The sequence below is a fragment of the Micromonospora sp. RB23 genome (assembly GCF_053585025.1).
Genome location: NZ_CM132111.1, coordinates 5,991,394 through 6,217,581, shown reverse-complemented (window position 1 = coordinate 6,217,581; position 226,188 = coordinate 5,991,394). Strand labels below are relative to the sequence as shown.

The 226,188-nt window shown below is 71.6% G+C and carries 210 protein-coding genes, 2 tRNA genes and 3 pseudogenes (2 of these 215 cut by a window edge); 122 read left to right on the top strand and 93 right to left on the bottom strand.

Annotation, left to right across the window (positions count from 1 at the left end):
* The 8 genes from ACTFTM_RS28325 to glmM form a co-directional block, all read left to right on the top strand.
* A protein-coding gene (locus ACTFTM_RS28325) for a class I SAM-dependent methyltransferase (protein WP_449563419.1) crosses the window boundary here: on the top strand, positions 1-20 show its end. It extends 673 nt beyond the left edge of the window; the window shows 20 of its 693 coding nt (coding positions 674-693); its start codon lies beyond the left edge, outside the window; its stop codon occupies positions 18-20.
* Between the two features lie 68 nt (positions 21-88).
* A complete protein-coding gene (locus tag ACTFTM_RS28320; protein ID WP_449563418.1) occupies positions 89-853 on the top strand; it encodes an SDR family NAD(P)-dependent oxidoreductase in 765 nt (254 codons plus the stop codon).
* A 106-nt stretch (positions 854-959) separates the two neighbouring features.
* Complete coding sequence (locus tag ACTFTM_RS28315; protein ID WP_449563417.1) at positions 960-1,217, top strand: DUF6364 family protein; 258 nt, start codon at positions 960-962, stop codon at positions 1,215-1,217.
* On the top strand, positions 1,207-1,500 hold the full coding sequence (locus ACTFTM_RS28310; protein WP_449563416.1) for a type II toxin-antitoxin system PemK/MazF family toxin: 294 nt from the start codon (positions 1,207-1,209) through the stop codon (positions 1,498-1,500). Before ACTFTM_RS28315 ends, ACTFTM_RS28310 begins: the two co-directional genes overlap by 11 nt.
* A 132-nt stretch (positions 1,501-1,632) precedes the next feature.
* Complete coding sequence (locus ACTFTM_RS28305; RefSeq protein WP_449563415.1) at positions 1,633-3,018, top strand: nitrate/nitrite transporter; 1,386 nt, start codon at positions 1,633-1,635, stop codon at positions 3,016-3,018.
* Positions 3,019-3,227: 209 nt separating this feature from the next.
* Complete coding sequence (gene rplM / locus ACTFTM_RS28300) at positions 3,228-3,671, top strand: 50S ribosomal protein L13 (RefSeq protein WP_007465158.1); 444 nt, start codon at positions 3,228-3,230, stop codon at positions 3,669-3,671.
* A 20-nt stretch (positions 3,672-3,691) separates the two neighbouring features.
* A complete protein-coding gene (rpsI, locus tag ACTFTM_RS28295) occupies positions 3,692-4,159 on the top strand; it encodes a 30S ribosomal protein S9 (protein WP_110563055.1) in 468 nt (155 codons plus the stop codon).
* 116 nt (positions 4,160-4,275) lie between these two features.
* The gene (gene glmM, locus ACTFTM_RS28290; RefSeq protein WP_449563414.1) at positions 4,276-5,634 is read left to right on the top strand and encodes a phosphoglucosamine mutase; all 1,359 of its coding nucleotides are present in this window, start codon (positions 4,276-4,278) and stop codon (positions 5,632-5,634) included.
* Positions 5,635-5,682: 48 nt separating this feature from the next.
* Here glmM and ACTFTM_RS28285 read toward each other — a convergent pair whose 3' ends face one another.
* On the bottom strand, positions 5,683-6,873 hold the full coding sequence (locus tag ACTFTM_RS28285) for a pyridoxal phosphate-dependent aminotransferase (RefSeq protein ID WP_449563413.1): 1,191 nt from the start codon (positions 6,871-6,873) through the stop codon (positions 5,683-5,685).
* Between the two features lie 40 nt (positions 6,874-6,913).
* On the bottom strand, positions 6,914-7,906 hold the full coding sequence (locus ACTFTM_RS28280) for an MmpS family transport accessory protein (RefSeq protein WP_449563412.1): 993 nt from the start codon (positions 7,904-7,906) through the stop codon (positions 6,914-6,916).
* A 240-nt stretch (positions 7,907-8,146) separates the two neighbouring features.
* On the opposite strand from ACTFTM_RS28280, the gene glmS reads away from it, so the two are divergent.
* Complete coding sequence (glmS, locus tag ACTFTM_RS28275) at positions 8,147-10,060, top strand: glutamine--fructose-6-phosphate transaminase (isomerizing) (protein WP_355050715.1); 1,914 nt, start codon at positions 8,147-8,149, stop codon at positions 10,058-10,060.
* A gap of 105 nt (positions 10,061-10,165) precedes the next feature.
* Here the strand turns inward: glmS and ACTFTM_RS28270 are convergent, their stop codons facing one another.
* Together ACTFTM_RS28270 and ACTFTM_RS28265 are read right to left on the bottom strand one after the other, a co-directional pair.
* On the bottom strand, positions 10,166-11,749 hold the full coding sequence (locus ACTFTM_RS28270; protein WP_449563411.1) for an alpha/beta hydrolase: 1,584 nt from the start codon (positions 11,747-11,749) through the stop codon (positions 10,166-10,168).
* Positions 11,746-12,042 (bottom strand): hypothetical protein, encoded by a 297-nt coding sequence (locus ACTFTM_RS28265; RefSeq protein ID WP_449563410.1) that lies wholly within the window; start codon positions 12,040-12,042, stop codon positions 11,746-11,748. The genes ACTFTM_RS28270 and ACTFTM_RS28265 overlap by 4 nt, the downstream gene beginning before the upstream one ends.
* Before the next feature lie 174 nt (positions 12,043-12,216).
* Between ACTFTM_RS28265 and ACTFTM_RS28260 the strand changes: the two genes are divergently transcribed.
* From ACTFTM_RS28260 to ung, 6 genes are all read left to right on the top strand, one after another.
* Positions 12,217-12,585, top strand: a complete 369-nt coding sequence (locus ACTFTM_RS28260; protein WP_449563409.1) for a holo-ACP synthase — start codon at positions 12,217-12,219, stop codon at positions 12,583-12,585.
* Positions 12,586-12,640: 55 nt separating this feature from the next.
* Positions 12,641-14,110 (top strand): NAD(P)H-hydrate dehydratase, encoded by a 1,470-nt coding sequence (locus tag ACTFTM_RS28255; protein ID WP_449563408.1) that lies wholly within the window; start codon positions 12,641-12,643, stop codon positions 14,108-14,110.
* Between the two features lie 80 nt (positions 14,111-14,190).
* Entirely contained in the window at positions 14,191-15,312 is a 1,122-nt protein-coding gene (gene alr / locus ACTFTM_RS28250; protein ID WP_449563407.1) for an alanine racemase, read from the top strand.
* Positions 15,309-16,412, top strand: a complete 1,104-nt coding sequence (locus ACTFTM_RS28245) for an alpha/beta fold hydrolase (protein ID WP_449563406.1) — start codon at positions 15,309-15,311, stop codon at positions 16,410-16,412. The genes alr and ACTFTM_RS28245 overlap by 4 nt, the downstream gene beginning before the upstream one ends.
* Positions 16,409-16,891, top strand: coding sequence for a tRNA (adenosine(37)-N6)-threonylcarbamoyltransferase complex ATPase subunit type 1 TsaE (tsaE, locus tag ACTFTM_RS28240; RefSeq protein ID WP_449563405.1), 483 nt, complete (start codon positions 16,409-16,411; stop codon positions 16,889-16,891). The genes ACTFTM_RS28245 and tsaE overlap by 4 nt, the downstream gene beginning before the upstream one ends.
* 66 nt (positions 16,892-16,957) lie before the next feature.
* Positions 16,958-17,659 carry a uracil-DNA glycosylase gene (gene ung / locus ACTFTM_RS28235; protein WP_449563404.1) on the top strand — a complete coding sequence of 234 codons (702 nt, stop codon included), beginning with the start codon at positions 16,958-16,960 and terminating at the stop codon, positions 17,657-17,659.
* Between the two features lie 14 nt (positions 17,660-17,673).
* Here ung and ACTFTM_RS28230 read toward each other — a convergent pair whose 3' ends face one another.
* Positions 17,674-18,378, bottom strand: coding sequence for a helix-turn-helix domain-containing protein (locus ACTFTM_RS28230; RefSeq protein ID WP_449563403.1), 705 nt, complete (start codon positions 18,376-18,378; stop codon positions 17,674-17,676).
* Between the two features lie 398 nt (positions 18,379-18,776).
* Between ACTFTM_RS28230 and tsaB the strand changes: the two genes are divergently transcribed.
* Genes tsaB through ACTFTM_RS28210 form a run of 4 tightly spaced genes read left to right on the top strand, consistent with a single transcriptional unit; the run spans position 18,777 to position 21,241 of the window.
* Positions 18,777-19,454: a tRNA (adenosine(37)-N6)-threonylcarbamoyltransferase complex dimerization subunit type 1 TsaB gene (gene tsaB, locus ACTFTM_RS28225; protein WP_449563402.1), complete on the top strand. Its 678-nt coding sequence runs from the start codon at positions 18,777-18,779 to the stop codon at positions 19,452-19,454.
* Entirely contained in the window at positions 19,451-19,933 is a 483-nt protein-coding gene (gene rimI, locus ACTFTM_RS28220) for a ribosomal protein S18-alanine N-acetyltransferase (protein ID WP_449563401.1), read from the top strand. Before tsaB ends, rimI begins: the two co-directional genes overlap by 4 nt.
* Positions 19,926-20,972, top strand: coding sequence for a tRNA (adenosine(37)-N6)-threonylcarbamoyltransferase complex transferase subunit TsaD (gene tsaD / locus ACTFTM_RS28215; RefSeq protein ID WP_449563400.1), 1,047 nt, complete (start codon positions 19,926-19,928; stop codon positions 20,970-20,972). Before rimI ends, tsaD begins: the two co-directional genes overlap by 8 nt.
* Before the next feature lie 14 nt (positions 20,973-20,986).
* The gene (locus ACTFTM_RS28210; RefSeq protein ID WP_449566758.1) at positions 20,987-21,241 is read left to right on the top strand and encodes a hypothetical protein; all 255 of its coding nucleotides are present in this window, start codon (positions 20,987-20,989) and stop codon (positions 21,239-21,241) included.
* 23 nt (positions 21,242-21,264) lie between these two features.
* Here ACTFTM_RS28210 and ACTFTM_RS28205 read toward each other — a convergent pair whose 3' ends face one another.
* The 8 genes from ACTFTM_RS28205 to ACTFTM_RS28170 all read right to left on the bottom strand — a co-directional run bounded on the left by ACTFTM_RS28205 (position 21,265) and on the right by ACTFTM_RS28170 (position 28,998).
* Positions 21,265-22,005, bottom strand: coding sequence for a DUF4142 domain-containing protein (locus ACTFTM_RS28205; RefSeq protein ID WP_449563399.1), 741 nt, complete (start codon positions 22,003-22,005; stop codon positions 21,265-21,267).
* A 164-nt stretch (positions 22,006-22,169) separates the two neighbouring features.
* Entirely contained in the window at positions 22,170-22,475 is a 306-nt protein-coding gene (locus ACTFTM_RS28200) for a DUF1707 SHOCT-like domain-containing protein (protein ID WP_449563398.1), read from the bottom strand.
* Positions 22,476-22,494: 19 nt separating this feature from the next.
* Positions 22,495-23,676, bottom strand: coding sequence for an ROK family protein (locus ACTFTM_RS28195; RefSeq protein ID WP_449563397.1), 1,182 nt, complete (start codon positions 23,674-23,676; stop codon positions 22,495-22,497).
* Positions 23,677-23,698: 22 nt separating this feature from the next.
* A complete protein-coding gene (locus ACTFTM_RS28190; protein ID WP_449563396.1) occupies positions 23,699-24,961 on the bottom strand; it encodes a sugar ABC transporter permease in 1,263 nt (420 codons plus the stop codon).
* Positions 24,958-25,776, bottom strand: a complete 819-nt coding sequence (locus ACTFTM_RS28185) for an ATP-binding cassette domain-containing protein (protein ID WP_007465114.1) — start codon at positions 25,774-25,776, stop codon at positions 24,958-24,960. The genes ACTFTM_RS28190 and ACTFTM_RS28185 overlap by 4 nt, the downstream gene beginning before the upstream one ends.
* A 113-nt stretch (positions 25,777-25,889) precedes the next feature.
* On the bottom strand, positions 25,890-26,984 hold the full coding sequence (locus ACTFTM_RS28180; protein WP_449563395.1) for a sugar ABC transporter substrate-binding protein: 1,095 nt from the start codon (positions 26,982-26,984) through the stop codon (positions 25,890-25,892).
* A 177-nt stretch (positions 26,985-27,161) separates the two neighbouring features.
* Positions 27,162-27,641 (bottom strand): Cys-tRNA(Pro) deacylase, encoded by a 480-nt coding sequence (gene ybaK, locus ACTFTM_RS28175; RefSeq protein ID WP_449563394.1) that lies wholly within the window; start codon positions 27,639-27,641, stop codon positions 27,162-27,164.
* A 175-nt stretch (positions 27,642-27,816) separates the two neighbouring features.
* Entirely contained in the window at positions 27,817-28,998 is a 1,182-nt protein-coding gene (locus ACTFTM_RS28170; RefSeq protein ID WP_449563393.1) for a THUMP-like domain-containing protein, read from the bottom strand.
* Positions 28,999-29,256: 258 nt separating this feature from the next.
* Between ACTFTM_RS28170 and groES the strand changes: the two genes are divergently transcribed.
* The 3 genes from groES to ACTFTM_RS28155 all read left to right on the top strand — a co-directional run bounded on the left by groES (position 29,257) and on the right by ACTFTM_RS28155 (position 33,093).
* On the top strand, positions 29,257-29,571 hold the full coding sequence (gene groES, locus ACTFTM_RS28165; protein WP_030330046.1) for a co-chaperone GroES: 315 nt from the start codon (positions 29,257-29,259) through the stop codon (positions 29,569-29,571).
* A 70-nt stretch (positions 29,572-29,641) separates the two neighbouring features.
* Positions 29,642-31,282, top strand: coding sequence for a chaperonin GroEL (groL, locus tag ACTFTM_RS28160; RefSeq protein ID WP_449563392.1), 1,641 nt, complete (start codon positions 29,642-29,644; stop codon positions 31,280-31,282).
* 125 nt (positions 31,283-31,407) lie between these two features.
* Positions 31,408-33,093, top strand: a complete 1,686-nt coding sequence (locus ACTFTM_RS28155) for a molybdopterin-dependent oxidoreductase (RefSeq protein WP_449563391.1) — start codon at positions 31,408-31,410, stop codon at positions 33,091-33,093.
* Between the two features lie 194 nt (positions 33,094-33,287).
* Here ACTFTM_RS28155 and ACTFTM_RS28150 read toward each other — a convergent pair whose 3' ends face one another.
* Positions 33,288-33,671: a WhiB family transcriptional regulator gene (locus ACTFTM_RS28150; protein WP_357126320.1), complete on the bottom strand. Its 384-nt coding sequence runs from the start codon at positions 33,669-33,671 to the stop codon at positions 33,288-33,290.
* A gap of 256 nt (positions 33,672-33,927) precedes the next feature.
* Between ACTFTM_RS28150 and ACTFTM_RS28145 the strand changes: the two genes are divergently transcribed.
* On the top strand, positions 33,928-34,746 hold the full coding sequence (locus ACTFTM_RS28145; RefSeq protein WP_449563390.1) for a response regulator transcription factor: 819 nt from the start codon (positions 33,928-33,930) through the stop codon (positions 34,744-34,746).
* Positions 34,747-34,889: 143 nt separating this feature from the next.
* Here the strand turns inward: ACTFTM_RS28145 and ACTFTM_RS28140 are convergent, their stop codons facing one another.
* Positions 34,890-35,309, bottom strand: coding sequence for a DUF5319 domain-containing protein (locus ACTFTM_RS28140; RefSeq protein ID WP_449563389.1), 420 nt, complete (start codon positions 35,307-35,309; stop codon positions 34,890-34,892).
* A gap of 185 nt (positions 35,310-35,494) precedes the next feature.
* Between ACTFTM_RS28140 and guaB the strand changes: the two genes are divergently transcribed.
* The 4 genes from guaB to ACTFTM_RS28120 all read left to right on the top strand — a co-directional run bounded on the left by guaB (position 35,495) and on the right by ACTFTM_RS28120 (position 41,344).
* The gene (gene guaB / locus ACTFTM_RS28135; RefSeq protein WP_449563388.1) at positions 35,495-37,057 is read left to right on the top strand and encodes an IMP dehydrogenase; all 1,563 of its coding nucleotides are present in this window, start codon (positions 35,495-35,497) and stop codon (positions 37,055-37,057) included.
* Positions 37,058-37,084: 27 nt separating this feature from the next.
* Entirely contained in the window at positions 37,085-38,203 is a 1,119-nt protein-coding gene (locus ACTFTM_RS28130) for a GuaB3 family IMP dehydrogenase-related protein (protein WP_449563387.1), read from the top strand.
* Positions 38,204-38,354: 151 nt separating this feature from the next.
* A complete protein-coding gene (locus tag ACTFTM_RS28125) occupies positions 38,355-39,776 on the top strand; it encodes a M1 family metallopeptidase (protein ID WP_449563386.1) in 1,422 nt (473 codons plus the stop codon).
* 107 nt (positions 39,777-39,883) lie between these two features.
* Positions 39,884-41,344, top strand: a complete 1,461-nt coding sequence (locus ACTFTM_RS28120; protein WP_449563385.1) for a M1 family metallopeptidase — start codon at positions 39,884-39,886, stop codon at positions 41,342-41,344.
* Positions 41,345-41,392: 48 nt separating this feature from the next.
* Here the strand turns inward: ACTFTM_RS28120 and ACTFTM_RS28115 are convergent, their stop codons facing one another.
* Entirely contained in the window at positions 41,393-42,496 is a 1,104-nt protein-coding gene (locus ACTFTM_RS28115; RefSeq protein WP_449563384.1) for an LCP family protein, read from the bottom strand.
* A gap of 163 nt (positions 42,497-42,659) precedes the next feature.
* Between ACTFTM_RS28115 and ACTFTM_RS28110 the strand changes: the two genes are divergently transcribed.
* On the top strand, positions 42,660-44,354 hold the full coding sequence (locus ACTFTM_RS28110; protein WP_449563383.1) for an FAD-dependent oxidoreductase: 1,695 nt from the start codon (positions 42,660-42,662) through the stop codon (positions 44,352-44,354).
* Here the strand turns inward: ACTFTM_RS28110 and ACTFTM_RS28105 are convergent.
* Positions 44,343-44,804: a GNAT family N-acetyltransferase gene (locus tag ACTFTM_RS28105; protein ID WP_449563382.1), complete on the bottom strand. Its 462-nt coding sequence runs from the start codon at positions 44,802-44,804 to the stop codon at positions 44,343-44,345. The genes ACTFTM_RS28110 and ACTFTM_RS28105 overlap by 12 nt on opposite strands.
* Before the next feature lie 171 nt (positions 44,805-44,975).
* Between ACTFTM_RS28105 and guaA the strand changes: the two genes are divergently transcribed.
* The gene (guaA, locus tag ACTFTM_RS28100; protein ID WP_449563381.1) at positions 44,976-46,532 is read left to right on the top strand and encodes a glutamine-hydrolyzing GMP synthase; all 1,557 of its coding nucleotides are present in this window, start codon (positions 44,976-44,978) and stop codon (positions 46,530-46,532) included.
* 7 nt (positions 46,533-46,539) lie between these two features.
* Here guaA and ACTFTM_RS28095 read toward each other — a convergent pair whose 3' ends face one another.
* Positions 46,540-46,878: a PspC domain-containing protein gene (locus tag ACTFTM_RS28095; protein WP_449563380.1), complete on the bottom strand. Its 339-nt coding sequence runs from the start codon at positions 46,876-46,878 to the stop codon at positions 46,540-46,542.
* A gap of 144 nt (positions 46,879-47,022) precedes the next feature.
* Here ACTFTM_RS28095 and ACTFTM_RS28090 point away from each other — a divergent pair, with 144 nt between their 5' ends.
* From ACTFTM_RS28090 to ACTFTM_RS28080, 3 genes are all read left to right on the top strand, one after another.
* Positions 47,023-47,973, top strand: a complete 951-nt coding sequence (locus ACTFTM_RS28090) for an NUDIX hydrolase (protein WP_449563379.1) — start codon at positions 47,023-47,025, stop codon at positions 47,971-47,973.
* A 92-nt stretch (positions 47,974-48,065) separates the two neighbouring features.
* Positions 48,066-49,010 carry an NUDIX hydrolase gene (locus ACTFTM_RS28085; protein WP_449566757.1) on the top strand — a complete coding sequence of 315 codons (945 nt, stop codon included), beginning with the start codon at positions 48,066-48,068 and terminating at the stop codon, positions 49,008-49,010.
* 347 nt (positions 49,011-49,357) lie between these two features.
* Complete coding sequence (locus ACTFTM_RS28080) at positions 49,358-50,293, top strand: CDP-alcohol phosphatidyltransferase family protein (protein WP_449566756.1); 936 nt, start codon at positions 49,358-49,360, stop codon at positions 50,291-50,293.
* A gap of 51 nt (positions 50,294-50,344) precedes the next feature.
* On the opposite strand, the gene ACTFTM_RS28075 is transcribed toward ACTFTM_RS28080, so the two are convergent.
* The 3 genes and pseudogenes from ACTFTM_RS28075 to ACTFTM_RS28065 all read right to left on the bottom strand — a co-directional run bounded on the left by ACTFTM_RS28075 (position 50,345) and on the right by ACTFTM_RS28065 (position 54,247).
* Positions 50,345-51,598, bottom strand: a complete 1,254-nt coding sequence (locus ACTFTM_RS28075) for a phosphatidylserine decarboxylase (protein ID WP_449563378.1) — start codon at positions 51,596-51,598, stop codon at positions 50,345-50,347.
* 634 nt (positions 51,599-52,232) lie between these two features.
* Positions 52,233-52,439: pseudogene (locus ACTFTM_RS28070) on the bottom strand (hypothetical protein); the annotation flags it as partial.
* Positions 52,436-54,247, bottom strand: coding sequence for a PspC domain-containing protein (locus tag ACTFTM_RS28065; protein ID WP_449563377.1), 1,812 nt, complete (start codon positions 54,245-54,247; stop codon positions 52,436-52,438). The gene ACTFTM_RS28065 and the pseudogene ACTFTM_RS28070, both read right to left, overlap by 4 nt.
* 159 nt (positions 54,248-54,406) lie before the next feature.
* On the opposite strand from ACTFTM_RS28065, the gene ACTFTM_RS28060 reads away from it, so the two are divergent.
* From ACTFTM_RS28060 to ACTFTM_RS28025, 8 genes are all read left to right on the top strand, one after another.
* Positions 54,407-55,672, top strand: a complete 1,266-nt coding sequence (locus tag ACTFTM_RS28060; RefSeq protein WP_449563376.1) for a PspC domain-containing protein — start codon at positions 54,407-54,409, stop codon at positions 55,670-55,672.
* 2 nt (positions 55,673-55,674) lie between these two features.
* Positions 55,675-56,355 (top strand): response regulator, encoded by a 681-nt coding sequence (locus tag ACTFTM_RS28055; protein ID WP_449566755.1) that lies wholly within the window; start codon positions 55,675-55,677, stop codon positions 56,353-56,355.
* Between the two features lie 191 nt (positions 56,356-56,546).
* Positions 56,547-57,710 carry a Cys-Gln thioester bond-forming surface protein gene (locus ACTFTM_RS28050; protein WP_449563375.1) on the top strand — a complete coding sequence of 388 codons (1,164 nt, stop codon included), beginning with the start codon at positions 56,547-56,549 and terminating at the stop codon, positions 57,708-57,710.
* A gap of 697 nt (positions 57,711-58,407) precedes the next feature.
* On the top strand, positions 58,408-60,048 hold the full coding sequence (locus ACTFTM_RS28045) for a peptide ABC transporter substrate-binding protein (RefSeq protein ID WP_449563374.1): 1,641 nt from the start codon (positions 58,408-58,410) through the stop codon (positions 60,046-60,048).
* A gap of 149 nt (positions 60,049-60,197) precedes the next feature.
* Positions 60,198-61,124 carry an ABC transporter permease gene (locus ACTFTM_RS28040; RefSeq protein ID WP_449563373.1) on the top strand — a complete coding sequence of 309 codons (927 nt, stop codon included), beginning with the start codon at positions 60,198-60,200 and terminating at the stop codon, positions 61,122-61,124.
* Positions 61,117-62,076: an ABC transporter permease gene (locus ACTFTM_RS28035; protein WP_449563372.1), complete on the top strand. Its 960-nt coding sequence runs from the start codon at positions 61,117-61,119 to the stop codon at positions 62,074-62,076. Before ACTFTM_RS28040 ends, ACTFTM_RS28035 begins: the two co-directional genes overlap by 8 nt.
* Positions 62,077-62,101: 25 nt before the next feature.
* Positions 62,102-63,130, top strand: coding sequence for an ABC transporter ATP-binding protein (locus ACTFTM_RS28030; protein ID WP_449566754.1), 1,029 nt, complete (start codon positions 62,102-62,104; stop codon positions 63,128-63,130).
* The gene (locus tag ACTFTM_RS28025) at positions 63,123-64,136 is read left to right on the top strand and encodes an ABC transporter ATP-binding protein (RefSeq protein WP_449563371.1); all 1,014 of its coding nucleotides are present in this window, start codon (positions 63,123-63,125) and stop codon (positions 64,134-64,136) included. The genes ACTFTM_RS28030 and ACTFTM_RS28025 overlap by 8 nt, the downstream gene beginning before the upstream one ends.
* Positions 64,137-64,210: 74 nt before the next feature.
* Here ACTFTM_RS28025 and ACTFTM_RS28020 read toward each other — a convergent pair whose 3' ends face one another.
* Positions 64,211-64,600: a chorismate mutase gene (locus tag ACTFTM_RS28020; RefSeq protein WP_449563370.1), complete on the bottom strand. Its 390-nt coding sequence runs from the start codon at positions 64,598-64,600 to the stop codon at positions 64,211-64,213.
* A 292-nt stretch (positions 64,601-64,892) separates the two neighbouring features.
* On the opposite strand from ACTFTM_RS28020, the gene pcrA reads away from it, so the two are divergent.
* Positions 64,893-67,298, top strand: coding sequence for a DNA helicase PcrA (gene pcrA, locus ACTFTM_RS28015; RefSeq protein ID WP_449563369.1), 2,406 nt, complete (start codon positions 64,893-64,895; stop codon positions 67,296-67,298).
* 102 nt (positions 67,299-67,400) lie between these two features.
* Here the strand turns inward: pcrA and ACTFTM_RS28010 are convergent, their stop codons facing one another.
* Together ACTFTM_RS28010 and ACTFTM_RS28005 are read right to left on the bottom strand one after the other, a co-directional pair.
* On the bottom strand, positions 67,401-68,168 hold the full coding sequence (locus ACTFTM_RS28010) for a M23 family metallopeptidase (protein WP_449563368.1): 768 nt from the start codon (positions 68,166-68,168) through the stop codon (positions 67,401-67,403).
* A 261-nt stretch (positions 68,169-68,429) separates the two neighbouring features.
* Positions 68,430-69,137 carry a M23 family metallopeptidase gene (locus ACTFTM_RS28005; protein WP_449563367.1) on the bottom strand — a complete coding sequence of 236 codons (708 nt, stop codon included), beginning with the start codon at positions 69,135-69,137 and terminating at the stop codon, positions 68,430-68,432.
* A gap of 56 nt (positions 69,138-69,193) precedes the next feature.
* Here ACTFTM_RS28005 and ACTFTM_RS28000 point away from each other — a divergent pair, with 56 nt between their 5' ends.
* From ACTFTM_RS28000 to sucD, 4 genes are all read left to right on the top strand, one after another.
* A complete protein-coding gene (locus tag ACTFTM_RS28000; protein WP_449563366.1) occupies positions 69,194-69,565 on the top strand; it encodes a hypothetical protein in 372 nt (123 codons plus the stop codon).
* Positions 69,565-69,969 (top strand): cobalamin B12-binding domain-containing protein, encoded by a 405-nt coding sequence (locus ACTFTM_RS27995; protein WP_449563365.1) that lies wholly within the window; start codon positions 69,565-69,567, stop codon positions 69,967-69,969. The genes ACTFTM_RS28000 and ACTFTM_RS27995 overlap by 1 nt, the downstream gene beginning before the upstream one ends.
* Before the next feature lie 417 nt (positions 69,970-70,386).
* Positions 70,387-71,565 (top strand): ADP-forming succinate--CoA ligase subunit beta, encoded by a 1,179-nt coding sequence (gene sucC, locus ACTFTM_RS27990; RefSeq protein ID WP_393213665.1) that lies wholly within the window; start codon positions 70,387-70,389, stop codon positions 71,563-71,565.
* Positions 71,566-71,567: 2 nt separating this feature from the next.
* Entirely contained in the window at positions 71,568-72,455 is an 888-nt protein-coding gene (sucD, locus tag ACTFTM_RS27985) for a succinate--CoA ligase subunit alpha (RefSeq protein WP_355247033.1), read from the top strand.
* A gap of 63 nt (positions 72,456-72,518) precedes the next feature.
* Here the strand turns inward: sucD and ACTFTM_RS27980 are convergent, their stop codons facing one another.
* Positions 72,519-72,785, bottom strand: coding sequence for a hypothetical protein (locus ACTFTM_RS27980; protein WP_039909012.1), 267 nt, complete (start codon positions 72,783-72,785; stop codon positions 72,519-72,521).
* Positions 72,786-72,986: 201 nt separating this feature from the next.
* Here ACTFTM_RS27980 and ACTFTM_RS27975 point away from each other — a divergent pair, with 201 nt between their 5' ends.
* Positions 72,987-74,300, top strand: a complete 1,314-nt coding sequence (locus ACTFTM_RS27975) for a cell division protein PerM (RefSeq protein WP_449563364.1) — start codon at positions 72,987-72,989, stop codon at positions 74,298-74,300.
* 126 nt (positions 74,301-74,426) lie between these two features.
* On the opposite strand, the gene ACTFTM_RS27970 is transcribed toward ACTFTM_RS27975, so the two are convergent.
* Both ACTFTM_RS27970 and ACTFTM_RS27965 read right to left on the bottom strand, forming a co-directional pair.
* Positions 74,427-75,032 carry a DUF4190 domain-containing protein gene (locus ACTFTM_RS27970; protein ID WP_449563363.1) on the bottom strand — a complete coding sequence of 202 codons (606 nt, stop codon included), beginning with the start codon at positions 75,030-75,032 and terminating at the stop codon, positions 74,427-74,429.
* 26 nt (positions 75,033-75,058) lie between these two features.
* On the bottom strand, positions 75,059-75,355 hold the full coding sequence (locus tag ACTFTM_RS27965) for a CD225/dispanin family protein (RefSeq protein WP_421473124.1): 297 nt from the start codon (positions 75,353-75,355) through the stop codon (positions 75,059-75,061).
* A gap of 182 nt (positions 75,356-75,537) precedes the next feature.
* Here ACTFTM_RS27965 and purN point away from each other — a divergent pair, with 182 nt between their 5' ends.
* Positions 75,538-76,158 (top strand): phosphoribosylglycinamide formyltransferase, encoded by a 621-nt coding sequence (gene purN, locus ACTFTM_RS27960; RefSeq protein WP_449563362.1) that lies wholly within the window; start codon positions 75,538-75,540, stop codon positions 76,156-76,158.
* The gene (purH, locus tag ACTFTM_RS27955; RefSeq protein ID WP_449563361.1) at positions 76,155-77,726 is read left to right on the top strand and encodes a bifunctional phosphoribosylaminoimidazolecarboxamide formyltransferase/IMP cyclohydrolase; all 1,572 of its coding nucleotides are present in this window, start codon (positions 76,155-76,157) and stop codon (positions 77,724-77,726) included. Before purN ends, purH begins: the two co-directional genes overlap by 4 nt.
* Positions 77,727-77,912: 186 nt before the next feature.
* On the opposite strand, the gene ACTFTM_RS27950 is transcribed toward purH, so the two are convergent.
* The 5 genes from ACTFTM_RS27950 to ACTFTM_RS27930 form a co-directional block, all read right to left on the bottom strand.
* Positions 77,913-78,947 carry an ABC transporter ATP-binding protein gene (locus ACTFTM_RS27950; protein WP_449563360.1) on the bottom strand — a complete coding sequence of 345 codons (1,035 nt, stop codon included), beginning with the start codon at positions 78,945-78,947 and terminating at the stop codon, positions 77,913-77,915.
* A complete protein-coding gene (locus ACTFTM_RS27945) occupies positions 78,931-79,959 on the bottom strand; it encodes an ABC transporter ATP-binding protein (RefSeq protein WP_449563359.1) in 1,029 nt (342 codons plus the stop codon). The genes ACTFTM_RS27950 and ACTFTM_RS27945 overlap by 17 nt, the downstream gene beginning before the upstream one ends.
* Before the next feature lie 68 nt (positions 79,960-80,027).
* On the bottom strand, positions 80,028-80,984 hold the full coding sequence (locus tag ACTFTM_RS27940; protein WP_449563358.1) for an ABC transporter permease: 957 nt from the start codon (positions 80,982-80,984) through the stop codon (positions 80,028-80,030).
* Complete coding sequence (locus tag ACTFTM_RS27935) at positions 80,977-81,915, bottom strand: ABC transporter permease (RefSeq protein WP_449563357.1); 939 nt, start codon at positions 81,913-81,915, stop codon at positions 80,977-80,979. Before ACTFTM_RS27935 ends, ACTFTM_RS27940 begins: the two co-directional genes overlap by 8 nt.
* Before the next feature lie 203 nt (positions 81,916-82,118).
* Complete coding sequence (locus tag ACTFTM_RS27930; RefSeq protein WP_449563356.1) at positions 82,119-83,720, bottom strand: peptide ABC transporter substrate-binding protein; 1,602 nt, start codon at positions 83,718-83,720, stop codon at positions 82,119-82,121.
* Positions 83,721-84,166: 446 nt separating this feature from the next.
* Between ACTFTM_RS27930 and ACTFTM_RS27925 the strand changes: the two genes are divergently transcribed.
* Both ACTFTM_RS27925 and ACTFTM_RS27920 read left to right on the top strand, forming a co-directional pair.
* Complete coding sequence (locus ACTFTM_RS27925; RefSeq protein ID WP_449563355.1) at positions 84,167-85,027, top strand: bifunctional methylenetetrahydrofolate dehydrogenase/methenyltetrahydrofolate cyclohydrolase; 861 nt, start codon at positions 84,167-84,169, stop codon at positions 85,025-85,027.
* Between the two features lie 135 nt (positions 85,028-85,162).
* Complete coding sequence (locus tag ACTFTM_RS27920) at positions 85,163-86,113, top strand: malate dehydrogenase (protein WP_357126210.1); 951 nt, start codon at positions 85,163-85,165, stop codon at positions 86,111-86,113.
* A gap of 573 nt (positions 86,114-86,686) precedes the next feature.
* On the opposite strand, the gene ACTFTM_RS27915 is transcribed toward ACTFTM_RS27920, so the two are convergent.
* Positions 86,687-87,487, bottom strand: a complete 801-nt coding sequence (locus ACTFTM_RS27915; RefSeq protein ID WP_449563354.1) for an MBL fold metallo-hydrolase — start codon at positions 87,485-87,487, stop codon at positions 86,687-86,689.
* 137 nt (positions 87,488-87,624) lie between these two features.
* On the opposite strand from ACTFTM_RS27915, the gene ACTFTM_RS27910 reads away from it, so the two are divergent.
* Entirely contained in the window at positions 87,625-88,842 is a 1,218-nt protein-coding gene (locus ACTFTM_RS27910) for an NADP-dependent isocitrate dehydrogenase (protein ID WP_393213628.1), read from the top strand.
* 325 nt (positions 88,843-89,167) lie between these two features.
* Here ACTFTM_RS27910 and galT read toward each other — a convergent pair whose 3' ends face one another.
* The 4 genes from galT to ACTFTM_RS27890 form a co-directional block, all read right to left on the bottom strand.
* Entirely contained in the window at positions 89,168-90,244 is a 1,077-nt protein-coding gene (gene galT / locus ACTFTM_RS27905) for a galactose-1-phosphate uridylyltransferase (RefSeq protein ID WP_449563353.1), read from the bottom strand.
* Entirely contained in the window at positions 90,241-91,065 is an 825-nt protein-coding gene (locus ACTFTM_RS27900; RefSeq protein ID WP_449563352.1) for a DeoR/GlpR family DNA-binding transcription regulator, read from the bottom strand. Before ACTFTM_RS27900 ends, galT begins: the two co-directional genes overlap by 4 nt.
* A gap of 112 nt (positions 91,066-91,177) precedes the next feature.
* A complete protein-coding gene (gene cysC, locus ACTFTM_RS27895) occupies positions 91,178-92,707 on the bottom strand; it encodes an adenylyl-sulfate kinase (protein WP_449563351.1) in 1,530 nt (509 codons plus the stop codon).
* A 75-nt stretch (positions 92,708-92,782) separates the two neighbouring features.
* Positions 92,783-94,294: a glycosyltransferase family 2 protein gene (locus ACTFTM_RS27890; RefSeq protein ID WP_449566753.1), complete on the bottom strand. Its 1,512-nt coding sequence runs from the start codon at positions 94,292-94,294 to the stop codon at positions 92,783-92,785.
* A 251-nt stretch (positions 94,295-94,545) separates the two neighbouring features.
* Between ACTFTM_RS27890 and ACTFTM_RS27885 the strand changes: the two genes are divergently transcribed.
* From ACTFTM_RS27885 to ACTFTM_RS27865, 5 genes are all read left to right on the top strand, one after another.
* Positions 94,546-95,460 carry an ABC transporter ATP-binding protein gene (locus tag ACTFTM_RS27885; RefSeq protein WP_449563350.1) on the top strand — a complete coding sequence of 305 codons (915 nt, stop codon included), beginning with the start codon at positions 94,546-94,548 and terminating at the stop codon, positions 95,458-95,460.
* The gene (locus tag ACTFTM_RS27880) at positions 95,453-96,358 is read left to right on the top strand and encodes an ABC transporter permease (RefSeq protein ID WP_449563349.1); all 906 of its coding nucleotides are present in this window, start codon (positions 95,453-95,455) and stop codon (positions 96,356-96,358) included. The genes ACTFTM_RS27885 and ACTFTM_RS27880 overlap by 8 nt, the downstream gene beginning before the upstream one ends.
* A complete protein-coding gene (locus ACTFTM_RS27875) occupies positions 96,358-97,272 on the top strand; it encodes an ABC transporter ATP-binding protein (RefSeq protein ID WP_449563348.1) in 915 nt (304 codons plus the stop codon). Before ACTFTM_RS27880 ends, ACTFTM_RS27875 begins: the two co-directional genes overlap by 1 nt.
* Positions 97,273-97,338: 66 nt before the next feature.
* Positions 97,339-98,049, top strand: coding sequence for an ABC transporter permease subunit (locus ACTFTM_RS27870; protein ID WP_449563347.1), 711 nt, complete (start codon positions 97,339-97,341; stop codon positions 98,047-98,049).
* Positions 98,050-98,133: 84 nt separating this feature from the next.
* The gene (locus ACTFTM_RS27865; protein ID WP_449563346.1) at positions 98,134-98,778 is read left to right on the top strand and encodes a hypothetical protein; all 645 of its coding nucleotides are present in this window, start codon (positions 98,134-98,136) and stop codon (positions 98,776-98,778) included.
* A gap of 47 nt (positions 98,779-98,825) precedes the next feature.
* Here ACTFTM_RS27865 and valS read toward each other — a convergent pair whose 3' ends face one another.
* From valS to ACTFTM_RS27840, 5 genes are all read right to left on the bottom strand, one after another.
* On the bottom strand, positions 98,826-101,390 hold the full coding sequence (gene valS, locus ACTFTM_RS27860; protein WP_449563345.1) for a valine--tRNA ligase: 2,565 nt from the start codon (positions 101,388-101,390) through the stop codon (positions 98,826-98,828).
* A 77-nt stretch (positions 101,391-101,467) separates the two neighbouring features.
* The gene (locus ACTFTM_RS27855; protein WP_449563344.1) at positions 101,468-103,348 is read right to left on the bottom strand and encodes an ABC transporter ATP-binding protein; all 1,881 of its coding nucleotides are present in this window, start codon (positions 103,346-103,348) and stop codon (positions 101,468-101,470) included.
* Positions 103,345-105,327 carry an ABC transporter ATP-binding protein gene (locus ACTFTM_RS27850; protein WP_449563343.1) on the bottom strand — a complete coding sequence of 661 codons (1,983 nt, stop codon included), beginning with the start codon at positions 105,325-105,327 and terminating at the stop codon, positions 103,345-103,347. Before ACTFTM_RS27850 ends, ACTFTM_RS27855 begins: the two co-directional genes overlap by 4 nt.
* A 37-nt stretch (positions 105,328-105,364) precedes the next feature.
* Complete coding sequence (locus tag ACTFTM_RS27845) at positions 105,365-105,874, bottom strand: methylated-DNA--[protein]-cysteine S-methyltransferase (protein ID WP_449563342.1); 510 nt, start codon at positions 105,872-105,874, stop codon at positions 105,365-105,367.
* Positions 105,871-107,343, bottom strand: a complete 1,473-nt coding sequence (locus ACTFTM_RS27840) for a DNA-3-methyladenine glycosylase 2 family protein (RefSeq protein ID WP_449563341.1) — start codon at positions 107,341-107,343, stop codon at positions 105,871-105,873. Before ACTFTM_RS27840 ends, ACTFTM_RS27845 begins: the two co-directional genes overlap by 4 nt.
* A gap of 242 nt (positions 107,344-107,585) precedes the next feature.
* Between ACTFTM_RS27840 and ACTFTM_RS27835 the strand changes: the two are divergent.
* Together ACTFTM_RS27835 and ACTFTM_RS27830 are read left to right on the top strand one after the other, a co-directional pair.
* Positions 107,586-108,065, top strand: a pseudogene (locus tag ACTFTM_RS27835) (hypothetical protein); the annotation flags it as partial.
* Between the two features lie 202 nt (positions 108,066-108,267).
* Positions 108,268-109,002 carry a Type 1 glutamine amidotransferase-like domain-containing protein gene (locus ACTFTM_RS27830; RefSeq protein ID WP_449563340.1) on the top strand — a complete coding sequence of 245 codons (735 nt, stop codon included), beginning with the start codon at positions 108,268-108,270 and terminating at the stop codon, positions 109,000-109,002.
* A gap of 7 nt (positions 109,003-109,009) precedes the next feature.
* Here the strand turns inward: ACTFTM_RS27830 and ACTFTM_RS27825 are convergent, their stop codons facing one another.
* Genes ACTFTM_RS27825 through ACTFTM_RS27800 form a run of 6 tightly spaced genes read right to left on the bottom strand, consistent with a single transcriptional unit; the run spans position 109,010 to position 111,748 of the window.
* Positions 109,010-109,357, bottom strand: coding sequence for a hypothetical protein (locus tag ACTFTM_RS27825; RefSeq protein ID WP_449563339.1), 348 nt, complete (start codon positions 109,355-109,357; stop codon positions 109,010-109,012).
* Between the two features lie 29 nt (positions 109,358-109,386).
* Positions 109,387-109,941, bottom strand: coding sequence for a nucleotidyltransferase domain-containing protein (locus ACTFTM_RS27820; protein WP_449563338.1), 555 nt, complete (start codon positions 109,939-109,941; stop codon positions 109,387-109,389).
* Positions 109,938-110,507: an exonuclease gene (locus ACTFTM_RS27815; protein ID WP_449563337.1), complete on the bottom strand. Its 570-nt coding sequence runs from the start codon at positions 110,505-110,507 to the stop codon at positions 109,938-109,940. Before ACTFTM_RS27815 ends, ACTFTM_RS27820 begins: the two co-directional genes overlap by 4 nt.
* Positions 110,504-110,995 (bottom strand): WXG100-like domain-containing protein, encoded by a 492-nt coding sequence (locus tag ACTFTM_RS27810; protein WP_449563336.1) that lies wholly within the window; start codon positions 110,993-110,995, stop codon positions 110,504-110,506. Before ACTFTM_RS27810 ends, ACTFTM_RS27815 begins: the two co-directional genes overlap by 4 nt.
* 8 nt (positions 110,996-111,003) lie before the next feature.
* Positions 111,004-111,321 carry a WXG100 family type VII secretion target gene (locus ACTFTM_RS27805; protein WP_433535646.1) on the bottom strand — a complete coding sequence of 106 codons (318 nt, stop codon included), beginning with the start codon at positions 111,319-111,321 and terminating at the stop codon, positions 111,004-111,006.
* Between the two features lie 4 nt (positions 111,322-111,325).
* Positions 111,326-111,748 (bottom strand): YbaB/EbfC family nucleoid-associated protein, encoded by a 423-nt coding sequence (locus tag ACTFTM_RS27800; RefSeq protein ID WP_449563335.1) that lies wholly within the window; start codon positions 111,746-111,748, stop codon positions 111,326-111,328.
* Between the two features lie 152 nt (positions 111,749-111,900).
* Between ACTFTM_RS27800 and ychF the strand changes: the two genes are divergently transcribed.
* Entirely contained in the window at positions 111,901-112,986 is a 1,086-nt protein-coding gene (ychF, locus tag ACTFTM_RS27795; protein WP_449563334.1) for a redox-regulated ATPase YchF, read from the top strand.
* Between the two features lie 168 nt (positions 112,987-113,154).
* The gene (locus ACTFTM_RS27790) at positions 113,155-113,547 is read left to right on the top strand and encodes a hypothetical protein (protein WP_449563333.1); all 393 of its coding nucleotides are present in this window, start codon (positions 113,155-113,157) and stop codon (positions 113,545-113,547) included.
* Positions 113,548-113,731: 184 nt separating this feature from the next.
* On the opposite strand, the gene ACTFTM_RS27785 is transcribed toward ACTFTM_RS27790, so the two are convergent.
* Entirely contained in the window at positions 113,732-115,717 is a 1,986-nt protein-coding gene (locus ACTFTM_RS27785) for an ABC transporter ATP-binding protein (protein ID WP_449563332.1), read from the bottom strand.
* Between the two features lie 484 nt (positions 115,718-116,201).
* On the opposite strand from ACTFTM_RS27785, the gene ACTFTM_RS27780 reads away from it, so the two are divergent.
* From ACTFTM_RS27780 to ACTFTM_RS27770, 3 genes are all read left to right on the top strand, one after another.
* Positions 116,202-117,134 carry a helix-turn-helix domain-containing protein gene (locus ACTFTM_RS27780; protein WP_449563331.1) on the top strand — a complete coding sequence of 311 codons (933 nt, stop codon included), beginning with the start codon at positions 116,202-116,204 and terminating at the stop codon, positions 117,132-117,134.
* A gap of 107 nt (positions 117,135-117,241) precedes the next feature.
* Positions 117,242-117,652 carry an ArsI/CadI family heavy metal resistance metalloenzyme gene (locus ACTFTM_RS27775; RefSeq protein ID WP_449566752.1) on the top strand — a complete coding sequence of 137 codons (411 nt, stop codon included), beginning with the start codon at positions 117,242-117,244 and terminating at the stop codon, positions 117,650-117,652.
* 102 nt (positions 117,653-117,754) lie between these two features.
* Positions 117,755-118,516 carry a class I SAM-dependent methyltransferase gene (locus ACTFTM_RS27770; RefSeq protein WP_449563330.1) on the top strand — a complete coding sequence of 254 codons (762 nt, stop codon included), beginning with the start codon at positions 117,755-117,757 and terminating at the stop codon, positions 118,514-118,516.
* A gap of 464 nt (positions 118,517-118,980) precedes the next feature.
* Here the strand turns inward: ACTFTM_RS27770 and ACTFTM_RS27765 are convergent.
* Positions 118,981-120,210: pseudogene (locus ACTFTM_RS27765) on the bottom strand (MFS transporter); the annotation flags it as partial.
* 156 nt (positions 120,211-120,366) lie between these two features.
* The gene (locus ACTFTM_RS27760) at positions 120,367-121,098 is read right to left on the bottom strand and encodes a class I SAM-dependent methyltransferase (RefSeq protein WP_449563329.1); all 732 of its coding nucleotides are present in this window, start codon (positions 121,096-121,098) and stop codon (positions 120,367-120,369) included.
* A gap of 307 nt (positions 121,099-121,405) precedes the next feature.
* Between ACTFTM_RS27760 and ACTFTM_RS27755 the strand changes: the two genes are divergently transcribed.
* Entirely contained in the window at positions 121,406-122,950 is a 1,545-nt protein-coding gene (locus ACTFTM_RS27755) for a hypothetical protein (RefSeq protein WP_449563328.1), read from the top strand.
* Positions 122,947-123,396: an MEKHLA domain-containing protein gene (locus tag ACTFTM_RS27750; RefSeq protein ID WP_449563327.1), complete on the top strand. Its 450-nt coding sequence runs from the start codon at positions 122,947-122,949 to the stop codon at positions 123,394-123,396. The genes ACTFTM_RS27755 and ACTFTM_RS27750 overlap by 4 nt, the downstream gene beginning before the upstream one ends.
* A 97-nt stretch (positions 123,397-123,493) precedes the next feature.
* On the opposite strand, the gene ACTFTM_RS27745 is transcribed toward ACTFTM_RS27750, so the two are convergent.
* Entirely contained in the window at positions 123,494-123,856 is a 363-nt protein-coding gene (locus ACTFTM_RS27745) for a PH domain-containing protein (RefSeq protein ID WP_355050625.1), read from the bottom strand.
* A gap of 45 nt (positions 123,857-123,901) precedes the next feature.
* Entirely contained in the window at positions 123,902-124,210 is a 309-nt protein-coding gene (locus ACTFTM_RS27740; RefSeq protein ID WP_449563326.1) for a 4a-hydroxytetrahydrobiopterin dehydratase, read from the bottom strand.
* A gap of 183 nt (positions 124,211-124,393) precedes the next feature.
* Here ACTFTM_RS27740 and ACTFTM_RS27735 point away from each other — a divergent pair, with 183 nt between their 5' ends.
* On the top strand, positions 124,394-124,843 hold the full coding sequence (locus tag ACTFTM_RS27735; protein ID WP_449563325.1) for a (deoxy)nucleoside triphosphate pyrophosphohydrolase: 450 nt from the start codon (positions 124,394-124,396) through the stop codon (positions 124,841-124,843).
* Between the two features lie 130 nt (positions 124,844-124,973).
* Here the strand turns inward: ACTFTM_RS27735 and ACTFTM_RS27730 are convergent, their stop codons facing one another.
* The 6 genes from ACTFTM_RS27730 to ACTFTM_RS27705 form a co-directional block, all read right to left on the bottom strand.
* Complete coding sequence (locus ACTFTM_RS27730; protein WP_449563324.1) at positions 124,974-126,041, bottom strand: succinate dehydrogenase/fumarate reductase iron-sulfur subunit; 1,068 nt, start codon at positions 126,039-126,041, stop codon at positions 124,974-124,976.
* Entirely contained in the window at positions 126,038-127,966 is a 1,929-nt protein-coding gene (locus ACTFTM_RS27725; protein ID WP_449563323.1) for a fumarate reductase/succinate dehydrogenase flavoprotein subunit, read from the bottom strand. Before ACTFTM_RS27725 ends, ACTFTM_RS27730 begins: the two co-directional genes overlap by 4 nt.
* A gap of 12 nt (positions 127,967-127,978) precedes the next feature.
* A complete protein-coding gene (locus tag ACTFTM_RS27720) occupies positions 127,979-128,785 on the bottom strand; it encodes a hypothetical protein (RefSeq protein ID WP_449563322.1) in 807 nt (268 codons plus the stop codon).
* A gap of 231 nt (positions 128,786-129,016) precedes the next feature.
* Positions 129,017-130,432, bottom strand: a complete 1,416-nt coding sequence (locus ACTFTM_RS27715; RefSeq protein ID WP_449563321.1) for a TldD/PmbA family protein — start codon at positions 130,430-130,432, stop codon at positions 129,017-129,019.
* Positions 130,433-130,738: 306 nt separating this feature from the next.
* On the bottom strand, positions 130,739-132,175 hold the full coding sequence (locus tag ACTFTM_RS27710; protein WP_449563320.1) for a TldD/PmbA family protein: 1,437 nt from the start codon (positions 132,173-132,175) through the stop codon (positions 130,739-130,741).
* 32 nt (positions 132,176-132,207) lie between these two features.
* Complete coding sequence (locus tag ACTFTM_RS27705) at positions 132,208-132,759, bottom strand: Uma2 family endonuclease (protein WP_449563319.1); 552 nt, start codon at positions 132,757-132,759, stop codon at positions 132,208-132,210.
* Positions 132,760-133,194: 435 nt separating this feature from the next.
* Here ACTFTM_RS27705 and ACTFTM_RS27700 point away from each other — a divergent pair, with 435 nt between their 5' ends.
* From ACTFTM_RS27700 to ACTFTM_RS27680, 5 genes are all read left to right on the top strand, one after another.
* Entirely contained in the window at positions 133,195-134,238 is a 1,044-nt protein-coding gene (locus ACTFTM_RS27700) for an ABC transporter ATP-binding protein (RefSeq protein ID WP_449563318.1), read from the top strand.
* On the top strand, positions 134,235-135,257 hold the full coding sequence (locus ACTFTM_RS27695) for an ABC transporter ATP-binding protein (protein WP_449563317.1): 1,023 nt from the start codon (positions 134,235-134,237) through the stop codon (positions 135,255-135,257). Before ACTFTM_RS27700 ends, ACTFTM_RS27695 begins: the two co-directional genes overlap by 4 nt.
* Complete coding sequence (locus ACTFTM_RS27690) at positions 135,254-136,261, top strand: ABC transporter permease (RefSeq protein ID WP_449563316.1); 1,008 nt, start codon at positions 135,254-135,256, stop codon at positions 136,259-136,261. Before ACTFTM_RS27695 ends, ACTFTM_RS27690 begins: the two co-directional genes overlap by 4 nt.
* An 11-nt stretch (positions 136,262-136,272) precedes the next feature.
* Positions 136,273-137,259, top strand: a complete 987-nt coding sequence (locus ACTFTM_RS27685) for an ABC transporter permease (RefSeq protein WP_449563315.1) — start codon at positions 136,273-136,275, stop codon at positions 137,257-137,259.
* A 146-nt stretch (positions 137,260-137,405) separates the two neighbouring features.
* Positions 137,406-139,148, top strand: a complete 1,743-nt coding sequence (locus tag ACTFTM_RS27680; protein ID WP_449563314.1) for an ABC transporter substrate-binding protein — start codon at positions 137,406-137,408, stop codon at positions 139,146-139,148.
* An 84-nt stretch (positions 139,149-139,232) separates the two neighbouring features.
* On the opposite strand, the gene ACTFTM_RS27675 is transcribed toward ACTFTM_RS27680, so the two are convergent.
* Positions 139,233-140,045 carry a DUF427 domain-containing protein gene (locus ACTFTM_RS27675; RefSeq protein ID WP_449563313.1) on the bottom strand — a complete coding sequence of 271 codons (813 nt, stop codon included), beginning with the start codon at positions 140,043-140,045 and terminating at the stop codon, positions 139,233-139,235.
* Positions 140,046-140,286: 241 nt separating this feature from the next.
* Here ACTFTM_RS27675 and ACTFTM_RS27670 point away from each other — a divergent pair, with 241 nt between their 5' ends.
* The 4 genes from ACTFTM_RS27670 to ACTFTM_RS27655 are packed head-to-tail and all read left to right on the top strand — an operon-like array spanning position 140,287 to position 142,410.
* Complete coding sequence (locus tag ACTFTM_RS27670) at positions 140,287-140,580, top strand: hypothetical protein (RefSeq protein ID WP_449563312.1); 294 nt, start codon at positions 140,287-140,289, stop codon at positions 140,578-140,580.
* A gap of 39 nt (positions 140,581-140,619) precedes the next feature.
* Positions 140,620-141,324: a uridylate kinase gene (locus tag ACTFTM_RS27665; RefSeq protein ID WP_449563311.1), complete on the top strand. Its 705-nt coding sequence runs from the start codon at positions 140,620-140,622 to the stop codon at positions 141,322-141,324.
* Positions 141,324-141,869 carry an ATP-binding protein gene (locus ACTFTM_RS27660; RefSeq protein ID WP_449563310.1) on the top strand — a complete coding sequence of 182 codons (546 nt, stop codon included), beginning with the start codon at positions 141,324-141,326 and terminating at the stop codon, positions 141,867-141,869. The genes ACTFTM_RS27665 and ACTFTM_RS27660 overlap by 1 nt, the downstream gene beginning before the upstream one ends.
* 19 nt (positions 141,870-141,888) lie before the next feature.
* Positions 141,889-142,410 (top strand): NUDIX domain-containing protein, encoded by a 522-nt coding sequence (locus ACTFTM_RS27655; RefSeq protein WP_449563309.1) that lies wholly within the window; start codon positions 141,889-141,891, stop codon positions 142,408-142,410.
* 19 nt (positions 142,411-142,429) lie between these two features.
* Here ACTFTM_RS27655 and ACTFTM_RS27650 read toward each other — a convergent pair whose 3' ends face one another.
* Positions 142,430-143,173 (bottom strand): XRE family transcriptional regulator, encoded by a 744-nt coding sequence (locus tag ACTFTM_RS27650; protein ID WP_449563308.1) that lies wholly within the window; start codon positions 143,171-143,173, stop codon positions 142,430-142,432.
* A 284-nt stretch (positions 143,174-143,457) separates the two neighbouring features.
* On the opposite strand from ACTFTM_RS27650, the gene ACTFTM_RS27645 reads away from it, so the two are divergent.
* From ACTFTM_RS27645 to ACTFTM_RS27635, 3 genes are all read left to right on the top strand, one after another.
* Positions 143,458-144,459 carry a helix-turn-helix domain-containing protein gene (locus ACTFTM_RS27645; protein ID WP_449563307.1) on the top strand — a complete coding sequence of 334 codons (1,002 nt, stop codon included), beginning with the start codon at positions 143,458-143,460 and terminating at the stop codon, positions 144,457-144,459.
* Between the two features lie 94 nt (positions 144,460-144,553).
* Positions 144,554-145,195 carry a DUF7003 family protein gene (locus tag ACTFTM_RS27640; protein WP_449563306.1) on the top strand — a complete coding sequence of 214 codons (642 nt, stop codon included), beginning with the start codon at positions 144,554-144,556 and terminating at the stop codon, positions 145,193-145,195.
* 126 nt (positions 145,196-145,321) lie between these two features.
* Complete coding sequence (locus ACTFTM_RS27635; RefSeq protein WP_449563305.1) at positions 145,322-145,696, top strand: DUF805 domain-containing protein; 375 nt, start codon at positions 145,322-145,324, stop codon at positions 145,694-145,696.
* A 149-nt stretch (positions 145,697-145,845) separates the two neighbouring features.
* Here ACTFTM_RS27635 and ACTFTM_RS27630 read toward each other — a convergent pair whose 3' ends face one another.
* On the bottom strand, positions 145,846-146,295 hold the full coding sequence (locus ACTFTM_RS27630) for a MarR family winged helix-turn-helix transcriptional regulator (protein ID WP_449563304.1): 450 nt from the start codon (positions 146,293-146,295) through the stop codon (positions 145,846-145,848).
* Between the two features lie 81 nt (positions 146,296-146,376).
* Here ACTFTM_RS27630 and ACTFTM_RS27625 point away from each other — a divergent pair, with 81 nt between their 5' ends.
* Positions 146,377-147,273 (top strand): alpha/beta hydrolase, encoded by an 897-nt coding sequence (locus ACTFTM_RS27625; protein WP_449563303.1) that lies wholly within the window; start codon positions 146,377-146,379, stop codon positions 147,271-147,273.
* A 30-nt stretch (positions 147,274-147,303) separates the two neighbouring features.
* Here the strand turns inward: ACTFTM_RS27625 and ACTFTM_RS27620 are convergent, their stop codons facing one another.
* A complete protein-coding gene (locus ACTFTM_RS27620; protein WP_449563302.1) occupies positions 147,304-149,445 on the bottom strand; it encodes a prolyl oligopeptidase family serine peptidase in 2,142 nt (713 codons plus the stop codon).
* A gap of 87 nt (positions 149,446-149,532) precedes the next feature.
* On the opposite strand from ACTFTM_RS27620, the gene mshB reads away from it, so the two are divergent.
* From mshB to ACTFTM_RS27605, 3 genes are all read left to right on the top strand, one after another.
* Entirely contained in the window at positions 149,533-150,459 is a 927-nt protein-coding gene (gene mshB, locus ACTFTM_RS27615; RefSeq protein WP_449563301.1) for an N-acetyl-1-D-myo-inositol-2-amino-2-deoxy-alpha-D-glucopyranoside deacetylase, read from the top strand.
* A gap of 17 nt (positions 150,460-150,476) precedes the next feature.
* A complete protein-coding gene (locus ACTFTM_RS27610; RefSeq protein WP_449563300.1) occupies positions 150,477-150,914 on the top strand; it encodes a hypothetical protein in 438 nt (145 codons plus the stop codon).
* Positions 150,915-150,993: 79 nt separating this feature from the next.
* Positions 150,994-151,458: a hypothetical protein gene (locus ACTFTM_RS27605; RefSeq protein WP_449563299.1), complete on the top strand. Its 465-nt coding sequence runs from the start codon at positions 150,994-150,996 to the stop codon at positions 151,456-151,458.
* Between the two features lie 247 nt (positions 151,459-151,705).
* Here the strand turns inward: ACTFTM_RS27605 and ACTFTM_RS27600 are convergent, their stop codons facing one another.
* A complete protein-coding gene (locus ACTFTM_RS27600) occupies positions 151,706-152,668 on the bottom strand; it encodes a GNAT family N-acetyltransferase (protein WP_449563298.1) in 963 nt (320 codons plus the stop codon).
* Between the two features lie 79 nt (positions 152,669-152,747).
* On the opposite strand from ACTFTM_RS27600, the gene fdxA reads away from it, so the two are divergent.
* From fdxA to ACTFTM_RS27575, 5 genes are read left to right on the top strand one after another with little or no spacing between them, the layout of a single operon-like run.
* The gene (fdxA, locus tag ACTFTM_RS27595) at positions 152,748-153,074 is read left to right on the top strand and encodes a ferredoxin (protein WP_007464872.1); all 327 of its coding nucleotides are present in this window, start codon (positions 152,748-152,750) and stop codon (positions 153,072-153,074) included.
* Positions 153,071-154,177 carry a succinyldiaminopimelate transaminase gene (gene dapC / locus ACTFTM_RS27590; RefSeq protein WP_449566751.1) on the top strand — a complete coding sequence of 369 codons (1,107 nt, stop codon included), beginning with the start codon at positions 153,071-153,073 and terminating at the stop codon, positions 154,175-154,177. The genes fdxA and dapC overlap by 4 nt, the downstream gene beginning before the upstream one ends.
* 16 nt (positions 154,178-154,193) lie before the next feature.
* Entirely contained in the window at positions 154,194-155,354 is a 1,161-nt protein-coding gene (locus ACTFTM_RS27585; protein WP_449563297.1) for a prephenate dehydrogenase, read from the top strand.
* Positions 155,355-155,364: 10 nt separating this feature from the next.
* A complete protein-coding gene (locus ACTFTM_RS27580) occupies positions 155,365-156,018 on the top strand; it encodes an SIMPL domain-containing protein (protein ID WP_449563296.1) in 654 nt (217 codons plus the stop codon).
* Positions 156,018-156,665: a nucleoside/nucleotide kinase family protein gene (locus ACTFTM_RS27575; RefSeq protein WP_449563295.1), complete on the top strand. Its 648-nt coding sequence runs from the start codon at positions 156,018-156,020 to the stop codon at positions 156,663-156,665. Before ACTFTM_RS27580 ends, ACTFTM_RS27575 begins: the two co-directional genes overlap by 1 nt.
* Before the next feature lie 12 nt (positions 156,666-156,677).
* Here ACTFTM_RS27575 and ACTFTM_RS27570 read toward each other — a convergent pair whose 3' ends face one another.
* The gene (locus ACTFTM_RS27570) at positions 156,678-157,235 is read right to left on the bottom strand and encodes a sugar O-acetyltransferase (protein ID WP_449563294.1); all 558 of its coding nucleotides are present in this window, start codon (positions 157,233-157,235) and stop codon (positions 156,678-156,680) included.
* A gap of 177 nt (positions 157,236-157,412) precedes the next feature.
* Here ACTFTM_RS27570 and ACTFTM_RS27565 point away from each other — a divergent pair, with 177 nt between their 5' ends.
* Positions 157,413-160,685, top strand: a complete 3,273-nt coding sequence (locus ACTFTM_RS27565) for a S8 family serine peptidase (protein WP_449566750.1) — start codon at positions 157,413-157,415, stop codon at positions 160,683-160,685.
* A 51-nt stretch (positions 160,686-160,736) separates the two neighbouring features.
* Here ACTFTM_RS27565 and dapD read toward each other — a convergent pair whose 3' ends face one another.
* Positions 160,737-161,696: a 2,3,4,5-tetrahydropyridine-2,6-dicarboxylate N-succinyltransferase gene (gene dapD / locus ACTFTM_RS27560; RefSeq protein WP_449563293.1), complete on the bottom strand. Its 960-nt coding sequence runs from the start codon at positions 161,694-161,696 to the stop codon at positions 160,737-160,739.
* Between the two features lie 78 nt (positions 161,697-161,774).
* Between dapD and dapE the strand changes: the two genes are divergently transcribed.
* A complete protein-coding gene (gene dapE, locus ACTFTM_RS27555; RefSeq protein ID WP_449563292.1) occupies positions 161,775-162,848 on the top strand; it encodes a succinyl-diaminopimelate desuccinylase in 1,074 nt (357 codons plus the stop codon).
* Between the two features lie 39 nt (positions 162,849-162,887).
* Here the strand turns inward: dapE and ACTFTM_RS27550 are convergent, their stop codons facing one another.
* Positions 162,888-163,058 carry a hypothetical protein gene (locus ACTFTM_RS27550; RefSeq protein WP_355050588.1) on the bottom strand — a complete coding sequence of 57 codons (171 nt, stop codon included), beginning with the start codon at positions 163,056-163,058 and terminating at the stop codon, positions 162,888-162,890.
* A 154-nt stretch (positions 163,059-163,212) separates the two neighbouring features.
* Between ACTFTM_RS27550 and ACTFTM_RS27545 the strand changes: the two genes are divergently transcribed.
* The 7 genes from ACTFTM_RS27545 to ACTFTM_RS27515 all read left to right on the top strand — a co-directional run bounded on the left by ACTFTM_RS27545 (position 163,213) and on the right by ACTFTM_RS27515 (position 174,249).
* The gene (locus tag ACTFTM_RS27545; RefSeq protein ID WP_449563291.1) at positions 163,213-164,076 is read left to right on the top strand and encodes an LOG family protein; all 864 of its coding nucleotides are present in this window, start codon (positions 163,213-163,215) and stop codon (positions 164,074-164,076) included.
* Entirely contained in the window at positions 164,076-164,621 is a 546-nt protein-coding gene (locus ACTFTM_RS27540; RefSeq protein ID WP_449563290.1) for an LOG family protein, read from the top strand. Before ACTFTM_RS27545 ends, ACTFTM_RS27540 begins: the two co-directional genes overlap by 1 nt.
* A 126-nt stretch (positions 164,622-164,747) precedes the next feature.
* Positions 164,748-168,323 carry an ATP-dependent helicase gene (locus tag ACTFTM_RS27535; RefSeq protein ID WP_449566749.1) on the top strand — a complete coding sequence of 1,192 codons (3,576 nt, stop codon included), beginning with the start codon at positions 164,748-164,750 and terminating at the stop codon, positions 168,321-168,323.
* Positions 168,324-168,437: 114 nt separating this feature from the next.
* Positions 168,438-171,866 (top strand): UvrD-helicase domain-containing protein, encoded by a 3,429-nt coding sequence (locus tag ACTFTM_RS27530; RefSeq protein WP_449563289.1) that lies wholly within the window; start codon positions 168,438-168,440, stop codon positions 171,864-171,866.
* Between the two features lie 226 nt (positions 171,867-172,092).
* Complete coding sequence (gene cspE / locus ACTFTM_RS27525; RefSeq protein WP_101369720.1) at positions 172,093-172,296, top strand: transcription antiterminator/RNA stability regulator CspE; 204 nt, start codon at positions 172,093-172,095, stop codon at positions 172,294-172,296.
* A 223-nt stretch (positions 172,297-172,519) separates the two neighbouring features.
* On the top strand, positions 172,520-173,833 hold the full coding sequence (locus tag ACTFTM_RS27520) for a DEAD/DEAH box helicase (RefSeq protein WP_449563288.1): 1,314 nt from the start codon (positions 172,520-172,522) through the stop codon (positions 173,831-173,833).
* Between the two features lie 215 nt (positions 173,834-174,048).
* A complete protein-coding gene (locus ACTFTM_RS27515) occupies positions 174,049-174,249 on the top strand; it encodes a hypothetical protein (protein ID WP_449563287.1) in 201 nt (66 codons plus the stop codon).
* Positions 174,250-174,473: 224 nt separating this feature from the next.
* Here ACTFTM_RS27515 and ACTFTM_RS27510 read toward each other — a convergent pair whose 3' ends face one another.
* Genes ACTFTM_RS27510 through ACTFTM_RS27495 form a run of 4 tightly spaced genes read right to left on the bottom strand, consistent with a single transcriptional unit; the run spans position 174,474 to position 177,630 of the window.
* Positions 174,474-174,914 carry an RrF2 family transcriptional regulator gene (locus ACTFTM_RS27510; RefSeq protein WP_449563286.1) on the bottom strand — a complete coding sequence of 147 codons (441 nt, stop codon included), beginning with the start codon at positions 174,912-174,914 and terminating at the stop codon, positions 174,474-174,476.
* A gap of 1 nt (position 174,915) precedes the next feature.
* On the bottom strand, positions 174,916-175,800 hold the full coding sequence (locus ACTFTM_RS27505; RefSeq protein ID WP_449563285.1) for an ABC transporter permease: 885 nt from the start codon (positions 175,798-175,800) through the stop codon (positions 174,916-174,918).
* Entirely contained in the window at positions 175,790-176,569 is a 780-nt protein-coding gene (locus ACTFTM_RS27500) for an ABC transporter ATP-binding protein (protein ID WP_449563284.1), read from the bottom strand. Before ACTFTM_RS27500 ends, ACTFTM_RS27505 begins: the two co-directional genes overlap by 11 nt.
* Positions 176,566-177,630, bottom strand: coding sequence for an ABC transporter substrate-binding protein (locus ACTFTM_RS27495; protein WP_449563283.1), 1,065 nt, complete (start codon positions 177,628-177,630; stop codon positions 176,566-176,568). Before ACTFTM_RS27495 ends, ACTFTM_RS27500 begins: the two co-directional genes overlap by 4 nt.
* A 218-nt stretch (positions 177,631-177,848) precedes the next feature.
* On the opposite strand from ACTFTM_RS27495, the gene ACTFTM_RS27490 reads away from it, so the two are divergent.
* The 3 genes from ACTFTM_RS27490 to nudC are packed head-to-tail and all read left to right on the top strand — an operon-like array spanning position 177,849 to position 181,476.
* Positions 177,849-179,159, top strand: a complete 1,311-nt coding sequence (locus tag ACTFTM_RS27490) for a M16 family metallopeptidase (protein WP_449563282.1) — start codon at positions 177,849-177,851, stop codon at positions 179,157-179,159.
* A complete protein-coding gene (locus ACTFTM_RS27485) occupies positions 179,156-180,520 on the top strand; it encodes a M16 family metallopeptidase (protein ID WP_449563281.1) in 1,365 nt (454 codons plus the stop codon). Before ACTFTM_RS27490 ends, ACTFTM_RS27485 begins: the two co-directional genes overlap by 4 nt.
* Complete coding sequence (gene nudC, locus ACTFTM_RS27480) at positions 180,517-181,476, top strand: NAD(+) diphosphatase (RefSeq protein ID WP_449563280.1); 960 nt, start codon at positions 180,517-180,519, stop codon at positions 181,474-181,476. The genes ACTFTM_RS27485 and nudC overlap by 4 nt, the downstream gene beginning before the upstream one ends.
* A gap of 126 nt (positions 181,477-181,602) precedes the next feature.
* Here nudC and ACTFTM_RS27475 read toward each other — a convergent pair whose 3' ends face one another.
* The 3 genes from ACTFTM_RS27475 to ACTFTM_RS27465 all read right to left on the bottom strand — a co-directional run bounded on the left by ACTFTM_RS27475 (position 181,603) and on the right by ACTFTM_RS27465 (position 183,389).
* A complete protein-coding gene (locus ACTFTM_RS27475; RefSeq protein WP_449563279.1) occupies positions 181,603-181,878 on the bottom strand; it encodes a hypothetical protein in 276 nt (91 codons plus the stop codon).
* A 216-nt stretch (positions 181,879-182,094) separates the two neighbouring features.
* Positions 182,095-182,334, bottom strand: a complete 240-nt coding sequence (locus ACTFTM_RS27470) for a DUF397 domain-containing protein (protein WP_396804736.1) — start codon at positions 182,332-182,334, stop codon at positions 182,095-182,097.
* A gap of 74 nt (positions 182,335-182,408) precedes the next feature.
* Positions 182,409-183,389, bottom strand: a complete 981-nt coding sequence (locus ACTFTM_RS27465; RefSeq protein ID WP_449563278.1) for a helix-turn-helix domain-containing protein — start codon at positions 183,387-183,389, stop codon at positions 182,409-182,411.
* Between the two features lie 215 nt (positions 183,390-183,604).
* Between ACTFTM_RS27465 and ACTFTM_RS27460 the strand changes: the two genes are divergently transcribed.
* The gene (locus ACTFTM_RS27460) at positions 183,605-184,894 is read left to right on the top strand and encodes an MFS transporter (RefSeq protein ID WP_449563277.1); all 1,290 of its coding nucleotides are present in this window, start codon (positions 183,605-183,607) and stop codon (positions 184,892-184,894) included.
* A gap of 67 nt (positions 184,895-184,961) precedes the next feature.
* Here ACTFTM_RS27460 and ACTFTM_RS27455 read toward each other — a convergent pair whose 3' ends face one another.
* Positions 184,962-185,204 carry a mycoredoxin gene (locus tag ACTFTM_RS27455; protein WP_449563276.1) on the bottom strand — a complete coding sequence of 81 codons (243 nt, stop codon included), beginning with the start codon at positions 185,202-185,204 and terminating at the stop codon, positions 184,962-184,964.
* 93 nt (positions 185,205-185,297) lie between these two features.
* Between ACTFTM_RS27455 and ACTFTM_RS27450 the strand changes: the two genes are divergently transcribed.
* The 3 genes from ACTFTM_RS27450 to ACTFTM_RS27440 all read left to right on the top strand — a co-directional run bounded on the left by ACTFTM_RS27450 (position 185,298) and on the right by ACTFTM_RS27440 (position 188,332).
* Positions 185,298-187,463: an ATP-dependent DNA helicase UvrD2 gene (locus ACTFTM_RS27450; protein ID WP_449563275.1), complete on the top strand. Its 2,166-nt coding sequence runs from the start codon at positions 185,298-185,300 to the stop codon at positions 187,461-187,463.
* 122 nt (positions 187,464-187,585) lie between these two features.
* A complete protein-coding gene (locus ACTFTM_RS27445; protein WP_449563274.1) occupies positions 187,586-187,837 on the top strand; it encodes a hypothetical protein in 252 nt (83 codons plus the stop codon).
* Positions 187,838-187,966: 129 nt separating this feature from the next.
* The gene (locus ACTFTM_RS27440; protein WP_139582271.1) at positions 187,967-188,332 is read left to right on the top strand and encodes a WhiB family transcriptional regulator; all 366 of its coding nucleotides are present in this window, start codon (positions 187,967-187,969) and stop codon (positions 188,330-188,332) included.
* Positions 188,333-188,625: 293 nt separating this feature from the next.
* On the opposite strand, the gene ACTFTM_RS27435 is transcribed toward ACTFTM_RS27440, so the two are convergent.
* The 3 genes from ACTFTM_RS27435 to ACTFTM_RS27425 form a co-directional block, all read right to left on the bottom strand.
* Positions 188,626-189,972 carry an ABC1 kinase family protein gene (locus ACTFTM_RS27435; RefSeq protein ID WP_449563273.1) on the bottom strand — a complete coding sequence of 449 codons (1,347 nt, stop codon included), beginning with the start codon at positions 189,970-189,972 and terminating at the stop codon, positions 188,626-188,628.
* Positions 189,969-191,081 carry a hypothetical protein gene (locus ACTFTM_RS27430; RefSeq protein WP_449563272.1) on the bottom strand — a complete coding sequence of 371 codons (1,113 nt, stop codon included), beginning with the start codon at positions 191,079-191,081 and terminating at the stop codon, positions 189,969-189,971. The genes ACTFTM_RS27435 and ACTFTM_RS27430 overlap by 4 nt, the downstream gene beginning before the upstream one ends.
* Before the next feature lie 208 nt (positions 191,082-191,289).
* Positions 191,290-191,457 carry a DUF5679 domain-containing protein gene (locus ACTFTM_RS27425; RefSeq protein ID WP_007464795.1) on the bottom strand — a complete coding sequence of 56 codons (168 nt, stop codon included), beginning with the start codon at positions 191,455-191,457 and terminating at the stop codon, positions 191,290-191,292.
* A gap of 525 nt (positions 191,458-191,982) precedes the next feature.
* Between ACTFTM_RS27425 and ACTFTM_RS27420 the strand changes: the two genes are divergently transcribed.
* Positions 191,983-192,513, top strand: a complete 531-nt coding sequence (locus ACTFTM_RS27420) for a M48 metallopeptidase family protein (protein WP_422736777.1) — start codon at positions 191,983-191,985, stop codon at positions 192,511-192,513.
* A gap of 418 nt (positions 192,514-192,931) precedes the next feature.
* The gene (locus ACTFTM_RS27415) at positions 192,932-193,540 is read left to right on the top strand and encodes a hypothetical protein (RefSeq protein ID WP_449563271.1); all 609 of its coding nucleotides are present in this window, start codon (positions 192,932-192,934) and stop codon (positions 193,538-193,540) included.
* A 261-nt stretch (positions 193,541-193,801) separates the two neighbouring features.
* Here ACTFTM_RS27415 and ACTFTM_RS27410 read toward each other — a convergent pair whose 3' ends face one another.
* Entirely contained in the window at positions 193,802-195,061 is a 1,260-nt protein-coding gene (locus tag ACTFTM_RS27410; protein ID WP_449566748.1) for a zinc-dependent metalloprotease, read from the bottom strand.
* Positions 195,062-195,245: 184 nt separating this feature from the next.
* On the opposite strand from ACTFTM_RS27410, the gene ACTFTM_RS27405 reads away from it, so the two are divergent.
* The 6 genes from ACTFTM_RS27405 (at position 195,246) to ACTFTM_RS27380 (ending at position 201,320) form a co-directional block, all read left to right on the top strand.
* Positions 195,246-196,259, top strand: a complete 1,014-nt coding sequence (locus ACTFTM_RS27405; RefSeq protein WP_449563270.1) for a YlbL family protein — start codon at positions 195,246-195,248, stop codon at positions 196,257-196,259.
* A 96-nt stretch (positions 196,260-196,355) separates the two neighbouring features.
* Positions 196,356-199,352, top strand: a complete 2,997-nt coding sequence (locus ACTFTM_RS27400) for a UPF0182 family membrane protein (protein WP_449563269.1) — start codon at positions 196,356-196,358, stop codon at positions 199,350-199,352.
* Between the two features lie 189 nt (positions 199,353-199,541).
* Complete coding sequence (locus tag ACTFTM_RS27395) at positions 199,542-200,051, top strand: SigE family RNA polymerase sigma factor (protein ID WP_449563268.1); 510 nt, start codon at positions 199,542-199,544, stop codon at positions 200,049-200,051.
* Complete coding sequence (locus ACTFTM_RS27390; protein ID WP_449563267.1) at positions 200,041-200,979, top strand: hypothetical protein; 939 nt, start codon at positions 200,041-200,043, stop codon at positions 200,977-200,979. The genes ACTFTM_RS27395 and ACTFTM_RS27390 overlap by 11 nt, the downstream gene beginning before the upstream one ends.
* Before the next feature lie 60 nt (positions 200,980-201,039).
* Positions 201,040-201,113, top strand: a tRNA-Met gene (locus ACTFTM_RS27385).
* 130 nt (positions 201,114-201,243) lie between these two features.
* Positions 201,244-201,320 (top strand) — tRNA-Met (locus ACTFTM_RS27380).
* A gap of 119 nt (positions 201,321-201,439) precedes the next feature.
* Here ACTFTM_RS27380 and ACTFTM_RS27375 read toward each other — a convergent pair.
* Positions 201,440-205,072 carry a S8 family serine peptidase gene (locus ACTFTM_RS27375; RefSeq protein ID WP_449563266.1) on the bottom strand — a complete coding sequence of 1,211 codons (3,633 nt, stop codon included), beginning with the start codon at positions 205,070-205,072 and terminating at the stop codon, positions 201,440-201,442.
* Between the two features lie 324 nt (positions 205,073-205,396).
* Between ACTFTM_RS27375 and ACTFTM_RS27370 the strand changes: the two genes are divergently transcribed.
* Positions 205,397-205,648 carry a hypothetical protein gene (locus ACTFTM_RS27370; RefSeq protein ID WP_449563265.1) on the top strand — a complete coding sequence of 84 codons (252 nt, stop codon included), beginning with the start codon at positions 205,397-205,399 and terminating at the stop codon, positions 205,646-205,648.
* A gap of 39 nt (positions 205,649-205,687) precedes the next feature.
* Here the strand turns inward: ACTFTM_RS27370 and ACTFTM_RS27365 are convergent, their stop codons facing one another.
* Complete coding sequence (locus ACTFTM_RS27365) at positions 205,688-207,019, bottom strand: ABC transporter substrate-binding protein (protein WP_449563264.1); 1,332 nt, start codon at positions 207,017-207,019, stop codon at positions 205,688-205,690.
* 149 nt (positions 207,020-207,168) lie between these two features.
* Here ACTFTM_RS27365 and ACTFTM_RS27360 point away from each other — a divergent pair, with 149 nt between their 5' ends.
* Positions 207,169-208,002, top strand: a complete 834-nt coding sequence (locus tag ACTFTM_RS27360) for a phosphoribosylaminoimidazolesuccinocarboxamide synthase (RefSeq protein ID WP_449563263.1) — start codon at positions 207,169-207,171, stop codon at positions 208,000-208,002.
* Positions 208,003-208,021: 19 nt separating this feature from the next.
* Here ACTFTM_RS27360 and ACTFTM_RS27355 read toward each other — a convergent pair whose 3' ends face one another.
* Together ACTFTM_RS27355 and ACTFTM_RS27350 are read right to left on the bottom strand one after the other, a co-directional pair.
* A complete protein-coding gene (locus tag ACTFTM_RS27355) occupies positions 208,022-208,924 on the bottom strand; it encodes a hypothetical protein (RefSeq protein ID WP_449563262.1) in 903 nt (300 codons plus the stop codon).
* Between the two features lie 17 nt (positions 208,925-208,941).
* A complete protein-coding gene (locus ACTFTM_RS27350) occupies positions 208,942-209,235 on the bottom strand; it encodes a hypothetical protein (RefSeq protein ID WP_396805210.1) in 294 nt (97 codons plus the stop codon).
* A gap of 104 nt (positions 209,236-209,339) precedes the next feature.
* Between ACTFTM_RS27350 and ACTFTM_RS27345 the strand changes: the two genes are divergently transcribed.
* Positions 209,340-209,783 (top strand): hypothetical protein, encoded by a 444-nt coding sequence (locus ACTFTM_RS27345; protein ID WP_449563261.1) that lies wholly within the window; start codon positions 209,340-209,342, stop codon positions 209,781-209,783.
* Positions 209,784-209,806: 23 nt separating this feature from the next.
* On the opposite strand, the gene ACTFTM_RS27340 is transcribed toward ACTFTM_RS27345, so the two are convergent.
* From ACTFTM_RS27340 to glpK, 3 genes are all read right to left on the bottom strand, one after another.
* Complete coding sequence (locus ACTFTM_RS27340; RefSeq protein WP_449563260.1) at positions 209,807-210,256, bottom strand: YbaB/EbfC family nucleoid-associated protein; 450 nt, start codon at positions 210,254-210,256, stop codon at positions 209,807-209,809.
* An 88-nt stretch (positions 210,257-210,344) separates the two neighbouring features.
* Entirely contained in the window at positions 210,345-210,767 is a 423-nt protein-coding gene (locus ACTFTM_RS27335; RefSeq protein ID WP_449563259.1) for a DUF3592 domain-containing protein, read from the bottom strand.
* A gap of 3 nt (positions 210,768-210,770) precedes the next feature.
* Positions 210,771-212,255, bottom strand: a complete 1,485-nt coding sequence (gene glpK / locus ACTFTM_RS27330; RefSeq protein WP_449563258.1) for a glycerol kinase GlpK — start codon at positions 212,253-212,255, stop codon at positions 210,771-210,773.
* A 77-nt stretch (positions 212,256-212,332) separates the two neighbouring features.
* Between glpK and ACTFTM_RS27325 the strand changes: the two genes are divergently transcribed.
* Positions 212,333-213,271: a ribose-phosphate diphosphokinase gene (locus tag ACTFTM_RS27325; protein ID WP_425888920.1), complete on the top strand. Its 939-nt coding sequence runs from the start codon at positions 212,333-212,335 to the stop codon at positions 213,269-213,271.
* A 137-nt stretch (positions 213,272-213,408) separates the two neighbouring features.
* On the opposite strand, the gene ACTFTM_RS27320 is transcribed toward ACTFTM_RS27325, so the two are convergent.
* Positions 213,409-213,849: an ATP-binding protein gene (locus tag ACTFTM_RS27320; RefSeq protein WP_449563257.1), complete on the bottom strand. Its 441-nt coding sequence runs from the start codon at positions 213,847-213,849 to the stop codon at positions 213,409-213,411.
* 119 nt (positions 213,850-213,968) lie between these two features.
* Between ACTFTM_RS27320 and macS the strand changes: the two genes are divergently transcribed.
* Both macS and ACTFTM_RS27310 read left to right on the top strand, forming a co-directional pair.
* Entirely contained in the window at positions 213,969-215,093 is a 1,125-nt protein-coding gene (macS, locus tag ACTFTM_RS27315; protein ID WP_449563256.1) for a MacS family sensor histidine kinase, read from the top strand.
* 14 nt (positions 215,094-215,107) lie between these two features.
* Positions 215,108-215,755 (top strand): response regulator, encoded by a 648-nt coding sequence (locus ACTFTM_RS27310; protein ID WP_449566747.1) that lies wholly within the window; start codon positions 215,108-215,110, stop codon positions 215,753-215,755.
* Positions 215,756-215,760: 5 nt separating this feature from the next.
* On the opposite strand, the gene ACTFTM_RS27305 is transcribed toward ACTFTM_RS27310, so the two are convergent.
* Together ACTFTM_RS27305 and ACTFTM_RS27300 are read right to left on the bottom strand one after the other, a co-directional pair.
* Positions 215,761-216,333, bottom strand: coding sequence for a DUF5709 domain-containing protein (locus tag ACTFTM_RS27305; RefSeq protein ID WP_449563255.1), 573 nt, complete (start codon positions 216,331-216,333; stop codon positions 215,761-215,763).
* Positions 216,334-216,384: 51 nt separating this feature from the next.
* Positions 216,385-217,416: an SDR family oxidoreductase gene (locus ACTFTM_RS27300; RefSeq protein ID WP_449563254.1), complete on the bottom strand. Its 1,032-nt coding sequence runs from the start codon at positions 217,414-217,416 to the stop codon at positions 216,385-216,387.
* A 170-nt stretch (positions 217,417-217,586) separates the two neighbouring features.
* Here ACTFTM_RS27300 and ACTFTM_RS27295 point away from each other — a divergent pair, with 170 nt between their 5' ends.
* Positions 217,587-218,786, top strand: coding sequence for a glycosyltransferase (locus ACTFTM_RS27295; protein ID WP_449563253.1), 1,200 nt, complete (start codon positions 217,587-217,589; stop codon positions 218,784-218,786).
* A 50-nt stretch (positions 218,787-218,836) separates the two neighbouring features.
* Here the strand turns inward: ACTFTM_RS27295 and ACTFTM_RS27290 are convergent, their stop codons facing one another.
* From ACTFTM_RS27290 to aroA, 4 genes are all read right to left on the bottom strand, one after another.
* Positions 218,837-219,691, bottom strand: a complete 855-nt coding sequence (locus ACTFTM_RS27290) for a hypothetical protein (protein WP_449566746.1) — start codon at positions 219,689-219,691, stop codon at positions 218,837-218,839.
* A 59-nt stretch (positions 219,692-219,750) separates the two neighbouring features.
* Positions 219,751-220,569, bottom strand: a complete 819-nt coding sequence (gene hisN / locus ACTFTM_RS27285) for a histidinol-phosphatase (RefSeq protein WP_449563252.1) — start codon at positions 220,567-220,569, stop codon at positions 219,751-219,753.
* 28 nt (positions 220,570-220,597) lie between these two features.
* A complete protein-coding gene (rsgA, locus tag ACTFTM_RS27280) occupies positions 220,598-221,668 on the bottom strand; it encodes a ribosome small subunit-dependent GTPase A (protein ID WP_449563251.1) in 1,071 nt (356 codons plus the stop codon).
* A 95-nt stretch (positions 221,669-221,763) separates the two neighbouring features.
* Positions 221,764-223,062 (bottom strand): 3-phosphoshikimate 1-carboxyvinyltransferase, encoded by a 1,299-nt coding sequence (gene aroA / locus ACTFTM_RS27275; protein WP_449563250.1) that lies wholly within the window; start codon positions 223,060-223,062, stop codon positions 221,764-221,766.
* Positions 223,063-223,164: 102 nt separating this feature from the next.
* Here aroA and ACTFTM_RS27270 point away from each other — a divergent pair, with 102 nt between their 5' ends.
* From ACTFTM_RS27270 to ACTFTM_RS27255, 4 genes are all read left to right on the top strand, one after another.
* Entirely contained in the window at positions 223,165-223,875 is a 711-nt protein-coding gene (locus tag ACTFTM_RS27270; protein ID WP_449563249.1) for an SOS response-associated peptidase, read from the top strand.
* A 195-nt stretch (positions 223,876-224,070) separates the two neighbouring features.
* Positions 224,071-224,463: a WhiB family transcriptional regulator gene (locus ACTFTM_RS27265; RefSeq protein ID WP_449563248.1), complete on the top strand. Its 393-nt coding sequence runs from the start codon at positions 224,071-224,073 to the stop codon at positions 224,461-224,463.
* A gap of 75 nt (positions 224,464-224,538) precedes the next feature.
* Entirely contained in the window at positions 224,539-225,198 is a 660-nt protein-coding gene (locus tag ACTFTM_RS27260) for an alpha/beta hydrolase family protein (RefSeq protein ID WP_449563247.1), read from the top strand.
* A gap of 215 nt (positions 225,199-225,413) precedes the next feature.
* Positions 225,414-226,188: the 5' portion of a sigma-70 family RNA polymerase sigma factor gene (locus tag ACTFTM_RS27255; protein ID WP_449563246.1), read on the top strand. Its footprint extends 53 nt past the window's final position; the window shows 775 of its 828 coding nt (coding positions 1-775); it begins with the start codon at positions 225,414-225,416; its stop codon lies off the right edge, out of view.

Sequence of the window (226,188 nt, the reverse complement as noted above, 5' to 3'; positions counted from 1 at the left end):
TGTTCGGCGGTCGGGCCTGACCCCCGTTGTCCATGCTTGGGGAATCGCCGCCGACAGGCAGTGAATCCCGGGGAACGAGGAGGGCGGCATGGCAGGACGGCTCGACGGCACGGTGGCGCTCGTGACCGGGGCCAGCAGCGGCATCGGCGCGGCCACCGCGCGCGGCCTCGCAGCCGACGGCGCGGCGATCGCGGTGCTGGCCCGCCGTAGGGCCAAGCTCGACGAGCTGGCCCAGAGCGTGCGGGCCGACGGTGGGGCGGCGCTGGTGGTCGAGGCGGACATCACCGACCGGTCGCAGGCGGAGTCGGCTGTCGACCGGGTGGTGGCCGAGTTTGGCCGGCTCGACACGGTGGTTAACAACGCGGGGCTCATGCTCGTCGGCCCGGTCGCCGAGGCCCCGCCGGAGGAGTGGGACCGGATGCTCGCGGTCAACGTGCAGGGCATGCTGCACGTCACCAGGGCTGCGCTCCCGCATCTGCTGGCCGCCGCCGAGGCCGCACCCCGCCGGGTCGCGGACCTGGTCAACATCAGCTCTACGGCGGGCCGGGTGGCCCGGCCCGGGACGGCCGTCTACAACCTCACGAAATTCGGCGTCAACGGTTTCTCCGAAGCGCTGCGGCAGGAGATCGGGTCGAAACGGGTGCGGGTCAGCGTGATCGAGCCGGGGACGGTCGAGACCGAGTTGTCCTCGCACGTGCGCGACGGCATCCGGGAGGCGATCGTGCGGCAGACCGAGGGGTTGGAGCTGCTACAGCCCACGGACATTGCCGACGCGGTCTCGTACATCGTGACCCGGGACCGGCGGGTGGCCGTCAACGAGATCCTGGTGCGGGCCGCCGAACAGACCTGGTGAGGCCGCGGTATGTCGCAAAGGTCACCAGAGTGCCTTTCGCCTCCTACGGCGTGCCCGCGACCGGCGTGGATGACTGGCGGTCATACCGATGGGTAGTCTCACGGACATGACTGCCAAGGTGACGCTGTCGTTCACGGACGAGACGATCGAGGAGGCCCGACGCTTCGCCAAGCGCGAAGGGCTGTCCCTCTCGGCGTGGATGGACCAGGCCGCCCGGGAGAAGGCGCTGCGCGAGGTCTTCACCGCGCACGCCGCCGCCGTGGGACGCGCCGGCCTCGACCTGGAGTCCGCCGCCCTCGCCGACGCCCGCGAGGTCGGCATGGTCAACGACCTCTTCTCCGGCGGACCGCCGCGTGCTGCGTAGGGGTGAGATCTGGCGCATCGAGGGCGCCCGCGAACGCCTCGGCCTGGTGATCAGCTCGGATGTCTACAACTCCACCGACGTGCCCATCGTGATCGTCGTCGAGGTGGTCGAGGAGTCGCTGCTGCGCGACTCGCCCCTGGCCGTGCCGATGGGCGCGTACGTGGTGATGCCCGACCGGATCTCGTCGCCCATGAAGAAGTGGTTCACCGAGTGCGTGGACGTCGCCGACACCGACACCATGCTCCGGATCGGTCGGGCGCTGCGCATCCTCCAACAGCTCTGACATCGAGGGACCTCACCGACGCCCTCGGCGCGTGGTGCGGCAGGCGTTTCCCGGCCGACCCACGACGGGCACTGCCAGGTAACTCCGCCTTCCTAGCGTTCCTTTCCGTCACACCGACGAGGAGGAGCCGCCGTGAGCACGCTCACCAGCACCGCAGTCACCGCCGACCCACCTGCCGTCGTCGGGCGTCGACGCCCGTTGGACGACTGGCGGCCGGAGGATCCCGAGTTCTGGCGTACGACAGGCGCGCCGATCGCCCGCCGCAACCTCTGGGTGTCGATCTTCGCCGAGCACGTCGGCTTCTCCGTGTGGAGTCTCTGGTCGGTGACCGTGCTCTTCCTCGGCCCCGCGTACGGCATCGATCCGGCCGGGAAGTTCCTGCTCACCGCCGTACCGGCCGCGCTGGGCGCGGTGCTGCGGCTGCCGTACACCCTGGCGGTGGCCCGCTTCGGCGGGCGGCGCTGGACGATGATCAGCGCGCTGTTGCTGCTGGTCCCGACCGTGCCGATGACGATTCTGCTGGAACCGGGGGTGTCCTACTCCACGCTCATGGTGCTCGCGTGCCTCACCGGCGTCGGCGGCGGCAACTTCGCCTCCTCGATGGCGAACATCAACCTCTTCTACCCGTCACACCTCAAGGGTCGGGCCCTCGGGCTCAACGCCGGCGGCGGCAACCTGGGCGTGCCGGCGGTGCAGCTCGTCGGGCTGGCGGTGCTCGCCACCGCCGGCGCCGCGTACCCCCGGTTGGTGCCCGCGGTCTACCTGCCGCTGATCGTGCTGGCCGCGCTGGCGGCGGCCCGCTGGCTGGACACCGTGCCCGGGGCGCGCAACGAGCCGGGAGCGCTGCGCGAGGCCGCCCGCGACCCGCACACCTGGATCATGTCGCTGCTCTACATCGGCACCTTCGGCTCGTTCATCGGGTTCGGATTCGCCTTCGGCCAGGTGCTCCAGCTCCAGTTCGCCGAGCGGTTCCCCACCCCCGTCGACGCCGCCTGGCTGACGTTCCTCGGGCCGCTGATCGGTTCGTTGATCCGGCCGCTGGGCGGGCACTTCGCCGACCGGCTCGGCGGGGCAAGGGTGACCTTCTGGAACTTCGTGGCGATGGCCCTCGGCGCCGGCACGGTGCTGTACGCGGCCCGCGAGCGCTCGTTCGGGCTCTACCTGGCCGGGTTCCTGGCCCTCTTCGTCTTCTCCGGGGTGGGCAACGGCTCCACGTACAAGATGATCCCGGCGATCTTCCGCGCCCGCGCGGCGGAGGCGGTCGCCAACGGCACGCGTGAACCGGAGGCCGCCGCTCGGTGGGCGCGACGCATGACCGGCGCGTTGATCGGGATCGCCGGCGCGATCGGCGCGTCCGGCGGGGTGCTGGTGAACATCGCCTTCCGCCAGTCGTTCCTCAGCTCCGGCAACGCGGACGCCGCCTACCTGGCGTTCATCGGCTGGTACGCGCTGTGCTTCGCCCTGACCTGGGTCGCCTACCGTCGTCCGGGGTCGTTCCAGCGGCTCGCCGGAGTGTGAGCCGGGTCACGGCCGCCGCGTCCGAGCGCGGCGGCCCACCCCCGTTTTGACCTGCCGATGGGGCGCCGGGTATCGTTGCCTGCTGTTGTACGACATCCAGAGGCGTGCCCTATCAGGTACGCTTGGTCGTTCGTGCGCGCTGGTCCGGCCCGTTAGCTCTGGTCACCTCGGCGCGCGACCCCAGACCGACGACGAGACAAGGTAGACCTGTGCGTACGTACAGCCCGAAGCCGGGTGAGATCGAGCGTCAGTGGCACGTCATCGACGCCTCTGATGTCGTGCTGGGCCGCCTGGCCACCCACGCCGCCACGTTGCTGCGTGGTAAGCACAAGCCGACTTTCGCGCCGCACGTCGACACGGGCGACTTCGTCGTCATCGTGAACGCGGGCAAGGTCGCGCTGACCGGCAACAAGCGCCAGACCAAGGTCGCTTACCGCCACTCGGGTTACCCGGGTGGTCTGAAGCAGGTTGGCTACGACGAGCTGCTGACCAAGCGCCCCGAGCGGGCCATCGAGCTGGCTGTGAAGGGGATGCTCCCGCACAACAAGCTCGGCCGTCAGCTGATCAAGAAGCTGAAGGTCTACGCCGGTGCCGAGCACCCGCACCTCGCGCAGCAGCCGGTGCCGTTCGAGATCAAGCAGATCGCGCAGTGAGCGCGGGCGAAGGAAGCAGCATGACCGACATCACCACCGAGACCGAGGTTGCCCCCGAGGCCACCGAGGCGCCGGCGCCCGTCGCCCGCGCGCCGCGTGGTGACCGCCCGATCCAGACCGTGGGTCGGCGCAAGGAGGCCATCGTCCGGGTCCGTATCGTCCCGGGCACCGGCAAGATCACCTGCAACGGTCGCGACCTCGAGGCCTACTTCCCGAGCAAGGTGCACCAGCAGCTCATCAAGGACCCGCTGGTCACCGCCGAGAAGCCCGAGGCGTTCGACGTCATCGCCAACCTGCGTGGCGGCGGCACCACCGGCCAGGCCGGTGCGCTGCGGCTCGCCATCGCCCGTGCGCTGATCGTCAACGAGCCGGACGACCGCCCGGCCCTCAAGAAGGCCGGCTTCCTCACCCGGGACGCCCGGGTCAAGGAGAGCAAGAAGTACGGCCTCAAGAAGGCCCGTAAGGCTCCCCAGTACTCGAAGCGCTGATCTTTCCCAGCGCGTTGTACTTCTGACGGACGGCCGGTCCGCCTCCCCACTCGGGGAGGTGGGTCGGCCGTTTCGCTTTCTCCTTACTGGTCGTGTTCATTCGGAGGTTGGCGGGTATGGGTCGGTTGTTCGGCACGGACGGCGTACGCGGGCGGGCGAACGCGGATCTCACCCCCGAATTGGCGCTGGCGCTCGCCGTGGCCGCCGCGCACACACTCGCCGAGACGGACCGCAGCCACCCGCCACTCGCCGTGGTCGGTCGGGACACCCGGGCCAGCGGCGAGATGCTGGAGGCCGCCGTCGTGGCCGGGCTCACCAGCGCCGGCGCCAACGTCGTACGCGTCGGCGTGCTGCCCACCCCGGCGGTGGCGTTCCTCACCGCGGAGGCGAAGGCCGACCTGGGCGTGGTGCTCTCCGCGTCGCACAACCCCATGCCGGACAACGGCATCAAGCTCTTCGCCGCCGGTGGCCACAAGCTGCCCGACGAGATCGAGATGAAGATCGAGGCCGCGGTGGAGGCGAACGCCACCACCGCCTGGGACCGCCCGATCGGCGCCGGCGTCGGCCGTGTGCACGACCTGCTCGACGGCGCGGACCACTACGTGCAGCACCTGGTCGGCGCACTGCCGCACCGGCTGGACGGGATCAAGGTCGTGGTCGACTGCGCCAACGGCGCGGCGAGTGAGGTGGCTCCGGTCGCCTACCGGGAGGCCGGCGCGGAGGTCGTGGCCATCCACGCCGAGCCCGACGGTCTGAACATCAACGACGACTGTGGCTCCAACCACATCGAGGCCCTGCGTGAGGCCGTGGTGCAGCACGGCGCCCACCTGGGCATCGCCCACGACGGCGACGCCGACCGGATCGTGGCGGTGAGCGCCGATGGTGACGAGGTCGACGGCGACCAGGTCATGGCGATCCTCGCGCTGGCCATGCGGGAGGCCGGCACCCTCACCCAGGACACCCTGGTGGCGACCGTGATGAGCAACCTCGGTCTGCGACTCGCGATGTCCGCGCAGGGCATCCGGCTGATCGAGACCAAGGTCGGTGACCGGTACGTGCTGGAGGAGTTGCGCGCCTCCGGCCTCGCGCTCGGCGGCGAGCAGAGCGGCCACATCGTCATGCCGGCCCACGCCACCACCGGTGACGGGGTGCTCACCGGCCTGCACCTGATGGCCCGGATGGCCGCCACCGGCCAGTCGCTCGCCGAGCTGGCCTCGGTGGTCACCAAGCTGCCGCAGGTCCTGATCAACGTCCCGGTCGGCGACCGGACCGTCGGGGCCAACGCGCCGGCCGTCCGCGCCGAGGTCGAGCGGGCCGAGGCGGAGCTGGGGGAGACCGGTCGGGTGCTGCTGCGTCCGTCGGGCACCGAGCCGCTGGTGCGGGTGATGGTCGAGGCCGCCACCGAGGCGATCGCGCGCGAGGTCGCCGAGCGGATCGCCGCCCTCGTGCGTACGGCCAGCCCCGCCGCGTCGTAACCGGCCGCACGTCGGGTCGCCGGGCTTGGACCCGGCGACCTGGCCGCGTCAGCGGGTCAGAGCGCGCAGCCGGGTGACCGCCTCGGCCAGCACCTCCGGGCGCTTGCAGAACGCGAACCGGACCAGCCGCCGCCCGGCCTCGACGTCGTCGTAGAACACCTGGGTGGGCACCGCCACGACGCCGCAGCGCTCCGGCAGCGACCGGCAGAACTCCATCCCGTCGGTGCCGCCGAGCGCGGTGACGTCCGCGGTGACGAAGTACGTGCCCTCCGGCGTCAGCACGTCGAACCCGGCGTCCGTGAGGCCGCCGATGAGCTGGTCACGGCGCTGCTGGAGCCCGTCGCGGAAACCCGTGTAGTAGTCGTCGGGCAGGGCCAGCGCCACCGCGACCGCCGGTTGCAGCGGCGCGGCGTTGACGTAGGTGAGGAACTGCTTCACCCGCACCACCGCCGAGACCAGCGCAGCCGGGCCGCTCGCCCACCCGATCTTCCAGCCCGTGCAGGAGAACGTCTTGCCGGCCGACGAGATGCGCAGCGTCCGCTCCCGCATCCCGGGCAGCGTCGCCAGCGGCACGTGCGCACCGGACGCGTCCGAGAACACCAGGTGCTCGTACACCTCGTCGGTGACCGCGTACGCGTCGAACTCCTGGCACAGCTCGGCCACCAGCGCCAACTCGGCCGGCGTGAACACCTTGCCGGTCGGATTGTGCGGCGAGTTGAGCAGCACCAGCCGGGTGCGCGGGCCGAACGCCGCCCGCAGCGCCGCCGGGTCGAAGGCGTACCGGCCGTCCGCGCCGGGACGCAGCGTGACCGGCCGCCGGACCGCGCCGGCCAGGGCGATCGAAGCGGCGTACGAGTCGTAGTACGGCTCGAAGCACACCACTTCGTCACCCGGTTCGCAGAGAGCGAGGATGCTGGCCGCCACCGCCTCGGTCGCGCCCGCCGTGATCACGATCTCCGTGTCCGGGTCGTACGCAAGGTCGTAGAACCGGCGCTGGTGCGCCGCGACGGCCGCGCGCAGAGCGGGGATTCCCGGACCGGGCGGGTACTGGTTCTGTCCGCCACGCAGCGCCTCGGCGGCGGCGTCCAGCATCTCCGGCGGGCCGTCCGTGTCCGGGAAGCCCTGGCCGAGGTTGACCGCCCCGGTGCGTACCGCGAGGGCGGACATCTCGGCGAAGATCGTCGTACCGAACGGCCGCATGCGGGCCACCAGCGGGTCGACATCGGTGCTCGTCGTCACCTGCGCCAGCCTACGGTCACCCGCTGACCCGACTCCAGCCTCATTCGGGCTCACAGCTGGTCGCCCAGGTCCCCTGGGCCTTGTTCGTCACGGGCTTTCCGACGCCGGTGACCGTGACGGCGCAGTCGAGCGGTCTCTCGCCGTCGTCGGACCACCGGGCCTCCACCATGACCCTGCTCTGGCCGTTGGTACGGATGGTCATGCGCCAGGGCAGTTTCGCGCCGTCGACGTGGATGAGATCGCTTTCGGCGTCGAAGTACGCGATGTCCGCCCTGCCCACGCCGGTGACCTCGTAGACCACCGTCACCGGGGCCGGACCGGACGTCGGGCGCGTGATCGGCTTCTTGGTGGGACCGACCGTGGGGGTGTCGGGCACGGTGGGCGGCTCGGGCGCGAAGCTCGGCGGCCAGGTGCTGTCGCCGAACGGGTCGCTGTCGTACGGGTCTTCGGCGACCGTGTCCGGGACCAGTTGGCCGAGCAGTGACCCGGACACGCAGAAGCATCCGCACCCGAGGACGGCGAGCGCCGCGACGACCGCGACGACGATCCCGACCACCCGACCTGCGCCGCCGGCCGGGCGGCCGGGCGGTGGATAGCCGGGATAGAGGTACGGCGGCGGGTAGCCGGGCGGTGGATAACCCGGCGGCGGGTAACCGGGCACCGGGTAACCCGGCGGATAGCCGGTCGGGGGCTGCCCCGGTGGCGCGGGTGGTGGCCAGGTGCTCGTTCCGGCGGGATCGGGCGTACCCGGGACGCCGGTGGGATCGGGCGCCCACGGGGTGCCGGTGGCGTCGGGTGTCCATGCGGACGCCGGCGGGGGCGTCCAGGGCGCCGGGGGTGCCCAGGGCTGGCCCGGCGCCAGCGGACCCGGCGTGGGGAATGCGTCCGGCGTGGCCCAGCCGGGCGTCGGCTCCACCGGCGTCTGCCCGGGTGGCGGCTCCGGCGGTGCTTGCCCGAGCGTCGAATCCGGCGGCGTCGGGGCGGGGTCCGGAGGTGGCGTCGGAGACGACTCGGGCGGCGGCGCGTCGGACATGGCTGCTCCGGGCGGGAGTGGGTAAGGGGTCAAGGAGCCAGCGGAGCGTGCGCCGAGCCCGCCGGAAGACTGTCGTACGCGCCGGCCGTCCCGCAACCCCGGCCGGTCCTCGCGGACGGCGGCCCGGCCCGTGACGCTCGTCCCATTGCGGCCCATCAACCGCCGATCGCTCAAATTCGGTGCTTGTTTAGCCGTCTTTCGAGCACCCATGATGAGCGAAACTGGGTTAGGCTGCGGGCCATGTGTGGAATCGTGGGATACGCCGGCGCGCGCCCGGCGCTGAGCATCGTGCTCGACGGGCTGCGGCGGCTGGAATACCGGGGCTACGACTCGGCGGGCGTCGCCATCGTCTGCGACGACCAACTCCTGACCGAGAAGAAGGCCGGCAAGCTCGCCAACCTCGAAAAGGTGCTCTCCGAGCGTGCCGCCGACGACCCGACCTCCTGCGCGGCCAGTCCGATCGGCATCGGTGACGGCACCACCGGCATCGGGCACACCCGGTGGGCCACCCACGGCGGCCCGACCGACCGCAACGCCCACCCGCACGTCGCGCCCGACGGCCGCGTCGCGGTGATCCACAACGGCATCATCGAGAACTTCGCCAGGCTCCGCGCCGAGTTGGAGGCCGACGGCGTCCAGTTCACCAGCGACACCGACACCGAGTGCGCCGCGCACCTGCTCTCCGCCGCGCTGGCCGACCTGCGCGCCGCCGGCCAGCCGGACGGCCCGCAGCTGCTCGCCGCCGGCATGCGTGTCGTGTGCCAGCGGCTGGAGGGCGCGTTCACCCTGCTCGCGGTCGACGCCTCCGTGCCCGGTGCCGTCGTCGGCGCCCGGCGCAACTCGCCGCTTGTCGTCGGGCGCGGCGACGGCGAGAACTACCTGGCCAGCGACGTGGCGGCGTTCATCGAGCACACCCGCGAGGCGGTGGAGCTGGGTCAGGACCAGATCGTCCTGATCACCGGCGACAGCATCGAGATCACCGACTTCGACGGTCAGCCCGCCAGCGGCAAGGACTTCCACATCGACTGGGACTCGTCCGCCGCCGAGAAGGGTGGTTACGACTGGTTCATGCTCAAGGAGATCGAGGAGCAGCCGCAGGCCATCGCCGACACCCTGCTCGGCCGGCTCACCGAGAGCGGCGAGATCGCCCTGGACGAGGTCCGCCTCAGCGACCAGGATCTGCGCGACGTCGACAAGATCTTCATCGTGGCCTGCGGCACCGCGTACCACGCCGGCCTGGTCGCCAAGTACGCCATCGAGCACTGGACCCGCATCCCGTGCGAGGTGGAGCTGGCCAGCGAGTTCCGCTACCGCGACCCGGTGCTCGACCGATCCACGCTCATCGTGGTCATCTCGCAGTCCGGCGAGACGATGGACACCCTCATGGCCCTGCGCCACGCCAAGGAGCAGAAGGCGCGCGTGCTGGCCATCTGCAACACCAACGGCTCGACCATCCCGCGTGAGTCGGACGCCGTGCTCTACACCCACGGTGGGCCGGAGATCGCCGTCGCCTCCACCAAGGCGTTCCTCACCCAGGTCGTCGCCTGCTACCTGATCGGCCTGCACCTGGCCCAGGTCCGCGGCATCAAGTTCGCCGACGAGGTCGGCGCGGTCGTCGCCCAGCTCCAGGAGATGCCGGGCAAGCTGCGCGAGCTGCTGGACCGCATCGAGCCGGTCCGCGAGCTGGCCCGCGAGCTGAAGTCCGAGCCGACCGTGCTGTTCATCGGCCGGCACGTCGGCTACCCGGTGGCCCTCGAAGGCGCGCTCAAGCTCAAGGAGCTGGCGTACATGCACGCCGAGGGCTTCGCGGCCGGCGAGCTGAAGCACGGCCCCATCGCCCTGATCGACAAGGGCACCCCGGTGATCTGCGTGGTGCCCTCCCCGGTGGGCCGGGGAATGCTGCACGACAAGGTCGTCTCCAACATCCAGGAGGTCCGGGCGCGCGGCGCGCGGACCATCGTGATCGCGGAGGAGGGCGACGAGGCCGTCGTTCGGTACGCCGACCACCTGATCTACGTGCCGCGTACGCCCACCCTGCTGGCCCCGCTCGTCACCACGGTGCCGCTCCAGGTGTTCGCCGCCGAGATCGCCGCGGCCCGGGGGCACGACGTGGACCAGCCCCGCAACCTGGCCAAGTCGGTCACCGTCGAGTAGTCGCCAGCCACACCCCGGAGCCCCGGCCGCGCCGCACCCGCGGTGGCCGGGGCTCCGTCGTCGCCGCCGCGTCCGGTGGCCCGGACCCCGTGGTCAGCGGTCCGGTCACCGGCCCAGCACGACGCGGGCCATCCCGTCCAGCGCCGGGTTGTCCGGCTCCCAGTAGCCGGCGTGCCCGCCGCGACCGCTGCGGAACACCCGGCCGCCGAACCCGGCGTCCGCCGGGTCGTGACCGAACCACAGCTCGTGGCCGGTCCGATCCGGCCGGGCCAGCACCGCGGCGAGCGGAGCGGCGCCCAACAGCGCCGGCCGGGCCAGCTCGTCCACCGGCCGGGCCAGGCGGATCACGTCGTCGGGCGCCCTGCTGGCCCACACCTGCCCGGCCGGTACGCCCAGTTCGTCGGCGCGCGCCACGCCCACCCCGGGCGAGCCGACGAACATCAGCGCGTCGGCCGCCAGCCCGTGCTCCCGGGCGGCCACGCCCACCACCAGCGACCCGTAGCTGTGCCCGAGCACCGTCTGCCGGGCCGGCGGCCCCTCGTGCGTGGCGCGCAGCCCCTCCTGGAAACGGTGCAGCGCCGGGCCGGCGTCCCGGGCCTGACCGGACGACGCCGCCTCGGTCAGGAAATCCGGAGCGTCGTAGTCCAGCCACAGCACCGCCGCGCTGCGCTCACCCGGCGCGAGCGCCGCGCAGCGCTCCAGCACCCGGGCGGCCCGACCCAGCTCACCGGGGGCGTCGTCCAGCCCGGCGGTCATCCCCGGCACGTACGTCAGCACCCGGCCCGCGTGGTCCGGGTCGTCGAGCGCCACCACCACCCGCCCCTCACCGGTCGGGTCCAGCCCCAGCAGGTACGCCCGCGGCTGCCCGCCGGCCAGTCGCTCGGTGAGCGCGTCCAGGCCGGCCAACCGCGACGCCAGCGCGCGTAGTCGTACCGACGCCAGCGGCCCCGGCGGCACCCGGGCCAGCAACCGCCGCCGCTCGGCCAGCAACTCCTCCCGCCGCGCGCCGAGCAGCAGGCGGTTGGCCTGGTCGCGGGCCGCCACCGGTACCCCGTCCAGGGCGCCGACCAGCGCCGGCTCGTGCCCGACGAGCCAGCGCCGCTGGGCCGGGGTCAGCCCGGACCACCAGGCACGTACCACCGCTGGCGACGCCCCGGCGGAAGGCCGGCCGGGCGGTGCCGGGGACGCCCAACCGGTGCCGGCGGCGCGGGTCAGCTCGGCCAACCGGTCGGCGGCCGCCCGGTCCGCCCCGTCGGCCCGCTCCATCGCCGCACACACCGCCGCTGCCGCGCCCGCCACCGCGTTCGCGGCTGCCGAGGCGGATTGCGCCGGGCCGACCCGCACACCGCCGGCTCGATCGACCAGCAGACCGGCCGCCTCGGCCCGGGCGACCGCCCCGGCGAGCTGAGCCTTCGCCACGGCGAGCTGCCCGGCCAACTCGGCCAGCACCTGGTCGGCCTCGATCAGCGCCGGAGACACCGAGGTCAGCTCGTCGCGGAAGCCGACGAGCCGGGCGTCGGCCGCCGTGGCCGCCGCACCGGACCAGCCACCACGCAGCCGCCCGGCCGTCCCGGCCAGCTCGTCGGCGTACCTGTCGACCGGGCCGGTCAACCCCGCCCAGGCCGATCCGGCCGCCCGCCAACCGGTCGGATCGGCGGCCCAGAGCTGCCGGTAGCCGACCCCACTCACCGGGGCACGGTGGCGAAGCGGCCGGCGGCCCGGTCGTCCACCGTCTCGTACGCCTCGGCCGCCGCACGGACCCCACCGGCGGTCGCCGCCACGGCCGCGCCCAGCCGGCAGAACCAGGCGTGCCCGGCCGCCTCCAGCCCCGCCAGCGCGGTGGCCGTCCGCCAGCCCGGCACCGGCACCAGCAGCCCCGGCACCCGCGCCAGACCCCACGCCAACCGGTACGCCTCGTCGTCGAGCGCGCCGGCCTCCGCGCGCAGCTCCCGTGGTCGGACGGCGAACGGCTCCTCGGTCATGACCCCACCCCCGCGTTGGATCGGCATCGACGTGTCGAACGCTAGGCAGCGCCCGACCGCGCCGGAGTGCCCTGTGGACGGCGGGCTCCGGTCGTACCCCGGTCTGTCCACAGGCGTTGCCCACAGCGGGCCCGACGGCTAATCTGCCGCCTCCACCGCCGGTAGGGTGGTCTGGTGATCGTCGCTGTCGGCCTCGACGTCGTCCTGGTGGACCGGTTCACCCGGTCCCTGGCGCGGACGCCGCTGCTCGCCGACCGGCTGTTCACCGGGCCGGAGCGGGTCACCCGTTCCGGCGGTCCCCGCTCGCCGGAGTCGTTGGCCGCCCGCTTCGCCGCGAAGGAGGCCGTCGCCAAGGCGCTCGGCGCTCCGGCCGGCCTGCGGTGGCACGACTGCGAGATCGTGCCCGACACCGAAGGCCGGCCATGGCTGAGCGTCTCGGGGACCGTCGCGGCGGTGGCCGCCGAGCGTGGGATCAACCACTGGCACCTGTCGCTCTCGCACGACGGCGGGATCGCCTCGGCGATGGTGGTCGCGGAACGGTGACGTCGGCCGGGTGGGCCGTGCCGGCCAGCCCGCGAAACGGATGGGACACGGTGACATGAGACCGGTGTGGCGGGTGGCCGACGTACGGGCCGCCGAGGCGGGGCTGATGGGCACGCTGCCGGAGGGCACGCTGATGCAGCGCGCCGCCGCCGGGCTGGCCCGACGGGCCGCCCTGCTGCTGGCCGAGCGCGGCGGTGTGTACGGCGGCCGGGTGCTGCTGCTCGTGGGCTCGGGCGATAACGGTGGTGACGCGCTCTACGCGGGGGAGCGGCTGGCCCGCCGGGGCGTCGAGGTCTCCGCTCTGCTGCTCACTCCGGGCCGGGCGCACGTCGCCGGATTGGCCGCGCTGCGGGCCGCCGGTGGCCGGTTGGTGGACCGACCCGCCGGCCCCGTCGACCTGGTCCTCGACGGCATCGTCGGGATCGGCGGCACGGGCGGGCTCAGGGCGAACGCGGACGAGGTCGTCCAGCGGCTGGGCGACCTGCGTGGGCGCGACGGCCAGCGGGCCACCGTCCTGGCCGTGGACGTGCCGAGCGGGGTGGCGGTGGACACCGGGCATGTGCCGCTGTCCGCGTCCGGCCGGCCTGTCGCCGTCCGCGCCGACGTGACCGTCGCCTTCGGCGCGCTCAAGCCCGCCCTGGTGGTCGGCCCGGCCGCCGCCCTGGCCGGGCAGGTCGAACTAGTCGACATCGGGTTGCGGCCGTGGCTGCGGGGCACCCCCGCGCTGAACGTCACCGAGTGGTCCGACCTGGCGCGGTGGTGGCCCGAGCTGGGTGCCGCGTCGGAGAAGTACACCCGGGGTGTGGTGGGGGTGGCGACCGGCTCGGCGACGTACCCGGGCGCGGCGGTGCTCTCCGTCGGCGGTGCGCTCGCCGGGCCGACCGGCCTCGTCCGCTACGCCGGTGGGGCCCGCGACGAGGTGCTGCGCCAGCACCCCTCGGTGATCGCCACTCCCCGGGTGGCCGATGCCGGCCGCGTGCAGGCGTGGGTGTGCGGCTCGGGGTTGGGCACCGGGGACGAGGCGGCGGCCGAGCTGCGGGCCGTCCTGGCGACGTCGGTGCCGGTGGTGCTCGACGCGGACGCGTTGACCCTGCTGGTGGACGGGTCACTCGCCGACCGGCTGCGCGGCCGGGACGCCCCGATCGTGGTCACCCCGCACGATCGGGAGTTCACCCGGCTGTGCGGGGAGGAGCCGGGCGCCGACCGCATCGGGTCGGCGCTGCGACTGGCCGCCTGGATGAACGCGGTGGTGCTGCTCAAGGGGGACCGCACGGTGATCGGCACGCCGGACGGCCGGGCGTACGTCAATCCGACCGGCACCCCGGCGCTGGCCACCGGTGGCACCGGCGACGTGCTGGCCGGGCTGCTCGGCTCGCTGCTGGCGGCCGGCGTGCCGGCGGACCGGGCGGCCGCCGGGGCCGCGTACCTGCACGGACTGGCCGGTCGGGAGGCGGCCCGGGGTGGCCCGGTGACCGCGCCCGACGTGGTGACCGCGCTGCGCCCGGTCGTCGCCCGGCTGGGCTGATCGTCCCGTCCCGACCCGGCCGGTGCGCCGGGCCGAGCGTCACCGCCCACGGTGATCAGGCTGGAAAGTAGGCTGGGCGCATGTGGCAGGCCGAGGTACGTGTCGATCTTGACGCGATCCGCGAGAACGTGAGCCGGCTCCGCTCCGGCACCACCGCCGAGCTGATGGCGGTGGTGAAGGGCGACGGGTACGGCCACGGCATGCTCCCGGCCGCCCGCGCCGCACTGGACGCCGGGGCCGACTGGCTCGGCGTCTGCACCCTCGACGAGGCGCTCACGCTGCGCCGGAACGGGATCACCGCGCCGGTGCTGGCGTGGCTGCTCGCGCCCGGGTTGCCGCTGCACGAGGGCGTGAGCGCCGGGGTGGACCTCGGTGCCGCGAGCCTGCCGCAACTGGACGAGATGATCGAGGCGAGCCGGCGGGCCGAGCGCCCCGCCCGCCTGCACCTGAAGATCGACACCGGGCTGTCGCGGGGTGGCGCCACCGTCGCCGACTGGCCGGCCCTGCTCGACGCCGCCGCGAAGGCCCAGGCCGACGGCCTGGTCGAGGTGGTCGGTGTGTGGAGCCACTTCGTGTACGCCGACATGCCCGGCCACCCGACCACCGACCGGCAGCTCGCCGTCTTCCACGAGGGACTGGCCATGGTCGAGCGGGCCGGGCTGCGTCCCCGCTGGCGGCACCTGGCCAACTCGGCGGCCACCCTGACCCGCCCCGACACGCACTTCGACCTGGTCCGCCCCGGGCTGGCCGTCTACGGTCTGTCCCCGGTGGCCGGCGAGACGTACGGGCTGCGGCCGGCGATGACCGCGCGGGCCCGGGTGATGCTGACCAAGCGGGTGCCCGCCGGCACCGGCGTCTCCTACGGGCACACGTACACGACGCCGGCCGACGCGAATCTCGCCGTGGTGCCGCTCGGGTACGCCGACGGTGTGCCCCGGCACGCGTCGAACACCGGGCCGGTGCAGCTCGCCGGCGCGCGCCGGACGATCTCCGGGCGCGTCTGCATGGACCAGTTCGTGCTCGACTGCGGCGACGACCCGGTGGCCGACGGAGACGTGGCGACCCTGTTCGGCAGCGGCGCCGACGGCGAGCCGACGGCCGACGACTGGGCGGAGGCGGTCGGCACCATCAACTACGAGATCGTCACCCGCTTCGGGAGCACCCGGGTACCGCGCGTCTACGACGGCGAGCGCCACTCATGACGTACCGCATCCCGCGTCCGCGGACCGCGGCCGGCCGCGTCGCCGGCCTGGTCGGCGCTGCGGTCGGGGTGGCGGCGGCCGGCCTGGCAGCCGGCGTCGCGACCGAACGCACTCTGGTCCGCCGGCTCAAGTCCGACCCGACCGACCGCTACGCGCACGAGACGTTCGGCGAGCAGAGGTACGACGAGGCATTTCGGCTGGAGCTGCCGGACGGCACCGACATCCACGTCGAGGTGGTGGAGCCGACCCGCCCGGTACCGGGGCGCCCGACGGTGGTGCTGGTGCACGGGTTCTGCCTGGACATGGGCACCTTCCACTTCCAGCGCAAGATGCTCGCCGAGCGCGGCGACTACCGGATCGTGGCGTACGACCAGCCCGGTCACGGCCGCTCCGGCCGGTTGGAGACCGGCGAGTACGACCTCGCGGTGCTCGGCCGGACACTGCGCCAGGTGATCGACCGGGTCGCCCCGGAGGGGCCACTGGTGCTGGTCGGCCACTCGATGGGCGGCATGACCATCATGGCGTTCGCCGAGCTGTTCCCGGAGCTGTTCGGTGACCGGGTGGTGGGCACCGTGCTGATGGCCACGTCGGGCGGTCTCGTCGCGGAGACCAAGCTGGTCGCCCCGGCGCTGCTGGGCCGGGTCGGTGGTCCGGTGCTCTACATGGTCAGCAACGCCACCCGCTACGGCGGTCCGGTGATCGACAAGGCCCGCAAGTCGACGTCGAACGTGGCCTGGTTGCTGACCCGCAAGTACGGCTTCGGCACCCGCAAGCCCAGCCCCCGGCTCGTGTCGTACGTGGAGACCATGAACTCGCGGACCTCGGCCGACACGGTGACCCGCTATCTGCGGACCCTCGCCACGCACTCGCGCTTCCCCGCGTTGGCGGCGTTGGCGAACGCGCCGGTGCTGGTGGTGGTCGGCGACAAGGACATGATCACGCCGGTGACCCACTCGGAGGAGATTGTCCGGCGGCTGCCACACGCCGAGTTCATCAAGATCAAAGATAGTGGTCATGTGGTGATGTTGGAGCACGCCGACGAGGTCAACGCCGCGCTGGAGCGGTTCCTCGAATCACTGGAGAGCATGGAGGACCGGTGAGTTTCGTCGTCAAACTGCCGACCGTCGAGGACACTCGGGAGTTCGGCCGCCGGCTGGCCGGGCTGCTGCGGGCCGGTGACCTGGTGCTGCTGACAGGCCCGCTGGGGGCCGGCAAGACCGCCCTCACCCAGGGCGTCGGCGCCGGGCTCAACGTCCTCGGGGACGTGACCTCGCCGACGTTCGTGATCGCTCGTGTGCACCGGCCGGACCCGGCCCGGGGTGGCCGGGTGGCCCTGGTGCACGCCGACGCGTACCGGCTGGGCGCCGCCAGCGATCCACGCGCCGAGATCGACGACCTGGACCTGGACGCCTCGGTGGATGAGTCGGTGACCGTGGTGGAGTGGGGCGAGGGCCTGGTGGAGCAGTTGGTCGACGCGCACCTGCGGGTCCGCATCGACCGCCGCGACGACGACACCCGAGTCGTCGAGCTGGACCCGGTCGGTGGTGACTGGGCCCGGCGGTTGGCCGAGCTGGGTTAGGGCGCGGCGCTGTCGGACCGGGTGCCTAGAGTGCGGGGGACCGACCCGCGCTGGAAGAGGATTCTGATGTCCGACGATGCCCCCGCCCTGGACCTGCTGGCGCTGCTGCCCGAGCAGTGGCGTGCCGTGCTCACCCCGCACCTCGACCCGGCCCGCACGGCCGCGCTGGCCGAGTTCGTCGCCCGGGAGTACGCGACGCAGACCGTCTTCCCGCCGCTGGAAGACCTCTTCTCGGCGTACCGGATGTGCCCGCCGGAGGCAACCCGGGTGCTGATCCTCGGACAGGACCCGTACCACCGGGCCGGGCAGGCGCACGGGCTCAGCTTCAGCGTCCGCGAGGGCGTTGCGGTGCCGCCGTCGCTGCGCAACGTCTTCAAGGAGTTGGGCGAGGACGTGGGCGTGCCCAAGCCGCGCAGCGGCAACCTCGACGGTTGGGCGGCGCAGGGCGTGCTGCTGCTTAACTCGGTGCTGACCGTCCGCCAGGCCACCCCCGGCTCGCACGCGAACGCCGGCTGGGAGGAGTTCACCGACGCCACCATCCGGGCGCTGGACGCCCTGCCGGATCGGGTGGTGTTCCTGCTCTGGGGCGGTTACGCCCGCAAGAAGGCCGGCCTGGTCACCAACTCTCGGCACGTCGTGCTAGAGGCTGGTCACCCGAGCCCGATGAACCCGCGCGGTTTCCTGGGCAGCCGCCCGTTCAGCGCCGCCAACAAAGCCCTCGCCGACGCCGGCCGTCCCACCATCGACTGGGAGCGCACCGCCGGCTGATCCCGCGGCTCGGATCAGCCCTGGGCAGCGAGTTGCCGGGCCCGGTAGCGGCGCAGCAGGTCGGCGGCCCGTGGCTCGGTCAGCTCCAGCTCGACCAGCGGCACCACCTGATAGTCCCGCCCACCGTGGCGCACCTCGATCGTCTCGGGTAGCTCGTCGCACATGGTCGCTCTGATCTCGCCGTACCGTGTCGACCAGCGGTGCTCTCCCGGCTCCTCCGGCTCCAGCCACACGCCGCCGAACTCACCCCACCGGGCGTTCCAGCGCTGGCCGTAGTTCGCCTCCAGCCAGGCGGTGAACCGCTTCGAGTCCTCCCAGCGCAGAGCGATCTCCACGGCGTCGACCGGCACGGGTGCGCCCTGCAACAGCGCTGCCGTGCCGCCGGTCAGTACCGGCGGAAGGTCGGGGAGCCGGTCGAGCATCTCATCCAAGCCCAGCTCGTCGATGCGCTCGGCGATCGGCCTGGCGGCCAGTTCGTCGATGCGGGCGTCGAGGTGCGCGTCCAGCGGCTCGACCGCGACCACCAACTGCACGTCCATCGCGGCGAACAACCGCTCCAGCGCCGGGATGCTCGGCGAGCGCTCGCCGCGTTCGATCCGGGCCACCGCCCCCTGGCTGACCTCGGCGAGCCCGGCGAGCTGACGCTGGCTCAGCTCGCGTCGTTGACGTTGTTGACGTAGCGCGGCGCCGAGGAGGTTGCCGAGGCGAGTCGGTGGCATCCCGGCATGCTGGCCCAGATCGCGGCGTTCGCGACAGTCCTCCGGCGGATTGACGACTCGCCGCGATCCACACCCAGATCTCGCCGTGGGTTCGAGCCGCTGGCTGGCGGCGGTCGCCCCGGTGAGCGTGATGCCTCTCAGTCATCTAGATGACTCACCGGCATCACGCTCACCGGAGTTGTCGCCGTCGCCGTCGCCGTCGCCGTCGCCGTCGCCGTCGCCGTCGCCGTCGCCGTCGCCGTCGCCTCATCGCCTCGCCGCTGGTCGCCTCGCCGCCCGGCGGGCGGCGCGTGCGGTGCCGGTCGAGGGTGCGCTCAGCGGCGGTTCGCCGGCACACCGTGCGGTCACGGGGCGGGGCATGACCGAGGTCGGCGACGGGGCCGCTAGGCTGGCTAACCGTGCTCGTACTCGTGGTGGACAGCTCGACCCCCGCGGTGACCGCAGCGTTGGTGGAGATCTCGGCGGACGGCGTGACGTCCCGGGCGCACCGGTGCACGGTCGATGCCCGCGCGCACGGTGAACTGCTCGCGCCTCAGGTCGACGCGGTCCTCGCCGACGCCGGCGCACGCCCGCGTGACCTGGGCGCGATCGTCGCAGGGCTCGGCCCAGGGCCGTTCACCGGGCTGCGGGTCGGCCTGGTCACCGCCGCCACGATGGGGCAGGTGCTCGGCGTACCGACGTACGGCGTCTGTTCTCTGGACGCTATCGGCCACCCGGCGGCCGCCGGCGAGCCGGTGCTGGCCGCCAGCGACGCCCGCCGCAAGGAGCTGTACTGGGCCGTCTACGACGGCGCCGGCCAGCGGATCGTCGGGCCGGAGGTCTCCTCGCCGGCGGTGGCCGCCGCCCGCGCCCGTGAGCTGGGCGCGACGGTCGCGGTCGGCGACGGGGCGCACCGGTACGCCGAAGCTCTGGACCTGCCGGTCCGGGTCGAGCCGCGCTACCCGGAGGCCACCGTGCTGGCGCTGCTCGCCGCCGAGCGGATCAGAGCTGGCGCGCCCGGCGAGCGACTCACCCCGCTGTACCTGCGCCGTCCCGACGCCGTGGCGGCCACCGGTCGCAAACCGGTCCTCCCGTGACGTCGGTACGGCTGGAACCGTTCCGCTGGTGGCACGTCGAGCAGGCGATGCCGCTCGAGGCGGACCTGTTCGGCGCCGGGCAGTGGTCGCCCGCCATGTTCTGGAACGAGCTGGCGAACGGGCACCACTACCGCGTCGCGACCGACACCGACGGGGCGGTGCTGGGCTACGCCGGGCTCGCCGGCGCCCCACCGGACGAGGTGTGGGTGCAGGTCATCGCCGTCCGGCGGGACGTCCAACGGCGTGGCATCGGCCGCGTCCTGCTGGAGGAACTGCTCGCCGAGGCGGGCCGCCGCGGCGCCCGCAGCACGCTGCTGGAGGTGGCCGTGGACAACGCCGCCGCCCAGCGCCTCTACGCGACGTACGGGTTCGAGCCGATCGGGGTGCGTCGCGGCTACTACCAACCGAGCAACACCGACGCGCTGGTCATGCGGCGCGACGCCGAGCCGACCGGGGACGGATCACACGACCATGGCTGACGAACCGCTGATCCTGGGCATCGAGACCTCGTGCGACGAGACCGGCGTCGGCATCGTACGCGGGCACACCCTGCTGGCCGACGCACTCGCGTCCAGCGTCGAGGAGCACGCCCGGTTCGGGGGCGTGGTGCCCGAGGTGGCCAGCCGGGCCCACCTGGAGGCCATCGTGCCGACCATGCAGCGGGCGCTGACCGACGCCGGCGTCACCCTGGCCGACATCGACGCCATCGCGGTCACCTCCGGGCCCGGTCTGGCCGGCGCGCTGCTCGTCGGCGTCGCCGCCGCCAAGGGGTACGCCCTGGCCGCCGAGAAGCCGGTGTACGGCGTCAACCACCTCGCCGCGCACGTGGCGGTGGACACCCTGGAGCACGGCCCGCTCCCGGAGCCCGCCGTCGCGCTGCTGGTCTCCGGCGGGCACTCGTCCCTGCTGCTCGTCGACGATCTGGCCCGGGGCGTCACCCCGCTGGGCGCCACGATCGACGACGCCGCCGGTGAGGCGTTCGACAAGGTCGCCCGGCTGCTCGGGTTGCCGTTCCCGGGCGGTCCGCCCATCGACCGCGAGGCCCGGTCGGGTGACGCCGCCTCGATCGCCTTTCCGCGCGGACTGACCGCCGCGAAAGACCTGGCGGCCCACCGGTACGACTTCTCGTTCTCCGGCCTGAAGACGGCGGTGGCCCGCTGGGTGGAGGCGCGCGAGCGTGCCGGCGAGCCCGTCCCGGTCGCCGACGTGGCCGCGTCCTTCCAGGAGGCGGTCTGTGACGTGCTGACCAACAAGGCGATCGCCGCCTGTCGGGCGCAGGGAATCGAGACGCTGGTGATCGGCGGGGGAGTGGCGGCGAACTCCCGGCTGCGGGCGATGGCCGAGGAGCGGGCCGAGAAGTACGGCATCCGGGTCCGGGTGCCACGGCCGAAGCTGTGCACCGACAACGGGGCGATGGTGGCCGCGCTCGGATCGCACCTCGTCGCCGCCGGGGTCGCACCGAGCCGGCTGGACCTGCCGGCCGACTCGGCGATGCCGTTGACCACGGTCAGCGTGTGACGGGGACGCCGGACATGATCGTGCGGATGTGGGAGTCGCGCGCCGAGGCGTACGGTGTCGCCGAGCTGATCACCTGGGTGTGCGACACCGCCCTGCCCGAGCTGGAGCACGACCCGCTACACGTGTCCAGCGAAGTCTTCTCGTCCACCGACCACCGTGTCGTGGTCATCTCCAAGTGGCGCAGCAACCCCCGCCCGCTGCCCGATCCGCCCGCCCTGCTGGTGGCCCGCGCCCCGCACTCCTGGGACTTCACCCAGGTCGACCGCTGACTCCGGGCCACCTCCACGGTCGGTCAGCTACGGCGCAGCATCCGGTAGGTGGCGATCCCGCCGGTACCGAGAGCGGCGAGGAAGACCAACCAGACCACGGTGCTGCTCACCCCGACCTGCGGTCCCGCGTTCGCCCCGGCGGCGGCGAGCAGGCCGTCCTTACCGGGGGCGGGCAGCGCGGCCGGCGGCAGTTCAGGCCACCGGACCAGTCCGGTGGACTCCAGCATCTGCATGTGGTGCTGCACGAAGGCGTTGGCGTCCTCGCAGAGCTTGCGGACGGTCGCGTCGCGGGTGCTGGCCCGTACCGCGCCGATCACCGGGAAGATCTTGCCGTGGGCCACCCGGAGCCGGGTCACGAAGATCTGGTCGAACCGGGCGCCGGAGGCGTTCTGCATCTCCGACAGCCAGCCCTTCTGCTCGGCGGTCGGCTCGGTGGGGATGGACGCGCCGAGCTTGTTGGCGGCGTCGACGACGAGCTGGTCGAGCTTCTGGTGCTCGCTGGCGATGTTCGCGCCGATCTCGCGTACCTTCGCCGACTGTCCCTTCTCGGCGGCCATCTGACCGGCCGGCATCTCCCACAGCCCGGCCAACCGCACCCCGTTGAGCAGCGTCATGTCCGCGGCGTTGAGCTGCTGCCCACCGGCGGGCGCGGCGATGGCCACACCCGGCAGGACACCGACCCCCGCGACGATCGCGATGAGCAACATCGCCGCGCGGTGCATCCGGTTTCCCGACCGGCGACGGACGATCTTGAGCGGTGCCATGTCTGCGGTGCCTCCTCGGTCCGGACCAGAACGCGTCTGGACCGGGCAGCCGCACCCTGCCGGCCGCCCGTCCGCCCACTGGTACGGACTGACCGTGCGATCAGTTCAGATCATTCGCTGGTGCCGTGGAAATGCGGAGCGCGATGTGTGGCGTGCGACGCGGTTCAGCGGGTGACAGCGAGGAATCCGCCGAGCAGCAGCAGGGTGAGCGCGGCGACGGCGAAGAGCACCAGCAGCTCCCGGCGACCGTGCCCGATGCCACCGTCACCGGCCGTCGCGGCCGCGGGATCGGGCAGGACCGGCAGGTCCCGGGTCAGGGCGGCGAGGTCGCCGAGCGTACGCGACGTCCACACCGCGCCGACCCGCTCGGAGAACTCGTCCAGGGTCAGGCGGCCCGCGGTGGTGTGGCGGTGCAGGTCGGCGACCACCCGGTGACGGTCGTCGTCGGAGGCGCGCAGCTCGACGTCCACGCCGGACAGCGTACGCGGGTCAGCCCACGTCGAGGGGGTCGGCGAGCAGTCGTTCGAAGGCCAGCTCGGCGGCCCCGACCAGCGGCGCGTCCGCGCCGAGTTGCGGGGTGCGCAGCCGGACGTGCTCCAGACACGCGCCGAGGGCGTTGGAGTTGAGCCGACTGCGGATCTGGGCCGCCGCCGCGAGGTAGAGGTCGCGCATGGTGCCGCCGAAGATGACCATCTCAGGGTTGAACACGTTGACCAGGTTGGCGACGCCGAAGCCGAGCCAGTCACCCGCCTGGCGTACCGCCGTCTGGGCGCGGGCGTCCCCCCGGTCGGCGGCGTCGAACACGGCCAGCAGGGCGTCCCGTCCCCGCGCGTCGGACCGTCCGGCCGCGCGCAGCAGGCCGTGCTCGCCGATCTCGGTCTCCCAGCAACCCCGGGCGCCGCACTCGCAGGGCATGCCGTCACGGACCACCTTCATGTGCCCGACCTCGCCGCCGTACCCGCCGTGTCCGGTGAGGCGACGCCCGCCCGCGATGATCCCGGCGCCGACGCCGACGTCGCCGTACAGGTAGATGACGTTGTCGCAGCCGGCCGCGACGCCCCTGGTGTGCTCGGCGAACGCCGCCACGTCTGCCACGTTGCCGACCGTGACCGGCAGGTCCAGGCCCATCTCGGCCCCGAGCGCCGCGCCGATCGGCTCGTCCACCCAGCCGGTGGTCGGGCCGAGCCGGACGAGGCCGTCCTCCCGACGGACCATGCCGCAGACCGCGACGCCGGTGCCGACGCAGATCGCGCCGCCCGGGACGGCCTGCTGCATCTCCTTGACGGCGCCGGCCAGCATCGGCGCGGCCTCCGCGGCGAGCAGGCCGCGGGGGCGGTCCAGCTCCCGACGGTCGAGCACCGCGCCACCCAGGCCCACCCGCGCGGCGCGCAACCGGTCCACCTCGACGGAGTACGCGTACGCGTACACCCGGGCCGACTCGGGCCGGACGACAATGGACGGTCGTCCGGCCCGGCCGGTCTCCTTCGGTGTTCCCTCGCTGACCAGTCCGACGCCGGCCAGGTCGGCGGTGAGCGCGCCGATGGTGCTCCGGTTCAACCCCAGGGTGGTGGTGAGTTCAGCGCGGGTGGTCGCGCCGTGGACGTGCACGTGCCGCAGTAGGGCCCCGAGGTTCTGCCGCCGGACCTCCTCCTGGCTGGGTGCCGGGCGCATGCTCGTGCTACCTCCCGCGCGGTCAGCGGGTGCCGGTGGCTGCCGCGCGGCGGCGGGAGAGGGCGTCGACGCTGGCGGCGAGCAGCAGCACGACGCCGGTCACCACGTACTTGACTCCCGCGCTGTACCCCATCAGGCCCATCCCGTTTTCGATGACCGCGACCACCGCGCCTCCCAGCACGGCATCGAATACCCGGCCCTTGCCGCCGAAGAGGCTGGTGCCGCCGATCACCGCCGCGCCGACCGCGTAGAGCAGTACGTTACTGCCCCCCGTGTTCGGGTCGACCGAGTTGGCCCGGCTGGCGGCCACGATGCCACCGACGGCGGCCATGGACGAGCAGATCACGAAGACGGAGATCCGGATCCGGTCGACTCCGATGCCGGCCCGGCGGGCCGCTTCCCGGTTGCCGCCCACGGCGTAGATGTGCCGGCCGTAGCTGGTGCGTTGGAGCACGAAGGTCCAGATGACAAGCAGCACCGCGATGATCGGCACCACGATCGGCACACCCTTGAGCGAGACGATGAGGACGTTGCGGCTGCGCTCCAGGTTGAGCACGTACACGGCGGTGCCGAGGATGACGGCGAGCCCGCCGATCCGCAGCGCCACCACCGCGATCGGGTCGGTGATCAGACCACGGGCCGCCCGGTTGCGGTGGCGTAGCAGTTGCACGGCCGCGTAACCGACGACGGCGACGGCGGTCAGCGCCCAGCCCAGCGCGGGGGTGAGGTTGCGGTTGGCGATGGCGACCAGCACCTCGTCGCGGACGGAGATGTTGGTGCCCTCCTGCACGAGCAGCAACACGACGCCCTGGAAGGCGAGGAAGCCGGCGAGAGTGACCACGAAGGACGGAATGCCGATCTTCGCGACCAGCATCCCGAGCGTGGTGCCGATGATGACACCGGTGGCGACCGCGGCGAGGACGGCGACCCACCAGGGGTAGCCGAGCACGGTGACCACGTTGGCCAGTACCGCCGCGCAGACACCGCTGGCGAAGCCGGCGGAGAGGTCGATCTCGCCGAGCAGCAGCACGAAGACCAGGCCCATCGCGATCAGCGTGACCGCCGCGCCCTGGGTGAAGAGGTTCGCGAAGTTGCCTGCCGACAGGAACGACGTGGGCCGCATGATGGCGAAGACGGTGCAGAGCACGATCAGGCCGAGCACGGCCGGTAGCGCGCCGACGTCGCCACCGCGTACCCGGCTCACGTAGTTGCGGACGTGGCTCCCGACGGTCGGCGGCGGTGTGACGGCCGCGGGGCCGTCCTTCCGCACGGCGGTGGTGGTCATCGGACGCCTCCTGAAATCGAGTCGGCCGGCTGCGGGCCGTCGCCGTTGCTGCCCGGGTCGGTGGCGAGACCGAGCCCGCCCGAGCGCCCTGCGGTGATCAGCTCAACCACTTGGGCGTGGGTGATGTCGGTGGTCTTCACCTGGGCGACCATCTGGCCGAGGTACAGCGCGGCGATCCGGTCGGAGACGGCGAAGACGTCGTTCATGTTGTGCGAGATGAGCACCACTGCCAGGCCGTTGTCGGCGAGGCGGCGGACGAGTTCGAGGACCTGGGCGGTCTGTGCCACGCCCAGGGCGGCGGTCGGCTCGTCCAGGATGACGAGCTTGCTGTTCCAGAGCACCGCCTTGGCGATGGCCACGGTCTGGCGCTGACCGCCGGAGAGGCTGGAGACGTGCTGGCGAAGCGAGGTGACGGTGCGGATGGAGAGCCCCGCCAGGGTCTCGGCGGCGAGCTGTTCCATCGTCGGCTCGTCCAGGACGATGCCGCTGTGCTTCTCCCGGCCGAGGAACATGTTCTGCACGATGTCCAGGTTGTCGCAGAGCGCGAGGTCCTGGTAGACGACCTCGATGCCGAGCGTGGCGGCGTCGCGGGGACTGCCGATGTGCACCTGTTCGCCGTTGAACAGGACCTCACCGGCGTCGGTGGGGTAGATGCCGCTGATGCACTTCACCAGGGTCGACTTGCCGGCGCCGTTGTCGCCGACAAGTGCGGTCACTTCGCCCGGGTGGACGCTCAGGGCGACGTCGCGGAGCACCTGGACGGGACCGAAGCTCTTGTCGATCCCGCGGAGTTCCAGCAGGGGAGTCGCGGACACGGGGTCTCCTTCTTAAGGGAGGGTCGGGGCCCGTCCGGCGGGCGCCGCCCGGCACGGGAGGGTGCTCCCGTGCCGGGCGGCGATGGTCGTCCCGGCGGGTACTGCGGCGTCGGTCAGCTGATGCCGGCGCCGGCGCAGAGCTTGGCGTACGCGTCGGCGCAGATCTGCTCCTTGGTCACGTAGCCGTCGGCGATGACGTCCTTGACGTTGTCCTTGTAGATGGCCTTCGGGGTGAGCAGCACCGAGGGGACGTCCCGGCCACCCTCCGGGTCCTTCACCGTCTGGCCGGTGTCCTTCTTCTCGCCCTTGGCCAGTGCGATGGCCAGGTCCGCAGCGGCCTTGGCCTCTTCCCGGACGGCCTTGTAGACGGTCATGCACTGGTCGCCGGCGAGGATGTTCTGCAGGCCCTCCACGCTGGCGTCCTGGCCGGTCACCGGCACCTTGCCGTTGATCTTGTTCTTCTTCAGGATCGAGATGGCGGCGTTGCCGAGAGTGTCGTTGGCGGCCAGCACGCCGTCGATCTTGCCCTTGGTCGCGGTGAGCTGCTGCTCGAAGATGGTCGCGGCGGTGGGGCCGTCCCAGCCCGGCACGGCGTCGTCCGGGCCCTTGGTGTACTCCTTGGAGTCGAACTTCGGCTTGAGTACCGAGTCGTAGCCGGCCTTGAACAGGGTGGCGTTGTTGTCGGTGGGGGAGCCGTTCAGGTACGCCACGACGGGGTTCTTGGCACCCTTGTCGGTCAGGCACTTCGCCAGGCCCTCGCCCTGGAGCTTGCCGACGACCTCGTTGTCGAAGCTGACGTAGTACTGGGCGGAACCGCCCAGGGTGAGCCGGTCGTAGTCGATGGTGGCGACGCCCTGCGACTTGGCCTTGTCGAGCACGGCCTTGCCGGTGCCGGAGTCCAGGTTGACGATCATGAGGGCGGTGACGCCGCCGGTGATCATCTGGTCGGCGATGGTCTGAAAGGCGGCCTTGTCGTTCTGGGCGTTCTGGATGTCGGACTGGACGCCGGCGGCCTTGAACGCCTCCTCCAGGAAGCGACGGTCCGCCGTCTCCCAGCGGGGGGAGGACTTGCTGTCCGGAAGGATCACGCCGATCTTGGGAGTCTTTTTGGAGTCGGCCGAGCCGGTGCCGGAGTCGTCGCTGCAGGCGGTCAAACCGCCGCTCGCGAGCAGGCCCACGGCGGCGATGGTGAGGATCCCCTTACGCATGTGCAGGGTCCTTTCGGAGGTGGGGGAGGTGTTGTTTTGTTGTGTCCGGCAACGTATTCCGCGTCACACCAGCACCACAAGACCACGCAGGTCCCAAGTTTGTTGGAAGCGATAACAATTCAGCAACGCGACTGTTACTCGCCGAACATCCCACGAAAAGGGGGATGTAACGACAGGTCAGCGGGCCTGCAACGGCGCGGTACGGGCCGCGGTGAGCGCCACCAGATCCGCCGCCGCCAGTTCGAGTTGCAGCCCGCGACGACCAGCGGAGACGTAGATCGTCGGCAGGTCCAGCGCGGAGTCGTCGAGCACGGTGGGCAGGAGCCGGCGCTGCCCGAGCGGGCTGATCCCGCCCCGCACGTAGCCGGTCGCCCGTTCGGCTACCGTCCGGTCGGCGAGCGCCGCCCGCTTGCCGCCGACCGCCGCCGCGAGCGCCTTGAGGTCCAGCTCACCGGTCACCGGTACGACCGCCACGGTGAGAGCGCCGTCCACCTCGGTCACCAGCGACTTGAAGACCCGCTCCGGAGCCACGCCGAGCGCCGCCGCCACCAGGGCGCCGTAGTTCGGGGCGTCCGGTGCCACCCGGTACGGGTGGGTGCGATACGCGATCCCGCGCTTGGCCAGTAACGCCGTTGCCGGAGTGCCCTGTCCCGCCACGCCCCGAACCTAGGGCATGTGTCAAAGCCCCTGGCCGGCCTGCGGCGGGCCCAGACGACGCCCGGCTGCGTTGGAGATTGGCCCGGATACAACACCGGTATCCGAGCCGATCTCCGCCTTGCCGGATCGCCGCCTGGACTCCGCCTCGGCTCGACCGAGGGCTTTGACACACGCCCTAGACCGCAGGCTGGCCGATCAGCACGGTCGGCGCTCCCGCCACCCGGGTCAGCACCAGGCTCGCCGCCTGGTCGCCGGCCAGCCGCAGGTCCCGCCGCAGCTGCTCCGGCGTCAGCGCCGAACCCCGCTTGAGGATCTCCACCCGGCCCACCCGACGCTCGCGCAGCAACGCCCGCAGACGCTTGAGCGAGAACGGCAGCACGTCGGTGATCTCCAGGCAGCGCGCGTACGGGGTGCGGATCGGTTGGTCGGCGTAGAGGTACGCGATGCTCGGGTCAGCCAGGCTGGCGTCCAGCTCCGTGGCCAGCTCGGCAACGAGGTGCGCGCGGACCACCGCCGGGTCCGGGTCGTACAGGTAGCGGCGCGGGGGTCCGACCGGCGCCTCCGTGTCGCCCGAGCCGGTGAGCTGGTGGATCTCCTGCCGGTACACGCTGGCGCGGCGGGGCACCTCGGCCAGTTCGCCGCACCAGAGCGCGGCCTCGACCAGGTCGCCGTCCACGCCGACCCACTCCGCCTCCGCTCCGGCCGGGATGAGCGCGTGATCCAGGCCCGGCGCCACCTTCACCACCGTGCGCGGCACCCGCTCCGCCAGGCCGGTCACGAAGTCCCACGGCGGCGAGTAGGCACGCGGGTCGAAGATCCGTCGTCCGGTGCCGGTGGCCCGCCGGGCCGGGTCGCAGAAGACGGCGTCCACCCGGGACACGTCGAACGTCGTCGCGTCGCCGCGCTCGACCGTGAACAGGTCGGCCAGTCCGGCGGCGGCGGCGTTGGCGGCGGCCATCGCGGCGGTGACCGGGTCCGCCTCCACCCCGTACACCCGGATGCCGGCGCGGGCGGCGGCCAGCGCGTCCGCGCCGAGGCCGCACCCGAGATCGGCCAGGGTGCGCACGCCGGCCGCGCGCAGCCGGGCGGCCCGCCGGTCGGCGACCACCCGGCGGGTCGCCTGCTCCAGGCCGGCGCGGGTCAGGAACATCCCGGCGGCGGCCGGGCCGAACTTGCCCTCCGCCCGGTGGCGCAGCTCGGCCTGGGTGAGGGCCGCCGCCGCCAGCGTCGGAGGCACCCCGGCCGCGCGTAACGCCGACGCCGCGGCCAGTGGATCGCCGCCGGCCAGCTCGGCCGCCGCCGTGAGGGCGGCCGACCCCTCGGGGGTACGCAGTGCCGCCAACTGATCGAGATCCACCTGCCCATTCTCCCGGCCGAGCTGAAAATACCGCTGGCGGGGCGCGACGCGCTGGCACTCTCCTTGACGGAGTGCTAGCCACGGAATAACCTGCGATTAGCACTCTCACCCTGAGGGTGCCAGCTTCCGGGTCTAGCGACCCGGGTGCGCACGCCAGGCGGACCGGCACCCGCGACGACGGTCCCGCCCGGTGGCATGAGGCAGATTGACGCTGGTCAGCCCCGCTGGCCGGCAACGAAACCAGTACCCCAGGAGGGTATGCCCGTGACTACCGCGACCAAGGTTGCGATCAAGCCGCTCGAGGACCGCATCGTGGTCCAGGCGAACGAGGCTGAGACCACCACGGCGTCGGGCATCGTGATCCCCGACACCGCCAAGGAGAAGCCGCAGGAGGGCACCGTCCTCGCTGTCGGTCCGGGGCGCGTCGACGACAACGGCAACCGGGTCCCGGTTGACGTGCAGGTCGGCGACACCGTCCTCTACTCGAAGTACGGCGGCACCGAGGTCAAGTACGCCGGCGAGGAGTACCTGGTGCTCTCCGCCCGCGACGTCCTCGCGGTCATCGAGAAGTAAGCAACCGATCAGTGTCGCTGCCCCGGTCCGGCTCGCCGGGCCGGGGCAGCGGCGCTTCGAAGGGACATTCATGGCGAAGATCCTCAGCTTCTCGGACGACGCCCGACACCTGCTGGAGCACGGTGTCAACGCCCTCGCTGACGCGGTCAAGGTCACCCTCGGCCCGCGCGGGCGCAACGTCGTCCTGGACAAGAAGTTCGGTGCGCCGACGATCACCAACGATGGCGTGACCATCGCGAAGGAGATCGAGCTCACCAACCCCTACGAGAACCTCGGCGCGCAGCTGGTCAAGGAGGTGGCGACCAAGACCAACGACGTCGCCGGCGACGGGACCACCACCGCGACCGTGCTGGCGCAGGCGATGGTCCGTGAGGGCCTGCGCAACGTGACCGCCGGAAGCAACCCGGCCGGCCTCAAGCGGGGCATCGACGCGGCGGCCGCCAAGGTCTCCGAGGCGCTGCTCGGCCGGGCCGTCGAGGTCGCCGGCAAGGAGTCGATCGCGAACGTGGCGACGATCTCCGCGCAGGACGCCACCATCGGCGAGCTGATCGCCGAGGCGATGGAGCGGGTCGGCCGCGACGGTGTCATCACCGTCGAGGAGGGCTCGATGCTCACCACCGAGCTGGACGTGACCGAGGGTCTCCAGTTCGACAAGGGCTTCATCTCCCCGAACTTCGTCACCGACCTGGAGGGTCAGGAGTCCGTCCTCGAGGACGCGTACATCCTGGTCACCACCCAGAAGATCTCGGCGATCGAGGAGCTGCTGCCGCTGCTGGAGAAGGTCCTGCAGAACAGCAAGCCCCTGCTGATCATCGCCGAGGACGTGGACGGCCAGGCGCTCTCCACCCTGGTGGTCAACTCGCTGCGCAAGACCCTCAAGGTCTGCGCGGTCAAGGCCCCGGGCTTCGGTGACCGTCGCAAGGCCATGCTCCAGGACATCGCGATCTCCACCGGCGCCGAGCTGGTCGCCCCGGAGCTGGGCTACAAGCTCGACCAGGTCGGCCTGGAGGTGCTCGGCACCGCCCGGCGCGTCGTGGTCGACAAGGAGAACACCACGATCGTCGACGGCGGCGGCCAGAAGACCGAGGTCGACGACCGGGTGGCCCAGATCCGCAAGGAGATCGAGGCCTCCGACTCCGACTGGGACCGGGAGAAGCTGGCCGAGCGGCTGGCCAAGCTCTCCGGTGGCATCGCCGTGATCAAGGTGGGTGCGGCGACCGAGGTCGAGATGAAGGAGCGCAAGCACCGCATCGAGGACGCCATCGCGGCGACCAAGGCCGCGGTCGAGGAGGGCACCGTGCCCGGCGGCGGCGCCGCCCTGGTGCAGATCCTCCCCGTGCTCGACGACGACCTGGGCTTCACCGGCGAGGAGAAGGTCGGCGTCTCGATCGTGCGCAAGGCGCTGATCGAGCCGCTGCGCTGGATCGCGCAGAACGCCGGCCACGACGGCTACGTCGTCACCCAGAAGGTCGCCGGCATGTCGTGGGGCAACGGCCTCGACGCGGCCACCGGCGAGTACGGCGACCTGGTCAAGTCCGGCATCATCGACCCGGTGAAGGTGACCCGCAACGCCGTCACCAACGCCGCGTCGATCGCCGGCCTGCTGCTCACCACGGAGAGCCTCGTGGTGGACAAGCCGGAGCAGCCCGAGCCGGCCGCCGCTGGCGGGCACGGCCACGGCCACGGCCACCAGCACGGCCCGGGCTTCTGAGCCGGTAGCGACACCCGTTCCGGGGCACACCGCCGTACGGCGGTGTGCCCCGGTTCGTCTGGGCGATCATTACCAACCGCTGACGTCGTTGGCGACCGGCCGAGATGATCGCGCACACTGGGCCGATGAGCACGACGTCACGGCGGTACGCCGCGCTGGCCGGAGTCACCGCCGCCGCCGTCGCTATCGGCATCGCGGAGCCGGTGGCGGTGCTGACCGGTCCCCGGTCGGCGCCACTGGTCGCGGTCGGCGGGGTGGTCGTCGATGCCGTTCCCGAGCCGCTCAAACAGTTCGCCATCGACGTCTTCGGCACCGCCGACAAGATCGCGCTGCTGACCGGAACGGCCCTGCTGCTGGGCGGGTTCGCGGCCCTGCTCGGAATGCTGGCGATCCGCCGGCTGGCCCTGGGCCTGGCCGGTATCGCGGCGTTCGGCGTGGTCGGTGTGGCCGCCGCGCTGACCCGTTCCGGCGCGGACGTCTTCGACGCGCTGCCGTCGCTGGTCGGCGGCGGACTGGGCGCCCTGGTGCTCTGGCTGTTCATCGCCGGCCCCTTCGAGCTGGACCCCTGGCCGTGGGACCCACCCGCGCCGCTGTCGCCGGCCGCTCCCGGCGGCGCGCCTTCCGCTCCTGGTGGTGCGCCTTCCGCTCCTGGTGGCTTGTCGGCCGGTGCTGGCGAGCCGCCGGTGTCGCCGGCGGGGCCGCCGATCCCGGTGACGCCGGCCGCGCCCGTCGAGGGCGTGGACCCGGAGTCGCGCCGGCGGTTCCTCACCGGCACCGGGGTGCTGCTCGGTACCGCGGCCGTCGCCGGCCTCGGCGGGCGTTGGCTGGCCGGGCGGCGGGGCGTCTCGGCCGCCCGGGACGCGATCCGGTTGCCCGCGCCGGCCGTACCCGCACCCGCCGTGCCGCCGGGCGCGGACCTGTCGCTGGCCCAGCTGGCGCCGTACGTCACCCCGAACTCGGGGTTCTACCGGATCGACACCGCCCTGGTGGTGCCGCAGGTGAACCCGGACACCTGGCGGCTGCGCATCCACGGCCGGGTGGGTACCGAGCGCACCTACACCTACGCGGACCTGGTGGCGCGGCCGCTGGTCGAGCGGTACGTGACGCTCGCCTGCGTCTCCAACGAGGTCGGTGGGGACCTGATCGGCAACGCGCGCTGGCTCGGCGTACCGCTGCGGGAACTGCTGGACGAGGTCCAGCCGGACGAGGACGCCGACCAGGTCGTCGGCCGGTCGGTCGACGGCTGGACCTGCGGCACGCCCACCGCCGCCCTGCGCGACGGGCGGGACGCGCTGCTGGCGATCGGCATGAACGGCGAGCCGCTGCCGGTCCAGCACGGCTTCCCGGTACGGATGGTGGTCCCCGGTCTCTACGGCTACGTGTCGGCCTGCAAGTGGGTGACCGAGCTGGAGCTGACGCGCTTCGCCGACTTCGACGCGTACTGGGTGCCGCGCGGTTGGTCCGCCCAGGGGCCCATCAAGACCCAGTCGCGGATCGACGCGCCACGACGGCGCAACCGGCTGACCGCGGGGCCGGTGACGGTGGCAGGTGTGGCCTGGGCGCAGCACCGGGGCATCGGTCGGGTCGAGGTACGCGTCGACGACGGCCCCTGGCAGGAGGCGGAGCTGGCTCCGACGGTGTCCGTGGACACCTGGGTCCAGTGGTCCTGGCGCTGGGACGCCACGCCCGGCGAGCACCGTCTCCAGGTCCGGGCAACGGACGCGACCGGCGAGACCCAGACCGAGCGCACCCAGAGCGTCGCCCCGGACGGCGCGACGGGATGGCACACCGTGACTGTCAACGTCCGCTAACTCCCACCCCACCCGGCCGTCCCCAGCCCCGGTGATCATGAAGTTATCGCCCGCGACACGCCGTGCGCGTGGCGATAACTTCATGATCACCGGGGGCAGGCCGGGGTGGGCCAGGTCGGGGTGGGTGGGGTACGCGGGAACCGCGCTCCCGCTGGGCGGGGGCGCGGTTCGCGGTGTCGGGGTGTTGTGTCGGGTCAGGCCACGTTGCGCTGGGCCGGGACCGTCGACTTGTGCGGGCGGCCCAGGCGGGCCTCCAGCCGGGCCACGTCGACCCGGATCTGCCGGCGGTCCGCCAGGTCCTCCCAGCCGACGGCGAGTAGGCGCAGCCGCTCGGACTCGCTGAAGCCGCCCCACACGCCGTACGGCTCGCGGACCGACAGCGCGTGTGCGGCGCACTCGGCGCGGACCGGGCAGGCGCGGCAGACCGACTTGGCCGAGGACTCCCGCCGCAGCCGCGAGGATCCGCGCTCCCCGTCCGGGTGAAAGAACTGAGCGCTGTCCCGGCCTCGGCAGGCACCGAGCCGCTGCCAGTCCCAGAGGTCGACGATGGGTCCGGGCAGTCTACGTACGTTCGACATCAGCACCCCTCCTCCCGCGCGGCACCGCGAGAATGCTTGTGGCCGGCTTCCGGGCGGCGGGCCGCGCAGGCGCACCGTTCCCGGCCTGGACCCCCCGGTACCCGGGTCGTTGCCGGCTCACACGTCTGTGATCCAAAACGCCTGGCAACTTGCGGCTTTTGCCCCATCTGTCGGAAAAGTTCAGATGATTGCCGGGAACCTCCTCCCCAGCCGACGTCGTCATGGTCTGCTCGTGTGCGGAGAGGAGACCATCACAGTGCGTACCGTTCTTGTGTGCGTTCGGACACCGCTCGCGGCTCAGCACCTCACTTCCGCTGCCGCACGGCTGGGTTTGTCCGCGATCGTTCGTACCGCCGTCTCCGATCCCGAGGTGATGCTGCGACTCGCCGAACGACCGGCCGACGTGGTCCTGGCCGACACGGCCCTCACCCGGCCGGACAGCGCGGGCTTCGTCCGCCGGGTGCTGGCCCGCGCGCCACAGGCCGCGGTCGTGCTGCTCGGCGCCGAGGAGTCCGAGGCGGCAGCCGCCACCATCAGCGCCGGCGCCCGCGGCCTGATCCAGAACGCCGACCACGACCTCACCAGTGCGGTCGCCAAGGCTCTGCTCCTGCTGACCGCGCCCGGCCGGGCCTCCCGGCAGCGGGTCACCGACCCGGCCCGGGACGCGGCGGCGGTCGGTGGCTCGGGCCGCTCCGCGCCGTCGGTACGCGGGGCCGCCGAGCCCGGCTGGACCGCCGCGACCGGCGACGGGCCGGCGGGCGTGGCGTCGGTGCCGGTGCAGCGGGGTGACGACGAGGTCGAGTCGGCGGCCGACGGGACCGCCACCGGGCAGTCCGACGCCGGCCGGCCCGGCCCGGGCGCCCGTGGCGGCCGCTCGTCGATCGGGCTCACCGAACGGGAACTCCAGGTGCTTCTGGGCATGGCCGAGGGCAAGAGCAACGCGGAGATCGGCCGGGAACTGTTCGTCTCGGAGGACACCGTCAAGACACACGCGCGACGGTTGTTCCGCAAGCTCGGCGCCCGGGACCGCGCCCACGCGGTCGCCGCCGGCTTCCGAGCCGGTCTGGTCTCCTGAACGCCGCGCCGCGCCCCGCCGCGCCGCCTCGTCCTTGATCGTGCTTGAGCCTGGAAGTAGTGGTCTGCCTGCGCGGCGAGGCCACTACCTCCGTGTTTGAGCACGATCTTGAGTGGGCCGAGGTGCCCCGGACCGCGGGACGTTCAGTCGGCGGTGGTGGCGGCGCCCGGCTCGTCCTCGGTGCCCTCGGTCAGGGTGTCGTGCACCCCGTCGGCGTACCCACGGGCGTAGTCCCAGGTCACGTAGTGGTCCGGATCCGGGTCGTACGCCGGCTCGTGCACGCGGGGCCGCCCCGAGTTGAGCAGGTGCCGCAGGTTGCCCCGCAGCAGGTCCCAGTCGAAGTAGTGCGGTTCCCGGCAGTCCTCGCATTCGATGACCAGCCCGCGGACCCCGATGGGTGCCAGCAGGGCCTGGTAGATCTCCAGGTCGGCGAGGTCCTCCAGCACGTCCTGCCGCTCGACGTCGGTCAGCGGATCCGGCGACGTGTCGTCGCCCGGATCGTCCAGCCCGGCGGTCGGGTCGGCCGGGTCGCCGTTGAACGGGTCGATGGGCTCGTCGTGCACCCCCTCACCGTAGACCCAACGCGGCGCGGACGTCCGCCCCCGGCACCGCGCCGAGGCGGCCGCCGCCGATCCAGGTCGCGCAGGTCACTGGGTACGATGGGTCGACGTGCCGGCACCGTGCCGTGTTCCGGTGCCCGCCCGCGCCACCTCGCTGAAGCCCATCCGAGCAGCTCAGGGGAGCAATCGTGGAAAATTCGCCCAGTACTGATCTTCCGGTCGGCGTCGAGCACGCCGACCTGGGCGGCCACCTGCCCGAGCTGCCCGCCGGCTCGGCCCGGGTCGTTCCGCTCGGGCTCACCTTCGACGACGTGCTGCTCCAGCCGGGCGAGTCGGACGTCGTGCCCAGCCGGGTCAACACCCGGACGAAGCTCACCCGCAACGTCGAACTGACCGTCCCGCTGCTGTCCAGCGCGATGGACACGGTCACCGAGGCGCGGATGGCGATCGCCATGGCCCGCCAGGGTGGCATCGGCGTGCTGCACCGCAACCTGTCGGTGGAGGACCAGGCGCTCCAGGTCGATCTGGTCAAGCGCTCCGAGTCCGGCATGATCACCAACCCGGTGACCGCCAGCCCCGACGACACGTTGCGCGAGGTCGACGAGTTGTGCGGTCGGTACCGCATCTCGGGCGTCCCGGTGGTGGACGGCAACGGCCAACTGGTCGGCATCGTCACCAACCGCGACATGCGCTTCGTCTCCGAGCCGGACACCCCGGTCCGCGACATCATGACCCGGACGCCGCTGGTCACCGCTCAGGTGGGGGTGAGCAAGGACGAGGCGCTGGCGCTGCTGCGCCGGCACAAGGTCGAGAAGCTGCCGATCGTGGACGACTCGGGCCGCCTGCGCGGGCTGATCACCGTGAAGGACTTCACCAAGAGCGAGCAGTACCCGAACGCCACCAAGGACGACGCGGGCCGGCTGCGGGTGGCTGCCGCCGTCGGTGTCGGCGAGGATTCGTACAAGCGGGCGCGCACGCTCGTCGACGCGGGCGTCGACGTGCTGATCGTGGACACGGCGCACGGGCACCAGCGGGCGGTGCTCGACATGGTCCGCCGGCTCAAGAAGGACGTCACGATCGACATCGTGGGCGGCAACGTGGCCACGTACGCCGGCGCGAACGCGCTGGTCGAGGCCGGCGCCGACGGCATCAAGGTGGGTGTGGGCCCGGGCGCGATCTGTACGACCCGGATCGTCGCCGGTGTCGGCGTCCCGCAGATCACCGCGATCATGGAGGCGGCCCGTGCCGCCCGCCCGGCCGGCGTGCCGGTGATCGGCGACGGTGGCATCCAGTACTCGGGCGACATCGCGAAGGCGCTGGTCGCCGGTGCCGACACCGTGATGCTCGGCAGCCTGCTGGCCGGCTGCGAGGAGAGCCCCGGCGAGCTGATCTTCATCAACGGCAAGCAGTACAAGGCGTACCGCGGGATGGGCTCGCTCGGCGCGATGCAGTCCCGGGGGCAGGCCAAGTCGTACTCGAAGGACCGGTACTTCCAGCAGGACGTGCTCGCCGAGGACAAGCTGGTCCCCGAGGGCGTCGAGGGCCAGGTGCCCTACCGGGGCCCGCTGTCCGCGGTCGCCCACCAGCTCATCGGCGGGCTGCGGGCCGCCATGGGGTACGTCGGCGCGGAGAGCATCCCCGAGCTGCACCGGCGTGGCCAGCTGATCCGGATCACCGCGGCCGGGCTCAAGGAGAGCCACCCGCACGACATCCAGATGACCGTCGAGGCGCCCAACTACCACTCCCGCTGACCATCCCCCAACAATCTGGAGTCCCCCATGCGTGACGTGGTCGAGATCGGGCTGGGCAAGACCGCGCAGCGCGGCTACCACCTGGACGACATCGCCATCGTGCCGAGCCGCCGGACCCGGGACGTCGACGACGTGTCGACCGCGTGGCAGCTCGACGCGTACCCGTTCGGCATCCCCTGCGTCGGGCACCCCTCGGACGCGACGATGAGCCCGTCCTCGGCGGTCCGGCTCGGTCAGCTCGGCGGCCTCGGCGTGCTCAACGTCGAGGGGCTGTGGACGCGCTACGAGAACCCGACGAAGGTGCTGGAGGAGCTGGCCGGTCTCGACGAGGACGCCCGCGCCACCAAGCGGCTCCAGGAGGTGTACGCGGAGCCGATCCGCCCCGACCTGATCGCCGAGCGGGTGAGTGAGCTGCGCGCCGGTGGTGGCACGGTGGCGGTGCGGGTCTCCCCGCAGCACACCCTCGCGCTCGCGCCGGTGATCCTGGACGCCGGGGTGGACATCCTCGTCATCCAGGGCACCATCGTCTCGGCCGAGCACGTGTCGACGACCGACGAGCCGCTGAACCTCAAGGAGTTCATCGCCGACCTCGACCTGCCGGTCATCGTGGGCGGTTGCACCGACTACAAGACGGCGCTGCACCTCATGCGGACCGGCGCGGCCGGCGTGATCGTGGGCATCGGCGGCGACGAGTGGTCGACGACCGAGTCGGTGCTGGGCATCCGGGTGCCGATGGCCACCGCCATCGCGGACGCCGCCGCGGCCCGTCGGGACTACCTCGACGAGACCGGTGGCCGGTACGTGCACCTGATCGCCGACGGTGACATCCAGACCTCCGGTGACATCGCCAAGGCCCTTGGCTGCGGCGCGGACGCGGTGATGCTCGGCGAGCCGCTGTCGCTCTGCGACGAGGCGCCTGCCGGTGGCGCCTGGTGGCACTCGGCGGCCAGCCACCCGTCGCTGCCGCGCGGCGCCTTCGAGGTGTCCGGTGAGCCACTCGGCTCGATGGAGCAGCTGCTCTTCGGCCCGGCGGACGAGGCCGACGGTCAGCTGAACCTGTTCGGTGGTCTGCGTCGGGCGATGGCCAAGTGCGGCTACCGCGACCTCAAGGAGTTCCAGAAGGTCGGTCTGGTCCTCGACCGCTGACCGCTCACTTCGCTGAGGGGCCGACTCCGCCGCCGTGCGGGGCCGGCCCTTCGCCGTCACCGCCGAGGCCCTCGCCGTCGATTCGGGCATCCGTCGGCGTATCGGTGGCTACGCTCGGTCCTGACCCCGGGTGGCGCGGAAGGAGTGGTGCATGGTCCTGAGCGGACTGACTCCGCCGCGCCGCCGGCTGGCCGCCACTCTCACGGCTCTGAGCTGCGCCGTCGCGCTGACCGCGACCGGCTGCACGGGCGACGACGACGGCTTCCGGCCCGGTGCGACGGATGCCGGTGACCCGTACGTGCCGGGCCGTGGCAACGGCGGCTACGACGCCACGCACTACGGGCTGGACGTCCGCTACGACCCGAGGACCGACCGGCTCACCGGTCGGGCCACCATCACGGCGACCGCCACCCAGGACCTGTCCCGGTTCAACCTGGACCTGGTCGGCCTGACCGTGGGCGAGGTCACCGTCGCCGGCAAGCGTGCCCAGCACCGACGCGACGACGGGGAGCTGGTGGTGACCCCGCACGACGGGCTCGCGCGCGGCCGGTCGTTCACGGTGACCGTCGACTACGCGGGAGTGCCCACCCCCGTCGACGACGGCGTGCTGGGCAGCGGCGGTTTCCTGCACACCGCCGACGGGGCCGTCGCCCTCGGCCAGCCCGAGTCGGCGGCCACCTGGTTCCCGGTCAACGACCATCCGTCGGACAAGGCCAGCTACGACATCGCGGTGACCGTCCCGGACGGACTGTCCGCGTTGAGCAACGGGGTCCCCGGTCCGCGGAGCAGCGCCGACGGGTGGACGACCTGGCGTTGGTCGGAGCGCACCCCGATGGCCAGTTACCTCAGCACCCTCGTGATCGGCGACTACCGGGTGGTCACCGGCACCCACGCCGGCAGGCCGATGGTCACCGCGGTCGCGGCGAGCCTGCCGGCGAACGGCGGCGCGGCCCGCTCGGTGGCCCGTACCGGGGAGATCGTCGACTTCCTGGCCAGCCGCTTCGGCCCGTACCCCTTCGACTCGTACGGCGGGATCGTGGTCGCCGATGAGCGGATCGGGTACGCGTTGGAGACGCAGTCCCGGCCGGTCTACGGGCCCGCCTTCTTCACCGGCGACCGTCCCAACCCGGGGGTGGTGGCGCACGAGCTGGCCCACCAGTGGTTCGGCGACAGCGTGTCCCTGCGCAGGTGGAGCGACATCTGGCTGAACGAGGGCTTCGCCAGTTACGCCGAGTGGCTGTGGGAGGAGCACGACGGCGGCCGGACCGCGCAGCGCAACTTCGAACTGCAGTACGCGTCGACCGACTGGTCGGAACCGTCGGTCGAGCCGGGCCGGGAGCGGATGTTCGGCACCGCCGTCTACAAGCGCGGCGCGCTCGCCGTGCACGCGCTGCGCCGGACGGTCGGCGACGACACCTTCTTCCGCATCCTGCGCACCTGGACGTCCGAGCGGGCGACCGGAAACGGCACCACCGCCGACTTCGTGGCGCTGGCCGAACGGGTGGCCGACCGGCCGCTCCGACCCCTCCTCGACGCCTGGCTGGTCGGCGGAGCGGCCCCGACCCTGCCGTGACGACGCCGTGATCATCGGTCGATAGGCTGCCGCCTGCGATCGGGCAGGAGCGCCGGTCGCGCGGGGCGGCGGAGCCATCCCGCACCGGCCGTACGGGGAGGTTCGTGATGCGGGGTACGCGGCACAGGCTGCGGGTGGGCGTCGGTCTACTGGTGACCGGGGCGCTCGTGTTGTCGGGGTGCGACTCGTCCACTCCGGAGGCGGCGGCACCGTCGCCGAGCGCGTCCCCGACGCCGTCGCGGGCCTTCACGGCCGGGGCGGCCGGGGCCGGCGACGCGTACTTCCCCAGCTACGGCAACGGCGGGTACGACGTCGGGAAGTACACCGTCAAGGTGCGCTACGACCCGGCGAAGGACCGGTTGACGGGTACGACCACCGTGCAGGCCACGGCGACCGCGGACCTGTCGACCTTCAACCTCGACCTGGCGGGTCTGACCGTCAAGACGGTCACTGTGGACGCCACGCCGGCCACCCACACCCGGAACAAGAACGAGCTGGTCATCAAGCCGGCGGCCGGCCTCATCACGGGCAACGGGTTCGTGGTGGAGATCGCCTACGAGGGTGTGCCGAAGCCGCTGAAGAACGAGCTGCTCGGCGAGGGCGGGTTCCTGCACACCGCCGACGGCGCCATCGCGCTGGGTCAGCCCGAGTCGGCGAGCACCTGGTTCCCGGTCAACGACCACCCGTCGGACAAGGCCGCGTACGACTTCGAGATCACCGTGCCGAAGGGTCTGACCGCCGTCAGCAACGGTGTGCCGGGTGGCAGCACCACCACGGACGGCTGGACCACCTGGAAGTGGTCGGAGAAGTCGCCGATGGCCAGCTACCTGAGCAACGTGGTGATCGGCAAGTTCCGGATCACCACGGGCCAGCACAAGGGGAAGCCGGTCTACAGCGCGGTCACCACCAAGGTGGCCAAGGGCGCCTCCGACGCGTCGATCGCGCAGACCGTCAAGGTGGCCGACTACCTGGAGACCGTCTTCGGGCCGTACCCGTTCGACGCGTACGGCGGTGTGGTGGTCTCGGACAGCCGGATCGGGTACGCGTTGGAGACGCAGAGCCGCCCGGTCTACTCGGCCGGTTTCTTCCGGCGGGGCGAGAACACCGAGGTGGTCGCCCACGAGCTGGCCCACCAGTGGTTCGGCGACAGCGTGGCGCTGGCCAAGTGGGAGGACATCTGGCTCAACGAGGGCTTCGCGACGTACGCGGAGTGGCTCTGGGCGGAGCACACCAAGGAGTACACCGCCAAGCAGGCCTTCGACATCCGGTACCAGCGGGTGCCCGCGACGGTGTGGAAGACCCCGCCGGGCAAGCCGGGCGTGAAGGACCTGTTCAGCGAGTCGGTCTACCAGCGCGGCGGCATGACCCTGCACGCGCTGAGGGTGGCCGTCGGCGACAAGGCGTTCTTCGAGATCGTCAAGACCTGGGCGGCGGAGAAGCGCAACGGCACCGCCAGCACCGCCGAGTTCGTGGCCCTCGCCGAGCGGATCTCCGGCAAGCAGCTCGACGCTCTCTTCGACGCGTGGCTGTACGGCACCAAGAAGCCCGCCCAACCCAAGAAGCTCTGACCCCACCCGCGCCCCCGCCCGCGGAACAGGGCGGGCGGGGGCCGGGGGTCACTTCTTGACGACCAGGTTGGGGTGGGCCTTCAGGTACGCCTCGGCGCGACCGGCCCGGAGTTCGGTGATGAACGTCCGCCCCTGGGTGGTGAGCTGTTCGCCCCGGTAGGCGCTGCCCTTGCCGACTCCCGAGCCGGGCAGCCCGACCAGGGTGAACTGGTTCTCCGGCACCCCGCTGAGGGCGTACGCCAGGTCGACGATCCGGTCGCCGCCCACGTACACCAGGGTGTTGCCCAGGGCGGCGACCACCTGGTCGACGCGCTCGGGCTGCCGGGCCAGGCCCTCGTCGAGGATCTTGCGGGTCAGGGCCTTGACGAGCTGCTGCTGGTGACGCTGGCGGGCGTAGTCGCCGCCGGTGATGTAGCGCTGTCGGGCGTAGTCCAGCGCCTGCCACCCGTTGAGGTGCTGTTCGCCCTTCTCGTAGACCTTCTGCGGTCCGGTGTAGCCGCCGGGCGCGCTGTCCCGGTACTTGCCGTCCGGCTTGCGGTGCAGGGACGCGACCCGCTGGTCGACGTAGATGTCCACCCCGCCGAGGGCGTTCACCAGCTTGTCGAACCCGCCGAAGGTGAGCACGGCGCCCGCGTCGATCCGCAGTCCGGTGTAGCCGCTCACCGTGCTGCGCAGCAGCTCGTACCCCTGGGCCGTGCTCGGCTGCTTGGGCTTGCCCGGCACCCGGCTGCCGAAGCTCATCGAGTGGGTGAGCTTGGTCTTGCCCCCCTTGTAGCCGGCCTTGGGGAACGGCGGGATGTCCACCAGCAGGTCGCGGGGGAGCGAGAAGAGGTACGCCCGGCCGAGGCCCTTCGGCACGTGCAGCACCAGGACGGCGTCGGAGTGCGGCTCCCAGCCCGGCACGCTGACCCGGGTGTCCACGCCGACCAGCAGCAGCGTCAGCGGACCCTTGATGTTCGCGCCCGGCGGCGGACCGGTCGGGCTGGGGGTGGGTGTGGCGGCCGGCGACGGGCTCGGCGAGCCGGCCAGCGGCGTGCCGGCGGGCTTGTCGTCGCCGCTGAGCCGGGTGATCACCGTCGCTCCGCCGACGACCAACGCGAGGACGGCGAGCGCCGCGAGCCCGAGCAGCAGCCAGCGTCGGCGCGGCTCCATCGACCCCAGGATCATCGTGTGTGTTTCCTTCCACCCGTATCCGGAACAACGCTCCGACGGGTGCTCCGGGTTGCGGCCGGGAGGCGACGGGTCGGTTGGCCGGTGCATGATCGCGCGAAAACGGGCGCTGGCGCGAGCGCTACTCGCGAGTAATGATGCGTCCATGCGGTACGAGGTGGTCGTCATCGGGTCCGGCTTCGGCGGCGGCGTCACCGCGCTGCGGCTCGCCGAGAAGGGCTATTCGGTCGGTGTCGTCGAGGCCGGCCGCCGCTTCGCCGACGACGAGTTCCCGCAGACCTCGTGGCGGCTGCGCCGGTTCCTGTGGGCACCGAAGCTGGGCTGCTACGGCATCCAGCGGCTCACCCTGCTCCGGTCGGCCGCCGGCCGGTCCGGCGGCGTGCTGGTGCTCTCCGGGGCAGGGGTGGGCGGCGGGTCACTGGTCTACGCGAACACCCTCTACGAGCCGCTGGACGCCTTCTACACGGATCCACAGTGGTGCGACGTCACGGACTGGCGTGACGAGTTGGCACGCCACTACGACCAGGCGAAACGGATGCTCGGCGTCACCACGTACCCCGTTCACACGGGCGCGGACCGCGCCATGCGGGCGGTGGCCGACCGGATGGGGGTCGGTCACACCTTCCACGCCACCCCGGTCGGCGTGCACATCGGCCGTCCCGGTGAACGCGTCGCCGACCCCTACTTCGGTGGCGTCGGTCCGGAGCGCACCGGCTGCCTGCACTGCGGCTCGTGCATGACCGGCTGCCGGCACGGCGCCAAGAACACGCTGGCCAAGAACTATCTCTGGCTCGCCGAGCGGCTGGGCGCCACCGTGCACCCGCTGACCACGGTGACCGCCGTCCGACCGGTGGCCGGCGGCGGGTACGAGGTGCACACCGAGCGCACCGGGGCGTGGTTGCGGCGACGGCGGCAGGTCATCCACGCCGACCAGGTGGTCTTCGCGGCCGGAGCGCTCGGCACCCAGCGGCTGCTGCACGAGATGAAGGCCACCGGGGCGCTACCGCGCCTGTCGGACCGGCTGGGCGCGCTGACCCGGACCAACTCCGAGGCGATCCTCGGCGCGTCTATCCCTCGGCGACGGGCCCGGCAGCAGCGGACCGACTTCACCGAGGGGGTGGCGATCACCAGTTCGTTCCACCCCGATCCGCAGACCCACATCGAGCCGGTCCGCTACGGCCGCGGCTCCAACGCCATGGGCCTGCTCCAGTCGCTGCTGGTCGACGGCGGGCCGCACCGGGTCCGGCGCTGGCTGGGCAGCATCGTCCGGCAGCCGGGCCTGGCCGCCCGCATGCTGACCGTGCGCGGCTGGTCGGAGCGTACGGTCATCGCCCTGGTGATGCAGTCGGTGGACAACTCGTTGACCACCCTCTGGCGGCGCGGTCCGTGGGGCCGCCGCCTGGTCGCGGGGCCGGGTCACGGCACCCCGAGCCCGACGTGGATCCCGGCCGGCAACACCGCCACCCGACTGCTCGCCGAGGAGATCGGCGGTACGCCGGGGGGCTCGCTCACCGAGCCGTTCGACATCCCGGTCACCGCGCACATCCTGGGCGGGGCGGTGATCGGCGCCACGTCGGCGGACGGGGTGATCGACCCCTGGCACCGGGTGTACGGCCATCCGGGGCTGCACGTGGTCGACGGCGCGGCGGTCTCCGCCAACCTCGGGGTCAACCCGTCGCTGACGATCACCGCGCAGGCGGAACGGGCGATGTCCTTCTGGCCCAACAGGGGCGACGAGGACCCCCGGCCCCCGCTCGGTGATCCGTACCGACGGCTGCCGCCCGTACCCCCGCGCGGGCCGGCGGTGCCCGCGGACGCCCCGGCCGCCCTACGACCCTGACAGGGGTCGTCGCAGGATGTGGTTGACGCCGAAGGCGGTGTCGCTGACGCGCACGTCGGTGTAGCCGATCCGCTGGTAGAAGCCGTGCCCGGTGTGGCTGGCGCCGGTCTCCATGAACGTGTGCCCCTCGGCCCGGGCCAGCTCCTCGACGTGCCGCATCAGCCGGCGGCCGATGCCGTGGCCGTGCGCGTCCGGGTCGACGAACATCGTGTAGACCTTGTTGCCGTCGCGGGACACCGTGCCGACCGGGCGTCCGTCCTGCTCGGCGACGTAGATCCGCCGTTCGACGGCGAGTTCGCGGAACCGGTCGGCGGTGAAGTGGTCGCACATCCGGTCGATCGTCTCGGCCGGGTAGTCGCGGCTGTTCACCTCGCGTAGGCAGCGGACGACCAGGGCCGACAGCGCGTCGCCGTCCTCGGAACGGAACGCTCGGATGGTCAGCTCGGCCATCGGCACGCCTCCGTCCGTGAGTACGGGGATTGTCGCCGACCGTATCGGGACGCGAAACGCCGTCGCCACCCGACCGGACATATTGGGTTGTATCGCCACCGGTGCGGCCGGCGCGCCGAGTCTGTGGGGCGCGGCTCGGGTCGGCGGTGACTGTCGGTAGGCTTCGTGCACATGAGCCTGCCTCGCCCCGTCCTCGTGGTGGACTTCGGAGCCCAGTACGCCCAGCTCATCGCGCGCCGGGTCCGCGAGGCGAAGGTCTACTCCGAGATCGTGCCGCACTCCATGCCGGTCGCCGAGATGCTGGCGAAGAACCCGGCGGCGATCATCCTCTCCGGCGGTCCGGCCAGCGTGTACGCGCCGGACGCCCCGCAGGTCGACGCCGGCCTGTTCACGGCCGACGTGCCGGTCTTCGGCATCTGTTACGGCTTCCAGGCGATGGCCCAGGCGCTCGGCGGCACCGTCGCGCGGACGGGCAACCGTGAGTACGGCGGCACCCCGCTGCGTCCGCGCCTCACGGAGCCGGGCGTGCTGCTGCGCGACCTGCCGGCGGACCTGCCGGTCTGGATGAGCCACGGCGACTGCGTCACGGAGGCCCCCGAGGGCTTCACGGTGACCGCCGAGTCGGCGGGCGCGCCCGTGGCGGCCTTCGAGGACACCGTCGGCCGTCGGGCCGGCGTGCAGTTCCACCCGGAGGTCGGGCACACGGCGCACGGCCAGGAGATGCTGACCCGCTTCCTGTACGACATCGCCGGCATCGAGCCGACCTGGACGCCCGAGAACATCATCGACGAGCAGGTCGCCCGGATCCGGGCGCAGGTGGGCGACAAGGAGGTCATCTGCGGCCTCTCCGGCGGGGTGGACTCGGCGGTCGCCGCCGCGCTGGTGCACCGGGCGGTCGGTGACCAGCTCACCTGTGTCTTCGTCGACCACGGTCTGCTGCGCGCCGGTGAGGCCGAGCAGGTCGAGAAGGACTACGTCGCCGCGACCGGCATCAAGCTCAAGGTGGTCGACGCGGCGGAGAGGTTCCTCGGCGCGCTCGCCGGGGTGACCGACCCCGAGCAGAAGCGCAAGATCATCGGCCGGGAGTTCATCCGGGTCTTCGAGGCCGCCGCCCGCGAGATCGCCTCGCACGGTGATGTGGAGTTCCTCGTCCAGGGCACCCTCTACCCGGACGTGGTCGAATCCGGCGGCGGCACCGGCACCGCCAACATCAAGAGTCACCACAACGTCGGCGGCCTGCCGGAGGACCTGAAGTTCGCGCTCGTCGAGCCGCTGCGCACGCTCTTCAAGGACGAGGTCCGGGCGCTCGGCCTCCAGCTCGGCCTGCCCGAGGCGATGGTCTGGCGGCACCCGTTCCCCGGCCCCGGTCTGGCCATCCGGATCATCGGCGCCGTCGACCGGGAGCGCCTCGACCTGCTGCGTCAGGCCGACCTGATCGCCCGCGAGGAGCTGACGGCCGCCGGCCTGGACCGGGGCGTCTGGCAGTTCCCCGTGGTGCTGCTCGCCGACGTACGCAGCGTCGGGGTGCAGGGTGACGGGCGCAGCTACGGGCATCCCGTGGTGCTGCGCCCGGTCTCCAGCGAGGACGCGATGACCGCCGACTGGTCCCGGCTGCCCTACGAGGTCGTCGCCCGGGTCTCCACCCGGATCACCAACGAGGTCGCCGAGGTCAACCGTGTGGTGCTGGACGTGACCAGCAAGCCGCCGGGCACCATCGAGTGGGAGTGAGCCGGTCTCACGCGGCCGGCGGGGTCGTCGGCGGGTAGGGCGGCGTCGGGGCGTACCCCGGCGGTGGGCCGCCGGGCGCGGACCCGGCGGTCGGCGCGACGCCCGCCGGGTGCGGCCAGGCGGGCGCGCCGGTGGGCTCCTCGGGCATCAGGAACCACATGATCGGGTACGCGAGCAGCGCGAGGCCGCCGGTGAGCAGGCCGGCGACCGCGAAGGCCACGCGGACCAGTGTGGGGTCGACGTCGAAGTAGCGGCCGAGGCCACTGGCGACCCCCGCCACCATGCGGTCGGTGGTGGGTCGCCGGAGCTGCTTGTACGGGGCCTGGGGAGCGGCGGTAGGTGTCATGCCTCCACGGTCCGCGCCGACGCGCGGCCTGCCCTCGGTGACCGCCCGGATCCCTACCCTGATCGATCCCTGAGCGGGAAGCCAGGAGTCAGGAATCCGACTCTTTTCCGTTCCGGTAACGCGGCCCGGGGAGAATTTGGACCCGTGACCACCATGCTGGAGCCGCTCCGCAGGATCGCGGCATACGCAGTTTGTGCTGATTCGGACGGCCGAGTGTTGCTGGTCCGCGCATCGGAGCGCTCCGGCACACCCGGCACGTGGTCCCTGCCCGGCGGGGCGGTCGACCACGGCGAGGACCCCCACCACACGGTGGTCCGCGAAACCGCCGCCGAGACGGGCCTCTCGGTCGCCGTCTCGGGCCTGGCCGACGTGCTGGCCGACATGCGGGCGCTGCCCGAGCGCGGCATCACGATCCACACCGATCGCCTGATCTACCGGGTGGGGGTGCGCGGCGGCACCCTGGCCGACCGGGCCGGCGAACGCCCCACCGACCTCGCCCGGTGGTACACGCTGGACGAGGCGCGTCAGTTGCCGCTGCGCTCGTTCACCGCCCGCGCCCTCGGTCTCCCCGCCTCCTCGGCCGACGTGGTGCCCGAGGAGGCCCCGGAGTTCCCCTCCTTCTACGCGGTCCCCGGCCCGGACGGGCTGCACCGGGCGCAGCGCTTCGCCGCGTACGCGGTGTGCACCGACCCGGCCGGTCGGGTGCTGCTCACCCGCATCTCCGACGGCTACCCGGGCGCCGGCTGCTGGCACCTGCCCGGCGGCGGCACCGACTACGGCGAGCAGCCCGGCGCGGCGCTCATCCGGGAGCTGGTCGAGGAGACCGGCCAGGCCGGCCGCCTCGTCGAGCTGCTCGGTGTGGCGAGCCACCGCGACGCCGCTTCGCTCGGTCCGGAGGGTTACCCGATCGACTGGCACGGCGTACGCGCCTTCTACCGGGTGGTGGTCGACCAGCCCAACCCACTGATCATCGGCGACGTCGGCGGCTCGACCTGCGAGGCCCGCTGGTTCGCCCGCGAGGAACTGGGCGCCCTCGGAGCCGACCGCCTGACCGAGGTGACCGCCGAAGCGGTCCAAGCAGCCCAACTAACCTGACCCCCCTGCCCCCTCCCGGCCCCCGGACGCCGTGCATCGCGTTGATCATGAAGTTATTGTCAGGACACGCCGAGATGGACGGCGATAACTTCATGATCACCGGGTTGGTGCGGGGGGCGGGGAGTGGGGGAGTGGTAGGCGTGGGTCGGGTGAGCTTGGTGCGGCTGGTTGGTTCCTATGGGTTGTTGGGGGATCTGGGGCGCTTTCTGGTTGTTCGGGAGGATGGGGCGCGGGTCTGGTCTCTGCCCGGCGGGCTTCTCCAGCACGCTGAGCACCCGGAGCGGGCCGTGGTGCGCGCGTTCTCCGCGCAGACCGGGTTGACCGCGTCGGTGGGTCGGCTGCGCGCTGTCGTCGCGGACGCGAACGCCGACGCGGGCGGCGGTGTCTCGGTGCACACCGACCGGTTGCTGTTCGACGTGGCCGTACCCGACGGTGTGCCGGAGGTCACCGGCAGTGGTGTCGAGACCCGGTGGGTCGGCACCGACGAGGCGAGCGCGTTGCCATTGACGCCCTTCAGCGCCGAACTGCTCGGTCTGCCCGCCGTCCCGCTTTCCGCCGACGTGTACCCGCCCGCCGAGCCGCCCGCGCCGTCGCATCCGGATCGCCGGTTGCGCTTCGGGGCGTACGGGCTGGTCACCGACTCGGCGGGGCGGATCCTGCTGACCCAGATCGCCGACGGCTATCCCGGGGCCGGCAAGTGGCACCTGCCGGGCGGGGGCACCGATCACGGCGAGCAGCCGACCACCGGGCTGCTCCGGGAACTGGTGGAGGAGGGCGGTCAGGTGGGCCGTGTGGTGGAGTTGCTCGGCGTGGACAACCTGCACAATCCGGCCGCGCTCGGCCCGGAGGGCCGTCCACTGGACTGGCACGGCGTCCGGGTGGTCTATCGGGTGCTGGTGGACGCTCCCACCGACGCCGTGGTGACCGAGTCCGCCGGCGGCTCGACCGCCCGGGCTGGCTGGTTCACCGCCGCCGAGACCGCTGCCCTGCCGCTGACCGGCATCGCTGCCTGGGCAATCGGACAGCTGGGCGCATAGCGCCCGGCTCAGCGAGCCGAGTTGGCTACCCTCCGGTAGAGTCAGAGACGGGAATGGTGGAGGAAACGGGCGATGAAGCCCGGGATGGGAATTAGAAGGCGGTTCGAGCGGTTTGCACTAGATAAGTACCGCCGGCAGCTATCGCCAAGCCCTGTTCCCCTATGCGATGGTGTACTCCGCCAAAACGGCTGCCGGGCCACGCAAGGTCCGGCACGAGACAGCCGGACACCCGCCCCCCGAGGGCGGCAAGCCGATCCGGTGATGGAGGAAACGTGCCGAGAGCCCTATGGCGCCGGCGTCGTACGACCGACAGTCCGCGCCCCGCTGGGCGTCGCTGGGCGGGCCGGTTGCGCCGCAGCAGCACGTTCGCCCGGCAGGTGTTGCTGGTCCGCGTGGGCCGCCGCGACGGTGACCTGCGGACCACCGACCTGACACTCTCCGAGCACCGGTACGCCGACCGCCAGCGCCGTCGCTACGGTCTGGACCGGCTCAGCCGGCCTGCCGGCGTCACCCGCGCCGCCGGCATCGAGGCGGTCATGCCGGTCAGCCCGGCGCTGCCGACGGCGCACACCGACGAGGCCACCGCCGGATCGATCCCCCTTCTTCCCGGCGAGCGCACGATGGCCCGCCGGATGAAGTTCGCCGTGGTCAACGCCTGCACCCTGTCCAGCCTGATGCTCGGCATGCTGGCGATCTTCCTGGCCATGCAGGGTGAGGTGCGCATCGCCGCCCTCTGCCTGATCGCCTGCGTCATCTTCGACGGCCTGGACGGCGCGTTGGCGCGCCGGCTCGGCGTCGCCAGCCCGTTCGGCGCCCAGATGGACTCGCTGGCCGACATGTGCTCGTTCGGCCTCGCCGCGCCCGTGGTGGTCTACGCCTCGCTCGCCGGTTCCGTGTCGACGGCCGCGGCCGCGGTCGCCTGCGCGCTGGTGGCAGCGTGCGCGGCGATCCGGCTGGCCCGCTTCAACGTCTCGCCGAAGGACGGCCGCTTCTTCTGCGGCGTCCCCACCACCATGGCCGCCGCCGTGCTCGCCGTGACCGTGGCGATCGGTCTGCCGGTGCCCGGCCTCGTGCTCGTGGCCGGCGTGGCGCTGCTCGCCTTCGCGATGGTGTCCAGCTTCCCGTACGCCAAGCTCGCACGCCTGGTGAAGCTGCCGCCGTGGCTCTGGCTCGCCCCGGTCCTCGGCGCGCTCGTCGACGTCCGGCTCACGTTCGCCCTGATCGTGGTCGGCTACCTGGTCAGCGGGCCGGTGCTCTGGCTGCGCCAGCGTCGTACCGCCTGATCCGACGTACGAGAACGGGGCGCCGCGCACAGCGGCGCCCCGTTCTTCGTCTCAGCGCCAGCGGGCGATGACCGTGGCGCCGCCGACCACCTTGTCGCCCGGCCCCACCAGCGGTTCCGCCGCGTCGGCCGGCAGGTAGACGTCGGTCCGCGAGCCGAACCGGATGAGCCCGAACCGCTCGCCCTTGGCCAGCAGCGCGCCGATCGGCGCACGCTGCACGATGCGGCGGGCGATCAGGCCGGTCCGCTGCGCGACCACCACCGTGCCGCGGCTGGTGTCCAGCACGGTGTACGCCGCGACGTTGTGCTCGGCGTCCGGCTTCATGGCGTTGACGAAACCACCGTCAGCGACGAAGTAGTCCACCACCTTGCCGGCGACCGGGGCACGGTTGACGTGCACGTCCAGCACGGACAGGAAGACCGCGACGCGCAACCATTCGCCGTCACCGAACCGCTCGTCGTACAGCCGCTGCACCGACAGGACCTTGCCGTCCGCGCTGGCCACCACGGCGTTCGGGTCCTCGGGCACGTCCCGCTGGGGATCCCGGAAGAACGCGGCGACCGGGCCGGCCGCCAGCGCGGGCAGCAGCCACAGCTTGGACGACGGACGCGCCACCCGGGCCAGCGCCGCCAGACCCAGCGTGATGCCCGCCGCCGCCACTCCGTTGGAGTCGATGTGCATGCCCCTGGTCAGCGGCACGCTGGACGGCCGGTACGCCGGGGCCAGCCGGTCGGCCGCCGCCGGACTGGCCGGCGTGAACCGCAGCCGGTGTACCCGTAGCGGCGGCGAGTTGCGCAGGACCAGATCGCTGCCCACGCCGTACAGGGCGTCCTGGCGGCCCAGCTCGCCGGCCGCGCCGGTGGTCCGGCCCGGCGTCGCGGTGGTGGCGACGCTCAGCACCGCCCCGTCGACGAGGTACTTCGAGAATCCCTGGATGTCGTTACGGGCCTCCTCGGCGGTGCCGACGAACGCCTCACCGGCGATGACCACCGCGGCCGGCTCGGCGTCGGTGAGCGAGTCGATCACGCGTACCCGGTCGGCGACCCACCGGCCCTGGGCGGTGACGTGCTCGCGGAGCGCGGTGGCGGTGGACGACTCGGCGGGCACCACGGTGAGCCGATCGCCGGGGAGCAACGCCTCGATCGCGGCGGCCAGCACCGCGGACTCCGGGCTCGCGCCGACCAGCAGGGCGACCTTCGGGTCGTTCATCCGGGCCAGCTCGGCGACGAGCGTACGGGCGGCTCGCTCGCCGATGCGGACCGGACCGGACCGACCGGTGGTACGCACGGCGGGGGACTGCGTCATGACGGGCGGGCTCCTGACGGGTAGAGACGGGAATCGCGGCGGGGGCGCCATGGCGGGACGGGCCGGCCGGCGGAGGCGAGATCTCCACCGGCCAGCATATGCGCCTGTCCGCCACTGCCGCACCGGCGAGCCCTGCGGCCCGGACCGCCAGCCGGGGTCAGGAACCCTCCCGCCGCCCCGGCCGCTCGTCCACGCCCGCCGGATCGTCCCCGGTGGTGCGGTCCTCGGTGGCGTGGTCGTCGGTGGTGTGGTCGTCGCGGGCCGCCGGATCCCTGTCGGCTCCCGACGTATCGGCGGCCCCGTTCTCGCCGTCCGACTGGTCGACCCGGGTCGACGCGGCGGCCTGCGCCGCGACCGGAGGGGTCTCCGGCTCCGCAGTGGCGTGAGCCAGCCAGGCGGGATGGACCATGCCGGCCGTCGACGCGTCCGCTGTCCGCAGCTCCGCCGTGGGCGGCTCCGGAGTGCGCAGCGCGGCCGTGGGCGGCTCCGGCGTGCGCAGCGCGGCGTCGGGTGTGGCCCCGAACGCGGTCGGCGCGTACACGGGCGGCTCGAACGCGGCCGTCCACGACGTGTCCTGTTCGGTTGCGACGGGCGCGACCGTGGCAGCGGGTGCCGTCGCAACCGGCTCGGTGGTCTCGTGCGGCTCCGGGCGGGTGGATCGACCGGAGCGCAGCGCGCCGACCAGACCGAAGACCCCGATCAGGATCAGCGCGCCGGCCAGGAACCAGCCGACCGGCGGCAGCGCGAGCCCGAGCAGTTGGGCGAGCAGCCACCAGGCCGACAGCGCCAGGAACACCAGCCCGAAGGCGAACGAGAGCAGGTCCGTGCGGTGAGCCTTCACCGGGTCACCTCCAGGTTGCCGGCATTGACGTGGATGTACAGCCGTAACTTCCCGCCGCCGGGGCCGTCCGCGCCCAGGTCGGTGGACTCCCGCAGCCGGCCGTCGATTCCGCCGGATCGGTTGCCGAAGACGGTGGCGTCGCCCGCGTTGACGTCGGCCACCGTCGTGACGTCCACGTTCGGCGGTACGACCACGGTCGCCTGACCGAAGTTGATCGCCACCGTCACCTGGGTGTCCTGTTTCGTGAAGTCGATGCCGCGCAGGTCGAGGACGGCGTCACCGAAACTGTTCTCGTACCGGTCGGCGAGGTCGCGGTAGTCGGTGGGCGCCCAGGTGACCGCCCCGTCCACGCCCCGGATCCGGTCGTAGGACTCGGCGACGGTCGCCGTGCCCAGCGCGGCGGCCGTCACCAGACCCAGCGCGATCAACCAGCGCGCCCGGCCGAACCAGGTGCCGACCAGCAGTCCCAGCCCGATGGTGGCCAACGCGGCAGCGAAGTACGCCGAGGCGCCGACGTCGAAGACGTCCAACAGGTCGAGCAGGGCGACCACGCCGAGCGCCAGGAAGATCAGCGAGAAGGTCACCGGACCGAGCGACGAACGCTCCCGGGGCCGCTTGGGCGGCTTCGGTGGCTTCAGCGGGGGGTACGCGGCCGGCGCCGGTGCGGCGTACGGGCCGTGTGGCGCGAACGGAGGGCGGTATCCGCCCGGCGTCGTCGCCCCGGGTTGGGTGGACGGGACGGCGGCGGGGACGGCGGTCACCGGCGCCGACGGCCAGCCGCTGGTGGGCGTGTCGCTACCCGGCCAGCCGGTGCCCTGCGACGCGGCCGTCGCGGCGGCCGGCTGTGCGGACACCGGGCCTGCCCCGGACACCATCGCCACCGGGGATTCCGGCTGCGCGCCGAAGGTCGGCGGCGTGGTGGCGGCCGGCTGACCGCCCTGGACGGGCGGGTACGCGGTGGCGTACGACGGGGCGTCGCCCGCGAGCGGCGCGGTCGCCAGCGGACCGCTGGGCGGCACCGTGCCGTGCGCGGGAGCGGGCCAGGCGACCGGCGGGACCGGCCCGGGTGGCGTGCCCGCCGGGGAGGGCGGCACCGGCCCACCCGACGGCTGTGGCCCACGGTTGTCCCGGTTGAGCAGCAACGCGCCGCCGATCAGGATGGCCGCGCCGAGCAGCACCGCGCGGAAGGCGTCGGTGACGATGTAGCCGAAACTCGCGGCCACCAGGATGCCCAGGATGATCACGGTCACCGGCGACATGCTGGAACGGCCCCGCCCCAGCATGGACTCCACCGGGGAGGCCGTGTCGCCCTCGTTGGGGATGATCAGCCAGGCGGCGACGTACACCAGGATGCCGATGCCGCCGAAGAAGCCGAGCACCGCGAGGAGCACCCGCCACAGCACCGGGTCGGTGTTGGTGGCCCGTCCGATCGCCGCGCAGACCCCGGCGAGGTAGCGGCCGTCGCGGGGCCGGACGAGGCCGTACCGCGAGGTGAAGCCGGTGCCGCCCAGCGGACCCACGGACGGTCCGGGCGCACCGGGCCCTCCGGGCGTACCCGCCGCGCCGCCGGGCCCGTAGCCCGTGCCGGCCGTACCCCCGGGGCCGTAGCCCGTGCCGGCCGCGAAGCCGGCGCCCGGCGCGTAGCCGGCGTTCGTCGGCTCGTACGGGGCGCCCGTCGTCGGGCCGGCGGGCGGGCCGAAGGTGGTCGGCTCGGTCCAGCCGGCGGGTGTCGTGGGCGGTGCGGGCGGTACTGAACCACCCGGTTGTGCCGACCCGGGGCGGGGCGGCGGGGCAGCATCCTCGGTCATGTCTCGATCCTGCTGCCCACCTCGCCCGAACGACCTCAGGACCCGACCCTGACGCCACCCTGAGATCTCCGAGGCCGGAATGTCGGGGGCGTCCCCGTGGTCGTGGGACGCCGCAGCGTGTGACGATCGGACTCACCGACCCGCATCCAGCCCACCACGTTGACCAGGGAGCCTGCGATCAGCACCGTGACCCCGCCTCCGCGCCTGTACCGGGCCCCCGAGCATCGGATGGCCGCCGGCGTCGCCGCCGGCATCGCCGACCACCTCGGCATCTCGGTGCTGCGCGTGCGCGTCGCGTTCATGGTGCTGCTCGGGCTCAGTGGGCTCGGGCTGCTGCTGTACGCGGCGTTCTGGGCGGTGGTGCCGCTGCGGCCCGGTGACACCGCCGTGCCGCCCCGGCGGGACGTGGCCCAGCTCCTGCCGTTCGTCGCGATCGGGCTCGGCGTCCTGTTGATCCAGGTGATGGTCTTCGACTCGGTCGGCGCGGCGGGCACCGCCGGCTGGCTGGTGGCCATCATCGCGGTCGGCGCGGGCGTGATCTGGCACCAGTCGGCGCCCGAGCGGCGGCGGCGCTGGGGCGAGACGATGCCGGTCCCGTGGCTCGGGGCGGTCGTCGAGGAGAGCGACCGGCGGGCCTTCGTGCTCCGGTTCATCGGCGGCGGGGTGCTGGTCGCGGTCGGCATCATCGGTGTCGCGGCGGTCTACTCGCCGGCACAGAACTTCGACGCGGTGATCAACGGGGTGATCTTCGCGCTGGTCGGCTTGGCCGGGGTCGGCGTCGTCACCGCCCCGGTGCTCTGGCGGACGTACAACCAGCTCCGCGCGGAGCGTGAGGGCCGCATCCGGGAGCAGGAGCGGGCCGAGCTGGCCGCGATGGTGCACGACCAGGTGCTGCACACCCTGGCGCTGATCCAGCGCAACGCGGGCGACGTCAAGACGGTGCAGCGGTTGGCGCGGGGACAGGAGCGCTCGCTGCGCAACTGGCTCTACAAGCCCACGGCCTCGCCGAACGAGCGTTTCGCCGCGGCCCTGGAGCAGGCCGCCGCCGAGGTGGAGGACACGTTCGCGATCACCGTGGAGGCGGTGGTGGTGGGGGACCGTGAGACCGACGAGAAGGTCGGCGCGCTTGTCGCCGCCGCCCGGGAGGCGCTGGTCAACGCGGCGCGGCACGCCGGCGTGCAGACCGTGTCGCTCTACGCCGAGGTGGAACCGGAACAGGTAAGTGTCTTCGTCCGGGACCGGGGCAAGGGCTTCGATCCGGATACGGTGGAGGACCACCGGCACGGCGTACGCGGTTCGATCATCGGACGGATGAAGCGGCACGGCGGACGGGCCGAGATCCGGTCCGGCCCGGGGGAGGGGACCGAGGTCCGGTTGATCCTGCCGATCTCCCGGGACTCGTCCGCGGCGGAGAGGAACAGATGACCATGGCCGAGCAGCCGACGGAGCACCCGACGGAGAGCCGTCCGGAACGCCTGCGGGTCTTCCTGGTGGACGATCACGCGATGTTCCGCGCCGGGGTACGTGCCGAGTTGGGCGTCCACGTCGAGGTGGTGGGCGAGGCGAGCACGGTGGCCGAGGCGGTCGCCCGGATCGCCGTCACGCTGCCGGACGTGGTGCTGCTCGACGTGCACATGCCCGACGGCGGTGGTCGCGCGGTGCTGGAGGCGATGCGGCGCAGCCACCCACAGGTCAAGTTCCTGGCCCTGAGCGTCTCCGACGCGGCCGAGGACGTGATCGGGCTGATCCGGGCCGGGGCCCGGGGGTACGTCACCAAGACCATCTCTCCGGACGAGTTGGCTGCAGCGATCCGCCGGGTGGCCGACGGTGACGCCGTGTTCAGCCCCCGCCTGGCCGGGTTCGTGCTGGACGCGTTCGCGGCCCGGCCGGACGCGCCGGTCGCGGACCCGGAGTTGGACCAGCTCACCAACCGCGAGCGGGAGGTGCTGCGCCTGCTCGCCCGGGGGTACGCGTACAAGGAGATCGCCAAGGAGCTGTTCATCTCCATCAAGACGGTGGAGACGCACGTGTCCAACGTGCTGCGCAAGCTCCAGATGTCCAACCGGTACGAGCTTTCCCGCTGGGCGGCGGACCGCCGGCTCGTGTGATTAATTCCTCCGCCCCGGCATTTCGGGCACATGCCACGGATGCCGCCGGGCGGGGCTGACAAAAGATCACTCGTGGTTCCATACTGCCCCGGTCCCGTTTCCGCGCGTGGGTGTCGCATCCCGTGGAAACGACGGCTCACGCGCGTGCCCGCGAATCGCGGGTCACCCCTGGGGGAGAGGTACCACTTCTGATGTTCGGACAACGAGGACGACGCTGGGCGCGGATCGCCCTGGCGGCTGTCGCCGGCAGCGCCCTGGCGTTCGGCGTGGCGGGCGTCGCCGCCGCCGCTCCGGCCACCGGCGTGGCCAAGATGGTCGAGGGCAGCGACGTCATCCTGAAGCTCGACGGCAAGACGCGCTCGACGGCTGCGCTCGCTCTGAAGATCGACGGCAAGCTGGTGCCGGCGTTCTGCATCGACTACCGCACCAGCGTGAAGCTCGACGGCAAGTACGAGGAGGGCACCTGGGACGAGTCCGAGGTGAAGAACCTCGGCAAGGTGCAGTGGGTGCTCACCCACGGTTACCCGAACGCCGACTCGACCAAGCTCCTCGCCGCCGCCGGCGTGGACACCAAGATCGGCAAGAAGCAGCTCGACAACCTGCTCTACTTCGGCACCCAGACCGCCGTCTGGCACTTCAGCGACGGCATCGAGCTGGGCCCCTGGGAGAAGGGTCTGCTCGCCGAGAAGCAGTACGCGGTGGTCAAGCAGGTCCGTGACTACCTGGTCAACAACGCCACCGACCAGCCGGAGCCGCGCGCCGAGCTGTCCGTCGACCCGGCCAGCGCCACCGCGACGGTCGGCGGCAAGGCCGGTCCGTTCACGGTGAAGGGCCCGGCGGGAACCATCACCGTCGCGGCCACCGGCGGCACCGCCGTCGACGCCGAGGGCAAGCCGGTCACCACGACCACCAACGGCGGGCAGTTCTGGCTGGCCGCCGAGGCCGCCGGCACGGTCAACGTGACCCTGACCGCGCAGGACTCGGTCTCCTTCGGCCGCGTCTTCCTGTTCACCGGCCCCAAGAAGGCGCAGAAGCTGATCCTCGGTGGCAGCACCGGCGCCACCGTCACCGCCCGGGCCGCGGCCACCTTCACGGCCGTACCCACGACGCCGCCGGCGACCCCGTCGGCGACCCCGAGCGCGTCGGCCTCGCCGACCACCCCGTCGGCCACCCCGTCGGACTCGGCACAGCCGGCCAGCCCGGCCCCGTCCACGTCGCCGGCGAGCAACGGTGGCGGCCTGCCGCTGACCGGTTCGCCGATCGCGGCGGCGGCGACCGCGGGTCTGCTGCTGCTCGCCGCGGGCGCGGTGGCCGTTCTGGTGGTGCGTCGCCGCAAGGTCCGCTTCACCGCCTGATCCATCCAGGGCCTGCCTCATAAGGGCGGCCGGCCAGTTCTTGAGAAGCAGGCCCTGACCGCACCATCGGCCCCGGAACCGCGTGAGCGGTGCCGGGGCCGATGTCGTCCCGGCGGTCGTCGGGTCGGAAGGCCGCCTGCGGCACCCTCGTCCACCCAGTCGGCGCGGGTGCCCGTGTAGCGGACGAGGGCATCGTCCGGACGGGTAAAGAACGGCGAGTGCGCGATCGGCTACGGATCGACGGGCACCGCGGTGGTGTGGCTCGCGGAGGGGCGGATCTGAGCGGCGCACGGGTCTTCTGGCAGGTCGGAGCAGTGGGGCCGGAGACCTGCACCGCGACCGTTTTATGATCATTTTTCAAGTATCGACATCATGGCGGGCAACTAACGGCTTGATAACGGCACCTTCACGGAAGAGGCCAGTGGGTGTCACAGTGGCAGCACCTCACCCTCGGTGTGTGGCACTCCGTACGGCCGACGACCATGATCTCCGCTGTTTCCCGGCGGGTTCGTGGTCGCGACGCCTGCGTAGGGTCGTGCCCCGTCGGGTGGGGAGCCCGGCGGATCGGAACATCAGGGGTGTCCCCAACTTCCCTGTGGTCCCGGCGACCTCTGCCCCGGGGTAGCCGGGCGGTGTCACCCCCAGACGTGCGTGAAACCCACGACGGAACCAGGTTAGAAAGAGGAGGCCCCTCGGAATGAGAGTCTCGAAGCGGGCGACGAGCGCGATCGCGCTCAGCGCGGCTGCCGCGCTTGTCGCGAGCGGTTGCTCGAGCGGTGACGGTGACGGCGACGCTGCCGCCAGCAAGGATGGCGCCATCGTCATCCACGGCGTCCAGCCGGAGAACCCGCTGGTTCCGTCGAACACCACGGAGACCGGCGGTGGCAAGGTCATCGACTGGCTGTTCACCGGCCTGGTCGAGTACCCGAACGACGGTGGGGCCCCGCGCAACGCGCTGGCCGAGTCCATCGACACCAAGGACTCCAAGGTCTTCACGATCAAGATCAAGAAGGGTACCAAGTTCCACGACGGTACCGAGGTGAAGGCGAAGAACTTCGTCGACGCCTGGAACTGGGCCGCGTACTCGCCGAACGGCGCGCAGAACGGCTCCTTCTTCGCGGACATCGCGGGCTTCGACAAGACCTACACCGAGGACCCGGACGGTCCGGACGGCCCGCAGAAGGCCCCGGCCCCGACGGCCAAGGAGCTCTCCGGCCTGAAGGTCATCGACGACCAGACCTTCGAGGTCACCCTCGCCGCCCCGACCGCGGTCTTCCCGACCAAGCTCGGCTACAGCGCCTTCATGCCGCTGCCGGACAAGTTCTTCACCATGAAGCCCGAGGAGTTCGGTAAGAACCCGATCGGCAACGGCCCGGTGAAGTTCGTGTCGTGGCAGGACAACGTCCTCATCAAGCTGACGCGCTTCGACGACTACAACCTGCGCGACAAGATGAAGATCAAGGACGTCGACGTCAAGCTGTACCAGGACGAGACGGCCGCGTACGCCGACCTGCTCGCCAACAACCTCGACTTCATGGAGGTTGTCCCCACCTCGGCGCTCGCCGGTGACAAGTGGAAGACCGACCTCGGCGACCGGGGCCTGAACACGGTCACCCCGTCGACCGCGTTCATCGCGTTCCCGATCTACGACAAGCGCTTCCAGAACGCCAAGCTGCGTCGCGCGGTCTCGCTGTCGATCAACCGGCAGGAGATCTCGGACAAGATCTTCTTCGGTACCCGCAAGCCGGCCGACAGCTGGGCGAACCCGCTGACCCCGGGCGCCAAGCCGGGCAACTGCACCGCCTGCAAGTTCGACCCGACCACGGCCAAGCAGCTGCTGACCGAGGCCGGCGGCTTCACCGGTGAGATGGTCTTCTACTACAACGCCGACTCCAGCCACAAGGACTGGATGGACGCCGTTGCGCAGCAGGTCAAGACCAACCTCGGCATCGAGGCTCGCGCCGAGGGCATCCCGACCTTCGCGGTCTTCCGGCAGAACATCAACGCCCACAAGATGACCGGCCCGTACCGTGCCGCGTGGCAGCAGGACTACCCGGACGTGGAGAACTGGGTCAACCCGCTCTACGTCAAGGGCGGCTCCTCGAACGACGGTCTCTACAGCAACCCGCAGGTCGACACCCTGGCCAAGCAGGCCAGCGCCGCGCCGAGCCTGGAGGCCTCGCACGAGGCGTTCGCCAAGGCCGTCGAGGTTGTCGACCAGGACGTCCCGAGCATCCCGATCTACTTCTACGGCCAGCAGTCCGGCCACTCGGAGAAGATCAAGAAGCTCGAGCTGAACAACGTCGGCGAACTCGACATCACCTCGGTCGAGCTCTGATCCGTACGGTCTGACCCCGGGTCGGGCTCGCCACATCCGGTGAGCCCGACCCGGGGCCGTTCCGCGAGTGGGTGCTACAACATGCCACTCGCCACGTTGTCACCACCGTGTCGGCCGTCCGACGCGCCCCCTGTCTGGAGGACCACCCCATGGGCCGTTATCTGTTGAGACGGCTGCTCCAACTCGTGCCGGTCTTCATCGGCTCGACATTCCTGATCTACTGGCTCGTCTGGTCCGTCCCGGGCGACCCGTTCGCCGGCAAGTGCGGCGAGCGCCGCTGCCCGGATCAGTACGTCGCGTACATGACCGAGAAGTACCACCTGGACCAGAACGTCTTCGTGCAGTACGGCAACTACATGAAGAACCTCCTTCAGGGCGACTTCGGGCAGACGTTCTCGCAGCGCGAAATCGGCGACATCATCGCCACGGCGTACCCGAACACGCTGAAGCTGGCCCTGGTCGCGCTCGCCATCGAGGCCGTCGTCGGCCTCGGCGCCGGCATCCTGACCGGTCTGCGCCGCAACGGCTTCCTGGACAACCTGGTCCTGGTCTCGACCCTCTTCCTGCTCGCGCTGCCGGTGTTCGTCGTCGGCTTCGTGCTGCAGTGGCTGCTGGGTGTGCAGTGGGGCATCGTCAAGCCGACCGTCTCGTCCGAGATGCGGTTGTCCGAACTGATCGTCCCGGGCTTCGTGCTCGGTAGCGCGTCGGTGGCGTACATCGCCCGGGTGGCCCGCACGAGCATCGCGGAGAACCGCCGCGCCGACTACGTGCGTACCGCCATCGCCAAGGGCCTGCCCATGCGCCGCGTCGTGGGTGTGCACCTGCTGCGCAACTCGCTCATTCCGGTGGTCACCCTGCTCGGCACCGACCTCGGCGCCCTGATGGGCGGCGCGATCGTCACCGAGGGCATCTTCGGCATCAACGGAATCGGCCGTGAGGTCTACCGGGCGATCGTCACCAAGGAAAGCGCTACCGTGGTTGGCATCGTGGTCGTACTGGTCCTCGTCTATCTGCTGATGAACCTGTTGGTCGACCTGCTCTACGCCGCCCTGGACCCGAGGATCCGTTATGAGTGACCCAAGCACCGCATCGATCGTCAGCACCCCTCCCGCGCAGGCGACCGACACCCCGACCGCCCCCGGACCGCAGGGCAACGAGAAGCCGCGTGGTCTGCTCGGCGACGCCTGGCGTGACCTGCGCCGTAAGCCGCTGTTCTGGATCTCGGCGACGTTCATCGTCATTTTCCTGTTGATGGCGGCCTTCCCGTCGCTGTTCGCCCCGGGCGACGCCGTCAACGGCTCGCTGTCGCGCAGCCTCGAGAAGGCGTCCGGGAGCGCCTGGTTCGGGTACGACCTGCAGGGCCGGGACGTCTACGCCCGGGTCATCTACGGCGCTCGCGCGTCCGTCGTGGTCGCCGTGCTCTCCGTGATCGGCACGCTGCTGGTCGGCGGCACCATGGGCATCATCGCCGGCTACATCGGTGGCTGGGTCGACACGTTGCTCAGCCGGATCGCCGACGTGTTCTTCGGGGTTCCGTTCGTGCTCGGCGCGATCGTCATCCTGACCACGTTCAACGGCTCGGGCAGCAGCAACAGCAAGGCCGAGATCATGGGCCTGGTGACCATCTCGCTGATCGTGCTGAGCTGGCCGGTCGTGATGCGGTTGATGCGCTCCTCGGTGCTCGCCACCAGGGAGGCCGACTACATCGTCGCGGCTCGCGCGCTGGGCGCCGGCAGCGGTCGGATCATCCTCAAGCACCTGCTGCCGAACTGTCTGGCCCCGCTGCTGGTCTACGGCACGATCATGGTCGGCTCGTTCATCGGCGCCGAGGCCACCCTGTCGTTCCTGGGTGTCGGCCTGAAGTCGCCGGTGGTGTCCTGGGGCATCATGATCAGCGAGGGCAAGGATTTCATCCGGGTCGCGCCGGGGCTGGTGTTCTTCCCCGCAGCCTTCCTCGTCGCCGCAGTGCTGAGCTTCGTGATGCTCGGCGAGGCGGTCCGCGAGGCCCTCGATCCGAAACTCCGCTAGGGGAGATCCAGTGTCCGACATTCTCGTGTCCGAGCAGTCCGCGCCGGGATCCGGCGGGTCCGGACGTCCCTCCGGCCGGCTGCTCGAGGTCGACGACCTGCGGGTGGAGTTCCGTACCCGGGACGGCGTCGCAAAGGTCATCAACGGGGTCACGTACCACGTCGACGCGGGGGAGACCCTCGCCGTGCTCGGCGAGTCCGGCTCCGGCAAGAGCGTCACGGCGCAGACCATCATGGGCATCCTCGACACGCCTCCCGGGTTCGTCACCGGTGGGCAGGTCCGCTTCCACGGCAAGGACATGCTCACCATGTCCTCCGAGGAGCGCCGCCGCATCCGCGGCGAGGGCATCGCGATGATCTTCCAGGACGCGCTCTCCGCCCTGAACCCGGTCTTCACCGTCGGGTTCCAGATCGCCGAGCAGTTCCGGGTCCGGCGGGGCATGGGCCGCGCCGATGCCAAGAAGCGCGCGATCGAGATGCTCGACCAGGTCAAGATCCCGAACGCCAAGGGCCGGTTCAACAACTATCCGCACCAGTTCTCCGGTGGCATGCGGCAGCGCGCGATGATCGCGATGTCGCTGGCGCTCGACCCCGAGGTGCTGATCGCCGACGAGCCGACCACCGCGCTCGACGTGACCGTGCAGGCCCAGATCATGGACCTGCTCGCGGAGCTCCAGCGTGAGCGGCAGATGGGCATGATCCTGATCACCCACGACCTCGGCGTGGTCGCCGACGTCGCGGACCGGATCGCCGTCATGTACGCGGGCCGCATCGTCGAGGAAGCCGACGTGTACGACCTGTACGCCAAGCCGGCGCACCCGTACACGATGGGTCTGATCGACTCGATCCCGCGCCTCGACGAGAAGGGGCAGCAGCTCCGGACGATCAAGGGTCTCCCGCCGAACCTGATGAACATCCCGCCGGGCTGCCCGTTCAACCCGCGCTGCCCCATGGCTCAGCCGGTGTGCCGGGAGAAGGTCCCCCCGCTGCTTCAGGTGGGCCACGCCCGGGCCAGCGCCTGCCACTTCGCCGAGGAGCTGGTGAACCGTGTCTGAGAACATCCTCGAGGTCCGTGACCTGGTCAAGCACTACCCCGTCACGCAGGGTGTGGTGTTCAAGAAGACCGTCGGTCAGGTCAAGGCGGTCGACGGAGTCTCGTTCGGTCTGCGTGCCGGCGAGACGCTCGGTGTGGTCGGCGAGTCCGGCTGCGGTAAGTCGACCCTCGCCCGGGTTCTCATGAACCTGGAGAAGCCGACCGCCGGCAACGTGGTCTACAAGGGCCAGGACATCTCCAAGCTGTCCGGCGGCGCGCTGCGTCGGTTGCGTCGGCAGATCCAGCTGGTCATGCAGGACCCGTACACCTCGCTGAACCCGCGGATGACGGTCGGCGACCTGATCGGCGAGCCGTTCGAGATCCACCCGGAGGTGGCGCCCCGGGGCAGCCGTCGGGCCAAGGTCCGCGAGCTGCTCGACCTGGTCGGTCTGAACCCGGAGCACATCAACCGGTACCCGCACCAGTTCTCCGGCGGTCAGCGTCAGCGCATCGGTATCGCCCGGGCGCTCGCGCTGCGGCCCGAGGTGATCGTCTGCGACGAGCCCGTCTCGGCGCTGGACGTCTCCATCCAGGCCCAGGTGATGAACCTGCTGGAGAAGCTGCAGGGTGAGCTGGGACTTTCGTACATCTTCATCGCCCACGACCTGTCGGTGGTCCGCCACCTGTCGGACCGCGTGGCGGTGATGTACCTCGGCAAGATCGTCGAGATCGGCACCGAGGACGAGATCTACGAGCGGCCGACCCACCCGTACACCCAGGCGCTGCTCTCGGCGGTGCCGGTGCCGGACCCGACCCAGCGGAACAACAAGACGATCATCCGGCTCACGGGTGACGTGCCGTCGCCGATCAGCCCGCCCTCGGGCTGCCGGTTCCGGACCCGCTGCTGGAAGGCGCAGGAGGTCTGCGCCCAGCAGGTCCCGCTGCTGGAGATCCGGCGCGACTCGGACCACCCGAGCGCCTGCCACTTCGCGGAGCGGCGCGAGATCGTCGCCACCCACGAGGCGTGATTCACCGGAACCGCCTGCCGACGTCACCACGACGACGGCAGGCGGTTCCGTCTGTCCGGGCCCGCTGAGCGCCCTCAGAGCGGGCCGCGGCCCGCTCGCAGCAGCAGAAGCGCCAGTTGCGTACCGTCGGCGCCGAGCGCGAGCCGGAAGCGTTCCAGGATGTCCCGCTCCCGGGAGAGCACCAGCCGCGTGCCGCCGGAAGCCATCCGGGTCGCGCCCACCTCCCGCGACAGCGCGGCCCGCTCCTGCCAGAGCGTGATCAGGGCGTGGTCGATCTCGTCGATCCGCTCCCTGATCTGCACGATCCGCGCGGCGGCGGTCGAATCCACGGTGCCGGTCCGCGCATCGGCCGGGTCGCCGGACTCCACCGGAGGGCCCGCCTCGGGCACGCTCCCGTCCGCCAGGGCCTGTGCCGGGTCCGGCCGTGCCGGGCCGCCGTTCTGCTCCACCACGTCTGTCATCATCGGGTACCTCTCGCGCTCTGGTGCCCCGTGCCCGCAACCCGGGACGAAAAAGCCCCGGACTCCAGGAGCCCGGGGCTTTTCGCAGGTCTGATCGATCAGGCGCGACCCACGGCAGCCGGACTCCCGGTGCCGTAGTAAAAGTAGTAGCGCGCAGCGATCACGCCGTCGAGTATGCCCACCCCGGTCCCCGGTACGCAAGAACCGGCGCTGATCGCGGTGTCGCTGGCGGCCTCGACGGGCCGGCCCGCACCGGTCGGGAAGTGTCCGGCTGGCGGCATAGACTTGGCGCGCGATGCATCCTCTCTTCGACATTCCCGCGTCCCCGCCCGCGCCGGAGTCCGCGCCGGCCCGTCCGAACCGGCCCGGGTCGGCGTCCGCCCACCTCGATCCGCGGCAGCTCCTCGACGGGTTGAACGGGCCGCAGCGCGACGCGGTCAGCCACGCCGGCTCACCGTTGCTGATCGTGGCCGGCGCGGGATCCGGCAAGACCCGGGTGCTCACCCACCGGATCGCCTACCTGCTCGCCGCACGGGACGTCCATCCCGGCGAGATCATCGCCATCACGTTCACCAACAAGGCGGCGGGCGAGATGAAGGAGCGCGTCGCCGCGCTGGTCGGCCCACGGGCCCGGCTGATGTGGGTGTCGACGTTCCACTCCGCGTGCGTCCGCATCCTGCGCGCCGAGCACGAGCACGCCGGCCTCAAGTCGACGTTCTCGATTTACGACGCGGACGACTCCCGTCGCCTCATGCAGCTGGTCGCCCGCGAGCTGGATCTCGACCCGAAGCGCTACCCGGCGCGTGGACTGGCCGCCCAGGTCTCCAACCTCAAGAACGAGCTGGTCGACCCTGAGCAGTTCGCCGCGCGGGCCAGCGGGCCCAACGAGCGGGCGCTCGCCGAGGCGTACACGCTGTACCAGCGCCGGCTGCGCGAGGCGCACGCGCTGGACTTCGACGACCTGATCATGACGACGGTGCACCTGCTCCAGTCCCACCCGCACGTGGCGGAGAGCTACCGGCGGCGGTTCCGGCACGTGCTCGTCGACGAGTACCAGGACACCAACCACGCCCAGTACGTCCTGATCAAGGAGCTGGTCTCCGGCACCGAGGGGCTGGCGCCGGCCGAGTTGTGCGTGGTCGGTGACGCCGACCAGTCGATCTACGCGTTCCGGGGCGCGACGATCCGCAACATCCTGGAGTTCGAGCGGGACTTCACCGACGCGCGGACGATCCTGCTGGAACAGAACTACCGCTCCACGCAGACGATCCTCAACGCGGCCAACGCGGTGATCGACCGGAACACCTCCCGCAAGCCCAAACGGCTGTGGAGCGAGGCCGGCGACGGCGAACGGATCGTCGGGTACGTGGCGGACACCGAGCACGCCGAGGCCGACTGGGTGGGCCGGGAGATCGACCGGCTGGTCGACGCCGACGAGACCCGCCCCGGTGACGTGGCGGTCTTCTACCGCACCAACGCCCAGTCCCGCGTCTTCGAGGAGGTGTTCATCCGGGTCGGCCTGCCGTACAAGGTGGTCGGCGGGGTGCGCTTCTACGAGCGCAAGGAGGTCCGCGACGCCCTCGCGTACCTGCGCTCGGTGGTCAACGACGACGACACCGTGAGCCTTCGGCGGGTGCTGAACACCCCGCGCCGGGGCATCGGCGACCGCGCGGAGGCGTGCGTCGAGGCGCTGTCCAGCCGCGACCGGATCTCCTTCGGCGCGGCGCTGCGGCGTGCCAAGGACGCCCCGGGCATCTCCACCCGGGCGGCCAACGGCATCGCGGACTTCGTGGCGCTGCTCGACGGCGCGCGGGAGCTGGCCGAGACCGGCACCCCGGAGGAGGTGCTGGAGGCCCTGCTGACCCGTTCGGGCTACCTCACCGAGCTGGAGGAGAGCCTCGACCCGCAGGACGCCGGTCGGGTGGACAACCTCCAGGAGTTGGTCAGCGTCGCCCGGGAGTACACCGAGCGGATCGAGTCGCTGGGCGCCGACGGGGAGCGGGCCACCCTGGCCGGTTTCCTGGAGCAGGTCGCGCTGGTGGCCGACGCCGACCAGATCCCCTCCGACGACCCCGACCACCAGGGGGTCGTCACCCTGATGACGTTGCACACCGCCAAGGGCCTGGAATTCCCGGTGGTCTTCCTGACCGGTCTGGAGGACGGCGTCTTCCCGCACCTGCGTTCGCTGGGTGACAGCCGTGAGTTGGAGGAGGAGCGCCGACTGGCGTACGTCGGGATCACCCGTGCCCGACAGCGGCTCTACCTCTCCCGGGCGGTCACCCGCTCGGCATGGGGGCAGCCGTCCTACAACCCGCCGTCACGGTTCCTGGAGGAGCTGCCACCGGAGTTGGTGCGCTGGGAGCGGACCGAAGGGTCGTACACCTCGTGGGCCGGCGGGGGCGGCGGCGTCGGTGGCCGCGCGGACCGCGCGCCCGGCGGGCGCGGCACCTTCACCGGGGGTACGCCGAAGGCGGCCCAGCTCGCCCAGCGGCTCGGCGTGGACGGCAGTCGCCTGACCACGGCCAGCGAGCTGCCGCAGGGGCCGAAGGTGGCTGCCGGCGACCGGGTCAACCACCAGCGCTACGGCCTGGGCCGGGTGCTCGCCGTGGAGGGGCACGGCCCCGGCGCCCGCGCGCAGATCGACTTCGGCGACCAGACCATGTGGCTGGTCCTCCGCCACGCCCCGGTAGACAAGCTGTAACCCGCCCACCCTTCCGCGCCGATCTTGCACTTTCGGTCGTCGACATGAGGGCTCGTGCCCCTTATGTCGCCGCAGGAAGTGCAAGATCGGCGCAGGTGGGGGTCAGCAACCCAGGTTTACGCCTCGGGCGCGCATGAAGGGGGCGGGGTCGATCTGGTTCCACATGCCCTGGTGCACCTCGAAGTGCAGGTGCGGGCCGGTGGCATCGCCGGTGGCGCCCTCGTAGCCGATCACCTGGCCGGCCTTGACCTTCTGGCCGACGGTGACCGCGATGCGGCTCTGGTGGGCGTAGTGGGTCAGGTAGCCGTTGCCGTGGTCGATGAAGACCGAGTTGCCGTACCCGTCGGCGGCGTCACCGGCCTGGGTGACCGTGCCGGCCGCCGCGGCCCGGATCGGGGTGCCCGACGGCAACGCCAGGTCGATACCGGCGTGCAGGGTGCCCCAGCGCTGGCCGAAGCAGGAGGTGACCGAGGCCCCGGGCATCGGGTCGACCCAGGCGGCCGTCGGCCTGGTGGTCTTCTTCGGCTTCGGCTTCGGTTTGGCGGGGGTTGTCTTCGTCGGCGACGGGCTGGGGGCGACCGCCGAGGGGCTCACGGTCGGGCTGGCCGTCGGGGAGGCGGGCGCGCTGGACTCGCGGGCCGAACGGTCGGCCCGGCTGGCGGCCTCGGCCCGAGACTGCGCGTCGAGGGATACGGCGGTGGGCGCGGGCCGGTCGGATCCGGTGGTGGCGACGGCGACCCCACCCAGGCCGAGGGCGACCAGGCCGGCCGCGCCGAGCACGATGAGGCGGTTCCGCCGGCGGGCGCGCCGAGGCTGCTCACCGGTGGTGTCGGGGGTGTTCTCGTTCTGGACGGGGCTGTCTTCCTGCACGGCGGACCTTCACAGTCGAGGGGCACTTGACCTCGAAATACTGGTGCCGGGCCGAACAGGGCGACCGCCGGGACCGGACGCCCGGCGCGCGGCGCGCGGGTAGGCCAGTCTGTTCTGGGGTGGTCTGGAGACCGACGCCCGAAAAAGTGATCATATGGTCCGTGTGCTGGGTCACAGTCTCTCCTGTGACCCAGGAAACATCACCGGACGCAGAACCGCCCGGATCGACAGATCCGGGCGGTCAACGGTCAGTACGCAGCGTCAGGACGCGGCTACCTCGCTGTAGATTGCCTCGACTTGCAGCTTGATGTCCACTCCGCGCTCCTGCAGGTACGGAACGGGGTCGATCGGCGCGCCCTTGACATGGAGTTCGAGGTGCAGGTGAGTGCCGTAGGCGTGGCCGGTCTGGCCCACCAGGCCGAGCTGGTCGCCCGCCTTGACCTGCTGGCCCTCCTTGACGCTGAGCGCGGAGGAGTGGCCGTAGATGGCCTCACTGCCGTCGGAGTGCTGCACGATCACCGCGTAGCCGTAGCCGCCGAACCAGCCGGCCTTGGTGACCAGACCGTCGTGGACGGCCACGTAGGGCGTGCCCTCGGGGACGACCAGGTCCACACCGGTGTGCAGCTTGCCCCACCGCATCCCGTACGGGGAGTTGAAGTCGTAGCCCTGGAGCGGCAACATCCAGACCTCGGGCTCGGCCGCTTCCTTGCCCCGGCTGTCCCGGGAGGCCCGGTCGGCGTTGTCCGCACGAGCCGCCGCGTCCTGGCTGGTGATCGACGCCTGCTTGAGCTCGTCGAGCACCGACGGGCTGACGTCTTTGGCGTCCGGCATGGCCGACGCACCCAGCGCGACAATGCCCGCGCCGACGAACGCTGTGGTGACGACCGCCGCGTAACGGCTACGCGGGGGGGTGGGTACGCGGCGGCGACCGCGATATCTATCGGGCTCAGACGACAGGCGCTGGCGCACGCACACCCTCCGTTGTCGGGGTTCCGAAGCGACCGGTGGACGTCCGTGAAGCTCAGATGAACGTCTTCCAACCGCGTCATCACCCGTCCATGGACCTGATGACAACCGTGGACACGTTAGCCAACCACCAGGCGAGTCACAAGCCAGAGCGCCGAATTGGCGTGTCGATCTGTCCAATTCCGTCCATTATTGTCACGCATCGCGCCGTCGAACGGTGCCCCTGTAACCACCCGTTCGTCGCCGAGCGTGACCGATCCGGCGGAGTAGTCCGGCTTGACGCCACGGTCGGGCGGGGACGGGTGCCGCAGGGCGGGTCCGTGGTCACCGGGATGTCGGACGTGTTTCCGGCCCGGATTTCCCGGCCCCGCCCGGGCGGGTTACCGTTCGTTCAGGTGAAGGCCGTGGAGCCGGTGAAAGGTGTGCGCTGATGAGCTCTCGAATTCGGGTAGTCGTCGCCAAGCCAGGTCTGGACGGCCACGACCGCGGCGCGAAGGTCGTCGCCCGGGCCCTGCGGGACGCCGGGATGGAGGTCGTCTACACCGGCCTGCACCAGACGCCCGAGCAGATCGTGGAGACGGCCATCCAGGAGGACGCCGACGCGGTCGGACTCTCCGTGCTCTCCGGCGCGCACATGACGCTGTTCCGTCGGGTGCTGGAACTGCTCGGCGAGCGCGACGCCCGGGACATCGTCGTCTTCGGCGGCGGCATCATCCCGAACGACGACATCCCGGAGCTGGAGAAGCTGGGCGTCGCGAAGATCTTCACGCCCGGCGCCACCACCCAGGCGATCGTCGAGTGGGTCCGCGAGAACGTGGCGCAGCCGGTCTCCTGAGCGGAGCCGCCGTATCCGGGCACGGGGGAGGGGCCGGACGCACCCCTCACACGTCCGGCCCCTCTATGCACGATGCCCCGCCGCCACCCCTCGACCGACAGGGCATCGGCCGTCTCCCGTCATCGCGCTGTGCAGCGCTCCGACACCTGACTCAACGACGACTTCACGGGCGGGTTACGCACCCCCGCCAACATCGCCCGGACGGCTGACGAGCACCGTGACCTGGCCGGAACCGGTCCTACCGCGAACGCGGTTGTGCATTACCGCACACCGCGCACCCGCTCGGTTGCCGGCCGTGCCCACCTCGCTAGGCTGCCGCCAATGGCCTGTTTCAACTGATGACAGGCGTCAAACTGTTTTCTGAACGCTGGTGGCGGCGCGACGGCGCGCCGCGGAGACGGGACGGGACGCGCAATCGTGGACCTGTACGAGTACCAGGGGCGGGACCTGTTCGAGCGGCACGGCTTGCCCGTGCTGGCCGGCGGCGTCGCCACGACCCCGGAAGAGGCCCGCGCGATCGCCGAACGCCTCGGCGGTCGAGTGGTCGTCAAGGCGCAGGTGAAGGTCGGCGGCCGAGGCAAGGCCGGTGGCGTCAAGCTTGCCGAGGGCCCGGATGAGGCGGTGGCCAGGGCCACCGACATTCTCGGCATGGACATCAAGGGTCACACCGTCCACAAGGTCATGATCACCGTGACGGCGGACGTGGCCGAGGAGTACTACTTCTCGTACCTGCTCGACCGGGCGAACCGCACCTTCCTCTGCATCGCCAGCGTGGCCGGCGGTATGGACATCGAGCAGGTTGCCGCCGAGACCCCGGACCGCGTGGTGAAGGCGCCGATCGACGCCAACACCGGTGTGGACGAGGCCAAGGCGCGGGAGATCGTCACCGCGGCCGGCTTCCCGGCCGAGGTCGCCGACCAGGTCGTCGAGGTGGCCGTCGGCCTGTGGCAGGCGTTCGTCGCCGAGGACGCCACCCTGGTCGAGGTGAACCCTCTCGCCAAGAACGGCGACGGGCGGCTGCTGCTGCTCGACGCCAAGATCACTCTGGACGAGAACGCCGCCTTCCGGCACCCGGACCACGAGGCCCTGGTCGACCAGGCCAGCGTGGACCCGCTGGAGCAGGCGGCCAAGGAGAAGGACCTCAACTACGTCAAGCTCGACGGTGAGGTCGGCATCATCGGCAACGGCGCGGGTCTGGTCATGTCGACCCTCGACGTGGTCGCGTACGCCGGTGAGCGGCACGGCAACGTCAAGCCGGCCAACTTCCTCGACATCGGTGGCGGCGCGAGCGCCGCGGTGATGGCGAACGGGCTGGAGATCGTGCTCTCCGACCCGGCCGTGAAGAGCGTCTTCGTCAACGTCTTCGGCGGCATCACCGCCTGCGACGAGGTCGCCAACGGCATCATCCAGGCGCTCGCCCTGCTCGAGCAGCGCGGCGAGCAGGTCACGAAGCCGCTCGTCGTCCGTCTCGACGGCAACAACGCCGAGGCCGGCCGGGCGATCCTGGACGGCGCGAACAACCCGCTCGTGCAGCGGGTGGACACCATGGACGGTGCGGCCGAGCGGGCCGCTGAGCTGGCAGCTGCGGGGGTCTGATCATGGCTATCTGGCTGACCAAGGACTCGAAGGTCATCGTCCAGGGGATGACCGGCTCCGAGGGCTCCAAGCACACCCGGCGGATGCTCGCCGCCGGCACCAACGTGGTGGGCGGCGTCAACCCGCGCAAGGCGGGCCAGAAGGTCGACTTCGACGGCACCGAGCTGCCGGTCTTCGCGTCCGTGGCGGACGCCATGGCCGAGACCGGGGCCGACGTCACCGTCATCTTCGTGCCGCCGCAGTTCACCAAGGCCGCCGTCGTCGAGGCGATCGACGCCGCGATTCCGCTGGCCGTGGTGATCACCGAGGGCGTGCCGGTGCACGACACGGCCGCGTTCTGGGCGTACAACCTCGCGCAGGGCGAGCAGACCCGCATCATCGGGCCGAACTGCCCGGGCATCGCCTCGCCGGGCGCGTCCAACGCGGGCATCATCCCGGCCGACATCACCGGCTCCGGCCGGATCGGCCTGGTCAGCAAGAGCGGCACGCTGACCTACCAGATGATGTACGAGCTGCGCGACATCGGCTTCTCCACCTGCGTCGGCATCGGTGGCGACCCGATCATCGGCACCACGCACATCGACGCCCTCAAGGCGTTCGAGGCGGACCCGGAGACCGACGCCATCGTGATGATCGGTGAGATCGGCGGCGACGCCGAGGAGCGGGCCGCCGAGTTCATCAAGGCCAACGTCACCAAGCCGGTGGTGGGCTACATCGCCGGCTTCACCGCGCCGCCCGGCAAGACCATGGGCCACGCCGGCGCGATCATCTCCGGCTCGGCCGGCACCGCCGAGGCGAAGCAGGCGGCGCTCGAGGCCGTCGGGGTGAAGGTCGGCAAGACGCCGACCGAGACCGCGAAGCTGATGCGGGAGATCATGTCCGGCAACTGAGCCGGCAGGGCAACAGCGAAGGGGTCGACCGGAACCGGTCGACCCCTTCGTCGTGCCGCCGGCTCAGTCGTTGTTCCAGAACGGATAGTTGCCGGTGAGACGCAGGATCGACCCGCCGATGATGTTGATCACGCCGAACACGATGGCGAGGTAGCCGAGCACCGGCGACTGGCCGTTACGCCGCGCGTCGCGCAGCGACAGGTAGCCGAAGATGATGCCCAGGATGCCGCAACAGATCAGACCGAGGACGATGCCCAGCACGCCCCAGAGCGTGGTGCGGTCCCGGCCCCTGGCCGGCGGTGGTGGGGGCGGCGGGTATGCGGTCGTCACGACTACCTCCGGTGGGTCGCGGGCGGTGGGCCGACCCGGGCCGCGACCGGCGGATGGAACTCCGACGGCGGCGGCGACCACCCCCTCTGGGCCGAGGCTAGACCCGCCCGGGCCGCCCGGACCCCGGTTCGCCCAACTCGCCACCCTCCGGGGCGGGTTATCGGACTGCCACCGCCCGCGCGACGTGCCAGAGTAGAGCGGATGTCCCCCGTCACCCCTGACCGTCCCAGCCGTACGGGCGGCGTACGTGCCGACGACCGGCCGGTCGACCGCGCCGCGCCGCGCCGACGGGTGCCCGCGCCGCGCGCCGACGGGTCGCCGCGCGGCCGCGCGCCGCTGCCCGTCGCCGCCGGGGTGGCCGCCGGCGGGGCCGCCCTCACCTCGTACCTGCCGGTGGCCATCGTGCTCGGCCTGGTCCAGCTCGGCGCGGATTCCAGCACGCTGGGCGGCACCCTGCGCACCGCGCTGGCCGGTTGGCTGGTGGGGCACGGCGTTCCGCTGCACACCGAGGCGGGCCTGTTCGGGCTCGCTCCGCTGGCGCTGACCGTGCTCGCCCTGTGGCGACTCACCCGCGCGGGTGTGCACGTGAGCCGGGCGATCGGCGCCCGTGACAGCCGCTCACCGCGCCGGGCGCTGATCGCGGCCGGAGCGGTCGGTCTGGCGTACGCGCTGCTCGGCGCCATCGCCGCGCTGCTGATCGGCGCGCACGGGCCACAGGTGTCGCCGGTACGGGCGGCGGCCACGTTCGCGGTGGTCGGCACGCTCGGCGCGCTGGTCGGCGCGATCCGGATCACCGCCGTGACCCGGCTGCTCGTCACCCGGATACCCGGCCCGCTGCGCGACGGCGTACGCACCGGCCTGGTCGCCGCGCTCCTGCTCCTCGGTGCGGGTGCCGGCGCGGCCGGCCTGGCGGTGGCCACCGGCGGCGGCGACGCGGCGGACATGATCGGCGCGTACCGGACCGGGGTGGCCGGGCAGGCCGGGATCACGCTGGTCAGCATGGCGTACGCGCCGAACGCGGCGGTCTGGTCCACGAGCTATCTGCTCGGGCCGGGCTTCGCGGTCGGCGTGGACACGGCCGTCCGTACGAGTGAGGTGTCCGTCGGCGCGCTGCCGGCCGTACCCCTGCTGGCCGGCCTGCCGCGTGGCCCGGTGGACGGCCTTGGCGCCCTGCTGCTCGCGGTGCCGCTGCTGGCCGGGATGGTCGCCGGCTGGCTGCTCGCCCGCCGGCTGGCCCGCGTCGCCGGGCCGGAGCGTGCCCCGCGCCGTTGGGCGGAGTTGCTGGCGCCGGCGGTGCTGGCCGGCCCGGTGGCCGGCGTGCTGCTCGGCGTCGCCGCCGCGGCCTCCGGCGGGTCGCTCGGGTCGGGCCGGTTGGCGCAGCTCGGGCCGGTGGCCTGGCAGGTCGGTGCCGTGGCGGCCGGCGTCGTCGCGGTCGGCGCGCTACTCGGCGCCGCCGCCACCCGCGTGCTCGCCCGCACCCCCCGCCCCGCTCCTCGCCCCGCCTCTCTTCCGTGATCATGAAGTTGTCGTCACGACACGCCGAGGCGCGTGGCGTCAACTTCATGATCAAGGCTTGAAGGGCGGGAACGCTGCGGGGCGCCCCGGAGGAGATCCGGAGCGCCCCGTGACGAGCAGAGCCGATCAGGGCTCGGTGGGTAGGCTCATTCCCACGAGGTTCAGAAGGAGCACCAGGATGCCCAGGCCGACGCCGACCGCGCCGCAGATCAGACCGGCCTTGGCCTGACCGGCGTTGTTGGCCTGGCCCTGGGCGACCTTCTGCTTGCCGAGGTAACCGGTCACCACGCCCGCGATGCCCACCGGGATGCCCAGGAAGAGGCAGCAGGCCAACGGAATCGACGCGATGCCGAGGATCATCGACACCAGGCCGAGGGTGTTGTTCTGCCCCTGGGCCTGCGGGTACCCGGCGTTCGGGTACGTCGGAGCGCCGTAGGGCTGCTGCTGGCCGTACGGCGCCTGCGGCTGCTGGCCGTACGGCGCCTGCGGCTGCTGCCCGTACGGCGCCTGCGGCTGCTGGCCGTACGGCGCCTGCGGCGCGCCGTACGGGTCCTGCGGCGGCTGGCCGTACGGCTGGCCCGAGGTGGGCTGGCCGTACGGCTGGCCCGAGGTGGGCTGCTGGCCGTACGGGGCGGCCGGCGGCGGGGCGTACGGGTCGTGCGGCGGCTGGGGTGCGGTCGGGTCGTTCGGCTGCTGGCCGTACGGGTCCTGACCGGGATTACCGGGCTGCATTCGAGAGAACTCCTTGGTTGGTTCCGTCAGTTGGTGCTGCTGTCCCCACTCATGATCGCGCCCAGACCACCCAACGCACAGCACAGCAGCACGATGACGAGCCACGCGATGCCCACGATGAGGGCCCACTTCGACCACTTCCGCGACTCCGCGGCGGCGGCCTGGGCACCGGCGTAGTCACCCTGCTGCAGCAGCGGGTTGACCTTCGACGCGTTGATGATCGCCGGGATGGCCAGGGGCCAGAACAGGAAGATGGCGACGATCGACATCGTCATGTTGTTGTTGATCGGCGGCTGCTGCTGGGGGTGGGCGCCGGGATGCATGGGGGTGCTCCTCATTCCATCGGCACGCGCGCGGTGCCGGGTCACTGACAGGGGTGCGGGCCGGCACGGTGTCCAGCCCGAGCGACCGGCAGCGTACCGGGTGGATGCTCGTCCGCACCGGCGCAGATTCGGCGCGCCGCCCGGTCGAAGGGCGTTCGTGACCTGCCCGATAGGGTGTTGCGGTGACCGAGCCCGCGTCCGTCGCCCGCATCGTCGTCCTCGTCTCCGGCTCCGGGAGCAACCTCCAGGCCCTGCTGGACGCCGCCGCCGACCCCGCGTACGGCGCCCAGGTGGTGGCTGTCGGCGCGGACCGCGACGGCATCGCGGGCCTGGACCGGGCCGAGGCCGCCGGGGTGCCGACGTTCGTCGAGCGGGTCCGGGATCACGACAGCCGGGAAGACTGGGACCGGGCGCTCACCGCGCACGTCGCCAAGCACCAACCCGACCTGGTCATCTCCGCCGGGTTCCTCAAGCTGGTCGGCCCGCACTTCCTCGCCGCCTTCGGCGACCGCTACCTGAACACCCACAACACCCTGCTGCCGGCGTTTCCCGGCGTCCACGGTCCGCGCGACGCCCTCGCCTACGGCGTGAAGCTCACCGGGGCCACGCTGTTCTTCGTCGACGCCGGCATGGACACCGGACCGATCGTGGCGCAGGTCGCGGTGCCGGTGCTCGACGACGACGACGTGGACACCCTCACCGAACGCATCAAGGAAGCCGAGCGCCGCCAGCTCGTCGAGCAGGTCGGTCGGCTGGTCCGCGAAGGCTGGACCATCACCGGAAGGAAGGTCACGGTTCCGTGAGTCCCACTCAGGACGGGCGTCGCCCGATTCGGCGGGCGCTGGTCAGCGTCTACGACAAGACCGGTCTGGTCGAGCTGGCCCAGGCCCTGCACGCGGCCGGCGTCGAGATCGTGTCCACCGGCAGCACGGCGGGCACCATCGCCGCCGCCGGGGTGCCGGTGACGCCGGTGGAGACGGTGACCGGCTTTCCCGAGGTGCTCGACGGCCGGGTGAAGACCCTGCACCCGAAGGTGCACGCGGGCCTGCTCGCCGACCTGCGCAAGGACACGCACGTGGCGCAGCTCGACGAGTTGGGGGTGGCCGCGTTCGACCTGCTGGTCTCCAACCTCTACCCGTTCCAGGCGACCGTCGCCTCCGGGGCGGGCGTCGAGGAGTGCGTGGAGCAGATCGACATCGGCGGTCCGGCCATGGTGCGCGCCGCCGCCAAGAACCACGCCTCGGTCGCCGTGCTCACCGACCCGGCCGGCTACCCGGCGCTGCTCGGCGCGCTCGACGAGGGTGGCTTCACGCTGGCCCAGCGTCGCGCGCTCGCGGCCCGCGCGTTCGCCGACATCGCCGAGTACGACGTGGCGGTCGCCCAGTGGTGTGCCCGTGAGCTGGCCCCCGCCGACGACACCTGGCCGACGTTCGCCGGTTCGGCGCTGCGCAAGTCGACGGTGCTGCGGTACGGCGAGAACCCGCACCAGCCGGCCGCGCTCTACACCGACCCGGACGTCCCGGCGGGGCTGGCCCAGGCCGAGCAGCTGCACGGCAAGGAGATGTCGTACAACAACTACGTCGACGCGGACGCCGCGTGGCGGGCCGCGAACGACTTCGCCGACCAGCCGGCCGTGGCGATCATCAAGCACGCCAACCCGTGCGGCATCGCGGTCGGCGTGGACGTGGCCGAGGCGCACCGCCGGGCGCACGCCTGCGACCCGGTGTCGGCGTACGGCGGTGTCATCGCGGTCAACCGACCGGTCTCGGTCGAGATGGCCCGGCAGGTCGCGGACATCTTCACCGAGGTCGTGGTCGCCCCCGGCTTCGACGAGGGCGCGGTCGAGGTGTTGCAGGGCAAGAAGAACGTCCGGCTGCTGCGCGCGCCCGCGTGGACCCCGGCGAGGATCGAGTGGCGGTCGGTGACCGGTGGCGTGCTTACCCAGGTCGCCGACCGGGTGGACGCCCCCGGCGACGACCCGTCGAACTGGCAGTTGGCGACCGGTGAGCCCGCCGACGAGGAGCTGCTGCGTGACCTGGCGTTCGCCTGGCGTGCGGTGCGCGCGGTGAAGAGCAACGCGATCCTGCTCGCCAAGGACGGCGCGACCGTCGGGGTGGGCATGGGTCAGGTCAACCGGGTCGACTCGGCGCAGCTCGCCGTCAGTCGTGCCGGCGCCGACCGGGCCCGTGGCTCGGTGGCCGCCTCGGACGCGTTCTTCCCGTTCGCCGACGGCCCGCAGATCCTCATCGACGCGGGCGTCCGCGCCATCGTCCAGCCCGGCGGCTCCATCCGCGACGAAGAGGTCATCGAAGCGGCGAAGAAGGCCAACGTGACGATGTACCTGACGGGAACCCGCCACTTCTTCCACTGATCCCGCCCGGCCCCGCCCCGCCCCGCCCCGCCCCTCACCCCGTCGATCATGGAGTTGTGGTGCCCCGCAAAAGGGGCGTCGGCGGAGAAGCCGCCCACCACAACTTCATGATCGACGCGTGCGGGGCCGCGTGCCGGGGCGCGTGCGGGGGCCGCGCGCGGGGGCCGCGTGCCGGGGACGGGGCGGTCAGGCTGTGGTGGGGGAGCGGAGTTCGGCGAAGTGGCAGGCGGACGGGTGGGGGTCCGCGGCGCGGGGGACCGTCGCCGGGTCCTCGATCGCGCAGATCTCCTGGGCCTTCCAGCAGCGGGTCCGGAAGTGGCAGCCGCTCGGCGGGTCGGCCGGGCTGGGCACGTCGCCGACCAGCCGGATCATGGTGCGCTGGTCGCGTACCTCCGGGTCCGGCACCGGCACGGCCGAGAGCAGGGCCTGGGTGTACGGGTGGGTGGCGCGCTCGTAGATCTCGTCCTCGGTGCCGATCTCGACGATCCGCCCGAGGTACATGACCGCGACCCGGTCGGCGATGTGCCGCACGACGGACAGGTCGTGGGCGATGAAGATGTACGAGAGCCCGAACTCGTCCTGGAGCTGCTCCAGCAGGTTGATCACCTGAGCCTGGATGGAGACGTCGAGCGCCGAGACGGGCTCGTCGCAGACGATCACCTCGGGCCGCAGCGCGAGCGCCCGGGCGATGCCGATGCGCTGACGCTGGCCGCCGGAGAACTGGTGCGGGTACCGGTTGATGTGCTCCGGGTTCAGACCGACGACGTCCAGCAGCTCCTGGACACGCTTGGCCTTGCTGCCCTTGGGCGCGGCGTCCGGGTGGATCTCGAACGGCTCGCCGATGATGTCGCCGACGGTCATCCGCGGATTCAACGACGTGTACGGATCCTGCATGACCATCTGCATGTTCCGCCGCAGCCGGCGCAACTCGGACCCGGAGGCCTTGAACAGGTCCCTACCTTCGAGGGTGGCGCTTCCGGAGGTGGGCGTCTCCAGCCGCATGAGCAGCCGGGCGAGGGTTGACTTGCCGCAGCCGGATTCGCCGACCACGCCCAGCGTCTCGCCCCGGCGCAGCTCGAAGCTCACGCCGTCGACGGCCTTGACCGCGCCGATCTGCCGCTGGAACAGCACACCCTGACTGATCGGGAAGTGCTTCACCAGGTTGTCGACGGAGAGGATGGTCTCGCCCCGGACCTTGCTGGAGCTAGCGGGCGCTGTCATCACGGACCTCCTGCGCGAAGTGGCAAGCGCTGGCCCGGCCGTCGCCGAGGACCAGGTCGTGCGGCACCACGTCCACGCAGACCTGCTGCGCGTACGGGCACCGGGGGTGGAAGGGGCACCCGGAGGGGATGCGCATGAGGTTCGGGGGCAACCCCTTGATCGTCGCCAGCTCCTGGCCGCGGACGTCCAGGCGGGGGATCGATTCCAACAACCCCTTGGTGTACGGGTGGGCCGGCGCCTTGTAGAGCGAGCGGACGTCGGCGTGCTCGACGATCCGGCCCGCGTACATGACCGCGATCCGGTCCGCGACGCCGGCGACCACGCCCAGATCGTGGGTGATCAGGATCATCGCCATGTTGAGGTCCCGGCGCAGGTCGGCGAGCAGGTCCATGATCTGGGCCTGCACGGTGACGTCGAGCGCGGTGGTGGGCTCGTCGGCGATCAGCACCTTCGGGTCCAGCGCCAACGCCATCGCGATCATGACGCGCTGCCGCATACCGCCGGAGAACTGGTGCGGGTAGTCACCGATCCGCTTGGCGGCACCGGGGATCTTGACCAGGTCCATCAGCTCGATCGCGCGGCGGCGGGCGTCACCCCGGGACATGCCGGCGCGCTGGCGCAACGTCTCGCCGATCTGCCAGCCGACGGGGAACACCGGGTTGAGGGCGGACAGCGCGTCCTGGAAGATCATCGCGATCTCCTTGCCGCGGACCTGCCGTCGCTGTTCCTCGGAGGCGCTGAGCAGGTCCTGACCCTGGTAGAGGATCTGGCCGGAGCGGACGAACGCGGGCGGGGTGTCCAGGATGCCCATGATCGCCTGCGCGGTGACGGACTTGCCGGAGCCCGACTCACCGAGCACGGCGAGGGTCTCCCCGGCGTCCAGGTGGTACGACACGCCGTTGATCACCCGGGCCACACCCTCGTTGGTCCGGAACTCGACGTGCAGGTCCCGCAGTTCGAGCAGGTGACCGCCCTCCGGGGTGGCGGAGGCGGGCGTGGGTTCGATGGTCATGACTGTGCCTGCCTTTCGCTCGCGACTGTGGGGCTCGCTTCGCTCACTCCTCGCGCTCGCATGGAGAGTCACCGCAGCTTCGGGTCGAAGGCGTCACGGATCGCGTCGCCGAGCATGATGAACGCCAGCACGGTCAGCGCGAGGAAGGCCGACGGGACGATCAGCGGTGTCGCCGCCTCCCGCATGTGGATGCGGCCGGTGTCGATGTCCTGCCCCCACGAGATGGTCGGCGCCTTCAGGCCGATGCCCAGGAAGGAGAGCGTCGCCTCGGCGGCGATGAACGATCCGAGCGCGATGGTCAGCACGACGATGGCCGGAGCCAGCGAGTTCGGCAGGATGTGCCGCCACATGATCCGGCCGTTGCCGGCCCCGAGCATCCGGGCCGCCGCGACGTAGTCCTGCTCCTTGGCGGTGATCACCGAGGAGCGCACCACCCGGGCGGCGGTGGTCCAGCCCAGGATGGCCAGCACGAAGATCACGGCGGCGATCCGGGCGTTCTCGCTGTCGCTGGACACCCGCTTGAGCAGCACGATCGCCGCGAGGAGCAGCGGGATGCCGAGCACCACGTCGATCACCCGCGAGAGAACGGCGTCCACCCAGCGGCCGAAGTACCCGGCCAGCATGCCGACGACCAGGGCGATGATGCCGGTGCCGAGCGCGGCGAGCGCGCCGACCAGCAGCGAGGCCCGCGTGCCGTAGACCGCCCGGGAGTACGTGTCGCAGCCCTGGAAGTCGTACCCGAAGATGGCCCCGCCGGACGGCCCGGCGTGCTGGCGGGAGAGCAGACAGTCGTTGGGGTTGTTGGCGGTGAACACGCCCGGGGCGAGCGCCATCAGGGTGAAGACGACGACAAGCGTCAGCGAGATCCAGAAGATCGGATTGCGGCGCAGGTCGCGCCACGCGTCCCCGGCCAGGCTGCGCGGCTTCTGCGGAGCGCCGACCTGGTTCGGGGTGCCCGGCTCGCCCGAGGGGCCACGCCGCGCGGCCTGGTTCTCGGTGGCCGCCACAGTCTCAAAATCACTCATAGCGGATCCTCGGGTCGAGTACGGCGTACAGGACGTCCACCACCAGGTTCGAGACCAGGTAGACCACGACGAGCACGCTGACGATGCCCACCACCAGGGGGCCGTCCTCGGTGCGGATGCCGCGGAAGAGGTTGAAGCCCACGCCGGGGATGTTGAAGACGCCCTCGGTGATGATCGCGCCGCTCATCAGGTTGCCCAGCTCCACACCGAGGAAGGTGACCACCGGGATGAGCGAGTTGCGCAGCACGTGGACGGTGACGATGCGGCGCTTGACCAGGCCCTTGGACCGGGCGGTCCGGACGTAGTCGGCGCGCAGGTTCTCGGCCACCGAGGTGCGGGTCAGCCGCAGCGCGGTGGCCAGCGACAGCGAGCCGAGGACGATGCCCGGCAGCAGCAACGCGTAGAACGAGGGCTGGGAGCCGGCGGTGGGCGGGAAGAGCTGCCACTTGACGCCCAGGAGGTACTGGGCGAGCGGCGCCAGCACGATGGTCGGGATGCCCAGCACCAGCAGGGTCAGCACCAGCGTCGAGTTGTCGAAGATGCTGGCCCGCCGGATGCCGGCGACCACACCTGCGGTGACCCCGAAGATGATCGCCACGGCGAGCGCGATGAGCGCGAGCTTGAGGGTGACCGGCCAGGCCGCCTGAAGGATGTCGCCGATCTGGCGGCCGGTCAGCGACTGGCCGAGGTCACCCTGGAGCAGGCTCTTGACGTAGTCGAAGTAGCGGTAGAAGAAGCCGCCGACGCCGGTCGCGTCGAGGTGGTACTTCTCCGTCAGGTAGGCCCGTTGGGCCGCGGTCACCGGTCGTTCGCCCGCGAGGGCCTGGATGGGGTCGCCCTGTCCGGCGAACATCAGCGCGTAGACGATCAGCGTGGTCCCGAAGAACGCCAGGACCATCTGGAGTAGGCGCCGCAGGATGTAGCGGAACATGCTTAGCAGTCTCTCCGGAAATGTGCGAAAGGGTCGCAGGACGGCATCTCTGGTCGTACCCGAAATGTCAGAGACGTTCCGTCCGGCCCGGGGGAGGCCGGCGCCACCGGTGTTTCCGGGTCCGTGTCGCGGACCCGGCCGGGATAGCGCGGTCCGGGCCACCCGGGCGTCGTTGCCCGGGTGGCCCGAATCCGTTGGTCAGCTCAGCTGGCCGCTTCGATCTTGACGAGGTTGACCCGCTGGAACAGGTCCATCTGCACGTTCTTGACCTTCGAGGAGTGGCCGAACACGTTCTGGCCGAAGCGCAGCGGGATCACCGGCATGTCCTTGGCCAGGATGTCCTCCGCCTGCTGGTACTTGGCGATCGCCTCGTCCTGCGTCTTGGCGGCGGAACCCTCCTTGACGAGCTTGTCGAACTCCGGGTTGCTGTAGCCGTAGTAGTTCGACGAGCCGTTGGTGCTGTACAGCGGGCCGAGGTAGTCCTCCATGCTCGGGTAGTCCATGACCCAGCCCATCCGGAAGGCGCCCACCGGCGTCTTCTTCTCGACCTTGGTCAGCAGGTCGGCGAACTTCGGCTCGGCGACACCGACGGCGTCGACACCCAGGTTGGCCTTGAGCTGGTTGACCGTGGCGTCGACCCAGTCCTTGTGGCCGCCATCGCCGTTGTACGAGATGACGATCTTGGACGGGCCACCGGCGGCCTGGTAGAGCTTCTTGGCCTCGGTCGGGTTGAACTCGCCCACCTTGCCGGTGGTGTTCTCCCGGTAACCCGGCAGGACCGGCGAGACGAAGGAGCGCGCCGGCGTCTGCGAGCCCTTGAAGACCGACTTGGTGATCTCGTCACGGTCGATCGCCATCGAGATGGCCTTGCGCACGTCCGGGTTGGCGTAGTCCTTGTCGAACGTCGGGAACGCCAGGAACTGGAACGACGACATCGGGCTGGTCTGGTACCGGTCGCCCAGGTCGGTCGGCGCGGTGCTCAGGCTCTCGGTCGGGATCGTCGGCAGCACGTCCAGGTTGTCCGCCAGGACGTCCGCGTAGGCCGCGGTCAGCTGCTGGTAGATCCGGAACTCGATGTCCTTGACCTTGGGCTTCTCACCCGGGTACGCGTCGTAGCGCTCGACGTCGATCTTGCTGTCGTGCTGCCAGGTGCCCTTCATCTTGAAGGGGCCCTGCCCGATCGGCGCCTGCTCGTAGGAGTCCTTTAGCACGCCCGGCGCCGAGAACGCGGCGTCCGGCATCGGGTAGAACGCGGTGTAACCCAGCATCGACCGGAAGTCGATGTACGGGTCGGAGAGCGTCACGGTGAAGGTCAGGTCGTCGACCTTCTTGAGGCCGGACATCTCCTTGGCCTTCGGCTCCTTGCCCTGCAGGTCGGCGTACCCAGCGATCTTCTCGAAGAAGAAGTTGCTGTCCTGACCGTTGGGGGCGTACGCGCCGTAGTTCCACGCGTTGATGTAGTCCTCGGACGTGACCTTCTCACCGTTGTGGAAGGTGTAGCCGTCCTTGAGCTTGATCGTCCAGACCTTGTTGTCGGACGAGGTGACCGACTGCGCGGCGACCTCGTACGGCTTGTTCTGGGCGTCGTAGTCGACGAGCGGGCTGAACAGGCCGGTGAGGACCTGCGCGCCGGACGTCTCGGTGGTGTTGGTGGGAACCAGGTGCTTCGGCTCGCCGATCTGGATGCTGACGGCCGAACTGCCGCTGCCACCGGATCCACCGTCTCCGCCGCTGCCGCAGGCCGCGAGGCCCAGCGTCACCGCGAGCGGGAGGGCGGTCCAGGCGGCGAGTCTACGAACTCGCATTGAGCCTCCTCATCTCCTCACGCTGCGCAGTCAGGCCCGACGCTGGGTTTACGCTGCGCAACAAGCGGTAACGGTAGGTCGGTTACCGGCCGTCGACAACGGCCCGGTTGCGGGTGCGTAACGGTCCGAGGACACCTTCCTTGCCGGGTGCCGTGTCGCGTGCTACCCCAAACCGGATAGACGGCGCTGAGCTGCTCAATTGCCGGTGAGTTGGGAAACGTCCGTCCCCTGCCGGGGCGGATTCGGTGCCGATCCGCACCTCGACCGCTCTCGGTCGGTCACGTGGGGTTCGACCGTTTTAACGGTGATCGAGTCCACAGGCCGTCACGCATAGTGATGAAGAGCACGTGACTCTTCGTTACCAAATCGGGTGTGACCGGGGCCTCGACGGCCGTCCGGAGCGAGGTCCCGGGAACGGCGGGTGCCGGACATGAGACGATCTGGTCGTGACGGCGACGCTTCTGGACGGCAAGGCGACCGCAGCGGAGATCAAGGACGAGCTGCGGACACGGGTGAAGGCTCTCGCGGAGCGCGGCATCACCCCCGGGCTCGGCACGGTCCTGGTCGGGGCCGACCCCGGAAGTCAGGCGTACGTCAACGGCAAGCACCGTGACTGCGCCGAGGTGGGCATCGCCTCGATCCGCCGGGAGTTGCCGGCCGACGCCACCCAGCAGCAGGTCGACGACGTGATCGCCGAGCTGAACGCCGACCCGGCGTGCCACGGCTACATCGTCCAGCTGCCGCTGCCCGCCCACCTCGACACCCAGCGGGTGCTGGAGCTGATCGACCCCGACAAGGACGCCGACGGGCTGCACCCGGTCAACCTGGGTCGCCTCGTCCTCGGCTACGACGGTCCGCTGCCCTGCACCCCGCGCGGCATCGTCGAGCTGCTCCGCCGCCACGACGTGGCGCTGCGTGGCGCCACCGTGGCAGTCGTCGGCCGGGGCAACACCGTCGGCCGTCCGCTCGGCCTGCTGCTCACCCGTCGTAGCGAGAACGCCACCGTGACCCTCTGCCACACCGGCACCCTCGACCTCGCCTCGCACACCCGTGCCGCCGACATCGTCATCGTTGCGGCCGGCGTACCCGGGCTGCTGACCGCCGACATGATCAACCCCGGCGCGGTGGTCGTGGACGTCGGCATCACCCGGGTGATCGGTCCCGACGGCAAGGGCCGCTACACCGGGGACGTCGACCCGGAGGTGGCCGAGACGGCCGGCGCGCTCGTCCCGATGCCCGGCGGCGTCGGCCCGATGACGCGCGCCATGCTGTTGACGAACGTGGTGGAGCGCGCCGAGCGCGGCTGATCCGTACGCCGGTGACGCCGGGGACGGCGGTGACGTTCGCCCCATCCCGGCGACGGCCGCCGCCCCTGGCCCGATCGGTGCCAGGATGACTGATACGGTCCGGAAAACCGACTGGTATCAGGGAGTGGGACGACCATGGGTAAGAAGGTCACTGTCGTCGGGGCTGGCTTCTACGGCTCCACCACCGCACAGCGCCTGGCCGAGTACGACGTCTTCGACACCGTAGTGATCACTGACATCGTGGAGGGCAAGCCCGCGGGCCTCGCGCTCGACCTCAACCAGTCGCGGGCCATCGAGGGCTTCGAGACCAAGGTCGTCGGCGTGACCACCGGTCCGAACGGTGAGGGCTACGAGGCCATCGAGGGCTCCGACGTCGTCGTCATCACCGCCGGTCTGCCCCGCAAGCCGGGCATGAGCCGGATGGACCTCCTGGAGACCAACGCCAAGATCGTCCGCCAGGTCGCCGAGAACGTCGCCAAGTACGCCCCGAGCGCCGTCGTCATCGTCGTCTCCAACCCGCTCGACGAGATGACCGCCCTGGCGCAGATCGCCACCCAGTTCCCCAAGAACCGGGTTCTCGGCCAGGCCGGCATGCTCGACACCGCACGATTCAGCAACTTCGTCGCCGAGGCGCTGAACGTGCCCGTGGCGTCCGTACGCACCCTGACCCTCGGCTCGCACGGCGACACCATGGTGCCGGTGCCGTCGCAGAGCACCGTCAACGGCAAGCCGCTGCGTGACGCCATGCCGGCCGAGCAGATCGAGGAGCTGGTCGTCAAGACCCGCAACGGTGGCGCCGAGGTCGTCGCGCTGCTCAAGACCGGTTCGGCGTACTACGCCCCGTCCGCCGCCGCCGCCCGCATGGCGAAGGCCGTGGCCGAGGACTCCGGCGACGTCATGCCGGTCTGCGCGTGGGTCGACGGCGAGTACGGCATCTCCGGCGTCTACCTGGGCGTCGAGGCCGAGATCGGCGCCGAGGGCGTCCGTCGGGTCGTCGAGACCGACCTGGACGCCGACGAGCGCGCCAGCCTCCTGGAGGCCGCCGAGGCCGTCCGCGCCAAGCAGGGCGACATCTCCAGCATGTGACACCCACGAACGCAACGAAGGGCGCGCCGGCTTCCGCCGACGCGCCCTTCCCGCGTTCGCCCCCCGGTCCCTGAGCCCCCGTCCCGGCCCTGCGCCCTGCGCCCCGGCCCCGCGCCCCGGCCTGCGCTCCGGTTCGGCCCCGCGCTCCGGTGCGGCCCTGCGCTCCGGCTGTGCGCCCTGCGCCCCGGCCCTGCGCCCTGCGCCCCGGCTCTGCGCCCCGGTCGCGCGCCCCCGCAGGGCGCGGCCCCGCCCCGCACCCCCGCTCCGGCCCCACGCCCCGGCCGGATCCGCCCTGCGCCTGCTTTCCGCGCCCGCCCATCCGGTGATCAAGAGGTTCGCGTCACCGAGACCCCGATTCCTGACGCAAACCTCTTGATCACCGGGGTCGAGGCCGGGTCCGCACCTCGAACCCCGAGTTGATCATGAAGTTAGCGTCCCGACACGCCGCGTCAGGGGCCGCTAACTTCATGATCAACGGGGGCAGGGCAGGGCAGGGCAGGGCAGGGCAGGGCAGGGCAGGGCAGGGCAGGGCAGGGCAGGGCAGGGCAGGGCGGGGCGGGGCGGGGCAGGGGGTTAGGGGTGGGGGGTGAAGGGGGTGGCTAGGTGGGGGGTGGCCAGCAGGATGGGAGAGTGGGCGCGCAGGGTGGTTACGCGGGAGGCTCGGGCTTGTTCCGGGTCTTCCTCGTGGGCGTACGCCAGGGTGGGGTCGACCAGTTGCACCATGTGGACCAGGAGATCGCCGGTGACCAGCAGGCGCTCGTCGGCCACCGTCACGAGCACCGACTGGTGGCCGGGAGTGTGTCCGGGGGTGGACAGCAGTCGTACCCCCGGGGTGAGGTCTCTGTCGCCGTCGACCACCCGCAGTTGGCCGGCGGCGCGCAACGGCGCGATCAGGCCGGCCGGCAGTTCGGGGTTGAGCGCCCGGGCGGCTTCCACCTCGGCGCGCTGGAGCAGGTAGCTCGCGTTCGGGAAGTACGGCCGGCCGGGCGTGCCGGTGACCGCCCAGCCGATGTGGTCGGTGTGCAGGTGGGTGAGTACGACGGTGTCGACGTCGGCGGGATCGATGCCGGCGGCGGACAGTTCGGCGGGTAGCCGACCGGGCACCGGCGCCCAACTCGCGGCGGGCGCGTCGGTCGGGCCGATTCCGGCGTCGACGAGGGTGACCGGTCCGTCGCCGGCGCGGATCGCGAAGCTGCGGAACGGCAGCCACCACTGCCCGTCGGCGGTGACCGAACCGGGGTCGCGTCGGTCGGCCTCTGCCCAGTGGGCGGCCGTGGCGTGCGGAAATGCCTCGTCGCGGGGCTGGAAGAACGCGCCCTCGCCGTCGGTGAGCGCGGTGATCGTGATAGACCCGAGGGTGCGGCTCAATGGCATCGCGCGATCGTGTCAGGGAACTGCTGTGCCGTGCAGCCCGGTTTCACCGGTCGGTCGAGGCCGGCTGGGGGCTGCCGGCCCAATTGCAGTACGCTCGTACTGCTTGAGCACGTGTCCCCCGAGAGGAGCGCCGGCCGATGGCGAAGATCAAGGTAAACAACCCGGTCGTGGAGCTCGACGGCGACGAGATGACCCGGATCATCTGGAAGCAGATCCGGGAGCAGCTGATCCTGCCCTACCTCGACGTCGACCTGCACTACTACGACCTGTCGATCCAGTACCGCGACGAGACCGACGACCAGGTCACCATTGACGCCGCCAACGCCATCAAGGAGCACGGCGTCGGCGTCAAGTGCGCGACCATCACCCCGGACGAGGCCCGGGTCGAGGAGTTCGGCCTGAAGAAGATGTGGCGGTCGCCCAACGGCACCATCCGCAACATCCTCGGCGGCGTCGTCTTCCGTGAGCCGATCATCATGTCCAACGTGCCGCGCCTGGTGCCCGGCTGGACCAAGCCGATCATCATCGGCCGGCACGCCCACGGTGACCAGTACAAGGCCACCGACTTCGTCGTCCCCGGCCCGGGCACGGTGACCATCACCTACACGCCGGCCGACGGCGGCGAGCCGATGGAGATGGAGGTCGCCAACTTCCCCGGCGGCGGCATCGCCATGGGCATGTACAACTACGACGAGTCGATCCGGGACTTCGCCCGGGCCTCGTTCCGGTACGGCCTGGACCGCAACTACCCGGTCTACATGTCGACCAAGAACACCATCCTCAAGGCGTACGACGGCCGGTTCAAGGACATCTTCGCCGAGGTGTTCGAGGCCGAGTTCAAGGCCGAGTTCGACGCCGCCGGCCTGACCTACGAGCACCGGCTCATCGACGACATGGTCGCCGCCGCGCTCAAGTGGGAGGGCGGGTACGTCTGGGCCTGCAAGAACTACGACGGTGACGTGCAGTCCGACACCGTCGCGCAGGGCTTCGGCTCGCTGGGCCTGATGACCTCGGTGCTGCTCTCCCCGGACGGCCGTACCGTCGAGGCCGAGGCGGCGCACGGCACGGTCACCCGGCACTACCGGCAGTACCAGAAGGGCGAGAAGACCTCGACCAACCCGATCGCGTCGATCTACGCCTGGACCCGGGGCCTCGCCCACCGGGGCAAGCTGGACGGCACGCCGGCGGTCACCGAGTTCGCCAACACCCTGGAGCAGGTCATCATCGACACCGTCGAGGGCGGCCAGATGACCAAGGACCTCGCGCTGCTCATCTCGCGCGACGCCCCGTGGCTGACGACCGACGAGTTCATGAACGCGCTCGACGAGAACCTGGCCCGCCGGCTCTCCGCCTGATTCGACAGCACAGCACCGGAGCCCGTCGGCACCCGCCGGCGGGCTCCGCTGTGTCCGGCGGGCGACACGCGGGCGGCGTCACCCGGCTCGGCGCGCCTCGTTGACCAGGGTGGACGAGATGCCAGTCGCGTCCGAGAAGGTTGACCGAGGTCGACCGCAGTGTGCGTGCCGATCAGCCAGCCTTCCCGGCTGTGTCGAGCACAGCCAGCCGTCCCTTCCCTGCGGGGGGCCCTGTCCCGGGCCCCCCGCGCCCTGTTTCCCGGCCTTCGCCTGCGCTCGTCGCCGCCCTGACGGCCGACGAGGGGCAGTTCGAGGACGGGCGGGATCAGGCGGCGCGCAGCAGTTCGGCGGCGCGTTCGGGGGAGATGTCGTTGATGAAGACGCCCATCCCCGACTCGGAACCGGCCAGGTACTTCAGCTTGTCCTTGGCCCGCCGGATGCTGAAGAGCTGAAGGTGCAGGTGGCCCAGCTCGCGGTCGATCCGCACCGGGGCCTGGTGCCACGCCGCGATGTAGGGCATCGGCATGTCGAACAGGCCGTCGAAGCGGCGCAGCAGATCGAGGTAGAGCGGCCCGAAGGCGTCCCGCTCGTCGTCGCTCAGGGCCGGGATGTCCGGCACCACGCGTCGGGGCGCGACGTGCACCTCGAACGGCCAGCGGGCCGCCGCCGGCACGAACGCCGTCCAGTGCTCGTTCTCGGTGACGACCCGGTCGCCGGCCGCGCGCTCGGCGGCCAGCACGTCCGCGTACAGGTTGCCACCGCCGGTGCGCTCGGCGTGCCGGCGTGCCGCGGCCAGCAACGCCCGGGTGCGCGGCGTCACGAAGGGGTACGCGTAGATCTGCCCGTGCGGGTGGTGCAGCGTGACACCGATCTCGACACCCCGGTTCTCGAAGCAGAAGATCTGCTCGACGCCGGGCAGTTCGCCGAGCACCTCGGTCCGGTCGGCGAGCGCGTCCAGCACGGTGCGGACGCGGCGCGGCGGGAGGCTGGCGAAGGAGGCGTTGTGGTCGGAGGTGAAGCAGACCACCTCGCACCGCCCCAGGCCCGGTCGGACCGGCGTGAACGGGGTGATCTCGCCGGGCTCGTCGGCCACCCGACCGCTGAGTGAGGGGAACCGGTTCTCGAAGACCACCACGTCGTAGTCCGGTGCGGGGATCTCGGTCAGCCGGTCGCCCTCGGACGGGTCGAGCGGGCACTCGTTCGCGGGCGGCAGGAACGTGCGGGTCTGCCGGTGCACGGCCACCGCGACCCACTCGTCGGTCAGCGGGTCGTAGCGCAGTTGCGACGCGGGTGGCGGTGGCGGCAGGTCACGGCGGTCCGGCTGGTCGCGGACGGCGTCGTCGTTCTCGTCGAAGTAGATCAGTTCCCGGCCGTCGGCCAGGTTGATCGCGGTGCGCTTCACGGCGCCGTCCCCTCACTCGTCGGCGTGCGCGTCGCGCGGCCCGCCCTCGTCGCCTTAACCATGATCAATTGGCCCACCTGTTCGCCGAGTACCCGTCGCGCGGTGGGAGGCAACGCCTCGTCGCTGACCAGTACGTGGGCTGCCGCCAGTTCGACGATCGAGGAGATGCCGACCGTGCCCCACTTCGTGTGGTCGGCGAGCACCACCAACTGGTCCGCCGCGGCGACCAGCGCCCGGTCGATCTCGGCTTCCATCAGGTTCGGGGTGGTGAAACCCGCCCGCTCGGTGATCCCGTGGACGCCCAGGAAGAGCAGGTCGAGGTGCAGCCGCCGGACGGCGCCGACCGCGAGCGGGCCGACCAGCGCGTCCGACGGCGTCCGGACGCCGCCGGTGAGCACCACCGTCTGGTCGGACCGACCCCCGGCGTGCAGGATCTCGGCCACCGGCAGCGAGTTGGTCACCACGGTCAGGCCGGGAACGTCCACCAGCCTGCGGGCCAGCTCGGCGGTCGTGGTGCCGGCGGAGAGGGCCACCGCCGCGCCGGGTCGGACCAGAGCCGCCGCCCGGTCCGCGATGGCGGCCTTCTCCGGTAGCTGCCGGACGGACTTGGCGTGGAAGCCCGGCTCGTCGGTCGAGCTGGGGCCGGCCGCGGTCGCACCGCCGTGCACCTTGGCCAGCAGGCCACGCTCGTGCAGGGCCTCCAGATCGCGCCGGATGGTCATGTCGGAGACGCCGAACTCGGTCGCCAGGTCGGTCACCCGGACGCCGCCCGTGGTGCGGACCCGGTCCAGGATGGCCGTCTGCCGCTGCCGTGCGAGCATGCGCCGTGCCTCCCGGGGTCCACGTACTCTCACGCGGTCGAACGTGTTCCAACAAAGATGAACACTAGCGCGTGCCCGGAACCGGCGAAAGGAAAGGGGGTGGGGCGACGGCTCAGGCGGACTGGATCTTCAATTCCACCCAGCCGGTCTCGGTCAGATGATCGAGTACGGCCTGCACCGCCTCCGCGACGCTCACGTGGGAGGTGTCCAGCACCAGGTCCGCGTCCGTCGGCTCCTCGTACGGGTCGTCGATGCCGGTCATCCCGGTCAGCAGACCGGCGCGGGCCCGCGCGTACAGGCCCTTGCGGTCCCGCTGCTCGCACACCTCGAGCGGTGTCGCGACGTGCACCAGCACGAAGCCCGCCCCGGCGGCCAGGGCCATCTCCCGTGCCGTCGCACGGGCGGCGGCATACGGGGCGATCGGGCAACAGATGCCCATGCCGTGGTGCCGGGCGATCTCGGCCGCCACCCACCCGATCCGGCGGACGTTGAGATCCCGGTCGGTCTTGCTGAAGCCCAGCCCGGCGGAGAGCTCCCGTCGTACGACGTCGCCGTCGAGGAGGGTCACCGTCCGGTCGCCGTTCTCCCGCAACGCGTCGGCCAGACCCCGGGCGATGGTGGACTTGCCGGAGCCGGAGAGGCCGGTCAGGAACACCACGAGTCCGCGGTGCCGCCGCGGCGGGCGAGCCCGGGCCAGTTCCTTCGCCACCGCCGGAGGGGTGTGCCACTCGGGCAGGGGGAAGCCACGGTCGAGCAGGTCGTCGATCTCGTCCTGAGTGAGCGCGAGACGCCGGTTACGCGGCGGAATGTCCTCCCGCCAGCGCCACTGCCCGTCCCGGTTGTCGTACGCCAGCTCGCGGGGCACCAGCACCCGCAGGCCCGCCCCGGAGAGCATCTCACCGGTGGAGAGCAGATGGGTGACCCCGTACGCGGCGGAGACGCGGGCCCGTAGCAGCGCGTCGCTGATCTCGTCCCGCCGGTGCGACAGCGGTACGGCCACCAGGGTGGCCGGGGGCATCCGGTCCCGAGCGGCGAAGATCGCTCGCACCAGCGCCTCCGGTGCGAGCCCACCGACACCGCCCTCGCCGACCGGGATCATCACCAGCAGGTGGGCGGCCAGGGTGCGGGCGGCGTGGGCGATCTGGGCGAGCTGTGGCCGGTGCAGCGGACGGTCGGCGATGACCCCGAGGACGCGACCCGGAGGCAGCAGCGCCCGAACCTCCTCCGGGGTGCGCCGCAACCTCTGGAACGGGCCGTGGGCGCCGTCGCCGAGCCGCCGGAGCGGACCACCCAGGCCGGCGACGCCCTCGCGTACCGGCCAGACGTCCGCCACGTCGAGGGCGGCGGCCGGCGCGCCCTCGGCGTCGGTCAGCACCAGGGCCCGGCGGGCCTCGTCGCGCGGATCGAAACCCTGTGCCAGAGCGGCCGGGACCTGCAGGGTCACCGGCACCTGCCACGGCGTGCCGTCGGCCAGCCGGCCGCGCCGGCTCACCGACACCAGGTCGGCGCGGGTCATGAAGCCGGTCAGGGGGGCGTACGCGCCGGTCAGCAGCAGCTCCAGATCGGCGAGCTCACCGGGACGCGGCGTATACGCCGGCGCGTCCCGGAGCACCTCGTCGGGCAGCACCCAGCCGTTGCTCATCCACACCCCCCACTCGCTGACGGCACACAGTTTCGCAGCCGACCGCCGATCGGTCGAGGCCGCCACTCCACGACGTCAGCGGCGGACCCGGCGTCCCACCGCCGACCGCAGCCGGTTCCAGGCCTTCCGCTCGTCACGGATCCTCGGCTCCGCGCCGTCGGCCGGGCAGATGAAGAGCAGCGGCAGCCGCGCGTCCTCGGTCCATCCGGCGTTGGTGACCCGTGCCTTGAGAAACCAACTCCCCCGCGTACGACCGCCGTTGAGGGCCTGGAAGTCGATCTTCGTGGTGGCGCGGTGCACCAGGTGGACGGTGTTGTCGCCGGGCGCGGCGACCCGCTCGACCTGGAACGTCACCGGCAGGAAGATCTCGTCACCGGTCTCCCGGCGGCGGGCGACCACGTCCAAGCGGGCCTTGCGGACCTGCGCGGTGGAGTCGAGCACCTCGGGGGCGATGTCGTCGATCGGGAGCACCAGCACGTCGCGTTCGCCGTCGCTGCGGAAGCCGATCGGCTGGCCCGCGGAGCGCAGCTCGGCGGCGACGCGCACCGTGACGGTGTGCTCGTCCGGCTCGAGCGCGTCGATCCTGCCGTGCGCAGCGATGCCTGACTCCCAGCGGGCCAGCCGCCGCAGGTCCGCGACCCGTCCCCGCTCGGCCAGGTAGGCAATGGCCCGTTGCAGCGGCGGGAGGCCAGCCGCGACCCCGGGGGCGAACCGTTCCTGGATGATGTTCTGGACCTCGGCGGCGACCTGCTCCACCCAGTCCTCGGGAGCCTCCAGGAGTCGCTTGCCGCGCAGCCGGTTGATCATTTCGTTGCGCAGCCACCGCCGGTGCAGCCGGTCACGCAGCGGCCCCGGCTCGGTGTGGGCGTCGACGACGCCCAGCGCGTCGCGCACGCTCGCGAAGTAGCTGGACGGCTCCAGTCGGGCCGCGGTGACGTTCTTGGCATCGGGCCGCTGGGTGTGGTGGTAGCAGGTGTAGTCGGACAGCACGCAGGTACGGCGGGACGCGAAGTAGGCGCGGACCACGAGCGAATGATCCTCGAGTCGCCGCTTGCCGCCCTCCGGGAACCGGAGCTTGTGCTCGTTGAGGAAGGCCCGGCGGAACAGCTTGTGACAGGTCAGGCTGTCGATCAGCGGCGCGTTCTCCAGGGTGGCGTCGAAGCGGTTCTTGCGGAACAACTCCCGGGGCACACCGCGCCCGTGCCCGGCCATCTTCCCGATAACCAGGTCCGCGTCGTACTTCTTCGCGCAGTCGTAGAGCCGTTCCAGCGCCTGGTCGGCGAACCAGTCGTCGTCGTCGGCGAAGAACACGTACTCGCCCCGGGCCCGCTCGATGCCGATGTTGCGCGGGCGCGACGGCCAGCCGGAGTTCTCGATGTGCACCACCTGGAGGTGCGGGTGCTCGGCGGCCAACCGGTCCAGCCGCGCGCCCGTGTCGTCGGTGGACCCGTCGTCGACGAAGATCGCCTCGAACTCGTCGACCGGTAACGACTGGCGTAGCAGCGACGCCACCAGCTTCTCGATGTGCGAGCCGGTGTTGTACGCGGGCACCACGACACTCACCTTGGGGACGCCAACCTCGACCATCACGATCCTTCCCCGCGTCGGCGGTCGAATATCCCCCGGAACACTGCCCGGTGAACGGGAAGTGAATCGTGCCACCCCGCAGTGGACTTTCCGGAGGCGGGGTCTCACCGATCGCAGGACCGGCGCAAACGTCCACCCAACCTGCGACCGCCCTGTGAAGCAGACCCTAGGGGTCCGCCGCGGCGAGGATCAGGGGCGCGCCGGGGGCGCGCCGGTGTCGGTGGGAGGTATCGACTCCCTACGCTGGTCTGGTGACACTGATCGCGACCCAGTCGCTCACCAAGACGTACGGAGGTCGGGTCACCGCGCTCACCGACCTCACCGTCGCCGTCGAGCCCGGGATCATCGGCCTGGTGGGGGCGAACGGCGCCGGCAAATCCACCTTGATCAAGATTCTGCTCGGCCTGATCGCCCCGACCAGCGGTCAGGTCTCGGTGCTCGGCATCGACCCGACCGCCGAACCGGCGGCGGTCCGCGCCCGCGTCGGCTACATGCCCGAGCACGACTGCCTCCCACCCGACCTGTCCGCCGCCGAGTTGGTCACCCACCTCGGTCGGATCAGCGGCCTGCCGCGCACGGTGGCCCGTGAGCGCGCCTCCGAGGCGCTGCGTCACGTCGGGCTCTACGAGGAGCGGTACCGGCCGGTGGGCGGCTACTCCACCGGCATGAAGCAACGGGTCAAGCTGGCCCAGGCGCTGGTGCACGACCCCGACCTGCTGTTGCTGGACGAGCCGACCAACGGTCTGGACCCGGCCGGGCGGGACGCCATGCTGGCGCTGGTGCACCGGATCGGCACCGAGTTCGGCATCTCCGTGCTGGTGTGCTCGCACCTGCTGGGCGAGGTCGAGCGGATCTGCGACACGCTGGTCGCCATCGACGGTGGCCGGCTGCTGCGTGCCGACCACATCTCCGCGATGACGTCGGCCACCGACGTGCTGGCCGTCGAGGTCAGCGAGGGCACCGAGGAGTTGGCCGCCCGGCTCGCCGCGCTCGACCTGCCGGTGGCGCGGGACGGCCGGCTGCTGCTCGTACCGCTCGCCGACGACAGCACCTACGACCTGATCCTCGGCGCGGTCGCCGAGCTGGACCTGCCGCTGCACCGGCTGGACCAGCGCCGGCACCGGGTGGCCGAACTCTTCGCCACGAGGGAGCTCACCCATGCCTGAGCCGTCATCCGCCGTCCGGTCCGCGCCGGCCGGCGTCATCCACGACATCGGCTACCAGCGCTACGAGGGCCCCCGCCTGGGCCGCCGGCACGTCTTCGGCGCGCTCTACCTGCACGGGCTGCGCACCATCTTCGGGCTCGGACGCAGCGCCAAGGCCAAGATCTTCCCGTGGCTGGTGATCGGCATCGTCACCCTGGTCGCGGTGGCCCTGGCCGCCGTACGCAGCCAACTCGGTGAACCGGTCGCCACGTACGCCCAGTTCGCCGACGCGATGAGCTGGCTGGTGCTGTTCTTCGTCGCGGTGGCCGCGCCGGAGCTGGTCTCGCGCGACCTGCGCAGCGGTGTGCTGCCGCTGTACTTCTCCCGCCCGCTGCCCCGCGCCGACTACGCGATCGCCAAGCTGTTGGCGCTGGTCACCGGCCTCTGGCTGCTGCTCGGTGGGCCGCAACTGATCATGTTCCTGGGTGCCGCGTTCACCACCAAGGACGGGCTGAAGGGCGTCTGGAACGAGCTGCTCGACCTGCTCCCCGGTCTGCTCTACGCCGGGCTGTGGGCGGTCGTCTTCGCCTCGGTGGGTCTGCTCGTCGCGTCGCTGACCGGCAAGCGCGCGTTCGCCGCCGGTGGGGTGGTCGCCGTCTTCCTGATGACCACGCCGATCGTGGGCACGCTGAGCATCCTGCCGTCCCGTACGGCCAACGAACTGGCCGGGCTCGCCTCACCCACGACCCTGGTCCAGGGGGTGGGCGTCTGGTCGCTCGGTGACCTGCTGGTCCCCGACAACCAGGACGGCGGCCCGTCGATCGGTGGGTTCGGCCCGATCTACGCCCTGGTCGCGGTGCTGCTGGTCGCCGGGGCGACCACCCTCCTGCTGGCCCGTTACCGGAAGGTCGCCTCCTGATGAGCAGCACGCTGAGCCTGACCGGTGTGTCCCGGTGGTACGGCAACGTGGTGGCCGTCAACGACATCAGCATGACCCTCGGCCCCGGGGTGACCGGTCTGCTCGGCCCGAACGGCGCCGGCAAGACCACGCTGCTGCACATGATGGCCGGATTCCTCGCCCCGTCGCGCGGCACGGTCACCCTCGACGAGGAGCCGACCTGGCGTAACCCCGCCGTCTACCGCAGGCTGGGCCTGGTCAGCGAACGCGAGGCGGTGCAGAGCTTCCTCACCGCGTACGAGTTCGTGCTCGCCAGCGCCAAGCTGCACCGACTGGCCGACCCGGCGGCGGCGGCCCGACGCGCCATCGACCTGGTGGAGTTGGAGTCGGCGCAGGACCGCCGGATCGGCACGTACTCCAAGGGCATGCGGCAGCGCGCGCGGGTCGCGGCGGCGCTGGTCCACGACCCGCAGGTGCTGCTGCTCGACGAGCCGTTCAACGGGATGGACCCGCGCCAGCGGCTGCACATGATGGAGCTGCTGCACTCCCTCGGCGACTCCGGCCGGACGATCCTGTTCAGCTCGCACATCCTGGAGGAGGTCGAGCAGGTCTCCGGAACGGTGCAGGTGATGGTGGCGGGGCGGCTGGCCGCCTCCGGCGACTTCCGGACCATCCGCCGGCTCATGACGAACCGGCCGCACGTCTTCGCGGTGCGCTCCACCGACGACCGGGCGCTGGCCGTGGCCCTGATCGCGGAGCCGTCGGTGAGCGCCGTCGAGTTGGACCGTGCCGGCCTGACCGTGCGCGCCGGCGACTACGGCGCCTTCACCCGGGCGCTGCCCCGGATCGCCCTGCGCCAGGGCATCCGGGTGCGTCAGCTGGTGCCGTCCGACGAGTCCCTGGAGAGCGTCTTCTCCTACCTGGTGGAGGCCTGAGGTGAGTGCGAGGAGTGAACGAGCGCAGCGAGTGAGCCCCGCAGTCACGAACGAAAGAGGCTGAGAATGTCGACCATTACCTGGATCACCGCGCGCGGGCTGTTCGGCCGGCGGCGGTTCCTGCTGCTGCTCCCACTGCCGCTGGTGCTGCTCGGCCTGGCCGTCCTCTGCCGTTCGCTGGGGGTGGACCCGCGCCAGTGGGGCCCGCCGGTGCTGGTCGGCCTCGGCCTGGCGGTGGTGCTGCCGGTGGTGGCCCTGATCATCGGCACGGGTGTGCTGGGCGCGGAGATCGACGACGGCACGGTCGTGCACATCCTCACCAAGCCGCTGCCGCGCTGGCAGATCGTGCTGCCGAAGCTCGCGGTCGCCACCGGCGTCACCGCGGCCACCGTCGCGGTGCCGCTCTACGTCGCGGGCGTGCTTGCCGATTCGGTACGCCTCGGACTGGCGCTCGCCGCCGCGTCCGCGCTCGGCGCGCTGGCGTACTCGGCGCTGTTCCTCGCGCTCAGCCTCGTCACCCGGCGTCCGGTGCTGCTCGGGCTCGTCTACGTGCTGATCTGGGAGGGACTGCTCGGTAACTTCGTCAGCGGCACGAAGGTGCTCTCCATCCAGCAGTACGTGATCGCCCTCGCCGACCGGCTCGCCCCCAGCGGGCTGCTGGAGACCAGCGTGTCGGTGCCGGTCGCCGGCGTGATGACCGTGCTGGTGAGCGTCGGCTTCACCGTGCTCGCGATCGACCGCCTGCGCTCGTTCAGCGTGGCCGGCGAGACGAGCTGAGGCCGTACGGTCCGGCCAGCCCTCCGGCGACGGGTAGGGCTGGCCGGATGGACCGGGCGGGTCCCACGCACGAGGCTTGTGGACGTGACTGTCGAAGCGGAGCGCAGACCCTTGGCTGACCCGTACTCCCGCCGTAGCCGGGCGTGGCTGATCAGCCTCGCCGCTGCCGGCCTCGCGTCCGCGACGGTCGCGACGGCCGCCCAGGGCAGCGGCCGGTTCCACTGGTGGGCCGGCTTCATCCTCATCCCGGCCGCGCTGATCGCGGCCAGCGGCGGCCCACTGCTGGCCCGCGGCGGTGGTCGCGCCTTCGCCGGGTACGTCGTCGCCTGCGTCGGCGCGCTGGCGTTCGTGGTGGGCGCGCTGCTGATGTTCGGAGCGATGGGGAAGGGCTGGCCGCTGCTGGTGGTGCTGCCCTGTCTGGCGGTCGCGGGCACGTACGGCTGGCGGGCGGGCCACCCGCTGGCCCGGGGCCTGCACCGCGCGGTGGCGCTGCTCGCGCTGACCGGCGCGCTGCTCGGTGTGACCCTGCAACTGCTGCACGCCCGGGTGATCCACCTGGACACGGGCTGGTGGGGCGCGTTCATGATGCTCGCCGGGGTCATCGTGCTGGGCAACGCGGGGGAACTGGCCCGGCACCGGATGCCGTACCGCCTCCAGGCGATCACCCTGTTGGTCGGGCCATCCGTGGTGGCCTTCCTGCTCGGCCTGCGCTTCCTGCGCGGCTGGTGACGGCCGGTCCGCCGCCGCCCCAGGGGGGTGGGCGGCGGCGGACCCGGTCAGAAGGCGCAGGCGATCACGAGCTCCGGGGTGCGGTCGGGAAGCAGGTCGAGCTTGCCGATCCGGCCCGCCGCCCGCAGGTCGTCGGCGACCAGGGTGAGCTGCTCCAGCAGCGCCGCCGGGCCCAGCGCCTCGGCCAGCGGCACCTCCGCCTTCATCGAGAGCTTCCGCTCCGACTTGGCCCGCCGCACCTGGCCCAACGCGTCCCCGGCCAGCCGCAGCAGCGCGGGCTCGCCCGTTCCCTCGATCGCACGGGCCACCTCGTAGGTGGTGGGCCAGGGCGCGCGGTGCACCGACCCGTACCGCCACCACGACCAGATCTCCTCGGTGACGTACGGCAGCACGGGGGCGAACAGCCGCAACTGCACCGACAGCGCCGAGGCCAGCGCGGCCCGGGCCGAGTCGGCAGCCGCTCCGGTGCCGTACGCCCGTTCCTTGACCAACTCGATGTAGTCGTCGCAGAACCGCCAGAAGAACGCCTCGGTCACCTGGAGGGCGGCCGTGTGGTCGTACCCGTCGAAGGCCCTGCTCGCGGCGCTGACCACCGTGCCCAGTTCGGCGAGCATCGCCCGGTCCAGCGGGGCCGTCGTGGCGGCGCGCAGCGCGTCCGCGGCGCCCAGGCCGAGCGCGAACTTCGACGCGTTGAGCAGTTTGGTCGCCAGCCGGCGACCGACCTTGATCTGCGCCGGGTCGAAGGCGAGGTCCATGCCGGGCTTGCCGCTGGCCGCCCAGTAGCGCACCGCGTCCGAACCGTGCTGCTCGAGCAGCGCGAGCGGGGTGACCACGTTCCCCTTGGACTTGGCCATCTTCTTGTGGTCCGGGTCGAGGATCCAGCCCGACAGCACGGTGTCCCGCCAGGGCAGCACCCCGTGTTCGAAGTGCGAACGGATCACGGTGTCGAACAGCCAGGTCCGGATGATCTCCTGCCCCTGTGGGCGGAGGTCCATCGGGAAGACCTGCGCGAACAGTTCCGGATCGGTTTCCCAGCCACCGACGATCTGCGGCGTCAACGACGACGTCGCCCAGGTGTCCAGCACGTCCGGGTCACCGACGAAGCCGCCCGGCCGTCCGCGCTGCGACTCGTCGAAACCGGGCGCCGGGTCACTGGACGGGTCGACCGGCAGCGCCGACTCGTCCGGCGTGAGAGGGTGGGTCCAGTCCGGCTCGCCAGTGTCGTCGAGCCGGTACCACACCGGCACCGGCACCCCGAAGAAACGCTGCCGGCTGACCAGCCAGTCCCCGGTCAGGCCGCCCACCCAGTTGTCGTAGCGGTGCTTCATGTGCGCCGGCACCCAGTTCAGCTCCGCGCCCCGGGCCAGCAGCGTCGCCCGCAGGTCGGCGTCCCGTCCGCCGTTGCGCAGGTACCACTGGCGTGTGGAGACGATCTCCAGTGGCCGGTCACCACGTTCGTAGAACTTCACCGGGTGGGTCACCGGACGCGGCTCGCCGACCAGGTCACCCGCGTCGGCCAGCATCGCGACGATCTCCCGGCGCGCGCCGTTGACGGTCTGCCCGGCCAGCGCCGCGTACGGCCCCGCGGGCACCCCGGCCGGCGGCTCCGGCAACAGACGACCGTCCCGGCCGATCACCACCCGGGTGTCCAGCCGTAGCTCACGCCACCAGGTCACGTCGGCGAGGTCGCCGAACGTGCAGACCATCGCGATGCCGGTGCCCTTCGCGGGATCGGCGAGCGGGTGGGCGCGCACCGGCACCTCGACGTCGAACAGCGGGCTGCGCACGGTCGCGTCCACCAGGTCGGTGTACCGCTCGTCGTCGGGGTGGCAGACCAGCGCGACGCAGGCCGGCAGCAGCTCCGGTCGGGTGGTGTCGATGAGAATTTCGCGCCCGCCGGGCCCGGCGAACCGCAGCCGGTGGTACGCGCCGGGACGTTCCCGGTCCTCCAACTCCGCCTGGGCGACCGCGGTGGCGAAGCCGACATCCCACAGCGTCGGCGCCTCCGCCTGGTACGCCTCGCCCCGGCGCAGGTTCCGCACGAACGCCCGCTGGCTGGTGGCGCGGGCCACCCGGCCGATCGTCGTGTACGTCAGGGACCAGTCCACCGAGAGCCCGAGCCGCCGCCAGAGCGACTCGAAGACCTGCTCGTCGGCGACCGTCAGCCGCTCGCACAGCTCGATGAAGTTGCGCCGCGAGATCGGCGTCGGGTCACGGCGCGCGGCGTCGTCGACCGGGGTGGCCGGGGGCCGCCACACCGGGTCGTACGCCAACGCCGGGTCGCAGCGCACCCCGTACACGTTCTGCACGCGACGCTCAGTGGGCAGCCCGTTGTCGTCCCAGCCGATCGGGTAGAAGACCGCCTTGCCGCGCATCCGCTGGTAACGGGCGACGGTGTCGGTGTGCGTGTACGAGAAGACGTGCCCCATGTGCAGCTCGCCCGATACGGTGGGCGGCGGGGTGTCGATGGAGTACACGTCGGCCCGCTTTTTCGAGCGGTCGAACGCGTACGTGCCCTCCTCCTGCCAGCGCTGCGCCCAGCGCTCCTCGAGCCCGTCCAGACTGGGACGCTCGGGAACGCCGGCGCGGGCCGTCCTCGCCGTATCGGTCATCTGCCGATCGTAGGCATCAGCAGGGTGCCGAGCCACGCAGTTGCCGATCGCCGTCGCCCGTGGCCGGTGCGCGCGGCTCAGACGAGCGAGTCGCGCCACTGCCGGTGCAGGGCCGCGTACCGGCCGCCGGACGCGGCGAGCACGGCCGGCGGGCCGTCCTCGACGACCCGACCCCCGTCGACGACCAGCACCCGGTCGGCGGTCTCCACTGTGGAGAGGCGATGTGCGATCACCAGCGCCGTCCGGTCCCGCAGGATGGTGCCGAGCGCGCGCTGCACCAGCCGTTCCGTCGGCACGTCCAGCGACGACGTCGCCTCGTCGAGGATCAGCACGGTCGGGTCGGCGAGGAACGCCCGGGCGAACGCGACAAGTTGTCGCTGCCCGGCGGAGAGCCGGCCGCCGCGCCGGTGTACCTGCGTGGCGTACCCGTCGGGCAACGCGGCGATGAACTCGTGCGCGCCGATCGCCTGGGCGGCGGCCCGCACCTCGGCGTCGTCGGCGCCCGGTCGACCGAACCGGATGTTCTCCGCCACCGTGCCGCTGAACAGGTGGTTCTCCTGCGTCACGAGCACCACGGCGCGGCGCAGGTCGGCGTCGCACACCTCGCGCAGGTCGGTCCCGTCCAGCAGCACCGTGCCGGCGTCCGGGTCATGGAACCGGGCCACGAGCTTGGCGATCGTCGACTTGCCCGCGCCGGTCGGCCCGATCAGCGCGACCGTCTGCCCGGCCGGCACCCGCAGGTCCAGTCCGGCGAGGATCGGGGTGTTCGCGCGGTAGCCGAACGAGACGCCCCGGAAGGTCAGCTCCCCGTGGCCGGGACCGCGCGGCAGCGGCACCGGCCGGGCCGGCTCGGCGACGCCGGGCCGCTCGTCGAGCACCCCGGCCAGCTTCTCCAGCGCCGCCGTCGCCGACTGCAACGAGTTGTAGAACTGGCTCAGCTCCTGCATCGGCTCGAAGAAGCGTCGCAGGTACAGCAGGAACGCCGCGAGCACACCGATCTCGGTCCGCCCGCCGAGCACCCGCCACCCGCCGTAGCAGAGCACGACCGCGACCGTCAGGTTGCCGATCAACTTGATCGCCGGTGAGTACGTGGCGATCAGCCGGAACGCGTGCAGGCTCGCACGGCGGTAGTCGTCCCCGAGCGTCACGAAGATCCGCTGATTACGGGGTTCCCGGCGGAACGTCTGCACCGCCCGGATACCCCGCATGGACTCGACGAAGTGCACGATGACCAGCGCGACGGCCTCCCTCGTCCGCCGGTAGGCGGTGGCCGACGCCCGTGCGAACCAGCGGGAGAGCCAGAACAGGAACGGGAACGCGAGCAGCGTCACCGCGGCCAGTGGCAGGTCCAGCCAGAGCAGGATGGCGGCCACCGACAGGATCGACAGGGCGGCGAGCACCAGGCTGTCGATCCCCCCGTCGACCAACTCGGCGATGCTGTCCAGATCGCTGGTGAGGCGGGACACCATCCGGCCCGACGTGTACCGCTCGTGGAAGCCCACCGACAGGCGTAGGAAGTGCCCGAACACCCGTTGCCGCAGGTCCAGCAGGACGGCCTGGCCGATGCGGGCGGAGAGGGTGAGGAAGCCGCGGCGGGCGGCGTACTCCGTTCCGGCGGCGACGGCGAACGCCCCGGCCACGGCGACCAGCGGGGTGGCGTTCCCGGCGCGCAACGGGGCGATGGCGCGGTCGATGCCGACCATGACCAGGTACGGGCCGGCCATCGCGGCGGCGTTCTGCGCGAGCAGCAGCCCGACGGCGGCGGCGAGTCGCCCCCGGTGCGGGCGCAGCAGATCGGCCAGCAGGGCCCGGCTGTGCCGGCGCAGCCGGGCCACGGCCTCCGGGGTGTTCTCCTCGGCCCGGCTCCGGTCGGCCTCCGGGTCGGTGGCCGTCCCCCGCCAGCGGGCCAGCTCCGGCTCCCCATCGGGAGGCGGATCGGCCTGCTGCGGAGGCGTCACGAGCGCACCAGCCCCCAGCCGTCCGAGGTGGACGTGTCGGGCTCCGCCGGCCCGGCACACCCGGGCTCGGCCCCGGCGGCCCGTACGGGAGCCGGGTGCGCGCCGGCCGGCTGCACACCGGGTGGCTGGGCGGCTCCCGCGTGCGCCGCTCGCGCGGGTGGTGCCTCGGCGGCTCGCGCGTGCGCCGGTCGCGCGGGTGGTGGTGGCTCGGCGGCGAGCAACGCCCGGTAGGCGGGCACGGTGGCGAGCAGTTCCGAGTGCCGGCCGATCGCGGCGATCCGTCCCCCGTCGAGCAGGGCAACGCGGTCGGCCAGCGCGATCGTCGACGGCCGGTGCACCACGAGGAGGGCGGTGCTGGCCCGCAGCACCTGTCGTAGCGCCGCCTCCACCAGCGCCTCGGTGTGCACGTCGAGGGCGGACAGCGGATCGTCGAGCACCAGCAGCGCCGGACGGCCGAGCACCGCCCGCGCCAGTGCCAACCGCTGCCGCTGGCCCCCGGAGAGCGACAACCCCTGCTCACCCACCCGGGTGGCCAGGCCCCACGGCAGGTCGTACGCGAAATCGGCCTGTGCCAGCGCGAGAGCCGCGCGGACCTCGTCGTCGGCGGCGTCCGGGCGGCCCAGGGTGAGGTTCTCCCACACCGACATGGAGAAGAGGGTGGGCTCCTCGAACGCCACCCCGACCAGCCGGCGCAGTGAGGCCAGCCGCAGGTCCCGCAGGTCGTGCCCGTCGAGGGTGATCCGGCCGCCGGTCACGTCGTGCAGTCGGGGCACCAGGGAGAGCAGGGTGCTCTTGCCGCAGCCGGTGACGCCGACCAGGGCCAGCGTCTCGCCCGGCTCGATGGTCAGGTCGATCTCGTGCAGAACGCCGGTGGCCGCGCCGGGGTAGCGGAAGGCGACCCGCTCGAAGCGGAGCCGGCCCCGGACCGCGTCGCGGCTGAGCGTGAGCGCGTCGGGAGCGTCCACGATCTGCGGCGGAGTGTCCAGCACCTCCTGGACCCGGTCGGCGGCGGTGGCCGCCTCCTGACCGTTGGCGATGATCCAGCCCAGGGACTGCACCGGCCAGATGAGCATCAGTTGGAGGCTGGCGAACGCCACCAGCTCTCCGAGGGTGAGCGCGCCCCGCGCGGCGGCGGCCGCCCCGGCGACCAGCACCACCCCCAGCGTCAGGTTGGGCACCAGGTCGAGCAGCGCGGCTGTGTTCGCCAGCAGCCGGCCCTTGCCCACGCCGGTGTCGTGCAGCGTGCGGGCCCCCTCGGCGAAGCGGGCGGCCAACTCCGGCCCCCGCCCGTACGCCTTCATGGTGCGCAGGCCCTGCGCGGTCTCCTCGACAAGCGTCGCCACGTCGCCCTGCTGGTCCTGCATCCGGCGGGACGCGGTGTGGTAGTGCCGACCGAACCGACGCGTGATCAGCAGCAGTGGCACGGCGCTGGCCGCGACCAGCAGCCCGAGCGCCACGTGCAGGTGGATCAGCAGCAGCACCACCACCACGTAGGTGGTCAGGTTGAGGACCAGGAAGAAGACACCGAACGACAGGAACCTGCGGATCACCGACAGGTCGCTGGTGATCCGGGAGAGCAGTTGGCCCGACTGCCAACGGTCGTGGAAACTGGCCGGCAGCCGTTGCAGGTGCGCGTAGACGTCGGCGCGCAGCGCCGCCTCCATGCCCACCGCCGAGGACGACTGCACCCACCGGCGGATGAAGATGAGCACCGCCTCGACTACGCCGAGCAGCAGCGCCAGACCACCGAGCTGGAGCAGGCCCGCGGGCTCGTGGCGGGCCACCGGCCCGTCCACCACGCGCTGCACCACCAGGGGTACGGCGATCCCGGCGGCCGTGCCGGCGAGCCCGGCGACCAGCAGCCAGGCGAACTCGGCGGCGTACGGGCGCAGGTAGCGGCGCAGCCGCCAGAGGTTGTGCACGGGGTGGCGGCCCGCGGCGACCGGGGCGGCCCGGTCGCCGTCGCTCTCCACAGGCACTACCCGACGGTAGCGTCATTGGGTGCCCGTGTAGTTGTCAGCTTGCCGTCAACCGCCGCTCATGACCGAGAAGCCACTTCTTCACGTCCAGCCCCCAGCGGTAGCCACCGAGGCTCCCGTCGGTACGCAGCACCCGGTGGCAGGGCACGAAGAGCGCCGCGGCGTTACGCGCGCAGGCGGCGGCCGCCGCCCGGACCGCGGGTGGCCGTCCGGCCAGCGCCGCGTACCCCGTGTAGGTGACCGGCGCGCCCGGCGGCACGTCCCGCAGCACCTGCCAGGCGTACGCCATGAACGCGCCGCCGGTGTGCTGCCGTACCGGCACCGAGTCGATGGCGGTGAGATCCCCGTCCAGGTAGGACCGGACGGCCGCGGTGGTCGGTCCGAGGTCGGCGCGTTGCCGTACCGGCGCCCGCAGACTCGGGTGGATCAGTGCCGGCAGTGCCTCCGGGTCGGGGGTGAAGCCGGCCGCCAGGACCTGGCCGTCGCGGTCGGCGAGGATGCTCAGCGGACCGGTCGGGGTGGTCAGGACGGTGCTGTCGATGCTCATGCCGCTCTCCAGAGTCTGATCGTGGCGTAGGACCGCCAGGGGCGCCACCGTTCGGCGTGCGCGTCGAGGTTCGTGTCGGGTAGGCCGAGGGCTGCCGCGCCCCGGCGGATCGCGAGGTCGCTGTCGAGGAGGACGTCCGGGTCGCCGAGGGCGCGCATGGCGAGGTAGTCGGCGGTCCACGGGCCGATCCCGGGCAGCGCGAGCAGTCTCCGCACGGTCTCCGCGCGGTCGCCGCCCGGCGCGAGGTCCACGGTGCCGTCCAGAACGGCACGGGCCAGCCCGCGAAGGGTCTCCCGCCGTCGCACCGGCATCCCGAACCCCGAGTCCGAGATCCCCAAGACCTCCTCCGGCGAAAGAAAACCCCGCAGGTCAGCCCGTTGATCATGAAGTTGTTGTCGCGACACGCCGTCGCCGGTGTCGACAACTTCATGATCGACGCGGGTGGCCAGCAGGCGGGTCAGGGTGGTTCTCGCGGAGCGTACGGAGACCTGTTGGCCCACGATCGCGCGTACGGCCATCTCGAAACCGTCGACCGCGCGGGGGACACGGATGCCGGGCTCGGCCGCCACCGCCGGGGCCAGGGCCGGGTCCGCCGCCAGCGTGGCGTCGACCGCCTCCGGGTCGGCGTCGAGGTCCAGCAGACGTCGGCAGCGGGCCACCGCCGGCGCGAGGTCGCGCAGGTCGGTCAGGCGCAGCGCCGCCGCCACGTGCCCGTCCGCCGGGGTCAGGGCCACCTGGCCGGGGCCGTGTGGCAACCGCAACCCCCGGCGGTACGTCCCGTCGCGTACCTCCTCGACGCCGGGCAGCGCGCGCACCGCGAGGAAGTCCAGCAGCGCGTGGGCGTGCAGCGGCGGACGGTACGCCAGCCGGAGCGTGATCGTCCCCGCCCCGAGCGCCGCGAGGTGGCGGCCGCGAGCGGTCCGCAGCTCCGAGGGGGCACTCGCGTACACCTCGCGGACCGTGTCGTTGAACTGCCGCACGCTGCCGAAGCCGGCGGCGAACGCGATCTCGGCCATCCCCAGCCCGGTCGTCTCGATGAGGATCCGCGCGGTCTGCGCACGCTGGGCCCGGGCCAGCGCGAGCGGCCCGGCCCCCATCTCGGCGCGCAGCATCCGGTGCAGGTGCCGTTCGGTGTAGCCCAGCCGGGCGGCCAACCCCGGTACGCCGTCCCGGTCGACCACGCCGTCGGCGATCAGCCGCATCGCCCGGCCCACCACGTCGGCCCGGACGTCCCACTCGGGCGAGCCGGGCGCGGCGTCCGGCCGGCAGCGGCGGCAGGCGCGCAGCCCGGCGCCCTGCGCGGCGGCGGCCGACGGGAAGAACCGGACGTTCTGCCGCTTCGGGGTGACCGCCGGGCAGGACGGCCGGCAGTAGATCCCGGTCGACGTCACGCCGGTGTAGAACCAGCCGTCGAACCTCTGGTCACGACTGTCCACCGCCCGGTAGCACCGCTCGAAGTCCATCTCCACGTCATCGATGATGCCCCGCTGCTCAAGCCTCCGGCTGGCGGGAATCAGACCTGACTGTGCCCACCCGGGCCCGCGACCGACGCGTCTCCCGGTGATCAAGAGGTTCGCGTCACGACACGCCGTGCCCCGTGACGCGAACCTCTTGATCACCGAGGTGAGGAGGCAGGGGTGGGGGATTTTCGCCCGGAAGTGTCGGTCGTCCCGGGTAACGTCTCGCCACCAACTCAAGAAGGGGGGCGGCGATGGTGAGCGTTGCGGGTTGGGTGGCGGCGTCGACACACGGCTCGATTCCGCCGCTGCCCCGCGCCGTGGTGCAGTCCTTCTACCGCCGGATGCGGGCCGTCGCGCCGGCCGCCGTCGGCGCCATCGAACGGGACCGGTCCGCCGACGAGGCGGGGACGTTCGCCGACACCGCCTGCGGCCGGCTGGTCCGGTCGCTCGACGAGGCCGGTCTGCGGGCGCTCGGCATGTGGACACACCACTGGTGCATGCGTTTCTACGACGACGACACGACAGTCGGTCGTCGGCTGATCGGTGAGATCGCCGCTCGAACCGGGCTGGGCTGGACGGCCGACGAGGTGCGCTGGATGCTGCGCGAGTCGATCTCCGCCGGCCCGGCGGCGGCGGACCGCTTCACCCTGCCCCGCGCCGCGTCCGCGCAACTGCCCGCGTCCGAGCGGCCGTTCGACGACCTGCCCGCCGCCGAGATCGAACCTCCCGACGGGGGTACGACGGCGAGGTGTCTGCCCGATCCGCGGGCGACTCCCTCGGGCGCGTCGAGCGCCGCCGCCGACCCGGGCAGCGCACGGCCCGCCCTCATACCCCGCCAACGCCGCGCCGGCTGAACGGCTTGGCCGAGCGATTCCGGACAATGATCGACTACGGCAGGATGGACGCCAGACCACACCGACGGAAGGATCGCGCATGCCGGCCAGCGAACCCACCATCCTCGCCACCAGCATGGGCTTCTTCCGTGGTGACCGAGGGCCGTCCGACCTGCGTCCCGGTCCAATCTTCGAGCTGGCTGCCGAGTTGGCCGACGCCGGCCCGCAGCCACGGATCTGCTATCTCGGGCAGGCCGTCGGCGACCAGCCGACCTCGTTCACCGCCGTCTACGGGGCGTTCGCCGGCACGCGGTTCCGTCTGTCGCACGTGGCGCTGTTCCCGATGCCGAACGTCGACGACGTCCGAGCCCACCTACTCGCACAGGATGTGATCTGGGTTGGCGGCGGCAGCGTCGCCAACCTCGTCGCGGTCTGGCGGGTACACGGGCTGGACGAGATCCTGCACGAGTGCTGGCAGGCCGGCGTGGTGTTGGCCGGCGTCTCCGCCGGTTCGATCTGCTGGCACGTGGGTGGCGCCACCGACAGCTTCGGCCCACGTCTGCGGGGCTACACCGAGGCGTTGGGTTGGCTGCCGTACGGCAACGGCGTGCACTACGACAGCGAGAGTCAGCGGCGGCCGCTGATGCACGAGCTGGTCGGTGCCGGGACGCTGCCGACCAGCCACTGCACCGACGACGGCGTCGGCCTGGTGTACCGGGGGACCCGGCTGGTCGAGGCGGTCGCCGACCGCGAGGGCGTCTCGGCGTACGAGGTGAGCCGTGGCGCGGACGGCAGTGTGCGGGAGGCGGTCATCGTGCCCCGCCTGCTTCGGTAGCGAGGGGTCAGACCCGATCCTCGAACGCGGCGCACACGGTCGCCCGTACCTGCGGCCCCTCGATCGCCCGCAGCAGCTCCCGGGCGAGGGCGATCTGGTGCGACTCGTCGACCGCCCTGTCCATCGGAGTCAGCTCCACCCGCCACCGGAAGTAGAGGTAGTCGTCCTCGTCGGTGGTGGCGAGCCGCGGGTCGGCGTCCTCGTTCGGGTTGATCTCCAGCAGGTTGCCCCGGACGTCGACCGAGTCCCGGCGGTAGGGCACCGCGTCGGGCAGCCGGGTGCGGATCAGGTCGAGCAGCTCCGCCGCCGTCAGCGGGCCGTCGACCATGATGAGGAACTGCAACGTCGTCTGCACGTCTGCCACCTTGCCAGATGCCGGATCGCTCAATCGAGCGGGAGGAACGGGCCGTTGTCGAACTTGCCACCCCGGCGCAGCACGGAGAACTGCACCTTGTGCGGCACGTGCGTGTCCATGAGTTCGCGGCGCAGGTGGGTGAAGTCGGTGCCCAGGTCGAAGCTGGCGAGCTGACCGTTCTCGTTGATGCGGCGCAGCATCGTCTTGCGCAGCCGGGTCCCGTCCGGTGCCCGGGCCAGGGAGCGTTCGGCGAGGTCGAAGAAGGTCTTGTCGTCGACGATGAGCGCCACGTCGATGTCGGAGTCCGGGCGGGCGGTGCCGCGTACGCGACTGCCGTGGGCGACCAGGTCGCCGTCCGGGAGCCCGGCCTGACGTTGGGTCTGCCGGGCGCCTCGGGCGAACCGGGTCCACTGCCGTTCGGTGAAGCCCTGCGGAATCCGTCGGGCGGCCCGGGTGGTCGCCGCCTCGGCCGCTTCGCCCGCCACGTCGTCGGCCCGCCGCATCATGCTCCGGGCGGCCTGCGCCACGATGCCCCGGGCGGCGGTGGTGGCCCCGTCCGGTAGGTCCCGCCGACGACCGGTCATGCCGACCCACCCGACTGCCGACGGCGCAGCACGGCGTCGAAGACCTGGGCCAGCTCGGCGGCGTCCTCGCCGGCGTGGTGGGTGTGCGGCACGTCGTGCAGCCCCAGCTCGTGCTTGATCTTGCCCTTGCGGGTCTGGACCCACTCGCTGCCGGTCAGTCCCATCCAGTAGCTGCGCAGATCCACTCCGGAGCCGGTGGCGCCGAACGGGCTGTGGCCGACGAAGCGTACGAAGTACCAGTGCACGAACATGCCGTCCCAGACTGCGGGTGCGGCGAGGAAGACCGGGCGGCCGATCCGCCGCAGCCCATTGACCCAGGCCGCCGCCGACGCCATCGCTTCCGGCGCGGTCGGCGCCTCGCGGAGCAGGCGGTCCCGGTCCAGACCCGACACGGCCAACGCGGCCGGCACGAACTCGTCGGAGATGGGACGCAGCTCGGTGTAGAACGTCAGGTCCGGGCGGCCCGCCACGGCCATGCCCAGGGAAATCATGCTGTACGGCCCGGGGATCGGTCCGTCCGCCTCCACGTCGACGCCGACGTACAGCTCGGGCAGGGGAGAGGTCATCCCAGGACCACCCCGATGGCCTGGTCGATCAGCATGTTCAGGACGATGTCGGTGAGCTTCTTGAAGACGGGAATCTCCAGCAGGGAAGCGCCGAACGTCGGGGCGGCCGTCGCGATCGCCTGGATGATCTGCACCAGCAGGATGATGAGCTGGACGATCACGTTGATCTTCAGGGCGAGGACGATCAGCGCGCACACGAAGAGCGTCGCCGCCACCATCTGCGCGCCGGTGCCGCCGTCCCGCAGCACCGCCATCGCCGAGCCGCTGGCCTCCCAGCGTTCCTGGAACGCGGTCAACGCATCGCCCTGGTTGCCGGTCAGCACCCGCTGCGCGGCCGCCGTACCCTCCGCCGCCGCGTTCTGCAGCGAGTCGGCCATCTCCATCCACATCTGGCCGAGCTCGAACATCTTCGTCTCGTCCGACTTGGGCCAGGTGTAGCCCAGTTCGTTCAGCAGGCCGGCGAGCTCGCCGGGCAGCATGATCCCCATCGACCCGCCTACCAGCTCATCGTCGTGAACTGCGCGTCGTTGTCCTGCTCGACCAGGTCGTACTGGTCGGCCATCAGGCTCAACCCGTCACCGAAGCCGCGCAGCCCGTCGACGACCGACCCGAGGCACTCCGCCGCGATCTCCTCGGCCACCTGGTACGACATGCCGATCAGGCCGCCCACGTCGTCGTCGCCGAAGATGTCGCCCATCGAGGCCGTCCGCGCGCGTAAGGCCTCCCACTGCGCGGCGAGCTGCTCGGCCACCGTCGTCAGGTGGCCGCCGCCCTGCCGTAGCGCGGGCGGGTGCACCTGCAGGTTCTCGGGCATGCCATCACCTCGCTGACTGCTGGATGCGCCGCACGGCATCGGTGAGCGCATCGGTCATCGCCGCCATGCTGCGCACCGACTCGTTCTGCAACTCGTCGAGCTGCTGGCCCAGCGCGACCGGGTCGACCGCCGGCGCGTCGGCGGCATCACCGGCCGCGAGGCGCAGGTCGTCCAGTGCCGCGTTGACCGCCAGGGTGATCTGTTCGCCGAGCATCTCGGCGCCCATCCGCAGGGCGCGGGGGTCCACCGTCACCGACTCGACGCGTTGCCCGACCGCCACGACCTCGACCTGGCCGCCTGCCGCGGACCCGGTGCCCCGTGCCGGCTCGACGTCCAGGCCATCGGGAACCGCACCGGTCGAACGCATCGACGCCAACGCCTGTCGAGTCTGCTGGAAGAGCCGGTCGAACTCCGTCACCTGGTCCACAACGCCCCCTAACGTCGCACGTGACATCGAGAGGGTAGCAACGGGATTCCAGCACCGGGACCCGCCGAGGCGTGACCAGGGGCAGCGCCCGGCGCGACCGAATCGGAGCCGCGTGGACCGACCCGCCCGGCACCGGCGTAAGCTGGCCCGTCGTGAGTCTCACCATCGGCATCGTCGGCCTGCCCAACGTCGGCAAGAGCACGCTTTTCAACGCGTTGACCAAGAACGACGTGCTGGCAGCGAACTACCCGTTCGCCACCATCGAGCCCAACGTCGGCGTGGTCGGGCTGCCCGACGATCGCCTGGAGAAGCTTGCCGAGATCTTCTCCTCGCAGAAGGTGCTGCCGGCCCCGGTGTCGTTCGTCGACATCGCCGGCCTGGTCCGGGGCGCGTCGAAGGGGCAGGGGCGGGGTAACGCCTTCCTGGCCAACATCCGCGACGCCTCCGCGATCTGCCAGGTGGTCCGGGCCTTCTCCGACCCGAACGTGGTGCACGTCGACGGCAAGGTCTCGCCGGCCGACGACATCGAGACGATCAACACCGAGCTGATCCTCGCCGACCTGCAGACCCTGGACAAGGCGCTGCCCCGGTTGGAGAAGGAAGCCAAGCTCCGCAAGGACCGGGCCGCCGCGGTCGCCGCCGCGAAGCAGGCCATCGAGGTGCTCGACGGCGGCACCACCCTCTACTCCGGGGCCGCCGCCGCGAAGATCGAGTTGGAGCACCTGCGCGAGCTGCACCTGCTCACCACCAAGCCGTTCCTGTACGTCTTCAACGTCGACGAGGCCGAACTCGCCAACGAGGCGTTCCTCGACGAACTGCGTGCCCTGGTCGCGCCCGCCGAGGCCGTCTTCATGGATGCCAAGATCGAATCCGAGCTGGTGGACCTGCCCGAGGAGGAGGCCCGCGAGCTGCTGGAGTCGATCGGCCAGAACGAGCCCGGCCTCAACCAGCTCGTCCGCGTCGGCTTCCGTACGCTCGGGCTCCAGACGTACCTCACGGCCGGCCCCAAGGAGGCGCGGGCCTGGACCGTCCCGGTCGGCGCGACCGCGCCGGAGGCCGCGGGTGTCATCCACAGCGACTTCCAGCGCGGCTTCATCAAGGCCGAGGTGGTCTCCTACGGCGACCTGGTCGAGGCCGGATCGATGGCGGCGGCCAAGGCGGCGGGCAGGGTCCGCATCGAGGGCAAGGAGTACGTCATGCAGGACGGCGACGTCGTGGAGTTCCGCTTTAACGTCTGAACCCGGCTCGCCTCGCCGCTGCTACCCGGCCCTTACTGGTCTTCCCGGCTGGTTCCGTGGCTGACTGACCCGGCGGTGAACGACTGCCGGTCGGCCGGGGCGTGCGACCGGCTCGCTAGAGCCCATTGTCGCCCGGCGCCCTGTCCGTCGGGGAGGACGGAGCCTGGAATGGAAAGAGCCCTGCGACTCAGCGCGGCGCTGGCGATCGGTCTGCTCGTACCGATGCCCGTCGCCGGCTGCTCGCGCTTCTTCCCGTGCGCGCCCCGGCCACCGGAGGACATCAGCATGACGGACCTGGCAGGGGTCTACACCAGCTCCGCAGGTGGGCGAATCGAGCTGACCGGGGACGGGCACTACACGGCCAGCGACCTTTCGCCGGAGACCACGGGCCGATCGGAAGAGGGCACGTGGACTCTCGACCTCGATTCGGCGACTACCGAGGATCTGCGGCTCGACGACCAGCAGATGTGGCTCTCCGGCGACCGTGGAGAGCCCTGGCTGTACCGTTTCGAAGGCGACCCGGACGGTTGCGACCTGGTCGAGTTCCGCAGAGACGATTGATCTCCTGTCTGTGTCAGGAATGCAGCTCCCGTAGCAGGGCGTTGCGCACCCGCAGCCGTGTCGGTTCCGCATCGCCGTGGCGATGGTTTTCTTTGCGGCGCTGGAGTCGTCGCGGATGCCGATGAGGATCGTCCACCCCGGAGCTACCGGTGGATTTCACGTGGTGCGTGACGGCCTGGTTCTCCTACCGCGGGGCGGGTTGGTGCTGCTGCGGGAGAGTGCTGCCCTCGCCTGGGGTGGCGTCGTAGCCGGCGGCCTGGAGAGCGAACAGTTCGGCGTACCGGCCACCGGTGGCGATGAGCTCGTCGTGGCTGCCGTCCTCAACGAGCCGGCCGTGGTGCAGGACGAAGATCCGGTCGGCGTGGCGGACGTTTGCCAGCCGATGGGTGATCAGGATGGTGGTGGCCCGGCCTCTACGGTCGCGGATGGCCTGGAACAGGGCGTCCTCGGCGCGGGGGTCGAGGGCAGAGGACGGCTCGTCCATGATGAGTAGTTCCGCGTCGCGCAGGAAGCCGCGGGCTGCGGTGATGCGTTGCCACTGTCCGCCGGAAAGGTCCTGACCCCGGGCGAAGGTCCGGTCGAGCAGTGTCTCGTACCCGTGGGGAAGTTCGATGATCATGTCGTGGGCGACCGCGCGGGTAGCGGCGGCCTCGATGAGGTCCTGCTGGGCGTCGGTGTTGACGTTGCCGATAGCGATGTTCGTGGCCGCGGTGAACGGCCATTTGTGGTATTCCTGCGTCACCACTGCGATCCGGGCTCGCAGGCCGTCGGTGTCGTACTCCGACATGGGCTGGCCGTTCCATTCGATGGTGCCGTCGCTGGGGGTGCGGAGGGTGGCGATCATCGCGGCGAGGGTCGTCTTACCCGAACCGTTCTCCCCGACGAACGCGACGGTCTGCCCGGTGGTGATGGTCAGGGTGACATTGTCGACGGCGGGTGTGTCCCGGTCGGGGTAGCGCATGCTGACCCCGCTGACGGTCAGCTCACGCAGCCGGTCGGGTTGTGCGCCGGGTTCGGTACCCGTCTGCCGCTGGGGTAGGTAGGCGATGGCGCGGTTCATGAAGCCGGTGTAGTCGTGGAAGTGCTGGCCCTCGGTGTAGACGCGGTCGACCTGGAAGGTGACGATGGCGAGGGAGCGTTGCGCCGACTGCACGGCGATCACGCACGTCGCCGCGGCGGCGAGGGGAATCTGCCCGTCGATCAGCAGCAGGCCGAGCAGGACGTACACCGCGGCGGTGGCTACTCCGCCGATCATCGCCCCGACCGTCGTGGTGGTGGTGACCCGTCGCGCCAGGACGAGCTGGATGTCGGTCTCGACTTGCATGACCCGGTCGTACTGGTCGAGCAGGAATCGGCGCAGCCCGTACGACCGCAGCTCCGGCGCGGAGGCTCGCTCGGCCATCAGCCGCTGCAACAGCCATAGCCGGCGCCGCCGCACCGAGCCGGCGGTGTACGTCTGATACCGCAGGTGCCCGGCCCGCAGCGCCGCCCAACCGTTCGGCACCGTCGCCACCAACAGGGCCACCAGCAGAAGTGGGTGGATCACCACGACGGCGACGGCCACCGCCAGCACACCGGCCAGCCCGGCGAGCAGGTTCATCGAGGACTGCACGAGTCCGATCGCCGACTCGGTGCCTCGGGAGGCGCGTTCCATGTCGTCGGCGAACGCGTCGGCGTCGAACGCCTCCAACCGCACCGCCGTGGACACCTCGAAAAGGCCCCGTTCCACCTCTCGGCTCACCTGCGGCGTCAACGCGTTCTGCGCGTACCCGGTAGCGATGCCCATACCGGCGCGCAGCGCGATGGCCACCGCCAGCACGGCCAGCGCGGGCAGCGCGGCACGGACCTTGTCCGCGGTCGGCCCGCCGGCGAACAGCTCCACCAGTACCCGCTGTGTCGCCAAAAGGCCGAACGCCGCCATCAACCCCGCGCCGACCGTCGCCACGGCCACCACCCCCGTGCGGAGCCGGTCTGCGCGCCAACTGACGCCTAGAGCGGTCCAGACGAGCCGGGGAAGCTCCGCGAAGACGGTGAACACACCCGCTTCCGCCCTGGCGCGCACTCCCGTCTCCCACCATGTGGCCCGCAACTCCGGCAACACCGACTCCGGTCGCGCGGTGCCCGGCTGGTATGCCGAATCAGGCTTCTTTGCGGTGACCGCCCGCGTCATTGATGAACCTCCTCAACGTGGCGCAGATTGATGGCAGTAAGGATGTGTGCGACGTGGGCCGGTTGCCCAGAAGGTGATTTTCCGTAGGCCGGATCTTCAGTAGAGGGTCGAGTCGTGGATGCGGACCGGCCTCTTTGCGGGGCCGGCGCGTCGGGGGCCGCCGCCTGGTAGGGCGATTCGGCCGCCATGAGTCGACGGTAGGACGCCAGCCCTCCGACACGCCCGCTGCGCCGTGCCACGACATTGTCGGTAGATACCGACGCCGACACCGACAAGTCGACGACATTGCCAGCCGCGCGTGAACCGTCCCGGTCGCGGACACAGCCGCTAGGCTGCCCCGCCCCTACGACTGCCGGCCGAACCCCGTCCTTGCCCCCATCGGCACATGACAGCCCTCGCTCACGGGCCAGGAACTGTCGGAGGCAGCGGATATGGTCTGCCCGCACCGTGACCCCATCTCGGCACCGTCAGGGGGTGGCAGACCATGGCCGTCAGCTCCGAGATCACGACGGCCCGGCGCGAACTCGGCCGCCACCTCGCACGGCTGCGCAAGGAAGCCAACCTCACCCAGCAGGGCCTCGCCCGGCTCGTGCAATACGGCCGTAGTTCCGTCGCGAACACCGAGACCGGCCGCCAACATCCCGAGCGTGAGTTCTGGGTACGCAGCGACACCGCCCTGCGTACCGGCGGCATTCTCACCCAGCAGTACGACCGCCTCACCCGGCGGGTCCAGCGGAGCCAACCACAGCCGAGGGCGAAGTCCTCGCACCGGCCGCAACCCCTTGGCTGCACCGATCCCAGCGCCTCACCTGACCATGCGAGAGCTTGGGATTCGGAGACGGTGAGCCGCGCGGGCTTCTTCGACCGCCAGGTGGCGGCAGCGCACGTCGAACCGGAACGGATCACAGAGCCCCGTCCCGTCTGGATGAAGCCCGAGGCGGTGATCCCCGGCGTCGTGGCTGAAGGCCACGTGGTGGTGGTTCACACCGATCACGTCGCGGTCGCGATCAGCAGTCTGGTCGGCTACCCCGCAGGCTTCGAGTTCAGCGTGACCGCGATGCTCCGTACGTCTGACCGTCAGGCTGATCTCTCGCACCACCACCGGGCCGGGCAGTCCGTACCAGCCTGTTTCCTCCGGGTGGGCGTGCAGTTCGCCGACGGAAGCATCGTCACCAACATGGATCGGGCCGCACCCACCCCGTTGGCTGCGGAGCCACCGGGCCCCTTGTTGTTGCCGGGCAACGCTGAGGCGGACGCCCGGCGGCACGAGGCGCGCTACTGGGTCTGGCCACTGCCGCCGTCTGGGCTCGTCACCTTCGTCTGCGAGTGGCCGGCATACGACGTGCCCGAGTCGCGGGTGCACGTCGACGGTCAGATGATCCTCGACGCCGCCGCGCGGTCGGTCCGGCTCTGGTAGCTGAAGGCTGTGGCACGTCACGGCTCTGCTGTCATTTGCCGCCGGTGCCCGCAGGTCGGGCGGGTGCCGTCGAGCGGTCGTCGCCGGATGGTGCGGTGTCGAGCGGCCTGACCCGCGATGGCGACTGTCAGCAGCACCGCCCCCGAGAACAGGATGGACCCGGCGGTGACGGCGAAAGCCGCCGAGATGGGTCCGCCGCCGCCGTCGAGAACCCGCCGCTGAAGCTGGTCCTCATCGAGGGTGAGGCCGACCAGCCCACGGTGCTGGACCACCTGGGTGTCGAGGTGTTCACCACCGACGACGTAACCGCCGCGACCAAGCGCCTCACCGACTCCGGCCTGATCACGCTGGAGGAGAACGACACCGAGTGCTGCTACGCCCTACAGGACAAGGTCTGGGTACGCGCCCCGGGTGACGAGCGCTGGGAGGTCTACACGGTGAAAGCCGACGCCGACACGCTCGCCAAGGCGACCGACACCGAGCCGGTGGCCAGCGGAGTGGCCTCACCCTGCTGCTGACGGCAGATCTGGTCTTGAACGTCGGGGTGTCCGGCCGGGCACCCCGACATCGAGGATCCGAGGGATGATGTGGACACTCGCAGCAGAGGGACGGTGACATCGATGATGCTCAGCTCGTCGTTCGGTTCGGAGGCGTCCGCGTACGCCCGGCATCGCCCGGACTACGCGCAGGCCGCGGCGCGGTGGGCGCTGGAGTTCGCGCCCGGCTCGCGAGTCCTCGACCTCGGCGCCGGCACCGGCAAACTGTCCGCCACGCTCGTCGCGCTCGGTGTCGACGTCGTGGCGGTGGAGCCCGACCCGGCGATGCTCGCCGAGTTGGGCCGCGAGCTTCCGACCGTAAAGGCCCTCCCGGGCAGCGCGGAGGCGATTCCCCTGCCGGACGCGTCCGTCGACGCGGTGCTGGCCGGCAACGCCCTGCACTGGTTCGACATGGCCGTCGCCGGACCGGAGATCGCCCGGGTCCTGACGCCCGGCGGCATCCTGGCCGGTCTGTGGAACGTCCTGGACGACCGGGTCGATTGGGTCGCCGCCCTCGAGAAGGTCAGCGGGAGCGCGGCGATCGGCCCGCGTGACACGTTGAGCAGTTGGCGCGCGGCGACGGCGGGCCTGCTCAACCCGGGCAACGAGATCGTCGACCGGTTCGGTGCGCCCGAGCAGGCCGAGTTTCCCCACGGGCAGCGCCGGAGCGCCGACTCCCTGGTCGCGACGCTCGCCACCAGGGCCGGGATGCTGGTCATGCCGGAACCGGAACGGACGGCCACGCTCGATGAGATCCGCGAGTTCCTGGCCGGCAGGTCCGAGACCGGTGCGGGCGACTTCACCCTGCCGATGCTGACCGGCGTCCTTCGCGCCCGCCGACTCTGACGGTCATCGTCCGGAGACGGTCAGGTCAGGTAGTAGTCGGCTCTCCAGCGGGCCTGCTCGGCGACCGAGAAACCGTCGAAGTCACCGGCCGCCTCGCACTCCAGCAGATATGTTCGTGCGGCCGAGGCCTCCGGAGAGCAGTCGGCCGCAAGGTGATCCTTGGTGGCGGCCAGTCCGGCTCCACACAGCAGTTGGACGTCGATCGAGCAGTGGGCGTCGAAGCTCGACTCCTTGGCCTCCCAGATCAGGAGTACGTCGTCGAGTTGACCGGCGTTGAACAGTTGCAGGCAGCACAGCTTCATCAGCTCGGTGTCCTGGTCCTGCTGGGCGCGATTCGCTTCGGCCAGCAGCAGCCTGCGGATGTGGGGCAGGTCCGCCCCGGACGGTCGCAGGCCGTAGCGGCGAATGCTCTCGTCCTCGGTCACGCGCCCCACGCTACTGCCCGGCCCGAATTCGGAGGGCACGTCGCGAGGTGGTTTCGAGCGCAGCAGCATGATGCCGCTGGCGACCAACCCGAGCGCCAGGATCGCCGTACCGCAGATGAGCAGCGTCGGTCGGGGCCCGATCGCGCCGACCAGCGGGCCGCCGAACATGGTGCCCAGGGGCACCGCCAGTACGGTGACCGCGCCGTTCGCGGCCAGCACGGCAGGGAGCTGCTCGGTCGGCGCGCTGCGCTGGAACAGCGCCATCGATGTGGACATGTACGGCGCCCAGATCAGGCCCGCCAGGGCGAACGCGGGTAGGGACAGGGCGACGGGCGCACCCACTCCGAGTGGCAGCATCGCCGCGCCGAACCCGACGACGATCCCGACGGTCGTCGCGTGTAGCGGCCAGCGCCGAAGATGGCCGGTGATCACACCGCCGAGGAGACCGCCGACGCCAAAGGCGATGTAGTACGCGCCGAGCAGCGGCGCCGACGCGTGCAGGTCGTCGGTGATGTGCAGCGGCATGGCGACGTACACGGGGCCGAACAGGAAGAAGAACGCGACGGTCAGCGCCAGCAGGCCCAGCAGTGCGGGCTGACGGCGGATGAACGCGAAGCCCGCGGTACGGGAGGCGCTGCGCTCGTACCCATGGATTGTCCCGGTGGCGGGCAGCGCGAGCCGATAGGTGAGCGCCAGCACCGCGAAGGTGGCGGCGTCGGCGGCGATGACCCACACCGGCCCCGCCCAGCCGATCAGAATGCCCGCCAGCGGTGGGCCGACGATGGTGGCGAAGCCCGAGATGGTGGTGAGCACCGCGTTCGCCGGCAGATGGTGTCGCTGGGGCAGCAGTTCGGCGATCAGGGTGAACCGTCCGGCCGAGCCCCACGAGTGCAGGAGCGCGGACGCGGCGAGCAGGACGGCGTACAGCCCGACCGTGAGTATGCCGACCAGGTGGGCGATCGGGATCGCGGCGAGCGCGGCCGCCCGCAGGATCGCGTCCCACCCGGCGAGCTGGGCGCCGCTGCGCCCGCGCAGCATCCGACCGAAGGCCACCGTCCCGACAGCGCTGGGCAGGGTGTACGCGGCCATGGCGACCGCGATCCAGAGACCGCGCTGGCCAGGCGGTGCGAGCTGGATGGCCAGCCAGGTCACCGCGACCACCGCCATGCCGTCGCCGAGAGCGGACACGGCCAACCCGGGTAGTACGCGCCGCAGCAGGGGATGGCTGAGCACCGGCCAGTACGGCGAGGTGCGCGAAAGACGGGGCATGACGTCAGTCGACCGGGTATCGACGCGATCGGCTAGCAGGGACTGCTGTCGGCAGAATCAGCCCAGCGCGGAAAACGGTCGGTACGGATATCGGGATCGACTCGGGTTCCCCGCCGTGTGCACGTCGTTCGACGCGGAACCCGAGTCGACCGACCGTTACCGCTTCCGGTAGACGGAGATGTGGGACGGACTCTCCGCCGTGAACGGCTGCCGGTGCCAGTCGGCGTACCGCTCGGTCAGCGCGAGGCCGGCCTGCTGCGCCATCTCGTCGATCTGGTGCGGCCAGGCGTACCGCATCGCGAACGGCTTCAGGTGCACGCCGTCCTTGTCGAAGGTGATGGTCTGGCGGATGAAGCGCTGCGCCGGCCGGTCGTACCGGTGCACTCGGAGCGTCACGGCCTCCTCGGTCACCTCACGGACCTGTACCTGCTCGTCCGCATCGAAGCTGCTCGGATCGGGGACGAACGTCTCGATGACGAACGCCCCGCCGGGCGACAGCACCCGGGCGACGTTGCGGAACAGGTCCGCCTGCCGCTCGGCGTCCACCAGGTTGAACAGCGTGTTGAAGACCAGGTACGCCAGGCCGAACGGGCCCTGCACGCCCACGTCGGCCATGTCACCGACGACCGTGGGGATCTGGTCGCCGCCGGGCTTGGCCCGCATCAGCGCCAGCATCTCCTCGGATGCCTCGATGCCATGCACGGACAGCCCACGCTCGGCCAGTGGCAGCGCGACCCGACCGGTGCCGATCGCCAGTTCCAGGACCGGGCCGCCGTCGGCCAACGCCGCAAGGAAGTCCACGGCGGGAGCCGGGTCGGGGTTGCCGGGGCTGTCGTAGCCGGCGGCCCACAGCCGGCCGAAGAGGCCGGGATCGTCGAAGACCGACATCAGCGGCCTCCGGGGTTGTGCTCAGTGGTGCGTTTCTTCTGCGGAGCGGTTCTGCTCACGAAGCCTCGTTTCCTCAAGTCGGATGACGTTCGGTCGGGGGGACTTCGTCGTGTTGGGCATGGCGCTGCTCCCTTCGTGGCTGCGCACCGAGGACATCAGAGACGCCGGGAGCCCGGCAAGGCATTTACGCCCGTCGGCTCCCTCCCGCCCTGTCGGTGTGCGGGTGAGCGGTATCCCCGGTGCCGGTGCGTCACCGTCCAGGCGCTAGCTGCAGCCGTCCCGCAGTGCGGTAGAAAAAGTCCACTATTTGGCAAGATGGCGCGCCTTAGTGTCGAGGGTGAAGGACCAACGACAGGGGCGGATCGACATGACCACGCACAGACTCGACTTCGACACGAACGTCTTCGACAAGAGGTACATCGACCTGAACGGCACGCGCGAGGCCATCGTGGTCGGTGGGCGTCACCTGTTCGACCGACTGCCGCGCGCATTCGAGGGCATCAACCAGATTGGCGTCATCGGTTGGGGCCCGCAGGCCTCGGCGCAGGCGCAGAACCTGCGCGACTCGCTCGCCGGCGGTGACCTGAAGGTCGTGGTCGGCCTCCGGGCCGGGTCTTCCTCCGTCGACGCGGCCCGCGCGGCCGGGTTCAGCGAGGCCGACGGCACGCTCGGCGAGATGTTCGAGGTGATCGGCGCCTCCGACATGGTGCTGCTCCTCATCTCCGACGCCGCGATGGCAGCCCTGTACGAGCAGATCTTTGCGGCCCTGCGGCCCGGTGCCACCCTTGGCCTGTCGCACGGCTTCCTGCTCGGCTACCTCGAGCAGCAGGGCGGCAGATTCCCCGAGGGCGTCGACGTCATTGCGATGTGCCCCAAGGGAATGGGTGCCTCGGTTCGCGCCCTCTACCTGCAGGGCCGTCAGACCAACGGCGCGGGCATCAACTCGAGCATCGCGGTGGAGCAGGACGTCAGTGGGCGCGCCGTTGACCGGGCCATCGGCTGGTCGGTGGGTGTCGGCGCCCCGTACACGTTCAAGACGACGCTGCGCTCGGAGTTCCTGTCCGATCTCACCGGCGAGCGGTCCATCCTGCTCGGCGGGGTGCACGGCATCGTGGAGAGCCTCTACCGGCGCTTCCGAGCGCAGGGGCGGAGCGAGATTGACGCGTACCGCGATTCGGTCGACAGCGTGACCGGGCCGATCTCGCGGACCGTGTCGAAGGAGGGCCTGATCGGGCTGTACCGCAACCTCGACGACCACGACAGGGCAGTCTTCGCGGAGGCCTACGCCGCGGCCTACCCGGTCGGTCTGGAGCTGACCCGCGAAATCTATGACGAGGTGGCCTCCGGCAACGAGATCCGCAGCGTCATCATGGCCGGCAAACGCCTCTCCGAGTTCCCGATGGGCAAGATCGACCAGGCCGACATGTGGCGCGTCGGCGAGGTCGCCCGGCAGAACCGTGTCGATGACGACGTTCCGCTCGACCCGTTCACCGCTGGCGTGTACTGCGGCGTCATGATGGGCCAGGTCGACACGTTCATCGAGATGGGCCACCCCTACTCGGAGATCGCCAACGAATCGGTGATCGAGGCCACCGACTCGCTCAACGCGTACATGTACGCCCGGGGTGTCTCGTTCATGGTGGACAACTGCTCGACCACCGCGCGGCTGGGCGCCCGCAAGTGGGCGGCGCGCTTCGACTACCTGCTCACGCAGACCACCTACCCGGCGATCGACCACCAGACCCAGGTGTTGGACACCACCCTGGTGAAGGCGTTCGAGAACCACCCGATCCACGAGGTTCTGCGCATCTGCGGCGAGATGCGCCCATCTGTCGACATCTTCGTGCAGTGAACGAAGATCTCCCGGCCCTGCTCGCCGACAGCTATGCCCAGCTGCTCGGCGAGCCGCTGGTCCCGGACGGGCTCACGGGTGAGGAGGCGGCCGCCTGGTTGTACGAGGCGCCCGTAGGGCTGCTCGCGCACGACACGTCGGCGGATCCGCGGTTCGTCTACGCGAACCGCAAGGCGCAGGAACTCTTCGGGTACGGCTGGGATGAGTTCGTCGGCCTGCCCTCGCGGCTCTCGGCCGGGGAACAGGACCGCGAGTCGCGCCGTGCCCTGCTGGACTCGGTGCAGCAGAAGGGTTACGCCACGAGTTACCGCGGCCCGCGGGTCACCAGGGACGGCCGGGCCTTCTGGATCGAGGACGTCACGATCTGGAACCTCGCCACCAGCGACGGCACGCCGGCCGGCCAGGCCGCGATGATCCGCCGCTGGTCGGGTTCACATCCAGTGTGATCTTCATACGGTGAGGTCGCTCCGCCTCATCAGGCACCTCCGGGCCGTGAACTCGGCAGGGCACTCGTGCCCGCCGGGCTCACGGCCGGGAGGGTCGTCAGGAGATGTGGTGCAGGATCACGTTGTGGACGTGGTGGCTCTTCTGCGCGCCACGGAACTCCACCTCGTACGTGTGCGTGCCGACGTGGATCGCGATCGCGCCGGTGGAGAAGAACGACCCACCCCAGGACTTGTTGCTGACCACGCTCACGCTGGTGATCTTCGAGTACGGGATGCTGGTGATCGCATACCGCTTACCGACGAAGGAGCGGTCCTGGATGATCACGCGCCGGTCGGTCAGCCCGATGAACCCGGTGCCGGTGCCGACGGCGTCGTAGACGGCGATGATCTGCTCGCCGTCGAGTAGCCCACTCTCGATCTGCTGGACCTGCTCCTTGCGGTCGTACGCGATGTTCGCCATGCGGTCCAGGTTAGGAACCCGGCGCCACCGTGCCCGGATCGCTCGTCAGGACTCGGTGACCGCCCGGTAGGCGTCCTCGATGCGGGCGGCCAGCAGGACCTCGCCCTCGGTCAGGGGTTCACCGTTGCCGTGCCCGACCCGGATCTGAGTGCTGTCGGAGTGGCGGCTGATCTCGGGGCGCAGGTGTAGAGCGTCCGCCACGACCTTGACCCGTTCAGTCAGCGCCGCGTGTTGGGTATCGTCGATCACCAGCGTGCGCCGGATCTGCTCACCGTCCCGCGTCCAACCCGATAGCAGGGTCAACGCGTCGGAAAGGTAGTCGTGTTTGGCTCGGCTGCTGAACAGCACGCGCATCACCGCACCCCCCAAGCGCCGTTGCCGGCTTGTGGCCAAATCGTCGCCATCCCGTGTCTTGTCGGTGCCTTCTAGTCTGTCGTCGCTCGGTAGGGGTGTCCACGCCCACACTTCCGTGTTCTATTGGCCTAGCGGACGGTGTCGGTACCCAAACCGCCGATTGATCTGGCACCCTGGACGCCCGTGCAGACCGAACGGGCTAATGGTGGCGGGCAGGCCCAGCGACGGGACCTGAAGGTGATCGTGGGAGCGGCGATCATTCGGGACGGACGGGTGCTCGCCTGTGCGCGCTCCGCCCCGCCGGAGGTCGCCGGCATGTGGGAGTTCCCTGGTGGGAAGGTCGAGCCTGGTGAGGGCGAGACCGAGGCGCTGATCCGGGAGTGCGCCGAGGAGCTGGCCGTACGCGTTGAGATCGGTGCTCGGGTCGGCCGCAACGTCCGGATGGCCCACGGCCGCTCGGTGCTCAAGGTGTACGCCGCCCGCCTGCTGCACGGCGACGAGCCGCAGGCGCTGGAGCACCAGGCGCTGCGCTGGCTGACCGCCGACGAGCTGGATTCGGTCACCTGGCTCCCCGCCGACGCCCCCATCGTGGCAGCCCTGCGCCCCCACCTGCGCCCCGACGGTCCCCGTTGATCATGAAGTTGGCGTCACGACACGCCGGCGGGCGTGGCGACAACTTCATGATCAACGAGCGGTGGGGGTGGGGGAATGGGGCGGGGGCTGTCGGCGATGCCGACAGCCCCCGTCTTTGGTGGTCTCGTGCTCAGTGCTTGTCGTCCTGGTCCGGGTGCGCGAAGTTGAGGTGCTCCGGAGGCAGCGGGAAGGTCACGTCGTCACCGAAGGGCGACGGCGCGGCCGGCCGGTCGAAGGTCAGCTCGGTCAGCGGCAGCTTGCCCCGGTCGTCGACCGCCGGAGCGGTCGGGTGGGGGACCTCGCGGTGCCAGTTGACGCCGCTCTGCGCCTGCGCCTCGGCCTGCGGGTCGTGCGAGCCGCCCGCGTGCGAGTGCACGCCGCCCCGGCTCGTACCCGGCAGGTTCGCCGAGCCCTGACGGGCGGTGGTCACGCTGGTCTGGGGCGTCTCGCCCCGACGGAAGATCTTGCTACCAAGCCACACAAGGGGATCGTACCTGCGGTCGACGACGCGTTCCTTCATGGGGATGATCCCGTTGTCGGTGATCTTGATGTGCTCGGGGCAGACCTCGGTGCAGCACTTGGTGATGTTGCAGAAGCCGAGGCCCTGTTCCGCCTGTGCGTACTCCTTGCGGTCGGTCCGGGCGTCCAACGGGTGCATGTCCAGCTCGGCCGCCCGGATGAAGTACCGCGGCCCGGAGAACGCCTGCTTGTTCTCCTCGTGGTCACGGATCACGTGGCAGACGTTCTGGCACAGGAAGCACTCGATGCACTTGCGGAACTCCTGCGAGCGCTCGACGTCCACCTGCTGCATCCGGTAGTCGCCCGGCGCGACGTCCGCCGGCGGGGCGAACGCGGGCGTCTCCCGCGCCTTCTCGTAGTTGAACGAGACGTCGGTGACCAGGTCCCGGATGACCGGGAACGTCCGCAGCGGCGTGACCGTGACCGTCTCGTCGTCGCCGAAGGTCGACATCCGGGTCATGCAGCCCAGCCGGGGCTTGCCGTTGATCTCCATGGAGCAGGAGCCGCACTTGCCGGCCTTGCAGTTCCACCGGCAGGCCAGGTCAGGTGCGTCGGTCGCCTGCAGGCGGTGGATGACGTCGAGGACGACCTCGCCCTCGTTCACCTCGACCATGTAGTCCTGCAGGTCGCCGCCGGTCTCGTCGCCCCGCCAGATCCGGAACTGACGCTTCGCGCTCATCGGTTGTCCGCCTCTCCAGCGTCGGCGACGGAAGCGTCGAAGTCGGCGAGCTCCTCGTCGGTGAGGTACTTGGCCAGCTCCGCCCGGTCGAAGAGGCCGATCAGCTCCGGCCGCATCTTCGGCAACGGCTTGCGGGTGAGGCGTACGGCGTCGCCGTCCAGGGAGCAGACGAGGTTCACCTGCCGCCAGGCCGGGTCCATCGTCGGATAGTCCTCGCGGGTGTGCCCGCCGCGCGACTCCTGCCGCTCCAACGCCGCCTTCGCGGTGCACTCTGAGACCACCAGCATGTTGCGCAGGTCCAGGGCGAGGTGCCAGCCCGGGTTGTAGCGCCGGCCGCCGGCCGCGCTCACCTTGGCCACCCGCTCACGCAGCTCGGCCAGTCGGACGAGCGCGTCGGCCAGCTCGCCTTCGCGCCGGATGATGCCGACCAGATCCCCCATGACCGCTTGGAGGTCCTGCTGAAGGGTGTACGGGCTCTCGCCGGTGTCCCGCTGCAACGGGGCCAGCGCGGTCTCCACGGCGGCCTCGACCGCGTCCACGGCCACCTTCGGCCGAGCCGAAAGCCCGTCGGCGTAGCTGGCCGCGTGCCCGCCCGCCCGCTTGCCGAACACCAGCAGGTCGGAGAGGGAGTTGCCGCCGAGGCGGTTGGAGCCGTGCATGCCGCCGGACACCTCACCGGCGGCGAACAGTCCGCGTACGTGGCCGAAGGCGGCGCCCGAGTCCGGGTCCACCTCGACGCCGCCCATCACGTAGTGGCAGGTCGGCCCGACCTCCATCGGCTCGGCGGTGATGTCGACATCGGCCAGCTCCTTGAACTGGTGGTACATCGAGGGCAGCCGGCGGCGGATCTCGTCGGCCGAGCGCCGGCTCGCGATGTCCAGGAAGACACCGCCGGCGGGGGAGCCCCGACCGGCCTTGACCTCGCTGTTGATGGCGCGGGCCACCTCGTCGCGGGGCAGCAGCTCCGGTGGACGCCGGTTGTTGTCCGGGTCGGTGTACCAGCGGTCCGCCTCCTCCTCGGTCTCCGCGTACTGCTTGCGGAACACGTCGGGGACGTAGTCGAACATGAACCGCTTGCCCTCGGAGTTCTTGAGAACACCACCGTCGCCACGGACCGACTCGGTGACCAGGATGCCCTTCACCGAGGGCGGCCAGACCATGCCGGTCGGGTGGAACTGGAGGAACTCCATGTTGATCAGCGTCGCCCCGGCGCGCAGCGCCAGCGCGTGACCGTCCCCGGTGTACTCCCAGGAGTTCGAGGTGACCTTGTAGGAGCGTCCGACACCGCCGGTGGCCAGCACCACGGCCGGCGCCTCGAAGAGGATGAACTCGCCGGACTCGCGGTAGTAGCCGAACGCGCCCGCGACCCGGTCACCGTCGAGCAGCAGCTCGGTGATGGTCGTCTCCGAGAAGACCCGGATCCGGGCGTCGTACGAGCCGAACTCGCGCTTGTCCTCCTGCTGCAGCGAGACGATCTTCTGCTGGAGGGTGCGGATCAGCTCCAAGCCGGTCCGGTCGCCGACGTGCGCCAGCCGGGGGTACTCGTGCCCGCCGAAGTTGCGCTGGGAGATCTTGCCGTCCTTCGTACGGTCGAAGAGCGCACCGTACGTCTCCAACTCCCAGATCCGCTGCGGCGACTCCTTCGCGTGCAGCTCGGCCATCCGGAAATTGTTGAGGAACTTGCCGCCGCGCATGGTGTCGCGGAAGTGCACCTGCCAGTTGTCCCGGCTGTTCACGTTGCCCATCGCGGCGGCGGCGCCGCCCTCGGCCATCACCGTGTGCGCCTTGCCGAACAGCGACTTCGAGATGATCGCGGTCTTCTTGCCGGCGAGGCGGGCCTCGATGGCCGCGCGCAGACCGGCGCCGCCGGCCCCGATGACGACGACGTCGTAGTGGTGTCGTTCGATGCGAGTGGTAGTGGTCATGTCAGGGGCCCTTTAGTTGATGAACCGCAGGTCGTTGAACCAGCCGGCCGACAGCGCCATCACGTAGAAGTCGGTCAGCGCGAGGGTGCCGAGGGTGATCCAGGCGAGCTGCATGTGCCGGACGTTCAACGCCGAGACGAAGGTCCACGCCCGGTAGCGCACCGGGTGCTTGGAGAAGTGCTTGAGCCGGCCGCCGATGATGTGCCGGCAGGAGTGGCAGGAGATCGTGTACGCCCAGAGCATCACCACGTTGAGCAGCAGGACGAGGTTGCCCAGACCGAAGCCGAAGCCCTTGGGTGAGTGGAACGCGAGGATCGCGTCCCACGTGTTGATCAGCGAGATGATCGCTGCGGCGTAGAAGAAGTAGCGGTGCAGGTTCTGCCCGAGCAGCGGGAAACGGGTCTCCCCGCCGTACTCCTTGTGGCCGTCCGGCACGGCGCAGGCCGGCGGCGACAGCCAGAACGACCGGTAGTACGCCTTGCGGTAGTAGTAGCAGGTGAGCCGGAACAGCAGCAGGAACGGCAGGGTCAGCGCGGCGTCCGGGATGATCCACCAGCCGGGCAGGAACCGGCCGAAGTGCGAGGCCTGCTCGACACACCTGTCGGTCACGCACGGGGAGTAGAACGGGGTCAGGTAGTGGAACTGGTCCACCCAGTACCACTTGTGCATGAACACCCGGACCGTCGCGTACGCCACCCAGGCGCTCAGCCCGATCACCGTGATCAGCGGGGCGAACCACCATCGGTCGGTACGCAACGTCTTCGCCGCGATGGCGGCGCGCGCCCGCGCCCCCCGCGGCCTCGTTGCCGTTGAAGTCATTCGAGTCGTCTCCTCGACGGGCCCGTACGGGCGGGCTGCTTCCTCCGGTCGGCACGCGGACCGGCGAACCCGCACCCGCTGCCACGTCATGCGCACACCAACGACCACGCCGGATCGACCGACGCAGCTAAGTGACACACGTTACGCCGATCTTTGCGAGCCGTCCGCGCAAGGGAGTGTCCCGTGTGTCTGGGCTGCGAAAACGCCGCAGACGCGCCGGCCGTCGCGCGGTCAGCCCGACGCGCCTCCGGTGAAGTGCCACGACGTCAGCCGCACCGGGGGCGCTGCCCACCATGCACCGTCCACCCGGTCCGGTTGACGCACCGTCCGAGAGCCCAGCCCGAGCACCGCGCCCGGCCCGAGCGCCCGGGGGTACGACTCGGTGAACCGCAGGTCGCGGACGGCCCGGACGACCGTGCCGTCCTCGATCAGCCACACCCCGTTGCGGGTCAACCCGGTGACGACCAGGCTCTTCGGGTCGAGCACGCGGGTGTACCAGAGGTCGCTGACCAGCAGTCCCCGTCGTACCCCGGCGACCAGCGCCGCCGTGTCCGCGTCGACCACCGCGCCGGCGGCCGTACCCGTGGTGTTCCGGCCCACCGCGCTGGCCGGGCCGGCCGCCGCCGGCGACAGTCGTAGGTTGCGGGCCATCGGGCCCCAGGTGGCGCCGCCCGCGATCGCGTGCCCGGTGGACTCCGCGCCCGCGTCGGCGGCGGTCCGCCGGTCGTGCGCGACGGCCCGCGTGGTGCCCGCCTCGACCAGGGTCACCGCCCGCCGGCCGGTGCCCTCGGCGTCGAACGGCAGGCCCGACGCGCCGAGCGGATCGTCCACCAGGGTCACCAGAGGGTCGAACTGGGCGGCACCCGGCTCGGCGAAGGACTGCCGCTCGGCGTACCGCTTGCCGTTGAAGCCGTACCAGGACAGGTTCTGCAACAGGTCCGCCACGGCGGCCGACTCGAACACCACCTCGTAACGTCCCGGCGGCAACTCGACCGGGTCGGCTGCCGCCTGCGCCTTCGCGGCGGCATGCGCGCCCAGCTCAGCCCCGTCGAGGTCGGACAGCCGGTCCGCGCTGCGCCGCGCGACGCCGTCCGCGCCGTTACGGCGCGCGATGCCGTCCATCGCCGCCTCCGCCGAGCGGCCGTACGCGCTGTGCCCCGCCGAGTTGGCGAACGCCGACGAGCGGTGCGCGGTGCGGCAGTATCCCGCCGTGGTGAGGGGCCCGGCGGCGGCCACGAACGCGGCCACCCGGTCGGCCCGCTGGTCCGGCTCGGCGTGGGCGGTCGCCTCGTCGACCGGTGGCGCATCCGGCGCGGGCGTGGGCGGCGCCAGACCGGGCCATCCCGGGTCGAGCGGGCCGAGGCGCGTCGCGGCCAAGGTCCGCTCGACAAGCGCGTGCAGCCCGTCTGCGGTGACGATGCTTCCGCTGCCGGCGACGGTGCGTCCGTCGACGTGCGCCCGCAGCCGGATGCCGACCGTCGACTCGGAGACGTTCTGGTGGATGGCCGAGTTGGCGAAGCGGGTGAGCGCCAGGTCCGCCCGCGTCACCACCACCTCGGCCTGCACGGCCGGGCCACCCAGCCGCCGCACCAGCTCGACGACCTGCCCCGCCAGCTCCAACTCCGTCAGCTCACTCCTCGCGCTCACGCTGGGCCACCTTTCGTTCGCGACTGCGGGGCTCGCAAAACCGGCTCACTCCTCGCGCTCACGCTGGGCCACCTTCAATTCGCGACTGCGGGGCTCGCAAAACCGGCTCACTCCTCGCGCTCACGCTGGGCCACCTTCAATTCGCGACTGCGGGGCTCGCAAAACCGGCTCACTCCTCGCGCTCACGCTGGGCCACCTTTCGTTCGCGACTGCGGGGCTCGCAAAACCGGCTCACTCCTCGCGCTCACGCTGGGCCACCTTTCGTTCGCGACTGCGGGGCTCGCAAAACCGGCTCACTCCTCGCGCTCACGCGGACACCCCCACCCGGACGTTGCGGAACCGGGCCGGCGCGGCCGGGTGGCCGGTGTGCCCGATCTGGCCCGGTTGACCCTTGCCGCAGTTGGGCGTCCCCCAGGGCACCGTCTCGCCGGAGAGCATGTCCATCGAACGCCAGAACAGCGGCCCGATCCCGGTGTACGTCGGATTGCGCAGCATCCGCCCCCGCCGACCGTTCTTGATCTCCCAGCCGACCTCGCAACCGAACTGGAAGTTGAGCCGCTTGTCGTCGATCGACCAGGACCGGTTGAGATCCATCAGCACGCCGTCGTCGGTGGCCGCGATGATCTCCTCCAGGGTGTGCGGGCCGGGTTCCAGGCCCACGTTGGTCATCCGCACCATCGGCAGCCGGGCCCACCCGTCGGCGCGTACGCTGCCGCCGTAGTCGAGGCCCGCCACGGCCGCGGAGTCGCGGCCCGCGAGCACGCCCACCCACCGGCCGTCGCGCACCGCGTCCCGCTTGACCGCGGGTGAGCCCTCGTCGTCGAAGCCGAAACTGCCCAGCGCGCCGGGGATCGTCGGGTCGATCGTGATGTTCATCAGCTCCGAGCCGTACCGCAGCGAGCCGAGCTGGGCCAGGTCCAGCCAGGACGTGCCGGCGAACGCGGCCTCCCAGCCGAGGATCCGGTCCAGTTCGATGGCGTGGCCCACCGACTCGTGGATCTGCAGGGCCAGCTGCTCGCCGCCGAGGATCAGATCCGTCTCGCCGGCCGGGCACTGCGGCGCGGTGAGCAGCGCTCGCGACTCCTCGGCGATCTGCGCGGCGTGCGCGGCGAGGTCGAGCGATTCGACCAACTCCCAGCCGGTGGTGCCGTACTGCCCCCGGTAACTGGGCCAGGACCGCCGCTGCGTCTCGCCGTCGCCGATCGAGGTGGCCGAGATGCCGCCGCCGCACTCGCGGATGCGCTGGTCGATGCGGTGGCCCTCGCTGGAGACGAACCACTTCGCGGTGTCCCAGATCTGGTACAGCCCTTCGGCCAGGTCCGCGCCGTGCTCGGTCATCGTGCGGGTCGCGCCGACCAGCAGGTCGCCCTTGTCGGACAGCGGAACCCCGAGCGGGTCGACGAGGCAGTCCGAGGACCAGCTCGCCGTCACGGCCTCGACCGTGACCAGGTCGACCGCGGGGCCGGGCACCCGCGCGCTCGCCATCGCGGTCCGGGTCGCGCGCCGGCCGGCGTCGCGGGCGGCGGCGTCCGACAGATCGGGTACGGCGTGAAAGCCCCAACTCGCGCCGACCAGCGCCCGGACGCCGAGCCCGACGCTCTCGTCCTGGGTCAGCTCCTCCACGTCGCCGTTGCGCGCGGTCATCGACTCGTAGCGGCGGTGCATCACCCGCGCGTCGGCGTACCGGGCGCCCGCGTCGAGAGCGGCTTGGACGGCGGCGGTGGCCGCGTCGAACTCGGTCATGCGACGACCCTAGGGCAGCCGACCGACACCCGTCAGGGAAGAAGTTCTTCCGGCCGGATCGTGGCCCGTACCGGCTCGGTCAGTTCCAACACCTCGCCGATCCTGGTCGCCGACCGCTGCACGTATCGCGAGCCCTCCAGCCGATGAAGGCGCAGGGTCAGCGATTCCTGCTCGACGAGGAGATACCACTCGATGCCGGCCGCGGCGTAGACATGTGGTTTCAGCAGGCGGTCGATGACGACGGTGTGAGGCGCGGTGATCTCGCCAATCAGCAGGACCGCGCTCGCCGGCACACAGTCGGCCGTGAGGTCCAGCTCTGCCGTCACAACGAGGTCGGGGTTGAGGATCCGACTGGTGTTGAGTCGTAGGTTGACCACCGGCAGCAGGATGCGACCCGCCGCTACGCAGCCCGGTGTCAGCGCGGCTGCGAGCGCACCGAAGATGACCTGGTGTCGTACAGACGGCGGCGGTTCGATGAGCAGGCCGCCATCGAGGAGTTCGATCCGTTCGGCCGTCTCGCCGAGAGCGAGGTAGTCCGACTCAGTCCACGGCAGGCCGTGGCCAAGAATGCCGGTGGCTATCACCTGACCAGCGCACCTCATTCCCGCCCGCTGAGGTCGCACTTGTGGTGCGAGCACGCATGGATGCGGCTCGGGCTGGTGATCCGTCAAGATCGCGCTCGATCGTGGATGTAATGGTCTCCCGGCGCATCGAGACCACTACATCCTGGTTCGAGCATGACCTTGACGACGGTGGGGTGGGTTCGTCGTCAAGATCTGCGCAGTATCGGGGATGTTGCTGTCGCAGGCGCGGCTGAGGCAGCAACTTCGGGGATGTTGTGCGGATCTTGGACGCGGGCGCGGGCGCGGGCGCGGACGCGGGCGCGGGCGCGGGGCGCGGGGCGTGCGGGGCTGATGCGGACTCGTTACGCTCGGGCCCGCTGACACGTGCCGAACTTGTAGCTTATTTTCACCCTCTGGACATTGCTGTAAGTTCTCTTCGTCACTGAGGGAGGTGCCGTGGACAGCTCGGATGCCTACCTGCGGGTGCGAGACCTGCGGGTCCGGTTCGACACCTCCGACGGCGTGGTGCGCGCGGTCGACGGGGTTTCCTTCGCCGTCGAGCGGGGACGCACGCTCGGCATCGTCGGCGAGTCCGGCTCCGGCAAGAGCGTCACGTCACTGGCCATCCTCGGTCTGCACGATCCCAAGCGGGCCACGATCACCGGGGAGATCTCCGTCGGCGGCCGGCAGCTCGTCGGTCTGCCCGACGAGGAGGTACGCCGGCTGCGCGGCCGGGAGATGGCGATGGTCTTCCAGGATCCGCTGTCCGCGCTGCACCCGTACTACACCGTCGGCCGGCAGATCGCCGAGGCGTACCAGGTGCACCACCCGAAGGTCGGTCGGCGGGAGGCCCGCCAGCGGGCGGTGGACATGCTGGACCGGGTCGGCATCCCGCAGCCCGACCGCCGCTTCGATGCGTACCCGCACGAGTTCTCCGGCGGCATGCGCCAGCGGGCGATGATCGCGATGTCGCTGGTCAACGACCCGGCGCTGCTGATCGCCGACGAGCCGACGACCGCGCTGGACGTCACCGTGCAGGCGCAGATCCTCGACCTGCTCGCCGACCTCCAGGCCGAGTTCCACTCCGCGATCATCCTGATCACGCACGACCTCGGCGTGGTCGGCCAGGTCGCCGACGAGGTGCTGGTCATGTACGGCGGGCGGGCCGTGGAGCACGGCAGCGTGGAGCAGGTGCTCCGCTCGCCGCAGCATCCGTACACCTGGGGGTTGCTCTCCAGCGTGCCGTCGCTGCACGGCGACGCGGACGCGGACCTGGTGCCGATCCCCGGCAATCCGCCCAGCCTCATCAACCTGCCGTCCGGGTGCGCCTTCCACCCGCGCTGCCGGTACGACGACCGGGTCGGCGACCGGTCCCGTGTCGAGGTGCCCGAGCTGCGGGCGGCGGGCGGCGACGGCCACCTGGTCGCCTGCCACCTGAGCGCCGAGGAGCGCGCCGCGATCTACGCCGAGAACGTGGCATCCGTGGGGGTGGCCCGATGAGCGACGAACCACTGCTGCGGGTACGCGGGCTGACCAAGCACTTCCCGGTACGGCAGGGACTGCGCGCCACCGGCACCGTGCGCGCGGTCGACGGGCTCGACTTCGAGGTACGACCCGGCGAGACGCTCGGCCTGGTGGGGGAGTCGGGCTGCGGCAAGACGACCACCGGCCGGATGCTGGTGCGGCTGCTGGAGCCGACGAGCGGCAGCATCGAGTTCGCCGGGCGGGACATCACCCACGCGGGCCGGCGCGAGCTGCGCCCGCTGCGGCAGGAACTCCAGATCATCTTTCAGGACCCGTACGCGTCGTTGAACCCCCGGCACACGGTCGGTCGGATCGTGGCGATGCCGTTGCAGGTGAACGGCATCAAGCCGCCCGGCGGGATCAAGGCGCGGGTGCAGGAGCTGCTGGAGCTGGTCGGGTTGAACCCGGAGCACTACAACCGGTATCCGCACGAGTTCTCCGGCGGGCAGCGCCAGCGCATCGGCATCGCCCGCGCGCTGGCGCTGCGACCGAAGCTGATCGTCGCCGACGAGCCGGTGAGCGCGCTGGACGTCTCGATCCAGGCGCAGGTCGTCAACCTGCTGCGTGACCTGCAAAAGGAACTCGGGCTGGCGTTCGTGTTCATCGCGCACGACCTGGCCGTGGTCCGGCACTTCTGTCAGCGGGTCGCGGTCATGTACCTGGGCCGGATCGTCGAGATCGGTGATCGGGAGGACATCTACGAGCGCCCGCAGCACCCGTACACCCGGGCTCTGCTCTCGGCGATCCCGGACGTCACGCAGCTCGGTCCGGCGGGCCGGATCCGGCTGACCGGCGACGTGCCGACACCGCTCGACCCGCCGTCGGGCTGCCGGTTCCGGACCCGCTGCTGGAAGGCGCAGGACGTCTGCGCCACCGAGGAGCCCGCGTTGGTGCCGCGCGACGGCGGTCGGCAGGCCACCGCGTGTCACTTCCCGGAACCGCCCAGCCCGAGCCCCGACGTGGCGGCCCCGATCGTCGAGGAGGTGTCGTCGTGAGCCTGTCCCCGGTGGAGGGTGTGGCGCTGGCCGAGATCGAGTCCGGCTCGGACGCGGCCGGACCGGAGGTGAAGGGCGTCGTCGGTCGTTCGCCCGGTCAGCTCGCCTGGATGCGGTTGCGCCGCGACCGTACGGCGGTGGTCAGCGGCGTACTCCTGGTGTTCTTCATGGTGTTGGGGTTGTCCGCCCCGCTGATCGAGATGGTCTACGGCGTGGGGCCGCGCGAGCAGTTCCAGAACCTGCTCGACGGCTTCGGCATGCCGCTCGGCTACGTCGGCGGGGTGACCGGGCAGCACTGGTTCGGCCTGGAGCCGGGGCTGGGCCGGGACATCTTCATCCGGTTGATCTACGGGCTGCGCACGTCACTGTTCATCGCGTTCGCCGCGGCCCTGATCACGGCGGCGATCGGCATCGCGCTCGGCGCGCTGGCGGGTTACCTCGGCGGCTGGCTCGACGCGGTGATCAACTGGATCACCGACCTGACCCTGGCCATGCCGTTCCTGATCATCGCGCTGGCGCTCACCCCCACGATCACGCTGCGCTTCTACGGCGAGCGGGGGCAGGTGTCGTCCGCGTTCGGGGTGGGTGTGCTGATCGCCGTCTTCGCGATCTTCGGCTGGACCAGCACGGCACGGCTGGTACGCGGGCAGGTGATCGCGCTGCGCGAGCGGGAGTTCGTGGAGGCCGCCAAGGCCAGCGGCGCCGGGCTGGGGCACATCATCTTCCGGCAGCTCCTGCCGAACATCTGGGCGCCGATCCTGGTGTCGTTCTCCTTGGCGGTGCCGCAGTTCATCACCAGCGAGGCGGCGCTGTCGTTCATCGGCGTCGGCCTCAGCGACGAGACGCCGAGCTTCGGCCGGATGATCTACCGCAGTCTGGACTTCCTTCAGACCGACCCGGCGTACGTGTTCTTTCCGGGCATCACGATCTTCGCGCTGGTGTTCGCCTTCAACCTCTTCGGCGACGCGTTGCGGGACGCGCTCGATCCGAAGTCGTCCCGGTAGGGGTCCACATCATGGCGCGATTTCTGATCAAGCGACTCTTCTCCGCCACGCTGACCCTGTTCGCGGTGAGCGTGTTGACGTTCCTGATGTTCTTCGCCCTGCCCCGCGACCCGGTGAGCAGCATCTGCTCCAAGAACTGCAACGCGGAGCGGCTGGAACGGGTCCGCGACGACCTGGGCCTCAACGACCCGTTGGTCAGCCAGTACGCCGGCTACATGAAGGGCATCGTCACCGGTCGGGACCTGGGCAGCGCCCAGGGCGGCCGATGTGACGCGCCCTGCCTGGGCTGGTCGTACGTCACCAACGAGGCCGTCTCGGACACCATCGCCCGGGTGCTGCCGGTGACGCTGAGCATCGTCATCCCGGCGGCGGTCCTCTGGCTGCTGCTCGGCGTGGGGTTGGGCATGGTCTCGGCGCTGCGCCGGGGCACCTGGTTGGACCGGGCGGCCATCGGCTTCTCGCTCACCGGCGCGTCGTTGCAGCTCTACTTCGTGGGCGCGGTACTGCTGCTGGTGTTCGTCTACAACCTGCGGTGGCTGCCGGTGCCCAGCTACACGTCCCTGTTCGACAATCCGGCGAAGTGGGCCAGTGGGCTGGTGCTCGCCTGGGTGTCGTTGGCCTTCCTGTTCTCGGCGATCTACGCCCGGCTGTCGCGGGCGCAGATGCTGGAGACGCTGTCCGAGGACTTCGTCCGGACCGCGCGGGCCAAGGGCCTGGCAAAACCCACGGTGTACGGGCGGCACGCGCTGCGCGCGGCGATCACCCCGGTGGTGACGATCGCGGGGCTCGACGTGGGTGGGGCGCTGGGCGGCACGGTGATCACCGAGACGACGTTCGGCATCCAGGGGCTGGGGCGTACGGCGGTGGACGCCGTGCGCTCGGGGGATCTGCCCACCATCATGGCCACCGTGCTGATCGCAGCCGTCTTCGTGGTGCTGGCGAACGTGCTGGTGGACCTGCTGTACGCGGCCATCGACCCGAGGGTCCGGCTGCGCTGAGCCATTAGCCGTCCCGCGCGTGGCTGCTGGCAAAATTTATCGACAACTGTTACACAACTCGTAGGTTTTCTTCCTTACGATCCTCGGGACGTCGGCGGTTCCCGCCCCGACGGAACCGCACGGCACATGGGTGAAGGAGGTACTTCATGCGACCACGCGTGGCGGTTGCCGCAGGCGGCGCGATCGCTCTGGTTGTGACATTGGGTGCGTGCTCGAAGAACACGGGCGAGGGCACCACGGTGGACACCAACCGGCAGCAGAGCGGGGTCATCGCGACCGACCCCAAGGACTCGCAGGGGCCGGCGGCCGAGGTGAGCGGCGCCGCGAAGGGCGGCACCTTCACCATCATCCGGGAGTCGCCGATCTCCCACCTCGACCCGCAGCGGACGTACTCGTTCGCCGGGCTCATGACGAACCCGCTCTTCGCGCGCTACCTGACCACCTGGAAGGACGACGGCAAGGGCGGCCTGGTCCTCGTCGGTGACCTCGCCGAGACGCCGGGCAAGAACGTCAACAACGACTGCAAGGTCTGGGAATTCACCGTCAAGGACGGGGTGAAGTTCGAGGACGGCCGACCGATCACCTCCAAGGAGATCGCGTACGGCATCGCCCGCTCCTTCGACCCCGACCTCTCCGGTGGCCCGACCTACCTCCAGGAGTGGCTGGCCGACACCCCGCAGTTCGACACCAAGTGGGACTTCAAGAAGAACAAGACGTCCCTGCCGCCCGGCCTGACCACGCCGGACGCGAAGACGCTGCGGTTCGAGTTCGCCAAGCCCCGCTGTGACCTGCCGTTCGCCGTGTCGCTGCCGACCACCGCGCCGCTGCCCCCGGACAAGGACACCGGCATCGACCTGGACAAGCAGCCGTTCTCGTCCGGCCCCTACAAGGTCGCCAAGAACCAGGTCGGCGTCCAGATCACGCTGGACCGCAACCCCAACTGGGACCCGAACACCGACCCGGTCCGGCACCAGTACCCGGACCAGTTCGTCTGGAGTTTCGGCCCGACCGCGGACGCCGCCAACAACCGGGTCATCGCCGACAACGGCGCCGACCAGAGCGCGCTCGCCTTCAACGCCGTACCCGCCTCACTGGTCGCCAAGGTGGCCGAGGACGCCGCGCTGAAGTCGCGCAGCATCCTCTCGCCGACGCCGAGCGCCAACCAGCTCGTCATCAACAACCAGCGGGTCAAGGACCTCAAGATCCGGCAGGCGCTCAACTACGCCATCGACCGGGAGGGCATGGTCAAGGCGCTCGGCGGCCAGAACGTCGCCGCCCCGCTGACCACGCTGATGCCGCCGGCCACGATCGGCTACAAGGCGTACGAGGCGTACCCGGCGGGCCCCAACGGGGACGTCGCCAAGGCCAAGGAGCTGCTCGGCGGGCAGACGCCGGAGCTGGTCCTCGGTGTCGCCGACAACTCGACCGAGCAGCAGCAGGGCGCCCAGCTCAAGGCCAACCTGGAGCGCGCCGGCTTCAAGATCACGCTGCGGAACATCTCCGACGACGCGAAGCTCGACGAGATCAAGAAGAAGGACAACCCGTGGGACCTGTACATCGGTAACTGGGCGGCGGACTGGCCGAGCGGCGCGGCGATCCTGCCGGTGCTGTACGACGGCCGCAGCATCAAGGCCGAGGGCAACAGCAACCAGTCCTACTTCAACGACCCGACGATCAACGCCGAGATGGACCGGATTCTGGCACTCGCCCCGTCCGAGCAGGGCCCGGAGTGGGCCAAGCTCGACGAGCGGATCATGAAGGAGCACGCGCCGGTGGTGCCGATGTACGTCGACGTGGCGTACCACGTGCACGGCTCCAAGGCCGGCGGGGTCTTCGTCTCCAGCGTCTTCGGCTACCCGTCGTTCGTCAACGCGTACGTGAAGCCGTAGGTCACACCGCGGAAAGCCAAGGGTCCCCGCCCGACAACGGCGTCGGGCGGGGACCCTTGCCGGATTTCAATCCAGTGCGTTGGTTCAGTGAAAGGGCGTTGTCGGCCGGCTCAGTCGCTCGCCGTCGACGAAGAGATCGACTTTCTCGTTGTAGAAGGCGATCAGGCCGGCGATCGGCAGGAGAGCGGCGGTCGGGAAGTCGTACGACCAGGCCAGGTCCGGGTGGGTTTGGTCATCGACACGGACGGACCAGTAGTCGCTGGTCCGGCCCTTGTACGGGCAGGCGGTCCTCGTCGCCGACGGCACGAGGTGCCGGAAGTTCACGTCGGTCCGGTTGAGGTAGTAGCGGGGCGGTAGACCGGTTTCGAAAACCAGCACCGGCGATGTCGACTCGGCCAGGACGACCCCTTCCAGTTCCACCCTGACGCTGCGGGTGGAACGCACCGCGTCCACCCGCGAGAACGGGTTGCGGGGGTGCACGAAGACCTCTTCGTCCTCCTCGAACCACGCATCCATGGCTGCCCAGTCGAACCGGATCGTGTTCGCCAGACCGGCCAGCGCGTCGTCTCCGTACAACCGCCCGCACGAAGGACGGATCGTCTCGCCAACCTGCAGCCCGTGCAGCCGCGCGGTCCCGCGTGGGGTCACCTCGGTGCCCTGGCCCTCGATCAACAGGTTGCGATTCAGGTCGTCGACGGGGATGTAGTACTGCGGGAAGAACGGCCATTCCCACACGTACAACGCCCGCGTGGTTTCCAGTACCTGCTCGCCGCCGAGGAAGGCTCGGATCCGGCGAGGCACCGGCTCAATGTGGTCGACCGGGACGATCATCTTCGGATAATCCGACAACTTGTCCTCCCGTGATGTGACGGCCGGTCCGGGCAGGCGCCGGTTCAACGATCAGGGTGGCCCCCGCGTTGTCACATGCGTTTGTTGCAGAGACCGTAACCGATGTCGCCTTTCGCGACGAGCCCTTCGCGGCAGAGGTTTCGTGCCGCCGGGAATACCACTCGTTCCTGGATCGAGTGCGATCTTGGGAGTGCGGGCGTACGGCAAGCCGTAGGTCGTCGTACCGCGGGTAGGGCCCCTTTCGACAGCGGGTCCTGCCGTTCGGGCGATTTCGCGGGAAGATGGCCAGGTGAAGCCGATCTACCCAGATGACGGCGATGTCGATCGGGACGCCGTACCGGGCCTGCGCCCCGTACCCACGGACGACGCCACGTCGGTCACGGTCGACGTCGACGGAGAGCTGTTCGCTCTCCGCCCGAACGAGTGCGACGGCACCGACTACACGTGGCTCAGCGGGCCGAACCCCGGCTACGGATTCGGCGTCGGTCCGACTCTCGGCCTGTCGCTCGACGAGCACAGAGAGAACATCCGCGACTTCCTGGCCATGGTCGATCCCGCCACCGGGCGCATCCAGGACGACTGACATGAGGCTCTGGCGGCAGATCCAGGATTGCGAGTTGCGGTGAGTGAGGTGCGGCCGGGGTCGCGCCGTGCGGAGCTGCTCGGCCGTCTCGCCAAGGCGGTCGGGTCCGTCGATGTCGCCCACCCGGTACGGGTTGCCGTCGACGGTCCACCAGCAAGCGGCAAGACCACCCTCGCCGACGAACTCGCCGTGTTCCTGCGACGTCAGGGCCGCTACGTCATCCGCGCGACGATCGACGACTTCCTCTTTCCCCGGACGCGACGCTATCCGCGCGGCGAGTACTCGGCCGAAGGCTGCTACTTCGACACCCACGACTGTGCGGCACTGAACCGGGTGCTGCTCGACCCCCTCGGGCCCGGCGGCGATCGGAGCTTCCAATCCACGGTGTACGACCACGCCACTGATGCCGTGCTGTCCCCGCCGAAGATGACGGCACCCGCTGACGCCGTGCTGGTGTTCGACGGCGTCTTTCTCCTGCGCCCGGAACTGCTCGACCGGTGGGAGCTGCGCATCCTCGTGTCCACCGCGATCGAGACGACGGTGGACCGTGCCGTGATCCGAGAGCGGCAGGTGTCATCCCGGGCCGATGTCGAACGGCGCTGGCGGAAGCGTTACATCCCCGCCCAACAGCTCTACGTCGACACCGTGCGCCCGATCGACCACGTCGACTTCGTCGTGCACAACGACGAGCCGCAGAGGCCGGTCTGGGAGACCCGGGCACGCTGGACCGTACGGGAGTCGTGATGACGCGACCGACACTGTTCCTGACGGTGGGACTCCCCTGTACCGGAAAGACCACCGCCGCGCGGCGGATCGAGGTCGAGCAGAAGGCACTTCGACTGACCAAGGACGAGTGGGTGAAGGCCCTCTACGGTGCCGAGAATCCGCCTGCGGCCTCGGACGTGATCGAGGGACGGCTCATCGAGATCGGGCTGCGCGCCCTCGAACTCGGCAACAACGTCGTGATCGACTTCGGCCTCTGGGGTCGGGACGAGCGTTGCGCCCTTCGGCAGGCCGCGGCGGACCTCGGCGCGCGGGTGGAACTGCGCTACTTCGAACTCACGCCTGCCGAGCAGGGCGAACGGCTCGATCAGCGCCAGGCGGACGCACCCCACACGACATGGCCCATGTCCGACGAGGAACTCGCCGAGTGGGCCGCCCGCATGGACATCCCGACGCCAGGCGAACTCGACGGCTCCGAACCCGTCGACGACCCACCGGCCGGTTTCACAACCTGGAACGAGTGGCGGACCGACCGCTGGCCGCCGAGTCGGCGCGACCTCTCCTGATCGCTGATGGTGCCGCCTGGTGCGCGTCGCAGGCAGCAACAACCCCGATGTTGTGACGATCTTGGGCGTGGGCGCGCGCCCACCGCTGAGCCGCGCCAGGTGGCACGATATGGCCGTGTCGAACACCGCGGACAGCTCTGCCAAGGCACGCATCGTCACCGGCCTGCTGCGCGACGGGAACCGGGTGCTGCTGTGTCACCGTTCTCCGCAGCGTCGGTGGTACCCCGACGTGTGGGACATGCCCGGCGGGCATGTCGAGCCCGGGGAACTACCGGGCGAGGCGCTCGCCCGGGAGCTTCGGGAGGAGGTGGGCATCGATGTCTCGGTACCCTCGGCGCCACCCGTGCACGAGGTGCACACCGACACGTTCGACATGCAGATCTGGCTGATCGACGCGTGGACGGGATCCCCGGTCAACGCCGCGCCGGACGAACACGATGCCATCGGCTGGTTCACCGAGGACGAGCTTGGCGGACTGCGCCTGACGCACGACAGCTATCTCGCGCTGTTCACCAGGGCTCTTGCCGAGCATCGCGCCTGACCGCAACCGGCCGACCGCCCTATTCAGGTGACGTGTTGTACCGGTCGAGCGTCGCCTTGGAGGTGGAGGCATCGCGGAAGGTCAGCTCCCATGGGCCGGTGTTGACGTCCATGTCCTTGCCGAATCCGACCCATTTTCCGGCCATCCGCCGGCCTGTCGGTTCCGCCAGAAGCTGAATGGCACCGTGGTACCGGGCTCCGCGGTAGTAGCCGGCGGGATCAGTTTGTTCCACCCACGTCCCGGTGACCACGCCGCCGTCAACGGTGAGATCCAGCGACAGCGACGAGGCCGCTGAGGCGGGCAGACTGCGCACGGTCAGGCGGTCGCCGTGCTGGAGTACGACAACGAAATGCTGGCCGGCGAATGATTGGCTTCGCCCGCTTGAGTGGTATTGGTAGCGGCTGAGCCACACCCCCTCGTAGGACTTGTGGACCGTGAGTGGCTTGGGCGTCGGGGTGGCCAGAGTGGACATGGGTGAGGTCATGTCGTGGCCACCGGTCTGGTCGTCCACCGCGTGGCCGTCGGGGATCGCGGCGAAGCCGAGTAGCGAGACCGGTAGGCCGGTAACGACCTCCAAGGCGCGTGCGTACACCGGCCGGGGCGCGGCGATCACACCCGCCTCCCAGCGTTGTACGAGCCTCTTGTTGGCGTCGTTGGGCTCGCCGATGCGGAGGCCGGCAGCTTGGAGCGCACGGGCGAAGTCGTCCTGGCTCATGCGCATCCCGATACGGACCGAGCGCAAGGCGGTATTCGGGGCGTTCATGTTCGCCACGATAACCCTATGTCGTCTAAATGTCGCCTCTGATGTATCCCTTATGTCATTTCCTGTGCCGTCGCATCCGGCGACCAATGGGCGTCATCGTGATCAGCAACGGCCGATGCACCCAGCAGCGAGGTGACCATGTCCAAGCGTGACGACGGGCTGCCCAACGCGGGCGAGCAGATCGACGCCGCCGAACGGGAGGCGGCCAAACGCCGGTTGCTCGCGCAGGCTGAGGCGGAGCGGATACCCGTGGATGAGACGACTCGGGCCGGGAGATGGCGGCGGTGCTGCGGGTCGATCCCGCCGCGCTGCTCGGGCGGGATGCGCAGCCCGCCGGGGTGGCCGAGTGCCGCGAAGGCGTCGCGCGGATTCGGGCAGTGTTGTCCGCGTACCCCATGCTCTTTCCTTACCCGGCGGCGGACCGGGCGGTGATGTCGCCGGACCGGCTGGCGCGGGAGGTATGGCAGGCGTGGATGACCTACCAGTACGCCCGATACCCGCGTCTGGTCGAACTGCTGCCCGCGCTGGTCACCGAGGTTCACCGTGTGGACGCGCAGGAGCCGGTGGCTGGGCGGGAAGCAGTGGTGGAGGTGTACCGGGTGACGGCGGCGCTGCCGGTCAAGCTGGGCGAGGAGAGTCTGGCGTGGTTGGCCGCTGACCGGGCGATGTCCGCCGCTGCCGGTGACACGGTGTTGCTGGCCTGCGCGGCGGTGCAGCTTGGTCAGGTGCTGCGACCATCGGCGCGGACCAGAACGGTGTTGCTGGCTGCCGCCTCCCAGCTCACCCCGGAAACACCTGCGGAAATGTCGCTGTGCGGATCGCTGCTCGTGCAAGCAGCCCTCACGGCGGCCGGGGCGGGTGATGACCGGGGGAGCGGTGACCTGCTGGAGGAGGCCGCTGGGCTGGCCGTTCGAGTGGGTGATGGACACGACCATCACCGGACGGCGTTTGGGCCGACGGCCGTCGAGCTGGCGCGGGTCACCGCGGCGGTGGAGTTGGGCGACGGTCCGCAGGCGGTCGCCCGGCATCGGGAGGCGATCGAGCGGGACGGCTGGCGGTGGCTGCCGGTCGAACATCGCGCCGCACACCTCGTCGACGCGGCACGCGCCCACCTCCAGACGAACGACCCCGGCAACGCGGCCCGGCTTCTGGTGCAGGCCGACAGCATCGCGCCCGCCGAGATCCGCCACCGGCCGTGGGCGCGGAACGTCCTCGCCCAAGCCGCCCGCCACCCGGACGCCCCACCCACGATCATCCAGCTCGCCATCAACCTCGGGGTCCTGTGAGCATGGCGGTCCACCCCGGATCGGTATCAGGCCCAGGGGGCTGACGTACGGACGGACGCTTCGTTCGCCGCCTGACGCACTACAGTGCTCGGCTGTGCGCCCGGCCGACATCCTGGAACAACTCGACGCCGCAGCCGACGAGTTCCGGTTTCCCGATCTCGACAACGGCTACTCCTACGCCGTCGACGCCCGACTGCACGGATACCGTGACGCGGGGCGATGGGCGCTCGTCGTCGAGACGATCGGCTACTCGCCACGGGCCGGCAACCTCACCGACGTGCTCTACGTGTTCGGCAACTGTCTGACCAGCGGCGAACCTGGCGCCGCCAACGGCGACTTCCTCGATCGGGTCGACAACTGGGACGAGATAGAGGATCCGGACGAGCCGGAGACGTACCGGGGAGGCCCCGTGGTGCTTCGCGGTCAGGACGTCGCCGTCGCCGGTGAATCAGGCGAGGAGTTGGTCGACGTGCTGCGTCGGCTCGTTCCGCGCCACCGCGAGCTTCTCCTGGCGGACGAACGGGAACTGCGCCGCCGGATCCCCGTCGACCTGCCCGAGGTACTGCGGCTGGACGAATGGCACCACCCTGACCTGGCTGGCGGCTCATGTCCCAGCCAGTCCGAGACGTTCCGCCAGATCGCCGATGTCCTGGCGACCGGTGATCTCACGCTCTACGCGCCCACAGCGCAGCCGAACACACACTGGTCCCACTGGCCTGAGTCGGGGAGCCTGTAGCCCTCGATCTCCGGCGATAGTCCGACGCCGTGGCTACCGCTGTTCGGCTGCTCGGCCGTTGACCGGGCGGCATTGATTCGCTTGGCTACTCTCGCTCGAGAACCCCTCACAAAACGGGAGATAGTCATGTCCTTTGGTACCGCCGTCAAATCGGTTCTCAGTCAGTACGTCGGCTTCGCAGGTCGGGCCCGCCGGTCTGAGTACTGGTGGTTCGTCCTGTTCACCATCCTCGTCAGCATCGTCGCCTCCGTCCTGGACAACGCGCTGGGACTGACCTTCGTGGACGGTTCGTCGAGCGGCTTCATCGGTCTCGTCGTTTCCCTTGCGCTGCTGCTGCCGTCGCTGGCTGTCGGGGTGCGACGCCTGCACGACACCGACAAGACGGGTTGGTGGCTGCTGATCGGCCTGGTGCCGATCGTGGGCGCCATCGTCCTGATCGTGTTCTTCGTTCAGGACAGCACGCCCGGAGCGAACCGGTTCGGCCCCAGCCCCAAGGGCTGAGTGCTTTCGCGGCACACGTCGCACGGATCAAGGACCGGGCGAAAGGCCCCCTTCCGACAGGGCTGTCGGAAGGGGGCCTTTCGTCGTCGAGGGGACCGCGGTGCGCGCCGTCGACGGCGACGCCGCCCGCGCCCGGAAGCCGCGGACGGTCAACCGACCGGGTTGCCGATCTTGTCGCGTTCGAGGGCGGCCCGCAGCGTCCGCAGCGCGTCCGCCGCGGCGTCGAACTGTGCGGGTCCGAGTGCTGCCTGGATGAGTTCGGTGATGGTCGCGAAGGTGGTCTCCGCGTCGTCGACGAGGGCGCGGCCGGCGTCGGTGAGTTCCAGCAGCGAGGAGCGTCGGTCCGCGGGGTTGGGGATGCGCCTGACCCACCCCCGTCCCTCGAGGCGGTCGACACCTTTGCTGGTCGCGCCGACGCCGATGGCGAAGAACTCGGCGAGGTCGGCTACGCGAGCGCCCGGGTGTGCGCGTAGATGGCGCAGGAACTCGAACTGCGATGCGGCGATCCCGTGCCGGCTCCGCTGCAGGTCGTTCAGGATGTTGTACAGGCGGGTCTCGCACCGGACAAGATCGCTGAAGAACATCACAGTTGCCGCCATCGCGCGGTCATTGCATGCCGTGGCAGGTAAATTATCTTCCACGGCATGTACATTACGGCAGGGCTTCGAAGGAGTACCACCATGAGCAAGGCGCAGCGCGCAACCATCGACGCCATGCTGCGGCGCGGCACTCAGGGTTTCACCCCGCTGCCGATCGAGCAGATGCGAAGCAACTTCGCGGCGCTGATGGCGATGTTCCCGGTACCGAAGGTGCGCACGTCCGACACGACGCTCGGCGAACGGGCCGCGGTGCTCGTCGAACCGGAGGGCGAAACACGTCCGGGCACCATCCTGTACTTCCACGGCGGCTCGTTCTCCGTCGGCTCTCCGCAGACGGCGATGGGGCTGACCGCCAGCCTGGTCCTCCGGACCGGGTTCCGCGCGCTGTCACTTGACTACCGGCTCGCGCCAGAACACCCGTTCCCCGCCGCGATCGAGGACTGCCTCAACGCCTACCAGGCGCTGCTGGACGCCGGGGTGAACCCACAGTCCATCGCCTTCGCCGGTGACTCGGCCGGTGGTGGCCTGTCCGTGACGACCACACTCGCCGCCAAGAGGGCGGGACTGCCGATGCCCGGCGCCATCGTCGCGTTCTCACCCGGTCTCGACCACACCCGGACGGGCGCGAGCATGGCGACCAAGGCCGGTGTCGACCCCCTCTTCACCAGCGAGGGCATGGCTCACACGGGCGCGCTGTACCTCGGCGGGCAGGATCCGAACCAGGAACTGCTCGCCCCGGCAGTCCTGGCCGACCTGACCGGCTTCCCGCCGCTGCTGCTACAGGTCGGAACGAACGAACTGCTGCTCGACGATTCGGTACGGCTCGCCGAACGCGCCCGTGACGCCGAGGTCGACGTCATCCTCGACATCACGGCCGGGGTACCGCACGTGTTCCAGTCCTTCATCGGTCAACTTGACGAGGCGGAGCATGCGCTCGACCGCGCCGCCCTGTTCCTCAGCCAGCAGCTGAGCGCCTGATGCGGCGACCGCGTTGAGGCGGCCCCGCCCTCACAGGTGCGTACGCAGGAACTCCAGTTCCAGTGGGAGTAGCCGCTCGGCGGTGCCGTTCGCGGCCATGTGGGTGGCGCCGGTGAGTGGCAGCACGGCGTGCGGCCGGCCGGTCGACAGCAGCGCCGCCGACAGCCGCAGCGTGTGCGCGGCCACCACGTTGTCGTCGGCCAGGCCGTGTACGAGCAGGAGTGGTCGGGCCTGGTCCGGGCCGGTGACCGGCTCGGCGGCCAACTCGATGAGCGAGTGGTGCGCGTACACGTCCATGCCGTCCTCCGGCAGGCCGAGATACCGCTCGGTGTACGCGGTGTCGTACAGCGCCCAGTCGGTCACCGGGGCGCCCGCGATGCCGCACTTGAACAGCTCCGGATGGCGCAGCACCGCCAACCCGGCCAGCCACCCGCCGAACGACCAGCCACGTACGGCCACCCGGCCGAGGTCCAGGTCCGGGTGCTTGCCGGCGAGCGCGGTCAACGCGTCGATCTGGTCGGTCAGGATCACGTCGGCCAGTCGCCGGTGGATCGCCTTCTCGAACGAGGGAGCCACTCCCGGCGTACCCCGGTTGTCGATCGTGACCACCGCGAACCCGGCGTCGGCCCACCACTGCCGCTCCAACCACGCGGCTCGCGCCGCCACCACCTCCTGGTGGCCCGGGCCGCCGTAGATGTCCAGCAGCACCGGCAGCCGCCGGCCCGTCACGTGGTTGTCGGGGTAGAGCACCGCCGCCGGCAGCCGCCGGTCGGTCACCCGTTCCAGCAGCGGCAGCGGCGAGTACGGCGGCTCGGCGGCCAGCGACCGCAGCTCGGTCAGCTCCTGACCGCCGCGCGACACGGTCCAGCGCACCCCGGCGTGGTCCAGCGACGCCGTCCCGACCACCAGCACGTCCCCGCCGACGGCCGCCGTGTGCCAGCCCGAGTCGGTGGTGAGACGCCGGGCGTCCACCCCGCCGCCGATCGTCGTACGGACCCGGAACAGGTGCCGCTCGCTGGGCTCGCCGTCGCTCGCCTCCACCAGCAGGTCGGCGGGACCGCTGACGGCCGGCAGCCGACCGACGACCCGCCGCACGTACAGCGATGGCGGGGTGAGCAGCGTGCCGTCGGCGAACAGGCACCGCGCGTCGTACCCGTCGTGGGCCAACTCGCCGCCGACCAGCACCCGGCCGTCCGGCAGGTGCGCCGGGGTACCGGCGATCGGCTCCACCCAGCGCGGGTCGGCCAGCTCGGCGTGGACCTGCGTCTCACCCGTACGCGGGTCCACCGCGAGGACCAGCCCGTGCTGCTGCGAGCGGCGCAGCACGGTGATCAGCGGGCTGCCCTCGACCCAGCTCACCCCGGTCAGGTACGGGTAGGTCTCGCGGTCCCAGTGCACGTCGACCCAGCCGTCGTCGAGGTCCAGCAGGTGCAGGCTCACCTCGGCGTTCGGGCCGCCGGCCCGGGGATACGCGACGGCGGTCGGCGGGCTGCCCGGCTCGGCCGGGTCGTGCAGGTGCCACCGGTCCAGCCGGGACTCGTCCACCCGGGCGGCGAGCACCGTGCGCCCGTCCGGGGCCCACCAGTAGCCCCGGTACCGGCCGAACTCCTCGGCCGCGATGTGCTCGGCCAACCCCCAGCTCACACCCGCGTCCTCGCCCGCCAGCAGGGTGTCCGTGCCGTCGGCGTCGATCACCCGCAGCTCACCCCGGCGTACGCCGTCGGCCGCGTCGGTCACGTACGCCAGGCGCTCGCCGGTCGGGTCCGGTCGAGGGTCCAGCACCGGGCCGACGGCGGCCACCTCCACCACGTCGCCGTGCACCAGGTCGGCCCGGAACAGACGGCCGGCCAGCGCGAACACGGCCACCCGGCCGGCCGCGTCCAGCGCGTACGAGCCGATGCCGGCGGCGCTGAGCCGGAGCCGTTCCCGCAGCGCCCGCTCACCGGGGCTGAGCGCCCGGACGTCGCCGTCGTCGCCCAGCAGGGCCGCCGGGTCGGCCACCAGCTGTTCCTCGCCGGTCGCCACGTTCAGCAGCCAGAGCGCGTCCGCCGGATCCTCCGGACCGGCCGAGCGCAGGAAGATCACCCGGGAGCCGTCCGCGGCCACGGAGACGGCCCGAGGCGCGCCGTGGCTGAACCGGCGGGTACGGGCGGCCAGCTCCGGAAAGTCCACAGGCCAAATCGTAGAGCCGCGCCGCGCGTGATGTGGCCGACCTGGGCGGACGCGTCCAACGACTCCGGGGCCGTACCGCCGGTTAGAGTGACCGTCGTGACGACGCTGCCCGACCGCCGCCTGCTGCTGGTCCACGCGCACCCTGACGACGAGTCGATCGGCACCGGCTCGACCATGGCCCACTACGCCGCGGCCGGCGCGCACGTCACGCTGGTGACCTGCACGCTCGGCGAGGAGGGCGAGATCCACGTACCGGAGCTCGCGCAGCTCGCCGCCGCCGAGGCCGACCAGCTTGGCGGGTACCGGATCGCGGAGCTGGCCGCCGCCTGCGCGGCGCTCGGCGTCGCCGACCACCGCTTCCTGGGCGGCGCCGGCCGCTACCGCGACTCGGGGATGATGGGCCTGGCGACGAACGAGCACCCCCGGGCCTTCTGGCAGGCCGACCTCGACGAGGCCGCCGGGCACCTCGTGGAGATCATGCGAGAGGTACGTCCGCAGGTGCTCCTCACGTACGACCCGAACGGCTTCTACGGGCACCCCGACCACATCCAGGCGCACCGGGTGGCGATGCGCGCCGTCGAACTGGCCGCCGGCGAGGGCTGCGCCCCGGCCAAGGTCTACTGGACCGCCATGCCGCTCAGCGTGTTGGAGGCCGGCATGTCGCACTTCGCGGAATCCTCGGACAATCCGTTCGCCGGCATCCAGGACCTGGCCGAGCTGCCCTTCGGTACCCCGGACGAGCAGATCGCCGCCCGGATCGACGGCACCGACCAGCACGCGGCCAAGGAGGCGGCGATGCGGGCGCACGCCACCCAGATCCCGGCCACCTCGTGGCTCTACTCCATCGCCGGCAACTTCGGGGGCGAGTTCATGGGCGTGGAGTTCTTCACCCTCGCCGTCGGCGCGAAGGGTCCAGGCTTCGGCCCGTACGGCTGGGAGGACGACCTCTTCGCCGGGCTGACCGGAGAGGCCGACGCGGACCGCTCCCCGGTCGCGGCGGCCGGTCTCCGGTGACGCTGCCCGTCGCGCCGATGTCGGTCGTGAACGACCAGGACGCCCCGCCGCCGGCGGGGCCACCGCCGCGAGTGCTGGACCTGGGTCTACGGGTGGCCGGTGCGATCGTCGTGGTGGTGGCCGGCGTGGTGACGGGGGTGTTGGAGTTGCTGCTCGCCACCCTCCGGGTCGGCGGGCAGCTCATCGGCGTCTCGGCGCTGCTCGCGGTCGGCGCGAACGTCCTGCTGAGCTGGTTCGCGCACGAGGTGGTCGGCCGCCGGTGGGCGGTGGCGCTGCCGGCGGTGCCGTGGTTCGCCCTGATGGCGGTGGCAGCCATCCGCACCACCGAGGGCGACCTGCTGCTCGCCGGCGACAACTGGGTCGGCCTGGCGATGATCGTGGCCGGCGCGATGACGTTCGCCGTGATGGGTTTCCGGCAGATCCTCGCTCCACCGTCCACGCTCCGCGCCTGGTGACGTCACACAGCTACGAGTGGTAGATATTCCTGCCAGGGAAGCGGCCCCGCGTAAGGGGCGTACGGCAGGAGGTCGTGCGATGGACAGACGGTGGCGGACCATAGGGGTGCTCGCGGGAGGGCTCTTCGCGGTCAACGTGGTCGCCCGGCTCATCACCCGGTTCGGTTTCGACAGCGACGACGCTGCGGCCGACCGGGTCTCACTGGCGATGTTCGTGGTGATCGGGTTGACCCTGGCCGTGGTCGCCTTCCGCTGGGGACGCGTCCGGCCGCTGGCCGTCTGGGCGGCCGACGTGACGGTCGTGGTGCTGATCGCCATGGCTCTGACCGTGCTGGTCGGGCCGCTGGTCGTCGGCCACAACCCCTTCGCCGGTGGCGCGGGCACGTTCTTCGCCCAGATCTGGCTCTACCTGCTGGCCACCGGCCTCGGGACGCTGGGCGGCTACCTGGTGGCGACCGCCCTCGGTCTCGACTACCGCTCGCAGCAGCTCAAGCGGTACGCCGAGGTCAAGGCCGCGAAACCCCGCCGGGTGGTCCGCCGCTGAGGCCGCCCGCCCCGCGCCGAGCCAGAACCCCGCGCCGGGCGAGAACCCCGCGCGGAGCGAGAACCCCGCGCGGAGCGAGAACCCCGCGCGGAGCGAGAACCCCGCGCGGAGCGAGAACCCCGCGCGGAGCGAGAACCCCGCGCCGATCTTGCACTTCCGGTCGCCGGCATGGAGGGATATGCCCCTTTTTGTCGCCGCAGAAAGTGCAAGATCGGCGGGGCGGGGCGGGGGCGGGGTGGGGTGCGGGTCAGTGCGGGGCTACGCGGGTCAGGTAGGTGTGGTGGGTCGCGAAGCCGAGCGTCCGGTAGAGCGCGACGGCCGCCGTGTTGCGCTGTTCCACCTGGAGGAACACGTGTGTCGCGCCGGCCGACACGCCCCAGGCGGTCAGCGCGCCGATGACGCGTCGCGCCAGCCCCTGCCGGCGGGCGGTCGGCAGCACCTCGATCAGGCTGAGACCCAGCCAACGGCCCTGGCCGGTCACCGTCGCCCGACCGATCGCCGTCAGCGTGCCGTCGACGTACGCGTGGGCGAAACGCACCTGGCCCACGGCGGTGAGCACGTGCCGGGCGGCGTCCGGTAGGCCGCCCTTGCGGCCGGCCGCGACCGCGAGCCAGTCCGCGCTCGGCGCGGTCACCAGCTCCAGGACCGCGTCGACGGCGGGGGCAGCGGTGACCGTGAGAGCTGGCAGGGGGAGCGGCGCGGTCTGGACGAGGGTCGGTGGGCGGGTGTTCCAGCCGCGCTCGTCCAGCTCGGCGCCGACCGGCGCCGCGAGCGGCAGCGGAGTGTTGATGATCGCCGGCTGGCCCCGTTCCGCGTACCAGCGCTCGACCGCGTCCACGGCCGCCGGCAACGGTCGGTCGGGATCGCCGATCGGCAGCGCCGAATTGGCCCGGCCGGTCCAGCCCTCGGCTGAGCGCAGCAGCCAGTCGCCGAGTCGGCCGCGTGTCGGGGCCGGCCACGCCTCGTCGGCGGCCCGTTCGAGCGCCACCACCGCCGCGGCCGTCGGCCGGCGGGTCGGCGGTACGCGCTTGGCCCGGTGCACCTGCGCCACCGGTACGCGTAGTGGGCCCTGCGCCGTGGCGAGGGTGAGATGGGTCTCGCTCAGCTCGACCAGCTCGCCGAGGGCGTCGGAGAACAGCGGGCGGCCTTCGCGAATCCCCACAATCCGGCGTACCACGATTCGATGTCCCACATCCTGCTGTCGGAGCACGATCGACCCCCTCCCCGGCGAGATACTAGGCTCTTACCGTCGCGGGAGATCGCGGCGCGTCTTGCGGAGGAGAAGACCGGTGACCTACATCATCGCCGAGCCGTGCGTGGATGTGCTCGACAAGGCATGCATCGAGGAATGCCCGGTCGACTGCATTTACGAGGGCAACCGGATGCTCTACATCCACCCCGACGAGTGCGTCGACTGTGGTGCCTGTGAGCCCGTCTGCCCGGTGGAGGCGATCTTCTACGAGGACGACGTCCCGGAGCAGTGGAAGGACTACACCGGCGCCAACTACGAGTTCTTCGAGGACCTGGGCTCGCCCGGGGGCGCTTCGAAGATCGGCAAGGTGGAGAAGGACGCCACCTTCGTCGCCGCGCAGCCGCCGCGCGGCGAGGGCCACTGAACCGGCCCGCGCCGGTCTCGGCACGGCTGCCCGAGTTCACCTGGGACACCCTGGACGCCGCGGCCACCCTGGCCGCGGCGCATCCGGATGGCCTGATCAACCTCTCCATGGGCACGCCGGTCGACCCGGTCCCGGCGGTGATCCGTCAGGCGCTGGCCGACGCGTCCGACGCGCCGGGCTACCCGCTGACCGCCGGCACCCCGGCGCTCCGCGACGCCATCGCCGCGTGGGTGGCCCGGGCCTGTGGCACGGGCGTCGACGGTCTTGGCGTGCTGCCGACCCTCGGCTCCAAGGAGATGGTCGCCTGGCTGCCGACCCTGCTCGGCATCGGCCCCGGTGACGTGGTGGTCGTGCCGTCGATCGCGTACCCGACGTACGAGGACGGCGCCCGGCTGGCCGGCGCCACCGTGGTCCGCGCCGACTCGCTCACCTCGGTCGGGCCGACCTCGCGGGTCCGGTTGGTCTGGATCAACTCACCCGGTAACCCGACCGGTCGGGTGCTGCCCGCGGCGCACCTGCGCAAGGTCGTCGACTGGGCCCGGGAGCGCGGCGCGGTGGTCGCCAGCGACGAGTGTTACCTGCCGCTGGGTTGGTCGGCGGAGCCGGTCTCGGTGCTGTCCCCGGAGGTCAGCGGCGGCGACCACACCGGTGTGCTGGCCCTGCACTCGCTCTCCAAGCGGTCCAACCTCGCCGGTTACCGAGCCGGGTTCGTGGCCGGCGATCCGGCCCTGGTCGCCGAGCTGTTGAAGATCCGCAAGCACGCCGGAATGATCGTGCCCGCGCCGGTGCAGGCCGCGATGGTGGCCGCCTTGCAGGACGAGGGACACGCCGTCGAGCAGCGGGAGCGCTACCGCGCCCGGCGTGAGGTGTTGAGCGCAGCGTTCACCGAGGCCGGCTTCACGATCGAGCACTCGGAGGCGGGTCTCTACCTCTGGCTCACCCGGGACGAGGACTGCTGGCAGACCGTCGACTGGCTGGCCCGGCGCGGCATCCTGGTCGCGGCCGGCGTCTTCTACGGGCCCGCCGCCCAGCGGTACGTGCGGGTGGCGCTGACCGAGTCCGACGAGCACGTCGCCGCGGTCGCCGGTCGGCTGCGGGCCTGATCGGGGGCGTCCGGCCATGACCGACGGCACGACCGTCCCGACGCCGGACGCCGGGGCCGTCCTGCCAGCGGGCAACCAGCGCCACAGGGCCGGCGACCAGCGCCACGGGGCCGCCGGGCCGGACCCGGAGGTGGACGGCTCGGGCCGGGAGGTCGGCGGGCCGTACGCCCGGACGCGGGTGGCCGTCATCGGCACCGGTCTGATCGGCGGTTCGGTGCTGTGGCGGCTGCGCGACGCGGGCCTCGACGTGACGGGCTGGGATCCCGATCCGGCGACCCGGGAGCGCACGCGGTCAGCAGGTGTGTCGGCCCCGGACACCGTCGAGGAGGCCGCCGCCGGTCGGGACCTGGTCTTCCTCTGCGGCCCGCTGCCGACCCTCGCCCGGACGTTGGCGCAGGTGGCCGAGACGACCGCGTCGGGTTGTGTGCTGACCGACGTGGGCAGCACCAAGGTCGAGGTCGCCGAGGCCGCCGACCGGCTCGGGCTCACCGACCGCTTCGTACCCGGGCATCCGATGGCGGGCGCGGAGTCCGCCGGCCTGGCGGCGGCCTCTCCGACGCTGCTCGCCAGCGCCGCTTGGGTGCTGTGCCCGGCGCCGGGCGCGGGGACGCTCGCCTTCCGCTGGCTCACCGGGTTCCTGGTGGAGCTGTTCGGCGCCCGGGTGGTGCCGATGTCCCCGTCCGCGCACGACTCGGTGGCCGCGCTCGCCTCGCACGTTCCACACCTGCTGGCGGGCGCGTTGGCCGGTGCGACGCAGCGGTCGCCGCTGCGCGACGCGGTGTTGGCGCTGGCCGCGGGCAGCTTCTCCGACGGCACCCGGGTCGCCGGGACGCCGGCTGAGCGGACGGCCAACATGCTGCTCGGCAACCGCGCGCGGGTGCTGGACGAGTTGGCCGAGGTGCGCGTACTCCTGGACGAGCTGGCGGACGCGCTCCGGTCCGCCGACGCGACGGGGTTGACCGCCCGGTACGAGCAGGCCGGCGCGGCGCGGTCGGCGCTGCGGGATCGGCGGTTCGCCCCGGTGGACCGGAGGTTCCCGGCCGACGGCGACCACACCGTGGAGGTGGCCTGGCTGCGCGAGCTGGGTGCTGCCGGCGGTCATCTGACGGGCTGCCGGGTCGGTCCGGACGTCGTCTCCTACCCGGCGCTGCTGCCGCTGGCTGACCAGCCTGACTAGGCTGACAGGCATGGCGACGGACAGCCCGGTGGTGCAGGTGCGCGGCGAGGCGACCCGGGAGGTGCCGCCGGAGTTGGCCCGGTTCGCGGTCACCGTGACGGCTCGCGGCCGGGATCGGGAGGCGACGCTCACCCAGTTGGCCGAGGGGGCAGCCGCCGTCCGGGTGCTGCTGGACTCCTCCGAGCCGGCGGTGTCCCGGCGGGAGACCGGCGACCTGTGGGTCCGTCCGCAGACCAAGCGCTCGGGCGAACGCGTGGTGGGCTGGCTCGGCAGCGTCACCACCACGGTCACCGTCACGGACTTCACCGCCCTCGGTGAGCTGATGCTCCGGCTGGCCGACCAGGATCAGGTCCAGGTGTCCGGCCCCTGGTGGGAGCTACGACCGGACAGCCCGGCGCACCGCGAGGCGCGACACGCGGCGATCGGCGACGCGCTGCTGCGCGCCCGGGAGTACGCCGAGGCGCTGGGCGCCCGCGTCACCGCGCTCGTCGAGTTGGCCGACGCCGGTCCGGCCGACCGCCCGATGTTCGCCCGCGCGGGCTTCGACGTCGGTGGCGGCGGCGCAGGCGGTGGTGTGCCCGAGCTGGAGCTGGACCCGCAGCCCCAGTTCGTGCAGGCGGCGGTGCAGGCGCGGTTCACGATCAGCGATCCGGTGCTCGGCTGATGCCGCCGGCCCGGGTGCTGGCCATCGACGAACTGGTGGCGCGGGCGCGGTCACTGGCCGACGCCGGCCCGCGGCAGCTGCTCGGCATCACCGGGGCGCCCGGGGCGGGAAAGTCCACCCTGGCCGAGCGGATCGTCGCCGAGGTCGGAGCGAGCGCGCGGCTGGTGCCCATGGACGGCTTCCACCTGGCCCAGGCGCAGCTCGAACGGTTGGGTCGCGCCGACCGCAAGGGCGCGATCGACACCTTCGACGCCAACGGGTACGCCTCGTTGCTGCGCCGGCTGCGTCGGCTGGAGCCGACCTCGGTGTACGCGCCGGAGTTCCGCCGTGAGGTGGAGGAGCCGGTGGCCGGGGCCATCGAGGTGCCGCCGTCGGTTCGCCTCGTGGTGACCGAGGGCAACTACCTGCTGGTGCCGGAGGCCCCCTGGGAGGAGGTCCGGACGCTGCTGCACGAGGTGTGGTTCCTCGACCTCGACGCCGAGCTGCGCCAGCGTCGGTTGACCGCCCGGCACGAGGCGTACGGGCGGTCGACCGAGGAAGCCCGGGCCTGGGCGCTGGGCAGCGACGAGATCAACGCTGCTCGCATCGCCCCGACGGCCGTGCACGCCGACCTGGTGGTGCGCCTGCCGGAGGCGCCGGCCCCCTAGGGCCGGTGCGGGTCAGTCGAGTTCGCGGACCGGCCGGGCCGGGTTGCCGACGGCGACGACGTTGGCGGGTAGGTCCCGGGTGACCACCGCGCCCGCGCCGACCACGGTGTTCGCGCCGACCGTGACTCCGGCCAGAACGATCGCTCCGCCGCCGAGCCAGGCGTTGTCGCCGATGGTGATCGGCTTCGCGGCCTCCCACTTGTCGCGGCGCGGGCCGGACTCCACCGGGTGCGTCGGGGTGAGCAGTTGCACGTTCGGCCCCACCTGGACGTCCGCGCCGAGGGTGATCGGGGCGACGTCGAGGAAGACGGCGTGGTAGTTGACGAAGGTGCGTGGCCCGATCCGGATGTTCCAGCCGTAGTCGCAGTAGAACGGCGGCCGGATCCAGGTGTCGTCGCCCAGCTCGCCGAGCAGGTCGCGAAGGGCGGCGATCCGGGCCGTCGGGTCGGCCGCCGAGCTGGTGTTGAAGCGTTCCATCAGGCGGGCGGCCCGGTCCAGGTCGGCGACGAGTTCGGGGTCGTCGGCGAGGTAGGGCTCACCCGCCAGCATCCGGTCCTTCATGGAGGTCACCCGGTCGATGATGCCGGCTGGTCTCCGATCGGGTTGGTCGGTCCGTCATATTTTGGACGCCAATTTTGCATACCAGGTATGCAACCATGACGGTGGTCAATGCGTCTCCACTGGTACCGACGCTCCACCGAGGAGGATCCGTTGCATCGACGTCGAAAGATTCCCGCTGCCATGGCCGTGGCAGCCCTCGTCCTGGCCGGCCCGGGGGTCGCCACGGCCAGCCCGCCGCGCACCCCCACCGCTGTGGAGAAGGCCGCCGGGAGTACGCCCGCCGGCAGGACCGTCACCCTGCTCACCGGTGACCGGGTCACCGTCACCGACTCCGGGTCCGCCTCCGTACGCCCCGGCCCGGGGCGTACGGACCAACGGTTCGTCACCGCACGCGACCACGGCCACCTGACGGTGCTGCCGCAGGACGCCCTGCCCCTGGTCCGCGCGGGTCGGGTCGACCGGCGGTTGTTCGACGTGACCGGGCTGATCGCCGCCGGCTACGACGACGCGCGCCGGGACGACCTGCCCGTGCTGGTCACCGCGAGTGCGGCTGCCCGGAAGGCGGCGGCGCCGACCGGGCTCACCGTCACGACCGAACTGCCCGCCATCGGCGGGTTCGCCGCCACCGCCGACAAGCAGCGAGCCAGCGCCGTCTGGGCGGCGCTCACCGGCACCGGCGCCCGCATCGGCTCGGCGGGGGGCGCCGATCGGATCTGGCTCGACGGGCGGCGGCAGGTCAACCTCGACCACAGCGTGCCGCAGATCGGGGCGCCCGCCGCGTACCAGGCCGGTTTCACCGGTCGCGGTGTCCGCGTGGCGGTGCTCGACACCGGCATCGACGCCAGTCACCCCGACCTGTCCGGTCGGATCGCCCAGGCGGAGAACTTCACCGAGGCCGCCGACACCGACGACACGGTCGGCCACGGGACGCACGTCGCCTCGATCATCGCGGGCAGCGGCGCCGCGTCGGGCGGTAAGTACCACGGTGTCGCCCCGGATGCCACGCTGCTCAACGGCAAGGTCTGCGAGGACAACGGCTGCCTGGACTCGGCGATCCTGGCCGGAATGCAGTGGGCGGCCGTCGACCAGCACGCCGATGTGATCAACATGAGTCTGGGTGGCACGGACACCCCCGACGTCGACCCGCTGGAGGCGGCGGTCGAGTCGCTGACCGCGCAGACCGGCGCGCTCTTCGTCATCGCCGCCGGCAACGACGGTACGGACGGCTCGGTCGGCTCACCGGGTAGTGCCGAATCTGCGCTCACGGTCGGCGCGGTGGACCGCGACGACGCCCTCGCCGAATTCTCCAGTCGGGGCCCGCGCGTCGGCGACAGCGGACTGAAGCCGGACGTGACCGCGCCCGGCGTGGAGATCGTCGCGGCCCGCGCCGACGGCACGCTCCTCGGCGAGCCGGTGGGGGAGCAGTACATGGCGCTCTCCGGCACCTCGATGGCCACTCCGCACGTCACCGGCGCGGTGGCGCTGCTCGCCCAGCAGCACAGCGGGTGGACGGCGACCCAGCTCAAGGCGACCCTGATGGCCTCGGCGAAGCCGCACCCGGAGCAGACCGCGTTCCAGCAGGGCGCCGGCCGTATCGACGTGGCCCGGGCGATCACCCAGCGGGTGACCAGCGCGCCGGTCAGCGTCTCCTTCGGTCAACCGGCCTGGCCGCACGAGGACGACACTCCGGTCACCCGCCAGGTCGACTGGCACAACGACGGCCCGGATCCGCTCACTCTCGACCTGACCCTGGAGGTGACCGGCCCGGACGGTCAGCCCGCCCCGGCCGGCATGTTCGCCCTCGGCGCGGGACAGGTCACCGTGCCCGGCGGCGGCACCGCCGGCACCACGGTCACCGTGGACACCCGGGTCGGTACGGACGGCTACTGGACCGGCCGGATCGTGGCCCGCTCCGGAGCCGCCGTGGCGGTCACCCCGGTCGCCGTGAACCGGGAGGTGGAGAGCTATCAGCTCACCGTCCGGCACCTCGACGTCAACGGTGCGGTGCCGGCCGACTACTTCACGGCGCTGGTCAACCTGGACACTTACGACACCCGCTACCTGTACGAGCCGGACGGCACCGTCGAGGTCCGCGTGCCCAAGGGCCGGTACGGGTTGGCCAGCATCATCTTCAGCGGGGAGGAGAACACGACCCAACTGGTCCAGCCCGAGCTGGTGTTCGACCGCGACGCCACGGTCAACGTCGACGCGCGCCGGGCCCGGCCGGTACGGACCACCGTTCCGGAGCGTACGGCCGTACCGGACCTGGTGGACATCAGCGCGTACTTTGTCGGCCCCGACGACGGCGGGTACGGCTTCGGTCTGCTCGCGTTCGACTTCACCGGCCTGGCCACCGGTAACCTCGGCCGGGCGGTGTCCGGCACACGGTTCTTCGCCACGGTGAGCAGTCAGTGGCGCAAGCCCGAGGTGGCCAGCAGCCCCTATCTGTACGCGCTCAGCGAGAAGATCCCCGGCCGGATGCCGACCGGCTTCGACCGGAACTACCGCGCCCGGGACCTGGCCACGGTCACCCACGAGTTCCGGGGCGGCTACCCCGGGCTGATCGCCGAGCGGGTGGTCTTCCCGCACCTCGACCCGGATGTGGGTGGCTGGGCCACGGTTCTGCCCACGGCGGTCCCCGGTAAGCGCGTCGAGCACTACAACACCAACGGCGTGCGCTGGTCCTCGGAGCTCAGCTTCGGGGTACTGACCGAGGAGGGCTGGCCGGACACGAAGGCGGTGCTGGTCGCCGATCCGACGGCGTACCGGGCCGGCCAGCACGCCCGGGAGACGTGGAACACCGCGCCGTACGGGCCGTCCTTCCCGCCGCCGCGCTGGCCGGGCCAGGGCGTCTCGCGCCTCGGCGACCAGATCGAGGTGAGCATTCCGTTGCACGGCGACGCGGACGGCCACCTCGGTGGGTCGGTCACCGACGCCGGCCGGACCGCCCTCTACCGCGACGGTGTTCTGGTGCAGGAGCTACCGGACCCGGGGAACGGGCAGTTCACCGTGCCGCCCGGCGCGGCGAACTACCGGTTGGAGGTGTCGGCGAAGCGGAGCTTCACCGACCTGAGCACCGAGGTCAGCGCGGCGTGGACGTTCCGGTCCGGGCACGTGCCCGGCGACGACTACCGGTACCTGCCGGTGTCGGCGATCCGGTTCACTCCGCCGCTCGGTCCGGACAACGCGGCGCGGGCCGGTACGAGCCTGGTCATCCCGGTGCAGGTGCAGCGGCAGCCCGGTGCTCCGGCATCGCGCCTGACCGGGCTGAGCGTGGATGTCTCCTACGACGGTGGGCGCACCTGGCAACCCGCCCGCGTCCGGCACGGCGGGCACGGGTGGACCGCCACCGTCCGGCACCCGGCCGGACCGGGTTACGCGTCGCTACGGGCCACCGCGCGGGACGCCGCCGGCAACACGGTGACGCAGCGGGTCATCCAGGCGTACCGGTTGCGCTGAGGCGTACCCCTGTCGGGTCCGCGGCCGAGTGCCGCGGACCCGGCGGGTACGTCAGTCGTTGGCGTGCAGGGCGGCGTTCAGTTCGATGCCGCGGCCGGTGCGCGGGCGGGCCTCCAGCGCGCCCGTCACCGAGTTGCGCCAGAACAGCAGGCCGTCGACGCCGGACAGCTCCCGGCCCTTGACCACGCGGCCGTCCGGCAGCGTGATCTTGGAGGCGGCGGTGATGTAGCAGCCGGCCTCGACCACGCAGTCATCGCCGAGGGAGATGCCGACGCCGGCGTTCGCGCCGATCAGGCTCCGCTCGCCGATGCTGATCTTGTCGGTGCCGCCACCGGAGAGCGTGCCCATGATCGAGGCGCCACCGCCGACGTCGGAGCCGTCGCCGACCAGCACGCCCTGCACGATCCGCCCCTCGACCATCGAGGTGCCGACGGTGCCGGCGTTGAAGTTGACGAAGCCCTCGTGCATCACGGTGGTGCCGGAGGCCAGGTGCGCGCCGAGCCGGACCCGGTCCGCGTCGGCGATCCGCACGCCGGCGGGCACCACGTAGTCGGTCATCCGGGGGAACTTGTCCACCCCGTACACCGCCAGGTGCCGGCCCGCCGCCCGCTCGATCACCCGCAGCTCGTCCACCCGCTCCGGCGGGCACGGCCCGGCGGAGGTCCAAGCCACGTTCGCCAGCTTGCCGAAGATGCCGTCGAGGTTGAGCTGGTTGGGCCGCACCAGGCGGTGGGAGAGCAGGTGCAACCGGAGGTACGCGTCGGAGGCGTCCTTGATCGGATCGTCCAGCGAGCCGATCACGGTGACCACCTGCACGGTACGCAGACCCGGCAGCGGCCGGTCGCCCAGCGCGCCCGGCGGCAGGTCCAGCACGTCTGACTTGTCCTCGCCGGCGACCAGCGGCAGCTCACCCAGGCCCAGCTTCCCGGTCGGGTACCAGGTGTCGAGCACCTGACCTTCGGCGGTCACGGTGGCCAGGCCGATACCCCAGGCGGAATCTGCGGACGTCACTGTTGCACCTCTCGGTCGCGGCCACGCCGGCCTCGGCTCGCTCCTCGCGCTGACAGACCTGAAGGTACCGTGCGAACCATGGAGAACCCGCTGACCCCCGAGGTCCTCGCCGATCCGGTGCAGCTGACCCGTGTACTGGTCGACATAGAGTCCGTGTCCCTCAACGAGAAGGCGATCGCCGACTGCGTCGAGGAGGTGCTGCGGGGCGTACCGCACCTGTCCACCCACCGGCACGGCAACACGGTGATGGCGCGTACCGACCTGGGCCGGTCGCAGCGCGTCGTGCTGGCCGGTCACCTCGACACGGTGCCGCTCAACAACAACTTCCCGTCGACCATGCGCGGCGACCTGATGTACGGCTGTGGCACCTCCGACATGAAGTCCGGCACCGCGTACGCGCTGCACCTGGCGGTGACGCTGCCCGACCCGCGCTACGACGTGACCTACTTCTTCTACGAGGCCGAGGAGATCGAGTCGCGCTACAACGGGCTGAACCTGGTCGCCCAGGCGTTCCCGGAGTGGCTGGAGGCGGACTTCGCGGTGCTGCTGGAGCCGACGTACGGCATCGTCGAGGCGGGCTGCCAGGGCACCATGCGGTCCATCGTGACCACGACCGGCGTACGGGCCCACTCGGCGCGCTCGTGGCACGGGGTCAACGCCATCCACGGCGCCGGTGAGGTGCTGCGCCGCCTCCAGACGTACGAGGCACGGCGGGTCACCATCGACGGCTGCGACTACCGCGAGGGCATGAACGCGGTACGGATCAACGGTGGGGTGGCCGGCAACGTCATCCCGGACCTGTGCGAGGTCGAGGTCAACTACCGTTTCGCCCCCGACCGGACCCCGGCCGAGGCGGAGGCGCATCTGCGTGAGGTGTTCGCCGGTTTCGAGGTGCGGGTCACCGACTCGATCGCGGGCGCCCCGCCCGGGCTCAGCGCCGCTCCGGCGAAGGAGTTCCTGGCGGCGGTCGGCGCCGCCCCGATCGGCAAGCTGGGTTGGACGGACGTGGCCCGGTTCGCGGCGATGGGGATTCCCGCGCTGAACTTCGGCCCGGGCGACCCCAACCTGGCCCACCACCCCGACGAGCACGTCGAGATCAGCAAGATCCGCGACGGCGCGGCGACCCTGCACCGCTGGCTCGCGCCCGCCTGATCCCGGTCACCCCCGTTGCCGGTGACCAAGAGGTTCGCGTCAGCCTGGCCCGTTGTCGGCGGCGCGAACCTCTTGGTCGGCTCCGGATCCGGCGGCGGCGGGCGAGAAGGCGGGATCGAGGGCGCGGATCCGGCGGCGTTCGGCCACCACATCACGGATCCGCCGCTGCATCTGTCGACGGATCCGGATCATCTCGCTGTTGCTGATCACGCTGTCTCCTCCCCCGAAGGCGCGCGCCGGGGCATACCCGGTATGTGAATAGTAAGACGTACGGGGAAGCCAAATAGTTGCCCTTGATCGCGAACTATTTCTCGGGCTCCCCGCCCCGGACCCCGACGGTGTGCGGCTCCACTACGGTTGCTGCATGAGCCAGAACAACGGGCGGGAGGCCGGCCGCGGTCCCGGACAGGAGCGGCACCGGGGCGCTGTCACGCTGCGTCGGGGTGCCATCCCGAACAGCACCGCCGATCAGCGGCTGCTGGATTCGCGCGGACGCGGCGACTGGAAGACCAGGGACGCCTGGCGCGCGCTGCGGATCCTCTCCGAGTTCGTCGAGGGCTTCGACACCCTCGCCGACCTGCCGCCGGCCGTCAGCGTGTTCGGCTCGGCGCGCAGCGGTCCGGACACCGCCGAGTGCCGGCTGGCCGAGGAGCTGGGCGGCGCGCTCGCCCGAGCCGGCTACGCGGTGATCACCGGTGGCGGGCCGGGCGTGATGGAGGCCGCCAACCGGGGCGCCACCGAGGCCGGCGGGCTCTCCGTCGGGCTCGGCATCGAGCTCCCGTTCGAGCAGGGCATCAACGACTGGGTCGACCTGGCCATCGACTTCCGCTACTTCTTCGCCCGCAAAACGATGTTCGTCAAGTACGCGCAGGCGTTCGTCGTGCTGCCCGGTGGGTTCGGCACCATGGACGAGCTCTTCGAGGCGCTGACCCTGGTGCAGACCGGCAAGGTCACCCGGTTCCCGGTCGTGCTGATGGGCGTCGCCTACTGGCAGGGGCTGCTCGACTGGCTGCGCGACACGATGGCCGCCGACGGCAAGATCGGCCCGGTGGACCTGGACCTCATCTGCCTCACCGACGACGTGAACGCGGCCGTCCGCCACATCGTCGAGGCCGAGGCGGCGCTCTCGGCCGAGCAGGAGGCGGTCCGCGACGAGGCTGTGGCGCGTACCGGCGCCGACCAACAGGCCGCCGCCGAGCAGACCGCCGACCGGCCCCGGGAGAACTGATGGCGGCCGTCTGCGTCTTCTGCGCCTCCTCCCGTACCCTCGACGAACGCTGGCTCGACCTCGCCACCGAGACCGGCGCGGAGCTGGCCCGGCGCGGGCACACGCTGGTCAGCGGCGGTGGCTGCGTCGGCATGATGGGCGCGGTGGTCGACGGCGCCCGGGCCGCCGGTGGGCGCACGGTGGGGGTCATCCCGCAGGCGCTCGTCGACCTGGAGGTCGCCGACCTGGCCTCGGACGAGCTGCTGGTGACCGACTCGATGGCCGACCGCAAGACCCTCATGATCGACAGGTCGGACGCGTTCATCGCCCTGCCCGGCGGCCTCGGCACGCTGGACGAGCTTTTCGAGGTCTGGACCACCGCCACCCTCGCCCTGCACAGCAAGCCGATGGTGCTGATCGACGCCGACGGCTTCTACCGGCCCCTACTGGACTGGCTGCACAGCATCACCGACCAGCACTTCCTCAAACCGGCCGGCCTCGACCTGCTGACCGTGGTCGCCACGGTCCCCGAGGCTCTGAAGGCGCTGGAGTCCCACCTACCCTGACTCCGGGCCACCTCGTCGGTCGTGCGGGTGGCGGCAGGGCCGTCGGCGTGTCGTGCCACCACCCTCACGACCGGCGTGGCGGCATGGGGTGGGGTTGCTGTCGTAGGGAGGTGATGGGATTTGGTGATGCAGGCGTACCGGTTGGTGCGGCGGCCCGGAGGGCCGGCGCTGGGGGACGGGGACGCGCCGGGTGACGGTGGCGCCCGCACCGACACGACCGGGTCGGCGGGCCCGAGCTGGCACGCCGATCCCGTCCAGGCCGAGGTCGTCGGGCACAGCGACGGGCCGATGCTCGTCGTCGGCGGACCCGGCACCGGCAAGACCAGCACCCTCGTCGAGGCGGTCGCCGCCCGGATCGCCGAGGGGGTCGACCCCGAACGGATCCTCGTGCTGACCTTCGGCCGCCGCGGTGCCACCGCGCTGCGCCAGCGCATCGAGGCCCGGGTCGCGCAGGACGGCTACCGGGTGCTGCGCGAGCCGCTGGTGCGGACCTTCCCGGCGTACGCCTTCGGGCTGCTGCGCCGCGCCGCCGCCGAGCGCGGCGAGCCGTCACCCCGCCTGCTGACCGGCCCCGAGCAGGATCTGATCATCCGCGAGCTGCTCGACGTGGTGGGCGAGACGCCCGAGGACGACCCCGTCGGCTGGCCCACCGACCTGCGCCCGGCACTGCGCACCCGGGCCTTCGCCGGTCAGTTGCGTGACCTGCTCATGCGCGCCGCCGAACGCGGTGTGGGCCCGGGCGACCTGGCCCGGCTGGGCGAGCGGCTCGGCCGCGCCGACTGGCCGGCCGCTGCGCGCTTCCTGCGGGAGTACGTCGAGGTGCTCGCGCTGCGCGACGTCAGCAACCGGGGTTCGATCGCGTACGACCCGGCCGAGCTGGTCCGCGCCGCCACCGGTCTGCTGCGCGACGACGAGGAGTTGCTGGCCGCCGAGCGCCACCGCCTCGCCCACGTGTACGTCGACGAGCTGGCCGACACCGATCCCGCCCAACTCGAACTGCTCTCGGTCATCGCCGGCGGTGGCAAGCCGCTCGTCGCGTTCGCCGACCCCGACTCCTCCACGTACGCCTTCCGGGGCGCCGACCCGGCCGGCGTGTCCACCTTCCGGCACCGTTTCCGGACGGCCTCCGGAGCGCCGGCCGCGCAGGTGCTGCTGAGCACGTCGTACCGGGCCGGGCCGGTCCTGCTCGACGCGATGGCCCGGCTGGGCCGCCGACTCCGCGGTCCGACGGCGCACCGCCGGCTGCGGCCGCTGCCGGACGCCCCGGCCGGTGTGGTCGAGGTGCACACCTTCCGGTCGGCGACCAGCGAGGCCGCCTGGCTGGCCCACATGCTGCGCTCGGCCCACCTGCTCGACGGTGTGCCGTGGTCGCGGATGGCGGTGCTGGTGCGATCCACCGCCCTGCAACTGCCGACCCTGCAACGCGCGCTGCACGCCGCCGGCGTGCCGACCGTGGTGCACGGCGAGGACCTTCCGCTGCACCTGCAACCCGCGGTGGCGCCGCTGCTGCTCCTGCTGCGGTGCGCCCTCGAACCGGACCGGCTCGACGAGGAGGCCGCGGTCGCGCTGCTGCACTCCCCGCTGGGCGGCGCCGACCCGCTGGCCGAACGACGGCTACGGCAGGGGCTGCGCGCACTGGCGCTGGCCGGGGGCGACCGCCGTCCGTCCGGAGAGCTGATCGTCGAGGCGTTACGCGATCCGACGGAGCTGGCGAGCATCGACCGCCGCTGGGCGGAGCCGGCGCAGGCGGTGGCCGGGCTGCTCGCCACCGCCCGGGACGCCGCCGCGCAACCCGGCGCCACCGCCGAGACCGTCCTCTGGGAGGTGTGGGACGCCAGCGGCCTGGCCGAACGCTGGGCCGGCGCGATCGCCCAGGGCCGGCCGGTGGCCGGCGAGGGTGACCTGGCCCGACGTCGGCGGGCCGAGGCCGCCGACCGCGACCTGGACGCCGTGCTGGTGCTCTTCGACGCGGCGGCCCGCTTCACCGACCGGCTACCCGGCGCGCGCACCGAGGTCTTCCTCGACCACGTGCTCGCCCAGGACCTGCCGGCGGACACCATCGCGCCGACCGCCGACCGGGGCGCGGCGGTACGACTGCTCACCGCGCACGCCGCGAAGGGCCTGGAGTGGGACCTGGTGGCGATCGCCGGCGTGCAGGAGGGCATCTGGCCGGACCTGCGCCTGCGTGGCAGCCTGCTCGGCTCGGAACGATTGGTCGACGTCCTGGCCGGCCGGTCCGTCGGGGGCGCCCGGGCCGCCACCGTGGTGGGCCAGACCTCGGCGCTGCTCGACGAGGAGCGCCGGCTGTTCCACGTCGCCATCAGCCGGGCCCGGCACCGCCTGCTGGTCAGCGCGGTGGCGTCGGCGGCGGTCGGTGGTGACGACCACGAGGAGCAGCCCAGCCGGTTCCTGCACGAGCTGGGTACGACCGCCCCGCCGAGCCCGCCCGCCCCGCCGACCGCCCCACCGGGCCCGCGCACCGGGCCGTCCGATGGGGGGCCCGGCGGTGGGCCTGCCACCGCCGCCGCCTCCACCAGTAGCGCGGCCGGCGACAGGGTGGCCGCCGCCAACGCGGCCGGCAACGGCGGGGTAGGCGACGGTGGGGCCGCCACGGACGCGGCCGCCGCCGGTGGTGGCGGCGACGCTCTGGCCGGTGGGGACGACGGGCCGGCCGAACCCGGTGCGCTGCCGGTCACCCGGCCGCCACGGGCGCTCACCCTGCCGGCGCTGGTCGCCGAGCTGCGTACCGCCATCATCGACCCGGCCGCGCCGGCGGCCCGGCGACGCGCCGCGGCGGCCGAGCTGGCGCGGCTCGCCGCCGCCGGAGTGCCCGGCGCGCACCCCGACGACTGGTGGGGGCTGCGCGCGCTCTCCGACGACCGACCCCTTGTCGACGACGGGGAGCCGGTGCGGGTCACCCCTTCGGCAATGGAGAGCGCGCTGCGGTGCAGTCTGCGCTGGCTGCTGGAACGGCACGGGGGCAGCGGCCCGACCAGCACCGCGCAGGGCGTCGGCAACCTGGTGCACGCCGCCGCGATGCTCGCCGAGGACGCCAGCGCCGACCGGGGCGCCCTGCTCGACTACGTGGCCGCCCGGTTCGACGCGATCGAGCTGGCCGCCCGGTGGATGGCCGGCCCGGAGCGCGAGCGCGCCGAGGCGATGGTCGACAAGCTGCTGCGCTGGCTGGCCACCAACCCGCGCCGGCTGCTCGCCATCGAGCACGAGTTCGCGGTCCGCCTGGACGACCCGCAGCGCCCGGTCGACCTGACCGGGCGGGTCGACCGGCTGGAGGTCGACGAGGCCGGCCGGCTGGTGGTGATCGACCTCAAGACCGGCAAGTCGACCGCGGTGACCGGCAGCGAGCTGGCCGAGCATCCGCAGCTCGGCGCGTACCAGGCGGCGGTGGAGGCGGGGGCGTTCGCCGAGTTCGGCGAGGAGTCCGGTGGCGCGGCGCTGGTGCAGCTCGGCACCTCCACCAAGGACGCCCGGGAACAGAACCAGCCGGCGGCGGGGGAGGGCCCGGCGGCAGGCTGGGCGACGGCGCTGGTCCGGCGGACCGCCGATACGATGGCAGCCGCCACGTTCGCCGCCGTGGCCAATTCGAAGTGCCGGGTCTGCCCGGTGCGGACCAGCTGCCCGGTCTCCGGGCAGGGACGCCAGGTGGTCGAGCCGCCGACCGTCCGTCCCCCGGACAATCCGTGAGGGCGAGGAGTGAGCCGGTGTTGCGAGCCCCGCAGTCCCGAACTGAGATGGCACAGTGAGGGCGAGGAGTGAGCCGGTGTTGCGAGCCCCGCAGTCCCGAACTGAGACAACACGGTGACCCAGCCCACCCTGTTCGGCGCGGGTCCCGCGCCGACGCCCCGGCTCGCGGACTCCGGCCCCCGGTACACGCCTGTCGAGCTGGCCAAGCTGCTGCGACTGCCGGCGCCCACCCGGGAACAGGCCGCGATCATCGCCGCCCCCGTGGAGCCGCTGCTGGTCGTGGCGGGCGCCGGGTCCGGCAAGACCGAGACGATGGCCGCCCGGGTGGTCTGGCTGGTGGCCAACTCGTACGTGCGCCCGGAGCAGATCCTGGGCTTGACCTTCACCCGCAAGGCGGCCGGTGAGCTGGCACACCGGGTCCGTACCCGGCTCGACCAACTGATCCGCAGGGTCGGCCGACAGGACCGCGACCCGCTCGACGACCCGCTCGCCGGTGAGCCCACCGTCTCCACCTACCACTCGTACGCCGGGCGGATCGTCACCGAGCACGGTCTGCGGGCCGGCTACGAGCCGTCCACCCGGCTGCTGACCGAGGCGTCCCGCTGGCAGTTGGTCGACCTGCTGGTGCGCAACTACGACGGTGACATGTCCGAGGTGGACCGGATGCCGAGCACCATCACCGATGCGGTGTTGGCGCTCGCCGGAGAGCTGGACGAGCACCTGGTCGGCCCGGACGAGTTGGCGGCCTGGACGGGTCGGTTCTTCGCCGAGGTGCAGTCGCGCCCGGGCCGGGTCTACGCCGACGTGCGCAAGGCGCTCACCCTGCAACAGACCCGGCTGCGGCTGCTGCCGCTGGTGCGGGCGTACGCCCGACGCAAGCTGGACTTCGAGGCGATGGACTTCGCCGACCAGCTCGCCCGGGCGGCCCGGGTGGCCCGGGATCACCCGGCGGTCGGCGAGATCGAGCGGGACCGCTTCCGGGTGGTGCTGCTCGACGAGTACCAGGACACCAGCCACGCCCAGGTGGTGCTGCTCAACGCGCTGTTCGGCGGCGGGCACCCGGTGACCGCGGTGGGTGATCCGTGCCAGTCCATCTACGGCTGGCGGGGAGCCAGCGCCGGCACCCTGGACCGGTTCCCCACCGAGTTCGCGCGGTCCGACGGCGAGCCGGCGCGGGCGTTGGGGCTGACCACCAGTTGGCGCAACCGTCCGGAGATCCTGCGGGTGGCGAACGCGCTGTCCACGCCGTTGCGGGCGGCCGGCGCGCGGGTTCCGGAGCTGCGGTCCGCGCTGACCGTCCGGGACCCGATTCCGCACCGCAGCCCCGGCGGGGCGGCCGGGGGCACGGTGCACTGCGCGCTGCTGCACACGTACGCCGACGAGGCCGCGTGGATCGCCGACAGTGTGCTCGCCGCCTGGCGTGGCGCGGCCCGGATGCCCGGCGCGGCGCCCGAGCACATCCCGGTGGCGCAGCGTCCGACGACGGCCGTCCTGGTGCGCGTCCGCAGTCAGATCCCGGCGATCGAGTCGGCGTTGCGCGAGCGCGGCCTTCCGGTGGAGGTGGTCGGGCTGGGTGGCCTGCTCGACACCCCCGAGGTGCGGGACGTGGTGTGCACGCTGCGGGTGCTGGCCGACCCGACCGACGGGGCCGCGCTCCTGCGGTTGCTCACCGGCGCGCGGTGGCGGATCGGGCCGCGGGACCTGGTGGCGCTGCACCGGCGGGCGCGGGGCATCGCGAAGGCTCGCCAACAGGTGGCCGTCGACGAGGACTCGGACATCAGCCCGGACCTGCTGGACGAGGCGACCCTGGTGGAGGCGTTGGCCGATCTCGGGCCGGCGCAGGCGTACTCGGCGGAGGGGTTCGCGCGGCTACGGGCGTACGGGACCGAGCTGGCGCTGTTGCGCTACCGCCTGGACCAGGCGTTGCCGGATCTGATCGCGGACATCGAGCGGACCATCGGCCTGGACGTGGAGGTCGCGGTGCGCGCCGGCCGCGACGGCGCGGGCGACGCCGGCCTGGCCCGGGGTCACCTGGACGCCCTGGCCGACGTGGCGGCCCGGTTCAGCGGTGAGACACCCGGCGCGACGCTGTCCGGTTTCCTGTCCTATCTGGCCGCGGCCGAGGACGAGGAGCGCGGTCTCGCACCGGGTGAGGTCGAGGTCGTGGAGGGCGCGGTGCAGGTGGTGACCGCGCACGCCGCCAAGGGCCTGGAGTGGGACGTGGTGGCGGTGGCCGGCCTGTGCCGTGGGTCGTGGCCCGGTCCGGTGCGCAACTCCGACCACTGGCTGGGCGGTCTGGGCGTGCTGCCGTTCCCGCTGCGTGGTGACGCTGACGGGCTGCCCGAGCTGGCGCTCGACGAGGCGGCCGACCAGCGCGCCGTGGCCCGGGCGGTGGCCGACTTCACCGATGCCTGGCGGGCTCACGACGAGCGCGAGGAGCGCCGGCTCACGTACGTCGCGGTCACCCGACCGCGCCGGCTTCTGCTGTGCTCCGGGTACTGGTGGGGGGAGGGCACGAAGCGACCGCGGGGTCCGTCGGTCTTCCTACGCGAGGTGTACGACGCCTGTCTGGACGGCGGCCCCGGGCACCTGGTCGACGCGTGGGCGCCGGAGCCCACCCCGGACGCCACGAACCCGACGGCCGAGGTGGTGCTGCGCGCGGAGTGGCCGGCCGACCCGCTGGGTGGCCGTCGGCCGGCGTTGGCCGAGGCGGCCGGGTTGGTCCGCCGACTGATGACGGATGGTCCGGCCTCGGCGCTGCCCGGGCCGGTCGGGCCGGTGCTGTCGATCGGATCGGATGGGGAACCGGCGGGGCAGGTCGAGGCGGTCGAGCCGGAGGCCGATCCGGAGGTGGCGCGCTGGCGGCAGGAGGCGGACCTGCTGCTGGGCGAGCGGGCCGAGCTGACCCGGCTCTCCGGCGCGGTCGAGGTGGCCCTGCCCGGGCAGCTCAGCGTCACCCAGCTGGTGGCGTTGCGGCGTGACCCGGCGGCGTTGGCCCGTACGCTGCGCCGTCCGGTGCCCACCGAGCCGAATCCGTACGCCCGCCGGGGTACCGCCTTCCACGCGTGGCTGGAACAGCGTTTCGGCGCTGACCGGTTGCTCGACGTGGACGAGTTGCCCGGTGCGGCGGACGCGGACGCCGCGCCGGACGAGGCCCTGGTCGAGCTTCAGGAGCGCTTCCTGGCGAGCGAGTGGGCCGACCGGGTGCCGGTCGAGGTGGAGGTGCCGTTCGCCACGGTGATCGCGGGTGTGGTGGTCCGGGGGCGGATGGACGCGGTCTTCGCCCGGCCGGGCGACCGGTTCGACGTGGTCGACTGGAAGACGGGTGCGCGTCCCACCGGTCCGGCGGCCCAGGTGGCGGCGGTGCAGTTGGCCGTGTACCGGCTGGCCTGGGCCGAGTTGGCAGGTGTTCCGGTCGAGCGGGTCGGCGCGGCGTTCCACTACGTACGCGAGGGGGTCACGGTCCGTCCCACCGACCTGCTGGATGTGACCGGGCTCACCGCCATGATCGCTCATTTGCCCGTGGATTCCACCCGAGTTTGACCATCACGGGGAAATCCGTGGTACCTTGACCGGGTTGCAGTTTTGGTTACCAGAGACTCTGTGTGCGCCTGGCGGGATTGTGGCCCCAGGCGCTCTTTGTTGTGTCCGGAGTTCTCCGGGCGGGGCGACCAGAAGCGACAGGCGATTCGCGCATCCCCGCGCGGAGCGCTCCTCTTCGGGCACGCAACAAGTGCGAGTCCGACGTTCCGTCAAGGAGACGAAACACATGGCTATTGGCACCGTGAAGTGGTTCAACGCTGACAAGGGCTTCGGCTTCATCACCCCGGACGGCGGCGGCGCTGACGTCTTCGCCCACTTCTCGGCGATCCAGTCCTCCGGCTACCGGAGCCTGGACGAGAACCAGCGGGTCGAGTTCGAGGTGACCCAGGGCCAGAAGGGCCCGCAGGCGGAGAACATCCGTCCGATCTGATCTTCGGATCGGTCAGCATTACCTGTCGCGCCCTCCGGGTGTGACGGTGACGGGACCGGCCCGCCTCGCCGCCGCCTGCCTCCGCAGGCGCCGGCCCGGCGGCGGGCCGGCCCGTACTCCAATCGGTTCGTGCTTGTGAGTCCTGGCTGCCTTGCGCCGCCGGTTGACAGCGCCGACTTCGGCGCCCTCCCTCGACACGTGCCGCGTCGAGGAAGGCTTCTGCGTGACCACAGTTATTCCGTCTTTCGCCCATACCGGTCTGGCGCCGGCGCTGCTGAGCGCGCTGACCGCGCAGGGCATCACCGAGCCGTTCCCGATCCAGACGGCGACTCTTCCCGACTCGCTCGCGGGCCGGGACGTGCTCGGCCGGGGTCGTACCGGCTCGGGTAAGACGCTCGCCTTCGGGCTTCCCCTGCTCTCGCGCACCGCCGGCCGTAAGGCCCGGCCGGGCCGCCCGCTGGCCCTGGTGCTGGTGCCGACCCGTGAGCTGGCCCAGCAGGTGACCACCGCGCTTGCCCCGTACGCCCGCGCCGTCGGTCTGCGTTGCGCCACCGTCGTCGGCGGGTTGTCGTTGCAGCGCCAGGCAGACGCGCTGCGCGCCGGCGCCGAGGTGGTCGTGGCGACCCCCGGCCGGCTGCACGACCTGATCAACCGCGGCGACGCCCGGCTCGACCAGGTTGAGATCACCGTGCTGGACGAGGCCGACCAGATGGCCGACATGGGCTTCCTGCCGCAGGTGACCAAGCTCCTGGAGCAGGTCGCCCCGCAGGGTCAGCGGATGCTCTTCTCCGCCACCCTGGACGGTGGAGTCGACCGGCTGGTCCGCCGCTTCCTCAGCAGCCCGGTGACCCACTCGGTCGACCCCGGCACCGCCACGGTCACCGCGATGACCCACCACGTGCTGCACGTCGACGCGCTCGACAAGCCCGACGCGTTGACCCGCATCGCCGCCCGTGAGGGTCGCACCATTCTGTTCATGGGCACCAAGCACCGCGCCGATCGGCTCGCCCGCCAGTTGCTCTCCAAGGGTGTACGCGCCGCCGCGCTGCACGGCGGCAAGTCCCAGCCGCAGCGCACCCGCATCCTGGAGCAGTTCCGTAACGGTCAGGTGACCGCCCTGGTCGCCACTGACGTGGCGGCCCGGGGCATCCACGTGGACGGCCTCGACATGGTCGTCAACGTGGACCCGCCGACCGAGGCGAAGGACTACCTGCACCGGGGCGGTCGGACGGCCCGCGCCGGCGAGTCCGGTTCGGTGGTGACGCTGGTCCTGCCCGAGCAGCGCCGCGACGTGTCCCGGCTGATGGCCACCGCCGGCATCCGGCCGCAGTCGGTCCAGGTGCGTCCGGGTGACGGGGCGCTGGCCCGGGTCACCGGGGCCCGTGAGCCCTCCGGCGTGCCGGTCACCATCGCCGCCCCGCCGGTCGCCGCCAACCGGGGACGGGCCGCCAGTGGCTCGACCACGGACGGCGCGCCCCGCTCCGCGCACCGCGCGTCGGGCCGGTCCCGTCGTCCGCGCCGCCCGCGTACGGTCTGATCCTCTCCGCAGCACCGACCCGTCCCGCTCCGGCTGGGCGGGTCGGTTCGTTTCCCGCCCCGTCGCCGTCGTGCTGTCTCCCGCCGGTTGGCCGTTCGGCTGAATCGGTAATCAGCCTCCATTGGGTCGGCTGGCCGACTGTGCCCTGCTTCAGGGTGGTCGAAGCTGACCAGCGGGGGAGCCGGGCGGGGGGCCCGGTACGGGGAGGAGCGGCCATGGCGGGCGAAGCCGGCTCGGGGGCGCTGCGCGAGCTGTTCCTGGTGTTCGCGGTCGGGCTCGCCGGGTTGCTCCTCGCCATGGTCGCGGCCTTCGGCCCCTGGCATGCCACCACGGCGGGCAACGCTCCCGCCGGTCTGGTGGAGCTGCGCAGTCCTGGCGACCCGGGCTCCGGTCCGGTGGTCGAGCACCGGGGCTGAGCAGCGACCGGCCGACCGTCGCCGGCGGAGGGGCAGGCACGGTCAGGATCGGTACGAGGTGTGGTCGGGCCGGCGGGGCACCGGCCCGACCACACCGCCACGTGTCGCCACGTGTCGCCGTGTGCGCCCAGTTCGTGCGCCCACCTCGTCGATCTTGCAGTTTCGGTCGTCGACTTGATGTGATACGTCCCCTTTGTCGCCGCAGAAAGTGCAAGATCGCGGGGCTAGGAGGGCGCGAGGTCGGGGTGGTTGTTGACCAGCAGGTCCGCGAGGGTGGTGCTGTCGACGACGGTGGCGATCGCCCCGTGCACCGCCAGCCAGACGTCGGTGAGCCCGGCCGCCACCCCGTGGTATCCGGCCCGATCCGCGGGCAGGCCGCGCACGGTGGTGAGCGATCCACCGACCGCGCGCAGTACGTCCCCGACCGTGATCTCGGTGGCCGGCCTGGTCAGCGCGTACCCACCGTCGGCGCCGCGATGGCTGTGCAGCAGGCCGGCCCGGCGCAGGTCGAGCAGGATGCCCTGAAGGAAACTGAGCGGGATCTCCTGAACCTCGGCCAGGCTCCCCGCCTTCACCAGCTCGCCGACACCGTCGCCGCCCGGTGCGGCGGCGGCGACGGCGAGCATCGCCCGGAGCGCGTAGTCGCTGCGCGCGGAGACGTACACGTCACTGACCAGCCTGGTCCAGTACGCCCCAACGACGGCGGATCGCCTTGTCGGCCGCGCCGAACGCCGCGTCCACGACCAGGCCGACGACCAGGATGACGATCATGATGGCCATCAGCCGCTCCGCGTCCGAGAAGTCCCGGGCGTAGGTGAGCTGAGCGCCGATGGAGGTCCGGGAGGCAATGACCACCAACAGTTCACCGGCCATCAGGCTGCGCCACGCGAAGGCCCAGCCCTGCTTCAACCCGGCCACGATGGCGGGCAGCGCGGCGGGGGCGATGACGTACCGGTAGAGGTTGAGCCCTCGGGCGCCCAGGTTTCGGCCGGCGCGCATCAACAACGGCGGCACGTAGTCCACTCCGTGCAGTACCCCGTTGGCGATCGACGGCGCCGCGCCCAGCACCACGACGAAGAAGATGGCCTGCTCGCTGAGCTGGAACAGGAGGATCGCCAGCGGGAACCAGGCAATTGACGGCATGGTCTGCAACGCGGTGATCATCGAGCCGAGGGCGGCCCGCAGGATCTTCGACCGGGCGACTGCGAGACCGAGTACGAGCCCTACGGTCACCGCGGCGGCGAAGCCCAGCACCGCCCGGCGTGCGGTGGTGGCCAAACCCTCCCAGAGCGCCGAACTCAGGGCGTAGTCGGCGAGGTCGGCGAAGACCGGACCGGGGCCTGGTAGCGCCCATGGGTCCTTCCATCCGGTCCAGACCACGACCTGCCAGATCCCGATGGCGATGGCCAGCGCCGCCAGCTTGGGCCACGTGCCCGCCCAGACCCGCCGACCGCGAGAGATCTCCTTCTCTCGGCCGGCGATTTCCAGCGCGTCCAGGCCGGTGATCTCCGCGTCGGAGCGCGCCGTGCTGGTCAGGGTGTCACTGGCCATGTCGGCCCACCTCCGTACGGAGTCGTTCGGTGACCTCGGCGGCGATCGCGGCGACCTCGGGAGAGTCGATCCGTCGTGGCCGTGGGATGTTCACATCGGCGGTGTAGATGATTCGGCCGGGGCGGCTGGAGAGCAGGATGATGCGGTCGGCCAGCCGGGCGGCCTCGCGGACGTTGTGCGTGACGAAGAGCACCGAGAGTTTGCGCTCGGACCAGATCCGTTCCAGCTCGTCGTGCAGGATGTCGCGGGTCATCGCGTCCAGCGCGCCGAACGGCTCGTCCATCAGCAGCACCGGCGTGTCCAGGGCCAGGGTGCGGGCCAGCGCGACCCGCTGCCGCATCCCGCCGGACAGTTCGTGGGGACGCTTGCGGCCGAACTCGGCCAGGTGCACCGTGCGCAGCAGCTCGGCCACCCGGTCGCGGCGTTCGGCCCGGGGCAGGCCCCGCAGCTTCAGCGGCACCTCCACGTTGGCCTCGACGGTCAGCCACGGAAAGAGCGCCGGTTCCTGGAACATCAGCCCCGGGTTGGCGTCGCCGGCCAGCCCGATCTGCCCGCCGCTGGGCCGGTCCAGGCCGGCGACCAGGTTGAGCAGGGTGCTCTTGCCGCAGCCGGACGCGCCGACCAGACAGACGAACTCGCCTGGCGCGACGTCCAGGGACACGCCGTCCAGGGCCAGCACGGCGTTCGCGCCACGCCCGTACACCTTGGTCACGCCGGACAGCGCGACCGCGGTGGTCGCGCTGTCCGGTGTCGTCGTGGTCGACGTCATGGCTGGGTGACCTCGGGCTTGCCGGCCGCCTTGAGCGACTTGTTGAGGTAGGTCAGGTCGTACAGGCCCTTGAGGTCCACCGGCTCGGTCAGCCCCACCTCGACGGCGTGGTCGAGGCCGGCCTTGAGCGAGGTGGGGATCGGGTCGTTGGTGAACTCCAACGTCGGCCACGCCTGCTTGATCAGCTTGAGGTCCAGCGGCTTGCCAGTGATCTTGCCGATTGCGTCGGAGATGGCCTGCTGGGCCTCGTCCGGCTTGCTGTTGACGAACTCGTTCGCCGCGACCTGACCGTCGACCAGCTTCTGCACGACGTCCGGGTGCGCCTTGAGGAACTTGGTGCTGACCAGCAGGTTGGTGATGACGAACTTCTTGTCCGGCCACAGGTCCCGCTCGTCGACGAGCACCTTGCCGCCGGCGTTGACCAGGCGGGAGACGAACGGCTCGGGCACCCAGGCGGCGTCGATCGCGCCGCTGGTGAACGTCTCGACCGTCTGGGCGTTCTCCTGCGGCACGATCTTGACGTCGCCGCCGCCCTCCTTGGTGGTGGTCAGCCCCTGCTGCTTGAGCCAGTAGCGGACGGCCACGTCCTGGGTGTTGCCGAGCTGCGGGGTGGCGACCTTCTTGCCCTTGAGGTCCTGCGGGCCGTTGATGCCGGGCTTGACGACCAGCGCGACGCCGCCGGAGGCCGCGCCGGAGACGACCCGGACCGCCTCGCCCTTGGACTTGGAGAACGCGTTGACGGTGGGGTTCGGGCCGATGTAGGTGGCGTCCAACGCGCCGGAGAAGACGGCTTCGATGGCGGCCGGGCCGGCGTTGAAGGTCTTCGGATCGAGCTTGACGTCGGCGCCGAGCTTCTCGGCGAAGATGCCCTTCTCCACGCCGACGACGGCCGGCGCGTGGGTGATGTTGGGGAAGTAGCCGAGGCGCAGGGTCACCGGGCCGGAGCTGCCCCCCGCGCCCTCGCTGTCGTCGCCGCACGCGGCGGTGCTGCCCAGGGTCGCCGCGCCGAGGGCGGTGAGGGTGGCCAGGGTGACCAGCCGGCGCAGGGGGAGGCGTCTCATCGTCCATCCAATCCGCAGTATTCCTACTTAGTTGGTAGGAAGAGTGGGCCAGGCTGCGAGCAGCGTCAAGGGGCATCCACATACCGAGAAGGGGCGTCTCAGTTATGTCGGCATTTCCTACTGTCTTGCTGTGGTAGGTGGTCGGCCTTCCCAGCCGGTGGCAGCGGCTGCACGTAGGTCGCCGGTGGCGGGAGTGCCGACGCGCTAGGGTCGATCCCGTGGCGGCGCGGAGATCCAGAATTCCAGCGACGAAGTATCCGGTCGAGCGGTTCACCCTCGACAACGGCCTGCGGGTGGTCTTCACCCCCGATCGCAGCGCCCCGGTGATCGGGGTGGCGGTGGTCTACGACGTCGGCATCCGCTCCGAGCCCGAGGGGCGTACCGGCTTCGCGCACCTCTTCGAACACCTGATGTTCCAGGGCTCGGAGAACCTGGAGAAGCTGGCGCACTTCCGACACGTCCAGGGCGCCGGTGGCACGTTCAACGGCTCCACCCACCTGGACTACACCGACTACTTCGAGACGCTGCCCAGCAACGCCCTGGAACGCGCCCTGTTCCTGGAGGCGGACCGGATGCGGGCGCCCCGCCTGACCGAGGAGAACCTGCGCAACCAGGTCGACGTCGTGAAGGAGGAGATCCGGGTCAACGTGCTGAGCCGGCCGTACGGTGGTTTCCCCTGGCTGACGCTGCCGCCGGTCATGTTCGACACCTTCCCGAACGCGCACGACGGCTACGGCTCCTTCGACGACCTGGAGTCGGCCACCGTCGCCGACGCCGCCGACTTCTTCCGCCACTACTACGCCAGTGGCAACGCGGTCCTGGCTGTCAGCGGGGACATCGACGTGGCCGAGGCGACCGAGCTGGTCACCCGGCACTTCGGCGACGTGCCGGCCCGCCCCGCGCCACGACGACCCGACTTCACCGAGCCCGACCTGACCGCCGAGCGGCGCAGCTCGTACACCGATGCCCTGGCGCCGTTGCCGGCCGTGGCCGGCGCGTGGCGGGTCCCCGATCCGATCGGTGACTTCGCCGGCTACCTGCCGTACGTGGTGCTGGCCGAGGTGCTCACCGACGGCGACGCGTCCCGCCTGGTCGAACGGCTCGTGCAACGCGACCGCACGGTGACCAGCCTGGGTGGCTACCTCGGCTTCATGGGCGACCCGTTCGACGTGCGCGACCCCACGGCGCTGCTGTTGCAGGCGCACCTGCCGCCCGGCGGCGACGTGGACAAGGTGCTGCGCACGATCGACGAGGAGCTGGACCGGTTGGCCACCGACGGCCTGACCGACGGTGAGCTGGCCCGCACCCAGGCGCGCATGGCCACCCACCTGCTCCGCGACACCGACGCGGTCCTCGGCCGCGCGCTGCGGATGGCCGTCCTCGAGCAGCAGCGCGGCGAACCGGGCCTGCTCAACGACCTGCCCCGACTGGTCGGCGACGTCACCGAGGAGCAGGTCCGGGCCGCCGCGGCCACCCTGCGCCCGGAGCGCCGCGCGTCGGTCGAGGTCATCCCCGGAGGCGCCCGATGACGACTGCGACCAAGACCGCGACCACCGCCGCCGCCGTCGGGCCGCGTACGCTGCCCCCGCTCGGCCCCACCCGCAAGCTGAAGGTGCCCAAGGAGGCCGAGCGCACGCTGGGCAACGGGCTCACCGTCATCGCGGTACGCCGGCCCGCCGTGCCCCTGGTCGAGCTGCGGCTCTGGGTGCCGTTCGGCCGCGCCCACCTCGCGCGCGGCGCGATGCTCTCCCAGACCATGCTCTCCGGCACCGAGTCGATGACCAGCGTGCAGCTCGCCGCCGAGCTACAGAAGGTCGGCGGTGGGCTCTCCGCCGGCGTCGACCCGGACCGGCTGATGATCTCCGGCGCGGGGCTGGTCACCGGCCTGGACCGGATGCTGGAGTTGCTGGCCGAGGTGCTGACCGGCGCCAGCTACCCGAACGACGAGGTGGCGGCCGAGCGGGACCGGCTCATCGACCGGATCCAGGTCGCGCAGAGCCAGCCGTCGCACCTGGCCCGCGAGGCGCTCCTGAAGAGGATCTACGGGCGGCACCCGTACGCCACGCAGACCCCGGAGCCGGCCCAGCTCCGTGCCGTACGACCGGCGGCGCTGCGCAGCCTGCACGCCGAGCGGGTGCACCCCGCCGGGGCGCAGCTGGTGGTGGTCGGCGACGTGCAACCGGAGAAGGCCCTGGACGCGGTCGAACGGGCGCTCGCCGGGTGGACCGGGGCCGGGCGTACGGCCACCCTGCCCGCCACCCCGCCGCTGGAAACGGGGCCACTGCTGCTGGTCGACCGGCCCGGCTCGGTGCAGTCCTCGCTGCGTGTCGCGCTGCCCGCCGTGCCGCGTACCGATCCCGATCATGCTCCGCTGCAACTGGCCAACCTGATCTTCGGCGGCTACTTCTCGTCCCGCTGGGTGGAGAACATCCGCGAGGACAAGGGCTACACGTACGGCGCGCACTCGGTGATCGAGCACTCCGTGGCCGGGTCGGTGCTGGTCGCCGGAGCGGAGGTGGCGACCGAGGTCACCGGTCCGGCGCTGCTGGAGACCACGTACGAGTTGGGACGGCTGGCGTCGCTGCCACCGAAGCCCGAGGAGCTGGAGCAGGCCCGCCAGTACGCGCTGGGCACCCTCCAGCTCGGTATGTCCACCCAGGCCGGTCTGGCCGCGCTGACCAGCGCGTACGCCGGCAACGGCCTGCGCCTGGACTTCCTCGCCGAGTACGCGTCCCGCCTAGCGAAGGCGACCGTCGACGACGTGGCCCGGGCCGCCGCCCACTATCTCGCGCCCGCCCGGGCGGTGGTCGTCGTCCTCGGTGACGCCGAGCGGATCACGCCGGGGCTGGCCGCGCTGACGTCCGTGCACACCGAGCCGGTGCAGCCGTGAGCGGGGAGGCCGCGCCACCGCTGGCGCGCTCGACGCTGGATCGGGCCGCGCACCGCCGGGGCGACGCGCAGTGGTTGACCGAGGCGTGGCTGCGTGGCCGGGTACTGCTGCTCGACTCGACCGACGACGGGCGGACGCTCGCGCGTACCGACGTGTCACCCCCGACGCTTGTGCTGTTCGGTGCGGGCGACGCGCCGGCCGGCGCGGAGTCGACGGCGATGTTCCTCGGTGTCGAGCCGGACGGGGTGCCGGTGTTCGCGGTCGACGCCCCGTTGCCGACGGTGCCGGGCACCCGGGCGGTCAACCTGCGGGAGGTGGGCCACCTGCTCGGGGACCGGGAGGCCGGCATCTTCACCACCGCGCTCGCGCTGTTGAACTGGCACACCCGGCACGGCTACTCCACGGCGACCGGCGCGCCCACCGTCATGGACGAGGCCGGCTGGTCGCGGGTGGATCGCAACGGCGGGCGGATCTGGCCGCGTACCGACCCGGCGATGATCGTGCTGGTGCACGACGGCGTCGACGGCCCCGAGGGCCGCTGCCTGCTGGGTAACAACGCGGGTTGGCCGGGCACCCCGGGCGGGCGGCGCTACTCCTGCCTGGCCGGCTACGTCGAGCCGGGGGAGTCGGCCGAGGCCGCCGTGCTGCGCGAGGTCCGCGAGGAGGTGGGCATCGCGGTCGAGCGGATCGGGTACGTCGGCAGCCAGGCATGGCCGTTCCCGGGCTCGCTGATGCTGGGCTTCCTGGCCACCGCCGACCCGTCGGACCCGGTGCGGGTCGACCCGTCCGAGATCGCGTACGCCCGCTGGTTCACGCGCGAGGAGATCGGGGCCGCGTGCGCGGGGCGGGCGGTGGACGTGGGTGACGGCGCTCGGCTGATCCTGCCGCCGCCGTCGTCGATCGCGTTGTTCCTCATCCACCGCTGGCTGGACGGTTGGGTGGACGCGGGCCATTGAGCACGGTCCCGGCCCGTGGCCGCCGTTGCCGCGACGGTCACGAGCCGGGAACACGGGCCGCCGTGGTCGGTGGGAGCGGTATGACGCGGCGGGGGAGCCGAGCCGACCACGGCGGACGTCGGTGGGTCAGGTGCCGGTGCGACCGGGTCTGCGCCGGAAGACGGGCTGCGGCTCGGTGAGCGGCAGGACCTTGACCCGTTGTTTGCCGGCCCGTACCGCGCCGACGGTGGACAGGGCCCGGGCCAGCACCAGCGCGGCGTCCCGGTCCTCGGCGTGCACGGTCTGCCGGCGGGGCTCGGGCGTGGTCGTCTCGTCACGGAGGCGATGGCCGTCCGCCCAGGCGGCGGCGATGTCCCCGTCGGCGACGGTGCGGATGTCGGTGCGAACGATCAGGAACCGCATAAGGGTCTCCGGATGAACCGCGACGGATGAGCCGGTGTGTGGAAGTTCCACGTTCTCGTGGGTCATGTTACGCCCCGTGTTCATCCCAGCAAGTGAAACGCGCCTATTGGTTTTGAGCCTCGTCCGATCGGCGGATGCCTGGTCAGCGGGGTCGTCGGCGGATACGACGACGGGGCCGCCGGCACTGTGCCGACAGCCCCGCCCCACGGTTGCGGATCAGTTCAGATCGAACTGGCCCGTCTTTGCTCCAGCGATGAAGCCGAGCCATCCGGCCCGGTTGAACAGCAGTACCGGGCCACCCCGGTCCTTGCTGTCGCGCAGCGCGACCGCCGACGGGCCGGTGCCCAGCGGCGCGACCTCCACGCAGTTGGAGGTCTGGCTACGTGTGCTGGTACGCCACGGGGCGTCCGCCAGGAAACTGGCGGAGACGGACGGCGTGTGGTGGATGTCGTTCATGGTTCTGCTCCTGATGTGAACCGATCCGATGGGACGAGTGGTGCCGCACGCCCCGACGGAGGGTCCCCCGTGGATCACCGGTCCGTCAGCCGCCCCGAATCACGGCGGCGTTGGGTCGGCGCCGTTGCCGGCCCGAACGCCACTGTGGATGCGGGTGCCGCCCCGGTCAGCCGTCCCGTCGCCTCGATCAGCCAGGAGAGGGTGTCCGAAGCGTCTAGTGCCGCCGTGCATAGCCACTCGAACACCACTTTATAGCGATTTAGCGTGATTGACTCGGTCGACATGACGTCGGTGAACCCCCCTTCGATGGCCAATGTCTCCGGATCGAGTGGATCGGCGAACCGATAGAGGGAGAAGGCGGTCGGCGGAAGGTACCAATCTCCCACCTGAGTGTCCCGGGGAAGCACGTGCAACGTCACGTTCGGTAACAGGGCCAACTCGCAGAGTTGGTGCAACTGCTCGTGCAGCACCTCGGGCGGACCGGACCGATGGCCGAGCGCGGCCTCCTCCAGCACGGCCGTGTAGGTCGGCGCGTGCGGCTCCCGCGTCAACAGCGTCTGACGGGCCAGCCGCGCCTTCACCTCGGTCTCCAGCTCGTCGGCCGGCTCCTGCTCGCCGGCCCGCTCGCTCACCCGACGGGCCGACTGGAGCCGGACCCGCGCGTACCCCGCGGTCTGCAGCAGGCCCGGCACCAGGACCGGGTTGTACTCGGAGATCTCCGCGCAGCCCGCCTCCAACTCGGCCCAGCTCCGCTGCTGTTGCGTCATCACCGGGAAGTTCTTCAACCAACCGCGCATGTCGCCGGCCTCACCGGCGATCCCGAGCAACTCCTCGCGCGCGGCGGCGTCGGCGCCGTACAGATCCAGCAGGACGCTGACGTCCTGCGGGTCCGGTCTACTGCGGCCGTTCTCGAGGCGGGACAGTTTGGACGCGGACGCCCAACCGATCCGCTCGATGACCTGATCGCCGGTGAGGCCCGCGGTCTCGCGCAGGCTGCGCAGTTCGACGCCCAACCGTCGGCGACGCATGATTGGGCTGGGTGCGGCAGGAGGCACAGTGTCCTCTTTCCCGTCGTCCGCCGCAGACGCGACGGTAACTGTATGAAATTCGCCCCCCACGGTCAGTATGGACGGCGCGACCGGTGTCGGAGGTTCCGGCGAGGGCGTGTCTTGCCAAAAATGGACCATGGGTACGCCGGACGATGACGGACCCGCGGTCCCAGCCTCGTCGACCGCGCCCGCCCGGGCACGCCACCCTGCCGGAGGGACCCATGCGCACCGTCCTGCGCCGACCCGACTTCCGCCTCCTGTTCGGCGGCCTGCTGGCCAGCATGACCGCCGAGTCGATCCTGCTGCTCGCGCTCGCCATCTGGGTCAAGGACCTGACGGGCTCCAACGGGCTGGCCGGCGGCATCATCTTCGCCGTCGTCGCACCGATGACGATGGCGCCACTTGTCGGGTGGTTCGTCGACCGGTACCCGCGCCGGCCCTTCTTCGTGGCCGCGAACGTGGTCACCGCGGTGCTGCTCGTGCCGCTGTTCTCCGTCCGCGACGCGGGCGACGTCTGGGTGGTCTACCTGGTCGCCGGCCTGTACGGACTGTCGTCCATCACGCTCGGCGCGGCGCTCAGCGGGCTGCTGCGGCAACTGGTGCCGGTGGAGCTGCTGGCCGACGCGAACGGCGCGCTGCAGACCGTACGCCAGGGGTTGCGGTTGGTCGGCCCCCTGGTCGGCGCGGCGCTCTACGCGGCGCTCGGCGGGTGGGCGCTGGCCGGCATCGGGATGGTCGGTTTCGTGACCGCCGCCGTGGTGGTGACCGCGGTGCCGAGCCCGGCGCAGCCACCGACGACCGTACGGCTGCGGTGGCCCGCCGAGCTGGGCGCCGGCCTGCGACACCTGACCGGCGAGCCGGCTCTGCGCCGGGCCCTGGTCGGCTACGGGCTCGGGTCGCTGGTGATGGGCTTCAGCGAGTCGTTGATCTTCGCGTACGTCGACCAGGGGTTGGACCGGGACGCCGCGTTCGTGGGCGTGCTGGTGATGGTGCAGGGCGTCGGCGGACTGTGCGGAGGGATCTGCTCGCCGGCCCTGGTCCGGCGACTCGGCGAGGTCGGCACGCTCGCCGCTGGCGTGGCGTTCTTCGCCCCGGCCGCGCTCGCGCTCGCGTACCCCAGACTGCCGCTCGGGTTCGGGGCGGTGCTGCTGGCCGGCGTCTCGCTGCCGCTGACCATGGTGGGCCTGCACACGCTGATCCAGCGGCGCACGCCGACCGCCCTCGTCGGACGGGTGGCAGCGGCCACCCAGGCGCTGGTCAGCGGGCCGCAGGCGCTCTCCATCGGCGCGGGCGCTCTGCTGGTCGGTGTCCTGGACTACCGGGTCCTGTTCGTGCTGGTCGGGGTGGCCACGTTGGCTGCCGGCGTCTACCTGTGGCGGGGCCGGCACCTCAGCGCGCCGTCCGGCGGCGGGACGCCCACACCGCCGACCCTTCCGGGGCCACGCCGCCCGCTGGACGCCGGCATCGACGGCTCGGTGACGGCGGCCAGCCGGCGGCCGTTCCGGCGTTGACGGATGTCGGACACGCGAACGGCCGCCCCTGCGGGCGGCCGTTCGCCGGCGTCCACCGGCCGGTCGGTCAGGCGCTCAGCGTCGCCAGGTGCTGCTTGACCTGCGAGATCGACGGGTTCGTCAGGGCGCTGCCGTCGTCGAAACGCAGCGTCGGCACCGTCTGGTTGCCGCCGTTGACGCTCATCACGAAGTCCGCGGCCTTCGGGTCCTGCTCGATGTCGACCACCTCATACCCGATGCCTTCCCGGTCGAGCTGCGACTTCAGCCGGTGGCAGTAGCCGCACCAGGGAGTGGAATACATCGTCAGCATGATCGGATCCTCCAACTGCTCCGGCCGCCGGCTTGCCGATCAAGCCGAGGCTGTTCGCTACAACGCCCGGGGGAGCTGAGATGATTCCTGGTTGTGGGGGTTCACTCAGCGTCGGAAGGCGTACTCGCCGGGCTGGACCCGGAGCAGCGCTCCGCGGTGACCGCACCGGCCGGCCCGGTCTGCATCCTGGCCGGAGCCGGCACCGGCAAGACCCGTGCGATCACCTCCCGGATCGCTTACCGGGCGCTCTCCGGCGAGATCTCCCCCCGGCACGTGCTCGCCGTCACCTTCACCGCCCGCGCCGCCGCAGAGATGCGAAGCCGTCTCGCCCTGCTCGGGGTGTCAGGTGTGCAGGCACGGACATTCCATGCTGCCGCGCTGCGCCAGGTGCGCTACTTCGCGCCCCGGCTGCTGGCCGGCCGCGCGATGCCCGAGCTGCTGGACAGCAAGGTGCGGCTGGTCACCCTCGCCGCCGCTCGGGTCGGTCTCCGTACCGACCGGGCCGCCGCGCGAGACCTGGCCGGTGAGATCGAGTGGGCCAAGTCGTCACTGGTCGAGCCCGGGGACTACGTCGTCGCCGCAGCCCGCGCGCTACGTGACACGCCACACGAGCCGGCGAAGGTCGCCGAGGTGTTCACCGCGTACGAGCAGCTCAAGCGCTCCAACGGGGTGATCGACTTCGAGGACATGCTGCGGGCCGCGGTGTGGGGCATCGAGGAGCACCCGGACGTCGCCGAGCAGGTCCGCGGTCAGTATCGGCACTTCGTGGTCGACGAGTACCAGGACGTCAACCCACTCCAGCAGCGGTTGCTGGACGCCTGGCTCGGCGGCCGTACCGACCTGACGGTGGTCGGCGACGCCAGCCAGACCATCTACTCGTTCACCGGGGCGACCTCGGCCTACCTGGTCGACTTCCCGCGTCGGCACCGTGGCGCCACCGTCGTGCGACTGGTCCGGGACTACCGCTCCACCCCGCAGGTCGTCGGGCTCGCCAACGCCGTGATCTCCCAGGCGCGCGGCACCGAGGCGCGGCTGCGACTGGAGTTGAGCGGACAGCGGCCCCCGGGCCCGGAACCCGACCTGCGGATCTTCACCGACGAGCCCGCCGAGGCGAACGCCGTGGCCGCGCGCTGCCGATCGCTGATCGACGCCGGCACCCCGGCGAAGGAGATCGCCGTCCTGTTCCGGACCAACGCGCAGTCCGAGGCGTACGAGAAGGCCCTGACCGAGGCCGCCGTGCCGTACGTGGTGCAGGGCGCCGAGCGCTTCTTCGAGCGCGCCGAGGTCCGTCAGGCCATGGTCGCCCTGCGCTCCGCCACCCGGTCCATCCCCGGGGAGACGCCGCTGCCGACCGCCGTCGTCGAGGCGCTCGCCGCCGTCGGCTGGGCGCCAAACGCGCCCCCGGCCGGCGGAGCCGCCCGCGAACGCTGGGAGGCCCTGGCCGCGCTGGTCCAGCTCGCCGAGGAGTACGCGGCCACCCCCGAGCTGGTGCCGATCGGCGAGGCCGCCTCGGTGGAGCGTCCGGTCACCCTCACCGACTTCACCGAGGAGTTGGCCCGTCGGGCCGCCCAGCAGCACGTGCCGACGGTGGACGGCGTCACGCTGGCGTCCCTGCACTCGGCCAAGGGGTTGGAGTGGGACGCCGTCTTCCTGGTCGGCCTCGCCGAGGGCACCCTGCCCACCACCTACGCCAAGACCGTCGAGCAGGTGGAGGAGGAGCGCCGCCTGCTGTACGTCGGCATCACCCGGGCCCGGCAGTGGCTCTGGCTGTCGTACGCCGCCGCGCGCTCGCCCGGCGGGCGGGCCCGGCGGCCCTCGCGCTTCCTGCCCCAGCTGGACCGCTCCGGCGGCACCGAGCGGGCCGGCACCTCCACGGGCGGGGCCCGGCGACCCGAGCGGCGTCGGACGCAGATCGTGTCCTGCCGGATCTGCGGCGCGACCCTTCTCGCCGGCCCGGACCGCAAACTCGGCCGCTGCCCCACCTGCCCGTCCGACATCGACGACGAGCTGCACGAACGGCTCCGCGAGTGGCGGCAGCGGGTGGCCGGCGCGCAGAAGGTCCCGGCGTACGTGGTGTTCACCGACGCCACGTTGACCGCGTTGGCCGAGCGGCGGCCCGGCCGGCCGGAGGAGTTGATCGCGATCGCCGGCATCGGCCCCCGCAAACTGGGCCTCTACGGCGAGTCGGTACTGGCGCTCGTGGGGGGCGCGGGGGTGGACGACGTCTGCCCGGAGAAAACTTTCGAAATCTCGTCGTAAATTCGTTTGCCCTCGCGCCCAGGCGAGGAATAGCCTCAGGACACACCACGCGAGCGGCGCCATTCCGGCTGCTCACGGGGGTTGGTCCAGTCGATCCGAGGAACGTGAGGGAGGTGGCACCCGTGGAGATCTTCACCTATGAGCGTCTGACGGCGATGCCGTCTGTCCACGCTCCGATGTCGGCTGTCCGGGTGGCCCTCGCGGCCGCACGACCGTCGGTTCCGCAGGTGCACCAGGTTCAGACCGAGCTGAACCTGACCGTTGCGCCGAATGCCGGAGTCGAGGGGACCAGTGGCATCACGGGCATGGGCATCGATGGCGCCAAGAAGCGCACGGATGTCCGCGGCGTTCCACCTCGAGGTAGACCGGTCTGAATCTCAGACACCGGCTCACCTCGAGGCCGCGGAACCCGCTACCGGGATCCGCGGCCTCAGTTTTTTGCCCCGCCGAAGTACGTCGGAATGCGATCCACGAGATCGAAGTGAGAGAGAGGTGACCGGGAGATGAGTCTGGCGTTGGCCCCCCTCGACGTGAGCGTCGAGTTGGAGGCGAACCTGCCCTGCCGGAAGTTCGACCCCGACCTGTGGTTCTCCGACTCGCCCGCCGAGCTCGAGCTGGCCAAGTCGCTCTGCGGGGACTGCCCGCTGCGCGTCGAGTGCCTGGCCGGAGCGGTGGAGCGAGCGGAGCCGTGGGGCGTCTGGGGCGGCGAGATCTTCGAGCGTGGCGCGGTCGTTCCGCGCAAGCGGCCCCGTGGCCGTCCGCGCAAGGAGGACGTCGCTCGTGACGCCGCGCTCCGGGTCGAGGCCGAGGCGCGCCTGGCGGCCAGTGGGCTGTCCGAGGTGCGAGGCGCGGTCCGGCTGGCAGCCTGACATGTTCCCGACCAGTTCCAACGACGCCGGTGTCACACCGGCAGTGAGAGAGAAGATGATGTTGAACGTTCCGAGTGGCGCCTACGAGATGCAACTACTCCACGAAGCGCTGACCAGGGCTCGAATGCGCCGGCCTCAGGCCGGACGTACCACCACGAGCACTGAGGCAACCCGTTCCGCCCGTACCGTCGCCATGAACAGCCGCCTTCAGTCGGCGCGCGACCTGGGCGTTCTCTAGTACCACCCCACGCAGAAGGGCGGGTGCCGACCGGCACCCGCCCTTCCCTGTGTCCTCAGGCGACCGGCGCGAAGCCGGGCAGCCAGCGTTCCAGGATGCTCCGGTACGGCGCCTTCGCCTCCAACTGGCAGAGCACCCCGATCGACCCGAGCGTCACCCGGTGGATGAGCAGGTACGACGGTGGCAGGTTGAGCTGCCGGCTCAACTGGTACGTGGGGGACCGGGGACTGGCCAGCCGGGCCGCCTCGGCGCGTAGCCAGGCCCGGGTGAACCGGAACCCGTCGGCGGCGATGGGCTCCAGCATCGGACGGAGGAAGTCGAGGACCCCCTCGGCGTCGATCTCGTCGGTGGCGCCGATGAACCCCTCGTCCCGCAGCCCCGCCACCACGCCGTCCGCGTCCCCGCGCAGCGCCCGCCCGGCGATAAGGCCGATCGGCTCCGGCGTGCCCTCCGGCATCCGGGCCACCGCACCGAAGTCGATCACGCCGAGCCGGCCGTCGGGCAGGAGCCGGAAGTTGCCGGGGTGCGGGTCGGCGTGCAGCAGACCCGCCCGCTGCGGCGCCGACAGGTGCAGCGTGGCCATCAGCCGGCCGGCCTCGTCCCGCTGCTCCTCGCTGCCCTCGCGGATGATGTCCGCCAGCGGTGTGCCCGTCACCCACTCGGTGACCAGCACCCGGGGTGACGCGGAGACGACCTCCGGGATGAAGATCTCGTCGTCGTCGGCGTACGCGGCGGCGAAGGTGCGCTGCGACTCGGCCTCCAACTCGTAGTCCAGCTCCTCGGTGATCCGCTCGCGTAGCTCGACGAGGAGCGGCTTGACGTCGAGGCCCGGTTGGATGGCCCGGAACATCCCGCCGAGGCGGGAGAGCTGCTTGAGGTCGGCCAGGAGCGCGTCACCGGCCCCCGGGTACTGGATCTTGACCGCCACGTCGCGGCTGTTCGGCTCACCGGACGGGCCGTACCCCGGCTCCCGCCACCGTGCCCGGTGCACCTGCCCGATGCTCGCCGCGGCGGCCGGGGTGTCGTTGAACTCGACGAACCGGTCGCGCCAGTCCGGGCCGAGCTGCTCGGCCAGCACCTTGTGCACGCTCGCGGCCGGCAGCGGCGGCGCGGCCTCCTGGAGCTTGGTCAGCGCCTGCCGGTAGGGCGCGGCGATCTCCTCCGGCAGGGCCGCCTCGAAGACCGACAATGCCTGGCCGAACTTCATCGCCCCGCCCTTGAGCTGACCCAACACGCTGAACAACTGCTCGGCGGTGCGCTGCTGAATCTCTGCCGAGATGACGTCGGAGGCGAGCCCGGTGACACGCTTACCCATGCCCAGGACGGTCCGACCGGCGAAGCCGAGCGGCAGAGCGGCGAGCTTGGCGGTCCGGGACACGGCCCGGCGCGGGATGTCGGTCACTTCGCCATTGTTACCGACCGGAGGGGTCCGCTGCTGCTGTGCGGCCGGGCTGGTGCGTACGGCCGGCTCCGCGAACACTCGCACGCAGGGTGCGGCGGCCAACCCCGGCGGCGGAACCGGCCCGCGCCGGAGATCTCCACAGCGCCTCCCAGCGTCTCTGGCTGACCGCCGTCGAGGTGCGCCAGGGCCTCCGCCGCCGCGTACCCGGTCGCCGCGAACAATGTGCCGGTCGCTCCGGCGCCCACCGGCCGCGCCGCGGCCAGTTGGGCGGCCAGCCCCGGCCAGGCCGGGTCGCGGTCGGCGCGGTGCAGCTCGACGCAGCGCAGACACGGCCCGGCGGGCGGGCGGACCAGCGGCCCGATCACCGGTACGCCCTCGCGGACGGTCACCAGGAGATGCGGTTGGCGGCGCTGGGCGAAACCGGCGGCGAGGAGCGCTGGCGGGCGGTCCGCGCCGAGTTGGATCACCAGATCCATTCGAGTGGCCCGGACCGGGTGGGTGCCGGTGCCTGGCGCGACACGGTCGACCGCCGCCCGGATCGCCGGGGCCAGCGGACGGCCCAGCTCGGTGGCGGGGATGCCCGTCCCGATCAGGTCGATCGGTCGTACCGGGCCGCTGAGGTGCGGGATCACGTGGCCGACGCCGGCCTGGGCCAGCGCGAGCGTCAGCGGCCCGCCGAGGGCCCCGACGCCGGTGAGCAGCACCCGGGCCGCCCGCCGGCGGCGCAGGACCTGCGCCGGGGTGCCGGGTAACCGGGCCGCCACCAGCGCCAACGCTGCGGCCTCGGCGGCGAGCCGGGCCCGGACCGGCCCGGCCAGGTCGCGCGGGAACAGGGTGTGCGCTGGCACCAGCAGGCCCGCCGCGCGGAGGGCGTCCAGCAGCGTCCGCGTGTCACCGGCGGCCACCTGGGCAGCGCCGGCCTCGATCAGGACGTCCCGCTCGCTGCGGGTGCCGTCCAGCAGATCGAGTACGTGAGCGGTCCGCGGGTTGGTCAACTCCACCAGCACGGCGGGCCCGGGGCCGAGGCCGATCTGGAGGGTGTGCCGATCCCGCCAGAGCCGGCTGAGGCCAGGGATCAGCGTGGGACGAGGCAACGGCGTACGAATCATGGTGACGAATCGTGACCGCTTCCCTGCGCTGGGTCGATCGTTGTCCACAGGCGGCCGGGGCCGTATCCAGCCTTGTCCACAGGATCTGCCGTGTTATCCACAGGCCACTACGCGTGCTGTCGGCCACCCGACAGACTGGTCTCCGTCCGGAACGGCAACGGGGGCGGGACGGCCCTGTGGCCGTCCCGCCCCCGCAGATCCGTACGGGTCAGACCTTCGCCTTACCGAGAATCCGGTTCACTGTTGTGCCGCAAACCGGACACTTGCCCTTGGCCATGTTCATGCCGGTCTTCGAGACCTCCACGTGCCCCTCGAAGTCCCGCTTCTCCTTGCACTTCACGCAGTAACCGTTGTAGGTCTGGGCCTGGTCGGCCACGGTGCCCTCCTCGTCTCGTCCACCGGTCAATACGATTCCGGCGGAATGCCCGGCGGCGGGCCACACGGGGCACCGGCGCTGGGTCTTACTCCACGGCCACCTTCGTGACCGCTGGTTCGCGGACCCTACCCAGGTCTGGGCAGTTCCATGTCAGCTGTGCATCGGCCTGTGAGCAAGTCGACGTCGAGAGTGTGCATGGCGAATTAGGTCGGATAAGTCAGTTTGGCGGGGACACGCCGACCAAACCCTCCCAGCCACCCCTGCGGGTGCCCCCGCGGCAGCGTCGAGCGCGGTGATCACCTACGGTGGAGGAGAGGACCGCGCGGTGCCGCCGTCGGCGTACACGGTGGGTGACGAGACGGAGCGATAGCGCTTCGGCGGTGATCCGGTCAAGAAATTTTCGGGACGCCGGGCGACCAATCACCATTTTTTGGGCGCGTGTCGCGCGGTTGACTCTTGCGGACCCCTGGTCAGTACGCATTAGCTTTCCCTCGTGACACGTAGCCGAGGCTGCGCGGCCCAGTGATGGCGGGGACGCGTAAGCCGGTCGTCGAGGTACGGCGCAGCCAGCGTCGGCGACGCACGGTGTCTGCGTACCGTGACGGTGAGCGGGTGGTCGTCCTCATTCCGGACCAGTTCTCCCGGGCCGAGGAGAGCGAGTGGGTCGACCGCATGTTGGCGCGGCTCGCCGCCCGCGAAGGTCGACTGGCCCGCTCCGACGACGAACTCGTCGCCCGGGCCAACCGGCTGATCGACCTCTACCTCGGCGGGTACGGAGAGAAGGCCGTCCCGGCCAGCGTCCGATGGGTCACCAACCAGAACGGCCGCTGGGGCTCGTGCACCCCCGCCGACCGCAGCATCCGCATCTCGCACCGCGTCCAGGACATGCCCGACTGGGTGATCGACTACGTGCTGCTGCACGAGTTGACCCACCTCATCGTGCCCAGCCACAACGCCCGCTTCTGGGCGCTCGTCGGCCGGTACCCCAAGTCGGAGCGTGCCCGCGGTTACCTGGAGGGCGTCGCCGCCGCATCCTGCGCCCCCGTCCCCACCTGACCGCCCCCGTCCCGCCTGACCGCCGCCGTCCCCGCCTGACTGCCGCCGTCCCCGCCTGACTGCCGCCGTCCCCGCCTGACTGCCGCCGTCCCCGCCTGACCGCCGCCGGGCCAACCCAGCCGGCGGCCCTGCCCGGGTCTGTCCGGCCTGGCTCGGCCGTGCGTGGGCCTCGCCCGACCTTGATCGACACCAGATCGGCGATGTTGCGGTGTCCTGGCGTGGGGATGCCCCGACATCGCCGATGTGGAGTGGATCACCGGCCCCGCCGGCTGTCGGACCCGTCGGCTGACTGGCCCGTCTGAGCTGGCGGGTTGAGCGGGTCGAGCGGGTTGAGCGGGTCGAGGGAGGTTGAGCGGGTCCGATGCGTTGGGCTGGGCGGGCTGGGTCGGGCGGTGGGCCGGGGCGCTAGGGTCGGGGCATGGCGCGGCGGGTGGTGGTGGTGATGCTCGGGCCGGTGCGGTGGTCACCGCCGGGGATCGATCGGGAACAGTGGCGGGCGGCGCTCGCCGAGGATGTCATCGACCTGGTCGCGACCCTCAACGAGGTGGACGTCGCTGTCGCGGTGACCCCGGCCGACCGTCCGCTGGCCGACGCGCTGGTCTGGCCCGGTACCGCCGTCCACGAGGTGCCTGAGCCGACGCCGAACGCGGTGTTCGCCACGCTGGACGGCTACGACCAGGCGGCGGTGCTCGCCGGTGACGTGCCCGACCTGCCCGCGCTGACCGTCGGCAAGCTTCTACGCCCGCTCACCACCCGGTCGGTCGCCGTGGCCCCGGTGGAGGGCGGTGGCCCGGGTCTGCTCGGAGTGGCCGTACGGCTGCCCGTGCCGCAGTGGTTGCCTCCGCTCGACCTTGACACGGCGATGCCGGCCGACGCCCGGGTCGGCGCCCCCCAGCCGGGGGACGTCGCCGTCACCGCCGGTTGGCGACGCCAGCGTGGCCCCGCCGACCTCGCCGCGCTCGACCTGGCCTTCGAGGGCTGGGAGGCCACCCGTTCGCTGCTGTCGGGCTCAGGCCGTTCCGCCTGATCGGCACGCCTGGCCTTCCCGCTCGGTCGGCAAGCCGGCGCATCGCCGGATCGGCACGTCGTCGGCGCGCCCGGCCGTCCCGCCCGCGACGCGCCTGGCACCCCGCGGCGGCATCGTGGGCGTGATCCACTCGTATTCCCGGAAACCGCGGTGTCCGAGCGGTGCGGACAACCCGCCTCTCAGGAAGCCGAGTGGATCAGCGAGTCGGGCGTGTGCCGGACGCCCGCCACCGATTCGCGCGGGCGCCCGGGCCTGGCCGCGTCAGCTCCTGGTGCCGCCGTCCGTGCCGTCGCCGTCGTTCTTGCTGTCGTCGTCCTTGTCGTCGTCGTTGCCGTCGGCCTCGCCCGGCGCCTTCTCGTGCGCGCCGCCGGGAGCGGTGAAGTCGAAGCTGTCCAGCTCGCTCAGGTCCATGTCGTTCATCGCGAACGCGACCGGGTCGGCGAAGTCGTCGTCCGACGGGAGCAGGTCCGGGTGACCCCAGACGGCGTCCCGGCCCTCGATGCCCCGGTGCTGGGTGAGCGCCGCCCACAGCGCCGCAGCCTCGCGCAGCCGGCGCGGACGCAGTTCCAGGCCGACGAGGGCCGCGAAGGTCTGCTCGGCCGGGCCGCCGGCGGCACGGCGGCGACGGAACGCCTCGCCCAGCCGTACGACGTTGGGCAGCCGGTCGCTGGCGGCGCTGTCCACCACGTGGCAGACCCAGCCCTCCACCAGGGCCAACGCGGTCTCCAGGCGGGCCAGTGAGGCCTTCTGCGCCGGGCTGTCCTCGGGGGTGAAGATGCCTTCGAGGGCGATCGCCTGCATCGACTCCGGGTCGGTCGGGTCGACGCGGCCCATTGCCTCCTCGATCGCCTCCCGGTTGACCCGGATGCCCGAGGCGTACATCTCCACCGCGCTGAGCACGTGCCCGCGCAGCCATGGCACGTGCTGGAACAGCCGCTGGTGGGCGGCCTCACGCAGCGCCACGTAGAGGCGTACCTCGTCCTCGGGAAGTTCCAGGCCCTCGCCGTACGCGCGGATGTTGGCCGGAATCAGCGCGGCCGTGCCGGCCGGGCCGAGCGGGAGACCGATGTCGCCGGCGGAGAGCACCTCCGCGGCGAGCGAGCCGAGGGCCTGCCCGAGCTGTCCGCCGAAGAGCGCGCCACCGAGGGTGGCGACCATCGACTGCATCGGGCCGAGCTGGGCGCGCGCCTCCGGGGGCACCAGGTCGCCCATCGCGCCGACCATCCGGCTGGCCACCGGGTCGCAGAGCTTGCGCCACACGTCGAGCGTCTTGAAGATCCACTCGTTCCGGTTCCAGGCGACCGGGGACTGGATGCCGGACGGCCACGCCGTGGCGGGTTCCAACCACAGGTCGGCCAGGCGCAACGCCTCCTCGACCGCGTTGCGCTCGTACGGCGACACGGCCGGGTCACCGGCGGCGGCGAGCTGGCTGGCCGCTACCTGCCGGGCCAGGTCCCAGTTGACCGGCCCGCTGCCCGGCGCCGAGAGCAGGTGTTGCAACTGCGACATGAACTGCTGCATCTGCGCGGGATCGTTGGGGTCTGGTGGTTGCCCACCCGGGAGCGCGAAACCGAACGGAATATCAGGCACGACCTCTACGGTACGCGGGCCGCGCCCCAGGTAGTCGCCGCTGGCGTTGCGCTGAGGGCGAAGTCGCGTGGCGCATCCGTCGGACTGGCCGGGAGCGATCGGTACGCTCTGGCGCATGAGACGTCGTGGCCTGACGGTCCTGCTCGGTGCCCTGTTCACCGCCCTGCTGAGCATCGGGGTGCTCCGGGTGCCGATTCCGTACGTGGTGCTCGGCCCGGGCCCGACCGTCAACACCCTCGGCACGGCCGACGGTAAGGAGGTCATCCAGGTCACCGGCCGGGAGACCTCCACCTCGGCGGGCCAGCTCCGGCTGACGACGGTGGGGGTGCAGCCGACGGTGCGGCTCCGCTCGGCGATCGCCGGCTGGTTCTCCGACGACGAGGCGGTGGTGCCGCGCGAGCTGGTCTACCCGCCGGGGGAGTCGACCGAGCAGGTCGAGCAGCGCAACGCCGAGGACTTCAAGGTGTCGCAGACCAGCGCCGAGACCGCCGCGCTGCGCGAACTGGGCTTCCCGGTGCAGGTGGTGATCAAGACGGTGGCGGCGGACGGTCCGTCCGCCGGTGTGCTCAAGGTCGGTGACGTGGTCACCTCGGTCGACGGCAAGCCGGTGCCGGTGGCCGCCAAGGTCACCGAGCTGATCCGGGCCAAGCCGGCGGGTACGGCGTTGACCATCGGTTACACGCGCGACGGCGCGCCGGCCACCGCGACGGTGACCAGCCGGGAGCAGGACGGCCGGCCGCGGATCGGGGTCGAGATCGACCAGCAACAGCCCCATCCGTTCACGCTCGGCATCGACCTGGGGGACATCGGCGGGCCGAGCGCCGGTCTGATGTTCGCCCTGGGCATCGTGGACAAGCTGACCCCGGCCGACCTCACCGGCGGTAAGGTCATCGCCGGCACCGGCACCATCGACGACGAGGGCACGGTCGGCCCGATCGGCGGGATCGCCCAGAAGCTGGTCGGCGCGAAGCGCGCGGGGGCCAAGGTCTTCCTGGTGCCGGCCGACAACTGCGCCGAGGCGGTCCGTAACCCGCAGCCCGACCTGCCGTTGCTGAAGGTGGGCTCGCTGGACGAGGCGCTAACCGCGTTGGAGACGCTACGCGCCGGTGGTCAGCCGACCCGCTGCTGACCCGTGTGACCGTGCCCCGACACGCTCAGGAACACCCCGTACTCTGGGTGCCTGATCGGAGCCGATCACATCGAGCGTGCGGAGCCAACAGTGGTCATGCGTAGCAGCAGCCCCCTGCCGAGGATGAGCCGGCGGGGCCGGGTCACCATCGCCGTCCTGGTCGGGGTGTTCGTGCTCTTCACCCTGCTCGGCTGGGGTGTCCAGGCCTGGACCGACTGGCTCTGGTTCGACGAGGTGCGCTACACCGAGGTCTTCACCGGTGTGCTTGTCACCCGACTGCTCCTCTTCCTCGTCATCGGCCTCGGCATGGCGGTGGTCGTCGGCGGCAACCTGTGGTTGGCGTACCGGCTGCGGCCGCGGTTGCGACCGCACTCGGCGGAGCAGGCCACGCTGGAGCGCTACCGGATGGCGCTCAGCCCGCGCCTCGGCACGTGGATCGCGCTGACCGCCGCCGTGATCGGCCTCTTCGCCGGGCTGTCCGCGCAGAGTCGGTGGGACCAGTGGCTGCTGTTCCGCAACGGCGGTAACTTCGGCGTCAAGGACCCGGAGTTCGGAGTCGACATCGGCTTCTACGTCTTCCAGCTCCCGTTCTGGCGCTACCTGCTCGGTGTCGGCTTCACCGCCGTGGTGCTGGCGCTGATCGGCGCGCTGGCGGTGCACTACCTCTTCGGCGGGGTCCGCCTACAGGGCGTCGGGGACCGGATGAGCAACGCGGCGCGCGCGCACCTGAGCAGCCTCGTCGCGGTGTTCGTCCTGCTCAAGGCCCTCGCGTACGTGCTCGACCGGCGGGCGATGCTGCTCGAGTACAACGAGGGCGCCAAGCTGTACGGCGCCGGCTACGCGGACGTCAACGCGCTGCTGCCGGCGAAGGAGATCCTCGCGTACATCTCGGTCGTCGTGGCCATCGCGATCATCGTGTTCTCCAACGCCTGGATGCGGAACCTGGTGTGGCCGGGCATCTCGCTCGCCCTGCTGGGCGTCTCCGCGGTGGCGATCGGCGGCATCTACCCCTGGGCGGTGCAGACCTTCGAGGTGAAGCCGAGCGCCAAGGACAAGGAGGCGCCGTACATCCAGCGCAGCATCGACGCGACGCGGGCGGCGTTCGGACTGGGCAGCACCGAGACCACCCCGTACGCGGCGAGCAACCTCAACCCGCCGGCGAACCTGGCCACCGACACGTCCGTCGTGTCGAACGTGCGGCTGCTCGACCCGCAGTTGGTCAGCGAGACGTACACCCAGCTCCAGCAGGTCCGGGGCTTCTACGACTTCGGCCCCAAGCTGGACATCGACCGGTACGGGGTGAACGGCAAGACCTCCGACTACGTCGTCGGCGTCCGCGAGATCAACTACGGCGAGTTGACCGACCAGCAGAACACCTGGATCAACCGGCACACCGTCTACACCCACGGGTACGGCCTGGTGGCCGCCCCGGCGAACCAGGTGGTGTGCGGCGGGCAGCCGTTCTTCGTCTCCGGCTTCCTCGGCGAGCGGACCCAGGAGGCGTGCTCCTCGCAGACCGAGCAGATCCCGGCCAAGCAGCCGCGCATCTACTACGGCGAGCGGATGGCCGCCGACGACTACGCGATCGTCGGCCAGTCCGACCCGAACAAGAAGGCCGAGTTCGACAGGCCGGTCGGTGAGGGTGGCGGCGAGTCCTACACCTACACGGGCGAGGGCGGCGTCAAGATCGGCTCGTTCACCCGACGGTTGCTCTACGCCATCAAGGAGCAGGAGTCGAACTTCCTGCTCTCCGAGGCGGTCAACAAGGACTCCAAGTTGCTGTACGTGCGCAACCCGCGGGACCGGGTCGAGAAGGTCGCGCCCTTCCTCACCCTGGACGGTGACCCGTACCCGGCGGTGGTCGACGGTCGGGTGCAGTGGATCGTCGACGGCTACACGACGGCCGCCACCTTCCCGTACGCCGAGCGCGTCAACCTCCAGGTCGAGACGACCGACGAGCTGACCAACCGGGGCACCTTCCAGCTGGCCCGGGAGAACGTCAACTACATGCGCAACTCGGTCAAGGCCACCGTCGACGCGTACGACGGCACCGTGACGCTCTACGAGTACGACGACACCGACCCGGTGCTCAAGGCGTGGAACAAGGCGTTCGGCGGTGACCTGATCAAGCCGAAGGCGGACATCCCGGTCGAGTTGAACGAGCACTTCCGGTACCCGGCGGACATGTTCAAGGTGCAGCGCAACCTGCTGACCAAGTTCCACGTGACCAACCCGGGTGACTTCTACTCCGCGCAGGACTTCTGGCAGGTGCCGAACGTGCCGGACGCGCCGGACAGCGGCCAGAAGCAGCCTCCGTACTACCTGTTCACCCAGTTCCCGGGGCAGGAGAGTCCGCGCTTCCAGCTCACCTCGGCGGTCACCCCGAACGGCCGTCAGAATCTGGCCGCGCTGATCTCCGGGTCGTACGTCGACGGAAAGCCGCGACTCGAGGTGCTGGAGTTGCCGGACCAGACGCGGATCTCCGGGCCGGTGCAGGTGCACCAGCAGATGACCAACAACGCGAACATCCGTCAGCAGCTCAACCTGCTCTCCAGCAACCAGGCGCAGGTGCAGTACGGCAACCTGCTGTCGCTGCCCTTCGCCGACGGGATGCTCTACGTCGAGCCGGTCTACGTGAAGAGCAACCAGCAGGACGCGTACCCGCTGTTGCAGAAGGTGCTGCTCTCGTACGGTGACGGCGGATCGTTCGTGGCGCTCGCCGACAACATCAACGACGGCATCAAGCAGTTGGTCGAGCAGGGTAAGAAGGCCGGGCAGGGCACCTCGCCGCCGCCCACCACGGGTGGCAACCCGACCAGCCCCTCGCCGGACGCGACGCCGAGTGCGACCCCGAGCGCGAGCCCGACGCCGGGCGGCACCGCCCCGCCGGCCGGCGATCTGGCCGCCGCCGCGGACCGGGTGCAGTCCGCGATCACGGAGGTCCGCGCCGCGCAGACCTCCGGGGACTTCGAGCGGTACGGCCGCGCGCTGAAGGCGTTGGACGAGGCGTTGACCGCGTTCCAGCAGGCGCAGCAGGCGAGCGGTGGCGCGCCCCCGCCGTCCGGCACCCCGAGCGCCACGCCGGGCGGCTGACCAGCCGCTCCCGAGGCACACCGGAGCCCTCGACGTCGGACCCGCCCGGGTCCGGGCGTCGGGGGCTCCGTGGTATCCGTACCATTTGCCGGCCTGTCGCCTCTCCGACACGCTTTGTCTGGCCGAGCCGCAACCCTGCCCGGCTCCCTGCCGTCCTTGATGCATCGGGGCGCGGACAAGGGGGCAGTCGTGAGGGACGCACAGAGCTTCGACGATTTCTACCGGGGCACCGTCCGGCGGATGATCCGGTACGGCTACGCGGTGACCGGTGACCACACCGAGGCGCAGGACGTCGTACAGGAGGCGTTCGCGCGGGCCTGGCGGCAGTGGGGGCGGCTCGCCGAGCATCCGGCGCCCGAGGCGTGGCTGCGGCTGGTGGTGTCCCGGTTGGCGAACGACCGTTGGCGTCACCTGCACCGCCGTCGGGCCCTGCTGAGCCGCAGCGGTCCGCCGCCGACCGCGCCCCCTCCCGGTGAGGACGGGGTGCTGCTCGTGGGCGCGCTCCGCCAACTGCCGGCCGCGCAGCGGCAGGCGCTGGCCCTGCACTACCTCTTCGACATGTCGGTCGAGGAGATCGCGCGGGAGGCCGACGTGCCGGTCGGCACCGTCAAGTCGTGGTTGTCCCGCGGTCGGTGCCGGCTGGCCGTACTGCTGCCCGACGTCCACATCGACGAACTGGAGGCGAACGATGTCCGCTGAACTCTCCGACCTGTACCGGTCGCTGACCGCCGCCGCCGACGACGTGACGTTGGTAGATCCCGAGGTGGTCCGGCGGCACGCCGACCGGCGCGCCCGCGTCCGAGCGGCCGGCAGCGCGCTGGCGGTGGTGGTGCTGCTCGGTGGGGTCGCCGTCGGGGGGCGCCTGGCGTTTCCCGTGGACGGGTCCGCGCCGCTGCCGCCACCGGCCGACACGCCGGCTCCGCCGTCGCTCGGAGTCAGCCCCACGTCCGTCCCGTCGGCGTCCGCGCCGTCCGCGAACCAGTCGTGGTCCCCGACACCGTCACGCACCACGGCGGGGGGTACGCGGCCGGTCGCGCCCACCGGCCAGGCGACCGCCCACGCGCCCACTTCGATCCCGGACCGGGCCTTCTTCGTCCTGGCGGCCGCCAACCGGACCGGAATGGAATCGACCGCCAGCGGCCCGGTCCTGCCGACGCTGTGCGGCGCCCGGTACGCCAGCGAGTCGGCGGTGGTACAGCGCCGCGCCCGGTCGATGGCCTACAAGCGGCCGGAGACCCCGGCGGGGAACGTGCCGGACGGCAGTTACCGGCACAGCATCACCATCTACCGTCCCGGCCGCGCCGACGACGCGCTGCGGGAACTGCGGCAGGCCGTCCGCGCGTGCCCCGAGCAGAAGTCGCCCGACGACGCCAGGGTGTGGCGGCAGCGACTGCTGGACCCGGGGACGTACGGCGACGAGTCGGTGCTGTTCGAGCTGCGCGCCCCGTACCCGACGGGCATGGGTGACCCGGGCGCGTACGAGGTGCGGCTGGTCCGGGCGGTCCGGGTCGACGACGTGGTGACGGTGCTCTGGGAGCAGGGCTGGGAGTACACCGCTGCCGAGCGCGCGCAGGTCGACGCCGACAGCCGGCGCGCGGTGGCGGCGATCGAGAACTGGCTGGGCTGACGGCGGTATCGGAGTCGCTTTGCGGTGTCCCGGGTCGGTGCGCTACGGTTATCGAGCCGACGCGGGGTGGAGCAGCTCGGTAGCTCGCTGGGCTCATAACCCAGAGGTCGCAGGTTCAAATCCTGTCCCCGCTACGAGAGCGAAAGCCCGTCTCCGATCTTCTGGAGGCGGGCTTTCGTCGTTGTCGCCTCCGCTCGCGCGGTTGCCCGGCGGTGACCCCCGCTGATCATCGCCGGGGTGGATGGGTTAAGCTTTAACAGCCGACGCGGGGTGGAGCAGCTCGGTAGCTCGCTGGGCTCATAACCCAGAGGTCGCAGGTTCAAATCCTGTCCCCGCTACCACGTAGGTGTACGACAGAACCCGGTCCCCTTGATAGGGGCCGGGTTCTGTCGTTCCTGTCGATGTCGTTCGCCGACGCGGGCGGGGGCCGGCGCGAACCGGCCCCCGCGCGCAGGTCAGGTCACTTCAGGCCGAAGGCCCGGATGACGGTCTGGGTGACGCCACCGCCGTTGCGCTGCTTGGCGGTGACCCGGATCGACACGTACCCGGCCCGGCCCGGCGCGTTCAGGGCCGCCGTCCAGGTGCCCTTGCGTTCCTTGAGGCTCTGCCGTTGCCAGGTGCGTCCGTCGTCGTACGACACCTCGAGATCGAGCGAGGAGACGCCGTCCTTCGCGGCGGTGCTGCCCATCACCACCGGGGTGATGGTCAGGTCGTTCCGGCGCGGCGCGCGGCCGGCGAGGTCCACGTCGGTGCCGTAGTCCAACTGGACCAGCGGCATCGCCTGCACGTCCGTGCCGGTGACAGCGCCGGAGAAGAAGGTCCAGTCGGTACGCGTGCTCGACGAGTACGGGCTGTACGCGGGCACGTTCTCAGTCTCGACGAGCAGCCGGTACGGCAACGTCTGCGTGGGGAGGTCGCCGACGAACAGCTCTGCGGCGTTCTCCATCTGCGTCAGTTTCCTGTCGCCCTGGTAGAGCGAGATCCGTTGCAGCATCTCGCTGCTGCCGCTGCCACTGTGCGCGGATCCACCGTCGCCGAACCCCTGGATGTAGGCGCTCATCCCGAACTCGCCACGGAACGGAATGTCGTACATCAGCAGGCGTGGTCGGGTGATGGGCCCGTACCACCGGTCCTTCTGGACGCTGCCCGGCCGGTAGGCGATCTCCTCCGTGTACGACCGCCCCCACCCGACGACGTCGGCGGTCTGCTTCCAGCGGACGCCGTCGCCGGCGGACACCCAGTCGGTACGCGGCCCCGGGGTCACCGGCTGCATCGGGAACGCGGGAGCGGCCACGTACGAGTACGGCGGGAAGTCGTTGCGCGACTCGGCGGCCGGTTTGCCGGGCGGCGGGGCGAACACGAGGTCGATCCGGGCGAGGTGCTTCGGGTCCGTACGGGGCGACGGGTCGTCGGGTACGCCGCCAGGGTGGTAGTCGACCAGGTCGTACAGGTACCTCGGCGAGGGGTGCGCGGTGACGGTGAGTCGTACCCCCTTGCGGCCGGCGGCGGTGATCGCGGCGATGAGGCTCTCGCCCTCACCGCCGACCAGCGCCGCGACCGGGAGCGGCCCGGTCGTCGTGCCGTCGGAGTTCCCGTACCACTCGCTGGCCCGGCCCTTGCCGTCGTTGACGACCAGGAGCAATGCCGCGCCGGCGGCGGTCGCCGCCCGCACGCGTTCCGACGGGGGTACGGAGTCGTCGCGCCGGACGACGACGGCCTTGCCGCGGGCCGACACGCGGGCGTAGTCCGCCGTCGAGCCGCTGCCGGCGAAGACGGCGTCCAGGCGCGAGGTGCCGTCGGTCAGCGGGCGCGAACCGGGCTGGGCGAGCGGGTCACCGGTGCGCCGGCCGTCGTGGGTGATCTCCAGGGGCGTCTGCTCGGCCCGGATCCGGGTGGTGAAGACGAAGCTGCCCTGTCGTACCGGAGCCCTGGTCGGGAGCGCCCACAGACTGTCGTAGGTGGCCCCGGGGAAGAACACCTCGCGGAGGGCGCCGTAGTCGCTGGGCGTCGGCTCGCGGGACGTGAACGAGCGGAAGATGTCGATACGACTGTTGGTGACGGTGGTCGGCTGCGGTGTCGCCACCTTCACCTGGCGGGCCTTCGAGGCGTCGAGTTCGACGACCCGGTCGGCCGTCAGCTCGACTTCGGGCGCGGTCAGCATGGCGAAGCCGAGCGATGCCTCGCCGTGCAGACCCTGCACGTCGATGGCGCCGATCAGGGCGTAGGTGCCGGGGGCCCAGCGGCTGACGAGTTTTCCGTCGCGTACCCACATGAAGGTGGAGGCGCCGTCGGCGCTGACGACCTCGACCTCACCACTCGCCGGCCGACCGGTGCGGTCCTTCAGGTGGATGGTGAGGTCGTACCTCGTGGAGTCCACGCTGACCCCGACGGCCGTGTGCACGGCACCGCCCGCGTACCCAGCGGTGACCCGGGCGGAGTAGCGGCCCGGCGCGAGCCCCTTCGGGTCGACCACGACGTCGACGGTCGAGCTGCCTCGCGCCGGCACCGTCACCCGGGTGGCACCGGCCGTGAACGTCGTGGCGGGGGCGTCGGCGCCGTCGACGGAGAGCGCCAACGTGATCGCGCCGTCGGTGGTGTTGGTGTAGGTGATCTTCCTGGTGATCGGTTGCGGTTGCGTGCCGGGCACCGACGGGACGAGGCCGGCGTCGACCGAGCCGGTCGCGATGATCTGGTCCTGGTGGTAGGCGGCGGCCACGTTCAACCGCCCGCTACCGGCCCGGTAGGCGCTGTAGTCGGGCGTGGGCACGCTGGTGCCCATCAGGGCGTCCTTGATCTGCCGGGCGCTCCAGGTCGGGTGCTTCTGTACCAGCAGGGCGGCGGCCCCGGCGACGTGCGGCGCCGCCATCGAGGTGCCGCTGTCCAGCCGGTAGAAGCCCTCGCCGAACTCCATGTGCTGCGAGCGCGCCGCCAGCACGTCCACGCCGGGGGCGGTCAGGTCGGGCTTCAGGCCCTCGTCGACCATCCGGGGCCCGGCGCTGGAGAAGTCCGCCAGGTGGTCGGTGCCGTCCACCGCGCCGATCGTCAGCGCGGCGTCCGCGGTGCCCGGCGCTCCCAGGGTGTGCGGGTCGGGACCGCTGTTGCCGGCGGAGACGACGAAGAGCGCTCCCGTCTCGGCGGTCAGTTGGGTGAGGGACTGGCTCAGCGGGTCGTCCTGGCTGTGCCAGGCGCTGACGCCCAGGCTCATGTTGATCACCTTGGCGTGTTCGATCCGTGCCGCCCACTCCATGCCGGCGATGATCCCCGAGATCGATCCGCCCCCGAAGTCGTCGAGGACCTTGCCGATCACCAGGTCGGCGTCGGGGGCGACGCCCTTCTCCCGGCCGCCCGAGGCGGCGCCCGTCCCGGCGATGGTGGAGGCGGTGTGGGTGCCGTGCCCGCCGCGGTCGATGACGTCCTGCCCGGGGACGAAGCTGCGGGACGCCACGATCCGGTCGGCGAGGTCCGGGTGGGTCGTGTCCACTCCGGTGTCCAGCACGGCCACCCGTACTCCGGTGCCCGTTCCTCCGGCGGCCCAGGCCGCCGGCGCGCCGACCTGCGCGGTGGTGTCGGCGAGGGCCGCCTTCGCCCGGCCGTCGAGCCAGACCTTGTCGACTCCGGCGGTGAAGGAGGGCGTCGCGGTGTCGGCGGAGCGGGCCGTCGCCCCCGCCGCCCCGGGCCGGGGGCCGCCGGTGAGGGCCGACCAGAAGTCGGCAGCCTGCGGGCGGTGGGCGCGGATCGCCTCGCCACGGACCGAGGGCAGGTCCAGCGTGGTCTCCGCGCCCGGCAGGTCGGTGCGGGTCCGGAGCGCCGCCGAGGCCGCGGTGCGGGTGACGATCAGGGGGAGCGCGCCGGCCCGGGCGTCGTCGAAGCCCTGGGCGATCAGTTGGGTGACGTCGAAGAGTTGCTTGTCGAGGCGGCCGGTGGCCAGGTACGGCAACGCCTCGTCCGGATACACGTACGTGTCGCCGTCCTCGGTGGCGACGCGTACGGAACCGGTGGCGCCCGGCGGGCGGGCGACGTCCACCGTGGGCGGCGCGCCGTCGCGTACGGGGGTGACGGTCACCTGGTCGCCGGTGATGAGCGTGACCGTCACGGGTGCGCCGTGGGCGTTCGTGGCCCGTCCCGTTGGTGCCGTCGGCGGTGGGGACGCCGGAGCGCCGTGGGCTGTCGTCGGCGTGACGAGAGCGGTGACGAGGGTGACGCCCACCGCTGCTGCCGCAGATCTTCGGGTGAGAGAGAGCCGCACAGTGCCTCCAGAGATGACCAGTTGCCGAATCTGATCATCCGGAGCGATTCATGTAAAGATCATCTTCTTTACCACCAGGTTGCGGGTGTATTGCGCGGCGGCCCCGCCCGGTCCCGTGACTTTGGCGTTTACCGCCGTGCCGAGGTTGCGTCCTTCGGCGAGGATGGGCGCATGTCTTCATTCGGCAAGTGGTGGGGCCGGCTCAGCGCGGTCCTCGGTGCGGCAGTCCTGGCGGTTTTCGTGCCGGTCGCGGCGTGGGCGTCCACGGGCACCGGCGAGGTGGTGGTGGAGGCCGCGCGGCGACGCTCCCGTGGCGGCGGCTTCGGCTTCCTCGGTCTGCTCTGCTGCCTCGTGGTGGTGGCGATCATCGTGTTCCTGGTGCTGCGTTTCACGCGCAACCGCCGTGGCGGTCCGCCGCGCTGACAGGTCGAGGCTCGGGTCGTCCACGCTGACGACCCGGGCTCAGCCCGCCAGGGCGCCGATGGCCTGGGAGAGGAAGCGGGCGGTCGCCTCGCGGGTCCCGTCCCGCTTGACGCGAACGCGTTCGGCGGCGGTGACCAGCAGGGTGCGGACCTTGGCATGACCTCTCGGCGGCGGCGCCGGCGCCGGCCCGAGCTGGTCGGCGAGGCTGTCGCCGAGGGCGGCGGCGCGTCGCTGCGCCGGGTCGGTGATGCTGCCCTGCGTGTACCGGCGGACGGCGAGGCTGGGGTTGAGGCCGCGCTCGTGGCCGAGGACCGTGCCGGCCTCGCCGTTCGTGGTCAAAAAGTTGATCACGTCGGCCACCGTGTCCGGGTGGCGGGTGCCCCGGAACCCGGCCCAGTACATCGACGCGCGCGGCCACTGGGCGCCCGCTGGCCCGGGGAAGCCCACCACGCCCAGTTCGGAGTCGGTGAGTCGTTGCAGCTCCGGAAGCTGGTGGGACCAGGCGAAGGACGCGGCCGTCAGCCCGGTCACCACCGGCTGCCGGGACGGCTCCCCGCTGTCGGCCTGCTCGACGAGGGCCGCGCCCGGGGTGGCCCGCCCGGCGCGGGCGCGCTGCCACAGCTCGAACCAGGCGATCAGCTCGTCGGCGCCGAAGCCCAGCTCCCGGCCCCGGTAGAACTCGCCGCCCTGGGACCGGAGCCAGAGCCAGAGGGCACGGTAGTCGCCGGACGCGTCCATCGTGCCGGCCACCTGGCCGTCACTGGCCTCGGTGACCAACTGCGCCCACGCGATGTAGTCCGCCCAGGACATCCCGCTGCGCGGGTCGGGCACCTGTAGCTCGCGCAGCAGGTCCCGGTTGAAGACCACGGCCGCGAGTGTCTGCCCGGCGGCGACACCCGTCGTCCGCCCGTCCACCGTTCCGTACCGGACCAGACCCTCCGGCAGACCCCGCAGGTCCAGCCGGTGAGCGGCGATCGGCTCGGTCAGGTCGAGCGTGATCTGGCGCTGGGTGTACTCGGCCAGCATCGAGTCGTCGAGCTGGATCAGGTCCGGGACGTTGCCGCCGGCCGCCTGGGTGGCCAGCCGCTCGTAGTAGCCGTCGACGCCCTGCCAGGTCACCCGGAAGGTGACCCCGGGGTTGCGCTCGGAGTACAGCCGGAGGACCTTCTCCGTCAGCTCGGCCCGCTTCGCCCCGCCCCACCAGAAGACCGACAGCTCGACCGGTCCGTTTCCGGTCGAGGTGTCGGCGCCGTCGCTGCACCCCGCCAGTCCACCGGTGGCCAGCAGGGGAGCGCCGAACAGCGCGGTGAGCACCCGGCGTCGGCCCGGGTCGGCGCCGAACCGGTCGATCGGGGGACGAACAGCGGGCACGGGGTCTCCTGGCACGGACGGACGGCGGTCGGACCATTCACGCAGGCGGCGCAGGAGGGTGTCAACGTCCGTCCGGTCACCCCGGTCGACCCGTGCGCGGATGGGTGGCCGGAACGGGGCCGGCGGCGTCACGTGGTGTACTAGGGCGCGTGGAACTTCTGCACTCGGGCAAGGTCCGGGACGTGTACGCCGACGGCGACGACCTGATCCTGGTCGCATCGGACCGCATCTCGATCTACGACGTGGCGCTGCCGACACCGATCCCGGACAAGGGCCGGCTCCTCACCGCGCTCTCGCTGTGGTGGTTCGAGCAGCTTGCCGACCTGGTGCCGAACCACGTCATCTCGGCCACCGACGTGCCGGCCGAGTTCGCCGGCCGGGCGATCCGCTGCCAGCGGCTCGACATGGTCCCCGTCGAGTGCGTCGCCCGCGGCTACCTCACCGGCGGCGGCCTGCGCGAGTACGAGCGCACCGGTGCGGTCTCCGGCGTACCGCTGCCCCGAGGGCTCGGCGAGGCGTCGATCCTGCCCGAGCCGATCTTCACCCCGTCGAGCAAGGCGCCGGCCGGCGAGCACGACGAGCCGATCACGTACGACGACGTGGTGGCCAAGGTGGGTCAGGAGACCGCCGAGCGGCTGCGGCAGATCACCATCGACGTCTACCGACGCGGTGCCGAGCTGGCCGCCGACCGGGGCATCCTGGTCGCCGACACCAAGATCGAACTGGGCTGGGCGCCGGACGGCACCCTGGTGCTCGCCGACGAGTTGCTCACGTCCGACTCGTCGCGGTTCTGGCCCGCCGAGTCGTACCAGCCGGGCCGCGTGCAGTTCTCCTACGACAAGCAGTACGTGCGGGACTGGGCGACCGGCAGCGGTTGGAACAAGCTGCCGCCCGCGCCGGACGTACCCGCCGAGGTCGTCGAGGCGACCCGTGCCCGCTACGTCGAGGTGTACGAGAAGCTCACCGGCAACCGCTGGGAGTGACCGCGACGCCGGAGCCCGCTCAGTGGTTCCAGGCGTCGCCCTCGAACAGTCGGGCCCACAGGTTGTCCACCACACCCGACGTGCCCCAGACGGTGTCCCCGTCCCCGTCGCCGTCCGTCCCGGCCGGGGCGACCTGGGTCCCACCGCCGTAGACCAGGTAGCCCGGTCCGGTCGGCGAGCCGACGGCATGCCGTGCGCCGCTGTGGATCCCGTACCCCACGAAGTCGCGCTCCCACTTGGACAGGAACCCGGCGGCCACGTTGTCGAGCCCGTCGACGGTGGCCTGGACCAGGTCCTTGAGCACGTCGGTGTCGCCGCTGCCCAGGTGGGCGCCGACGTCGAACGCGGCCGCCCCCGCGATGGCCGCGGCCCCACCGGTGGCGATCGCCTCGGCCATCGTCTCGATGCCCTTGAGGAAACTGAGCGCCGAGGCGGCGAACGAGGCCGCCGTGGCCTCGGCCGACGCCGCGGCGGGCGCTCCGACGACGGTCGCCGAGGCCGCCACGATGAAGGTGGCGAAGGCCAGCAGGATGGTGGACACCACCGCGTACGCCACGACGAGGCAGAGCAGTGCGGCACCGACGCAGAGCATGGTGACGCCAACGGTCACCGTCAGCACCTGGGTGCCGACGACCTGCGCGCCGTACGCGTTGATGTGCACCCCGAACGCCTCGCGGTCCTTGCCGCTCCACTGGGCCGGAGTCAGCGTCGCGAGGGCGTCGTCGAGGTTGCCGTGGGCGGTCCCGAGCTGGTCGTACATCGACAGCCAGTCGCCGCCCTTGCGCATGATCGTCTCGGGGTCGCACTGGTTGAAGTAGACGATCTGGGCGATCGGCCAGGCGGCGGGGATGACCGAGGCGGCCACGCTGATCTCCACCATCGCGATCTTCGCGGCGGCCGCGGGGTAGGTAGGGTCTGCCATGTCGGTCTCCGGCGTCGTCAGCGGGGCGCGATGGTGCTGGCGGTCTCCGCGGCTTCCCAGTTGTCCGCCGTACGGCCCAACCGGGAGCGGACCTCGGCGAGGTGCTCGCGTTTGGTGCGCAGTTGCTCCTCGACGAACTCGATCGCGCCGACGTAGGCGACCGCGAGTTGTGGCACGACCGAGGTGAAGTTGCTGTGCTCGATGGCGCGGGCGGACGTCAGCAGCTCGGCGCAGGCGTCGAGGGGCGGCCCGACCTGACGTTCGATCGTCTCGCCCAGCGCGCGGATCGCCGGCGGGTCAACCTCGATCATCGACTCTCCCCGTGTGCGTGATCGATGTCCATGGTGCCGGAGCGCCGACAGCCTAACAGGATCATGGATGGGCGTGAGTGCCCGTCGCTGGTAGCCTGCGACCCATGCCAGTCGGACCGTCGACCCCTCCCGACAACTACGTGACCAGGATGGCTCGCCGACCGCGCTGGCAGCGGATTCTGGTGCCGATCCTCATGCTCCTGGTCCTCCTGGTGCTGCCCATCGGCCTCGGCCGCAATCTGATCGGCGCCGAGCGGGTGAGCATCCAGGTCGAGTCCTGTGACAACGGTGGTCCCAAGGCGACCCAGCGGTGCCGGGGCACCTGGAACATGTCCGACGGCAGGGTGGTCAGCGGCCCGGTGGGCGGCGGCTCGCTGCACACCGGCGACCGGGTCGACGGCTGGGCCAACGGCGACCGGGCCACCGCCAGCCTGATGGCCTGGCTCATCGCCCCGCTGATGGTGGGCGCGGTCCTTCTGGCGGTGACGGTGGCGCTCGCCGTCGTCTTCCTGCGGGCGGGCGTGCAGCGGGTGCGGCGCGGCCGCTGACCCGCCGCCCGGGCCGGCGCCCGTCAGACCCCCAGTTGACGCCGCAGCCGTTCCAGCATCTCCGTGCTCTCCCGGAGCGGCCCGCTGACCATGTCGTTGAGCTGCGCCAGCTTCGCCTGCGCCGCCGCCGGGTCGTGGAGCACCGCCGCGGGGCCAGCCGGACCACCCAACTCACGCATCACCTCGGCGGTAGCCCGCGCCAGGTCGGCCCGCGCCTCGCGCAGGAGGCCGGCGACCAGTTCGGACAGCTCGGCGGCGGGCAGGCGCAGGGCCCGTGGGTCGATGTGGAGTTCCCGGGCCGGGTCGTCGGCGGTGCAGGTGACCCGGACCAACCCGTTGTCGCTCTCCGCGTGACCGGTCAACCCGGTCAACCGGCCGCGCAGTTCCTCGCCGCGACCCAACTGCTCCCGCATCCGTGCGGCCAACTGCCCCATCACGTCCGAGTTCGGTGTGCCGCCGATCGGCCCGCTCATCGTGCCCCTCCCGCTGTCGTCGGTCTGACCGGCCGACGGTACCCACCGCCGCCCACCGCTGGGGGGACGGACCACTGTGGAGCGTGGATCAGCCCAGGCTCAGGAAGATCCCCACGCCGACCACCAGCACGGCCACGCTGACGGTGAGCAGCGAGACGAACGGGACCAGCACCGAGGACCGTCCCGCGATGCTCGGCGACTCGACGAGAATCCGGTTCGGACGGTCGGGCTCGTACACGACGGTGACCGGCCCGGGCGCGGCCGACAACGGGGTCTGCCGGAAGCGCCCCGGCGTCGTGGTCACCTCGGCGCCGTCGGCCGTTCGGTACCGCACCACGGGGTAGTAGGTGCGGGGACCGTTCCCCCGGGTGACCGGACGGAGTTCCACCACCTCACCCGGCGTCCGTACGCCCCGACGCAGCAGGCCGAGGTCGCGCCGGAACCGGACGAGGGCGTACGCGATCCCGGCCAGGCCAAGGCCCGCCAGGATGATCAGGACGACCTGCGGCATGACTCACTCCTCCCAGTCGAGCGTGCGCTGAACGGCCTTGCGCCACTGACGCAACTCTCTCTCGCGCAGCTCGGCGGCCATGGTCGACTCCCACTGCGCGTCGGAGCGCCACTGCGCGCGCAGGGTGGCCAGGTCGGGCCAGAAGCCCACCGCCAGGCCGGCGGCGTACGCGGCTCCCAGGCAGGTGGTCTCGGTGATCCGGGAGCGGACCACCGGGACGTCGAGCACGTCGGCGAGGAACTGCATGAGCAGCGCGTTGGCGGTCATCCCACCGTCCACCCGGAGCCGGCGCAGCGCCACGTCGGAGTCGGCGTCCATCGCGTCGACCACCTCACGGGTCTGCCACGCCGACGCCTCCAGCACCGCCCGGGCCAGGTGCCCCTTGGTGATGTAGCCGGTCAGGCCGGCGATCACCCCGCGCGCGTCGCTGCGCCAGTGCGGGGCGAACAGGCCGGAGAACGCCGGTACGACGTAGCAGCCGCCGTTGTCGTCCACCGTACGGGCCAGGTCCTCCACCTCGGACGCGGAGGAGATCAACCCGAGGTTGTCCCGCAGCCACTGCACCAGCGATCCGGTGACCGCGATGGCGCCCTCCAGGGCGTACGCCGGTGGTTGGCCCTTGATCCGGTAGGCGACCGTGGTGAGCAGGCCGTGCGTGGACGGGACCGGGCTGGCGCCCGTGTTGAGCAGGAGGAAGCTGCCGGTGCCGTAGGTGCACTTGGCCTCGCCGGGCTGGAAGCAGGTCTGCCCGAACAGGGCGGCCTGCTGGTCGCCGAGCGCGCTGGCCACCGGCACCCCGGCGAGCACCCCGTTGGCCGTCCCGTACACCTCGGCGGAGCAGCGGATCTCGGGCAGCATCGCGGCGGGCACGCCCAGCGCGTCCAGCAGTTCCGGCGCCCAGTCGAGGGTGGTGAGGTCCATCAGCAGCGTCCGGCTGGCGTTGGTGACGTCGGTGACGTGTTCACCGGTGAGCTTCCAGATCAGCCAGCTGTCCATCGTGCCGAACAGCACCTCGCCGCGCTCCGCGCGCTCGCGCAGGCCGTCGACCTCGTCGAGCAGCCAGCGCAGCTTCGGGCCGGCGAAGTAGGTGGCCAGCGGAAGCCCCGTGCGGGCCCGGAACCACTCCTCGCCGTACGCCGAGGCCAGCTCGCGTAGCAGCGGCCCGGTGCGGGTGTCCTGCCAGACCACGGCGTTGGCTATCGGCCGGCCGGTGGCCCGGTCCCAGACGACGGTGGTCTCCCGCTGGTTGGTGATGCCCACGGCGGCGAGTCCCGACGGGCCGATGTCGGCGGACCGCAGCGCCTCGGCGACCACCTGCTGGACGTTGTCCCAGATCTCTTCGGCGTCGTGCTCCACCCACCCGGGGCGGGGAAAGATCTGGCGGTGCTCGCGCTGGGCCGCGGCGACGATCTCCCCGGCGGAGTCGAACACGATGCACCGCGAGGAGGTGGTGCCCTGGTCGATGGCGGCGACGTACTGGGGGGTCACGGCAGCACCGTACCCGCAGCGGCGGCACGGTGCGACAAGCGTCACGTCGGCCGTCACGTCGCCTACGATGTGCGAACGTGCGCGACATCGCCGTTTTCAGTGGAACTGCCCATCCCGACCTCGCCGCCGAGATCTGCGCCCACCTGGGGGTGCCACTGCATCCGGTACGGGTCTCCCGGTTCGCCAACGACTGTCTCGAAGTCCAGTTGCAGGCCAACTGCCGGGAGCGGGACGTCTTCCTGATCCAGCCGTTGGTGCCACCCGTGCAGGAGAACCTGGTCGAGCTGCTGCTGATGATCGACGCGGCGCGGGGCGCGTCCGCCGGCCGGATCACGGTGGTGCTGCCGCACTACGCCTACGCCCGCTCGGACAAGAAGGACGCGCCACGGATCTCGATCGGCGCCCGGCTCGTCGCCGACCTGCTGACCTCGGCGGGAGCGGACCGGGTGCTCGCGCTGACCCTGCACTCGCCGCAGGTGCACGGCTTCTTCAGCGTCCCCGTCGACCACCTGCACGCCCTGCGGGAGCTGGCCACACACTTCCGGCGATACGACCTGAGCAACACCGTGGTGGTCTCGCCCGACCTGGGCAACGCCAAGGAGGCCGCCGCCTTCGCCCGGCTGCTCGGCACGCCCGTCGCGGCCGGTGCGAAGCAGCGGTTCAGCGATGACCTGGTCAAGATCAGTGCGGTGATCGGTGAGGTCGCCGACCGGGACGTCATCGTGCTGGACGACGAGATCGCCAAGGGCAGCACCGTGATCGAGCTGATGGAGCACCTGCGTGACCTGAAGGTCCGCTCGATCCGGCTGGCCTGTACGCACGGACTGTTCTCCGGGGACGCGCTGCGCCGGCTCAGCGACCAGGACGGCGTGTTGGAGATCGTCTGCACCAACACCGTCCCCATCGCGGCCGAGAAGCGGGTGGAGAAGCTCCAGGTCCTCTCGGTCGCCCCGGCCCTGGCCGAGGCGATGCGCCGGATCCACAACGGGGAGTCGGTCTCCGCCCTCTTCGGCTGAACGCCCCGTCCCGCGCCCCGCCCCTGCCCCCGCCGATCTTGCACTTTGTGTTGCCCAAATGTCGTCTTGGGACCGCTTTGTCGCCACCGAAAGTGCAAGATCGACGCGACGCGACGCGACGCGACGGGGGTGGGGGGTTAGGGGGTGGGGAGGGTGGCGGTGATGCGGACGGTGGTGCCGGCCGAGCTGGTGGCGATCTCCATGGCGTCGGTCAACTCCCGGGCCAACCAGAGGCCCCACCCGCCGGCGGTGTCCGGGGCGGGGCGGCTCCGGTCGCCGAGCCGCTGCGGGGTGATGCCGTGCCCGTGGTCCGCCACCTCGCAGAGCAACTCGCCGGGCTCCTGCCAGAGCCGCAGCCACCCGCGACCGCCGCCGTGCCGCACCGCGTTGGTGATCAGCTCGTTGACGGCGAGCACGAAGTCGTCCAGCCGTTGGCCGTCGAGGCCGCAGGCATGCGCGCAGGAGGTGACCGAGTGTCGAATCTCGGTCACCTGGGCCTGGTCGAAGGCCTCGGCGATCAGGAGGGAGGGTTCGATGGGCACAACCGTACGCGGTGCGTGCGGATCTGCATTCGTCATGGCCCTGTCCCGGCAGCGGATCTCGGAATATTTCGCGGCTTTTTAACCGTACGTCAGGGTTTCTCGAACCGCACGACGTGGTCCCGCGTTACCGGACCAGCTGTGGCATCCTGACCGCCATGCCGTCGCCGCCGGGTGGTTTCGAGGTGCCGCTCTGGCGGGCGCTCACCGTGTTCCGGCTGGCCTCCCTCGGGTACGTCTGCGTGCTCGCCGTGCGTGACGCCGACCGGTACGCCCGTCCGATCGCCGTCGGCGCCCTGGTGCTCGTCATGGTCATCTGGACCGGGGTGACCGCCGTCGCGTACGCCCGGCCGGGCTGGCGCCGCTGGCCACTGCTGCTGGTCGACCTCGGTGTGGTGATCGCCATCGTGCTGTCCAGCCCCTGGGTGGTCGGACGGCAGGCGCTCGGGCACGGCGTACCCACCCTCGGGGTGGCCTGGATGGCCGGCCCCGTGCTGGCCTGGGCCGTCTCCGGCGGCCGACGACGCGGCACGGTGGCCGCGCTGCTGGTGGCCGGCGCCGACCTGGCCACCCGGGAGCGGATCAGCCAGTCCTCGTTCACCGGGGTGATCCTGCTGCTGCTCGCCGGGGTGGTGGTCGGGCACGTCGCCCGGCTCGCCGCGACCGCCGAGGAACGCCTGCAACACGCGGTGGAGATGGAGGCGGCCACCCGGGAGCGGGAGCGACTGGCCCGCGACATCCACGACTCGGTCCTTCAGGTGCTGGCACTGGTGCAGCGGCGCGGCGCGCACCTGCCCGGCGAGGCCGGCGAATTGGCCCGGCTCGCCGGTGAGCAGGAGACGGCGCTGCGCGCCCTGATCTCCGGCACCACGCCCGCCGCCGTCACCGGGGCGGACGCGGTGGACCTGCGGGACCTGCTCGGCCGGTACGCCTCGACGGCGGTGTCGCTCTCCGCGCCCGCCACCCCGGTGACCCTGCCCCGGCAGGTCGCCGGCGAGTTGGCGGCCGCCACCGGCGCGGCCCTGGACAATGTCGGCCGCCACGCCGGGGGACGGGCCTGGGTGCTCATCGAGGACGAGGGGGAGACCGTGACCGTGTCGATCCGTGACGAGGGGCCGGGCATCGAAGAGGGCCGGCTGGCCGAGGCCGCCGCGCAGGGGCGGCTCGGTGTCGCCCAGTCGATCCGCGGCCGGGTGACCGACCTGGGCGGGACGGTCCGGATCATGTCGGGCCCCGAGGCCGGCACCGAGATCGAGCTGACCGTGCCGAGGGCGCGGCGGTGACCGCCGTGCGGGTGATGGTGGTCGACGACCATCCGATGTGGCGCGAGGGTGTGGCCCGAGACCTGGCGGAGGCCGGCTTCCTGGTCGTGGCGACCAGCGGCGAGGGGCGGCAGGCGATCCGGGTCGCCGCCGCCGTCCGGCCCGACGTGGTCGTGCTCGACCTGCAACTACCGGACATCTCCGGGGTCGAGGTGGTCGTCGGGCTGCGCGCCGCCCTGCCCGACGTGCGGGTGCTCATGCTCAGTGCCAGTGGCGAGGAGCAGAGCGTGCTCGACGCGGTCAAGGCGGGCGCCACCGGCTACCTGGTGAAGTCGACCGCGCCCCGCGAGTTCCTCGACGCGGTACGCCGCACCGCCAACGGCGAGCCGGTCTTCACGCCCGGCCTGGCGGGGCTGGTGCTGGGGGAGTACCGCCGGTTGGCCGCCGGACCGGGATCGGGCACAACCGATGACGGTGAGCCGGGGACGCCCCGGCTCACCGCGCGGGAGACGGAGGTGCTGCGTCTGGTGGCCAAGGGGATGTCGTACAAGCAGATCGCCCAGCGGCTCGGCCTGTCCCACCGCACCGTGCAGAACCACGTGCAGAACACGCTGGGCAAGCTGCACCTGCACAACCGTGTCGAGCTGACCCGCTACGCGATCGAGCGTGGCCTGGACGAGTGACCGGCTCAGACCGAACGCGGCGGCTCGGTCTCGTGGATGGCCAGCTCCTCCGCGGTGGCCCCGCCACCCGCCGAACCCGCGTCGTACGCCACGGAGTCGGTCTCCTGGTCGGTGTGCGCCCCCTCGTCCGGTTCCACCAGCCGGCCCACCGTGGCGTCGGCGACCGTGCCGAGCTGCCCGTGGTCGTACAGGGAGACCGGCGAGTTCGGGTCCGAGGTGGGACCGGGGTCCATCACGTCGGCGTCGAGCTGGGCCTGCGCCGCGGCGGCCTCGTTCTCCGCCTCGAAGGCGATCTTCGGGTCGACCGGGCCGGCGAGCGGGTCGTCCGCCGGGCGTTCGTACACCTCCCGATCGAGCTTGTAGTCCAACGACTCCCCGTCCAGCTGCTCCTCGGCGGTCGTCCCGAAGCGGTCCACCGCCACCGGCGTGCGGTCGCCGGGGATCTGGGCCGGCTCGGGGCCGTCCGCCTCGCGCCCGGTCAGGACGTCGTCGTAGGCGGTCGAGTCGTCATCGGCGGTGTCGGGCAGGCCCTCCGCCTCGGTGTCGGACACGGGGGTCGGGTACTCGTTGTCGCGCATGTCTGATCACTACCCGCTGCCCTCCCGCCGTAACCGGAGCGGGGCCCGTCATCAGCGGGCCGACCGGGAGCGGCGGTTGATCGCCGCCATCGTGCCGACGGCGGTGCCGGCCGCGGCGAGACCGAACGCCGCCGTCATCCGCACCAGCTGACGCCGCCGACCGTGCCAGCCGCCGTCCCGGCTCGCCTGCCCGTCGGCGTGGAACACGTTGCCCGTGCTGTCCAGTCGGGCGCCCGGCCCGAACTGGGTGCGGTGGGCGTACCAGCCGAGGGTCCGCTCGACCAGCGCCGGCGCCAGCCGCCACTGGAGGCCGAGCAGCCGGGCGGCCCCACCGGCGTACGCCTCCCGACGCGGTCGGCGTAGCAACCGCACGATCGTCTGGGCGACCACCTCCGGCGGGTAGACCGGCGGGGGTGGCACCAGTTCCCGGCCGCTGTGGTTGGCCGCGTGCCGGAAGAACGGCGTGTCGATGGTGGCCGGCAGCACCGTGCAGACGGAGATCTGCCCCCGACCGGTGACCCGCAGTTCCTGCCGGACCGTGTCGGCCAGGCCGCGGATGCCGTGTTTGGCGGCGTTGTACGCCGACTGGTACGGCATCGCCACCTCGGCCAGCACCGAGGCGTTGTTGACCAGCACCCCTCCGCCGGCCGCTTCCAGGTAGGGCAGCGCGACCTTGATGCCGTGCACCGTGCCCAAAAGGTTGACCTCCAGCACGCGCCGGAACTCGGCGACCGGGATCTCGTCGAACAGACCCACCGCGCTCACCGCGGCGTTGTTCACCCAGGCGTCGACGCGGCCGAATTCGACCACCGCCCGCTCGGCCAGGTGTCGCACGGAGTCGAGGTCGGTCACGTCGGTGGGTACGGCCAACGCTTGACCGCCCAGTTGCCGGCAGCGCTGCGCGACCTGCTGTAGGGCCCGTTCGCTGCGGGCGGCGAGGACCACGGCGGCGCCACGGCGTGCCAGCGCGTACGCGGTGGCGGTGCCGATCCCGCTGGACGCGCCGGTGATCACCACGGTCGAGTCGTCGAGGCTCCGGGTCAGCGGCATCTTCCCGCCGTACCCCGGGTCGGGGTCGGTCATACCACCGGCCGTCGACGATCCGATTCGGGGCCGCTGTGATTGCCGTGGCGCAAGTGTCGGTGGCACTCGCGGTGACTGTTCCCGATCTGCCAGGTTTCGACTCGGGGCCCGCAGGTTAATGGGACGCTCTGACCGGGACCGCCGAGGAAAAGATCGCAGGGAGGTGACCCATGCGCGTCGGCCTCGTCTGCGCGCACAGCAGTTCGTACCGGCACGCCGACGGCCCGCCGGTTGGCACCCGACAACACATCGCGCGGGTCGCCGCCGAATTGGCGGGCAGAGGCCATGATGTCCGCATTTACGAGCGCCGGGACGATCCGGAACTGCCGGCGACGGCGGACGTCGACGGCTACCGGGTGCACCGGGTGCCCGTCGGTCCTCCGACCGCCCTGCCCACCGCCGGACTCATCCCGCACGTGACCGAGTTCGGGCGCTGGCTGACCGACGAGTGGGGCGGCGCCTGGCGTCCCGAGGTGGTGCACGGGCACTACTGGATCGGTGGGCTGGCCGCCGCGCACGCCGTCCGGGAGACCGACATCCCGGTCGTACAGACCTTCCACTCGCTCGGTGTGGAGCAGTTGCGCCACCTCGGCGGCGGGTACGACGGCCCGGGGGAGCGCATCCCGCTGGAACGGGCGCTGACCCGGGCGGTGGACATCGCCGTGGCCCAGTCCAACGACGAGGTGGACGAGTTGACCCGGATGGGTCTGCAACGGACCTCGGTGGCGATGGTGCCGGCCGGGGTGGACACCGCGCAGTTCCACCCGGACGGCGAGGCGGCTCCGCGCGAACAGCGGGCGCGGATCCTCTCCGTCGGCGGGCTGTCCCCCGGGCACGGCCAGGACGACCTGATCCGGGCGATGCGGCTGGTCGGTGACGCCGAACTGGTGATCGCCGGTGGCCCACCGGCCGACCAACTGTCCCACCACACGGAGGCACGCCGGCTGCGCGAGCTGGCCGAGCGCGCCGGTGTCGGCGAGCAGGTACGCCTTGTCGGCGCGGTACCGCACGACCAGATGGCGACCTGGTACCGCTCGGCCGACGTGGTGGCCTGCACCCCGCACTACTCCTCGGCCGGACGCGTCTCCCTGGAGGCGATGGCGTGCGGCGTACCGGTTGTCGGCTACGCGATGGGCGGCCTGGCGGACGCCGTCGTCGACGAGGTCACCGGCCGCCTCGTGCCACCCGGCGACGTCCGGACGCTGGGGCTGTCCCTGCGCCGGCTGCTCGCCGACAACGCCGGGCGGTTCGCCTACGGTCACGCCGCCGTGGACCGGGTCCGCAGCAGCTACACCTGGGAACGGACGGCCGGCGCGCTGGAACGCCTCTACGAGCGGGTGGTGAGTCGCCGCAAACCCGTCGAAGCCTGAAGACGGCAGAGCCCACGCCGCGTCCTCGTGACGTGGCGTGGGCTTTCGTCTCAGGCGGCCCGGCCGGCGGCGACCATGTCCCGGTCACGGCGGCGCGCCACCGCGCGGTGCTGCTGCGGCTGGGCGTACCGGGTCAGGCCGATCACGGCGGCCAGGGTGACCAGGAAGCCGGCGGCGGCCAGCCACTCCCGTCCCGGCCAGATCTTGTCGTTGAGCAGCAGCAGGCCGACGATCGCCGCGGGCACCGCTCCGGCGGCGTCCATGGCGGCGACGGCGGCGGTCGTCGAGCCGCGCTGCATGGCCAGGCCGAGCAGCAGTTGGCCGACGATCGAGTGGCCGATCAGCAGGTAGAACAACGGGTCGGCGAGGAATGCCTCGGCCGACGGCGCGGAGGCCAGGGGTCGGGCCGCGACTGCGGCCGAGGAGAACGCCAAACCGGCCAACGAGCCCAGCGCCACCGAACCGGGGGCGCCGTGCAGTCGGACGGCGAAGAAACCGAGCACCGCGATGACCCCGAGCGCCACCAGCAGCGCCACCGAGCCGGCGGTGCCGAGTTGCTTCGACGGCGCCGGCCGCGCGGCCAGCACGAGCGCGGTGATCCCGGCGAAGAGCAGGGCCAACAGGGCCACCTCCGCCATCGGCAACCGCCACTTCAACACCACCACACCGATGATCGCGGTAACCCCGAGCCCGGCCGCCACGCTCGCCTGCACCAGGAACAGGGGCAGATCGCGCCGCGCCAGGAAGGCGAGCACGAAACCGCCGATCTGGCAGGTCAGCCCGACCAGGTACGTCCGGTGGCCGGCCAGTTTCAGCAACAGACCAGGATCGAAGGTGTGGTGCACGGTGGTGCGGGCCGCGGCCACCGACTGGAGCAGGTTGGCGAAGCCGTACGCGACGATCATCGCCGCGAGGAAGCACCAGCCGGAGGACACCACCTGGCGAGGATAGAGGTTGTCGGGAGTCAGCGCTCGGCTGGTCGATCCAGGCGCGCGAGGATGTCGGCGTGCAGCACACCGTTGGTGGCCACCACGCTGCTCTCGGTGCCGGGCAGGCCCGTCGGCGCGGGTCGGCCGGCCAGATCGGTGATGACGCCACCCGCCTCGGTCACGATCGGCACCAGCGCCGCCACGTCCCACAGGGACAACTCCGGCTCGACCATCACCTCCAACGCGCCCTCGGCCAGCAGCATGTAGCCGTAGAAGTCGCCGTACGCCCGGCTGCGCCAGCCGGCTCGCAGCAGGTCGAGCAGCGCCTCGAGCCGCCCGGCGTCCTCCCAGCCGGTCAGCGACGAGTAGCAGACGCTCGCGTCGGCGACGCTGCGGACCGCGGAGACCCCGATCCGCTCACCCGCCGCGGGACCGGGACCGGCGTACGCGCCCCCGCCCGCGCTCGCCCACCAGCGCCGTCCCAGCGCGGGGGCGGACACCACACCGACCGCCGGCCGGTCACCGTCGTACAGCGCAATGAGGCTGGCCCACACCGGGACTCCGCGAACGAAGTTCTTCGTGCCGTCGATCGGGTCGACGATCCACCGGCGGCCCGCCGGATCGGTGGCCGGCTGCGCGCCGTACTCCTCACCGAGCAGCCCGTCGGCGGGCCGGTGCTCGGCCAGCAGCGCGCGGATCTCCCGCTCCACCGCGGTGTCCGCGTCGGAGACCGGTGTCAGGTCCGGCTTCGTGTCCACCCGCAGGTCGAGCGCCCGGAACCGGGCCGTGGCGATGGCGTCGGCGCGGTCCGCGAGCAGGTGGGCGAGGGCGAGGTCGTCGGCGTACCCGGTCATGCCGGCAACCTAGCCGACGCCCGTCGGGTCACTCGTCGGGGCCGCGCCGGTCGTCCTCGCCGGGCCCGCGCTGGTCGCCCTCGCCGCGCGCGTCGCCGTCGCCGGCCCGGGAGGCCAGCAACCGGCGGTACGACGCCAGCCGGCGCGGATCGGCCTTGCCGGCGGCCACCCAGGCGTCCAGTCCGCAGTCGGCCTCGTCGGCGGTGTGCGGGCAGTTGGGTGGGCAGTCGACGGTGCCCTCCACCAGATCGGGGAAACCGTGCAGCAGGCTGTCGGCGGAGACGTGCGCCAGCCCGAAACTGCGGATGCCGGGGGTGTCGATGATCCAGCCGGGATCGGTGTCGACGCCGGGCACCGGTGGCAGTCGCAGCGCCACCGCGCTGGTGGAGGTGTGCCGGCCGCGACCGATGGCGCTGACCACCCCGACCGCGCGCGCGGCGTCCGGGACGAGGCGGTTGACCAGCGTCGACTTGCCCACCCCGGAGTGCCCGACCAGCACGGACACCCGACCGCTGAGCAGCGCGCGCAGCGCGCCCAGGTCGGAGTCGGGGCGGTTGAGCACGTACGGCAACTCCAGCTCCGTATAGTAGCCCAGCACCTCCTCCGGACCGGCCAGGTCGGCCTTGGTGAGGCAGAGCAGCGGGTCGACGTCCGCGTCGTACGCGGCCACCAGGCAGCGGTCGATGAACCCGGTGCGCGGCGGCGGGTCGGCCAACGCGCTGACGATCACCAACTGGTCCGCGTTGGCCACGACGACGCGTTCCAACCGGCCCTCGGCGGTGGTCTCGTCGTCGTCGGCCGTGCGGCGCAGCACCGAGCGGCGCTCGGCGATGCGGACGATGCGGGCGAGAGCGCCCTGCGCGCCGGAGGTGTCTCCGACGAGGCTGACCCGGTCGCCCACGACCACCGACTTGCGGCCCAGCTCCCGGGCCCGCATCGCGGTCACCGTCGGCAGCTCGGCACCGACCACGCCGCGTTCGGCGCCGGACAGCACACACTGGTAGCGACCCCGGTCGACGGCGATGACGAAGCCGTCCACCGCGTCGTCGTGCCGGGGCCGGGTGCGGGTACGCGGACGAGAGGACTTACCGGGCCGCACCCGTACGTCGTCCTCGTCGTACTCCCGCCGTTTGGTCGCCAGGACCCGTCCCTCTCTCCGCGTCAGCTCTCAGTGAGCGTCCGGAAACCGGACGCTCACTTGCCGGTCACCATCGCTGACCATAGTGCCGGGAACTCGGGCATGGTCTTGGAGGTGCAGCCGACGTCATCGACCTCGATGCCGGGCACGGCGAGCCCGGCCACCGCGGCGGCGTGCGCCATGCGGTGGTCGTCGTAGGTGCGGAAGACTCCGCCGCGCAGCGGCCGGGGCCGGACCGTCAGGCCGTCGGGCGTCTCGGTGATGTCCGCCCCGAGCGCGCTGAACTCCTGGGCGAGGGCGGCGAGTCGGTCGGTCTCGTGCCCGCGGATGTGCTGAACGCCGGTGAAGACCGAGGGTGAGTCGGCGAGCATGGCCAGCGCGGTCAGCGCGGGGGTCAGCTCGCTGACGTCGGAGAGGTCGGCGGTCAGTCCGTGCACCACCCCGGTGCCCCGGACGGTGAGCCCGGTGGTGGAGACGGTGACCTCGCCGCCCATCCGCTGGAGCAGTGAGCGGAGTTGCTCGACCGGCTGCGCGCTGCGGTGCGGCCAGCCCTGAAGCGTCACCTCACCGCCGGTGACGAGGGCGGCGGCGAAGAACGGCACCGCGCCGGAGAGGTCCGGTTCGATCTCCCAGCCGCGCCCGGTGAGCGGGCCGGGCTCGACGGTCCACACGTCCGGGGTGCTGTCGTCGACGGCGGCGCCGGCGGCGCGCAGCATCTGCACGGTCATCCGCAGGTGCGGCGCGGACGGCACCGGCGGGCCGACGTGGCGGACCACGAGACCCCGGTCGAAGCGTGGTGCGGCCAGCAGCAGCCCGGACACGAGCTGGCTGGACGCGGACGCGTCGATCACCACCTCACCGCCGGTGACCGCACCGGAGCCGAACACGGTCAGCGGCAGGCTGCCGGTGTCGCTGACCTCGATCCGGACGCCCAGCGAGCGGAGCGCCTCGATGAGCGGGCCGAGCGGTCGCTTGCGGGTGTAGGGGTCGCCGTCGAAGGTGACCTGCCCGTCGGTCAGGCCGGCCACCGGCGGCAGGAACCGCATCACGGTGCCGGCCAGGCCCACGTCCACGTGGGCGGGGCCGACCAGCGGGTGCGGCCGGACCAGCCAGCGCTCGTCGTCGCTGATCGAGACGTGTGCGCCCATCGCGCGCAGGCCGGCGGACATCAGCTCGGTGTCCCGGGCGCGCAGCGGCTCGGCCAGGGTCGACGGCCCGGCGGCCAGGGCGCTGAGCACCAGGGCACGGGCGGTCATCGACTTGGAGCCGGGCAGGCGCAGCGTCGCCGCCACCGGGTCGGACGCGGTCGGTGCGGCCCACGGCTGTGGCGGCCGGGTCGCAGTCAGATTCCCCACGGTTACATTCTGCCGTGTCGGCCGGTGGGTGACGCGGGCCGGCTTGCGTACTCCCGGTTGGCGGGACAGCAGGCGGGCCCCTCGGCGGGTTAGCGTGAGCGCATGTGCGGCAGGTACGCGACGACCCGGGGCGCCGGTGAGCTGAGCGCCCTGTTCGAGTCGTCCGATGACACCGACGGGGTGCTCCGGCCGGATCACAACGTCGCGCCCACCGACCGCGTCCCGCTGGTCCGGCTCAGCTCCGAGGGGCACCGCAGCCTCTGCGTCGCCCGCTGGGGGCTGCTGCCGCACTGGTCGCGGTCCACCGCCGGCGCGGGCCGCATGATCAACGCACGGTCCGAGACGGTGGCGACCAGCCGGGCGTACGCCGGCGCGTTCGCCCGCCGTCGGTGCCTTGTCCCGGCCGACGGCTGGTACGAGTGGGTCCGCCGCCCCGACGGCGGTCGGCAGGCGTACTACATGACCCCGGCCGACGGCTCGGTGCTCGCCCTGGCCGGGATCTGGTCGTTCTGGGAGTCCGGGGCGGACAGCCGGCTCACCTTCAGCGTGCTGACCACCGCGGCGCTCGGCGAGCTGGCCGAGGTGCACGACCGGATGCCGGTGCTGCTGGCCCCCGAGCGGTGGGCGTCGTGGCTGACGCCGTGCGACGAGCCGGAGCGCCTGCTCGCGCCCGCGTCGTCCGACCTTCTCGCGGGGTTGGAGATCCGCCCGGTCGGGCCGGCGGTGGGCGACGTCCGCAACGACGGCCCGGAGTTGACCGCCCGCGTGTCCGTTCCGTCAATGTCGTCCCCGCCGGAGTTGACCCTGTTCTGAAAATGAGAGGCATCGTCGAGCGCCGATTTGCCAGGTTCTGATCGATTCGTCGCCTGGCCGTTCAGCCATGTTCTCGGAAGCCCCTTGTCCCGGTGTCCGAAAGTGCGATACAACACAGCGCCGGTAGTGGCTGTCGATTCGCACGGGGCGGACGACTTCACCGATCCTGCCGGTCCCACGGGGGAGGTGGGTGAAATGACACGGGCGCGTATGCCCCGCCCGCACGAGGTGGCCGCGGCACGCAGAGATCCGCGGCTGCTACGGGCTCTACGAGACCGTCGCCAGGACGATGCGTGGCGCACCAGAGGGACGTGTCAGAGCGTCGATCCGGAGACGTTCTTTCCGGCGCCGAACGAACCGGCGGACGCCGCCGTCGCGCTGTGCCGCAGTTGCGACGTGCAGGGTTCCTGCCTGGCGTGGGCGCTGGAGGTCGGCGACTGCCACGGAGTGTGGGGCGCGACCACGCCCCGCGAGCGGCGGGCCATGCTCGTCGCCTGGCGCGGCGAGGTCGAACCGGATCCGGACGCGGCCGACGACGCCGGTCCTCCGGTCCGCGACCGCCTGCTCACCCTGGTGCCGCTGAGCTGACCATCGCCTGCCGCTGGGCCGACCACCGCGGCGAACCGATCCCGGTGACCGGGCCGGTCGGCGCAGAATGGGCCGGTGCTGCCCAGCGAAGAGATCGACACCCCGCGCGGTCCGGCGCGGATCGACACCGACCCGCCGGCCGGGCCGGCCGTTCCACCGGACCGGGCGGCCCGGTCGCTGGGTCGCGGGCCGACCGCCCTGCTGGTGCTCGGCCACGGGGCGGGCGGAAGCGTGGACGCGCCCGACCTGCTCGCGGTGCGGGACGCGGCGGTCACGGCCGGCCTGACGGTGATCCGGGTGACACAGCCCTACCGGGTCGCCGGCCGTCGCGCGCCGGCCCCCGCCGGGCACCTCGACGAGGCGTGGACGGCGGTACTGGCCGTGCTCCGCGAACGGCACGCCGACGTACCCACGGTCCTGGTCGGTGGTCGTTCCAGTGGCGCGCGGGTCGCCTGCCGGACGGCCGGCGCGGTCGGCGCGGTCGGCGTCCTCGCGCTGGCCTTTCCGCTGCACCCGCCCGGAAAGCCGGAGCGGTCCCGGGCCGCCGAACTCGCCACCGGCCTGCCGACGCTCGTCGTCAACGGCGACCGGGACCCGTTCGGCGTGCCCGAGGCCGGGCCGGGTGTGCAGGTGGTGACCCGGCCGGGGGAGACGCACGACCTGCGGCGGGACCCTGCCGGCACCGCTGGGGTCGTACGGGACTGGTTGCGCTCCCACGGTTGGACGGCCGACTGACCGGCCGACCGTTTCCGGCCCCGGGCGCGGGTCGTTGCATCCGATGGTGCCGCCGGCCCGATCCGGACAGGTGGTACCAGTCCTCCCAGGCCCTTCCTGGTCCCAGCGCCGGCGTCGCCGGGGCCGGGACCAGGAACGGGAGAGCCGGACGGAATGCCCCAGTGGTCATCTCGCGTTACTAACCCCGGACGACTTTTCTGCGAGGGGGGTGACCGGTGCCGACCGAGACACGAAGCCTGGAACGGGACGAGCGGGACGCCCGGCAGCTACGGCGGCTGCTGGATGGTCCGGACTGGCCCGTGACAGCGGGACCGGGCGGGGTGGGTGCGGTGAGCACGAGCACACCGGCCGGAAGTGAATCTGTGGGCAGGTCCGTGCGCGTATCCTCGGCGGGAAAGCATCCGACGCGAGGGGATGTGCGGTTGACCACCGAGAAGACGGACGAGCGCAGGGCCCGGTTCGAGCGGGACGCGATGCCATTCGTCGATCAGCTCTACGCTGCTGGGCTGCGCATGACGCGTAACCCGGCGGATGCCGAAGACCTGGTCCAGGAGACGTACCTGAAGGCGTACGCCGCCTTCCACCAGTTCGAGCAGGGCACGAACCTGAAGGCCTGGCTCTACCGGATCCTGACCAACACCTACATCAACTCCTACCGCAAGCGGCAGCGCCAGCCGATCCAGGCGCCGACCGAGGAGATCACCGACTGGCAGCTCGCCGAGGCCGAGTCGCACACCTCCAGCGGTCTGCGTTCGGCCGAGACCGAGGCCCTGGACCGGCTCCCGGACAGCGACGTGAAGGAGGCCCTCCAGCAGTTGCCGGAGGAGTTCCGCCTGGCTGTCTACCTGACCGACGTCGAGGGCTTCTCCTACAAGGAGGTCGCCGACATCATGGGCACGCCGATCGGCACCGTGATGTCGCGTCTGCACCGCGGCCGTCGTAATCTGCGCAAGCTGCTCGAGCAGTACGCCGCGGAGCGGGGCTTCAGCC

Excerpts from the sequence above, each read along its gene's own strand:
- ACTFTM_RS27340 (WP_449563260.1), bottom strand. The coding sequence starts at position 210,256 with ATGAGCGGGCCGATCGGCGGCACACCGAACTCGGACGTGATGGGGCAG.
- ACTFTM_RS27770 (WP_449563330.1), top strand. The coding sequence starts at position 117,755 with ATGATGCTCAGCTCGTCGTTCGGTTCGGAGGCGTCCGCGTACGCCCGG.
- ACTFTM_RS27305 (WP_449563255.1), bottom strand. The coding sequence starts at position 216,333 with ATGCGCGACAACGAGTACCCGACCCCCGTGTCCGACACCGAGGCGGAG.
- glmS (WP_355050715.1), top strand. The coding sequence starts at position 8,147 with ATGTGTGGAATCGTGGGATACGCCGGCGCGCGCCCGGCGCTGAGCATC.
- ACTFTM_RS27810 (WP_449563336.1), bottom strand. The coding sequence starts at position 110,995 with ATGGGGATCATGCTGCCCGGCGAGCTCGCCGGCCTGCTGAACGAACTG.
- sucD (WP_355247033.1), top strand. The coding sequence starts at position 71,568 with ATGGCTATCTGGCTGACCAAGGACTCGAAGGTCATCGTCCAGGGGATG.
- ACTFTM_RS28265 (WP_449563410.1), bottom strand. The coding sequence starts at position 12,042 with ATGACCGAGGAGCCGTTCGCCGTCCGACCACGGGAGCTGCGCGCGGAG.
- ACTFTM_RS27740 (WP_449563326.1), bottom strand. The coding sequence starts at position 124,210 with ATGCGCGTGCTGTTCAGCAGCCGAGCCAAACACGACTACCTTTCCGAC.
- ACTFTM_RS27290 (WP_449566746.1), bottom strand. The coding sequence starts at position 219,691 with ATGATCGTCGCGTACGGCTTCGCCAACCTGCTCCAGTCGGTGGCCGCG.
- ACTFTM_RS27475 (WP_449563279.1), bottom strand. The coding sequence starts at position 181,878 with ATGCGGTTCCTGATCGTTCGCACCGACATCCGCACCGTCGCCGACGGG.
- ACTFTM_RS28110 (WP_449563383.1), top strand. The coding sequence starts at position 42,660 with ATGCGGTACGAGGTGGTCGTCATCGGGTCCGGCTTCGGCGGCGGCGTC.
- ACTFTM_RS27270 (WP_449563249.1), top strand. The coding sequence starts at position 223,165 with ATGTGCGGCAGGTACGCGACGACCCGGGGCGCCGGTGAGCTGAGCGCC.
- ACTFTM_RS28230 (WP_449563403.1), bottom strand. The coding sequence starts at position 18,378 with ATGCCACCGACTCGCCTCGGCAACCTCCTCGGCGCCGCGCTACGTCAA.
- ACTFTM_RS27950 (WP_449563360.1), bottom strand. The coding sequence starts at position 78,947 with ATGACAGCGCCCGCTAGCTCCAGCAAGGTCCGGGGCGAGACCATCCTC.
- ACTFTM_RS27505 (WP_449563285.1), bottom strand. The coding sequence starts at position 175,800 with ATGGCCAGTGACACCCTGACCAGCACGGCGCGCTCCGACGCGGAGATC.
- ACTFTM_RS27310 (WP_449566747.1), top strand. The coding sequence starts at position 215,108 with ATGGTGGTCGACGACCATCCGATGTGGCGCGAGGGTGTGGCCCGAGAC.
- ACTFTM_RS27695 (WP_449563317.1), top strand. The coding sequence starts at position 134,235 with ATGAGCGACGAACCACTGCTGCGGGTACGCGGGCTGACCAAGCACTTC.
- rpsI (WP_110563055.1), top strand. The coding sequence starts at position 3,692 with ATGACCGACATCACCACCGAGACCGAGGTTGCCCCCGAGGCCACCGAG.
- pcrA (WP_449563369.1), top strand. The coding sequence starts at position 64,893 with ATGCATCCTCTCTTCGACATTCCCGCGTCCCCGCCCGCGCCGGAGTCC.
- alr (WP_449563407.1), top strand. The coding sequence starts at position 14,191 with ATGTGGCAGGCCGAGGTACGTGTCGATCTTGACGCGATCCGCGAGAAC.
- cysC (WP_449563351.1), bottom strand. The coding sequence starts at position 92,707 with ATGAGCAACGGCTGGGTGCTGCCCGACGAGGTGCTCCGGGACGCGCCG.
- ACTFTM_RS27295 (WP_449563253.1), top strand. The coding sequence starts at position 217,587 with ATGCGCGTCGGCCTCGTCTGCGCGCACAGCAGTTCGTACCGGCACGCC.
- ACTFTM_RS27720 (WP_449563322.1), bottom strand. The coding sequence starts at position 128,785 with ATGACTTCAACGGCAACGAGGCCGCGGGGGGCGCGGGCGCGCGCCGCC.
- cspE (WP_101369720.1), top strand. The coding sequence starts at position 172,093 with ATGGCTATTGGCACCGTGAAGTGGTTCAACGCTGACAAGGGCTTCGGC.
- ACTFTM_RS28000 (WP_449563366.1), top strand. The coding sequence starts at position 69,194 with ATGAACGTCTTCCAACCGCGTCATCACCCGTCCATGGACCTGATGACA.
- ACTFTM_RS27915 (WP_449563354.1), bottom strand. The coding sequence starts at position 87,487 with ATGCCATTGAGCCGCACCCTCGGGTCTATCACGATCACCGCGCTCACC.
- ACTFTM_RS27515 (WP_449563287.1), top strand. The coding sequence starts at position 174,049 with ATGGCGGGCGAAGCCGGCTCGGGGGCGCTGCGCGAGCTGTTCCTGGTG.
- ACTFTM_RS27875 (WP_449563348.1), top strand. The coding sequence starts at position 96,358 with ATGAGCAGCACGCTGAGCCTGACCGGTGTGTCCCGGTGGTACGGCAAC.
- ACTFTM_RS28190 (WP_449563396.1), bottom strand. The coding sequence starts at position 24,961 with ATGACCACCACCGCCGTGCGGAAGGACGGCCCCGCGGCCGTCACACCG.
- dapE (WP_449563292.1), top strand. The coding sequence starts at position 161,775 with ATGGAGAACCCGCTGACCCCCGAGGTCCTCGCCGATCCGGTGCAGCTG.
- ACTFTM_RS27320 (WP_449563257.1), bottom strand. The coding sequence starts at position 213,849 with ATGACGAATGCAGATCCGCACGCACCGCGTACGGTTGTGCCCATCGAA.
- ACTFTM_RS28020 (WP_449563370.1), bottom strand. The coding sequence starts at position 64,600 with ATGATGACAGACGTGGTGGAGCAGAACGGCGGCCCGGCACGGCCGGAC.
- ACTFTM_RS27805 (WP_433535646.1), bottom strand. The coding sequence starts at position 111,321 with ATGCCCGAGAACCTGCAGGTGCACCCGCCCGCGCTACGGCAGGGCGGC.
- ACTFTM_RS28125 (WP_449563386.1), top strand. The coding sequence starts at position 38,355 with ATGGTCCTGAGCGGACTGACTCCGCCGCGCCGCCGGCTGGCCGCCACT.
- ACTFTM_RS27935 (WP_449563357.1), bottom strand. The coding sequence starts at position 81,915 with ATGTTCCGCTACATCCTGCGGCGCCTACTCCAGATGGTCCTGGCGTTC.
- ACTFTM_RS27460 (WP_449563277.1), top strand. The coding sequence starts at position 183,605 with ATGCGCACCGTCCTGCGCCGACCCGACTTCCGCCTCCTGTTCGGCGGC.
- ACTFTM_RS27630 (WP_449563304.1), bottom strand. The coding sequence starts at position 146,295 with ATGGCGGCAACTGTGATGTTCTTCAGCGATCTTGTCCGGTGCGAGACC.
- ACTFTM_RS28095 (WP_449563380.1), bottom strand. The coding sequence starts at position 46,878 with ATGACACCTACCGCCGCTCCCCAGGCCCCGTACAAGCAGCTCCGGCGA.
- ACTFTM_RS27730 (WP_449563324.1), bottom strand. The coding sequence starts at position 126,041 with ATGAGCGCGAAGCGTCAGTTCCGGATCTGGCGGGGCGACGAGACCGGC.
- ACTFTM_RS27930 (WP_449563356.1), bottom strand. The coding sequence starts at position 83,720 with ATGCGAGTTCGTAGACTCGCCGCCTGGACCGCCCTCCCGCTCGCGGTG.
- ACTFTM_RS27995 (WP_449563365.1), top strand. The coding sequence starts at position 69,565 with ATGAGCTCTCGAATTCGGGTAGTCGTCGCCAAGCCAGGTCTGGACGGC.
- ACTFTM_RS28205 (WP_449563399.1), bottom strand. The coding sequence starts at position 22,005 with ATGGCACCGCTCAAGATCGTCCGTCGCCGGTCGGGAAACCGGATGCAC.
- ACTFTM_RS27625 (WP_449563303.1), top strand. The coding sequence starts at position 146,377 with ATGAGCAAGGCGCAGCGCGCAACCATCGACGCCATGCTGCGGCGCGGC.
- ACTFTM_RS27710 (WP_449563320.1), bottom strand. The coding sequence starts at position 132,175 with ATGACCGAGTTCGACGCGGCCACCGCCGCCGTCCAAGCCGCTCTCGAC.
- ACTFTM_RS27790 (WP_449563333.1), top strand. The coding sequence starts at position 113,155 with ATGGAAAGAGCCCTGCGACTCAGCGCGGCGCTGGCGATCGGTCTGCTC.
- ACTFTM_RS27965 (WP_421473124.1), bottom strand. The coding sequence starts at position 75,355 with ATGCATCCCGGCGCCCACCCCCAGCAGCAGCCGCCGATCAACAACAAC.
- ACTFTM_RS28315 (WP_449563417.1), top strand. The coding sequence starts at position 960 with ATGACTGCCAAGGTGACGCTGTCGTTCACGGACGAGACGATCGAGGAG.
- ACTFTM_RS27920 (WP_357126210.1), top strand. The coding sequence starts at position 85,163 with ATGGGTAAGAAGGTCACTGTCGTCGGGGCTGGCTTCTACGGCTCCACC.
- hisN (WP_449563252.1), bottom strand. The coding sequence starts at position 220,569 with ATGACCGGGTACGCCGACGACCTCGCCCTCGCCCACCTGCTCGCGGAC.
- ACTFTM_RS27605 (WP_449563299.1), top strand. The coding sequence starts at position 150,994 with ATGGACAGACGGTGGCGGACCATAGGGGTGCTCGCGGGAGGGCTCTTC.
- ACTFTM_RS27890 (WP_449566753.1), bottom strand. The coding sequence starts at position 94,294 with ATGGTCGAGGTTGGCGTCCCCAAGGTGAGTGTCGTGGTGCCCGCGTAC.
- ACTFTM_RS27410 (WP_449566748.1), bottom strand. The coding sequence starts at position 195,061 with ATGCAGCAGTTCATGTCGCAGTTGCAACACCTGCTCTCGGCGCCGGGC.
- ung (WP_449563404.1), top strand. The coding sequence starts at position 16,958 with ATGTCCGACGATGCCCCCGCCCTGGACCTGCTGGCGCTGCTGCCCGAG.
- ACTFTM_RS27870 (WP_449563347.1), top strand. The coding sequence starts at position 97,339 with ATGTCGACCATTACCTGGATCACCGCGCGCGGGCTGTTCGGCCGGCGG.
- ACTFTM_RS28040 (WP_449563373.1), top strand. The coding sequence starts at position 60,198 with ATGGGCCGTTATCTGTTGAGACGGCTGCTCCAACTCGTGCCGGTCTTC.
- ACTFTM_RS28120 (WP_449563385.1), top strand. The coding sequence starts at position 39,884 with ATGCGGGGTACGCGGCACAGGCTGCGGGTGGGCGTCGGTCTACTGGTG.
- ACTFTM_RS27400 (WP_449563269.1), top strand. The coding sequence starts at position 196,356 with ATGCGTAGCAGCAGCCCCCTGCCGAGGATGAGCCGGCGGGGCCGGGTC.
- ACTFTM_RS28065 (WP_449563377.1), bottom strand. The coding sequence starts at position 54,247 with ATGACCGAGGATGCTGCCCCGCCGCCCCGCCCCGGGTCGGCACAACCG.
- ACTFTM_RS27660 (WP_449563310.1), top strand. The coding sequence starts at position 141,324 with ATGACGCGACCGACACTGTTCCTGACGGTGGGACTCCCCTGTACCGGA.
- ACTFTM_RS28320 (WP_449563418.1), top strand. The coding sequence starts at position 89 with ATGGCAGGACGGCTCGACGGCACGGTGGCGCTCGTGACCGGGGCCAGC.
- ACTFTM_RS27880 (WP_449563349.1), top strand. The coding sequence starts at position 95,453 with ATGCCTGAGCCGTCATCCGCCGTCCGGTCCGCGCCGGCCGGCGTCATC.
- ACTFTM_RS27540 (WP_449563290.1), top strand. The coding sequence starts at position 164,076 with ATGGCGGCCGTCTGCGTCTTCTGCGCCTCCTCCCGTACCCTCGACGAA.
- ACTFTM_RS28085 (WP_449566757.1), top strand. The coding sequence starts at position 48,066 with ATGATCACCGGGTTGGTGCGGGGGGCGGGGAGTGGGGGAGTGGTAGGC.
- ACTFTM_RS28050 (WP_449563375.1), top strand. The coding sequence starts at position 56,547 with ATGTTCGGACAACGAGGACGACGCTGGGCGCGGATCGCCCTGGCGGCT.
- ACTFTM_RS28045 (WP_449563374.1), top strand. The coding sequence starts at position 58,408 with ATGAGAGTCTCGAAGCGGGCGACGAGCGCGATCGCGCTCAGCGCGGCT.
- ACTFTM_RS28075 (WP_449563378.1), bottom strand. The coding sequence starts at position 51,598 with ATGACGCAGTCCCCCGCCGTGCGTACCACCGGTCGGTCCGGTCCGGTC.
- groL (WP_449563392.1), top strand. The coding sequence starts at position 29,642 with ATGGCGAAGATCCTCAGCTTCTCGGACGACGCCCGACACCTGCTGGAG.
- ACTFTM_RS27440 (WP_139582271.1), top strand. The coding sequence starts at position 187,967 with ATGAGTCTGGCGTTGGCCCCCCTCGACGTGAGCGTCGAGTTGGAGGCG.
- ACTFTM_RS28210 (WP_449566758.1), top strand. The coding sequence starts at position 20,987 with ATGATCGTGCGGATGTGGGAGTCGCGCGCCGAGGCGTACGGTGTCGCC.
- ACTFTM_RS28035 (WP_449563372.1), top strand. The coding sequence starts at position 61,117 with ATGAGTGACCCAAGCACCGCATCGATCGTCAGCACCCCTCCCGCGCAG.
- ACTFTM_RS27745 (WP_355050625.1), bottom strand. The coding sequence starts at position 123,856 with ATGGCGAACATCGCGTACGACCGCAAGGAGCAGGTCCAGCAGATCGAG.
- ACTFTM_RS27680 (WP_449563314.1), top strand. The coding sequence starts at position 137,406 with ATGCGACCACGCGTGGCGGTTGCCGCAGGCGGCGCGATCGCTCTGGTT.
- ACTFTM_RS27830 (WP_449563340.1), top strand. The coding sequence starts at position 108,268 with ATGCCGGCCAGCGAACCCACCATCCTCGCCACCAGCATGGGCTTCTTC.
- ACTFTM_RS27760 (WP_449563329.1), bottom strand. The coding sequence starts at position 121,098 with ATGTCGGTCTTCGACGATCCCGGCCTCTTCGGCCGGCTGTGGGCCGCC.
- ACTFTM_RS27975 (WP_449563364.1), top strand. The coding sequence starts at position 72,987 with ATGTCCCCCGTCACCCCTGACCGTCCCAGCCGTACGGGCGGCGTACGT.
- ACTFTM_RS27945 (WP_449563359.1), bottom strand. The coding sequence starts at position 79,959 with ATGACCATCGAACCCACGCCCGCCTCCGCCACCCCGGAGGGCGGTCAC.
- ACTFTM_RS27635 (WP_449563305.1), top strand. The coding sequence starts at position 145,322 with ATGTCCTTTGGTACCGCCGTCAAATCGGTTCTCAGTCAGTACGTCGGC.
- tsaD (WP_449563400.1), top strand. The coding sequence starts at position 19,926 with ATGGCTGACGAACCGCTGATCCTGGGCATCGAGACCTCGTGCGACGAG.
- ACTFTM_RS27390 (WP_449563267.1), top strand. The coding sequence starts at position 200,041 with ATGTCCGCTGAACTCTCCGACCTGTACCGGTCGCTGACCGCCGCCGCC.
- ACTFTM_RS28280 (WP_449563412.1), bottom strand. The coding sequence starts at position 7,906 with ATGTCCGACGCGCCGCCGCCCGAGTCGTCTCCGACGCCACCTCCGGAC.
- glmM (WP_449563414.1), top strand. The coding sequence starts at position 4,276 with ATGGGTCGGTTGTTCGGCACGGACGGCGTACGCGGGCGGGCGAACGCG.
- ACTFTM_RS27455 (WP_449563276.1), bottom strand. The coding sequence starts at position 185,204 with ATGCTGACGATGTATTCCACTCCCTGGTGCGGCTACTGCCACCGGCTG.
- ACTFTM_RS27585 (WP_449563297.1), top strand. The coding sequence starts at position 154,194 with ATGACCGACGGCACGACCGTCCCGACGCCGGACGCCGGGGCCGTCCTG.
- ACTFTM_RS27535 (WP_449566749.1), top strand. The coding sequence starts at position 164,748 with ATGCAGGCGTACCGGTTGGTGCGGCGGCCCGGAGGGCCGGCGCTGGGG.
- ACTFTM_RS27350 (WP_396805210.1), bottom strand. The coding sequence starts at position 209,235 with ATGATCGAGGTTGACCCGCCGGCGATCCGCGCGCTGGGCGAGACGATC.
- ACTFTM_RS28105 (WP_449563382.1), bottom strand. The coding sequence starts at position 44,804 with ATGGCCGAGCTGACCATCCGAGCGTTCCGTTCCGAGGACGGCGACGCG.
- ACTFTM_RS27900 (WP_449563352.1), bottom strand. The coding sequence starts at position 91,065 with ATGCTCGCACGGCAGCGGCAGACGGCCATCCTGGACCGGGTCCGCACC.
- ACTFTM_RS27495 (WP_449563283.1), bottom strand. The coding sequence starts at position 177,630 with ATGAGACGCCTCCCCCTGCGCCGGCTGGTCACCCTGGCCACCCTCACC.
- groES (WP_030330046.1), top strand. The coding sequence starts at position 29,257 with ATGCCCGTGACTACCGCGACCAAGGTTGCGATCAAGCCGCTCGAGGAC.
- ACTFTM_RS27420 (WP_422736777.1), top strand. The coding sequence starts at position 191,983 with ATGGCGGGGACGCGTAAGCCGGTCGTCGAGGTACGGCGCAGCCAGCGT.
- ACTFTM_RS27970 (WP_449563363.1), bottom strand. The coding sequence starts at position 75,032 with ATGCAGCCCGGTAATCCCGGTCAGGACCCGTACGGCCAGCAGCCGAAC.
- ACTFTM_RS27685 (WP_449563315.1), top strand. The coding sequence starts at position 136,273 with ATGGCGCGATTTCTGATCAAGCGACTCTTCTCCGCCACGCTGACCCTG.
- ACTFTM_RS27725 (WP_449563323.1), bottom strand. The coding sequence starts at position 127,966 with ATGACCACTACCACTCGCATCGAACGACACCACTACGACGTCGTCGTC.
- ACTFTM_RS27335 (WP_449563259.1), bottom strand. The coding sequence starts at position 210,767 with ATGCCGCAGGTCGTCCTGATCATCCTGGCGGGCCTTGGCCTGGCCGGG.
- guaA (WP_449563381.1), top strand. The coding sequence starts at position 44,976 with ATGAGCCTGCCTCGCCCCGTCCTCGTGGTGGACTTCGGAGCCCAGTAC.
- ACTFTM_RS27845 (WP_449563342.1), bottom strand. The coding sequence starts at position 105,874 with ATGAGCATCGACAGCACCGTCCTGACCACCCCGACCGGTCCGCTGAGC.
- ACTFTM_RS28130 (WP_449563387.1), top strand. The coding sequence starts at position 37,085 with ATGCGTGACGTGGTCGAGATCGGGCTGGGCAAGACCGCGCAGCGCGGC.
- ACTFTM_RS27470 (WP_396804736.1), bottom strand. The coding sequence starts at position 182,334 with ATGAACGACATCCACCACACGCCGTCCGTCTCCGCCAGTTTCCTGGCG.
- ACTFTM_RS27610 (WP_449563300.1), top strand. The coding sequence starts at position 150,477 with ATGTCGGTCGTGAACGACCAGGACGCCCCGCCGCCGGCGGGGCCACCG.
- ACTFTM_RS27355 (WP_449563262.1), bottom strand. The coding sequence starts at position 208,924 with ATGGCAGACCCTACCTACCCCGCGGCCGCCGCGAAGATCGCGATGGTG.
- ACTFTM_RS27430 (WP_449563272.1), bottom strand. The coding sequence starts at position 191,081 with ATGATTCGTACGCCGTTGCCTCGTCCCACGCTGATCCCTGGCCTCAGC.
- ACTFTM_RS28055 (WP_449566755.1), top strand. The coding sequence starts at position 55,675 with ATGGCCGAGCAGCCGACGGAGCACCCGACGGAGAGCCGTCCGGAACGC.
- ACTFTM_RS27785 (WP_449563332.1), bottom strand. The coding sequence starts at position 115,717 with ATGACGCGGGCGGTCACCGCAAAGAAGCCTGATTCGGCATACCAGCCG.
- ACTFTM_RS27265 (WP_449563248.1), top strand. The coding sequence starts at position 224,071 with ATGACACGGGCGCGTATGCCCCGCCCGCACGAGGTGGCCGCGGCACGC.
- ACTFTM_RS28155 (WP_449563391.1), top strand. The coding sequence starts at position 31,408 with ATGAGCACGACGTCACGGCGGTACGCCGCGCTGGCCGGAGTCACCGCC.
- ACTFTM_RS27405 (WP_449563270.1), top strand. The coding sequence starts at position 195,246 with ATGAGACGTCGTGGCCTGACGGTCCTGCTCGGTGCCCTGTTCACCGCC.
- ACTFTM_RS27780 (WP_449563331.1), top strand. The coding sequence starts at position 116,202 with ATGGCCGTCAGCTCCGAGATCACGACGGCCCGGCGCGAACTCGGCCGC.
- ACTFTM_RS27545 (WP_449563291.1), top strand. The coding sequence starts at position 163,213 with ATGAGCCAGAACAACGGGCGGGAGGCCGGCCGCGGTCCCGGACAGGAG.
- ACTFTM_RS27500 (WP_449563284.1), bottom strand. The coding sequence starts at position 176,569 with ATGACGTCGACCACGACGACACCGGACAGCGCGACCACCGCGGTCGCG.
- ACTFTM_RS27300 (WP_449563254.1), bottom strand. The coding sequence starts at position 217,416 with ATGACCGACCCCGACCCGGGGTACGGCGGGAAGATGCCGCTGACCCGG.
- ACTFTM_RS27580 (WP_449563296.1), top strand. The coding sequence starts at position 155,365 with ATGGCGACGGACAGCCCGGTGGTGCAGGTGCGCGGCGAGGCGACCCGG.
- ACTFTM_RS28180 (WP_449563395.1), bottom strand. The coding sequence starts at position 26,984 with ATGCGTAAGGGGATCCTCACCATCGCCGCCGTGGGCCTGCTCGCGAGC.
- ACTFTM_RS27940 (WP_449563358.1), bottom strand. The coding sequence starts at position 80,984 with ATGAGTGATTTTGAGACTGTGGCGGCCACCGAGAACCAGGCCGCGCGG.
- ACTFTM_RS27345 (WP_449563261.1), top strand. The coding sequence starts at position 209,340 with ATGCCAGTCGGACCGTCGACCCCTCCCGACAACTACGTGACCAGGATG.
- ACTFTM_RS28195 (WP_449563397.1), bottom strand. The coding sequence starts at position 23,676 with ATGCGCCCGGCACCCAGCCAGGAGGAGGTCCGGCGGCAGAACCTCGGG.
- macS (WP_449563256.1), top strand. The coding sequence starts at position 213,969 with ATGCCGTCGCCGCCGGGTGGTTTCGAGGTGCCGCTCTGGCGGGCGCTC.
- ACTFTM_RS27575 (WP_449563295.1), top strand. The coding sequence starts at position 156,018 with ATGCCGCCGGCCCGGGTGCTGGCCATCGACGAACTGGTGGCGCGGGCG.
- ACTFTM_RS27910 (WP_393213628.1), top strand. The coding sequence starts at position 87,625 with ATGGCGAAGATCAAGGTAAACAACCCGGTCGTGGAGCTCGACGGCGAC.
- ACTFTM_RS27485 (WP_449563281.1), top strand. The coding sequence starts at position 179,156 with ATGACGACTGCGACCAAGACCGCGACCACCGCCGCCGCCGTCGGGCCG.
- ACTFTM_RS28150 (WP_357126320.1), bottom strand. The coding sequence starts at position 33,671 with ATGTCGAACGTACGTAGACTGCCCGGACCCATCGTCGACCTCTGGGAC.
- ACTFTM_RS27820 (WP_449563338.1), bottom strand. The coding sequence starts at position 109,941 with ATGACCGGTCGTCGGCGGGACCTACCGGACGGGGCCACCACCGCCGCC.
- ACTFTM_RS27815 (WP_449563337.1), bottom strand. The coding sequence starts at position 110,507 with ATGACCTCTCCCCTGCCCGAGCTGTACGTCGGCGTCGACGTGGAGGCG.
- ACTFTM_RS27370 (WP_449563265.1), top strand. The coding sequence starts at position 205,397 with ATGTCTTCATTCGGCAAGTGGTGGGGCCGGCTCAGCGCGGTCCTCGGT.
- ACTFTM_RS28245 (WP_449563406.1), top strand. The coding sequence starts at position 15,309 with ATGACGTACCGCATCCCGCGTCCGCGGACCGCGGCCGGCCGCGTCGCC.
- valS (WP_449563345.1), bottom strand. The coding sequence starts at position 101,390 with ATGACCGATACGGCGAGGACGGCCCGCGCCGGCGTTCCCGAGCGTCCC.
- ACTFTM_RS27415 (WP_449563271.1), top strand. The coding sequence starts at position 192,932 with ATGGCGCGGCGGGTGGTGGTGGTGATGCTCGGGCCGGTGCGGTGGTCA.
- ACTFTM_RS28115 (WP_449563384.1), bottom strand. The coding sequence starts at position 42,496 with ATGGAGCCGCGCCGACGCTGGCTGCTGCTCGGGCTCGCGGCGCTCGCC.
- ACTFTM_RS28255 (WP_449563408.1), top strand. The coding sequence starts at position 12,641 with ATGAGACCGGTGTGGCGGGTGGCCGACGTACGGGCCGCCGAGGCGGGG.
- ACTFTM_RS27650 (WP_449563308.1), bottom strand. The coding sequence starts at position 143,173 with ATGAACGCCCCGAATACCGCCTTGCGCTCGGTCCGTATCGGGATGCGC.